This window comes from Metabacillus sp. SLBN-84 (assembly GCF_053629595.1).
In genome coordinates, this window is record NZ_JBRJIP010000001.1 from 2,240,589 (window position 1) to 2,471,274 (window position 230,686).

237 protein-coding genes, 2 pseudogenes and 1 riboswitch (2 of these 240 only partly in view) are annotated in these 230,686 nt (G+C 44.3%); of the genes and pseudogenes, 66 read left to right on the forward strand and 173 right to left on the reverse strand.

Annotated elements, in window-relative coordinates:
- Together RKD52_RS11445 and RKD52_RS11450 are read right to left on the reverse strand one after the other, a co-directional pair.
- Positions 1-427 carry the 5' portion of a DUF6944 family repetitive protein gene (locus RKD52_RS11445; RefSeq protein WP_454099842.1) on the reverse strand. Its footprint begins 137 nt before the window's first position, so the window shows 427 of its 564 coding nt (coding positions 1-427); its start codon is at positions 425-427; its stop codon lies beyond the left edge, outside the window.
- 68 nt (positions 428-495) lie between these two features.
- Entirely contained in the window at positions 496-780 is a 285-nt protein-coding gene (locus tag RKD52_RS11450; protein WP_454099843.1) for a phospholipase, read from the reverse strand.
- 184 nt (positions 781-964) lie between these two features.
- Here RKD52_RS11450 and speD point away from each other — a divergent pair, with 184 nt between their 5' ends.
- From speD to RKD52_RS11540, 18 genes are all read left to right on the forward strand, one after another.
- Positions 965-1,774 (forward strand): adenosylmethionine decarboxylase, encoded by an 810-nt coding sequence (speD, locus tag RKD52_RS11455; RefSeq protein ID WP_282034607.1) that lies wholly within the window; start codon positions 965-967, stop codon positions 1,772-1,774.
- 103 nt (positions 1,775-1,877) lie between these two features.
- Entirely contained in the window at positions 1,878-2,666 is a 789-nt protein-coding gene (fdhD, locus tag RKD52_RS11460) for a formate dehydrogenase accessory sulfurtransferase FdhD (RefSeq protein WP_454099844.1), read from the forward strand.
- 15 nt (positions 2,667-2,681) lie between these two features.
- A complete protein-coding gene (gene moaA / locus RKD52_RS11465; protein ID WP_454099845.1) occupies positions 2,682-3,683 on the forward strand; it encodes a GTP 3',8-cyclase MoaA in 1,002 nt (333 codons plus the stop codon).
- A 2-nt stretch (positions 3,684-3,685) separates the two neighbouring features.
- Entirely contained in the window at positions 3,686-4,966 is a 1,281-nt protein-coding gene (locus RKD52_RS11470; RefSeq protein ID WP_454099846.1) for a molybdopterin molybdotransferase MoeA, read from the forward strand.
- Positions 4,930-5,466, forward strand: a complete 537-nt coding sequence (gene mobB / locus RKD52_RS11475; protein ID WP_454099847.1) for a molybdopterin-guanine dinucleotide biosynthesis protein B — start codon at positions 4,930-4,932, stop codon at positions 5,464-5,466. The genes RKD52_RS11470 and mobB overlap by 37 nt, the downstream gene beginning before the upstream one ends.
- Positions 5,447-5,917 carry a molybdenum cofactor biosynthesis protein MoaE gene (locus RKD52_RS11480; RefSeq protein WP_454099848.1) on the forward strand — a complete coding sequence of 157 codons (471 nt, stop codon included), beginning with the start codon at positions 5,447-5,449 and terminating at the stop codon, positions 5,915-5,917. Before mobB ends, RKD52_RS11480 begins: the two co-directional genes overlap by 20 nt.
- A complete protein-coding gene (gene moaD / locus RKD52_RS11485) occupies positions 5,914-6,147 on the forward strand; it encodes a molybdopterin converting factor subunit 1 (protein WP_454099849.1) in 234 nt (77 codons plus the stop codon). The genes RKD52_RS11480 and moaD overlap by 4 nt, the downstream gene beginning before the upstream one ends.
- A 128-nt stretch (positions 6,148-6,275) precedes the next feature.
- Positions 6,276-9,242: a formate dehydrogenase subunit alpha gene (gene fdhF / locus RKD52_RS11490; protein ID WP_454099850.1), complete on the forward strand. Its 2,967-nt coding sequence runs from the start codon at positions 6,276-6,278 to the stop codon at positions 9,240-9,242.
- On the forward strand, positions 9,226-9,765 hold the full coding sequence (locus tag RKD52_RS11495; RefSeq protein ID WP_454099851.1) for a DUF1641 domain-containing protein: 540 nt from the start codon (positions 9,226-9,228) through the stop codon (positions 9,763-9,765). Before fdhF ends, RKD52_RS11495 begins: the two co-directional genes overlap by 17 nt.
- A 174-nt stretch (positions 9,766-9,939) precedes the next feature.
- The gene (locus RKD52_RS11500) at positions 9,940-10,086 is read left to right on the forward strand and encodes a hypothetical protein (protein ID WP_369733249.1); all 147 of its coding nucleotides are present in this window, start codon (positions 9,940-9,942) and stop codon (positions 10,084-10,086) included.
- 337 nt (positions 10,087-10,423) lie between these two features.
- The gene (locus RKD52_RS11505; RefSeq protein WP_029280996.1) at positions 10,424-10,792 is read left to right on the forward strand and encodes a helix-turn-helix transcriptional regulator; all 369 of its coding nucleotides are present in this window, start codon (positions 10,424-10,426) and stop codon (positions 10,790-10,792) included.
- A 94-nt stretch (positions 10,793-10,886) separates the two neighbouring features.
- Entirely contained in the window at positions 10,887-11,486 is a 600-nt protein-coding gene (locus RKD52_RS11510) for a branched-chain amino acid aminotransferase (protein WP_454099852.1), read from the forward strand.
- 147 nt (positions 11,487-11,633) lie between these two features.
- Positions 11,634-12,668 carry an ABC transporter permease gene (locus RKD52_RS11515; protein ID WP_454099853.1) on the forward strand — a complete coding sequence of 345 codons (1,035 nt, stop codon included), beginning with the start codon at positions 11,634-11,636 and terminating at the stop codon, positions 12,666-12,668.
- Between the two features lies 1 nt (position 12,669).
- Positions 12,670-13,356, forward strand: coding sequence for an ABC transporter ATP-binding protein (locus tag RKD52_RS11520; protein ID WP_454099854.1), 687 nt, complete (start codon positions 12,670-12,672; stop codon positions 13,354-13,356).
- A gap of 146 nt (positions 13,357-13,502) precedes the next feature.
- A complete protein-coding gene (locus RKD52_RS11525) occupies positions 13,503-14,183 on the forward strand; it encodes a response regulator transcription factor (RefSeq protein ID WP_454099855.1) in 681 nt (226 codons plus the stop codon).
- Positions 14,180-15,559: a sensor histidine kinase gene (locus RKD52_RS11530; protein WP_454099856.1), complete on the forward strand. Its 1,380-nt coding sequence runs from the start codon at positions 14,180-14,182 to the stop codon at positions 15,557-15,559. The genes RKD52_RS11525 and RKD52_RS11530 overlap by 4 nt, the downstream gene beginning before the upstream one ends.
- A gap of 208 nt (positions 15,560-15,767) precedes the next feature.
- On the forward strand, positions 15,768-16,835 hold the full coding sequence (locus tag RKD52_RS11535; RefSeq protein WP_454099857.1) for a hypothetical protein: 1,068 nt from the start codon (positions 15,768-15,770) through the stop codon (positions 16,833-16,835).
- A gap of 120 nt (positions 16,836-16,955) precedes the next feature.
- On the forward strand, positions 16,956-17,117 hold the full coding sequence (locus RKD52_RS11540; protein WP_454099858.1) for a hypothetical protein: 162 nt from the start codon (positions 16,956-16,958) through the stop codon (positions 17,115-17,117).
- Between the two features lie 12 nt (positions 17,118-17,129).
- On the opposite strand, the gene RKD52_RS11545 is transcribed toward RKD52_RS11540, so the two are convergent.
- Positions 17,130-17,432, reverse strand: a complete 303-nt coding sequence (locus RKD52_RS11545) for a hypothetical protein (protein WP_454099859.1) — start codon at positions 17,430-17,432, stop codon at positions 17,130-17,132.
- 229 nt (positions 17,433-17,661) lie between these two features.
- Between RKD52_RS11545 and RKD52_RS11550 the strand changes: the two genes are divergently transcribed.
- The 8 genes from RKD52_RS11550 (at position 17,662) to RKD52_RS11585 (ending at position 24,412) form a co-directional block, all read left to right on the forward strand.
- A complete protein-coding gene (locus tag RKD52_RS11550) occupies positions 17,662-18,117 on the forward strand; it encodes a cysteine dioxygenase (protein WP_369733240.1) in 456 nt (151 codons plus the stop codon).
- A 47-nt stretch (positions 18,118-18,164) separates the two neighbouring features.
- Positions 18,165-18,482 (forward strand): hypothetical protein, encoded by a 318-nt coding sequence (locus RKD52_RS11555; protein ID WP_369733239.1) that lies wholly within the window; start codon positions 18,165-18,167, stop codon positions 18,480-18,482.
- A gap of 78 nt (positions 18,483-18,560) precedes the next feature.
- Positions 18,561-18,935, forward strand: coding sequence for a nucleotide excision repair endonuclease (locus tag RKD52_RS11560; RefSeq protein WP_369733238.1), 375 nt, complete (start codon positions 18,561-18,563; stop codon positions 18,933-18,935).
- Positions 18,936-19,057: 122 nt separating this feature from the next.
- A complete protein-coding gene (locus tag RKD52_RS11565) occupies positions 19,058-20,311 on the forward strand; it encodes an MFS transporter (protein WP_454099860.1) in 1,254 nt (417 codons plus the stop codon).
- Positions 20,312-20,384: 73 nt separating this feature from the next.
- Positions 20,385-20,660, forward strand: a complete 276-nt coding sequence (locus tag RKD52_RS11570) for a DUF1292 domain-containing protein (RefSeq protein WP_454099861.1) — start codon at positions 20,385-20,387, stop codon at positions 20,658-20,660.
- A gap of 465 nt (positions 20,661-21,125) precedes the next feature.
- Positions 21,126-22,265: a HesA/MoeB/ThiF family protein gene (locus RKD52_RS11575; RefSeq protein ID WP_454099862.1), complete on the forward strand. Its 1,140-nt coding sequence runs from the start codon at positions 21,126-21,128 to the stop codon at positions 22,263-22,265.
- The gene (locus RKD52_RS11580) at positions 22,266-23,465 is read left to right on the forward strand and encodes a hypothetical protein (RefSeq protein WP_454099863.1); all 1,200 of its coding nucleotides are present in this window, start codon (positions 22,266-22,268) and stop codon (positions 23,463-23,465) included. It abuts the gene before it with no gap.
- A 161-nt stretch (positions 23,466-23,626) separates the two neighbouring features.
- On the forward strand, positions 23,627-24,412 hold the full coding sequence (locus RKD52_RS11585; RefSeq protein WP_369733234.1) for a phosphatidate cytidylyltransferase: 786 nt from the start codon (positions 23,627-23,629) through the stop codon (positions 24,410-24,412).
- A gap of 63 nt (positions 24,413-24,475) precedes the next feature.
- On the opposite strand, the gene RKD52_RS11590 is transcribed toward RKD52_RS11585, so the two are convergent.
- The gene (locus tag RKD52_RS11590) at positions 24,476-25,597 is read right to left on the reverse strand and encodes an NAD(P)/FAD-dependent oxidoreductase (protein WP_454099864.1); all 1,122 of its coding nucleotides are present in this window, start codon (positions 25,595-25,597) and stop codon (positions 24,476-24,478) included.
- A 97-nt stretch (positions 25,598-25,694) separates the two neighbouring features.
- Between RKD52_RS11590 and RKD52_RS11595 the strand changes: the two genes are divergently transcribed.
- On the forward strand, positions 25,695-26,648 hold the full coding sequence (locus RKD52_RS11595) for a VCBS repeat-containing protein (protein ID WP_454099865.1): 954 nt from the start codon (positions 25,695-25,697) through the stop codon (positions 26,646-26,648).
- A 385-nt stretch (positions 26,649-27,033) separates the two neighbouring features.
- Here RKD52_RS11595 and RKD52_RS11600 read toward each other — a convergent pair whose 3' ends face one another.
- Positions 27,034-27,483: a cupredoxin domain-containing protein gene (locus RKD52_RS11600; RefSeq protein WP_454099866.1), complete on the reverse strand. Its 450-nt coding sequence runs from the start codon at positions 27,481-27,483 to the stop codon at positions 27,034-27,036.
- A gap of 109 nt (positions 27,484-27,592) precedes the next feature.
- Positions 27,593-27,865 (reverse strand): hypothetical protein, encoded by a 273-nt coding sequence (locus tag RKD52_RS11605; RefSeq protein ID WP_369733230.1) that lies wholly within the window; start codon positions 27,863-27,865, stop codon positions 27,593-27,595.
- Positions 27,866-28,066: 201 nt separating this feature from the next.
- Between RKD52_RS11605 and RKD52_RS11610 the strand changes: the two genes are divergently transcribed.
- From RKD52_RS11610 to RKD52_RS11700, 19 genes are all read left to right on the forward strand, one after another.
- Entirely contained in the window at positions 28,067-29,317 is a 1,251-nt protein-coding gene (locus tag RKD52_RS11610) for a M20 family metallo-hydrolase (protein WP_454099867.1), read from the forward strand.
- A gap of 85 nt (positions 29,318-29,402) precedes the next feature.
- Positions 29,403-30,089 carry a Dph6-related ATP pyrophosphatase gene (locus tag RKD52_RS11615; RefSeq protein WP_454099868.1) on the forward strand — a complete coding sequence of 229 codons (687 nt, stop codon included), beginning with the start codon at positions 29,403-29,405 and terminating at the stop codon, positions 30,087-30,089.
- A 45-nt stretch (positions 30,090-30,134) separates the two neighbouring features.
- Positions 30,135-30,316, forward strand: a riboswitch (cobalamin riboswitch).
- A 128-nt stretch (positions 30,317-30,444) separates the two neighbouring features.
- Positions 30,445-30,987, forward strand: a complete 543-nt coding sequence (locus RKD52_RS11620) for a cob(I)yrinic acid a,c-diamide adenosyltransferase (protein ID WP_454101200.1) — start codon at positions 30,445-30,447, stop codon at positions 30,985-30,987.
- Entirely contained in the window at positions 30,971-32,488 is a 1,518-nt protein-coding gene (locus RKD52_RS11625) for a cobyric acid synthase (protein WP_454099869.1), read from the forward strand. Before RKD52_RS11620 ends, RKD52_RS11625 begins: the two co-directional genes overlap by 17 nt.
- A 4-nt stretch (positions 32,489-32,492) precedes the next feature.
- Entirely contained in the window at positions 32,493-33,542 is a 1,050-nt protein-coding gene (gene cobT / locus RKD52_RS11630; RefSeq protein WP_454099870.1) for a nicotinate-nucleotide--dimethylbenzimidazole phosphoribosyltransferase, read from the forward strand.
- Between the two features lie 30 nt (positions 33,543-33,572).
- Positions 33,573-34,547, forward strand: a complete 975-nt coding sequence (locus RKD52_RS11635) for an ABC transporter substrate-binding protein (RefSeq protein ID WP_454099871.1) — start codon at positions 33,573-33,575, stop codon at positions 34,545-34,547.
- Positions 34,510-35,571, forward strand: a complete 1,062-nt coding sequence (locus RKD52_RS11640) for a FecCD family ABC transporter permease (protein WP_454099872.1) — start codon at positions 34,510-34,512, stop codon at positions 35,569-35,571. Before RKD52_RS11635 ends, RKD52_RS11640 begins: the two co-directional genes overlap by 38 nt.
- A 16-nt stretch (positions 35,572-35,587) precedes the next feature.
- The gene (locus RKD52_RS11645; RefSeq protein ID WP_454099873.1) at positions 35,588-36,898 is read left to right on the forward strand and encodes an ABC transporter ATP-binding protein; all 1,311 of its coding nucleotides are present in this window, start codon (positions 35,588-35,590) and stop codon (positions 36,896-36,898) included.
- Positions 36,882-37,868 carry an adenosylcobinamide-phosphate synthase CbiB gene (cbiB, locus tag RKD52_RS11650; protein ID WP_454099874.1) on the forward strand — a complete coding sequence of 329 codons (987 nt, stop codon included), beginning with the start codon at positions 36,882-36,884 and terminating at the stop codon, positions 37,866-37,868. The genes RKD52_RS11645 and cbiB overlap by 17 nt, the downstream gene beginning before the upstream one ends.
- Positions 37,846-38,910 (forward strand): pyridoxal phosphate-dependent aminotransferase, encoded by a 1,065-nt coding sequence (locus RKD52_RS11655; RefSeq protein WP_454099875.1) that lies wholly within the window; start codon positions 37,846-37,848, stop codon positions 38,908-38,910. The genes cbiB and RKD52_RS11655 overlap by 23 nt, the downstream gene beginning before the upstream one ends.
- On the forward strand, positions 38,904-39,461 hold the full coding sequence (locus RKD52_RS11660) for a bifunctional adenosylcobinamide kinase/adenosylcobinamide-phosphate guanylyltransferase (RefSeq protein ID WP_454099876.1): 558 nt from the start codon (positions 38,904-38,906) through the stop codon (positions 39,459-39,461). The genes RKD52_RS11655 and RKD52_RS11660 overlap by 7 nt, the downstream gene beginning before the upstream one ends.
- On the forward strand, positions 39,458-40,216 hold the full coding sequence (gene cobS / locus RKD52_RS11665) for an adenosylcobinamide-GDP ribazoletransferase (protein ID WP_454099877.1): 759 nt from the start codon (positions 39,458-39,460) through the stop codon (positions 40,214-40,216). The genes RKD52_RS11660 and cobS overlap by 4 nt, the downstream gene beginning before the upstream one ends.
- On the forward strand, positions 40,168-40,785 hold the full coding sequence (locus RKD52_RS11670) for a histidine phosphatase family protein (RefSeq protein ID WP_454099878.1): 618 nt from the start codon (positions 40,168-40,170) through the stop codon (positions 40,783-40,785). The genes cobS and RKD52_RS11670 overlap by 49 nt, the downstream gene beginning before the upstream one ends.
- The gene (locus RKD52_RS11675) at positions 40,737-41,141 is read left to right on the forward strand and encodes a bifunctional adenosylcobinamide kinase/adenosylcobinamide-phosphate guanylyltransferase (protein ID WP_454099879.1); all 405 of its coding nucleotides are present in this window, start codon (positions 40,737-40,739) and stop codon (positions 41,139-41,141) included. The genes RKD52_RS11670 and RKD52_RS11675 overlap by 49 nt, the downstream gene beginning before the upstream one ends.
- Before the next feature lie 205 nt (positions 41,142-41,346).
- A complete protein-coding gene (locus RKD52_RS11680) occupies positions 41,347-42,624 on the forward strand; it encodes an MFS transporter (RefSeq protein ID WP_454099880.1) in 1,278 nt (425 codons plus the stop codon).
- 118 nt (positions 42,625-42,742) lie between these two features.
- Positions 42,743-42,889 (forward strand): hypothetical protein, encoded by a 147-nt coding sequence (locus RKD52_RS11685; protein WP_454099881.1) that lies wholly within the window; start codon positions 42,743-42,745, stop codon positions 42,887-42,889.
- Positions 42,890-42,950: 61 nt separating this feature from the next.
- On the forward strand, positions 42,951-43,268 hold the full coding sequence (locus RKD52_RS11690; protein ID WP_454099882.1) for an SRPBCC family protein: 318 nt from the start codon (positions 42,951-42,953) through the stop codon (positions 43,266-43,268).
- 271 nt (positions 43,269-43,539) lie between these two features.
- Positions 43,540-44,328, forward strand: coding sequence for a nucleotidyltransferase domain-containing protein (locus tag RKD52_RS11695; protein WP_454099883.1), 789 nt, complete (start codon positions 43,540-43,542; stop codon positions 44,326-44,328).
- A gap of 125 nt (positions 44,329-44,453) precedes the next feature.
- The gene (locus tag RKD52_RS11700; protein ID WP_454099884.1) at positions 44,454-45,407 is read left to right on the forward strand and encodes an LAGLIDADG family homing endonuclease; all 954 of its coding nucleotides are present in this window, start codon (positions 44,454-44,456) and stop codon (positions 45,405-45,407) included.
- Positions 45,408-46,094: 687 nt separating this feature from the next.
- On the opposite strand, the gene RKD52_RS11705 is transcribed toward RKD52_RS11700, so the two are convergent.
- Positions 46,095-46,916: a glycerophosphodiester phosphodiesterase gene (locus RKD52_RS11705; RefSeq protein WP_454099885.1), complete on the reverse strand. Its 822-nt coding sequence runs from the start codon at positions 46,914-46,916 to the stop codon at positions 46,095-46,097.
- 203 nt (positions 46,917-47,119) lie between these two features.
- Here RKD52_RS11705 and RKD52_RS11710 point away from each other — a divergent pair, with 203 nt between their 5' ends.
- On the forward strand, positions 47,120-48,112 hold the full coding sequence (locus RKD52_RS11710) for a hypothetical protein (protein WP_454099886.1): 993 nt from the start codon (positions 47,120-47,122) through the stop codon (positions 48,110-48,112).
- 44 nt (positions 48,113-48,156) lie between these two features.
- Here the strand turns inward: RKD52_RS11710 and cydC are convergent, their stop codons facing one another.
- The 6 genes from cydC to RKD52_RS11740 all read right to left on the reverse strand — a co-directional run bounded on the left by cydC (position 48,157) and on the right by RKD52_RS11740 (position 55,893).
- Positions 48,157-49,869, reverse strand: coding sequence for a thiol reductant ABC exporter subunit CydC (cydC, locus tag RKD52_RS11715; protein WP_454099887.1), 1,713 nt, complete (start codon positions 49,867-49,869; stop codon positions 48,157-48,159).
- Positions 49,866-51,590 carry a thiol reductant ABC exporter subunit CydD gene (cydD, locus tag RKD52_RS11720; RefSeq protein ID WP_454099888.1) on the reverse strand — a complete coding sequence of 575 codons (1,725 nt, stop codon included), beginning with the start codon at positions 51,588-51,590 and terminating at the stop codon, positions 49,866-49,868. Before cydD ends, cydC begins: the two co-directional genes overlap by 4 nt.
- 47 nt (positions 51,591-51,637) lie before the next feature.
- Entirely contained in the window at positions 51,638-51,742 is a 105-nt protein-coding gene (gene cydS, locus RKD52_RS11725) for a cytochrome bd oxidase small subunit CydS (RefSeq protein WP_407656354.1), read from the reverse strand.
- A gap of 10 nt (positions 51,743-51,752) precedes the next feature.
- The gene (locus RKD52_RS11730) at positions 51,753-52,766 is read right to left on the reverse strand and encodes a cytochrome d ubiquinol oxidase subunit II (protein ID WP_454099889.1); all 1,014 of its coding nucleotides are present in this window, start codon (positions 52,764-52,766) and stop codon (positions 51,753-51,755) included.
- 11 nt (positions 52,767-52,777) lie between these two features.
- Complete coding sequence (locus tag RKD52_RS11735; RefSeq protein WP_454099890.1) at positions 52,778-54,109, reverse strand: cytochrome ubiquinol oxidase subunit I; 1,332 nt, start codon at positions 54,107-54,109, stop codon at positions 52,778-52,780.
- A 374-nt stretch (positions 54,110-54,483) separates the two neighbouring features.
- Entirely contained in the window at positions 54,484-55,893 is a 1,410-nt protein-coding gene (locus tag RKD52_RS11740; RefSeq protein WP_454099891.1) for an alanine/glycine:cation symporter family protein, read from the reverse strand.
- Between the two features lie 185 nt (positions 55,894-56,078).
- On the opposite strand from RKD52_RS11740, the gene RKD52_RS11745 reads away from it, so the two are divergent.
- On the forward strand, positions 56,079-56,387 hold the full coding sequence (locus RKD52_RS11745; RefSeq protein ID WP_454099892.1) for a hypothetical protein: 309 nt from the start codon (positions 56,079-56,081) through the stop codon (positions 56,385-56,387).
- A 192-nt stretch (positions 56,388-56,579) separates the two neighbouring features.
- On the opposite strand, the gene parC is transcribed toward RKD52_RS11745, so the two are convergent.
- The 3 genes from parC to RKD52_RS11760 all read right to left on the reverse strand — a co-directional run bounded on the left by parC (position 56,580) and on the right by RKD52_RS11760 (position 61,838).
- The gene (gene parC, locus RKD52_RS11750) at positions 56,580-59,003 is read right to left on the reverse strand and encodes a DNA topoisomerase IV subunit A (RefSeq protein WP_454099893.1); all 2,424 of its coding nucleotides are present in this window, start codon (positions 59,001-59,003) and stop codon (positions 56,580-56,582) included.
- A gap of 3 nt (positions 59,004-59,006) precedes the next feature.
- Positions 59,007-60,971, reverse strand: a complete 1,965-nt coding sequence (parE, locus tag RKD52_RS11755) for a DNA topoisomerase IV subunit B (RefSeq protein ID WP_454099894.1) — start codon at positions 60,969-60,971, stop codon at positions 59,007-59,009.
- A gap of 453 nt (positions 60,972-61,424) precedes the next feature.
- Positions 61,425-61,838, reverse strand: coding sequence for a CoA-binding protein (locus RKD52_RS11760; RefSeq protein WP_454099895.1), 414 nt, complete (start codon positions 61,836-61,838; stop codon positions 61,425-61,427).
- Positions 61,839-61,944: 106 nt separating this feature from the next.
- Between RKD52_RS11760 and plsY the strand changes: the two genes are divergently transcribed.
- From plsY to RKD52_RS11775, 3 genes are all read left to right on the forward strand, one after another.
- Positions 61,945-62,529, forward strand: a complete 585-nt coding sequence (plsY, locus tag RKD52_RS11765; RefSeq protein WP_369733202.1) for a glycerol-3-phosphate 1-O-acyltransferase PlsY — start codon at positions 61,945-61,947, stop codon at positions 62,527-62,529.
- A gap of 99 nt (positions 62,530-62,628) precedes the next feature.
- Positions 62,629-63,756: a CapA family protein gene (locus tag RKD52_RS11770; protein ID WP_454099896.1), complete on the forward strand. Its 1,128-nt coding sequence runs from the start codon at positions 62,629-62,631 to the stop codon at positions 63,754-63,756.
- Between the two features lie 59 nt (positions 63,757-63,815).
- The gene (locus RKD52_RS11775; protein WP_454099897.1) at positions 63,816-64,118 is read left to right on the forward strand and encodes a HesB/YadR/YfhF family protein; all 303 of its coding nucleotides are present in this window, start codon (positions 63,816-63,818) and stop codon (positions 64,116-64,118) included.
- Here RKD52_RS11775 and RKD52_RS11780 read toward each other — a convergent pair.
- The 7 genes from RKD52_RS11780 to acnA all read right to left on the reverse strand — a co-directional run bounded on the left by RKD52_RS11780 (position 64,112) and on the right by acnA (position 69,083).
- Positions 64,112-64,432, reverse strand: coding sequence for a hypothetical protein (locus tag RKD52_RS11780; protein WP_454099898.1), 321 nt, complete (start codon positions 64,430-64,432; stop codon positions 64,112-64,114). The two genes, RKD52_RS11775 and RKD52_RS11780, sit on opposite strands and share 7 nt — an antisense overlap.
- A gap of 2 nt (positions 64,433-64,434) precedes the next feature.
- Positions 64,435-64,857: an acyl-CoA thioesterase gene (locus RKD52_RS11785; RefSeq protein ID WP_369733198.1), complete on the reverse strand. Its 423-nt coding sequence runs from the start codon at positions 64,855-64,857 to the stop codon at positions 64,435-64,437.
- Between the two features lie 99 nt (positions 64,858-64,956).
- On the reverse strand, positions 64,957-65,187 hold the full coding sequence (tlp, locus tag RKD52_RS11790) for a small acid-soluble spore protein Tlp (RefSeq protein ID WP_029281096.1): 231 nt from the start codon (positions 65,185-65,187) through the stop codon (positions 64,957-64,959).
- A 73-nt stretch (positions 65,188-65,260) separates the two neighbouring features.
- Entirely contained in the window at positions 65,261-65,404 is a 144-nt protein-coding gene (locus tag RKD52_RS11795; RefSeq protein WP_029281098.1) for an acid-soluble spore protein N, read from the reverse strand.
- A gap of 66 nt (positions 65,405-65,470) precedes the next feature.
- The gene (locus tag RKD52_RS11800) at positions 65,471-65,602 is read right to left on the reverse strand and encodes an FbpB family small basic protein (protein ID WP_081870140.1); all 132 of its coding nucleotides are present in this window, start codon (positions 65,600-65,602) and stop codon (positions 65,471-65,473) included.
- Between the two features lie 103 nt (positions 65,603-65,705).
- A complete protein-coding gene (locus RKD52_RS11805; RefSeq protein WP_454101201.1) occupies positions 65,706-66,230 on the reverse strand; it encodes a TlpA family protein disulfide reductase in 525 nt (174 codons plus the stop codon).
- Positions 66,231-66,356: 126 nt separating this feature from the next.
- Positions 66,357-69,083 carry an aconitate hydratase AcnA gene (gene acnA / locus RKD52_RS11810; protein WP_454099899.1) on the reverse strand — a complete coding sequence of 909 codons (2,727 nt, stop codon included), beginning with the start codon at positions 69,081-69,083 and terminating at the stop codon, positions 66,357-66,359.
- 243 nt (positions 69,084-69,326) lie between these two features.
- On the opposite strand from acnA, the gene sspO reads away from it, so the two are divergent.
- Positions 69,327-69,476: a small acid-soluble spore protein O gene (gene sspO / locus RKD52_RS11815; RefSeq protein WP_369733194.1), complete on the forward strand. Its 150-nt coding sequence runs from the start codon at positions 69,327-69,329 to the stop codon at positions 69,474-69,476.
- A gap of 32 nt (positions 69,477-69,508) precedes the next feature.
- Here sspO and RKD52_RS11820 read toward each other — a convergent pair whose 3' ends face one another.
- Positions 69,509-69,772: a hypothetical protein gene (locus RKD52_RS11820; RefSeq protein WP_029281106.1), complete on the reverse strand. Its 264-nt coding sequence runs from the start codon at positions 69,770-69,772 to the stop codon at positions 69,509-69,511.
- 128 nt (positions 69,773-69,900) lie between these two features.
- On the opposite strand from RKD52_RS11820, the gene RKD52_RS11825 reads away from it, so the two are divergent.
- From RKD52_RS11825 to RKD52_RS11850, 6 genes are all read left to right on the forward strand, one after another.
- Positions 69,901-70,047: a small acid-soluble spore protein P gene (locus RKD52_RS11825; RefSeq protein WP_081414079.1), complete on the forward strand. Its 147-nt coding sequence runs from the start codon at positions 69,901-69,903 to the stop codon at positions 70,045-70,047.
- 668 nt (positions 70,048-70,715) lie between these two features.
- A complete protein-coding gene (locus tag RKD52_RS11830) occupies positions 70,716-71,117 on the forward strand; it encodes an Hsp20/alpha crystallin family protein (RefSeq protein WP_454099900.1) in 402 nt (133 codons plus the stop codon).
- 296 nt (positions 71,118-71,413) lie between these two features.
- Complete coding sequence (locus tag RKD52_RS11835; protein WP_454099901.1) at positions 71,414-71,608, forward strand: hypothetical protein; 195 nt, start codon at positions 71,414-71,416, stop codon at positions 71,606-71,608.
- A gap of 247 nt (positions 71,609-71,855) precedes the next feature.
- Positions 71,856-71,999, forward strand: coding sequence for a YflJ family protein (locus RKD52_RS11840; protein ID WP_369733191.1), 144 nt, complete (start codon positions 71,856-71,858; stop codon positions 71,997-71,999).
- Positions 72,000-72,184: 185 nt separating this feature from the next.
- Positions 72,185-72,379 (forward strand): hypothetical protein, encoded by a 195-nt coding sequence (locus RKD52_RS11845; RefSeq protein ID WP_369733190.1) that lies wholly within the window; start codon positions 72,185-72,187, stop codon positions 72,377-72,379.
- A gap of 71 nt (positions 72,380-72,450) precedes the next feature.
- A complete protein-coding gene (locus RKD52_RS11850) occupies positions 72,451-72,876 on the forward strand; it encodes a DUF2621 domain-containing protein (RefSeq protein WP_369733189.1) in 426 nt (141 codons plus the stop codon).
- Between the two features lie 38 nt (positions 72,877-72,914).
- On the opposite strand, the gene RKD52_RS11855 is transcribed toward RKD52_RS11850, so the two are convergent.
- From RKD52_RS11855 to RKD52_RS11865, 3 genes are all read right to left on the reverse strand, one after another.
- Positions 72,915-73,394, reverse strand: a complete 480-nt coding sequence (locus RKD52_RS11855) for a CcdC family protein (protein ID WP_369733188.1) — start codon at positions 73,392-73,394, stop codon at positions 72,915-72,917.
- A gap of 97 nt (positions 73,395-73,491) precedes the next feature.
- Positions 73,492-73,851 (reverse strand): response regulator, encoded by a 360-nt coding sequence (locus tag RKD52_RS11860; protein WP_454099902.1) that lies wholly within the window; start codon positions 73,849-73,851, stop codon positions 73,492-73,494.
- A gap of 115 nt (positions 73,852-73,966) precedes the next feature.
- A complete protein-coding gene (locus tag RKD52_RS11865; protein ID WP_203290190.1) occupies positions 73,967-74,674 on the reverse strand; it encodes a cytochrome c biogenesis CcdA family protein in 708 nt (235 codons plus the stop codon).
- 266 nt (positions 74,675-74,940) lie between these two features.
- Here RKD52_RS11865 and RKD52_RS11870 point away from each other — a divergent pair, with 266 nt between their 5' ends.
- Positions 74,941-75,120, forward strand: coding sequence for a Spo0E family sporulation regulatory protein-aspartic acid phosphatase (locus RKD52_RS11870; protein ID WP_369733186.1), 180 nt, complete (start codon positions 74,941-74,943; stop codon positions 75,118-75,120).
- A 65-nt stretch (positions 75,121-75,185) separates the two neighbouring features.
- Here the strand turns inward: RKD52_RS11870 and RKD52_RS11875 are convergent, their stop codons facing one another.
- The 6 genes from RKD52_RS11875 to yneA form a co-directional block, all read right to left on the reverse strand.
- Positions 75,186-75,404 (reverse strand): YneF family protein, encoded by a 219-nt coding sequence (locus RKD52_RS11875; RefSeq protein WP_029281123.1) that lies wholly within the window; start codon positions 75,402-75,404, stop codon positions 75,186-75,188.
- A gap of 85 nt (positions 75,405-75,489) precedes the next feature.
- Positions 75,490-75,936: a sporulation inhibitor of replication protein SirA gene (gene sirA, locus RKD52_RS11880; RefSeq protein ID WP_454099903.1), complete on the reverse strand. Its 447-nt coding sequence runs from the start codon at positions 75,934-75,936 to the stop codon at positions 75,490-75,492.
- Positions 75,937-76,073: 137 nt separating this feature from the next.
- A complete protein-coding gene (gene tkt, locus RKD52_RS11885) occupies positions 76,074-78,080 on the reverse strand; it encodes a transketolase (protein WP_454099904.1) in 2,007 nt (668 codons plus the stop codon).
- 171 nt (positions 78,081-78,251) lie between these two features.
- Entirely contained in the window at positions 78,252-78,482 is a 231-nt protein-coding gene (locus tag RKD52_RS11890) for a DUF896 domain-containing protein (protein WP_029281129.1), read from the reverse strand.
- Between the two features lie 70 nt (positions 78,483-78,552).
- Positions 78,553-79,200 (reverse strand): YneB family resolvase-like protein, encoded by a 648-nt coding sequence (locus RKD52_RS11895; protein ID WP_369734057.1) that lies wholly within the window; start codon positions 79,198-79,200, stop codon positions 78,553-78,555.
- 13 nt (positions 79,201-79,213) lie between these two features.
- Positions 79,214-79,525 (reverse strand): cell division suppressor protein YneA, encoded by a 312-nt coding sequence (yneA, locus tag RKD52_RS11900; RefSeq protein ID WP_369733183.1) that lies wholly within the window; start codon positions 79,523-79,525, stop codon positions 79,214-79,216.
- Positions 79,526-79,684: 159 nt separating this feature from the next.
- On the opposite strand from yneA, the gene lexA reads away from it, so the two are divergent.
- Together lexA and RKD52_RS11910 are read left to right on the forward strand one after the other, a co-directional pair.
- The gene (gene lexA, locus RKD52_RS11905) at positions 79,685-80,305 is read left to right on the forward strand and encodes a transcriptional repressor LexA (protein ID WP_029281135.1); all 621 of its coding nucleotides are present in this window, start codon (positions 79,685-79,687) and stop codon (positions 80,303-80,305) included.
- Between the two features lie 95 nt (positions 80,306-80,400).
- Positions 80,401-81,843, forward strand: a complete 1,443-nt coding sequence (locus RKD52_RS11910; RefSeq protein WP_454099905.1) for a hypothetical protein — start codon at positions 80,401-80,403, stop codon at positions 81,841-81,843.
- 50 nt (positions 81,844-81,893) lie between these two features.
- Here RKD52_RS11910 and glnA read toward each other — a convergent pair whose 3' ends face one another.
- The 4 genes from glnA to hflX all read right to left on the reverse strand — a co-directional run bounded on the left by glnA (position 81,894) and on the right by hflX (position 86,331).
- Entirely contained in the window at positions 81,894-83,228 is a 1,335-nt protein-coding gene (glnA, locus tag RKD52_RS11915) for a type I glutamate--ammonia ligase (RefSeq protein WP_029281139.1), read from the reverse strand.
- Between the two features lie 67 nt (positions 83,229-83,295).
- Positions 83,296-83,700: a MerR family transcriptional regulator gene (locus RKD52_RS11920; protein ID WP_029281141.1), complete on the reverse strand. Its 405-nt coding sequence runs from the start codon at positions 83,698-83,700 to the stop codon at positions 83,296-83,298.
- Positions 83,701-83,798: 98 nt separating this feature from the next.
- The gene (locus RKD52_RS11925; RefSeq protein WP_454099906.1) at positions 83,799-85,067 is read right to left on the reverse strand and encodes a methionine gamma-lyase family protein; all 1,269 of its coding nucleotides are present in this window, start codon (positions 85,065-85,067) and stop codon (positions 83,799-83,801) included.
- Positions 85,060-86,331, reverse strand: coding sequence for a GTPase HflX (gene hflX, locus RKD52_RS11930; protein ID WP_454101202.1), 1,272 nt, complete (start codon positions 86,329-86,331; stop codon positions 85,060-85,062). The genes RKD52_RS11925 and hflX overlap by 8 nt, the downstream gene beginning before the upstream one ends.
- A 240-nt stretch (positions 86,332-86,571) precedes the next feature.
- Here hflX and RKD52_RS11935 point away from each other — a divergent pair, with 240 nt between their 5' ends.
- Positions 86,572-87,174, forward strand: a complete 603-nt coding sequence (locus RKD52_RS11935) for a trimeric intracellular cation channel family protein (RefSeq protein ID WP_454099907.1) — start codon at positions 86,572-86,574, stop codon at positions 87,172-87,174.
- Between the two features lie 36 nt (positions 87,175-87,210).
- On the opposite strand, the gene spoVK is transcribed toward RKD52_RS11935, so the two are convergent.
- The 4 genes from spoVK to RKD52_RS11955 form a co-directional block, all read right to left on the reverse strand.
- Positions 87,211-88,161 carry a stage V sporulation protein K gene (spoVK, locus tag RKD52_RS11940; RefSeq protein WP_369733178.1) on the reverse strand — a complete coding sequence of 317 codons (951 nt, stop codon included), beginning with the start codon at positions 88,159-88,161 and terminating at the stop codon, positions 87,211-87,213.
- A 225-nt stretch (positions 88,162-88,386) separates the two neighbouring features.
- Positions 88,387-88,611 (reverse strand): RNA chaperone Hfq, encoded by a 225-nt coding sequence (gene hfq / locus RKD52_RS11945; RefSeq protein ID WP_029281151.1) that lies wholly within the window; start codon positions 88,609-88,611, stop codon positions 88,387-88,389.
- A gap of 36 nt (positions 88,612-88,647) precedes the next feature.
- Entirely contained in the window at positions 88,648-89,589 is a 942-nt protein-coding gene (gene miaA, locus RKD52_RS11950; protein WP_454099908.1) for a tRNA (adenosine(37)-N6)-dimethylallyltransferase MiaA, read from the reverse strand.
- 114 nt (positions 89,590-89,703) lie between these two features.
- On the reverse strand, positions 89,704-90,087 hold the full coding sequence (locus tag RKD52_RS11955) for a YmaF family protein (protein WP_454099909.1): 384 nt from the start codon (positions 90,085-90,087) through the stop codon (positions 89,704-89,706).
- Positions 90,088-90,224: 137 nt separating this feature from the next.
- On the opposite strand from RKD52_RS11955, the gene RKD52_RS11960 reads away from it, so the two are divergent.
- Entirely contained in the window at positions 90,225-90,704 is a 480-nt protein-coding gene (locus RKD52_RS11960) for a hypothetical protein (RefSeq protein ID WP_454099910.1), read from the forward strand.
- A gap of 52 nt (positions 90,705-90,756) precedes the next feature.
- Here the strand turns inward: RKD52_RS11960 and RKD52_RS11965 are convergent, their stop codons facing one another.
- The 3 genes from RKD52_RS11965 to RKD52_RS11975 form a co-directional block, all read right to left on the reverse strand.
- A complete protein-coding gene (locus RKD52_RS11965) occupies positions 90,757-94,197 on the reverse strand; it encodes an NTTRR-F1 domain (protein ID WP_454099911.1) in 3,441 nt (1,146 codons plus the stop codon).
- A 143-nt stretch (positions 94,198-94,340) separates the two neighbouring features.
- Entirely contained in the window at positions 94,341-94,814 is a 474-nt protein-coding gene (locus RKD52_RS11970; RefSeq protein ID WP_369733174.1) for a spore coat protein, read from the reverse strand.
- 1 nt (position 94,815) lies between these two features.
- Positions 94,816-95,004 (reverse strand): hypothetical protein, encoded by a 189-nt coding sequence (locus RKD52_RS11975; protein ID WP_369733173.1) that lies wholly within the window; start codon positions 95,002-95,004, stop codon positions 94,816-94,818.
- 291 nt (positions 95,005-95,295) lie between these two features.
- Between RKD52_RS11975 and RKD52_RS11980 the strand changes: the two genes are divergently transcribed.
- Together RKD52_RS11980 and RKD52_RS11985 are read left to right on the forward strand one after the other, a co-directional pair.
- Positions 95,296-95,628, forward strand: a complete 333-nt coding sequence (locus RKD52_RS11980) for a hypothetical protein (protein WP_454099912.1) — start codon at positions 95,296-95,298, stop codon at positions 95,626-95,628.
- Positions 95,629-95,646: 18 nt separating this feature from the next.
- A complete protein-coding gene (locus tag RKD52_RS11985) occupies positions 95,647-96,618 on the forward strand; it encodes an alpha/beta fold hydrolase (protein WP_454099913.1) in 972 nt (323 codons plus the stop codon).
- Positions 96,619-96,818: 200 nt separating this feature from the next.
- Here the strand turns inward: RKD52_RS11985 and mutL are convergent, their stop codons facing one another.
- The 124 genes and pseudogenes from mutL to RKD52_RS12605 form a co-directional block, all read right to left on the reverse strand.
- Positions 96,819-98,669 (reverse strand): DNA mismatch repair endonuclease MutL, encoded by a 1,851-nt coding sequence (gene mutL / locus RKD52_RS11990; RefSeq protein ID WP_454099914.1) that lies wholly within the window; start codon positions 98,667-98,669, stop codon positions 96,819-96,821.
- Between the two features lie 16 nt (positions 98,670-98,685).
- On the reverse strand, positions 98,686-101,280 hold the full coding sequence (mutS, locus tag RKD52_RS11995) for a DNA mismatch repair protein MutS (RefSeq protein ID WP_454099915.1): 2,595 nt from the start codon (positions 101,278-101,280) through the stop codon (positions 98,686-98,688).
- 138 nt (positions 101,281-101,418) lie between these two features.
- Positions 101,419-101,964: an outer spore coat protein CotE gene (cotE, locus tag RKD52_RS12000; protein ID WP_454099916.1), complete on the reverse strand. Its 546-nt coding sequence runs from the start codon at positions 101,962-101,964 to the stop codon at positions 101,419-101,421.
- A gap of 481 nt (positions 101,965-102,445) precedes the next feature.
- Entirely contained in the window at positions 102,446-102,880 is a 435-nt protein-coding gene (locus tag RKD52_RS12005; protein ID WP_454099917.1) for a RicAFT regulatory complex protein RicA family protein, read from the reverse strand.
- 4 nt (positions 102,881-102,884) lie between these two features.
- Positions 102,885-104,414, reverse strand: a complete 1,530-nt coding sequence (miaB, locus tag RKD52_RS12010) for a tRNA (N6-isopentenyl adenosine(37)-C2)-methylthiotransferase MiaB (protein ID WP_454099918.1) — start codon at positions 104,412-104,414, stop codon at positions 102,885-102,887.
- Positions 104,415-104,617: 203 nt separating this feature from the next.
- Positions 104,618-105,796 carry a glycine C-acetyltransferase gene (locus RKD52_RS12015; RefSeq protein WP_454101203.1) on the reverse strand — a complete coding sequence of 393 codons (1,179 nt, stop codon included), beginning with the start codon at positions 105,794-105,796 and terminating at the stop codon, positions 104,618-104,620.
- Positions 105,797-105,817: 21 nt separating this feature from the next.
- On the reverse strand, positions 105,818-106,858 hold the full coding sequence (tdh, locus tag RKD52_RS12020) for an L-threonine 3-dehydrogenase (RefSeq protein WP_454099919.1): 1,041 nt from the start codon (positions 106,856-106,858) through the stop codon (positions 105,818-105,820).
- Positions 106,859-107,063: 205 nt separating this feature from the next.
- Complete coding sequence (locus tag RKD52_RS12025; protein WP_454099920.1) at positions 107,064-107,930, reverse strand: 2-oxoacid:ferredoxin oxidoreductase subunit beta; 867 nt, start codon at positions 107,928-107,930, stop codon at positions 107,064-107,066.
- Entirely contained in the window at positions 107,931-109,667 is a 1,737-nt protein-coding gene (locus RKD52_RS12030; RefSeq protein WP_454099921.1) for a 2-oxoacid:acceptor oxidoreductase subunit alpha, read from the reverse strand.
- A 190-nt stretch (positions 109,668-109,857) separates the two neighbouring features.
- Positions 109,858-110,775, reverse strand: coding sequence for a dipeptidase (locus RKD52_RS12035; RefSeq protein ID WP_454099922.1), 918 nt, complete (start codon positions 110,773-110,775; stop codon positions 109,858-109,860).
- Positions 110,776-110,863: 88 nt separating this feature from the next.
- Positions 110,864-111,124: a stage V sporulation protein SpoVS gene (gene spoVS / locus RKD52_RS12040; protein WP_029281188.1), complete on the reverse strand. Its 261-nt coding sequence runs from the start codon at positions 111,122-111,124 to the stop codon at positions 110,864-110,866.
- 197 nt (positions 111,125-111,321) lie between these two features.
- Positions 111,322-112,116 carry a TIGR00282 family metallophosphoesterase gene (locus tag RKD52_RS12045; protein WP_282034557.1) on the reverse strand — a complete coding sequence of 265 codons (795 nt, stop codon included), beginning with the start codon at positions 112,114-112,116 and terminating at the stop codon, positions 111,322-111,324.
- 119 nt (positions 112,117-112,235) lie between these two features.
- Positions 112,236-113,798 (reverse strand): ribonuclease Y, encoded by a 1,563-nt coding sequence (gene rny / locus RKD52_RS12050; RefSeq protein ID WP_029281192.1) that lies wholly within the window; start codon positions 113,796-113,798, stop codon positions 112,236-112,238.
- A gap of 379 nt (positions 113,799-114,177) precedes the next feature.
- Complete coding sequence (gene recA, locus RKD52_RS12055; RefSeq protein WP_369733160.1) at positions 114,178-115,215, reverse strand: recombinase RecA; 1,038 nt, start codon at positions 115,213-115,215, stop codon at positions 114,178-114,180.
- A gap of 245 nt (positions 115,216-115,460) precedes the next feature.
- Positions 115,461-116,723: a competence/damage-inducible protein A gene (locus RKD52_RS12060; protein WP_454099923.1), complete on the reverse strand. Its 1,263-nt coding sequence runs from the start codon at positions 116,721-116,723 to the stop codon at positions 115,461-115,463.
- Positions 116,724-116,738: 15 nt separating this feature from the next.
- The gene (gene pgsA / locus RKD52_RS12065; RefSeq protein ID WP_369733158.1) at positions 116,739-117,317 is read right to left on the reverse strand and encodes a CDP-diacylglycerol--glycerol-3-phosphate 3-phosphatidyltransferase; all 579 of its coding nucleotides are present in this window, start codon (positions 117,315-117,317) and stop codon (positions 116,739-116,741) included.
- Positions 117,318-117,391: 74 nt separating this feature from the next.
- Positions 117,392-118,267: a helix-turn-helix domain-containing protein gene (locus RKD52_RS12070; RefSeq protein ID WP_454099924.1), complete on the reverse strand. Its 876-nt coding sequence runs from the start codon at positions 118,265-118,267 to the stop codon at positions 117,392-117,394.
- A 21-nt stretch (positions 118,268-118,288) separates the two neighbouring features.
- Positions 118,289-119,074, reverse strand: a complete 786-nt coding sequence (locus RKD52_RS12075) for a YmfK family protein (RefSeq protein ID WP_369734055.1) — start codon at positions 119,072-119,074, stop codon at positions 118,289-118,291.
- 178 nt (positions 119,075-119,252) lie between these two features.
- On the reverse strand, positions 119,253-119,510 hold the full coding sequence (locus RKD52_RS12080; protein WP_029281204.1) for a DUF3243 domain-containing protein: 258 nt from the start codon (positions 119,508-119,510) through the stop codon (positions 119,253-119,255).
- Positions 119,511-119,590: 80 nt separating this feature from the next.
- Entirely contained in the window at positions 119,591-120,304 is a 714-nt protein-coding gene (gene ymfI, locus RKD52_RS12085) for an elongation factor P 5-aminopentanone reductase (RefSeq protein ID WP_454099925.1), read from the reverse strand.
- 56 nt (positions 120,305-120,360) lie between these two features.
- Positions 120,361-121,647, reverse strand: coding sequence for an EF-P 5-aminopentanol modification-associated protein YfmH (gene yfmH / locus RKD52_RS12090; protein ID WP_454099926.1), 1,287 nt, complete (start codon positions 121,645-121,647; stop codon positions 120,361-120,363).
- Positions 121,648-122,928: an EF-P 5-aminopentanol modification-associated protein YfmF gene (gene yfmF / locus RKD52_RS12095; RefSeq protein ID WP_454099927.1), complete on the reverse strand. Its 1,281-nt coding sequence runs from the start codon at positions 122,926-122,928 to the stop codon at positions 121,648-121,650.
- Between the two features lie 312 nt (positions 122,929-123,240).
- Positions 123,241-124,194 (reverse strand): ABC transporter permease, encoded by a 954-nt coding sequence (locus tag RKD52_RS12100; protein ID WP_369734054.1) that lies wholly within the window; start codon positions 124,192-124,194, stop codon positions 123,241-123,243.
- A gap of 6 nt (positions 124,195-124,200) precedes the next feature.
- Positions 124,201-125,247, reverse strand: coding sequence for an ABC transporter permease (locus RKD52_RS12105; protein WP_029565636.1), 1,047 nt, complete (start codon positions 125,245-125,247; stop codon positions 124,201-124,203).
- Positions 125,244-126,773 (reverse strand): ABC transporter ATP-binding protein, encoded by a 1,530-nt coding sequence (locus RKD52_RS12110; protein ID WP_454101204.1) that lies wholly within the window; start codon positions 126,771-126,773, stop codon positions 125,244-125,246. Before RKD52_RS12110 ends, RKD52_RS12105 begins: the two co-directional genes overlap by 4 nt.
- Positions 126,774-126,999: 226 nt before the next feature.
- A pseudogene (locus RKD52_RS12115) lies at positions 127,000-128,023 on the reverse strand (BMP family lipoprotein).
- Positions 128,024-128,143: 120 nt separating this feature from the next.
- A complete protein-coding gene (locus RKD52_RS12120) occupies positions 128,144-128,869 on the reverse strand; it encodes a GntR family transcriptional regulator (RefSeq protein ID WP_369733151.1) in 726 nt (241 codons plus the stop codon).
- A gap of 296 nt (positions 128,870-129,165) precedes the next feature.
- The gene (locus RKD52_RS12125) at positions 129,166-131,520 is read right to left on the reverse strand and encodes a DNA translocase FtsK (protein WP_454099928.1); all 2,355 of its coding nucleotides are present in this window, start codon (positions 131,518-131,520) and stop codon (positions 129,166-129,168) included.
- A gap of 110 nt (positions 131,521-131,630) precedes the next feature.
- Positions 131,631-131,858 (reverse strand): YlzJ-like family protein, encoded by a 228-nt coding sequence (locus RKD52_RS12130; RefSeq protein WP_029281222.1) that lies wholly within the window; start codon positions 131,856-131,858, stop codon positions 131,631-131,633.
- Positions 131,855-132,598, reverse strand: a complete 744-nt coding sequence (locus tag RKD52_RS12135; protein WP_369733149.1) for a ClpP family protease — start codon at positions 132,596-132,598, stop codon at positions 131,855-131,857. The genes RKD52_RS12130 and RKD52_RS12135 overlap by 4 nt, the downstream gene beginning before the upstream one ends.
- Positions 132,599-133,533: 935 nt before the next feature.
- The gene (locus RKD52_RS12140) at positions 133,534-135,198 is read right to left on the reverse strand and encodes a ribonuclease J (protein ID WP_454099929.1); all 1,665 of its coding nucleotides are present in this window, start codon (positions 135,196-135,198) and stop codon (positions 133,534-133,536) included.
- A 177-nt stretch (positions 135,199-135,375) separates the two neighbouring features.
- Positions 135,376-136,251 (reverse strand): 4-hydroxy-tetrahydrodipicolinate synthase, encoded by an 876-nt coding sequence (dapA, locus tag RKD52_RS12145; RefSeq protein ID WP_454099930.1) that lies wholly within the window; start codon positions 136,249-136,251, stop codon positions 135,376-135,378.
- Between the two features lie 37 nt (positions 136,252-136,288).
- Positions 136,289-137,503, reverse strand: a complete 1,215-nt coding sequence (gene dapG / locus RKD52_RS12150; RefSeq protein ID WP_454099931.1) for an aspartate kinase — start codon at positions 137,501-137,503, stop codon at positions 136,289-136,291.
- A gap of 71 nt (positions 137,504-137,574) precedes the next feature.
- Entirely contained in the window at positions 137,575-138,618 is a 1,044-nt protein-coding gene (asd, locus tag RKD52_RS12155) for an aspartate-semialdehyde dehydrogenase (protein WP_454099932.1), read from the reverse strand.
- Between the two features lie 138 nt (positions 138,619-138,756).
- On the reverse strand, positions 138,757-139,356 hold the full coding sequence (gene dpaB / locus RKD52_RS12160; protein ID WP_454099933.1) for a dipicolinate synthase subunit B: 600 nt from the start codon (positions 139,354-139,356) through the stop codon (positions 138,757-138,759).
- Entirely contained in the window at positions 139,353-140,255 is a 903-nt protein-coding gene (gene dpaA, locus RKD52_RS12165) for a dipicolinic acid synthetase subunit A (protein ID WP_369733144.1), read from the reverse strand. Before dpaA ends, dpaB begins: the two co-directional genes overlap by 4 nt.
- A 164-nt stretch (positions 140,256-140,419) precedes the next feature.
- Entirely contained in the window at positions 140,420-140,677 is a 258-nt protein-coding gene (locus RKD52_RS12170) for a YlmC/YmxH family sporulation protein (protein ID WP_029281238.1), read from the reverse strand.
- A 77-nt stretch (positions 140,678-140,754) separates the two neighbouring features.
- Entirely contained in the window at positions 140,755-141,993 is a 1,239-nt protein-coding gene (locus tag RKD52_RS12175) for a M16 family metallopeptidase (protein ID WP_029281240.1), read from the reverse strand.
- 54 nt (positions 141,994-142,047) lie between these two features.
- Positions 142,048-143,007, reverse strand: coding sequence for a polysaccharide deacetylase family protein (locus RKD52_RS12180; protein WP_454099934.1), 960 nt, complete (start codon positions 143,005-143,007; stop codon positions 142,048-142,050).
- Positions 143,008-143,240: 233 nt separating this feature from the next.
- Entirely contained in the window at positions 143,241-145,358 is a 2,118-nt protein-coding gene (gene pnp, locus RKD52_RS12185) for a polyribonucleotide nucleotidyltransferase (RefSeq protein WP_369733142.1), read from the reverse strand.
- A 174-nt stretch (positions 145,359-145,532) separates the two neighbouring features.
- Entirely contained in the window at positions 145,533-145,802 is a 270-nt protein-coding gene (gene rpsO, locus RKD52_RS12190; RefSeq protein WP_029281245.1) for a 30S ribosomal protein S15, read from the reverse strand.
- 124 nt (positions 145,803-145,926) lie between these two features.
- Positions 145,927-146,877 (reverse strand): bifunctional riboflavin kinase/FAD synthetase, encoded by a 951-nt coding sequence (gene ribF, locus RKD52_RS12195; RefSeq protein ID WP_426864726.1) that lies wholly within the window; start codon positions 146,875-146,877, stop codon positions 145,927-145,929.
- Positions 146,878-146,913: 36 nt separating this feature from the next.
- On the reverse strand, positions 146,914-147,825 hold the full coding sequence (gene truB, locus RKD52_RS12200; RefSeq protein ID WP_454099935.1) for a tRNA pseudouridine(55) synthase TruB: 912 nt from the start codon (positions 147,823-147,825) through the stop codon (positions 146,914-146,916).
- Positions 147,826-147,890: 65 nt separating this feature from the next.
- Positions 147,891-148,247, reverse strand: a complete 357-nt coding sequence (gene rbfA / locus RKD52_RS12205) for a 30S ribosome-binding factor RbfA (RefSeq protein ID WP_029281251.1) — start codon at positions 148,245-148,247, stop codon at positions 147,891-147,893.
- 19 nt (positions 148,248-148,266) lie between these two features.
- Positions 148,267-148,545: a DUF503 domain-containing protein gene (locus tag RKD52_RS12210; protein ID WP_282034546.1), complete on the reverse strand. Its 279-nt coding sequence runs from the start codon at positions 148,543-148,545 to the stop codon at positions 148,267-148,269.
- Entirely contained in the window at positions 148,542-150,716 is a 2,175-nt protein-coding gene (gene infB / locus RKD52_RS12215; RefSeq protein WP_454099936.1) for a translation initiation factor IF-2, read from the reverse strand. Before infB ends, RKD52_RS12210 begins: the two co-directional genes overlap by 4 nt.
- Positions 150,717-150,734: 18 nt before the next feature.
- Positions 150,735-151,037 (reverse strand): YlxQ family RNA-binding protein, encoded by a 303-nt coding sequence (locus RKD52_RS12220; protein ID WP_029281257.1) that lies wholly within the window; start codon positions 151,035-151,037, stop codon positions 150,735-150,737.
- Positions 151,037-151,312: an RNase P modulator RnpM gene (gene rnpM, locus RKD52_RS12225; protein ID WP_029281259.1), complete on the reverse strand. Its 276-nt coding sequence runs from the start codon at positions 151,310-151,312 to the stop codon at positions 151,037-151,039. The genes RKD52_RS12220 and rnpM overlap by 1 nt, the downstream gene beginning before the upstream one ends.
- 13 nt (positions 151,313-151,325) lie before the next feature.
- The gene (nusA, locus tag RKD52_RS12230) at positions 151,326-152,459 is read right to left on the reverse strand and encodes a transcription termination factor NusA (protein ID WP_369733135.1); all 1,134 of its coding nucleotides are present in this window, start codon (positions 152,457-152,459) and stop codon (positions 151,326-151,328) included.
- 69 nt (positions 152,460-152,528) lie between these two features.
- Positions 152,529-153,002 carry a ribosome maturation factor RimP gene (gene rimP / locus RKD52_RS12235; RefSeq protein WP_029281263.1) on the reverse strand — a complete coding sequence of 158 codons (474 nt, stop codon included), beginning with the start codon at positions 153,000-153,002 and terminating at the stop codon, positions 152,529-152,531.
- A gap of 312 nt (positions 153,003-153,314) precedes the next feature.
- A complete protein-coding gene (locus RKD52_RS12240; protein ID WP_454099937.1) occupies positions 153,315-157,622 on the reverse strand; it encodes a PolC-type DNA polymerase III in 4,308 nt (1,435 codons plus the stop codon).
- Positions 157,623-157,752: 130 nt separating this feature from the next.
- The gene (locus RKD52_RS12245) at positions 157,753-159,456 is read right to left on the reverse strand and encodes a proline--tRNA ligase (protein WP_454099938.1); all 1,704 of its coding nucleotides are present in this window, start codon (positions 159,454-159,456) and stop codon (positions 157,753-157,755) included.
- Positions 159,457-159,514: 58 nt separating this feature from the next.
- A complete protein-coding gene (gene rseP / locus RKD52_RS12250) occupies positions 159,515-160,777 on the reverse strand; it encodes an RIP metalloprotease RseP (protein WP_454099939.1) in 1,263 nt (420 codons plus the stop codon).
- A gap of 15 nt (positions 160,778-160,792) precedes the next feature.
- Positions 160,793-161,938: a 1-deoxy-D-xylulose-5-phosphate reductoisomerase gene (gene dxr, locus RKD52_RS12255; protein WP_454101205.1), complete on the reverse strand. Its 1,146-nt coding sequence runs from the start codon at positions 161,936-161,938 to the stop codon at positions 160,793-160,795.
- A gap of 122 nt (positions 161,939-162,060) precedes the next feature.
- Entirely contained in the window at positions 162,061-162,834 is a 774-nt protein-coding gene (locus RKD52_RS12260; RefSeq protein ID WP_454099940.1) for an isoprenyl transferase, read from the reverse strand.
- A 130-nt stretch (positions 162,835-162,964) separates the two neighbouring features.
- Positions 162,965-163,522, reverse strand: coding sequence for a ribosome recycling factor (frr, locus tag RKD52_RS12265; protein WP_029281276.1), 558 nt, complete (start codon positions 163,520-163,522; stop codon positions 162,965-162,967).
- Positions 163,523-163,524: 2 nt separating this feature from the next.
- On the reverse strand, positions 163,525-164,247 hold the full coding sequence (pyrH, locus tag RKD52_RS12270; RefSeq protein WP_203290172.1) for a UMP kinase: 723 nt from the start codon (positions 164,245-164,247) through the stop codon (positions 163,525-163,527).
- A 173-nt stretch (positions 164,248-164,420) separates the two neighbouring features.
- A complete protein-coding gene (gene tsf, locus RKD52_RS12275) occupies positions 164,421-165,302 on the reverse strand; it encodes a translation elongation factor Ts (RefSeq protein ID WP_369733129.1) in 882 nt (293 codons plus the stop codon).
- Positions 165,303-165,463: 161 nt separating this feature from the next.
- Positions 165,464-166,162: a 30S ribosomal protein S2 gene (gene rpsB / locus RKD52_RS12280; RefSeq protein WP_454099941.1), complete on the reverse strand. Its 699-nt coding sequence runs from the start codon at positions 166,160-166,162 to the stop codon at positions 165,464-165,466.
- Positions 166,163-166,312: 150 nt separating this feature from the next.
- Complete coding sequence (locus RKD52_RS12285; protein ID WP_454099942.1) at positions 166,313-166,750, reverse strand: DUF6115 domain-containing protein; 438 nt, start codon at positions 166,748-166,750, stop codon at positions 166,313-166,315.
- A 52-nt stretch (positions 166,751-166,802) separates the two neighbouring features.
- Entirely contained in the window at positions 166,803-167,570 is a 768-nt protein-coding gene (locus RKD52_RS12290) for a FliA/WhiG family RNA polymerase sigma factor (protein WP_454099943.1), read from the reverse strand.
- A gap of 36 nt (positions 167,571-167,606) precedes the next feature.
- Positions 167,607-168,101: a chemotaxis protein CheD gene (locus tag RKD52_RS12295; protein ID WP_454099944.1), complete on the reverse strand. Its 495-nt coding sequence runs from the start codon at positions 168,099-168,101 to the stop codon at positions 167,607-167,609.
- Positions 168,102-168,122: 21 nt separating this feature from the next.
- Positions 168,123-168,575 carry a chemotaxis protein CheW gene (locus tag RKD52_RS12300; RefSeq protein WP_454101206.1) on the reverse strand — a complete coding sequence of 151 codons (453 nt, stop codon included), beginning with the start codon at positions 168,573-168,575 and terminating at the stop codon, positions 168,123-168,125.
- 41 nt (positions 168,576-168,616) lie between these two features.
- Positions 168,617-170,578, reverse strand: a complete 1,962-nt coding sequence (locus RKD52_RS12305; RefSeq protein WP_454099945.1) for a chemotaxis protein CheW — start codon at positions 170,576-170,578, stop codon at positions 168,617-168,619.
- Positions 170,579-170,615: 37 nt separating this feature from the next.
- Entirely contained in the window at positions 170,616-171,662 is a 1,047-nt protein-coding gene (locus RKD52_RS12310) for a protein-glutamate methylesterase/protein-glutamine glutaminase (protein ID WP_454099946.1), read from the reverse strand.
- Positions 171,663-172,526, reverse strand: coding sequence for a MinD/ParA family protein (locus RKD52_RS12315; protein WP_454099947.1), 864 nt, complete (start codon positions 172,524-172,526; stop codon positions 171,663-171,665).
- Positions 172,527-172,529: 3 nt separating this feature from the next.
- Positions 172,530-173,600, reverse strand: coding sequence for a flagellar biosynthesis protein FlhF (locus tag RKD52_RS12320; protein ID WP_454099948.1), 1,071 nt, complete (start codon positions 173,598-173,600; stop codon positions 172,530-172,532).
- A complete protein-coding gene (gene flhA, locus RKD52_RS12325) occupies positions 173,597-175,630 on the reverse strand; it encodes a flagellar biosynthesis protein FlhA (RefSeq protein WP_454099949.1) in 2,034 nt (677 codons plus the stop codon). Before flhA ends, RKD52_RS12320 begins: the two co-directional genes overlap by 4 nt.
- Before the next feature lie 42 nt (positions 175,631-175,672).
- The gene (locus RKD52_RS12330) at positions 175,673-175,885 is read right to left on the reverse strand and encodes an EscU/YscU/HrcU family type III secretion system export apparatus switch protein (RefSeq protein ID WP_454099950.1); all 213 of its coding nucleotides are present in this window, start codon (positions 175,883-175,885) and stop codon (positions 175,673-175,675) included.
- Positions 175,863-176,756 (reverse strand): EscU/YscU/HrcU family type III secretion system export apparatus switch protein, encoded by an 894-nt coding sequence (locus RKD52_RS12335; protein ID WP_454099951.1) that lies wholly within the window; start codon positions 176,754-176,756, stop codon positions 175,863-175,865. Before RKD52_RS12335 ends, RKD52_RS12330 begins: the two co-directional genes overlap by 23 nt.
- A 1-nt stretch (position 176,757) precedes the next feature.
- Positions 176,758-177,531, reverse strand: a complete 774-nt coding sequence (gene fliR / locus RKD52_RS12340) for a flagellar biosynthetic protein FliR (RefSeq protein WP_454099952.1) — start codon at positions 177,529-177,531, stop codon at positions 176,758-176,760.
- A gap of 4 nt (positions 177,532-177,535) precedes the next feature.
- Positions 177,536-177,805, reverse strand: coding sequence for a flagellar biosynthesis protein FliQ (gene fliQ, locus RKD52_RS12345; protein WP_369733119.1), 270 nt, complete (start codon positions 177,803-177,805; stop codon positions 177,536-177,538).
- A gap of 14 nt (positions 177,806-177,819) precedes the next feature.
- The gene (gene fliP / locus RKD52_RS12350) at positions 177,820-178,485 is read right to left on the reverse strand and encodes a flagellar type III secretion system pore protein FliP (protein WP_029281308.1); all 666 of its coding nucleotides are present in this window, start codon (positions 178,483-178,485) and stop codon (positions 177,820-177,822) included.
- Positions 178,482-179,105, reverse strand: coding sequence for a flagellar biosynthetic protein FliO (locus tag RKD52_RS12355; protein ID WP_454099953.1), 624 nt, complete (start codon positions 179,103-179,105; stop codon positions 178,482-178,484). Before RKD52_RS12355 ends, fliP begins: the two co-directional genes overlap by 4 nt.
- A 17-nt stretch (positions 179,106-179,122) precedes the next feature.
- A complete protein-coding gene (locus RKD52_RS12360) occupies positions 179,123-179,485 on the reverse strand; it encodes a response regulator (protein WP_369733116.1) in 363 nt (120 codons plus the stop codon).
- 19 nt (positions 179,486-179,504) lie between these two features.
- On the reverse strand, positions 179,505-180,611 hold the full coding sequence (fliY, locus tag RKD52_RS12365; protein WP_454099954.1) for a flagellar motor switch phosphatase FliY: 1,107 nt from the start codon (positions 180,609-180,611) through the stop codon (positions 179,505-179,507).
- Positions 180,604-181,602 carry a flagellar motor switch protein FliM gene (fliM, locus tag RKD52_RS12370; RefSeq protein WP_454101207.1) on the reverse strand — a complete coding sequence of 333 codons (999 nt, stop codon included), beginning with the start codon at positions 181,600-181,602 and terminating at the stop codon, positions 180,604-180,606. Before fliM ends, fliY begins: the two co-directional genes overlap by 8 nt.
- Before the next feature lie 35 nt (positions 181,603-181,637).
- Entirely contained in the window at positions 181,638-182,069 is a 432-nt protein-coding gene (gene fliL, locus RKD52_RS12375; RefSeq protein ID WP_029281318.1) for a flagellar basal body-associated protein FliL, read from the reverse strand.
- The gene (locus RKD52_RS12380; protein WP_369733113.1) at positions 182,062-182,283 is read right to left on the reverse strand and encodes a flagellar FlbD family protein; all 222 of its coding nucleotides are present in this window, start codon (positions 182,281-182,283) and stop codon (positions 182,062-182,064) included. The genes fliL and RKD52_RS12380 overlap by 8 nt, the downstream gene beginning before the upstream one ends.
- A 32-nt stretch (positions 182,284-182,315) precedes the next feature.
- Entirely contained in the window at positions 182,316-183,239 is a 924-nt protein-coding gene (flgG, locus tag RKD52_RS12385; protein ID WP_454099955.1) for a flagellar basal body rod protein FlgG, read from the reverse strand.
- Positions 183,240-183,287: 48 nt separating this feature from the next.
- A complete protein-coding gene (gene flgD / locus RKD52_RS12390) occupies positions 183,288-183,722 on the reverse strand; it encodes a flagellar hook assembly protein FlgD (protein ID WP_029565606.1) in 435 nt (144 codons plus the stop codon).
- A gap of 13 nt (positions 183,723-183,735) precedes the next feature.
- A complete protein-coding gene (locus tag RKD52_RS12395) occupies positions 183,736-185,868 on the reverse strand; it encodes a flagellar hook-length control protein FliK (protein WP_454099956.1) in 2,133 nt (710 codons plus the stop codon).
- Positions 185,869-185,894: 26 nt separating this feature from the next.
- Entirely contained in the window at positions 185,895-186,464 is a 570-nt protein-coding gene (locus RKD52_RS12400; RefSeq protein WP_454099957.1) for a MotE family protein, read from the reverse strand.
- A gap of 13 nt (positions 186,465-186,477) precedes the next feature.
- Positions 186,478-186,921: a flagellar export protein FliJ gene (gene fliJ, locus RKD52_RS12405; protein ID WP_454099958.1), complete on the reverse strand. Its 444-nt coding sequence runs from the start codon at positions 186,919-186,921 to the stop codon at positions 186,478-186,480.
- A complete protein-coding gene (gene fliI, locus RKD52_RS12410; protein WP_454099959.1) occupies positions 186,918-188,240 on the reverse strand; it encodes a flagellar protein export ATPase FliI in 1,323 nt (440 codons plus the stop codon). Before fliI ends, fliJ begins: the two co-directional genes overlap by 4 nt.
- Before the next feature lie 4 nt (positions 188,241-188,244).
- A complete protein-coding gene (fliH, locus tag RKD52_RS12415) occupies positions 188,245-188,976 on the reverse strand; it encodes a flagellar assembly protein FliH (protein ID WP_454099960.1) in 732 nt (243 codons plus the stop codon).
- Positions 188,969-189,982: a flagellar motor switch protein FliG gene (fliG, locus tag RKD52_RS12420; protein ID WP_454099961.1), complete on the reverse strand. Its 1,014-nt coding sequence runs from the start codon at positions 189,980-189,982 to the stop codon at positions 188,969-188,971. The genes fliH and fliG overlap by 8 nt, the downstream gene beginning before the upstream one ends.
- 14 nt (positions 189,983-189,996) lie before the next feature.
- Entirely contained in the window at positions 189,997-191,589 is a 1,593-nt protein-coding gene (gene fliF / locus RKD52_RS12425) for a flagellar basal-body MS-ring/collar protein FliF (protein WP_454099962.1), read from the reverse strand.
- A gap of 67 nt (positions 191,590-191,656) precedes the next feature.
- A complete protein-coding gene (gene fliE / locus RKD52_RS12430; protein ID WP_454099963.1) occupies positions 191,657-191,950 on the reverse strand; it encodes a flagellar hook-basal body complex protein FliE in 294 nt (97 codons plus the stop codon).
- An 8-nt stretch (positions 191,951-191,958) separates the two neighbouring features.
- Positions 191,959-192,408, reverse strand: coding sequence for a flagellar basal body rod protein FlgC (gene flgC, locus RKD52_RS12435; RefSeq protein WP_454099964.1), 450 nt, complete (start codon positions 192,406-192,408; stop codon positions 191,959-191,961).
- The gene (gene flgB, locus RKD52_RS12440; protein ID WP_454099965.1) at positions 192,408-192,800 is read right to left on the reverse strand and encodes a flagellar basal body rod protein FlgB; all 393 of its coding nucleotides are present in this window, start codon (positions 192,798-192,800) and stop codon (positions 192,408-192,410) included. Before flgB ends, flgC begins: the two co-directional genes overlap by 1 nt.
- 284 nt (positions 192,801-193,084) lie before the next feature.
- Positions 193,085-193,864 (reverse strand): GTP-sensing pleiotropic transcriptional regulator CodY, encoded by a 780-nt coding sequence (gene codY / locus RKD52_RS12445; protein ID WP_029281344.1) that lies wholly within the window; start codon positions 193,862-193,864, stop codon positions 193,085-193,087.
- Positions 193,865-193,891: 27 nt separating this feature from the next.
- Positions 193,892-195,293 (reverse strand): annotated as a pseudogene (gene hslU, locus RKD52_RS12450) (HslU--HslV peptidase ATPase subunit).
- Between the two features lie 18 nt (positions 195,294-195,311).
- A complete protein-coding gene (gene hslV, locus RKD52_RS12455) occupies positions 195,312-195,854 on the reverse strand; it encodes an ATP-dependent protease subunit HslV (RefSeq protein ID WP_369733099.1) in 543 nt (180 codons plus the stop codon).
- A 51-nt stretch (positions 195,855-195,905) separates the two neighbouring features.
- Positions 195,906-196,814: a tyrosine recombinase XerC gene (gene xerC / locus RKD52_RS12460; RefSeq protein ID WP_454099966.1), complete on the reverse strand. Its 909-nt coding sequence runs from the start codon at positions 196,812-196,814 to the stop codon at positions 195,906-195,908.
- Positions 196,815-196,880: 66 nt separating this feature from the next.
- On the reverse strand, positions 196,881-198,185 hold the full coding sequence (gene trmFO / locus RKD52_RS12465) for an FADH(2)-oxidizing methylenetetrahydrofolate--tRNA-(uracil(54)-C(5))-methyltransferase TrmFO (protein WP_369733097.1): 1,305 nt from the start codon (positions 198,183-198,185) through the stop codon (positions 196,881-196,883).
- Between the two features lie 53 nt (positions 198,186-198,238).
- Positions 198,239-200,314, reverse strand: a complete 2,076-nt coding sequence (gene topA, locus RKD52_RS12470) for a type I DNA topoisomerase (protein ID WP_454099967.1) — start codon at positions 200,312-200,314, stop codon at positions 198,239-198,241.
- Positions 200,315-200,532: 218 nt separating this feature from the next.
- Positions 200,533-201,426 (reverse strand): DNA-processing protein DprA, encoded by an 894-nt coding sequence (dprA, locus tag RKD52_RS12475; protein WP_454099968.1) that lies wholly within the window; start codon positions 201,424-201,426, stop codon positions 200,533-200,535.
- 139 nt (positions 201,427-201,565) lie between these two features.
- Positions 201,566-202,468 (reverse strand): succinate--CoA ligase subunit alpha, encoded by a 903-nt coding sequence (gene sucD, locus RKD52_RS12480; protein ID WP_029281365.1) that lies wholly within the window; start codon positions 202,466-202,468, stop codon positions 201,566-201,568.
- Positions 202,469-202,486: 18 nt separating this feature from the next.
- Positions 202,487-203,647 carry an ADP-forming succinate--CoA ligase subunit beta gene (gene sucC / locus RKD52_RS12485; protein ID WP_369733094.1) on the reverse strand — a complete coding sequence of 387 codons (1,161 nt, stop codon included), beginning with the start codon at positions 203,645-203,647 and terminating at the stop codon, positions 202,487-202,489.
- 215 nt (positions 203,648-203,862) lie between these two features.
- A complete protein-coding gene (locus RKD52_RS12490) occupies positions 203,863-204,648 on the reverse strand; it encodes a ribonuclease HII (RefSeq protein ID WP_454099969.1) in 786 nt (261 codons plus the stop codon).
- A 255-nt stretch (positions 204,649-204,903) separates the two neighbouring features.
- Entirely contained in the window at positions 204,904-205,776 is an 873-nt protein-coding gene (gene ylqF, locus RKD52_RS12495) for a ribosome biogenesis GTPase YlqF (RefSeq protein WP_454099970.1), read from the reverse strand.
- Positions 205,777-205,798: 22 nt separating this feature from the next.
- A complete protein-coding gene (gene lepB, locus RKD52_RS12500; protein ID WP_426864685.1) occupies positions 205,799-206,332 on the reverse strand; it encodes a signal peptidase I in 534 nt (177 codons plus the stop codon).
- Between the two features lie 144 nt (positions 206,333-206,476).
- Positions 206,477-206,821, reverse strand: coding sequence for a 50S ribosomal protein L19 (rplS, locus tag RKD52_RS12505; protein ID WP_029281375.1), 345 nt, complete (start codon positions 206,819-206,821; stop codon positions 206,477-206,479).
- A gap of 156 nt (positions 206,822-206,977) precedes the next feature.
- Positions 206,978-207,706 (reverse strand): tRNA (guanosine(37)-N1)-methyltransferase TrmD, encoded by a 729-nt coding sequence (trmD, locus tag RKD52_RS12510; protein ID WP_454099971.1) that lies wholly within the window; start codon positions 207,704-207,706, stop codon positions 206,978-206,980.
- Positions 207,703-208,227, reverse strand: coding sequence for a ribosome maturation factor RimM (gene rimM, locus RKD52_RS12515; RefSeq protein ID WP_454099972.1), 525 nt, complete (start codon positions 208,225-208,227; stop codon positions 207,703-207,705). The genes trmD and rimM overlap by 4 nt, the downstream gene beginning before the upstream one ends.
- Before the next feature lie 10 nt (positions 208,228-208,237).
- Positions 208,238-208,618, reverse strand: a complete 381-nt coding sequence (locus tag RKD52_RS12520) for a YlqD family protein (protein WP_320154307.1) — start codon at positions 208,616-208,618, stop codon at positions 208,238-208,240.
- Positions 208,619-208,700: 82 nt separating this feature from the next.
- Entirely contained in the window at positions 208,701-208,931 is a 231-nt protein-coding gene (locus RKD52_RS12525; protein ID WP_029281383.1) for a KH domain-containing protein, read from the reverse strand.
- An 11-nt stretch (positions 208,932-208,942) separates the two neighbouring features.
- On the reverse strand, positions 208,943-209,215 hold the full coding sequence (gene rpsP, locus RKD52_RS12530) for a 30S ribosomal protein S16 (RefSeq protein WP_029281384.1): 273 nt from the start codon (positions 209,213-209,215) through the stop codon (positions 208,943-208,945).
- Positions 209,216-209,309: 94 nt separating this feature from the next.
- Positions 209,310-210,653, reverse strand: coding sequence for a signal recognition particle protein (ffh, locus tag RKD52_RS12535; RefSeq protein WP_454099973.1), 1,344 nt, complete (start codon positions 210,651-210,653; stop codon positions 209,310-209,312).
- Positions 210,654-210,665: 12 nt separating this feature from the next.
- Positions 210,666-210,998, reverse strand: coding sequence for a putative DNA-binding protein (locus RKD52_RS12540; RefSeq protein ID WP_454099974.1), 333 nt, complete (start codon positions 210,996-210,998; stop codon positions 210,666-210,668).
- Between the two features lie 946 nt (positions 210,999-211,944).
- Positions 211,945-212,934 (reverse strand): signal recognition particle-docking protein FtsY, encoded by a 990-nt coding sequence (gene ftsY / locus RKD52_RS12545; RefSeq protein ID WP_454099975.1) that lies wholly within the window; start codon positions 212,932-212,934, stop codon positions 211,945-211,947.
- Between the two features lie 15 nt (positions 212,935-212,949).
- Positions 212,950-216,516, reverse strand: a complete 3,567-nt coding sequence (gene smc / locus RKD52_RS12550) for a chromosome segregation protein SMC (RefSeq protein WP_454099976.1) — start codon at positions 216,514-216,516, stop codon at positions 212,950-212,952.
- Between the two features lie 148 nt (positions 216,517-216,664).
- Positions 216,665-217,396, reverse strand: coding sequence for a ribonuclease III (rnc, locus tag RKD52_RS12555; RefSeq protein ID WP_454099977.1), 732 nt, complete (start codon positions 217,394-217,396; stop codon positions 216,665-216,667).
- Between the two features lie 91 nt (positions 217,397-217,487).
- Entirely contained in the window at positions 217,488-217,721 is a 234-nt protein-coding gene (gene acpP, locus RKD52_RS12560) for an acyl carrier protein (protein ID WP_029281395.1), read from the reverse strand.
- 92 nt (positions 217,722-217,813) lie between these two features.
- Positions 217,814-218,554 (reverse strand): 3-oxoacyl-[acyl-carrier-protein] reductase, encoded by a 741-nt coding sequence (gene fabG, locus RKD52_RS12565; protein ID WP_369733036.1) that lies wholly within the window; start codon positions 218,552-218,554, stop codon positions 217,814-217,816.
- A complete protein-coding gene (gene fabD, locus RKD52_RS12570; protein WP_454099978.1) occupies positions 218,551-219,498 on the reverse strand; it encodes an ACP S-malonyltransferase in 948 nt (315 codons plus the stop codon). The genes fabG and fabD overlap by 4 nt, the downstream gene beginning before the upstream one ends.
- Positions 219,499-219,519: 21 nt before the next feature.
- On the reverse strand, positions 219,520-220,512 hold the full coding sequence (gene plsX, locus RKD52_RS12575; protein WP_454099979.1) for a phosphate acyltransferase PlsX: 993 nt from the start codon (positions 220,510-220,512) through the stop codon (positions 219,520-219,522).
- A complete protein-coding gene (gene fapR, locus RKD52_RS12580) occupies positions 220,496-221,095 on the reverse strand; it encodes a transcription factor FapR (protein WP_029281403.1) in 600 nt (199 codons plus the stop codon). Before fapR ends, plsX begins: the two co-directional genes overlap by 17 nt.
- Before the next feature lie 107 nt (positions 221,096-221,202).
- Positions 221,203-223,257, reverse strand: coding sequence for an ATP-dependent DNA helicase RecG (recG, locus tag RKD52_RS12585; protein ID WP_454099980.1), 2,055 nt, complete (start codon positions 223,255-223,257; stop codon positions 221,203-221,205).
- Positions 223,244-224,131: an L-serine ammonia-lyase, iron-sulfur-dependent, subunit alpha gene (gene sdaAA / locus RKD52_RS12590; protein WP_454099981.1), complete on the reverse strand. Its 888-nt coding sequence runs from the start codon at positions 224,129-224,131 to the stop codon at positions 223,244-223,246. The genes recG and sdaAA overlap by 14 nt, the downstream gene beginning before the upstream one ends.
- A gap of 25 nt (positions 224,132-224,156) precedes the next feature.
- Positions 224,157-224,819 (reverse strand): L-serine ammonia-lyase, iron-sulfur-dependent subunit beta, encoded by a 663-nt coding sequence (sdaAB, locus tag RKD52_RS12595; RefSeq protein ID WP_454099982.1) that lies wholly within the window; start codon positions 224,817-224,819, stop codon positions 224,157-224,159.
- Between the two features lie 165 nt (positions 224,820-224,984).
- Positions 224,985-226,652: a DAK2 domain-containing protein gene (locus RKD52_RS12600; RefSeq protein WP_454099983.1), complete on the reverse strand. Its 1,668-nt coding sequence runs from the start codon at positions 226,650-226,652 to the stop codon at positions 224,985-224,987.
- Positions 226,653-226,669: 17 nt separating this feature from the next.
- Positions 226,670-227,032 (reverse strand): Asp23/Gls24 family envelope stress response protein, encoded by a 363-nt coding sequence (locus RKD52_RS12605; protein WP_029281411.1) that lies wholly within the window; start codon positions 227,030-227,032, stop codon positions 226,670-226,672.
- A gap of 279 nt (positions 227,033-227,311) precedes the next feature.
- On the opposite strand from RKD52_RS12605, the gene rpmB reads away from it, so the two are divergent.
- The gene (rpmB, locus tag RKD52_RS12610) at positions 227,312-227,500 is read left to right on the forward strand and encodes a 50S ribosomal protein L28 (RefSeq protein WP_029281412.1); all 189 of its coding nucleotides are present in this window, start codon (positions 227,312-227,314) and stop codon (positions 227,498-227,500) included.
- A 100-nt stretch (positions 227,501-227,600) separates the two neighbouring features.
- On the opposite strand, the gene spoVM is transcribed toward rpmB, so the two are convergent.
- From spoVM to pknB, 5 genes are all read right to left on the reverse strand, one after another.
- The gene (gene spoVM, locus RKD52_RS12615; RefSeq protein ID WP_035206513.1) at positions 227,601-227,681 is read right to left on the reverse strand and encodes a stage V sporulation protein SpoVM; all 81 of its coding nucleotides are present in this window, start codon (positions 227,679-227,681) and stop codon (positions 227,601-227,603) included.
- Positions 227,682-227,784: 103 nt separating this feature from the next.
- The gene (locus tag RKD52_RS12620) at positions 227,785-228,423 is read right to left on the reverse strand and encodes a thiamine diphosphokinase (protein ID WP_454099984.1); all 639 of its coding nucleotides are present in this window, start codon (positions 228,421-228,423) and stop codon (positions 227,785-227,787) included.
- A 72-nt stretch (positions 228,424-228,495) separates the two neighbouring features.
- Positions 228,496-229,143, reverse strand: coding sequence for a ribulose-phosphate 3-epimerase (gene rpe, locus RKD52_RS12625; RefSeq protein WP_454099985.1), 648 nt, complete (start codon positions 229,141-229,143; stop codon positions 228,496-228,498).
- Between the two features lie 2 nt (positions 229,144-229,145).
- The gene (rsgA, locus tag RKD52_RS12630) at positions 229,146-230,030 is read right to left on the reverse strand and encodes a ribosome small subunit-dependent GTPase A (RefSeq protein ID WP_369733027.1); all 885 of its coding nucleotides are present in this window, start codon (positions 230,028-230,030) and stop codon (positions 229,146-229,148) included.
- Positions 230,031-230,056: 26 nt separating this feature from the next.
- Positions 230,057-230,686, reverse strand: the final stretch of a protein-coding gene (pknB, locus tag RKD52_RS12635) for a Stk1 family PASTA domain-containing Ser/Thr kinase (RefSeq protein ID WP_454099986.1). It continues 1,347 nt past the right edge of the window; the window shows 630 of its 1,977 coding nt (coding positions 1,348-1,977); its start codon lies off the right edge, out of view; the stop codon is at positions 230,057-230,059.

Below are 230,686 nucleotides of genomic sequence, written 5' to 3' on the forward strand. Positions count from 1 at the left end.
CTCCGCCGGCAATCAGCACATATCCTGCGGTCAGCTGTTCTTTAAAGAGCCGATCCAGGGCGTAAGAAGCAGCAATGGCTTCTGCAGCGGCGCCGATTGACTGAACAGTATTCCCAATCACATCAAGTTGATAACCTTCCCGAAGATCGCCTGACAAGAGAGGGACTCTCGCCGCAGCATTTGCAGAATTGCCGGCAGCCTGCACCCATGCGCCAAAAGCACTTAGACGGTTTTGGGGTTCACCGGATCTGACAGCAGCCTGAAGTGCGTTGCCTGATGCTTCAACGGCGTTTCCTGCTCCGGTTGCCTTAAGTGCAGCGCGTTCAGACCCTGTAAGGGCAATGGTTTCACCCGAAGCATTCAGGAGGGTGCCGGCCACAATCAGCCAGGCGCCGAAAACATCAATGTTCTTTTTTTCTTCATTCATGCTTTCCCCTCATTTCGAACAGATTTACTGTATTCTATGAGGGAATCCCCGAGTGTTGAGTCCTGAATTTATCTTCCGCACGTAAACATCATTTTCAGCTTCATAATTCTATACATAAATGCAGCGTTGCGGCCTTTTTCCGTTTCCCGGTTTATTTTAGGCCGGAGGCATTCTATAAAAGCACGGTCGCAATCACAGGATGAACGCCCGCTGTCGAGGCACAGATCATGCTTCTGGCAGCATGCATCCACATCATTGATCGGCATACCCGGTCCGCTGCACCCTGGGCCGCACCATCTGTACTCCGGAAAAATACAGCGGGACCTTCTTTGTCTTTGTCTCTGATTTGACACGGTTTACATCTCCTTATCTATCTTATCTATTACTATTTATATGAGAATTGAGCTCATAAGGCATTGGCAATCATCACGCTTTTCGAAAATAGAAATGAAAAAGTGGCCGTTTGCTGAATGGCAAAGTGGGTATTATAAAAACGTATGTGCATCAGAGATTCAGCGAAGAAAGGGGAAAATGCCTGTGTCTGAGCAGAGAGTCCAGCTCCACGAATTCAACAATCTGACGAAATCGCTTAGCTTTAACATGTATGACATTTGCTATACGAAAACAAAAGAAGAACGGGAAGCCTACATAAACTATATAGACGAGCAGTATAATGCCGAAAGACTGACAAAGATTTTAAAGAATGTGACAGATATTATCGGCGCTCATGTCCTGAATATTGCCCAGCAGAATTATGTGCCTCAGGGTGCAAGTGTGACCATTCTTGTATCTGAAGGACCGGTCGTTGAAGTGCCTGAAGAGTCCTATGCGGAATCTCCGGGACCGCTGCCTGATTCTGTGGTGATGCAGCTTGATAAGAGCCACATAACGGTTCATACGTATCCTGAATATCATCCGAATGAAGGCATCAGTACCTTCAGAGCAGATATTGACGTATCTACATGCGGAGAAATTTCACCGCTTAAAGCCCTGAACTACCTGATTCATTCGTTTGATACGGATATTATGACAATGGATTACCGGGTAAGAGGGTTCACGCGCGACATCAATGGGGAAAAGCTGTTTATCGACCATGACATTAATTCCATTCAGAACTACATACCTGAATCGGTAAAAGAGGCGTACGACATGATTGACGTGAACGTGTACCCCCAGAATATTTTTCATACGAAATGCAAACTGAAGGAGTTTGACCTGAACAACTATTTGTTTGGCTACACGAAGGACAAGCTGACGAAAAACGAACGGAACGAGATAACAGACAGACTGAAAATTGAAATGGATGAAATCTTTTACGGAAAAAATATGAAGCCGTTTAAAGGATAATACTTCAGGGGTTTCCTAAAAAGGAGACCCCTTTCTGCTTTTCAATTGCAGGCTGTTGGATTATCATTAGGTCAAAGAATGGCAGGGAATGGGGGGACAAAGCATGAAGCCGGTAACGGAAATCAGAAGCATTATGAAACTGTCTGGCGGCAGTGCGGCTCAGGCGGAAGATGAGATTGTGACGGAATATCCCCTCACTGTTAAACTGAACGGGGAAGAAGCTGTCACAATGGTCAGCTCTCCCGAATTTCTCGAAGATATGGTGATCGGGTATTTGGCATCTGAAGGCTTTATTTCAAAGCTTGAAGACATAAAGGAGATATGGATTCAGGAAAAAGAAGGATTTGCCCACGTCACCCTTTCTAAAGAAAACCGCATCATCCACATGCAGAACAAACGCTATCTTACCTCGTGCTGCGGCATGAGCAGGCCGGGCTTTGTTTTTGTCAACGATGCGAGAGTCGTAAAACCTCTCAAACCAACTACAGCGATTCATGCGGATGCGTGCTTTTCCCTGATGAATGAACTGCAGCGCACTGCGGACATTTTTCAAAGCACAGGAGGCGTTCACAATGCAGCGCTTTGCGATGAAAACGGCATAATCGTAAGCAGAATGGATATTGGCAGGCACAATGCCCTTGATAAGCTTTACGGCTATTGCTTAAAAAACGCCATCAGCACAAGAGGGAAAATTCTTGTTTTCAGCGGAAGAATATCCTCTGAAATTCTTCTCAAAACCGCAAAAATCGGCTGTGAAATCGTGCTTTCAAAATCAGCTCCGACAACGCTTGCACTTAATCTGGCTGAGGAGCTTGGGATTACAGCCGTTGGATTTATCCGGAACTGTTCATTAAATATATATACACATTCCAATAGAATTAAGATTTTATAGAAGGGAGGAAAATTAATGATCCTGGATTCACTGGACAGGCCGTTAAGAGATTTGCGCATATCTGTTACAGACAGATGCAATTTCCGCTGCAGCTACTGCATGCCGGAACATCTTTTCGGAAAAGATTATCCTTTTCTATCATCTGACCGCATTCTCACATTTGAAGAGATTCATAGACTGGCTGAGATCTTTGCTTCACTCGGCACGCAGAAAATCCGCCTTACAGGAGGCGAGCCTCTTCTTAGAAGAGAACTTCCGGTACTGATTGCCATGCTTAGAAATGTCGACGGAATAGACGACATCGGACTGACCACAAACGGGTCATTATTGAAAACGTTTGCCTCGGAGCTTGCTGAAGCAGGATTAAAGAGAGTAACGGTGAGTCTTGATGCGCTGAATCCAGATCTCTTTTTATCCATGAATGGCAAGAGAGGTGAAGCAGCCCAGGTACTGGGAGGAATTGAGGCAGCGGCAGGAGCCGGCCTTTCGGTGAAAATAAACATGGTTGTCCAAAAAGGTGTAAATGAGACGGAAATTCTGCCCATGGCTTCTTTTTTTAAAGAAAAAGGACACACGCTGAGGTTCATCGAATATATGGATGTCGGCAATGCAAACGGGTGGGAGCTCTCTCAAGTGGCATCAAAGCAGGAAATACTGCAGGTGATTGAGGATAAATACCCTCTTAAAGCGATACCGCCGGCATATCCGGGCGAGGTTGCCTCAAGGTATGAATACATGGACGGTTCCGGTGAGATTGGCGTCATTTCATCAGTGACGGATTCTTTTTGTTCCACGTGCTCCAGGGCCAGAATTTCAGCTGAGGGAACTCTTTACACATGCTTGTTTGCTTCAAAAGGCCATGACTTAAGATCTTTGCTTCGTTCAAATATAGATGACGCAATGCTAAAAGCAGAGATTGCGAATGTCTGGAATCTCCGCCATGACCGTTATTCAGATGAACGGATGAATAAAAAAGAAGCCAGACAAAAGATTGAAATGTCCCATATAGGAGGGTAGCCATGATCGAAATAAGAACCCCAATCCCAGTCTCAGAAGCTGTAAGTCTAGTAATGGCTCATGCCATTCGCGGCGGCGCGGAACATATTCCTCTTGAGGAGTCTTACGGCCGATTTCTCGCACAAGATCTCATTGCAGATCATGATGTTCCGCCGTTTGACCGCTCCCCCTATGATGGATATGCTGTCAGATCTGTTGATACAGCAGGACTCTCAGGAGAAAAGAGAGCAGCCTTTCAAGTTGTTGGAGAAATCGGTGCCGGATCTGTCTTTGAAGGGGAAATCGGATACATGCAGGCAGTAAGAATTATGACCGGCGCCAAGCTGCCTGAAGGGGCTGATGCCGTTGTGATGCTCGAGCTGACAAAACCTCTTGATGGGTCAAAAGTGGAATTAAAGAGAGAGATGAAGCAGGGCGAAAACATTTCATTCCGGGGAGAAGATACGAGGAGCGGTACAGTCCTTGCTGAAAAGGGCTCTTTCATTACACCGGGACTATCAGCCCTTCTGGCAGCGTTCGGGTATGCAAAAGTTCCCGCTGCTAAAAAACCGGTTATTGGCGTTCTTACAACAGGGAGCGAGCTTCTGAACCCTGATGAACCCCTCGAGGACGGAAAAATCCGCAACAGCAATACATATATGCTCCTCTCCCAAATTAAACGGGCAGGAGGAGAACCTCTTTACCTTGGCAAATTCAGCGATGACCTTGATCAATGCACAGATGCCGTTCAGCACGCCCTCTTAAAAGTGGATGTGCTGCTGACGACAGGCGGTGTTTCAGTCGGTGACTATGATTATTTGCCTGATATTTATAAAAGAATTGGCGCATCCGTCCTTTTTAATAAGATTGCCATGAGGCCCGGAAGCGTAACGACTGTGGCTGAACATCGCGGGAAACTCCTCTTTGGTCTTTCGGGAAATCCTTCAGCCTGTTTCGTCGGTTTTGAACTGTTTGTCAGGCCCGTGATCAGGTTCTGCTGCTTCAGCAGAAAGCCCCACATCAGAAAAGAAAAAGCCGTTTTAGGAACGCATTTTGAGAAAGCAAATCCCTTTACAAGATTTGTTCGCGGAACCATCGTTTATGAAGACGGAGTTATAAAAGCCGTGCCGTCAGGATTCGATAAGTCAAGTGCCGTATCTTCGCTGGCTGATGCGAATGCCCTGATCGTGCTTCCGGGCGGAACAAGAGGATATAAAGCAGGAATGATGACGGACATTCTTTTGCTGGACGATCAAAAGGGAAGTGAATGGCCTTGGGTGAACAACGCGCCATCCTGCAGATAACAGGCTTTCAGAATTCAGGAAAGACCGCCGTGATGCAACAGCTGATCAAAAAGGCACACAATGAAGGCTATAAGGCTGGGACAATCAAACATCATGGCCACGGCGGAACTCCTGATCAGATCGTGAAAGAAAAGGACAGCGGGAAGCATTTAATGGCCGGCTCAAAGCTTGCAGGAGTTGAAGGAGGCGGCGTTCTTCAGCTGTCGCTTGGATCTGGATCATGGACGCTTGAAGAACTGCTGAAGATCTACAGCATGCTTGATTTGGATCTCATTTTAGTTGAAGGCTATAAACATGAACTGTATCCAAAAGCAGTGTGCATACGAAACGAACAGGACCTGAGTCTCCTTGAACTAAATGGAATTGTTTGTGTCATTGCGGATAAGAAGGAAATGGTTCATACAAGTGTTCCTGTTTTCAGTTTTCATGATGAGGAGCATCTCTATTTGGATTTTTTAATGAAGGTTGTGAAAAAACAGTATGAATCAAAGTCTATTTGAACTAACAGAAAAGCCGATATCAGCAGAAGAAACGGCAAACAAAGTAGCAAACCGAAATGCCGGTGCCATTACCCTATTTATCGGAACGGTTCGCGAAATGACAAATGGAAAGAGAACGCTGTTTCTGGAATACCAGGCATATAAGCCGATGGCAGAAAAAATGCTCATGCAAATCGGAAAAGAAATAAGTGAAAAATGGCCGGGGACAGCAGCAGCCATTACACACAGAACCGGCAGGCTCGAGATTTCAGAAGCGGCTGTCGTCATTGCCGTTTCATCCCCTCACCGAAAGGCCGCCTATGAAGCCAATGAATATGCGATTGAGCGGATAAAAGAAATCGTCCCTATTTGGAAAAAAGAGCATTGGGATGACGGTACGGAATGGATCGGGAACCAGCTTGAGACTGTTTCCTATCCGGAAGGCAAAACGGGGAAAGGAGAGCTTGCATGATTACCATTCTTTTTTTCGCCCATCTTGGGGACCAGGCCGGAGAAAGCAGCGTTCAAATGCAGGCTGCCGGCATGACTGCAGGTGAAATGAAAGAGGTTCTCTCTGAAACATACAGGCTTAAGGGCATTCATACGGCGATGATTGCAGTGAATGAAGAATTTGCAGATGACAGCACCGTGCTGCATGATGGAGATACGATCGCCTTTATACCGCCTGTGAGCGGCGGGTAAACCCGGGAACATGCCCGGGTTTCGTTTACCTTTATTCAGTAAGCGCTTTCAGATAATTGCCGAAAAGGAATTCAAACGATGGAAAAAGAAATACAGAGAGAGAGGTTTCTTAGAAAGGAGAGGTTCTTTTGTCTGAAAAACAGTTTATTCAAGTGAATAAGCGGAAGGTTTATGCTGATGAAAACCAATCAGCACTTCAGCTGTTAAAAAGTCAGGGGACAGACGTTCCTTCCGTTTGCTACCACGAGAGTCTTGGGCCGATTGAGACGTGCGACACATGCCTTATTAAAGTGAACGGTGAATTTAGAAGAGCCTGTTCAACTGAGATACATCCTGGAGATGTACTGGATACAGAATCTCCCGAGGTGAAAGAGGCACAGCTCATCGCGATGGACAGAATCCTGCAAAATCATGAATTGTACTGCACGGTTTGCGACTACAACAACGGCGGATGCGATATACATAATACGGTAAAAGCGATGAAAATCAATCATCAGAGCATTCCTTTTACTCAGAAACCTTACAAAGAAGATATGTCCAATCCATTTTACAGATATGATCCTGATCAGTGCATTCTGTGTGGAAGATGTGTGGAAGCGTGCCAGAACGTTCAAGTAACAGAAACGCTTTCCATTGACTGGGAGCGAGAGAAGCCCCGTGTCATTTGGGACAACGGTGTTCCCATTAATGAATCTTCATGCGTCTCCTGCGGCCACTGCTCAACTGTGTGTCCGTGCAATGCCATGATGGAAAAAGGCATGCTGGGGGAAGCTGGTTATCTGACTGGAATCAGCAAACAGACGCTCCGTCCCATGATTGAACTGACGAAAAATGTGGAAACCGGCTACGGCTCTATTCTCGCCATTTCGGATATGGAATCTGCTATGAGGGATGAGAACATCAAGAAAACAAAAACGGTTTGCACCTATTGCGGAGTCGGATGCAGCTTTGACATTTGGACAAAAGACCGCAAGATCCTTAAAGTGGAACCCCATCCGGATGCTCCTGCAAACGGAATCTCCACATGCATCAAAGGAAAGTTCGGCTGGGATTTTGTAAACAGTGAAGAAAGGCTGACAAAACCCTTGATCCGAGAAGGAAACCACTTCAGAGAAGCAGAATGGGAAGAAGCTCTGTCCCTGATTGAAAAAAAATTCACTGAAATTAAAAGTGAGTACGGTCCGGATGCTCTGAGCTTCATCAGCTCTTCCAAATGTACGAATGAAGAATCGTATCTGATGCAAAAGCTTGCAAGAGCGGTCATCGGGACGAATAACATTGATAACTGTTCCAGGTACTGTCAGACTCCGGCCACAATGGGACTTTTCCGCACAGTCGGGTACGGCGGCGACTCTGGAACAATCAAAGACATTGAAGGGGCAGAACTGGTCCTGATCATCGGCTCAAACACATCTGAATCGCATCCTGTATTATCAACCAGGGTTAAGCGGGCCAACAAGATGAACAGTCAAAAGCTGATCGTGGCGGATCTCAGAAAGCATGAAATGGCAGAGCGGTCTGATCTGTTTATCCAGCCTGCTTCCGGAACGGATCTTGTGTGGCTTTCAGCTGTAACAAATTACATGATTGAACAGGGATGGGAAGACCGCCAGTTTCTTAAAAATAGAGTCAATGGATTTGAAGACTACCTCTCAAGCATCAAGAAATTCACGCTTGATGAAGCAGAAAAGCTTTCAGGAATTCCGAAAGAGCAGATGATTCGAATCGCAAAAATGATTCACGAAGCGGAAAGCACGGTTGTCCTCTGGGCCATGGGCGTGACGCAGCACTCAGGCGGAAGTGATACAAGCACGGCCATTTCAAATCTGCTTCTTGTAACGGGCAATTATGGCAGACCTCATACCGGCGCGTATCCGCTGAGAGGCCATAACAATGTCCAGGGGGCAAGCGACTTCGGCAGCATGCCTGACCGGCTGCCGTCCTACGAAAAAATAACGGACGATACTGTCAGAGAAAAGTACGAGAGAGCCTGGAGAGTGAAACTTCCTGCCGAGCCAGGCCTCAACAATCATGAAATGGTTGCCGGCATTCATCACGGCAGTGTAAAAGCGATGTATTTAAAAGGGGAAGAAATGGGTGTAGTGGACTCTAATATGAACTATGTTCATGCTGCTTATGAAAAGCTCGACTTTTTTGTTGTGCAGGATTTATTTCTTTCAAAAACGGCTGAATTTGCAGATGTTGTCCTGCCGGCAAGTCCAAGTCTTGAAAAAGAAGGGACCTTCACAAACACAGAAAGGAGAGTTCAAAGACTCTACGAAGTGCTGGAACCTCTCGGAGATTCTAAACCTGACTGGAAGATCATTATGGATGTTGCCAATCAGCTTGGCGCAGGCTGGACCTATGATCACCCTTCAGACATTATGGCAGAAGCAGCACAGCTTGCTCCTCTTTTTGCAGGAGTCACTTACGAACGTCTTGAAGGCTACAGCAGTCTTGTCTGGCCGGTAAAGCCGGACGGTACAGATACACCCGTCCTCTTTTTGGATGAGTTTCCTTTTCCGGACGGCAAGGCGCGCCTTCATCCGGTGGAATGGACAAGACCGGTTGAATTTGACGAAGAATTTGACATCCATGTAAACAACGGCCGTCTGCTGGAACATTTCCATGAAGGCAATATGACATACAAATCCGAAGGGATTACATCCAAAACACCGCGGACCTTCCTTGAAGTTTCACCAGAGCTCGCTTTGGAGCGGGGAATAAAAGACGGCTCTCTTGTAAGACTCATTTCACCGTATGGAAAGGTGAAAGTGCAGTGCATCGTAACAGAAAGGGTGAAGGGGAAAGAAGTTTACTTGCCGATGAATGACTCCGGGGAGGCGGCGATCAATCTGATTACGAGCAGCTATGCCGATAAAGATACAGATACCCCTGCCTATAAAGAAGTGAAGGCCAAGCTTGAAGTTCTTGAGACAGAAGGAGTGAATCCTCTGCCGCGGACAAACTTCCGTTTTGGCCATCCAAATCCGCAAAGAGGCGTTGAAGTTGAACGAAAGTGGAAACGAAAAGATTACGTGTTTCCGGGAGATCTTGTTCAAAAGGAGGGGAAAAGCAGTGGCAAAAGCGACTAAGACCATTGTCCGGCAGGAAATATCGGACGAAGAAAAAAGAAGCCGGGATTTAAGAGAAATCGAAGATGCCTTGATCACTCATAAAGAAGTGATCAAGGACACACTTGAAATCCTTGATCATATGCAGGATAAGGGCATTCTCTCGCTCATGAAAGGACTTTTTGGCCAGGGGGACAAAATCCTGGACATACTTGTAAAAACCGCTGACAACAAAGAAACAGCCAATACCATAAAAAATCTGCTTCTGATGACTGGTGTTTTGGGCATGATTAACGTCAAACAGCTTGAGCCGTTCTTAATGAAAGTGAACTCCGGAATTGCAAGAGTGGCTGTAAACAAAGAAACGAACGAAAAAACGGGCTATTTCGATCTCGCGAAATCTCTCAAAGACCCTGAAGTGAACCGGGCAGTTACCCTGCTCCTTACCTTTTTAAAGGGAATGGGGGAAGAAACGCAGCATGTAGAGAAAGGGACCAGGAGCAAAGAGGATCAGGCACGGTATAAAGATCAGACATTGGAATAAAGGTATTTGAGACAGGAGGGTTTTTCCTGTCTTTTTTGATTGAGAAAGCCGGCTCTGGGCATTCTAACAAAGATATAATGCCACATTCTTCACAGGAAATTTTTCTTATTAATAAGGATAATTTTGGATGAAAATGGTATAATTTACACAAAAAAGGCAGGAGTGGTCATCCATATGGATCAAAAACCAATGCATTACGACGGAAGCATTCAGGCAGAAAATGAAAATGGAGCTGCAGGTGCTGCAGAAGATCTGCAAATTACCGATGAAATGAGAAAAAATCTTGGATTTAATCCATACTTTATTGAAAAAAATGAATAGACAGCAAGGACTTGATCATTCAATCAAGTCCTTTTCTTTTATAAATTCTTACTAATTGAACCATGTTCTAAATAATCAGTAAGGGTTTAAATAAAGGAACTAAAAAGACAAAAAAGCTATCAGCAAAAGAACACCGGGAGAAACATTCTTCTTAAACTATGTTCCAAATAATCAATGATAAATATAAACACGTCTCGAAATTTCAATATAACCTTCATTCTAATCTCGCCCAAGTGTTTAAAAGGGTCAAAAGTCTTATTTTTCCTATAGATGCAGGAATTTCTTATAAAACATTGAATAGTTAGAACATGTAAAACTGTAAAAGGAGATGTCTTCAATGGGCGAGAAGAGAAGTGCCAGCGGGTTTTTGCTGAAGCAAAGAGCCTTTTTAAAGCTTTATATGATTCGAATGACAGAGCAGGACAGACTCTACGGCCTGAAGCTTCTTGATGTTCTGCGCGATGAGTTCAGAATTTACGGATACAGGCCAAATCATTCAGAGGTTTACAAGTCCCTGCACGAACTGATCGAAGACGGCATTTTAAAGCAGGTCAAGCGGAAAAAAGAGGGGATGAAGCTTCAGGAGGTCGTGTATTATCAATTCGAGGATTACGAAAAAGCAAAGCTATATAAAAAGCAGCTGAAAACAGAGCTTGACAGATGCCAAAAACTGCTCGGAAAAGCACTTCAGGATAATTACACATAAGAGAGAATCCGCGAGAGGATTCTCTCTTTGTTTCATCTTGTCTGCTGTTGGGTTATGATAAGAAGTGAATTGGAAGTAATGGAGGATATGAACTATGCTGCAAAGTAAAATGAAAACGTATATCCAGCATCTGATTGATGAAAAACCGGATGCGATTGGAATCTATACCACCGAAAAAATGTATGCAGAAAAGAACGGTTTTCTGCCAGAGCACGTGAAACTTGAGGAACCTGATCTTCCCCGTTTTGCAGAAGCGTACCTTGAGCGCGTAAACAAGGAAACAGAGGAGCTGATCTCTGCTGAGAACCCTGAAACCTTCCTTAAGGAAAAAGGTTCATATGTAAGAGTGAACAAATCGGAATTCATCTATATTGAGTCTGACTGGTTTGACTACGTCGGGGCAGAAAACATTTCTTTTGAGCATGATGACGTGTTTTCAACTTATAAGTTCCTGCTTGGTTTAAAATATAAAAAGGCTAAAGGAACAGCGCTAAAAGAAGACTTCTTGCAAAAGGCCGGGGGTAATTCTGAAAAATTCGAGGTTCTTTTCAATGATAAGGACGGAATGTGGGATGTTAATTTTGACTGCAGCTTGCTCGCGGACTTCAGCGAAGAAGATGCACTTGAGGAAATTTTTGAAAAGCTTTACAGCTTTCTTTTTCAGCTTGCAGAAGCATTAGAAAAAAATGAATAGATAAACTTTGTTAAAACCTGCAGCCATGCAGGTTTTTTCTTTTCATTGTTCAATAAAATTCAGTTCAATTGTCATTTACTGTTCATCTTCCGTTCATATTCGATTTATAAACTATGGATGTCGAGATGAGATGGGAGGAAATGAAAGATGAATATTGCTTGGAAAGAAATCAAGAAAAATAAAGTAAGGTTTTTTATTTTAGGTTCAATTGTTTTTCTCGTTAGTTTATTAACATTTATCATATCTGGTTTGGCAAATGGATTATCGCAAGACAATGCTGCCCTCATTAAAGATTTGCCAAAAGGGCATTTTTATATGAATAAAGACGCAGAAGAAACTTATAACCTATCAAAAATAGACAGTGATATACAAAAAGAAATACTAAACAAACAAAAAGATGCTGTGGCATTTTCTATTCAAATGGGTTTTCTAAATGACATGGATGATAAACAGCAAAGCGTCGCCTTTGTTACATCCACTGATTCAAAGTTATTTAGTAATGTTGAAGATGGAGAAATAATTTTAGATAGCTCATTGAAGAATAAAGGTATAAAAGTTGGAGATGCCTTAACTAATCATCAATTTAATGGCGAGTTTATCGTAAAGGGTTTTGTTGATCAAAAGAAATATAGCCATACCCCAGTTGCTTATATAAACATGAAGAATTATCAAGAAATGTATCGAGTGATGGAAATGCAATTGATTTTTATGCCAGGAGGAGATTCTTCACAAGAAGTTACTGGCTTACAATCATTTTCAACCAAAGATTTCCTCGATACAATTCCAAGTTATAATGCAGAACAGATGTCTTTAAATATGATTGTGTGGTTTTTGGTTGTCATTAGCGGAATGTTGTTTGCTATCTTTTTCTACATGATGAACGTTCAAAAAATTGGTTTATACGGTATTTTAAAAGCAATCGGTATGAAAACAAGCAGACTATTTAAAATGATGTGGACACAAATGCTTTTTATTACAATCATTGCACTTACTTTGTCTATTACACTCAGTCAAGTTTTTAATATGGCTGCACCTGAAGGAATGCCTTTCCATTTAACCTTTGAAGCAACAGTACAATTATCTGTCATTTTCCTGATTATCGGTTTTATTGGAGCTACACTCTCAGGTATGCAAATCCAAAAAATCGAACCTTTACAAGCAATACAGCAAGGAGAGGCTTAATATGACAATATTTACACTTGATGAAGTAAGAAAAACATTTACTAATGGTGAAGTAGAGGAAGAAATACTAAAAGGAATTAACCTGTCTCTTAAAGAAGGAGAGGTAACAGCATTAGTGGGTGCCTCAGGATCTGGTAAAAGTACACTCCTTACAATAGCTGCAGGACTGCAGCCTGCATCAAATGGGCACGTTATATTTGATGGTAAGAATATGACTGCCATGAGTTCTGAACAGGTTCGAAAAATACGGGCAAGCAAATTTGGTTTTGTCTTTCAGTTTGCTCATCTTGTTCCTTTTCTCACAGTTGAAGAACAACTCATGCTGATGCTGGAGGTTTCTGAATCAAAATTAAGGAAACATGAACAAAAAAGAGAAGTTAATAGGATCCTAAAACTAGTTGCAATGGATCATCGGAAAAATGCTTATCCATCTTCATTATCGGGTGGGGAGAAACAGCGAGTTGCAATTGCTCGTGCAATGATCCATAAACCTAAAATTCTCTTCGCAGATGAACCAACTGCAAGCCTGGATTCAAAAAGGTCTAAGGACGTTATGTCGTTAATTCGAGAGTTAACTAAAACATTAAATATTACTACATTGATGGTTACCCATGATGCAGAGATGCTTTCATACGTTGACCATGTCATCAAAATGAGTGATGGAATGGTTTTGCAAAACGGAAATTGAAAGCTGGAGGACACATTAATTTAAGTAAAATGTAAATGAACAGCCTGCATATTTCTACGGGGCTGTTTATTTGTTATTATTTACTGAATGTACATTTAATGGTAAAAACTAATATTTTGATTAAATTATAAATAGGGGAATACAAAATGACAACCATTCTAATTGTAGATGACGATATCAATATTTTACAGCTGGTAAATATCCACTTATCCGAAGCTGGATATAAAGTATTTCAAGCAAAAGACGGTACTGAAGCGTTAGGAGTTCTTAATAGAGAAACATGTGATTTAGCAGTAGTGGACGTGATGATGCCTTTTATGGATGGTTATGCATTAACAAGGGAGATTCGAAGGGATTATGATCTACCAGTGATCCTTTTAACAGCCAAGAATCAAATTGAGGATAAAGAAGAAGGATTTAAATCAGGGACGGATGATTATCTGGTCAAGCCATTTGAACCAAAAGAATTACACTTTAGAATTGAAGCTTTATTGCGACGATATGATAAACACTCAGATGAATTTATCATTCGCTTAGGAAATACAACGATAAATAAAAAAAACTATGAGGTTCAGATTGGGGATCGAACGATTCTTTTACCCTTAAAGGAATTCGAACTACTGTATTTTCTGGCTCTCCATTCTATGCAAGTATTTTCTCGTGATCACCTAATAGAACATATTTGGGGTTTGGATTATGAAGGGGATGAACGAACTGTTGATGTTCATGTGAAAAGGTTAAGGGAACGTTTTTCTAAATTGACGGATGATTTTCAAATTAAAACAGTGCGTGGAGTTGGATATGCGCTGGAGGCAAATCGCAGATGAAATCTCTATATGTGAAGTTTGTTGTCATTACTATTGGAATTATGATTTTTAGCGGAATCTTTGCTTTTTTACTCTCCAATACGTATTATCAACAAAAATTAAAACCTTACAATGATCAAAAAAATACAAAAATCGCATTAGATATTGCTGAATTTGCCGAGAACCATCCCGATATAAATCTTAAAGATTATTTGGATAATATCTCTTCCACTGGGTATCAAATTTTCTTGGTTGACAATTTTGGAAATGAATATTATTTTGGTGCACCTTTTAGGGAAAATACTCTGTCTAATTCCGCTAAAGAACAAGTATTAAACGGTGATATTTTTCATGGCATTCTAAATTTTCCACAGGAAACATTCGTCACTGGTTTTTTTGCAAACGAATTGAAGAATACGATTGGTGTACCGTTAACTCATAATAAGGAAAAGTATGCTCTCTTCCTTAGACCGGATATTAAACTCCTTTTTAACGAGATGCATATTTTATTTGCGTGGATGCTTGCATTAATGATTAGTATCAGTATCGTTATGGTTCTTTTTACTGCAAAATATTTAGTGAATCCAATCTCAAAACTTACAACAGCCACAAAGTCACTGTCTAATGGGGATTTTAATGTTGACCTTGATATTACTCGTCATGATGAGTTAGGAGAGCTTTCACGCAGTTTTTTACGAATGGCAAGTAAACTGGAACAAATGGATGATATGAGGAAAGAGTTCATTTCAAATATTTCTCATGATATACAGTCACCGCTATCCAATATAAAAGGATATACAAACCTATTGGAAAGTCAATCAATAAGTCCAGAAGAAAAAAGCAATTACATTTCTATCATCAATGGAGAAATTAAAAGGCTCTCTACATTAACGAAACAATTACTACTTCTTGCTTCGTTAGATCGCGATGAGGATATCATGAAAAGAAAGCCTTTTAATGTTGGGGAGCAAATGAAGGAACTGGTGAAAAGCTATCAGTGGCAAATGGGTGAAAAAGGTATAACGCTCGGTTTTACATTACCAAATGTGGAAATCGTCGGGGACCCTTCTTTACTTCATACGGTTTGGGATAATCTGTTAACCAATGCCATCAAATACAATAAATCAAATGGCAGTATTGACATATCGATTGAAGAGAAAGAAAAATCTGTATTGGTAACCTTTGAAGATACGGGGATCGGGTTGAATGATGAAGAGAAAGAAAAAATTTTTGATCGTTTTTATCGAGTAGATACCGCACGGACGCGTTCAGTTGAGGGAACAGGATTGGGACTATCCATTGTTGCTGCTATTGTTAAACTGCATGGTGGACTGATTCATGTGAAGAGTATGGAATATGAAGGAACGATCTTTGTTGTTGAATTGCCTTTAAGGTAGTATTATCTTTTATTTATTTCATGCATGATCATTCAAATCACTCGGCAAGCGAAAGCGCCTAGATTCTCTGTAAGAACAAATCCGAACTTTTATTCCCGATTCATATCTGCCTATTGAATTTGAGCAAGGCGCTTCCACTTTTGATTTTAGGCGTTCACCCATCCGTCTCTGTTACATATGTTAACAGAAAAGGTGAGAGGATGATTGGATGAGCAGAAAACCGCTTCATTACTTCCCCTGCGGCAATACAGCGAAGGGCTACTACAGTCTGTATGAATCCGTACTGGAGGGCATAAATCAGGTGTTCTTATTAGAAGGCGGGTCAAGAAGGGCAAGGTCTTTATGTATGCAGTCTGTCAGTGAAACTCTGACAGCGAACGGGGAATCACTCGATATCCTCCACTGTCCATTTCATCCGGATTGGCTGGAAGGGCTGCTTATAACCAATAGGGGAATTGCTCTTTTAGATTGCGACGTGTCAGAAATCAGGAAATTTGTTTCTGCCGATGCCATCCAGGTGATTGTTATGGAGACTGAAAACAGCCAATTGCTGTCTGCAGATCGCAAAGGCGGACTTACAGCAAGAGTGGCTGCTGAATATGAAAAAGCATATGCAGCTTTTGCTGCCTCCCTAAAAGCTCATGATGATATAGAGGATATATATATTTCACAAATGGACTTTTCAGAAGCAGATCAATTGGCACAGCGTTTGATTCAAACCTTTTACGGAGAACAGACTGCAGGTAAAAACGCAGTGGTCAAACACCGTTTTTTGGGAGCAGCCACCCCGGATGGAGCGGTAGATTTTGTCCCAAATCTGACAGCACACATAGATAAGCTCTATTTTATAAAAGGCAGAGCAGGATCTGGAAAATCAACGATGCTGAAAAAGATTGCCGCTGCAGGAGCAGACAAAGGGTTCGACGTGGAAATTTATCACTGCGGTTTTGACCCGAACAGTCTTGATATGGTCATTTTACGCGAGCTTGGACTTGCGATTTTTGACAGTACGGCCCCGCATGAATATGAACCGGAAAAAGAGTCGGATGAAATAGTCGATATGTATGATTTGTGCATTGCACCAGGAACGGATGAGGCTTTTTCTGCTGAAATTGACCGAACGACTCAAGCCTATAAAGACAAAATGAAAGATGGAATATCGTATCTTTCTAAAGCTAAAAGTCTGCTTGAGGAGCTTGAGAGAGGAAAGGGCTGTGCGGCTGAAGGACAATTCGAGAGGGTCTGCAGCATCATCGTTTCTGAAATGACCGGATAAGAAAGACCTGGAGCCCTTTAACAGCTCCAGGTTTTTTGGTTATTGAAATGGAAAGCAGTCGCCCATAAAACCGTTCTTTAAAACGAATTATTTAGAAACATGCTTCAGGAGGGTCATAATATGGGCAAACAACAAACAGAACAGGAAGTAAGAGAGCTCGTCATGACTGCCTCACGTTCAGATAAAACAAAGGATGAATTCAGAGTCTTTCTTCAATGGAAAAAACTGCAGTCTGAAGTAAAAAAACAAGCTGATGAAACGTTTAGATCCCTGATGAAATAATCGGGATCTTTTTTATCCTTTTTTTCTTTTTGCGATTTCTTCTGTCACGATAAAAGCCAAGTCATCATTTCCGAACAGTGACAGGACGCCAAGCAGGGTATGATCCGCTATTTCTCCTGCTTCCTCTTTCGGGACAGTGAGCTCGATTGCCTGTTTTAATTCGGCATTTTCAATTTGGTCAGGGTATGCACGCGCATACAGCTCTGCAGGATCCAGATCATTGTTTACGCACCACTGCGCAAAGACAAGGACCATCATTTGCTCATCCCGCTGATAGTTGCGGATGATTTGTTCTTGCGTTTCTTTCGAATTCACATTCATGCTCCTAACTGTTAAATATTCTCCATCACTCATCATATCACATGCAGAAGCCTCATAAGGATAAGTTTTCAGAGCATAGGAATGTAATAAGGCTCAAAAGAGGGAGGAATGCCGCCTGAATCTGTCAGAAAGAATCACCTTTATCCTGGATGGCGTAAAAACAGCTACAGAGGAAGAGCTTTATAAAGCTCTGATTCAATTAAACATTCACAAAGAGGAGCTGATGCCTCTCATAAAAGACGACAGGAGCAAACCCTATTACAGAAAACTTCTTTATAAAAATGAACAGCTTGAACTGCTTGTTATGAACTGGTCTGACCTTGAGTGTGCTCCTCATGACCACGGGCATTCATTCGGGTGGATACAGGTCATAAGCGGTGTGTCCAAAAATACAGTGTATAAGGTAAAAGGCGAAGCACTTCCTTATGAACTCTTCACTGAACTAAAAAGAGAAGGAAAGACTTTTTTTGCACCAAAATTCGGCATACACAAAATGGCTGAGGCCGGCAATACCGGATTGATTACCCTTCATCTGTACGCACCGCCTATCACGGGCATGAAAGTGTACGATTTAGAGAAGTGCGCAGCCTGTGTGGTTTCGGATGACTGCGGAGCATGGTGGCCGGATGACCTCAGGCAACAAGTGAAAGAAATAAAGCTTAAGAGCGCTGCAGACTGAGTCTGCAGCGTTTCATTTTGGGTATAACTATAAAGAGGTGATTAAACATGAGAGTTTTCTTCCATACAGCTGTTCTTTTTCTAACTGGATTCTTCCTGTATGCTGCTTGGACAGGCTTTATAGAAAAAGAATTAACGGTTAACACGCTCAGTGGAGAAATCATGGAAAAAATCCGGGAAGATTCAATTACAGAAACTGGAATAAACGTTCAAAAAAAGGCTGTGTATATGATAAGGTTATCAACCGGGAAGGTGTTTGCCGTTTCGTCATCTGTTTTTGAACGGGTTGAAAAAGGAGAAAACGTGCAGTTTGCTGAAAAAGACAGCCATTTTTACCTGATTGACGGCCGTAAAATCATTTATTAAAAACGGTAGCAATCATATGCGCCAATATGAGATAATACATAAGTTGTTTTAAAAACAAGAATATAGGAAGTGTAATTTATGATAAAAATCGATATACCAAGATCAGACGTTGTACTGACAAGAAACCCCGTAAAAGGACAGCCTGTAGAAGCTCCTCTTAGCAGCGAATACGGCTTTACAGATTACAACAGAATTCCCCGCGATAAAGGCGGAATTTTTATGTTCTTTAATATTAATGATGAGCTTTTGTTTGTAGGAAAAGCACGCAAGCTTAGACAGCGCATTAAAAAGCATTTTGAGGATCAGGTTTCTCCGATCAAAGATCACCGCGATGAAGTGCACGAAATTGCTGTTTGCATCGTTGAAAGCCCAATGGAACGCGAAATTTACGAAACGTATCTGATCAATGAGCTTCAGGCGAAATATAATGTTGAGAAGGTTTTTTATAAATAAGGAAAACAGACATCCGGCGGAGCTGGATGTTTTTTTATTTTTAAGAAAATAAAGATAGGCGATTTCAGGAGATTGTCTTATGATAATAGAAGATCAACTATTTAGTGAGGCGAAATATCTTTATGGTCACTTATTTCCGGGGTTTTAAAACAGACTACGGCTCTTACAGCAGAAACGTTAAATTGGCCATTATGGCTAACATTCTCATTCAGATTGGAATGGGTATTTTTATGACCCTATATAACCTGTACTTGAAGGACCTTGGGTACAGTGAACAGACCAATGGAAACGTCATTGCTCTGACTGCACTTGCTCAGACACTCTTTCTTGTTCCTGCAGGTTTTCTTAGTGATCGAAAGGGAAGGAAGAACATGATGGCTGTCGGGGCCGCTCTTTCTGCTGTTCTGATGATCGGAAGGTCTGTTTTGGAATGGGAGCTTCTTTTGCTTGTCTTCGCTTTTGGCAGCGGTGTCTTTATGTCTTTCATTCAGGTTTCCATGATTCCTTGGCTCGCTGAAAATTCAACTGAAAAAGAAAGAAGCAAGCTTTTCAGTTTTCATTTTGCCGTTATGATGGCAGCCAGCGTCATCGGCAATCTTGCGGGCGGAGTCCTGACCGACCTCTTTACATTTGCGGGCATAAATTCCACAGACAGCTTGAGACTGACCCTGCTGATTGGAAATGCTGTTTACCTGGCCGGACTCTTTCCTGTCATTCTTATGAAAGAAGAAAGAAAATGCCAGAGTCCTAAAAAGCAAAAAGAAACAGGGGACGGCAATCAAAAGTGGAAGCTGGTCATCCTCTTTGTTGGCGCACAGGCCATCATCGGGATTGGGTCAGGTTTAGTCATACCGTACTTAAATCTGTATTTTGCAGACCGGTTTGACATTTCCTTTTCTGCCATCGGAATCATCCTTTCGCTCGGTCAAGGCGCAACAGCGGTCGCGATGCTGATTGGACCTGCCATTGTCAGCAAAATGGGAGAAGTTAAGGCGGTTGTCCTGCTGCAGCTGCTGTCCCTGCCATTTTTGCTGATCACAGGCTTTACAACAAACATTTATCTTGCCGTCATCGGATTCCTATTCCGCCAGGCGCTGATGAACGCAGGCAATCCGATTCAAACCTCCCTCATGATGAGAAAAGTGCCGGATCATCAGAAAGGAATCGCAAATTCTTTAAGCCAGATGGCTTTTTCATTCGGCTGGGCGGCGATGGGTCCTGTGTCTGCTTATGTTGTCGCCGAATATGGCTCCTATTGGGGATATGCCAATGTTTTCAGCCTGACCGGCATCATATACCTGGCAGGCGCCATTTACTTTTACATCGTGTTTAAGGAAGAAAAAACAACTGTGGTTCAAAAAAGAGCTGCTGTCTGAGCTGTATTTCTGCAAGTAAGAAATGGTATAATAAAATGCATGCAAGAAGAATGCTTGAAAGGGGTTCAAAAACATGGAACCAATTGAAATTGGAGAAATCTTCACAATTAGCGACGAGAACAACCAGGAGCACGAGGTAGAGGTGCTTGGCGTGCTGACTGTAGAAGGTTCAGAATACGTTGCAGTAGGGTTTGTGGAAGAAATTCAGGAAGACACAGATGAAGATATCGATATTTACTTCTTAAAGGTAGATGATGAAGGCGATTTTTCTGCGATTGAAACAGACGAAGAATTCGACAAAGTGTCGTCTGCATTTGACCAAATGATGGAAGAAGAAGAGTCAAACTAATACATACCCGGAGCCGTCTGCTTGAGTGCAGGCGGTTTTTTTATGCGAAAAAAGTCGGAATAGCTCAGGCAAAAAGAATCATTTTTACTGTGAAAACAACTATACTGACATAAATAATTCTCGGAGTATTCTAGTTGTCCAACAAGAAGATATTGGTATTTTCCAACATTTTTTCTATTCTTATTTTGACGTAAGCTTTAAAAACAGGTAAAAAGTCACAATAAACAAAATAAATCAAATATTGACATAATTCCCATCATTTCTTACTATTACATTATAATTCAATATTTACATAAATATGGATTAAATAAAAACAGGGGAGGCTGTCAGGATGAAGAAAATTAAAATCAAAAAAGTTGAAAAGCTGGTTGCTCTTGTAAACCATCACGCGTAATGAATAAAAGGCTTTAGGACAAGCATCAGAGTCCCTAAAGCCTTTTTTAGTATAAGGGAGCTGAAAAACAGATGAAACCTGTCTTAAAAACCATTTATACGCCAATCATCGTATTTGAAGGCAAAGTTCAGATCGGCAAAGAGGATGGCAATCTTGAACTTGAGGATCTTGATGGAAGTGTCCAGCACCTGCTGAACCTGATGGACGGTACAAGAAATACCATTGAGCTGGCAAATGAAATGAACATAGATCATGCAGATATACTTGAAATACTGAATGACCTGGATGAATATGGACTTGTTGAAGATGCTTCAGCAATCGAATACACATGTCTAAGTGAAAATGAACTGGAAAGGTACAGATCAAATCTCAACTACTTTTCCAATTTTTCAACCTTGAAGAGAAGCAGATTCACTTACCAGGAGACCTTAAAAAATACAACGGTTGCCTTGCTTGGACTCGGAGGCTTTAGTTTAACAGCAGCTGCACTTGCAGGGATGGGAACCGGCAGAATTATAGGGCTTGATTATGATTCGGTTGAACTCAGCAACCTTAACCGCCAGTTCCTGTACTGTGAGGACGACATTGGGAAACTTAAAACAGAGGCTTCAAGCAATCGCTTAAAAAAGATTAACAGTGAAATTGATGTTGATGTACATAATGTGAAAATTGAAGATGCAAAAAGTCTGCTGCCGGTAATAAAGGAAGCGGATATTGTCATTAACGGGATCGATCAGCCAAGCATTTTATCTACAAGATGGGTGAATTTTGCCTGTGTCAAATTAGGCAAGCCTTACATTCTTGGAGGCATTGGACACACGAGTATTATTCTCCAAAAATATGTTCCTGGTGAAGAAAACGGGTGCTTTGATTGCTATTTGATGAACAGTTTACGGGAAGCACCAGAATTTATCCACCAGCTGAAAGCGGTATACGGAGCTTCTTTTCAAAAGAGAAACACAGCTTTTGCTCCTAATATTGCCATGATTACTGGTCTGGTAACAAATGAACTGGCTAAACAAATTGCGGGATATGAAAGAGCCGAGAATCAATCTTCGTCTCTTGAAATCAGCAGTCTATCATTTGAACGATTATCTGAAAATCTATGGAAAAAAGCAGCGGCCTGTCCGACGTGCAATGGCCATATGAACTCAGATGAGCCTGCAGAACTGAATATAATTCTGGAATTATCTAAAGAAAGCAGGGTCTGAATGAATATAACATTAGATTCTAAAGTAACGGCAAAGCTTTCTGTTCAGGCAGACGGAGAAGAATTTACAGTCGGAGACCCAGTCAGCGGTACATTTATCCGGGTCCCGTATGAAGCTGTTCACATCATTCATATGCTGGACGGTGTCAGAACGCTGAACGAAATTTCTGAACAGCTGAGAAAAGAACAAATGGATGCGGATGTTTTAGATTTTGTCGAAACTCTGCATGAGCTTGAGTTGATCTATTCGATTGACGGGAAGGTCTTTTTAATTCCGCCTGATGAAAAACCTGTCAGCAGATCTCTTTCTGCTGCAGCTTCCTTCATTTTTCATCCGATCAGTCAAGTATGTTATGTCCTGTTTTTTCTTCTCAGTATTGGTATGATTGCAGGTATTCCTGAATTGCGTCCTGACTACAAAGATTTTTGGGTTGCAGAAGCAACAGGGCTAAGTCTTTTGTTATTATTTTTCATTTCCTGGCCGCTGACCATTCTTCATGAACTGGGCCATTATTTAGCTGCTTTAAGACTTGGTATACCGGTTAAATTTAATTTGAGTCTGAGATTTTACTGGCTTGTGGTCGAAGCAGATATGACAGGGCTCTGGTCAGTTTCCAAGCAGAAAAGGTATTTGCCCTATGCTGCAGGAATGGCTATTGATTCTTTTCTTCTTTTTTTATCATTAGCCGGTCAGATGGCGGCTGCAGGATTTGCCTTGAAGCTTTTGAAAATGATTACGCTGCTTCTTGTGATGAGATTTGCCTGGCAGCTTTTAATTTTTCTGCGGACAGATATTTATTTTCTGATCATGAACAAACTTAACATGCCAAGCCTCCATGGATATGCAAAAGAAATAATCACGGGGTATATGCGGAAAAAAGATCGTGCCGAAAGCCTGAAAGAAGAATTATCCGAAAAAGAAATGTCCTATGTTAAAAGCTTTGCATCATGTTACCTTATTGGCGGCATCATTGCAGCAGGACTACTGTTCTTGTATAGTCTGCCAGGGCTTTACACGCTGCTGAAGCAGACAATGGTGCAGCTTTCCGTCTATTCTTTAAACAGCTGGCTATTCTGGGACGGCATCATTACACTGGCTGTCTTATCTGTAAATGCTGTGATTTGGGGCATTGGTGCAGTAAGTAAATATAAAGGAAGCAAAACGAGTACACTACCTATTAGCTCAAATGAAGCGACTTAAACATGCAAAGAGCCACTTGCATGTTTTTTTCATTGGTCTGGCAGCATGATTATTTATGAAAATCGAATTAAAATCACCTTTTCAAAGAATTGTTTTTCGTTTTTCCTTTCTTTATAGTACAATCAATTAATGGAAAAAAAGATAAGGAAGTGTAGCAAAGAATGAAAGAACGTGTGATTACAGGCATCATTATCTTAATTCTGTTCATGATTCCCTTTTATGTAGGGGCATTCTGGTTTACTTATTTGGCACTGATTTTGGCCATTATCGCCTTTCATGAATTAACGACCATTATAAAAATCAGAAAGTACGGCACGAAGTATTTTGTGGGAATTATCGGGATTATCCTTTTGTTCCTGCCGCTGCTGCCGTTTCTGAATGTGACATTTGAAATCATTCAGATTAAAGTGCTGCTGGCACTGGTATTGTTTTTCTTAACCTCAACAATCTTTAACATTGAATATTCCATTGAAAAAGCAGGCACACTCCTGATTGGTGTCCTGTACATCGGATTTGGATTTGTGTTTTTAGCTGAGGCAAGAATTGATGAAGGCTTAATTTGGACCCTCGCCGTACTGATTTCTATCTGGGCAACGGATTCAGGCGCGTATTTCGTCGGGAGAAAATTCGGCAAACGAAAACTTGCGCCAAATGTGAGCCCGAATAAAACCATTGAAGGGTCTGTCGGAGGAATTATCATTGCTCTGATCATAGGTTTGGTTATGCAGGCAAGTTTCCATCCATTTGCATCTTACGGAGAAACGCTTATGCTGATTTTCGTCGTGTCCATTGCCGGTCAGGTAGGAGATCTCGTCGAATCTGCTTTGAAACGTCACTTTAAAGTGAAGGATTCCGGAAAGCTATTGCCGGGTCATGGCGGTATTCTGGATCGTCTTGACAGCTGGATCTTTGTTTTCATCGGGTTGAAGCTGGTTGGACTGATCTAAAAAAGCTATAAAAATAGAAATCCCCCAAGAAGTCGAGTTTGACTTTTTGGGGGATTTCTTTATCTACTCTTTCAATGCACCCGTAATTGGATAATCCGCTAAATCGATTTCGGGTTCTAAACCAAGAGCAAGTCTTGCAAGCTCAAGCCCAAGGTAAGGACCCATCGTCAGTCCGGATGCGCCTAAACCATTTGCAGCAATGAGACCGGTCCAGTCAGGAATCCGCCCGATAACAGGCAAAAACCCAGGGGTAAACGGTCTGAATCCGGTTCTTGCTTCAAGAAATGTGCCTTCTTCGAGTCCTGGAGCGACAGTCACGGCTTTAGAAAAAACATCAAGCATTCCTCCCGCTGTCACTCGCGTATCATAGCCGCTCACATCATCCTCATGCGTGGCGCCTGCCACAATCCTTCCATCATCAAATGCCAGAAGATAATGATTGGCAGGGGGCATAAGAACCGGCCAGTCTGAAGTCTGCTCTGTTTCCATTTTAAAATGAGCAATCTGTGCTTTCTGATAGGTAACCTGAAAATGGATGCCAAGAGGCTGAAGCAGCTCATTTGCCCAGGCACCCGCACAGACAATGACTTCATCCGCTTCAATTTCTTTTCCATTCACACTGGCACCTGAAACCCGGCCACGCTGAAAAATAAGGGCCGCCTCGCCTTCAATCAGCTCTGCACCATTTTTCCGGGCAGCACGGATTAACGCATCCCTCAGAGCTCTGCCATCTACCCGTGCGGCTCCTTCTACAAGAACAGATAAATACTCATCTGACAGGAGAGGGAACATTTCTTTTGTTTCTTCTTTCGTCAGTGGTGTAATGTCTCCAATTTCTGGAGCATCCTGTTTTCTTTTTTCCGTACGCACCATGATTTTTTCAATTTTCTCCGGGTCCTGCTGAAGTATGAGAGCGCCGACCCGCTTATAGCCAGTGCTGGTTTCACCGTCCTGTTTGAGCGCACTAATCAGCTCGGGATAATAGCGGGCGCCCTTTTTGACAAGCTGATACCAGGCTTTATTTCGTCTTTGTGAAACCCAGGGGCAGACAATGCCGGCCGCTGCGTCTGTCGCCTGACCTGCGTCTTTGCGGTCAATCACGGTCACCTGCGCTCCAAGTTTTGATAAATGATAAGCTGCGGAAGCACCCAAAATGCCGGCCCCGATCACAGCAATTTTCTTCATATGTATCTCATCCTTTGCGTCAATTCCACTTATGTACCTATCTCATTATAAAAGAGCATAGGATAAAGTATCAAATCTGATGAAAGCGGGGTGCAGCATGTATCAAGCTGACTATACTGCGATTATTTCACCATTTTTGCCTGCAGGTGCTTATGTGCTTGAAATAACAGAACCTGCGATGCGCAAGGCGGTGCTCGCTGCTGATTTTGATGGCGATCATGCTCTGGAGGTGGCAGCAGCCTACAGATTCCAAAACGATGATTATGTGCTCATATTGAAACATGGAGCACAAGGCTGGTTTCCAGCAGGTCACTTTCAAGGAAAAAGTCGCTATTTCATGGACTTTTACAAAGAAGAAGCAAGATTTGTAGCTGCAGAGGCAGTCGGGGATGTCACAGGAGACGGCATACAGGATACCGTTTTTTTGACGGCATCACAGACTCCTGACAGCCCATTTCTGCAGAACATCACTCTTCAGATTAGAAACGGAGCAACTGGGCAGGTTGAGAAAATCCCGCTCAAAGAAAATGCAGGATATGACCCGACCGTATTTTTAGGAGATTTTACGGGAGATAAAAAAGACGATATCCTCGTCATCATTAATACCGGAGGAAGCGGAGGCCTCATTTATGCTTATATATACACCTATGAAAAAGGACAATATAAACTGATATTTGATGATGAATCATTCAACAAATCAAACACCTATACCGTTACTTACCTTGATCAGTTTAAAGCAAGGGTGACAAGCGCAAATCCCCCGAAAAAATACCTGCTCGATCTCCAGTATAAAGGAAAAGAGTATTTGAGCGAAATCTATAACAGCGACGGGACACTGAAAGAGCCTGTTGAAGGGTGGGTCGCGCCGCTTTCGGGACTGTACCCGGTTGACTTTGAACGCGACGGCATTTTCGAACTGGACACCTATCAGAACATTGCAGGCAGATACAGTGCTGATGGTCTGGGGTACATGATGAATGTTCTGAAATGGGATGGCACATCTTTTAAAACAGACCGGCAGAGCATTGCTGTGTTTGGGGAAGAAACATAAGAAAAGCGGAACAGGCTGTAAAGATACGACAGTTAGATAAATATTGCAGCACTTACGTGACTTTCTGTACCCGAGTTTCTGTTGTTAAACGATGTTTGCAACACTTACGTGACTTCCTGCACCGGAGTTTGTGCTGTTAAACCAGCTTTGCACCACTTACATGCCTTTCTGTACCCGAGTTTCTGTTGTTAAACGATGTTTACAACACTTACGTGACTTCCTGCACCGGAGTTTGTGTTGTTAAACCACCTTTACAGCACTAACGTTACGTCCTGCAAGCTAATTTGTGCTGCTAAACCAGCCATGCATGACCGCAGCACTTAGCTGACTCGGCCGTTTAGCTAAAAAAAGAGAGCTGAATTTTTATCAGCTCTCTTTTAAAGTATTAATCCACAACAATATAAGCAATCATCGGTGCACCCTGGCCATGGCGGGAGTGCGTATCACAAATTAGACGGTAGGTTCCTTCTTCATCAAATTTTAAAGGGATGACCGCTTTTTCCCCTTTTTTGACCACGCCTTTTATGTCTGTTCCTTCGATCCTGAAGGGATGCTCCGCTCCATTTACTCCGTGGATGGTCAACGTAACGTTTTCACCTTTCTGAATCGTAATGGAGCCTGGATCAAAACGGTACGCTTCAATTTTTCGACCGTCATCTGTTTTAGATGTGAATTCTCCGGTCACCATATGGATTTCTGCCTTCTCATCTGTATGCTGTGCGGAAAGGACCTCAGCTGCATCTTGATTCAGATAAAACCAGCTTCCGGAACCAATGAGAGCAAACAAAACAGCAGCAATCACAATCCATTTCTTTTTTATGACGATAAATTTCATAGTTTCCCTCCCAGAGCAGTATTTACCATACTATATGCCCGTCCGGGGGAAACTTGTCTGCTGTTTTTCAAGCGCAAAAAAGGATGTCTCGCAGCAGACATCCTTTTTGTTAATCTTCTGTTAAAAATTCAGGTGAGAACAAATTATATGCATCTTCTTCCTCATCCATTTCCCGATCAGCTTCAGAGTATGTTCTCCTCCTGCGGTTCAGCTCTCTGAATTCAGCTTCGAGGAAATCAGCCTGTTCGTGTGAGAGTTTGATTGTCACTTCATTTTTATTATCATCTGCTGCTTTAAGCAGAACATAACTGTCTGCAAAATGCCTCAGCGTCACATTGCTTAATGTTATTTGCATTTTATCAAGTTCATACCTTGCTTTCATGAAAAAAAGACCTCCAGTGGCCGATATTGGTTATCTCTTTTAGTTTATCGGTTTCATCTGAAAAGCACAATAGACCGGCGGGAAATGGACAAAGTGTAAGAACTTCAATGGAATCCTTTTACATTTAGAAAAATGAAAAATGCTCTGATATCCTATAGTATTAAGACAGAATATTCTATCACTTTTACAGGAGGGTCATACATGCCTGAACAGACACTGACCATCAATAAAACCCGATTAGAAGAAAGAATTCATACACTCGCTGAAATCGGAAAGATTGGCGAAACCGGGGTTTCGAGGCTTGCCTTGTCAAAGGAAGATAAACTTGCAGTTGAAACAGTCAAAGGCTGGATGGAGGAAGCAGGCCTTACAGCACGGATTGATCACTTTGGAAATCTGATCGGCAGACTCGAGGGGAAAAGAGCTGAAGCACCTGTCCTTATGCTCGGGTCCCATATTGATTCACAGCCGTATGGCGGAAGATTTGATGGAGTCATCGGTGTTCTTGGGGCAATCGAAGCCGTCCAGACATTGCAGGAGAACTCGTTTATTCCCGAAATGCCAATCGAAGTTGCTGCTTTTTGTGATGAAGAGGGAGCACGCTTTAATAAAGGGTTATTTGGTGTGAGAGGGATTCTCGGCAAACTTGAAGAAGGAGAACTTGACCGGAAAGATAAAAACGGCATGACACGGAGGGATGCACTGCTTTCATTCGGATGTGATCCCGAGCGCTTTAAGGAGTCAGAGTACGCCTCCGGAAGCATTTCAGCCTATCTTGAGCTGCACATTGAACAGGGACCGGTTCTTGAGGCGAAGGATGCACCCATTGGCATTGTAACGGGCATCTCGGGCCCATTGTGGCTGACAGTTGAGCTTGAAGGCTTTGCAGGCCACGCCGGTTCTGTGCCCATGCATATGAGACAGGATGCTTTAGTGGGAGCGGCAAAGGTCATCGTTGCCCTGAATGATCTCGCTTCAGAAGATCCATCTGCACCTACTGTCGGAACCGTCGGGAGCTTAAAGGTTTTTCCTGATTCACGTAACATCATACCTGAAAAAGTGATGTTTACAGTGGACCTCAGGGATATTCAAATGGAAAGGAGAAATATCATAGAAAATCAGTTGAGAAAACGGCTGCATCTGATCTGCGAGGATCACGGACTGACATATACCGTATCTGAAGACACAAACAGTGAACCGCGCTATTGCTCGGAAGACATTATGGATATTATGAGGGCAGCGAGCAAAGAGATCGGTCTGAATGCGCCTGAACTGATGAGCGGACCGTTTCATGATGCGCTCGCGATGTCTTATGAATGTGACTACGGGATGATTTTTGTCCGCTGCAAGGACGGCATCAGCCATAATCCGAAAGAATATTCAACGATGGAAGATATTTCGCTTGGAACAGAGCTGCTGTACAGGACAGCCTTAAAAATGGCAGTGAAATAACCAAAGCAGTCTATTTTTCTTTTTGACTAAACATTCTGAACCCATCATAATCAAGGCTATACTCTTGATGGGATGGTGGATGGAATTGAAAAAGAAAACAGCTGTATCCTGGAGCGGAGGGAAAGACGGATGCATGGCCCTTCATAAACTTGCAGCCGAGGGGCATGAAATCGCATGCCTTATAACGACGGTTCCGGCTGAAACAGGAAGAACATTCGGGCACGGAGAGAAAATAGATGCGATCAAACAGCAAAGTCTTGCTCTTGAAATACCAGTGCATTTTATATCATGCACCTATGAAAGCTATACGGATCACTTTATCGGTGCGCTGAAAGAGTTGAAGGAGCAATACTCCTTTACAGCTATTGCTTTCGGCGACCTTTATTTGGACGAGCACCGGGAGTGGGGAGAAAAAGCTTCGGCCGAAGCAGGTCTTGAACCGCTTTACCCTTTATGGATGGAAAAAGAGAACGCTATACTTGCACTTCAGCAGTTTGCAGACAGCGGATATAAAGCCGCTGTAATCAGAGTAAGGGATGACAAACTCGATCCATCCTGGCTCGGAATGGAGGTTAATCAGCCATTCATCGACCGCGCCTTAAATACAGACATCTGTCCGATGGGAGAGGCTGGTGAATACCATACATTCGTCTATGACGGGCCACTGTTTACAAAAAAAATCGACATTACGTTCGGGAACGTTCTTCAACTGGAAACGACAAAAAGACTCGAGCTTGAAAAAACCAAATTAAGAGAAAAAACGACAAATTAAAAAAATCTTGATGACTTTTCCAGTTTTATAGATTACAATGAACAAAAAATATGATTCTTTTAAAGTGCCTGAATACTCAGGATAATAGGGAAGCCGGTGGAAATCCGGCGCAGCCCCCGCTACTGTAAGCGCAGATTGAACTGAATCGCCACTGACTCTAATGTCGGGAAGGCTCAGTATTAAGATGAAGCGCAAGCCAGGAGACCTGCTTTAATTGATTTTTGCTTGTTTTTCGGTGGGAAGAACGAGTCAGGACCCCTGTATGCGTTACTTCACTATGCTTATTTAGGCCTTGACTGTCTTCAGTCAGGGCCTTTTTATATTGGTTAAAAAGATGGGAGATGGATGTATGGCGATGAAAAACGAAAAAGGAAGAGTGCTTGTCTACACAGGCAATGGAAAAGGAAAAACGACAGCTGCAATCGGTCTTGCTGTGCGGGCTGCCGGAAGACAAATGAGCGTTTCCATTCTGCAATTTATTAAATCTCCTGAGCGGACATACGGCGAGAGAACAATTTTAAATGCTTTGCCCGGAGTCAGTATTCAGCAGCTCGGTGCCGGATTTACCTGGACCAAAACACCTGAGATTCACCGGGAAGCTTTAAAACAGGCTTGGATAACAGCGAAAGAAACCATTCTGAGCGGGGAAAGCGATGTTGTCATTCTTGACGAAATCAATAATGCCCTTGCCATTCAGACCTTTCCTGTGGACGATGTTCTTCCTCTTGAAGACGTCATTTTGACCATTCAAAACCGTCCCCCTCATGTCCACCTTGTCCTGACAGGCAGAAACGCCAAAAGAGAAATCAGGGAAATAGCTGATCTCGTCTCTGTGATCGATGTTGAAAAGCATTATTACGATGAAGGTGTCGACGCCATATATGGAATTGAATATTAAAGAAAATGGGAAGAAAAAGGCGCTCAGACTCATGATCCAGGGGACTCATTCGGATGCGGGCAAAAGCATTCTGACAACCGCACTGTGCAGGATTTTCAAGCAGGACGGGTATAAAACCGCTCCCTTTAAATCACAGAACATGGCACTGAACTCATACATAACTAAAGACGGCAAAGAAATCGGCAGAGCCCAGGGAGTTCAGGCAGAAGCAGCAGGAATTGAAGCTGACACGGATATGAACCCAATTTTAATTAAACCTTCAGGGGAGATGGAATCTCAGGTGGTTTTTCACGGCAGACCATTTGCTGTCATGAACGCCGCAGTCTACCGGGAAGACTTTTTCAGACTTGGACTTGAAGCGATTAAAAAATCGTTGCACAAGCTGCTGACGAACTATGACGCGGTTGTTATCGAAGGGGCGGGTTCACCTGCTGAAGTTAATTTAAATAACAGGGAGCTCGTCAACATGCGCGTTGCAGAGATTGCTGATGCACCTGTTTTACTAGTGGGAGACATTGATAGAGGGGGTGTTTTTGCAAGCCTTGTCGGAACGCTTCAGCTCCTTCAGGAAAAAGACCGAAAACGGGTTGCCGGAGTCGTTATTAATAAATTCAGGGGAGATCTCACCCTGCTTGAACCGGGGCTCCAATGGTTTGAGGAGTACACGGGAATACCCGTTGTTGGTGTTGTCCCGTATATACCAGATCTTGAAATCGATGGTGAAGACTCCCTCGTCCTCAATCAGTACTCCCGAGGCACAAATCTTGAGGGAGATTTGGATGTCGCAGTTCTTGCATACCCAAGACTGTCTAATTTTACGGATATTGATCCTCTGAGACTGGAAGCTGATGTGAATATCCGGTATGTCCGAAAAGCATCAGAATTCGGCCGGCCGGATCTGATTATTCTTCCAGGCAGTAAAAATACAGCTGAAGATTTGCGATTTCTAAAGGGGACCGGCCTTTTTGACAGAGTGCTGTCTGCTTACAAAAATGGCACCCAAATCATGGGGATATGCGGCGGGTATCAGATGATGGGAGAAAAACTGTCTGATCCAGAAGGCGTTGAATCCGGTATTAGAGAACAGGACGGGCTTGCCATTTTCCCTGTTTCAACTGTCCTGTATGCGGATAAGAAAACCGTTCAGACGGAAGGACCTTGTGCCGTCCCGGGATATGAGGGTTTTTCTCTTTCAGGTTACGAGATACACATGGGACAAACTTTGCTGTCTGATGACCCATCACCATTTTCAATCCAAAAAGGGACCGGTGAAGGGTACGCAAAAGAAAACGCAATGGGAACCTACTTGCACGATGTGTTTCACAATGATGCATTCAGATGGCGCTTTTTGAACAGGCTCCGCAGCAAGAAAGGGCTGCAGCCGATTGAGCGCTCGCTCTACTTTCGCGAATTGAAAGAAAGAGAATTTGACAGACTTGCAGATCATGTAAGAGCTGCACTGGATTTAGATAAAATCTATGAAATCATGAAAAGGAGGTGAAAAAATGATAGATGTTTATCAGATTATTGATGCAATTAAACCAGTAAACAAAGCGAAAGGACAGGAGGCAGAAGCTTATATACAAACGCTGACTAAACCTGTAAACAGTTTAGGAGAAATAGAGCGTTTGGCTGTTCAACTGGCTGAAATGACGGGAGAGGTAAAACCCGATATTTCCCCTCCAGGCGTGATTGTCTTTGCTGCCGACCACGGGGTTGCTGAAGAAGGAATATCTGCTTATCCCCAGGAAGTGACAGGGCAAATGGTCAGGAATTTCTTAACGGGCGGAGCTGCGATTAATGTGTTCACAAAACGTGTAAAAGGGTTTCTTGAAATCGTTGACGCAGGCGTCAAAACAGATATACCCGGTGTCAGAGCGGAGAAAATCGGATACGGCACAAAAAATTTCGCAGCTGAACCTGCTATGTCGCGAAAAGATGCACTAAGGAGCATTCAAATGGGAATGACCCTTGCGGAAGAAACCATTGAAAAGGGTGCAAAGTTGCTGATTCTCGGTGAAATGGGCATTGGCAACACAACGTCAAGCAGTGCCATAGCAGCTGCACTTACCGGAATCAATCCTGAACATCTGACTGGAAGAGGCACAGGAATTAAGTCGAAGCAAATTGCGTTCAAGTCCGAAATCATTCGCAGGGCGCTCGAGCTTCACAGGCCGGATCCAAGTGACCCGATTGATGTTCTTTCAAAGGTTGGAGGATTTGAAATCGGCGCCATGACAGGAGCCATGCTGTATGCTGCTTACCGCAGAATCCCTGTGCTCCTGGACGGTTTTATATGCACCACAGCAGCCCTTTTAGCTGCACACATATGTGAACATGCAAAAGACTATATGATTGCCGGCCACTTATCCGTTGAACCCGGTCATCTCCTGATTTTGAATAAACTCGGAAAAAAACCGCTTGTATCAATGGGTCTTCGGCTTGGGGAAGGGACTGGAGCTGTTCTTGTCTTTCCTTTTGTCCAGGCAGCTTCAGACATGATAAAAGGAATGGCCACCTTTGATGCAGCAGGTGTTTCAAAAGAACATAGGTAAGAAAAAAGTCAAATAAAGGCGGAAAAATCTATGAAATCGACTACATATTTTACCCGAATAAGCCTGATCCTGGTGCTTCTTGCAGGAATCCTCACAGGATGTGCACAGGGAGATCAAACAAAGCCTGCTAGCGGTCAGACGGAACAGGCTGAAAAACAAGATGCCTCCTATCCAGTTACGGTCACAGATGATGCAGGAAACGAAATAACGCTTGAAGAAAAGCCGGAGAAAATCGTCTCCCTGCTTCCAAGCACGACGGAAATCCTTTTCGCTCTCGGACTTCAAGATGAAATTGCCGGAGTATCCGATTATGACAATTACCCAAAAGAAGCTGCACAAAAAGAAAAAGTCGGTGCTCAGGACATGAATGCAGAAAAAATCATTGCCCTTCAGCCTGATCTTGCTTTTCTGCAGGAGTACCATGCACAAAATCACGGCGAAATCATCAAGCAGTTTGAAGCTGCCGGCATAAAGGTTTTTATCGTTGGTTCACAGACTTCATTTGATCAGGTTTACACGGCGATCAGAACGATTGGAAAAGCAACAAACACTTTGGACGAGGCAGACAGGATCATAAAAGACATGGAAGAGAAAGTTGCTTCCATAAAAGAAAAAGCCAAAGAAGTAAAAAACCCAAAACGCGTCTGGATTGAAGTGTCGCCTCAGCCTGAAATCTACACGACAGGCAAAGGAACCTTCATGAACGAAATGCTTGAAATGATCGGCGCAGAAAACGTTGCAGCTTCTGAAGAAGGCTGGGTCAAAATGGATGAGGAGAAAATCGTCAGCAGCAATCCGGACACCATTATCACAACGTATGGCTACTATGTTGAAAACCCTGCAGAGCAAGTCCTTTCAAGAAGCGGGTGGAACTCCATTAAAGCCGTACAGTCGAAACAGGTATTTGATGTAAACAGTGACCTGGTTACCCGTCCGGGACCGCGTCTTGCGGATGGAGCTGAAGAGCTTGGCAGACTTATCTATCCAGACATCTTCAAAAAATAAAAAATGGCTCTTAATGATTGGTGCTGTCTGCTTTGCAGCATGCAGCATCCTGTTAGGGGTTTTGGCCGGGGCGGTTCAAGTAACCGTCCCTGATATTTTAACTATTCTTGCCGGCAAGATCTTTCATGTACCGCTGTATGACGGGGAGCAGAGCACAGAAATGATCATCTGGGAAATCAGGTTTTCAAGGGTGATGCTTGCCTTTTTTGTTGGAGCCTCCCTTTCTTTGGCGGGAGCCGCTTTCCAGGGACTGCTGCAGAACCCGCTTGCAGATCCGTATACAATCGGTGTATCGTCAGGTGCTTCGCTTGGGGCAGTTATCATTATCTTTTTCCAGATTCAGCTGACATTCTTAGGCAGTTACACGCTCCCGGTAATCGCTGTCCTTTTCGGAATGATTACCCTGCTCATTGTTTTTGCTCTCACACAGCTGGCAAGCGGAAAGCTGACGAATGAAACGATTATCCTTGCGGGCATTATTGTCTCTTCCTTTATCAGCGCCTTTATCTCACTGCTGATTGCCCTCGTTCCGCGTGAGGACATCAGTCAAATTCTCTATTGGATCATGGGAAGTGTCTCTATGAGAGGATGGGGACATGTCCAGCTGATTTTCCCCTTTTTTGTGATAGGCGCACTGATGATCCTCTATCATTACAGGGAGCTGAACAACCTGGCACTTGGTGAGCAGTCTGCACAGTTTGCAGGAATGAATGTAAAAAGGAAGAAAACGATCATTCTAATAGCCGCGTCGATTCTTACAGGGAGCGCCGTTGCGGTTTCAGGAGCCATCAGCTTTGTCGGTCTTGTCATTCCTCATCTCGTGAGACTGCTTGCAGGGCCAAACCACCGGCACGTTCTCCCGCTGTCTATGCTGATTGGCGGCGGATATCTGGTGCTTGCAGATTTGCTTGCAAGATCCATCATTTCACCGAAGGAGCTGCCAATCGGTGTGATCACAGCCCTGATCGGCTCACCGATCTTTACTTTTTTGCTGGTGAAAAACCGGAAGCAAAAGCACGGATGAGAAAGGAGGAGGCACTATGCTGCAAGTTAAAAACCTTTCAGGAGGCTATGATGTCAGAAGAACAGTCATCCATGATCTTTCCTTCACCATTAAGAAAGGTGATTTCCTGGCGCTGGCAGGACCAAACGGAAGCGGAAAGACGACTGTGATCCGCTTAATCATGGGAGCGCTGCCTGTAAGTCATGGCGACATCTTTTTAGATGGAAAAAAGCTTTCATCCTACTCGCAAAAAGAACTTGCCAGAAAAACAGCCGTCATGACGCAGGAAAATCAATCAGGGCTTGATTTCACAGCAGAGGAAATCGTGATGCTCGGGAGATACCCTCATCAAAAAGGCATGTTTTTTAAAGAACATTCTGATGCAGACAGGAAAGCGGCTGAAAAAGCGATGAAACAGACGGCTGTCTGGCAGTACAGAAAAAGACCTTTTCAGGCATTAAGCGGCGGAGAAAAACAGCGTGTGCTTCTTGCAAAAGCTCTCGCACAGGAGCCTGAGCTTCTGCTGCTCGATGAGCCCACAAACCATCTGGATATGAAACATACAAAAGAGCTTCTTGAACTTCTGAAAACCCTGCAGAAGGAAATGAATCTGACCATCCTGGCCATCCTTCATGACTTGAATCTTGCCTCGCTTTATGCGGATCAAATTGCCTTGCTGGACCGGGGTATGCTTGCAGGATGCTACACTGGACTGAAAAAAGAAAATGAGCAAACGTTCTCTGACGTTTATGACCTTTCTCTTCACTTTTCGTCCCATCCGGCCGCTCCAAAGCAGCATATTACTTTATCGCCGGATTACCTGCAAGGAAAACAGAGCGATTTGCTTTCAGCGCTGCATATTGAACAGGGAAACCCTTCAATCATTACGATGGAACAGCCATTTCGAATGCTGACAGCAGGGCCAAACGGCAGCGGCCTGCACTGGTCCAGCCGACTGGCATTAAGCGCCGGTCAGAAAGAAACAGACGGACAGCTTTTCCTGTGGTCACTTGGAAACAACATTTTCATTTGCAATCATAACAGGGTCCCTGATCACTTTATCAAAAATGATTCGATGCACACGTTTTACATGATCCTTTCCTATTCGGACAGCATGCTGACTGCTGCCCTTTTAACAGATGCTGCAGTCAGCGACAGCGGTCTTATGAATCTTACTCTTAAGCTGAATGCGGGGATAACTAGACTGTCACCGGACGCAGTGCCTGAACTTGCGGCAGGAGCCTATAGCAGCAGCAAACCGGATGATCCTTCCGTCATGCAGGCTGCTGATGCGTTGATCATGAAAGCCTTGAAAAGACTGGAGAATTCCCTTGCAGCCATTTGCTGAACATACTCTATTACTGGTGGCAGGGAGTGTGCTGCTGGACTTGATAATTGGCGATCCAAAATGGCTGCCTCATCCGGTCATTTTTTTCGGAAAAGTGATTCGTTTAGCAGAAGGGATTCTTAATAAAGGCGACAAGAGAAAAAGAAAAGGAATCCTGCTTGCTGTTTGTCTGCCGGCAGCGGTTTTTATCACTTCATTATTGCTTTTAAAGTGGCTTTATTCCATCCACTACGCAGCAGGCTTGTGTGCAGAGGTTTATTTGATTTCTACAACTTTGGCGATCAAAGGACTGAAGAAAGCTGCACTGGAGGTTTACACGCCTCTTGCTGCAGGCAATCTTTCAGAAGCGCGAAAAAAACTGAGCGAGATCGTGGGTAGAGATACCGCCGATTTGCCCTCCGGTGAAATCACAAGGGGAGCTGCGGAAACAGTAGCCGAAAACACAGTTGATGCTATCATAAGTCCGCTCGTATTTGCCATTGTTGGCGGAGCACCGCTTGCCCTTGCCTACAGGGCAGTAAATACACTGGATTCTATGGTTGGCTACAAAAATGAGCGATACCGTGATTTTGGCTTTGGTTCCGCAAGACTTGATGATCTTATGAATCTTTTTCCTGCAAGGCTTTGCGCCTTATGCATGTGGGTAGGCAGTTTTTTTGTCAGGGGAATGAAAAGAAGAAATGGCTGGCAGATCACATGGAGGGATGCCAAAAAGCATCCAAGTCCTAACAGCGGCTGGCCGGAGGCGATGACTGCAGGACTGCTCGGCATTCAGCTTGGGGGAACAAATACGTATTCAGGAACGGTTTCACATCGTGCAAAGCTCGGTGATGCACAGTCGAGTCTCTTACCGGTCCATATCAAACAATCAATACATATCATGAACGGTGCCTGGATTGTGTTACTTGCAATCTATCTTTGCTTGTTCATGTTAAGGAGGATATACTATGTGGCCGCAGCATGGGGGTAATTCATCTGCCATTCAGAATCTGCTGACAATGAAAGGAATCGAAGCGGGCAGTAACATGCTTGATTTCAGCGCCAATCTAAACCCGCTTGGCATCCCTGATACCGTCCTGCAATCCATGCAGAACAGCCTCCTTCAAAAAATCACAGTTTATCCTGATCCTTCTTATACAGAGGAAAGAGGAATGCTGGCTTCTTTTGAAGGCGTGAAGATGGAAAGAATTTGGCTTACTAACGGCGGTGCGGAAGCTATTTTTTTAGTTGCACAGTTATTTAAAGGGAAACGTGCCGGTATCTTTCAGCCGGCCTTCAGCGAGTATGAGCGGGCATGCAGGATCCATCAGCTTCACATAAAACACTTCAGCTATGAGGATCTAAAAGATTCTGAAGCTTTCATCCAGGATACCGACCTATTATTTCTATGCCGCCCAAACAATCCTACAGGAGAGATGGTTCCTGAAGATAAGATTGTCAGATTGCTTGAAACAGCAAAACAGACTGGTCAATATGCAGTCATTGATGAAGCTTTTGTCCATTTTTCGGACTCTAGTCTTGCTCATTTACTGGGAGCATTTCCAAACCTCATCCTCTTGAGATCATTGACCAAAATCTTTGCCGTGCCGGGCATCCGGCTTGGTTATGTGCTTGCACATGAGCAAATCATACGAAAGCTTGCGTCCCTTTCAGTCCCTTGGAGCGTTAATTCTATAGCTCTTTCCGTCATACATGCGCTGCCGGAAACAAAGGACTTTCTGATTGCAGCAAAAGAATGGCTGAGGGAGGAATGGCAGTTTTTAAGAGGTGAACTCCTGGAGATGAAGTTTCAGGTGTCTGATACAGAAGTAAATTTCTATTTGCTCCGAGATCCGCTTCTTCAAGATCATGAACCTCTTCTGCTGTTTCTTGCAGGAGAAGGAATTCTGGCAAGGCACACGGTTAATTTCCCGCTGATTGAAGGGAGCGCTCTTCGGCTCGCTGTCCGGACGAGAGAGGAAAACATGCTTTTACTTAAAGCGTTAAGAAAATGGAGAAATACGTCATGTTGACATTTATTTCAGGAGGAGCCCGGTCAGGTAAAAGCAGGCTCGCAGAACAAATGGCAGCGGACGCCGCAGGGGACAGGAAGCCATTTTATATAGCCACTGCCATGAAAAGCGAAATGCCAGAACGCATTTTCATTCATCAGCTGGACAGAGGAAACAGGTGGATAACAATCGAAGAGCCGCTGCACATAGACGTTGCAGCCGGAAATCTTCCTGATTCAGCTGTTGTTTTAATTGACTGTCTGACAGTCTGGACAAGCAATGTCATGTTTTCAGAGCATTTGTCTATTGAGGAGACAGCAGCCCGTTTCAACAACCTGCTGAGCATTTCTAAAAGAAAGAACCTTAATCTGTATCTAGTATCAAATGATGTAAATGAAGGAATTCCTTTAAAAAACAAAGGAATAGATCACTATATTCAATGTCTTGAGTCGGTTCATAAACTAGCCGTCCATGCGGCGGATGATGTTTATGAAGTCCTATGCGGCCTTCCGGTTGTCTGGAAAAAAGATGGTCAATACCCTGAAGGGATCTGGGGAGGAAATAATCAATGAAACAAGTCTTTCATGGAGGAATTCTTGCTCTGCAGTTTTTGACGAGAATACCGCTCAAGATCGAGTGCGGCACGGATGAAAAAACACTAAAGTGGGCTTTGCGTTTTTTTCCTGGTTCGGGGCTAGTCATAGGAGCCTGCATGTTTGTGCTTTTTCAGCTGCTGAATGATATCCTGCCCGCTTCCATGTTGGCGCTCCTGCTGATTAGTGTCTGGGTATATCTATCAGGCGGCCTTCATCTTGATGGCGTCATGGATGTTGCAGACGCAGCTGGATCAAATGGTAATGTTGAGAAGAAGAGAGAGATTTTAAAAGATTCACGTGCAGGCAGTTTTGCCGTGCTGGCCGTGATTTTTTTATTGGGCTGGAAACTGTTGATTGTGCACAATTTGCTTCCCCTGGACCAAACAGGCATGTATCTGATTGTCATTCCCATGCTTTCACGATTTCAGGTCCTTATGCATCTGTATGGGTTTAAAGCTTTTCAGACTGGCGGAATGGCATCCTTCTGGAAACAGCATCTTTCAATGAAAGAACTGATCATTGCCGCATGCTGGCTCCTTCCATTTATGGCGTTCAATTGGATAGTCGGCCTGATGTTTCTGCTGCAGATTCTCTTTTGTTTTCTTTTCGGCCGGTGGTCACAAAAGCAGTTTGACGGAATAAACGGAGACACTGCAGGTGCCTCTATTGAGGGGGCAGAAATTTGGAATCTAAGCGTACTGTACAGCTTTTTCTTATTCGGCATGGTTTGACGCAATGGAATGCTGAAAGAAAGTATTTAGGACACAGCGATATTCCGGTGAATAGCCGTTCTCTGGAGGACTATTTTCCATTAAAAAATGTTCTGCATCAATACGGCACTCGAAAGGTGTATTCAAGCGACCTCCTCAGATGCCGGGAAACAGCAGCCTTTCTTTTTCCCAGCCAGCCGGTAACATATGATGCCCGCCTCAGAGAACTCCATTTCGGGGAGTGGGAAGGGAGGACGTATGAAGAATTGAAACATTGCAGCATATATTCCTCCTGGCTCGACAACTGGGAAAGCACCGGCCCTCCAGGCGGAGAAACAGGCATTTCATTTCAGGAGAGAGTATCGTCTTTTTTAAGAGAATTTCTTGAAGGAGAACTTGATTCAGCAGTAATTGTCACACACGGAGGAGTGATCAGACAAATTGTCTCTTCTTTTCTGAACACACCGGAATTCTGGCACATCTCAGCACCATTTGGTAAAGCAGTCATTTTAAATGCTGAAGAAAGGGAGGAGGGATGGACGTGCATCTCATTATCGGAGGAGCCTGCAGCGGGAAAAGAGCATTTGTGAAAAGCAGATGGCCCCATGCAGCATGGATTACGGCTTACAGCGGAGATCATATGCCTGATTGGAAAAAGGTCGATGATGGTCCTCTTGTTCTTGAAGGCTTTGAACAATGGATTGAGAAAGAGGATCTGACCGATTTAAAGGAAGTTAGAACACAATACAGCGGATTTTTAAATGAACTGCTTGAACGGAAACAGGAAACGATCATCATCATGCTTGAAGTCGGTAAAGGGATTGTGCCGGTCTCAGAGAACGAAAGACGTTTGAGAGACGTGATCGGATGGATCCAGCAGGATGCCGCTGCGATATGCACGGATGTTCACAGCGTGTGCCATGGACTTGTAAAGAAGGTAAAATAAGGGCTTTGTCCCTTTTTTTATTTTGAAAAATTTAGTATCTAAACGTTATGAGTTTCGTATATAATCTTCATTGTGATTATTCTTTATAAATTCTTAAAGGGGATTAAGACCGGAGCACGAATAAGTATGACGTCACTTGTCTTAGCTTCTGCAGAAACGGAAATCATGTAAAAGACTTACATTAAGCTTGAAAGGCATGATATGTATGGAAAACAGTTTGACTGAAGCCATGCCGGCAAAAGGCACGCCTTCAGGAAATTTATTCAAAAACCGGATCGTTCTTGCGATCATGGGATCCAACTTCCTGCTGCAGCTCGGAATCTGGATACGGAACTTTGCCATTTTACTGTATGTAACAGAGCTTACGAATAACGATCCTGTCTATGTGTCGCTTATTTCCATTGCCGAGTTTGCACCAATCTTTATTTTTTCCATCATCGGCGGAACGTTTGCTGACAGATGGAAACCGAAGCTGACGATGGTCTGGTGTGACGTGCTGTCCGCTGTATCGATCTTTGTTGTTTTATTAACTCTTGTATACGGGTCATGGCACGCGATTTTCTTTGCAACGCTCGTATCCGCCATCCTGTCACAGTTTTCAATGCCATCGGCGATGAGACTGCTCAAACAGCACGTTCCTGAAGACCAGCTGCAGTCAGCAATGGCTATTTTCCAATCACTGATGGCTGTTTTTATGGTAATCGGTCCTGTCATTGGCACCATTGTGTACCAATCATACGGCATTTACACATCCATTATTGTCATGGGCGTCATGTTTCTGCTGTCCGCTGCTGTTCTGACGTTTTTGCCCCGCGATCTTGAAAAAGTCAAATCAGATGACGAAACAAGCTTTAAAAAGGAACTTGCAGACGGATTCCGTTATGTCATCGGCAAAAAAGTTCTGACGACAATGGGCGGAGTGTTTGCGGTTTGCGGTCTTGCTGTCGGCTTGATTTCGCCGCTGATGATTTTTATTACGATTGAAAATCTCGGTCTGACGAAAGACTACCTGCAGTGGCTGATTATGGCCAATGGAATCGGGATGCTTGCCGGAGGGGGAATTGTCATTGCCTTCTCAAAGAAAATTTCACCGCAAAAGCTGCTTGCTTTAGGTATTTTCTCAAGCATGATTTTCACCATCAGCATCGGCTGGTCCACAAGCTTTCCGCTGACAATCGGCCTGCAGCTGCTTAACGGATTTTTCTTCCCGTGCATTCACATCGGCATCAACACGCTGATCCTAAAAAATACAGATGAAGCATTTGTCGGCCGAGTCAATGGGGTTCTCAACCCGCTCTTCATGGGGATGATGGTTGCAGGCATGTCGCTGTCGGGACTATTAAAAACTCCGCTGACGCTTTCAGGCGTTTATACTGTATCCGGCATTTTGTTCCTGCTTGGCACGATGCTGATCATGCCGCTGTTCAAATTGAAGGATGAGAACGTGATTGCCCAGCAGACCGTTCAAGTTAAAGAAAGCTGATTCTGTCTCTAAAAAACTCTCTGTTCATGGAGAGTTTTTTTATTTATGGAATTTGTGCAGGAATTCGTTTATGCGGCACGAAAGAGAGTAGTGTATGCAATAAAAAGGAGGAATTTCCATGTCAGTAAATAAGAGTGCCGCTACTGTTGCTTCAAGAGTTGAGGGGAAAGAACTTATTATTGAAAGAATGTTTAACGCTCCAAGAGAACTTGTTTTCAGAGCATACGCCGAACCTGATCTGCTTGCAGCCTGGTGGGGGTCCTAAAGGGTGGAGTACTGCAAACAAACGGTTTGAATTTGAGCCTGGCGGCGTCTGGCATTACTGCATGCGCTGCGAAGACAAAGACCAGGGTGACTTTTACGGCATGGAATCATGGGGAATTGCCACCTACAAAGAAATTTCGGTTCCTGAGAAAATTGTTTATGTGGATGCATTTTCAGATGAAACAGGCGTGGTTTCAGAGCAAATGCCGGAAATGGTGATTACGATGGTCTTCGAAGATCATGGTGACACAACAAAACTAGTCGTCAAATCAGAATTTGCAACTGAGGAAGAACTTAAAAAGGTGACAGAAATGGGCGTAGTAGAAGGAATGTCATCACAATTTGAGTGTCTTGACGAACTGCTCGCTACATTGAAATAAACAGTGAGAAAAGCTGCTTCTGCGGCTTTTTTCTTGTTTAAGAAATTATAAAGAATAATAGGCTGTGGTTAACATAACAAAGTTATCATCGTCCAGCTCCAGCGCCTAGATCCTCTGTCAGAACAAATCCGTCAAAAAAGTCAAAACCGGACTTTTTTGACGGATTCTTATCTGCCTATCGGATCTGACCAAGGCGCTTGCGCTTTTGTTCTTTCCATCCCTTTCCTTTTAGGGTGTATACTTATAGCAAAACAAATAAGGAGAAACAGCAATGAGAGAACAGATTCTTGAGATTTTACATGATATAGAGGAAACAAACGACGTTAAAGTCCTCTACGCCTGTGAATCAGGCAGCAGAGCATGGGGATTTCCTTCAAAGGACAGCGATTACGACGTGCGGTTTCTGTACATACACAAACCAGAGCATTACTTAAGCATTGACCCGGTCGGAGTAGGTTCCAACCGTGATGTGATAGAAAGACCCATCAATGATCTGCTCGATGTTTCAGGGTGGGATCTGACAAAAGCGCTGAAGCTATTCAGAAAATCCAATCCGCCGCTCATGGAATGGATGAAGTCTCCGATTGTATACTATCGTGCCTATTCAGCCCTTGAGCGCATGGCTGAGATCCAGGACAGCGTTTTTACCCCGCAGTCTGCGATGTACCATTATTTGAACATGGCAAGCGGGAACTACAGGGACTATCTGCAGGGAAGCACCGTTAAAATCAAAAAGTACTTCTATGTGCTTCGCCCGGTGCTTGCAGCCAAATGGATTGAGGAAAAGAATGAGTTTCCGCCGATGAAATTCCAGACACTCCTTGAATTGCTGCCTGAAAGTCCTCTTAAGCAGGAGATACACACCCTGCTTGCAAGAAAAATAAAAGGAGACGAACTTGATAAAGAACCTAGAATAGATGTGATCAATTCGTTCCTTGATGCAGAGATAACCCGGCTGAAGCTCGCTGCAGAACAATGGAAGACAGTCAAGAAGGATCCCACTGCACAATTGAATGAACTTTTCAGGGATATGCTGAAAGAAGTTTGGGATAAGCGATGAAAAGCTCCTTTAAAGGAGCTTTTTCTTTTGTTTACATAGAAAAGTGCTAAAAATAGACATGCAGAACAAATGTTCGATATAATAAAAATGAACCGAAAACCATTTGTACTGGAGGCTGTTATTCCGTGTCAGCATCTAAAAACAGGAAATGTTTGCTTGAAAGCGAAGAAGTAATCAGGCTTTACAAAGATGGTAAGAGCACCTCGGAAATTGCCAAACTGGCAGGTGTTACAGCAGGGAGCATACGTAATATCCTTTCAAAACATGGGGTAGAAATGCGGCCGAGGGGGAGCTGGAAGAGGAAGTACAGTTTAGATGAAGGTTACTTTAAGAAATGGACACCCAATATGGCCTATATTCTCGGGTTTATACTGGCAGATGGTACGATTGCAAAGGGAACACAAAGCGTTATCATCGCTCAAAAAGAAAGCGAAATACTCGAAAGAATTAAAAAGGAACTTAAAACAATTCAACCTCTTTATAAAAATGAAAAAACCGGTGTTTTTCTTCTTAACCTCAACAGCAAAATCTTAAAAAGAGATTTAATTGAACTTCACGGAGTAACTTCAAAAAAGTCATTGACCATTGATTTTCCTGATGTTCCCGAAGAATACATGCCGCATTTTATTAGAGGTTATTTCGATGGTGACGGCAACATCTATTCCAGAGGGTATATGGTTAGTTTTGTAGGGGGTTCACTTCCTTTTATGGAGAAATTGAAAGAAGTTTTTATCAAAGTGGGATTTGATCCTTACTTAGTTCAAAAAGATAAACATGTAAGACTTTATATAAGTGGAAGAAAAACGATCAAACTATTTTATGAGTACATTTACAATTGCAGTGACATTCACCTTAAACGTAAGTTTGATCTTTTCCCAGACAAAGATCTTGATGCTGCTGAATTAACAGACGCTCCATTAAAAGTGAACAAAAAAGCCGTCCAAGACAGAAAACAAAAGTTTATTGAAGCTTACAGAAATTCAAGCTCACTTGATAAAGCATGCAGTATTTGCGGGATAAGCAAGACAACTTATACTCAATGGATAAAAAAAGACAAGAACTTCAAAGATCAACTATAAAGCACGGGAGATTATGATTTGGCTATCAAAAGATCAGAGCTACCATCTAAATTAGAGGTAGCTCTTTTTACATTTGAAATAAATTAGTATGGATTAACTTTATCCCAGGGGCAGGAGGGTTTGAGTCTTAAAGTCTAATATCTCACTTACTTTTTCTCAGTATACATAATATAAATTATAGACAGCTGTATTATAAGAGTCATTTCCAGTCTCAAATAACAAGTAAACTTAAGTAAATGAGACAGAAAGAAAAAATAACGTCTTAGACACACTGTATCTGCCGCACGTATTTCACTATAGATTAGTAAGATTTTTTCTGCAGATCACTGAAATATTTCTATTTTAGCTGCTCATATATATTTACGCATTTTTGCAGCTGTTGTTTTATTTTCGTTAGATTTAAGCTCTTGATTATGCACGTTACTCATTGAACTAATTCCAAGACTCTCTTCTTTAATTCCAGCTCAGTTTACATAACGTTTTTATGAGTGAATAATTTCTTCTGGTCCTTTTTACAACTTGCTGACGCTTTTAAACTAATGGTTATCATCTCTTATGGCTGGAGTTTAATTAGAATGATTATTTAGAACATTGTTTTATTAGTTTTAATATTCCACTCATTTCCAGCTGTTTTCTCTGCTAGAGTAAAAAACCGGCCTCTTTTCTGCAGAGAGCCGGTTTACCATCTTATTTTCTTGGATCAACATAATCAGGATAATCCGTAATGATTCCGTCTACACCCATCTCAAGCAGAAAATCGGCAGTTTCCTGTGTGCGAACAGTCCAGGATTGGATTTTCATGCCCTTTTCATGAACATTTGCTACTAAATCCTTTGAAACGATGCCGTAGTTTGGATTAAAGTAATCTGCATATGTGCTGAATTCATTCAGTGCCGTATCAGTTGTATGAAGAATCGAAGATGTCAGCACACCGATTGGTACTTTAGGCAGCAGGGAATCCATCTTTTTCATCGAGTCAAAATTAAACGACTGAACAATGATTTTTTCATTTTGAGGCTTGTCCATGTTGCGTTCCTGAAGCTCTTCAGCCACTTTTTCCTCGATTCCCGGATAAAGCTCAGGTGCTTTCAGCTCAATCAGAATGCCGGTTTTGCCTCTGTAGCGGTCAAGAATATCATCAAATGTAGGGATTTTTTCTCCGGTAAATTCTTTGCCTTTCCAGCTGCCTGCATCAAGTTTGCTGAGGTCATCATATGTAAGATCCTTTACTTTGCCGCTTCCGTCTGTCGTCCGGTCCACTGTGGTGTCATGAATGATCACGAGCTCGCCGTCCTTGCTCTGCTGAACATCGATTTCAATATAATCCGCTTTCATCTCTACCGCTTTATCAAAGGCTGCAAGTGTATTTTCCGGAGCATAGCCTGAAGCCCCCCTGTGTGCTACATTTTCCACTTTCACCGCTGAAGCATCTGCTGCTGACGGCTGCAATAACGGTGCTCCAAGCAATATGATGGCCATTCCCGCTCCGGCTGCCCAAGTTTTCATCATTTCATCGTCTCCTCTGTCTTCATTTGTAAGAACAGCTTCAGTTTACTGGATGAATATGTATCCAATGTGAAATTGAGATGTCAGAATGTTATCAATCATGTGAATCATTCTGGGAAATTTATCATGCCTTTCTTTACATACAAGTATTGGTAATCTATTACCGGTTCTCAGCATGTTAGACTCATGACAGAGGAGTGAACACGATGATGAAACATCTGCTATTGCTGTTTTCCCTTCCGTTTCTGCTCAGTCTTGACCCGCTGGTATATGATACACACTATCAAGCAAGCTATCAGTCTCCAGAAGGGATTATGTTTCTAAGCTACAGCGATAAATGGGATGAAGAAAAGTTAAAAGAACTTTATAAGGAATTGATTCAAAATAAACATGGAAAAGAGATATCTCTTCTTCAGGAAGTGCGTATTCAAGGAGATTCTTTAAACGGATCAGCGACAAAAGGAAGGTTTCACGCTCTAACAGACACAATTACCCTTTATGAGGGAGACACATATACAGATGTCTCCTCCTACAGAGATACTCTCTCACATGAATATGGGCATCATTTTGCCTATCACTATATAAAAAGCCATCACTTTCCGTTCTCTGAGTGGAGTAAACTTAGAGGCATTGAAAATGCCCCTGTACGGTGGGATGCTTTTTGGAACTATTCTGATGCAGATCATATGTGGTATCCTCAGGAAATCATGGCTGATGACTATGTGATGTTGTACGGTTCAGGGAGAAAAACAGACAAAAACGAAATCCTCTCAAGCAATGAACCCTTCTATCAAATGACACAGCATGAGAACAAGGAGCTTCCTAATGTGCTTGAAAATAAGGAGCTGATTGATTATCTTGAAAAAGAAACAGGCGTAAAGGCTGACCGGGGCAGAATTCTTACAGGACCCCAATTAAAAAAGATTCAAAAAGATAAAATTACCTTTGCTGCTACCGGTCAATCACAGGTTGCCATTAAAGCAGACATCACCTATTTCCAGGATGGGGTTGAACTGGCATCGGATGAGAAGCTGTTTATTGTCTCTAATAAAGGTGCTGAAACGTTTACTATCCCGCTAACTGATGCTGCATCAAGCCTTGAAGTTACTTTTAAAATACTTGATTTACAGACCTCTGCCGGTTTTGAAACGCCGCCTGAGAAGTTCCATATAGACAGCCTGCTGTCGAAAGGACAGTAGGCACACAAAAAAATCCCTCTCCATATCGAGAGGGATTTTATCTTTTATACTAGCACCTCTTGTTCAATCTGCTTCAGACCGTAAAAATAACCTTTTCTCTCCATGAGTTCTGCATAGGATCCCTTTTCAAGAATGCGTCCTTGATCCATAACGATGATCTGATCCATCTTCTCAAGTCCTGTCAGTCGGTGACTGACGAGGATGAGTGTATTGCCGCCGGCATACTTAAATAAGGTTTCTTGAATGCTCTGCTCTGACAGGAGATCCATTGAAGCTGTTGGTTCATCAAGCAGCCACAGACCCGCTTTTTTCAGCAGGATTCTTGCAATGGCAAGCTTCTGTTTTTCGCCGCCTGACAGGTTATCGCCTTTTTCAAGAACAGGATCATCAAGCCGTTTGTTCTCGAGTCCTGCCTCCTTCAGTGCGTGTATCAGCTCTAAGTCCTCTGTTTCTTCTTTAACAGCGATCAGCAAATTTTCACGGATAGTCCCATAGAAAAAGTGGTTATCCTGCAGAACAATATTGCAGCTATCCCACATGCTCTCACTGCTGATGTCGGAAAGCGGCTTTTCATTCAAAATAATTTCTCCAGCTTCCGGTTCATACATTTTTATTAACAGCATAAGCAGCGTGGATTTTCCTGAACCGGATGGTCCGACAACAGCCGTTTTTGAACCTTGCGGAAACGTGACAGTAACACCACTTAGACCGGAGCCCGCTGTGCCGTAAGAATAATGAACATTCTTTACGTGAATAGAGAACCCATCCTTTGTGATGTCAGCCTGCTTCTTTTCTTCCTGTATGACCGGCTCTTCCGGGAGTGAGTACAATCTTTTAGAAGCACGCCTGCTCTCTTCGTAAAAAACTGGAAAAGCAGACATCGGAACAGCAAACTCAAATACATTGAGAGAAATCATCACCAGCATGGCAAGATACAGACCGTTCAGCTCACCCGCTGCTGCCTGGTAAGCCCCGAGTGCTAAAATTCCGCAGTTTATAATGACCGTAATCGCCGTGTTAATCGATTGTGTCTGATTCACCCTGTTATCTAATTGCGCCTGTCTATCGGCAAGCATATCAGACAGCCTGCGAAGCTTTTCTTCTTTTTCTGCCGTCTGTCCATAGATCTTTAAATCTCTGTATCCATAGTAAAATTCAGCCGCTTCTGATGAGAAAAGGCTTCTCATGTCCCGGACTGAGTCATCGATTTTTTTTTGAAGAAATGCAAAGTATGCCGGGATCACCATTCCTGTCAGCACCATACCAGCTAAAAGCATCATGGCAATGGGGACGGAGTAAAACGATACAAATGCAATCGTGCTTAAAAAGACAAACAGAAAGACGACCGGCGGATAAAATACCCTCAGGAAAAAGTTCTGAAGGTTCTCTACATCCCCGACTATTCTTGAAAGCAGGTCGCCGCTCCGGTACGTATTGAAGATCCTAGGGACCATTGGTTCCAGCTTTTCATAAAAGGAGGCGCGCACATCCTTCAAAATGGTAAAGGTTGCCCTGTGGGAAACAAGCCTCTCTGCATATCTGCTGAGAGCTCTCCCAATACCCGCAAGCTTCAATAGCGCGAGCATAACTGTGAGTGTGTAAAGAGGCGGCAGCAGAGCGGCTTTTGAAATTAAGTAGCCGCTCGATGCAAATAGCGCGATTCCCGTTATACCCGCAAGGAAGCCCAATAAGACTGTGAGCCAAATATCCTTTTTTTCATTCCACATTAAACGTGCAATATGAGAAATGTCTTTCATCTGGCCGCCTCCTTTACTTGCATATGAAACATGCTGCGGTAAGACTCGGAACGGTCCAGCAGTTCCAAATGAGTCCCCTGAGCCGCAAGTCTTCCGTTTTCCATATAAAAAATAACGTCTGCGTCTTTAATTGTGTACAGCCTGTGAGCCACGGTAATCACTGATGCATTTTCCCCAAGCTCTTTTATCGACTGCTGGAGAATCCTTTCTGTATAAAGGTCAAGGCCTGTGGTCGGTTCATCAAACAAGATGAATGCCGGTTTCTTCAGAAATGCCCTGGCTAGAGCAAGCCTTTGCTTTTCGCCTCCGGAAAGACCCCTTCCCCCTTCGCCGATGACCGTATCAAACCCGTGTTCAAGCGCTTCAATCATGGAAGCAAGTCCCGCTTTGCGGGCTGCATCTTCTATTTCCCGCCGGCTCGCCTCTTTCAGCTGGCCAATGGCAATATTTTCTGCGATTGTCCCGGAGAAGATATAGGGATGCTGAGAAATGTAAACCATCCTGCTGAACCAGCTCATTTCATCATAAGCTGCCCTCTCTTTGCCATTTATGATCAACTCACCTTCATCAGGCTGTATCAGCCCGCTGATAAGATGAAGAAGGGTCGTCTTGCCTGATCCGTTTCTGCCGACAATGGCTGCTTTTTCAAACGGTTTAAGATGTACACCAATGTCATGCAAAGAAAATGAACTGTTCTTATATGAGTAAGATGCCTTTTTCAGATGAAGTTCAGGCGGTCCTCCGCCAGTCTTCTGATCTCCCCACACTGCAGCTTTATCCCGCTCCTCCAGTTCTTCTGCTATCAGCTTCGCAGCCCCCATGCTTCCTCTGCCTGCATGAAAGGCACTGCCATAATCTTTAAGAAGCAGGTAGAAATCAGGAACAAGAATGAGAATAAAGAAGGCAGAAAAGAATGTCACAGTCTGAAAGACAACGATCTGCAGGCCAAGTTCAAAGGCAATCAGTCCAATGCTGAGCATTGAAATAAACTCCAAGGATAGCGCTGAGAGAAATGCTACCTTCAAAACCTGCATCGTGGCATCACGGATTTCCAGACTGCTCTCTGCAATCTTGTCTTTCTGCTCTTTTGAACGTCCAAACACCTTCAATGTCACAAGCCCCTGAAGAACATCAAGAAAATGACCGGAAAATTGCGAGAGCCTCTCCATCTGCTGCTCTGCTTTATCCTTGCTTTTCCTGCCTGCAAGTGCCATGGCAAGCGGTATAAAAGGGGCTGTGACCAGCAGAATGATGCCGGAGTACACATGCTGGGTAAATACGGCAGCGGCCATCATCAGCGGAATAATTCCCGTCTGGATCATTTGGGGAATGTATGTGCTGAAATAAGGTGTTATTTCATCCACTGCATCCAGCAGTACATTTACTTTCCTGCCGGTTTGTCCGCCGGAAGAGGATAAAACAGATTCTCTGGACATCTTTTTGAGAAGCGATGACCGTATATCTTTCTTAACGGCTGCCGCTAATGAAACGCCGGTTTTTTTGCCGAAATACATAAATCCTGCCCTGCAAAGGGACACTGCGAGCAAAATAAAAAGTTCAGGAACAACATCCCGGAAAGAAGTGTCTTTTAAAAAGACGGCATCTGTGATACTGACGAACAGCCACGCCTGTGCTATAACGGCTGCACCTGTTAAAAAAGCATGCAGCCTCAAAAGCCAAATATGTTTTTTATGTTTTGACGCCAGATGTTTCAGCTGCATCACACGGACTCCTTTATGCGTTTAAGCCTATTAAGCTTTTGCACGTTTTATTTTTCATAGGGCTCTTTTGCGTAAGCACCCCAGACAAATAATCCTGTAACGGTCACTGCGACAATTAGTACCGGTGCCACCATTATTAAAAAAGTCTGCATGGTATCCCTCCTATTTTTTGCCTTTCACATAATCGTTATCAAAAAGGAACAGCCTCATCAGCAAGTATAACGACGGTACAAGGAGCATTAATCCTGCAAGAAATGCAAAGATGAGTGCCAGGGCCATAGTATCGTTTGTAAAGCTTGTGTAGATCGTGACGTACGGATAAAGCACATACGGCAGATGCGATGCCCCGTATCCGTAAAATGCCGCCGCAAACTGCAGCATGACCAGGATAAACGAAACGCCCAAACTCTTCTTTTTCCAAATCAAATACACGGCACCCGCAAAAAACAGAAGTGATAAACCAAAAAGCCAGGACATATCCATCATCCGCTGAAAATGACCCGGATTATGCTCTCTTAAGGACACAAAAACGAGCAGGCTTGCAAGAATGGTCGGGCCGCTCCAAAACAGCGCATATTTGCGCAGAAGGTTGAAGGCACTGCTGTCTCCCGCTTTATGAGCATAAAACGTCAGAAAACTTGCAGAAATATACAGCACACTCACTATCGCCAGAAAGACGACGGCCCACGCATACGCGCTTGTAAAGAGCTCGGCGTAATTCAGCTGCACCTCATCCCCGCTGACGTCGATAAAGCCGCCTTCAGACAGTGTAAGCACAACAGACAGTGATGCCGGAATCAGCAGGCCTGTCGCTCCATATAAAAACTGATACCAGAGACTTTCTCGGTTACCGTAGTGATGAAACGCATAATACGAACCGCGCAGGGCAATCAGAATAATGGCTATGCTTCCTGGCACGAGAAGGGCTGTACCGTAATAATAGGCAAGCGACGGAAAAAATCCGACCAATCCAATGTAGAAGAAGATCAGGAATACATTCGTCACTTCCCAGACCGGAGACAAATACCGGTTAATCACTTTTTTTACAATAGGCCCGCGTCCTGTCAGTGCAGAGTAATAATTGAAAAAACCTGCACCAAAATCAATGGACGCTACAATAAGGTATCCGTACAAAAATGTCCAGAGCACGGTAATTCCAATCAGTTCATAATCCATCTTGTCCTCTCCTATTTCAATCCTAATTTTTCAAGCTCGCGCTCAGCGGGATTTGCCTTGAATGTACGGCGAAGCACAGCAACGGCTGATACAGCAAGCACCGCGTACAGGGCGATGAACAAATACAGCATGATGTCAACGTAGCCTGATGTCGTGGCACCTTCCGCCGTTGTCATGTAGCCTCTTAAGATCCAAGGCTGTCTGCCCTCTTCTGTAAAGAACCATCCCGCTTCAATGGCAAGCATGGCAAGAGGACCTGTGCTGACAATCAGCCATAAGAGAATCCGGTTCAGCTCATTAGATTTTTTCCGCCATCTCATGACCATGTACAGGAAGGATACAAACGCCAAAAACATGCCGATTCCAACCATCAGATCAAAGAAATAATGGACAATCAGCGGCGGCCATTCTTCCTCTGGAAACTCTTCAAGCCCCGTCACCTCTGCATCCGGCGTTCCGTGCGCAAGAATGCTCAATGCGTAGGGAATCTCAAGTGCATACTTGACCTCGTTGTTTTCATCAAGGATTCCTCCGAGAATTAATGATGCTTCTTCTGTTGTTTCAAAATGCCATTCTGCAGCAGCCAGCTTTTCAGGCTGGTACTCTGCCAAATATTTTCCTGATAGATCGCCAATAACGGCTGTACTTATTGCACAGACAAAAGCCACAGTCATAGAAAGTCGGAGTGCTTTTTTGTAATAAACGTGCTTTCTGCCCCTTAGAATCATAAATGCGGCAATGGCAGCCAGCACACAGGCAGATGTTAAGTAGGCTGAAGACAGCACGTGCGCCATTTTTGTCGGCGTTGCCGGATTAAACATCGCAAGCAGCGGGTTTACACCAGTCAAAACTCCGTTTTCCATATTAAATCCAAGCGGAGCGTTCATAAAAGCATTCACAGTTGTAATAAAGAAACCGGAAAGCGTCGCTCCGAGAGCCACCGGAATCAGCAGCAGCAAATGGTAGATTTTCTTTTTGAAGCGATCCCATGTATAAAGGTAGATACCAAGAAAAATAGCTTCAAAGAAAAATGCGAAAGTTTCCAAGAACAGCGGCAGACTGATTGTCTGGCCTGCAACCTGCATAAAGTTCGGCCACAGCAGACTGAGCTGAAGGGCTATTGCCGTTCCTGTAACAACCCCGACAGCCACTGTGATGATGTAGCCCCTTGCCCATCTCCTTGCAAGAAGATGATAATGTTCATCATTTCGCCTGATGCCAATCCACTCTGCAAGAGCAATGAGCAGCGGCACACCTACTCCAAGTGTGGAAAAAATCGTATGAAATGCAAGTGTCAAGCCCGTCAGAATTCTGCTGTACAATACCGGATCATACTCAAACAATTTCGTTCCCCCCTACTTCACGCAATAAATAGCAGTTTATCCATTCTTTTCCTCTAATCAGGAAAATTAAAACAAGTGTTTGTGAATGTTTTCACATAAATAAATGGAATGATCTGCTTCTACTGATTAGTTTAGCCCAAATTCATCTGTAAAACGATAGAAATACATGAATTGATAAAGTTTGTTCACATTTTCACAAACTCTTCGCTGTTTTACAGCAGGACATTTGACAAAGCCCCTATGCCTTCTCTATAAAAATTCTGCTTCCTCCCCATCTGCCGGCCTCCGCTTTTCTAAAGAAAAAGCACACCGCTCAGAAACTGAAAGGTGTGCTTTAGCAGTGGATGAATCCGTTAATGCTTCGTATTCAGAGGTTAAACCTCATCGTCTCCCCAGCATTCGGTATTTTTAAGTCCTTTGATGGAGCTTGCTTTAAATACAGGATTTTTGCCTTCTTTGCGCTGGCGTGCATAATCTTTCAGCACTTCAAATGCAATTTTTGAAAGGATGGCAATGGCAATAAGGTTCGTAACGGCCATAAGACCCATAAAGAGATCAGCCATATCCCAAATCAGCTGGAAACCTGATACCGACCCGAAGATAACCATCCCGACTACTGCTAAACGGTAGATAAACAGAACGGTTTTGCTTCCGTTTAAAAACTCAATATTTGTTTCCCCGTAGTAGTAGTTTCCAATAACCGAACTGAATGCGAACAGCAGAATCGCTACAGCCAGGAACGTGCCTGCCCAGTCTCCGATGTGAGACTGCAAAGCTGCCTGGGTAATTTGAATACCGTCAAGCGAAGGATCCGGTGTCGTGTCAAACAGAAGAATCAGGAATGCTGTTGTGCTGCAGATGATAATCGTGTCGAAAAACACGCCTAGCGTCTGGATGAAACCTTGTTTAGCAGGGTGAGAAACGTTTGCCGTAGCAGCAGCGTTCGGTGCACTTCCCATACCCGCTTCATTCGAGAACAGTCCTCTCTTAATTCCGTTTTCAACTGCAGCTCCAATACCTCCGCCTACTGCCTGCTCAAATCCAAAAGCATTTGCAAAAATGACGGCGATGACGTTCGGCACTTCTGTAATGTTCATAATAACAACGACAAGAGCAACAGCTATGTAGATCAGCGCCATAACAGGCACGATAATCTGGGATGCTGCAGCTACCCTTTTCAGACCGCCGAAAATAATCAGTGCGGTGAAGACAGCCAAAATGATGCCCATAACCGTTTTATCCACAGCAAATGCACTGTCAAAAGCAAGAGCAATGGTATTGGCCTGAACAGCATTGAAAATCAGTCCGAAGCATAACGTTATTAAAACAGCAAACAGGATTCCCATCCACCTTGCCTTCAGCGCTTTTTCCATATAGTAAGCAGGGCCTCCGCGGAATTGATCTCCGTCTTTTACTTTGTAGACCTGCGCAAGTGTGCTTTCTACAAAGCTTGAAGCCATTCCTACAAGCGCAATCAGCCACATCCAGAAAACCGCACCCGGTCCTCCGACGGCAATGGCAATAGCTACTCCCGCTAAATTACCGGTGCCAACCCTTGATGCTGCACTGATAAAGAATGCCTGCAGGGACGAAATGCCTCTCTTGCCTTCTTTGGATACCATTGCAGGTTCCTTTAGAAGCCTGAACATTTCGCCAAAGTAGCGGAATTGGACAAATCTTGAACGGACTGTGAAATACAAACCAATTCCTACAAGCATATAGATCAGCAAGTATGACCACAGAATTGTATTCCCTCCGGAAATCATTCCATTTAAAAAATCCATATTAAACCTCCTGAAAAAAATAAATTTTCTAACTTCATGTTAGGCTTCCTAACATCACAAAGTTAGAGTATATCAGAAATTGTCGTTTTGCACAGTAAAAACGAAAAAAGTTTCCACTGTTCGAATCCGTCTTTTTGCGTTATGATTATGTATATTCGATTGCACGATTTAAAAGGAGGAATGTTATGAGACAGACGATTTTTCTATTTCTCATTGCCCTTCTCCTGACCGGGGTTTCGCCGCATGTGCAGCATCATCCCGTAAAGACACCGGCTTTTGATGTTGAAGAGCATGTTCAGCTGGTTACAGCGGATAAAGCTGAATACGAGAAAATGCCTTTCAGCACTGATCAAAGCGAGTCAAGCTTGATACCTGTACTTTTAGCGGCCGCTGTGATTGCTGCTTTATCAGCTTCAGCAGGCCTGTTCAAGAAATTTCTGCTGTCTGTTTTCTACCAGTCCTCCTATTATGGCCGTACATCGCTAAGACCCTAGAATCTTTTTAAAAAAGGAGGGAAATGCGATGTTCTGGATGAGACTAATTATGGTGACTGGTTTTTCATTAACGGCCTTTAGTCTATTTTTGTATCAGGGAATTGAGATTATGCACGCGTTTACTGAATACTTCTCTAAAAATAAATAAGACGCAAAAAAGACATCCCTTTAATGAAAGGGATGTCTTTTCATTTACTGGGTGACTGGCACCCACACTTCTTTAACTGACCCGGAATCTCCCTCATCGATAAAGAAAGATCCGTTGCTGTACCTGTCATTTGCGCGCAGTTGAGCTGCGTGAACTTCTTCTGTATGCCCTTTTTCTGTCTTCAGCATCAGTTTGCTCGACTGATCGACAAGGTGCATGCCAACGACTCTGTGAGGATTGTTCTTCAGCTCTCTCAGCATAATTAATCCCCGCTTGGCTCTTGAAGTCTTTTCAAATTCTTTAAGCGACATTTTCTTTGCAGCGCCCCGCTGTGTGACAATGACAATCTGTGGAATGTTTCCTGCAGGGAAAACCGCAGCGCCTGCTACTGTATCTCCCTCTTTCAGATTCATTCCTTTTACTCCTGCTGCTCTTGCGCCCACAATGCCGACTTCTTCTTCAGCAAACCACAATCCATATCCGAACTGCGTCGCGAGGAACAGATCATCGTTTCCGGATGTCATAAATACATTGACCAACTCGTCATCGCCTTTAAGATTGACAGCCATTAACGCTTTGGAGTACCTCTGGGCCTTGTACAATTTCAGTTCGGTTTTTTTGACCATCCCGTTCTTTGTGACAAAGAGCAGGTACTGCGCTGCTTCAAAATCTTTAACAGGCATGGCCTTTATCAGCTGTTCATCCCGCTCCAGGCTGACAAGATTGGCAATATGCTGGCCGAGGTCCTTCCAGCGGATATCAGGAATTTCATGAACCGGACAATAGATGTAATTGCCCTTGCTTGTGAACAGCAGAATGGTTTCGGTTGTATTAATGTCAAATTTCCCGAGCAGCCTGTCTGTTTCTTTCATGCCGAAATCCTGGCCGTTTGATGCAGAGTATGAACGGCTGCTCGTACGTTTGATATAGCCGTCCTTTGTTACGGTAACTATAACGTCTTCTGACGGAATCATCACTTCAAGGTTGATTTTTATTTCCTGAATCTCATGCTGAATGACAGAGCGTCTTTGATCCGCATAGGTTTTTTTGATTTTTTTCAAATCTGTTTTGATCACCTGATACAGTTTTTTCTCATTGTTCAGGATATCAAGAAGCTGTGCTATTTTTTCATCAAGCTCTTTCGCTTCATTTTGAAGAGCCGTGATATCCGTGTTTGTTAATCTGTAAAGCTGAAGGGATACAATGGCTTCAGCCTGAATTTCTGTAAACGCAAACTTTGCAATTAAGTTATCCTTTGCATCCCGTTTGTCCTTGGATGCCCTGATAACAGCGATCACCTCATCGAGGATAGACAGGGCTTTAATGAGTCCCTCGACGATATGCTGGCGCTCTTTGGCCTTTTCAAGGTCGTATTTGGAGCGGTTTGTGATGACTTCCTTCTGATGCGAAATATAAGCATCAAGAATGGCAGGCAGCGTCATGAGTGTCGGGCGTCTGTTATGTATGGCCACCATATTAAAATTATAAGGAACCTGCAGGTCGCTGTTTTTGTACAGGTAATTCAGGATTCCCTGTGCATCAGCGTCTTTTTTAAGTTCCACGACAATCCTCATTCCGGTCCGGTCAGTTTCATCACGGACCTCAGCAATGCCGTCAAGCTTTCGCTCAATCCGGAACTCGTCCATGCGCTTCACAAGGTTTGCCTTATTTACTTCAAATGGAATTTCTGTGATGACAATCTGCTGTTTACCGCCCCTGACGCTTTCAATCTCCGCTTTTCCCCGGATAATGACTTTCCCTTTACCAGTTTCATAAGCTTTCTTGATGCCGTCAATTCCCTGAATAATGCCTCCGGTCGGAAAATCAGGGCCGTTTATGACAGTCATGAGTTCGTCAACTGTGCAGTCCGGTTTGTCAATGCGTTTCATCACAGCATCAATGACCTCTCCAAGATGGTGAGGCGGAATGTCTGTTGCGTAACCCGCTGATATACCTGTTGACCCGTTTACAAGGAGATTTGGATACATGGCAGGCAGAACAAGAGGTTCACTGCTTGTATCATCGAAGTTCGGCACAAATTCTACTGTCCGTTTATCGATATCCCTTAGAAGCTCAGATGCAATCGGTGAAAGACGCGCCTCTGTATAACGCATCGCAGCAGGCGGGTCGCCGTCATTGCTTCCGTTGTTGCCGTGCATCTCAATCAGGAGATTGCGCACTTTCCAGTCCTGGCTCATCCTTACCATGGCATCATAAACAGATGTGTCTCCGTGAGGATGATAATTACCGATAACATTACCGACTGTTTTTGCTGATTTTCTGAAGTTTTTATCGTTTGTATTGCCGTCAACATGCATGGCATACAGGATTCTGCGCTGCACAGGCTTCAGCCCGTCACGGGCATCAGGCAGCGCTCGGTCCTGTATGATGTATTTGCTGTAGCGGCCGAACCTGTCACCTATCACATCTTCAAGAGGGAGATCGCGGTATTTTTCTTGTTGTGTCATCTGTTATTCCTCCTCTGTGACGGATAAGTTTTCGTTTTCAAGAATATTTGTTTCTTCATCAAGCCCAAATGCGACATTGCTTTCAATCCATTTTCTTCTCGGCTCTACTTTGTCTCCCATAAGAGTTGTTACCCGGCGCTCAGCACGTGCAGCATCATCAATGCGCACCCTGATAAGCGTTCTTGTTGCAGGATCCATCGTTGTTTCCCAGAGCTGATCAGCATTCATTTCGCCAAGACCCTTATAGCGCTGGATCATATATCCACGGCCGACTTTTTTCAGTACGCCCTGAAGTTCTTCATCAGACCACGCATACTCGATGACGGCTTTTTTTCCGGTGCCTTTGCTCACCTTGTACAGGGGAGGCAGGGCAATAAACACTTTCCCCGCTTCAATCAGCGGTTTCATATAACGGTAAAAGAAAGTAAGGATCAGCACCTGTATATGGGCGCCGTCTGTGTCGGCATCCGTCATAATGACAACTTTGTCGTAATTGCAGTCGTCCACCTGAAAATCTGCACCGACACCTGCGCCGATCGCATGAATAATGGTATTGATTTCTTCATTTTTGAAAATATCCGCAAGCTTCGCTTTTTCAGTGTTAATCACTTTTCCGCGCAGAGGAAGAACTGCCTGAAAACGCCGGTCTCTCCCTTGCTTTGCTGAGCCTCCCGCAGAGTCTCCTTCCACCAGGTACAGTTCATTTTTCTGGGGGTTTCTTGATTGTGCAGGCGTCAGCTTCCCGCTCAGCGTCGCTTCAGACCGCTTTCGTTTCTTCCCGCTTCTTGCTTCTTCCCGCGCTTTTCTGGCAGCTTCTCTTGCCTGATAGGCCTTAATCGCTTTTCTGACTAAAAGCGTGCTCGTTTCCGGATTTTCCTCAAGAAAATAGGCAAGGTTCTCTGAAACAACAGCATCTACCGCTGATCTTGCCTCACTCGTTCCAAGCTTACCTTTGGTCTGTCCTTCAAACTGAAGAAGCTCTTCCGGTATGCGGACAGAAACTATAGCAGAGAGGCCCTCGCGTATGTCTGATCCATCAAGATTTTTATCTTTTTCTTTTAAAATGCCTGTTTTTCTGGCGTATTCATTAAAAGCGCGTGTCATTGCGGTCTTCGATCCAGCTTCATGTGTGCCGCCGTCTTTCGTGCGCACGTTATTGACGAAAGAGAGAATATTCTCCGAATAGCCATCATTAAACTGAAAGGCAAATTCCACTTCAATGCTGTTTTGCATCCCTTCGAAGAAAACGACGTTATGAAGGGAATCCTTTTCTTCATTAAGATAGGATACAAAGGCTTCAATTCCGGTTTCATAATGATAGACTTCTTTCGTCTGATTCCGGTCGTCAATCAGTTCTATTTTTAAGCCTTTTAAAAGAAAGGCTGATTCGCGTAAGCGCTCGCTTAATGTTTCTGCATTATAGGTCGTTGTACTAAAAATAACGGGATCCGGCTTGAAGTGAATAATTGTGCCCGTTTTGGCTGATTTCCCGATCTTCTCAAGCGTTGTAACTGGTTTCCCGCCATTTTCAAACCGCTGCTGATACGTAAATCCATCGCGGTGAATGGTGACAGTCACCCATTCAGAAAGGGCATTTACAACCGATGCACCTACACCGTGAAGTCCGCCGCTGGTTTTATAGCCTCCCTGACCGAATTTTCCTCCTGCATGGAGAACAGTCATGATGACTTCCGCTGTTGGTTTTCCGAGTTTGTGCATGCCGGTTGGCATCCCCCGGCCTTTGTCTGTAACAGATATACTGTTGTCTTTATGTATTTTGACAATGATATGGTCGCCAAATCCGCCGAGTGCTTCATCGACGGAATTATCCACGATTTCATAAACGAGGTGATGCAGTCCTCTTGCATCCGTGCTGCCGATATACATCCCCGGTCTTTTGCGCACAGCCTCAAGCCCCTCTAATACTTGGATCGCATCATCATTGTACTCAAATTGCTGCTTACTCAAACGATTTAAGCTCCTTTCAAAAAAAACAAGTACCGCTGATAATAAACTGTCCCGCAAACCAGAACGTACGTTTGTATCTATTGTATCTTACATCCGGACAGCGTGACAAGCCTTTACCTATTACTCTTTTTAAGTTTACCATTGATTAGAAATGACAGCGTATAAAAATAAATGCCTATGCTATATTTTATCTGCTGCCGTAAGATTCGCAAACTAAATCTTAGCAGATGTACGGCAAAATTGAAAATTTTTTGGAAAAATGTTGAATTTGCTCTCACCTTTACAGACGCGTCCGATAACAATCATTTTTATCCAGTATTGGGCTGAATCTCATCTGATATGCAAAAAAAGGGGAAAGCATTCCTCTCATAGCTATTTATCGGCCCGTTTGCCGCTGTGTTGATGGTGTGGGACAGACAAAAAAATCACATGGACATCGCCCATGTGATTTTTTTATTTTGTTAAAGCATGTTCAACTTTAATACAGCGGTCCATAATGACGGTATATCCTTTATCCTTAAGTAGCTTGTAGGCTTCCTCATTTACAAGCCCGAGCTGCGCCCAGAACACATCCGCGTCTGCCTCAAGAAACTCTTCTGCCACAGGCAGGAGATGTTCGGATCTTCTGAATACATTTACAATATCAATGTGTCCGTCGATTTCTTTTAGAGAACTGACTGCTTTTACTCCCAGCACTTCTTTAACCATAGGATTTACCGGAATAATTTCATACCCTGCATCCTGCATAGCTTTGCTGACCATGTAAGACGTTCTGTCAGGCTGATCGGACAATCCTACAACAGCAATGCGCCTGCTTTTCTTTAAAATCTTGCCGATTTCTTCTCTTGATGGGATTTCTATATTCATCCTTGGACACTCCTTTTTTGGTTTTTTCTTTTTATGACGTAGTCTTAAGTGCTAGTTACATGATAAAATAAGATTATCTATTTTTAAAGTGTTAGGAGCGGATCCATTGTTCATTGCTGCCATTATTATTTTAGCTTATTTGCTGGGTTCCATTCCTTCAGGCCTGATTGTAGGCAAAGCGGGATACGGAATTGACATCCGCGAACATGGAAGCGGCAACCTTGGAGGTACGAATACGTTTAGAACGCTTGGGGTTAAAGCCGGTTTGCTTGTTACTGCCGCAGATATTCTGAAAGGGACCCTTGCAGCCTCTCTGCCCGTTCTTTTCGGATTTGAAGGTGTTCACCCGCTTCTGATTGGCGTATTCGCTGTCATCGGCCATACATACCCGGTTTTTGCAGGATTTAAAGGCGGAAAAGCCGTTGCTACTTCAGGCGGCATTTTGCTTTTCTCGGCACCGCTGATGTTTGTTACGATGCTTGCGGTCTTTTTTCTTTTCCTTTACCTTACGAAGTATGTATCTCTGTCGTCCATGCTGACGGGCATCTATGCGGTCGTCTTCAGCATCTTTTACGGTGATGTCATTCTGACGTCCGTTGTCAGTGTGCTGGCCCTGTTTGTTATATACCGCCACCGTGCAAACATTAAACGCATTAAAGAAAAAACAGAACCTAAAGTAAAATGGATTTAAAGCTGCCCCTGGCGGCTTTTTCTGTTTTCCGTAAAACGTTTTCTTTTTTGAGCACTTCGTATATGATGAATGAAAAGAAACCTTATAGGAGATACCATCATGAAGAAAAAATGGATTATTACAGCCGCTGCAGCCATTGCTGCAATGGGCACAGCTGCCTTTTTCCTGGCAGCAGACCCCGCTGAAGCCCCTCAAAAGAAAGTGGAGCTTCATCAAACCATCCAGACAAAGCATCAGCCAAAATCGTTTCAGTCTGAGCTGACATTGTCTGCAATCGGAGATATTCTCATACACGGCAGAGTATACAATGATGCAAAACAGCCTTCAGGTACATACGATTTTAAGCCTATGATCAAAGATGTAAAACCTCTGATTGGACAGGCCGACATCACATTTGCCAATCAGGAAACGATGATCGGCGGGACAGAAATCGGGCTGTCTACCTACCCTTCTTTTAACAGTCCCTTTGAGGTGATTGACGCTTTTCAGGATGCAGGGGTTGATATTGCAGGGATAGCGAATAACCACACGCTTGACAGAGGAGAAAAAGCGATATTAAATGCAACGGCGCGCTACGACGAGATTCAGATGCCTTATGTTGGCTCCTACCGCAGTCCGGAAGATGCTGAAGAGCCGAGAATCTTAAATGTCAACGGCATTAAACTTGGATTTCTCGCCTACACATACGGAACAAACGGCATTCCGGTACCAGATGGAAAACCCCATCTTGTGAACCTGATTGATAAGCCTAAAATGAAACGGGAAATACAGGAAATGAAAAAACAGGCAGATGCGGTCATCGTCAGCATGCACTGGGGAGTTGAATATATCAGGCTCCCGAACGAAGAACAGCAGGAGCTTGCCCGTTTTTTGGCTGATGAGGGCGTTCACCTTGTCATCGGCCACCATCCCCACGTCCTGCAGCCAATGGAATGGGTGAATGGACAGGACGGGAACAGAACTTTTGTCGTCTACTCTCTCGGAAACTTCCTTTCGGGACAAGTCAGCGACTATAAGGATATTGGCGGTATTTTCTCCATTAAAATCAGCAAAAAAGCGGAGAATGGAAACAAGCAGATCCAGCTCGATGAACCATCCTTTGAGCCGACGATTGTTGTGAGTCAGAACAATCGCACATACCGTGTAAAAGAACTGAAAAACGTCAATGCTGCCCAAAATAAAGAAATTCAGGAGCATATGTTTCAATACTTAAACCAAAGAGAGTAAAAAAATGCGTTTTGATTTGCTTTTTCGTGGTAAAGTATGAGAGAAGGAGTGAAGCTTTCATGAAAATACATATGAGTGACGAAGCTGTAAAATGGTATCAGGAAGAAATGAACATCGAAAGCGGGGACTCTTTTCGCTTCTTTGTGAGATATGGCGGCAGCAGCACCATTCAAAAAGGTTTTTCGCTGGGTGTTGTCAAAGACTTCCCTAAAGAAGCCGGTGCCAAAACAGAGAAGAACGGCATCACGTTTTTCATCGAGGAGAGCGATGTCTGGTACTTTGATCAGAATGATCTGATTGTCGATTATGACCATGATAGAGGCGAACCTGTATTTGACTATAAAAAACCCGCAGATCAATGATCCGCGGGTTTTTTCTTCAGATGAAACCGCTCAATATGGCTGCTCAGCCCATGATCCTTCAGAACTCTGAGCTGCAGTTCCCCCATAAGGTCATAATGCGGCAGGTTTTTGTAGTCATGAATCCACTCTTTTTTCAGCCCGTATCTTTCTCCCCACCTGATTAGTTTGCCCACGTCAGAACATCCTGCTTTTGTGACAGCATGCGAGTTCTTGAAGCGCGGATCCATCCAGAAATGAGTAAGAAAGGCGATTTCACCTTTTTCCACTTGCGACTTCCACTCGTTAAGTTCGCTCCGATTTATCCCGAATGCCAAGGTTATCCCTGCTTTTTCGCTTTCTCGTATGCTTTATGCCATTCAGGATAAGCTTTTCGAATTTGAATGGGTTTAAATGTATCCTTTTTTACACACACGTGGTTGGATACGGCCTGAAGAGCAAGCTCTCCTTGGGGAGTGTACATTTCATAGCCATAGGCTACTTTAAATCCATTGTACTCTTCAATCCATGTATGGACTGTTACAGTATCTCCATATGTAAGCGGCTTTTTATAGCGGACCTGCAGGTCGATAACAGGTGAAATAACGCCCTCTTTTTCCATTTCAGCATAAGAAAAGCCAAGGTCCTGAACAAGTTTTGTTCTTCCTACTTCCATCCAAATCAGATAATTGGCATGATAGACAACGCCCATCTGATCTGTTTCTGCATATCTTACTTCTATTTCTTTTTTTGAAACAAGCATCTAGTTCCTCTCCTAATCACACCATGAATATCCATTATCATACCATAAGCTTTTTTTTCGCACAAAAATAGAGACGGCACAGAGCCGTCTCCTGTACGGTTACTTATAACCGTTTTCTCGCGCAGAAGCTTCATCTTTAATTTCAGAACGGAAAGCCTGTATGCTCTCTTCTCTGCGCTCATTTTTTGCTTCAATGCGCGCACGTTCCTCTTCATTTGAAAATTGCAGGCTGTCCTGGGATTTATCGATGTTTTCCATTGTATTTTGAATCATGTCCTGCAATTTTTCTACGTTATCAGAGCGATCATCCGGATTTGCTTTATAGGCCATATGAACACTTCCTTTTCTAAGATGATGGAAAATGGAGCTGATTAGTTAACATAATAAAATTATGATAACTTGATTACTCTCCTTTAGTCTGCATAACCTGTGCATGTTCATTCGATTTATTCTGCATCTGTTTTCCCTTATTCCCGCCAAAGCCTCTTGACTTTGTTCCGATATGGTTCGGGGTAAAGTGGCTTTGTTTGTCATTTGAATTTGTCATGGTCACTCGCCTCCTCTCCATTATCTTCTCCAGAGAGAAAGCGAACATGACAGCCAAGTGTTGGATTTAGCTGAGCTTGTCAAGCAGACGCTGCTCGACTCTTTCCTCAAGCTTATCAAGAGCTTCCTGATCTTTCATGAGCTCTTTTTTATTTTCGAGCACTAACTCTTCAAACGTCATTTTTTTCATTTTTCTCATGCAGTACACCTCCATATGTATTACATCCATTATTTCCAATAATCTGTAAATTAATCGAGGATTTTTAAATAAATGAAAAAAGACTGTTCGTTATGAACAGTCCCTACAGTTCCAGAAGTTTTTCCATCGTTTCCTTTGTCATTCCTCCTCTTGATATATTCAGTATACTGCCTTCCTCATCAAGGAAATAGGTCGTCGGATAGGAATAAACCTCATATTGAATGCTGACGCGGCCATCCTTATCAAGTGCCACAGGGAACGTTAATTTCCGCTTTGAAATAAACGTTTCCACATCATCGAGGCTTTTCTCGGCGTTCGTCATATTTACAGCCAGAACAACCAGTTCTTCCTTATGCTCATCCTGCAGCTTTTGCATTTCCGGCATTTCCGCTTCGCACGGCGGACACCATGTCGCCCAGAAATTCACCATTACTTTTTTGCCTTTCACATCATCAAGCGTAACGGTCTCTCCACTAAGTGTTTCCATTTCAAATTCCGGCGGTTTGTTGCCTATTTCAAGTCCTTCTTCAGGTTCTTGCAATATGGCAAACCAGACGGCATAGCCTGCTAAAAACACGAGCAGTCCTATGGCAAGTATTCTCTTCACCGTTTTTCCCCCTTGGTGCATGCTTGTCTGTTTATGTATATGCTGTCCCCAAATGGACAAGTCTCTTTTTCATTAAATCATCTCTTTTTCAAAAGAACAACTGAATTGAACAAAATAAAAAAGGGCGGAAGTCCGCCCTCTTTATCATCAGCCTTTGATCTTCTCGCGAAGAACCATTTGAAGAATTCCGCCATGGCGGTAGTAGTCAACTTCAACATCGCTGTCGAAGCGGACAAGCACTTCAAATTCTTTTGCATTGCCTTCTGCATCAGTCGCTCTCACTTTCACATGGTCGCGCGGCTTAACCGTCTCGTCAATCAGCACTTCGATTGATTCAGTTCCAGTCAAACCAAGCACTTCAGCATTTTCGCCTTGTTTAAACTGGAGCGGCAGAACGCCCATGAATACAAGGTTGCTTCTGTGAATGCGTTCAAAGCTTTCAGCAATAACCGTTTTAATGCCAAGAAGATTTGTGCCTTTAGCAGCCCAGTCGCGTGAGCTTCCCATTCCGTAATCTTTGCCGGCAAGAACAACAAGGCCTGTACCGTCTTGTTTGTACTTCATGCATGCATCGTAAATGGACGTTACTTCACCAGTAGGCCAGTACGTAGTGTATCCGCCCTCTGTTCCAGGTGCTACTTGGTTTTTAATGCGGATATTGGCAAATGTACCTCGCATCATCACTTCATGATTACCGCGGCGTGAACCGTATGAGTTAAACTCTCTAGGGCTTACGCCTTTTTCCTGCAGGTAGCGGCCTGCCGGCGTGTCTTTTCCGATTGAACCTGCCGGTGAAATGTGGTCTGTTGTCACAGAGTCACCAAACTTAGCTACAACGCGGAGATTTCTGAGCGGTTCAACAAGACCCGGCTCCGGATTCAGGTTCTCGAAAAATGGAGGGTTCTGAATGTAAGTAGAATCCTGATCCCATTTGTAAAGAGCCTCATCTGTTGTCTGAATGGCATTCCAGCGTTCATTGTCGTCAAACACACGGCCATATTCCTGTCTGAACAGTTCAGGAGTTACCGTTTGCTTAACGATTTCATTAATCTCATCCATAGAAGGCCAGATGTCATCAAAGAAGACATCATTTCCGTCTTTGTCTTTTCCAAGTGAATCATTTTTAAGGTCAATGTTCACTGTGCCTGCAAGTGCATATGCCACAACAAGCGGCGGAGAAGCAAGATAGTTTCCTTTTACCAGTGGATGGATGCGTCCTTCAAAGTTACGGTTTCCGGAAAGAACGGATGTAACTAGTAGATCGTTTTCAGCAACCGCTTTTTCAATTTCATCAGCAAGCGGACCTGAGTTTCCGATACAAGTCGTACAGCCGTACCCTACAACGTTGAAGCCTAATTGGTTCATATATGGCAGAAGGCCGGAATTTTCAAGGTAGCCTGTAACAACTTTTGAGCCTGGAGCTAAAGAAGTTTTTACGTAAGCCGGCACCTTCATTCCTTTTTCAATCGCTTTTTTCGCTACAAGACCTGCACCTACAAGAACATAAGGATTCGATGTGTTTGTACAGCTTGTAATGGCAGCAATCGCAATCGCGCCAGTCTTCATTTTTGTCACTTCGCCGTTTGCAAGCGTAACAGAAATCTCTTTTCCTGCTTCTGCAGCTTCAAGACCAAAGCCCTGATTTCCGGCAGGTGCAGCAAGAGCTGTCTGGAACGATTTTTGCATAGCAGAAAGAGGAATTAGATCCTGAGGTCGTTTAGGTCCTGAAAGATTCGGCTCGATTTCTGCAAGGTCAATTTCTACAACCGAAGTGTACGCAGGCTCCACATCAGGCGAGAAGAAAAGTTCGTTCTCTTTGCAGTATGCCTCAACCATATCAACAAGCTCGCTGTCGCGGCCAGTAAGCTTCATATATTCAAGTGATTCGCCGTCAACCGGGAAGAATCCGCATGTTGCGCCATACTCTGGTGCCATGTTGGCAATTGTCGCGCGGTCTGCAAGCGGAAGCTGCGGTACGCCAGGTCCGAAGAATTCCACGAATTTGCCTACTACGCCTTTTTGGCGGAGGACCTGAGTCACTTTCAGTGCAAGGTCTGTAGCCGTTGTTCCGTTTGGCATTTTACCTGTAAGTTTAACGCCAATTACTTCAGGAACCGGGAAATATGAAGGCTGGCCAAGCATGCCTGCTTCAGCTTCAATTCCGCCGACACCCCATCCAAGAACACCGATGCCGTTGATCATTGTCGTATGAGAATCTGTTCCTACAAGTGAATCCGGATATGTTTCAAATGTGCCGTCTGCACCTTCTACAGCGTGAACGACATTTGCAAGGTACTCAAGGTTTACCTGGTGAACGATTCCTGTTGCAGGAGGAACCGCACGGTAGTTGTTAAACGCTTTCTTAGCCCAGCTCAAGAATTGGTAGCGTTCTGCGTTGCGCTCGAACTCAAGCTCCATGTTAAATTGAAGAGAGTCCAATGTACCGGCTTTATCAACCTGAACAGAGTGGTCAATGACAAGATCAACCGGAATCTCCGGATTGATGACATCAGGATTTCCGCCGATGTCAGCCATTGCTTTTCTAAGGGATGCCAAGTCAACAACGGCAGGAACGCCTGTAAAATCCTGAAGGATGACGCGTGATGGCTTAAATGGCACATCAAGTTCTTTTTGCTCAGCTGTGCCCCATTTTGCAAGGTTTTCAACGTGCTCTTTTGTAATAACTCTTCCATCTACCTGTCTCAAAACAGATTCAAGCAGAACTTTAATGGAATACGGAAGTTTGGAAACATTGCCGATTCCTGCATCTTCTAATGCTTTTAATGAATAATAGTTGTATGTTTTTCCGCCTACTGTAAAACTTTTACGCGCTTGGAAAACATCGTGATGTGCTAATTGCTCTTGTTTCGTCATATGTTTTCTCCCCTTTTAAATCAAAATCGACGTTTGTGTCGAAACCTCGGTCTCTCCCACCAATTACTTCGCACATGTTCATCTTAATACATGTTTTAACATAAGTAAATAACAATGCTGTTATCAAAGTACATAAGTAGTTCTTATAGTTGTAAACTTCAGATCTTTTTCAATAGAAAGAATTGTAACCGCGCACATCAATTTTAAAAGAAAACAAACACTATCAGCATGGGGGTGACAGTTATGGCCAAACGCAAGGCTAACCATGCAAATGAAGGCATGAATGCAGCTTCCGCTCAAGGAAAAGGGGCAGGATACAACGAAGAATTTTCAAATGAGCCTCTATCAGCAGCGCAGAAGCAGAATAATAAGAAACGCAAATCTAATCAATAAACAAAAAACGACGGATTTCCCGTCGTTTTTGTTTATTGTTCTTCAATATTTACTTCAGCAACAATCTTTGACAAATCTCTTCTGTATTGTTCAAGTGTTTCCCTCTGCGTCTCTGATGCAACTTCAAGCGCATTGTTGATCTGTTCATAAGCTTCGTTGATCTCTTCTTTTAAATGACTGAGCTGAATCCCGTAATCCGGTGTTTCTGCTGAAAGCTGCTGGTACATATTCTCCGCCTGTGCAGTCCCCTGCTGTGCGGCCTGAAACGCCTGCTGTTTATTTTTATGATAAGGCATGATTTTCCCTCCTTAAAGTGGCTGAATCTGTCTTTATTTTGGTTTTTCAATGGTCATATTATACAGCCTCCCTTTTGCATGAAGGACCTGCCATTGCATCATGATATAGATAAAGGAAGGTGACACTAATGACAAACAAAAACAACAGCAAAGACATGCACAAAAACGCACCAAAAGGAAACAACCCCGGCCAGCCCGAACCGCTGGACGGATCCAAAAAAGTAAAAAACCGCAACCACACAAGGCAGAAAAATCATTCGCATCATGATATGTGATTAGAAAAGCGGAAGCGCCTTGCTTAGCTCCGAAGGACAGAAAAGGCTCCGCCGGAAAAAGCCGGGTTTGCTTTTTTCGGCGGAGCCGTTCTGGCCGAGGAGTTAGGCGCTGGAGCTGGACAACGTGCAGAGCTCAATGAACGTAATGACGCCTTTAACTCTTAAGCATAGATAAGAAATCCCCTGGAAAGTCCGGGTTTGACTTTTCAGGGGATTTTGTTCTGGCAGAGGAGTTGGCTGATGGAGCTGGACAGTGTGCATAGCGCAATGAACCAAAAGACGTCTTTAACTCCTAAGCATACATATGATATCCCCTTAAAAAGTCCGCTTTTGACTTTTTGGGAGATTTTGTTCTGGCAGAAAGACTAGGAGGCGGAGCTGGACATTGTGCAAACCACAATCATTTCCCCCCTCCCGCTGCCACCAAATACAGCAACTATAAAATTGCACAAAACGGCCCATCCGTTCGTGCAATTTTTCTTTTTATGCCAGGCATGAACAACATCAGCAGGAAATAAACTGAACTATAGAAAGAGCCCCGCAATTAACTGTTGCTCAGCTTCCGCATGTCAGCTTCACAGCATTTCTGCACAATCTGTCTTCTATTCACGTCCTGATAATGAGCTGAATAAAATGAAAGTAGCATGGTTTTTGGAGGTCAACATGAGATGGACAAAAAAAAGCGTTCAAAACCATCTGATTTGAGCTGTATCGAAGACTGGATGAACCAGTTCTTCACAGACCCGTTCTCTGCCCTCCTTGATTGCAGATCCTTCCGGGTGGATTTGTTTGAAACAAGCGAGGAATACATTGTTGAGGCAGAGTTCGCAGAGGTAAAACCGGAAGATATACAGATTAGAGCTAGCCGGGAAACGCTCATTATCACAGCACAGACTGCCGGGCAGACGACAGAATCAGATCAGCTGGAGAGATCCGTTCTACTTCCCTTTTCACTTGAGAATAAAAAGATTGAGGCTATTTTTTCAAATGATATTCTTGAAGTAAAGATATTTAAAGAAGGCAGCTGCTCACGCAAAAGCTCATATATACCTGTTCAATTTGCTCATTAAAGCAAGCTGTGCTTGCTTTTTTATTGTTACACCAGAAAATTATAAAGAGTAAAAGACTGTGGAAAACATAAGAAAGTTATCCTCGGTAAGCGTAAGCGCCTAAATCCTCTGTCAGAACAAATCCGTCAAAAAGTCTAACCCGGACTTTTCCACTGGATTCTTTTCTGCCTATCGGATCTGACCAAGGCGCTTGCGCTTTTGTTTTCCCCGCCAAAAACTGCGCAGAAAGTGTCATTTTGTAGGTTTCTGCTCAGACAAGTCCTTCTTGTCCGGCATATGTATAAGGAAGAAGGAGAGTGTTTGCAGTGGGAGTCTATATTAAAAATCTTGTGATCAACGAAATTACTGGCGGCACAGTCAATTTCGGCAATTGTATCCGCATGTCTTCGAATGAAGCGAGCAAAACCGTTCAGGATTCTGAACAGCCGTCTGAGGAAAATGAAACGGCATCCGAACAGATGCCGCGTTTACAATTCAGATGGTTTTTTTGAAGGTTTGGTGCTTTGGGCCTGAACATTGATTTCTATTTTTTTGATCAGCTGATTTCCGCACCGAGGACACATTTTGTTTTGTTCCAGGAGCAGCATGCAGTTTGTGCAATAGAACTTTTCCATTTAAGAAACCCCCTATCTTTCAGCGTATGTTGACAGGGCTTAAATGTTTCTTTTTTCTGTCACTGCCGTTCTGAAAACGGATGGCAAAACATATTTTTTTCTAAAAGACAAAAGGGGTATGCTTATGGCTTATTACGGCTCCAAAGGATGGTATGTGAAAGCACTCAGAGAAATGGGAATCACCAGGCACCCGATTGAGAGAAGAAAACTGAAAATGTACAAAACGTTTGTCCTCCGGAATTTATATGATCAGGCACTTGAGAAATAAATGAAGCCTTTGCACATCCGTTTTCCACGCCAAAAAAGACATCCTGCTGACAGGAAGTCTTTTCTTTTATGTCAAAATACCTGAATTACCCTACAAATTTTTACAAAAATATGAAAATAATTCTTTTTTATAGGCTGATTTAATCATATAATAGAAAGAAAACGCCATTTCTAGGAGGAGCGTTTATGACATTATTGTATGAAATTCTGTATTTGCCGACAAATTGTGGAACGATCAGGGTCGATTTGTCTTATAAACGCTCTGTCTATATCGCTCATGCCGAACTGCTGGGCCACCTGTCAACGGGCAAGGACCGCAATAAACTGACAGCCGTCAAAAAATCCCTTCTTGAGCTTTCAAAGCAGGTCCATTCCGGCTGAGACAGCCTTTTCAAGCGATTTCCCCTGGTGTATAATAATAGCAGATTGATTGACGGACGGGGGTTACAACTATGCTTGACGGCTGGTTTCTATGGTTCATACTGTTTTGGGTCGTTTTTCTTGCAGGAATGCTCGCAATAGGCGGGTTTTTCATGTTCCGGAAATTTTTAAAGCGCTTGCCTAAAGAAGACGGAAAATCAGATCTTGATTGGGAAGCGTATTATATTGAACAGACGAGGCACTTATGGAATACAAGCCAAAAGCAGCTGCTTGAGGATCTGGTGGAGCCGGTTCCTGAACTTTTCAGGGATGTAGCCCGGGCTAAAATTGCAGGCAAAATCGGCGAGCTGGCACTTCAGGAAAATGCGGGAACTATTACACAGGACCTTGTGATTCGCGGATATATAACAGCTACTCCAAAGCGCGACCATAAGTTTCTTTTAAAGCGTCTTAAAGAGAAAGATATTGATCATACCCCGTACAGGGCATTATTTTAAAAAACCCGCTGGCTCAAATTTATGAGCCCTGCGGGTTTTTATGTTGCCTGAATGTTGGATGGAGGAAGCTGATTTTCAAGCTTTCTGAAAGACAGATACATGGCGATTCTCCACGGAACGATCATTCCGAAAGCAAGAATCCAGAACATGCCGCTCAATTCACCGACATCAATGCTGTTGCTCAAATAAAATTTAAGTGCAATCCTGATAACGAGAAGCCCGATTAATATAAATGCAAAGGCTTTTGAACGCTTCAGGTAGATTTTATCTTCCTTGACTTCAAAATTTGATGTTTTAATAAGAAAGATGGAGAAAAAGAACCCCAGTGTGATCGCTTCCAGGAATTCAAGCGGCGTCACCCTGAACATCGGGTGCAGAAACATTAACGCTCCCGTGCTCATAAAAATCGGCGGCAGGATAATCTTTCTGGCACTTGCGGGTTTCTTAGAAGCTCTCATGCGGATCATCATGACGCCAAGAGCCATGATAACAGCAGCAATTGTTGAGAAAATGACCAATGTGATCAATCCTTTTTAAAATGGTTACTACTATAATATACTACTGAAGCAAATAAAAAACCATCTCTTTACACAAAAGATGGCCGTTCCATGCAATTTACCCCAGAACGCGGTAAACCGCGTCGTTTACTCTTGTTTCATCAAATGGCTTCGTAATAAAATCCTTTGCTCCTGCTTCAATGGCCTCTACCACCATTTTCTGCTGGCCCATTGCCGAGCAAATAATGACTTTGGCAGCGGGATGCATTTCTCTTATCACTCTCAAAGCTTCGATTCCGTTCATTTCCGGCATCGTAATGTCCATCGTGACGAGGTCCGGTTTAAGTTCTTCATAAAGTTTGACTGCTTCGGCGCCATTCTCCGCTTCTCCTGCAATCTCGTGTCCTTTGGATGCGAGAATCTTTGATAAGGTTAATCTCATGAATTTGGCATCATCAACAATTAGCACTCTGGCCATGCAAGCGCCTCCTTTTTAAATCGACGAACGCAAGATCTACTATTCTATGAGATATTATATCAAATTTCAGAAGAAAATGTAGTAAAAAAGGCTCAAAAATTTCTAAAAAATAGGTCTAAAATCCCGTAAAGCCTCCAAAAAGCCTGCTCATCACGATAATAATCTTTGTCATCCAGTTAAAAAACAGCATGATCCCAATGATGATCATGATCCATCCGCCCGTCTTCATAATAACCAGGCTGTGCTTGCGGATCCATCCCAGCTTTCCAATAAAGAAGGCCATGATAAAAAAAGGAATGGAAAAACCGAGTACATAGGCAAACATATAGAGCATAGCAGAACCTGGATTGCTCAGTGTAAGCCCAAAGACAGCTGTAAGAATAGGTCCGGTGCATGGTGTCCATCCTGCTGCAAAAGCAAGACCGATAAGCACGGAACCGATATACCCCGAGGGTCTGTTTTTTAATTCAAACCGGCGTTCCTTCATCAGAAATTCCGGCTGCAGAACACCCACAATGACAAGCCCGAAGAGAATGATTAAAATGGCGCCAATTTGTCTGATCAGATCATTATAGCCAAAGAAGAAATCGGCAATAAAAGAACTTCCAAATCCAAGAGCAATAAAGATAATGGAAAATCCAATCAGGAAGCACAGTGTGTGCAGCATACTCCGTTTTTGAAGCATCGCATTTTCTGTCTTCAGCTCCCCGACTGAAACGCCTGTTATGTATGACAGAAACGCAGGATATAAAGGCAGACAGCAAGGAGAGATAAAAGAAAGAAATCCTGCTCCAAATGCTAAGAATACATTAACATCCGTCATCCATGCATCCTCCTTTCAACTTTAAAGTCACACTATATTTTAGCAAATACTGCCTGAAAAACATATGTTTCACTGTGTGACAGTTTTATGTCAATTCCTTAACATCTGCTCAAAATGATTTATTCGGCCCGGACTTCCCTTTATAATAGTCATATATTAAAGAAAAAAATCCTTATTTTCCCTTCGAATTATTTTCCATTTTAGGATATAATAGAAATTACCAGCAAGGTTCGTGCAGAACTTACATACAGAAAGGACAAGTTTTCGTGTCTAAACAAGAACTCTTAAAACTAATTGAAAAAAAACGAGCGGAAATGATCGAAATTGCCACTAAAAATGGAATTAATTCGAACGTGTCCATTCAATACAGCCAGGAACTGGATCACTTGCTGAATGAATACAACCGGTACAGCTACTCTGCCATGAAACGGGTTACATATTCTTAAAAATCCCCGCAAAAAAAGCACGCTTTGAAAGCGTGCTTTTTTATTAAAATCCCGCAACCGGGTTTTTATTTTGCCTGATTGTTCATCATTTTCATCATTTGGTTGATTTTCTTCTGGGACGGTTTCATGCCCATTTGCATCATCATCATTTTTAACATTTGCTCGTTAATTGGCGGATTTTTCTTTAAATAACTCATCATATACTGGCGAGCAATGAAAAATCCTAGTGCTACTCCGGCAAGCAAAGCCAGAACGCCTACTAGAATGACTACCCACAGATCCATCGTCTTTCCTCCTTCATGTTGTCTATTTTACAGTGTACTAAACCATAGGATATTATACAACATATACTCTATAATTTCTGCCTTTTTAGACAAATTTTCTTTCTTTTATAGGTTTTAGCCACCCGTGCCGCTTTTCCTCAAAATCCATCGCTAAAAAGCATGAATCCGCCTTTCTGAGAACTTCAAAGAAAATCGCTTCCATGTCAAAGCTTCCTTCTGACGTGACTGTAACCGATCTGTCACCCGTTTCAAGGATGGCTCCTCCCTGCATGGATTCACTCTCAATATGATGGCGGTTGTGGGAATATGCATAGTTGTATCGTCCGTTTAAGCTGCTGCTGATCATCTCATCTATATAGTCTTTCGGAATTTGTCTCGTAATATAAGTAATTTGTTTTTTCAGGTGAATAAACTCAGGCTGTTCAGGGCTAGTCCGCATATATTCCTGAAAAAGCTGAAAAAGCTTTACTTCACGGCCAAAAAAGTGATTCGCAAACTCTTCCTCTATTAAATAGACAGTGTAGTGTCTCATGCTTTCACCCTTCCGTATGACGGTTACCCATTATTATACTGGAAAGTTGAGGAAGAATTTTGTCTAAATGAAAGGAAAAACTTCACTTTTTTTGTCGAAAAAGAGAGAACGAAGATATTCGTTCTCTCTCATAAGGCTTATTTTTCTAATAGTGCCTTTACTCGTGCCGTTACATTTTCAACTGTAAAGCCAAACTCTTTCATAATTCTTTCACCTGGTGCTGAGGCCCCGAACTGGTTGATGCCAAGAACGTCACCCTCATCTCCAGTATATCGCTCCCAGCCCAGAGGAGCTGCCATCTCAATAGCAAGACGCTTCTTCACTGTTTTTGGAAGTACGGATGCGCGGTACTCTTTTGACTGGCTTTCAAAACGGTTCCATGAAGGCATGCTTACAACCGCAACATCAATGCCTTCTTTTTGAAGAGCATCTTGTGCTTCGATAGCAAGTCCTACTTCAGAGCCTGATGCTAAAAGAAGTGCGTCAGCCGTTTCTTTTTTGCTTGGAGAAATCGTATAAGCTCCTTTAGAAACTCCTTCATATGCCGTTTCAGACGTACCTTTAATCGTTTTTAGATTCTGACGGGTAAGAACAAGTGCTGTCGGTGCCGTTTCAGATTGAAGGGCAAGTCTCCATGCAGCAGCAGTCTCATTGCCGTCTGCCGGACGGATGACCGACAGGTTCGGCATTGCACGCAAGGCAGGAAGCTGTTCAATCGGCTCATGAGTCGGGCCGTCTTCTCCTACAGCAATACTGTCATGTGTAAATACGTACGTTACCGGAAGACCCATTAAGGCAGCAAGACGGATTGCCGGACGCAGGTAGTCAGAGAATACAAAGAACGTTCCGCCGTAAACTCGAAGACCGCCATGCAGCGCCATGCCGTTTAGTGCAGCACCCATTGCGAATTCACGGACACCGAACCAGATGTTGCGTCCGCTGTAGTCCTCAGCTGTGAAATCTGCTGCTCCCTTAATAGAAGTATTGTTTGAACCTGCAAGGTCAGCTGATCCGCCGAAAATGTATGGAACATTTTTCGCAAGGCCGTTTAACACTTCACCGGAAGAAGCACGGGAAGCAAGTGCTTTGCCGTCTTCATATACTGGCACTTCTGAATCCCAGTTTTCAGGAAGTTCGCCTTTAATTCCTGCTTCAAGAGCTTTTGCAAGCTCAGGGAATTCTTTTTTATAGCTATCAAAAAGAGCGTTCCATTCTTGTTCTTTTTTCGAACCGAACTGTTCTGCTGATTCTTTGAAATGAGCATACACTTCGTCAGGAACGTGGAAGTCCTGTTCGAATGTCCATGCATATGCTTCTTTCGTCAGTTTGATCTCATCTGCTCCAAGCGGCTTGCCGTGAACATCTGATTTTCCTGACATATTCGGTGATCCGTAGCCGATTGTCGTTTTCACTTCAATCAGAGTAGGATGAGTTTCATCTTGTTTAGCAGCTTCAATCGCTTTAGCGATTTCTTCAAGGTTGTTGCCGTCTTCTACACGAATGACCTGCCAGCCGATTGCTTTGAAACGGTCTTCCACGTTTTCAGAGAATGAGCGGTCAAGATCTCCATCGAGAGAAATGTCGTTAGAATCGTAAAGAACAACTAATTTGCCAAGCTTTAGATGCCCTGCAAGTGAAGCTGCCTCAGAAGAGATTCCTTCCATCAGGTCACCGTCTCCACAGATTGCATATGTGTAGTGATCGACAACCGGATAAGACTCTTGGTTATATGTATGTGCAAGATGACGTTCTGCCATAGCCATTCCGACAGCCATCCCAATTCCCTGGCCAAGCGGACCTGTTGTTGCATCTACACCTGCTGTGTGGCGGAATTCAGGGTGTCCCGGTGTTTTGCTTCCCCATTGTCTGAATTCTTTAAGATCATCCATCGTCAAGTCATAGCCTGATAAATGAAGAAGGCTGTAAAGCAGCATAGATCCGTGACCTGCAGATAAGACAAAACGGTCGCGGTTGAACCATTCAGGATTTTTAGGATTGTGATTCATAAATTGCGTCCAGAGCGAATACGCCATTGGAGCTGCCCCCATAGGCATTCCAGGATGTCCTGATTTTGCTTTTTCAATCGCATCAATCGACAGTGTTCGAATGGTAGCAATTGATAAGTCTTGAATTGAATGTGACATTAATTGATCATCCTTTCAGAAATAACATTCTACTTTTTTATCATAGCTTTACTGGCCTATTCATACAACCATTTCGCATGGAATTGCAAAAATGAGAAGTGTAAGAACCTATTCTAATGTATTATGTGCAAAATGAAAAGGAATACATCAAAAATTGACGTATTCCGGTGATTAATGAAGATCGCGTCTGCGCTCTTCTTTTAATTTTTCAGGTGTTACATCATTTCCGTTCGGATCCAGTACTGTAACGCCTTTTAATGTATTTTTCATAGAACCTCGGAATGCCTTGAGATATTCCTGTCTAAGTGATTGCTGTTCCTGTTTTTCCTCCGGAGAAAGACCGGACGTTTTTGATTTTCTGGACAAGGTATTGATTCTTGCCATCTTTTCTTTTGGCAGCATGACTGCAGCTCCTTTACCTAATACGATTTACTATGCTATCGTACTAAATATGGGGGCAAAAAACAACAGATTAGACCTGTTCCTCTTTCATGTGCTCCTGATATCTTCTATGTACTGTCGCTTTAGAAACCTCGTATCCAAACCCTCTTAAGGTAGCCGCAATCTCTGAGAATGTCAGTTTATTCTGTTTAAGCCTGATAATTTCGCTGACAGGCACTTCCTTCTTCTCTCTGCCGCTCCCTTTATCTCTGTTAGTAAGATTCCTTTGAGGTTTATACCCTTTTTCAACCGCCCGCTGCATGCCGCGTTTAATTTTCAGATTATGGATCTTCCGCTGATATTCTTCAACAATGCTTACAATTTCCAGAACCATGGAATCTGCTTCAGACAAAAAAAGCTTTCCATTCTGCGTGGCCGTATATATCGTAATGCCTTCTTTTGCGAAAAAATGAATAAGGGCGATGCGGGCGTTGCCTCTCCCCAGTCTCGTCTCATCCTGAATAACAATGGCGTCAATTTTCTGTTCCTTTATGCAGTCAAATATTTCAAAAATACCTTCTCTTTCAACCTCATATCCGCTCGCCTGCTCCTCAATAACCTTTGCCACATTCATGCCGTGCGCTGCTGAAAGGGCCAAAAGTTCTTCTTTTTGCCTGGCGAGTGATGTCTCCTGTTCTTCTTTTCTTGTACTGACTCTGCAGTAGATGATTGCGTTCAGTGTTCTCACTTCCCTATTTTCTTGATGCAAGCTGTGTCCCGTCATGGTAGGTTTGTTTATCAATAGGAAGAACCACAGAATCTCCTGTCTTGATCACAGCTGTCGGCAGTCCGTTTTTATCCTGCACCCATTCAACGAAATCGGTCTTGGACATGCGGTGATGCTCCTCATATTGATCTGCAAGGCTCCAGATGCTGTCACCTTCTGCTATTTCAATGGATACATAATGATCAAGGTTTTCTTTTTCACCTGTGTATGATAATGCAAAGACAGCTACAATGACAACTGCAAAGAAAGAAATAACGTAAGATAATGAACCTTTCAACCCAATCCCCACCTTAATAGAATGTTTGTTCGCATATTTGATACTTTCAGTATAATGCGAACAAACGTTTCTGTCAACGCCGTTTTTCGAACTTATGTTTGTATGTGCAGGAAAAACATGCTATAATCAACATAAATTACAGGACGCGAGGTGGATAAAATGACAAAACTTTCAAAGAGGCAGCAGGATATCCTCACTTTTATAAAACTTGAAGTACAAAAGAAAGGATATCCGCCATCAGTCCGCGAGATCGGCGAAGCAGTGGGCCTTGCTTCCAGCTCCACTGTACACGGCCATCTTGCCAGGCTTGAAAGCAAAGGATTGATCAGACGGGATCCGACAAAGCCGAGAGCGATTGAAATATTAGAGGACGAGACAGCGATGATTCCGCGTTCAAGTGTGATTAACGTTCCTGTAATCGGGAAAGTAACAGCCGGTTCCCCGATCACAGCCATTGAAAACGTCGAGGAATATTTTCCTCTTCCAGATACGTTCGCCGCATCCGATGATCAGATCTTCATGCTTGAGATTATGGGAGACAGTATGATTGAAGCCGGCATTCTTGATGGGGACATGGTCATTGTCAAGCAGCAGAACACTGCAAACAACGGGGATATCGTTGTTGCCATGACAGAGGATGATGAGGCAACTGTCAAACGTTTTTTCAAAGAGAAAGATTATGTGCGTCTTCAGCCGGAGAACTCTACACTTGAACCGATCATTCTCAGACATGTCGTTATCTTGGGAAAAGTTGTTGGAGTTTATAGAAACATACACTGAAAACTTTGCTTTTACAGGCAAAGTTTTTTTATTTGCCTGTTTTACAGTCTTCTCTCAGGGGAACATAATAATGAAAAAAAGATGAGAGGGTGCCTATGACAAAAGAACCGGCCATTCTGCGGGCAAATGCCCAGTTTATTTTTCCTTTTTCATGGGACAGGGACTGCATCTCCCAGCTGACTGATGAACTTAAGGCAAGCGGATTTGAATTTTTCAGCATCAACAGCAGCGCTCAGCAGAACAAATTTTACGGAGAGAAAACGAGCCTTCCCCATAAACGGCTGAAGCATTATTTTATGCCGTACATAGAACAGATTCTCTTTCCAGATCAGCATAAGGATAAGGCTATTAACAGATACTCCAAATCCTTTGACACAAAATGCACGCTTCGTACAGCTGTAAATGAATATTCTTTCACTATCCACTCAATCGATCTGTATATTTGCCCATTTTCTGTTGGAATGATTACAATCAGGACGGAGCTTACATCTGACAGCAAAACATTGATACTGAGCGATGCACTCGATTTTATGGATCACTTCAGAGTTCTTGAACCGTTTATTACAGAAGAAAAAGGAACTGTTCTCCATTCAGGACAGGGCACTTATGAAAAGATTCAGGATTTTATCTTTGAAGAGCTGTGCCCCTCTGTTGTCCCGTATATAGAGAAGAGTGAAAACAGCCAGTCAACCTATCTTGGAAGCCTTCCCTACTTTATTGATGAGAGAATGTTTGTCAGCAGTTATCTTTTGACAGAAAAGGACGCAGAAATATCACCTGAAACCTTGTTTCGCACAGGGCACATAAATGGTTATGATCAAAATGGCAAACCGTATATGTCCGCAAGCAATCCCGCTTATATCAGCCAGTATATACAAGATCACATTTACGACAGGTGGTCCCCCGGCAGTTTTCACGTTGTGAGTGATCATACATTCACTAAAATTACGAATGATGTGGGTCAGGAGAACGTGACCGCGGAAGAAATGGTCGGTCAGCTCTATTACAATCTCATCCTGCATCTTTTCTATAAAATTGTCCTTTTAAAACTTTCATACAGCTATTCACAGCTCTACATTGACCGGAAACAGGATAAAATGGAAGGTCTGATTCGCTCGATTGCTAATTTCACGGCTAAGTATATTTTTTCAGAAATCAGCAGCAGAACGGAAGGACAGGAGCTTTCTGTCATGATGAAAGACCGGTTTAAAATTGAGACCCTCTATAAAGAAGTAAATAATACAATGGACACTCTTTATCAAAATCAGGAGAAGCTGGCCAGCAAACGCCATAATTCCCTGCTGCTGATCCTTACTACTTATACGGTTATTTCCGGAATCTATGGCATGAACCTTGTTATTGAGGATTGGAAAGGCAGCATAAGCTGGAACAAACTTGCAGATTACTCTGTGTTTGAATACATCTCACTGGTGGTTGCTTTATCAGGAATTGCAGTTGGCTCAGTGCTTGCCGCAATAGCTATTATGAGACTGCTGAAGGATTATTTACAGAAGAGAAAATCAGACGGAATCGACTAAAAACATGCAAAAAAACCTCAGCAAACAGCTGAGGTTTTTGAGTGTGATTCTTAGTATTGAGACATGTACTGCTCACGTTCCCATGGGTGAACTTGAGTGCGGAACATATCCCATTCAATTTCTTTCGCTTCTACAAAATGCTCAAACAAATGCTCGCCAAGTGCGTTGATGATCACTTCGTCTGTTTTCAGAAGATCAAGAGCCTGTGCAAGAGTTGCAGGAAGATCAACGATTCCATTCTCAACGCGCTCTTCTTTCGTCATGACATAGATGTTGCGGTCAATCGGTTTTGGAGCAGCAAGTTTGTTTTTAATGCCGTCAAGACCAGCAGCAAGCAATACGCTCATTGCAAGGTACGGGTTTGCAGAAGGGTCAACACTGCGCACTTCTACGCGTGTGCTTAGTCCGCGTGAAGCAGGGATACGGATAAGCGGGCTTCTGTTTTGTGCAGACCAGGCAACATAGCATGGTGCCTCGTAACCAGGAACCAGACGCTTATATGAGTTAACTGTCGGATTCGTAACAGCTGTGAAGTTTGGAGCATGCTTGATTACGCCGGCGATGAAATGTCTAGCTGTTTCGCTCAGCTCAAGTTCACTGTTTTTGTCATAGAATGAGTTCACTCCGTCTTTGAAAAGAGAGAGGTTCATGTGCATTCCAGATCCGTTTACTCCAAACAGAGGCTTTGGCATGAATGTAGCATGCAATCCGTGTTTGCGCGCAATTGTTTTAACCACAAGTTTAAACGTTTGGATATCATCACAAGCTTTTACAGCGCCTGCATATTTAAAGTCAATTTCATGCTGGCCAGGAGCTACCTCATGGTGGGATGCTTCAATTTCAAAGCCCATTTCTTCAAGCTCAAGCACGATGTCGCGTCTGCAGTTTTCTCCAAGGTCAGTCGGAGCAAGGTCGAAGTAGCCGCCGTGATCGTTTAGCTCAAGAGTAGGTTCTCCTTTTTCGTCAAGCTTGAAAAGGAAGAATTCAGGCTCAGGCCCAAGGTTGAAGTCAGTGAATCCAAGGTCTTCCATTTCTTTCAGCATGCGTCTTAAGTTGTTGCGCGGATCTCCATCAAATGGTGTCCCGTCCGGGCTGTAGATGTCGCAGATGAAACGTGCAACTTTGCCTTTTTCAGATGTCCAAGGGAAAATAACAAACGTATCAAGATCAGGATACAGATACATGTCAGATTCTTCGATGCGGACAAATCCTTCAATTGAAGATCCGTCAAACATGCATTTGTTGTCAAGTGCTTTTTCAAGCTGGCTTGCAGGAATTTCTACGTTTTTGATTGTTCCAAGGATGTCCGTGAACTGCAGTCTGATGTATTTTACGTTTTCTTCTTGTACTAAGCGTACAATATCTTCTCTCGAATACTTTGCCATTGTGAAAATCCTCTCCTAACAATACTAAGTAATATTTATTGTGAAAATTTAAGTGAAGCTGCGTTAATTAATGGAAAAATCTAGACATGTCACCCTGTCTGAGCGATGATCTCTGAAACCTTCCGGCCTGCATCAGTTCAGCTTTCAGAAGCTTTCTAAGTTCAGCGTCGGTCAGATCCGGTTTTTCCACTTTTTTAGGCTGGCCTTCTTCCTCGCGTTCCATGCTTTTATCCTTAGAAGAAAAAATCTGCTTGATGCCGGCCATGTTAATGCCTTGTTCGATAAGGCTTCTTATTTCAAGAAGCGTATCTACGTCATTAAATGAAAATAGGCGTCTGTTCCCTTCTGTTCTTGCAGGGAAAATCAAGCCGTTTTCTTCATAATATCGAATTTGTCTGGCAGAGAGTTCTGTCAGCTGCATGACAATTCCGATCGGGAATAAGGGCATCGAGCGTCGAATCGTATCACCCATTGTATTCCCTCCTTTTCTTAACTTAATCATATTATATTCCATGTCATATAATGTGTCAACACTATGTTAGGAAAAATGACATTTGTATTTATATTGGGTTACAGACGAATTAAATTCTTATCCAGAAGATGATCAAGAGCAGAACAGATGGCAATTTTCACATGCGAATACGTTAATCCGCCCTGAACATACGCTGTATACGGGGGACGCAGCGGACCATCTGCCGAAAGTTCGATGCTTGCTCCCTGTACGAATGTACCTGCAGCCATTATGACATCGTTCTCATATCCCGGCATATAGCTCGGATATGGCGTCACGTGCGAATTGACCGGTGATGCATATTGAATGGCCTGGCAGAACGCAACCATTAAATCGGACTGCTCAAACTGGACAGACTGAATAAGGTCTGTGCGGACTGCATCCCATGACGGGTTCGTTTTAAGCCCTGCAAGTTCAAGCATCGCTGCTGTAAACACAGCACCTTTTAAAGATTGTGCAACAACGTGCGGAGCAAGGAAAAATCCCTGATACATTTCCTGAAGACTGTAAAGGGACGCACCTGCCTCAGCCCCGATTCCCGGTGATGTCATCCGGTAGGAGCATGCTTCCACAAGATCCTTGCGCCCAACGATATAACCGCCTGTTTTCGCAAGTCCGCCGCCCGGATTTTTAATAAGCGAACCTGCCATAAGGTCAGCACCAACGTGACAAGGTTCAAGTTCTTCAACAAATTCACCGTAGCAATTGTCCACGAAAACGACAACATCAGGCTTAATGGATTTGACAAAGTCAATCATCTGCTTGATTTCTGCAAGGGTATAAGAAGGCCTTGTGGCATATCCTTTAGAGCGCTGAATGCCGATCATCTTTGTCTTTTCTGTAATGGCAGCACCGACGGCATCATAATCTATGCCGCCATCTTCTTTCAGTTCAACTGCCCGGTAACCGATTTTGAATTCGCTGAGTGAACCGGTGCCGCTGCCTCTGATGCCTACAATCTCTTCAAGGGTATCATAAGGCTTTCCCGTTATATATAGAAGTTCATCAAATGGACGCAGCACTCCGAACAGGGCAATGGAAATGGCATGGGTGCCTGAAATGATCTGTGGCCTTACAAGCCCTGACTCCCCGCCGAAAACATCCGCATAAATCTGTTCCAGCGTATCCCGTCCATGATCATCATACCCATATCCTGTGGTCGGGATAAAATGAGAGTCGCTTACTCTATGGTCTCTGTAGCTTTGAAGAACCCGAAACTGGTTCATTTCCATTCGTTCATCAATTTTTTTGTGGGTATCTCTAATTTTTTCTTCTGCCTGTGCAGCTAGCTGCGCAAGCTTATCGCCGTACTTCAATTGGTTAAACATGTTTGTTTCCCTTTCTCTTATACATCTCTATCTGGCCGGAAGCTGCATGCCCCGGCAGGAAGTGTCCCTGTATTTCATAATGATTTTCTTCTTCATTAAAGGCAAAATGCCCTACCATTGTTTCTGTTTTCAATAAAGCCAGAAGCTTGCCTTCTGAAGCAGGCACATCAATGCTGTATTCTTCCATCAGCTCCATCGAAAACGACTGAATCTTCTGTTTCAGTTTTGCAATATCCGCATCTGAAAAGGCGCTGATCAGCACATGCTCGCCTTTTGGGGAAGGAACAAAGCCTTGCGACTGCTTATCTTGCTTGTTATATAACGTTAAGACCGGAATCGTCGTGACCTTCAGTTCTTCAAGCAGTTTATAGACCGTTTTTTCATGATTGACGTAATCTTCATTTGAACTGTCCACAACATGCAGAATCAAATCCGCCTCTTTCACTTCTTCAAGTGTAGAGCGGAAAGCTGCAACTAGCGTTGTCGGCAGATCCTGTATGAACCCTACCGTATCTGTTAAAAGAGCCTGATAGCCAGATGGCAGTGTCATCTTCCTAGTCATTGGATCAAGTGTGGCAAAAAGCAGGTCTTCTTCAAATGTGCCAGCGTCTGTAATCCGGTTAAACAATGTCGATTTCCCGGCGTTGGTGTAGCCGACCAGAGCTACCTGGAAAGCCTGATTTTTCTTTCTCCTTTCACGATAGCGGTTCCGGTGGCTGACGATTGCAGCAAGCTGCAGCTTAATTTCATGTATGCGAGTTCTAATATGTCTTCGGTCTGTTTCAAGCTGCGTTTCGCCCGGTCCCCTCGTGCCGATTCCGCCGCCCTGTCTTGAAAGATTGATTCCCTGTCCGCTCAGCCTCGGCAAAAGATACTGAAGCTGCGCAAGCTCCACCTGAAGCTTGCCTTCTTTTGATTTTGCACGCGTCGCAAATATATCAAGAATCAGCTGTGTGCGGTCTATAATTTTCACATCAAGGGCAGCCGACAGATTCCGCTGCTGACTTGGAGAAAGCTCATCATTAAATATAATTAAGTCGGGCGCAAGCTCTTCTGAAAGAGCCAGCAGTTCTTCAACTTTGCCTTTTCCTATGTATGTTGCCGGGTGGATGCGCTCTCTCTTCTGCGACAGCTGGACGAGCACTTCTCCATTCGCTGTTTTAGTAAGGGAGGCAAGCTCGCTCATTGTATAACTGAACGCTTCATCTTCTGTCTTCGGTAGCTGGCATCCGACCAGAATGACTTTTTCACTCCCGGTATTCATTGTCTCTTTCAAACGGGTATCATCCTTTTACTCATAATTTTGCTTCTTTATCATACCAAAAAAACAAAGAATCCACTAATGCTTTACGATTTTACGCACATAGGAACCTTTCGAAGACTACTTTAAAAGAAAAGGATTGCATTAAACCGGATACGCATATAAAATCAAGACGGCTGCTTTCCCGCAGCCCTGTAATTGAAATTGATGATAGTTGACATTTGCGAAAAAGGGGATACATATATGACGTGGGAAGTATTAAGCATCATCGGCACGATTGCTTTTGCAGTGAGCGGCGCCATTGTTGCGATGGAAGAGGAATATGATATTCTCGGGGTGTATATTCTTGGCATTGTCACTGCATTTGGAGGAGGAGCCATCAGAAATCTTCTCATTGGCGTGCCGGTTTCGGCTTTATGGGAACAGGGGACGCTCTTTCAAATAGCGCTTGTTGCCATGACGACCGTCTTTTTATTCCCCAATAACCTGCTTAAACACTGGCAGAAGTGGGGAAATTTCACCGATGCGATCGGACTTTCGGCATTCGCTATTCAAGGAGCGCTGTATGCTGCAGAGATGAATCATCCGATCAGTGCGGTTGTTGTGGCTGCTGTACTCACAGGAAGCGGCGGCGGAATCGTCCGGGATTTGCTGGCAGGAAGAAAACCGCTTGTGTTAAAATCAGAAATTTATGCAGTGTGGGCTGTCCTTGCTGGTCTTATTATCGGATTTGATCTCGCCCAATCACCTATTCAGCTTTATACACTGTTTATTCTGCTCGTTGTTTGCAGAGTTCTCTCTTATACAAACAAATGGCAGCTTCCAAACCGCTCCATCCACCATTAGAAAAAGCCGCAGCCGCGGCTTTTTTCGTACATTTGCTTATTCCTTAATCACCAGATCCTGACTCAAGATCGTGACAAGTTCGTCCCGCCCCAATTGATTGGCTGTAAGAAGTCTCATTGCCTGGGAGCGGATGGATTTTTCAATGATATTTCTGACATACCTGCCATTTGAAAATTTTGATGGGGCAAGGTTTGTTTTCATGTCATTCAGATGCTCACGGAATTTCATTTCAGCCTCTTTGCTGAATGAATATTCTCTTTCCTTCATCATGCGCTTTGAAATTTCCATCAGCTGTTCAACTGAATAATCCGGAAAATCTACCACGAGCGGAAATCTCGAATGCAGGCCGGGATTTAATGATAGAAAATGATCCATCTCCTTGGAATAGCCCGCTAGTATAAGAACAAATTCATGCTGTTTATCTTCCATATGCTTAACGAGAGTGTCAATGGCTTCTTTCCCAAAATCCTTTTCTCCCCCGCGGGCAAGAGAATAAGCTTCATCTATAAAAAGAATGCCTCCGAGAGATTTTTTAATCAGGTCCCGTGTTTTCTGTGCGGTATGTCCAATGTATTCTCCCACAAGATCTGCGCGTTCCGCTTCAATCAAATGGCCTTTTGAGAGCACATTCATCTGGAAAAATAATTTCCCGATCAATCTGGCCACTGTTGTTTTCCCTGTGCCGGGATTTCCTTTGAACATCATATGAAGAGACTGCTTCCCCGCTTTCAGCCCCTGTTCTTCCCGCTTTTTATTAATAAAAATCCATGCATAAATTTCTTTAATCATCCGCTTCAGTTCATCCATGCCTACAAGCGTATTCAGCTCTGCTTCAATTTCATTTAATATGGCATGCTGCGGTTCTGTTTTGGGAATTTTCAGTTCATATGTGGCTGTTTCGCTGATTCGCTCATGATAGACCTTTTTCTGGCCGCTAAGAATCACATTAATTTGCCCGTTGTTTTTAAATGTGACTGCTTGATCCAAAGATGTTCACCTCACATTCTTTTATTACTATACGTTGCTAGGGGCAAAATCGTGACAAATGCCTATCTAAAAGATGAAATTATTTTTCCGCGGAGAAAATATTGCTGAATATTGATGGAATCTGCGCTTTCCCGAGAAATAATTCCAATTCCTGATCATCAGCAGACTTCAGGGAAAAGACAAATAAAAAATCAGCCTCCGCATATGAAGGCTGATTTTGACTGTCTATTCTATTTCAAGGGAAACATGTTTCTGAGGCGCAAACGTTGAAATCGCATGTTTGAAAATCAGCTGCTGCTTGCCTTCTGTTTCCAGCAGGACTGTAAAGTTGTCAAATCCTTTAACAAGGCCTCTGAGCTGAAATCCGTTCAGAAGGTACACCGTAACAAATGTACTTTCTTTGCGCATTGAGTTTAAAAATTGGTCTTGGATATTGACTGTCTGTTTCATGTTTCGTCCTCCTCTTTTCTCTATGTTTTATGTATTCTAGCTTAATTGAAGCTTTCCTGCTATATAAGTGAAAATTTCATTGAATCTGTCATTTGCATCATGCGGGCTGCTTACATCAAACCATTCCACGTCCATTTTGTTGCGGAACCATGTAAGCTGGCGCTTCGCATAGCGGCGGGAGTTCTGTTTCAGCTGATCCACTGCATCATCTAAAGAAGACTTGCCGTCTAAATAGGCGTAAAGTTCTTTATAGCCGATGGCCTGGACAGACTGACAGTCACGGATCCCATTTTCATGCAGCTGTTTTGCCTCAGCAAGCAGCCCCTGCTCCATCATAAGATCAACTCTGTGATCAATACGTTCGTAGAGCTCGCTTCGTTCCATCGTTAACCCGACAATGACAAGGTCGTAGAGCAGCACCTTCTCCTGTTCGTTTAAAAACTCTGTCATCGTTTTGCCAGTGCAGCGGAAGATTTCAAGAGCCCTGATGACTCTCCTCACGTTATTCGGATGAATTCTTTGAGCTGATTCCGGATCTGCATCTGACAATTTCTTGTGTATAAATTCATTGCCCATGGCTGCAGCTTCTTCTTCAAGCATCTTCCTGTACTCAGGATCTGCTGCCTGTTCTGTAAACTGATAATCATAGATAACAGACTGAATATACATGCCTGTCCCGCCGGCAATGATTGGAAACTTGCCTCTTGAGTGAATATCGGTAATAAGAGGACGGGCTAATTCCTGAAATTCAGCCGAAGAAAATGACTCATCAGGATTTTTAATATCAATCAGGTGATGGCGCACTCCATCCATTTCTTCAGGAGTGGCTTTTGCCGTCCCAATATTCATCCCGCGGTAGATCTGCATACTGTCCCCGCTTATGATTTCACCATTCAGCTTTTTGGCCAGCTGTATGCTCAAGTTTGTTTTCCCGACTGAAGTCGGTCCAATTATCACGAGCAGTTTTTCTTTCTTCAACCTGTAATCACACTTTCTTGCTTTATATCCGCTTTTCAACATCTTATCACTTTAAATCAGTGAATACCAGTTTATTATTTCCAGATATCAGCATGCTCAAACGGCCTTGATGGATTAATATCCGATTGGTCCGCTTGTTCTTCCGCTGAACAAATGCTGATGAACCTGTTTCTGCTGCGGAGAGTATACAACCCCTCCAAACTGAGTCGGCTCTCCTTCTGTGTAGTTTCTGTAAGTCTTTCCATAAAACAGATGATAGTGAGTGCCGTCAAGCATGGGAATTGGCGGTCCGGTTTTAACATAAAAGCGGTGATAATGATTGTTGTCAAACGTCGTAACCCCTTCTACATAGTGGTAATGCCTGTCAAATGATGTACCGTTGATCGGTTTTGAAAATCCAAGCAGTGCATGCGTGTGACCTTCCTGTTCCTCTGTCACGCCCTGATAAAAGTGAGCATGGGGAACTGGCAGAGGCTCCCGAAAATTCATTTCCTTCATAAAGCAGCTTCCTTTCAAGCTTTTTATCAACGTATGAAAGTAAGGCAGCAAAGGAGCATAAATATCACAAATTGCCGTTTTAACAAAGCAAAACAGGGAAATTAGAGAATAGTTCTAAATTGAGAGGGGCATGCCCGTTGTTTCAGCTGGAGGATATGATCACTTTCTTCTGGGCTTTCTTCTTTGTTCTGCCCATCGTTGCCTTCATTCATCAGCTTGGGCACTTTGTCTTTGTTTGGATATTTGGAGGAAAGGCCTTTTTTACGTTAGGGAGAGGGAAATCTTTGCTCAGAGTAGGAAAGCTGCAAATTAATCAATACTACTTTTTGGACTCTTTTTGCCAGTACGAACGATTGAGATGGGAAAGCAAGTGGACACACGTCCTTGTATATGCAGGAGGATCCATTTTTAACCTGGCCTCCATCATTATCGTAAATTCTATGATTCATGCAGGGCTGCTGAATCCACACATCTTCTTTTATCAATTTGTCTATTTTTCTGTTTACTTTGTTTTCTTTTCGCTTCTGCCATTTAAATATTCAGAGACGCATTCGTCTGATGGCAGATCAATTTATGATGTTATTAAGTATGGGAGCAGCTGCAGCCAGTTTGATTAGTAACCATTAGTAAGAAGACCGGACTCTTTTTGTCCGGTCTTCTTATTGTAGTTTATCCAATTCTCAATATCGTCATAGAAGCACCTGCACCCGTCTGGAGAACAGCCGTTCCCAGCAAACCGTACATCTGAAGACTTAATGCGGTTCCTGCTGGCAAATCGAAAATAAAACCTGCATTAAAAAATGAAGCGGCAAGTGAAGGCCTGCAGTCAAGTTCATCAACAGCGGATCCATTTATCAGCAGCCTTACACCCAAAAGCAGAGAAGCAGATAATCTGACTGAAAATGTTAAATAATATCTGCCGGCAGGCAATACAGTGAAAATGGTGTTGGCTCCGTTTGCACTGACTTCATTTGAAAGATTTTTAGAAGACAGCGGAACAAGGGAACCCAACAGTATGACAGAAATAGAAGAACCCGAAGTATTTGCTGCAGAACTGGATGTCTGTGATATAGAAACTCCGTCTGGTCCAGTTGCACCAGTTGGACCCTGAACACCGGTTGGGCCCTGTATTCCTGTTTCTCCCGCCAATCCAGCTGGACCTTGAGCACCAGTCGGACCCGGTATTCCTTGAGATCCTGTAATTCCTGTTGATCCGGTAGCTCCTGCAGCACCAGTAGCTCCGGTTGGACCTGTAATCCCTTGTGGGCCCTGAATTCCTGATGCACCTGTCAAACCGGTTGGGCCTTGAATACCAGTTGGACCCGGTATGCCCTGCGCTCCTGTAATTCCTGTTGATCCGGTAGCTCCTGCAGCTCCGGTTGGACCTGTAATCCCCTGTATTCCTGATGCACCCGTGGGTCCCGTTGGACCTTGAACACCAGTTGGACCCGGTATGCCTTGCGTTCCTGTAATTCCTGTTGATCCTGCAGCACCTGTAGCTCCGGTTGGACCTGTAATCCCTTGTGGTCCCTGTATTCCTGATGCCCCTGTCAAACCGGTTGGGCCTTGAATACCCGTTGGACCCGGTATGCCCTGAACTCCTGTAATTCCTGTTGATCCGGTTGCTCCTGCAGCTCCGGTTGGACCTGTAATCCCCTGTAGTCCCTGTATTCCTGATGCACCCGTGGATCCCGTTGGACCTTTAACACCAGTTGGACCCGGTATGCCCTGCGGTCCTGTAATTCCTGTTGATCCGGTTGCTCCAGTAACACCGGCAACGCCAGTTGGACCCGGTATGCCTTGAGATCCTATAATTCCTTGTGGTCCCTGGATACCTGTTGCTCCCGTCAATCCGATTGGACCTTGAACACCAGTTATTCCCTGAATACCCTGAGGACCTGTTATTCCCTGAAATCCGGTTGGACCCGTTATTCCTTGTGGTCCCTTAATACCCGTTGCTCCTGTCAATCCTAATGGACCTTGAACACCTGTCGGACCCGGTATGCCCTGCGGTCCTGTAATTCCTGTTAATCCTGTTGATCCTGCAGCACCAGTAGCCCCGGTTGGACCTGTAATCCCTTGTGGTCCCTGTATTCCGGTTGCTCCTGTCAATCCTGTTGGACCCGTAATTCCTTGTGGCCCCTGGATACCTGTTGCTCCTGTCAATCCGATTGGTCCTTGAGCACCAGTTGGTCCCAGTATACCCTGCGGTCCTGTTGATCCGGTTGCTCCTGAAGCACCAGCAGCTCCGGTTGGACCAGTAATCCCTTGTAGTCCCTGTATTCCTATTGCTCCTGTCAATCCGGTTGGTCCTTGAGCACCAGTCGGACCAGTTATGCCCTGAACTCCTGTAATTCCTGTTGATCCGATTGCTCCTGAAGCACCAGTAGCTCCGGTTGGACCAGTAATCCCTTGTAGTCCCTGAATTCCTGATGCACCCGTGAATCCCGTTGGACCTTGAGCACCAGTTGGACCCGGTATGCCCTGCGGTCCTGTAATTCCTGTTAATCCTGTTGATCCTGTAGTTCCAGCAGCTCCAGTAGCTCCAGTTGGACCTGTAATGCCTAGTGGGCCCTGGATACCTGTTTCTCCCGCCAATCCGATTGGACCTTGAGCACCAGTTGGACCTCGTATGCCCTGAACTCCTGTAATTCCTGTTGATCCGGTTGCTCCAGCAGCACCAGCAGCTCCGGTTGGACCTGTTATCCCTTGTGGTCCCTGTATTCCTGTTGCTCCTGTCAATCCGTTTGGACCTTGAACACCAGTTATTCCCTGAATACCCTGAGGACCTGTTATTCCCTGAAATCCGGTTGGACCCGTTATTCCTTGCGGTCCCTGAATACCAGTTGCTCCTGTTAATCCTGTTGCTCCTGCAGCACCAGCAGCACCGGTTGGACCTGTTATCCCTTGTGGGCCCTGGATACCTGTTGCTCCCGTCAATCCGGTTGGACCTTGAACACCAGTTGGACCCCAAATGCCCTGCGCTCCTGTAATTCCTGTTGATCCTGCAGCACCAGTAGCCCCGGTTGGACCTGTAATCCCTTGTGGGCCCTGTATTCCGGTTGCTCCTGTCAATCCAATTGGACCTTGAACACCTGTCGGACCCGGTATGCCCTGAACTCCTGTAATTCCAGTTGATCCGGTTGCTCCTGTAGCACCAGCAGCTCCGGTTGGTCCTGTAATCCCTTGTGAACCCTGGATACCTGTTGCTCCCGTCAATCCGGTTGGACCTTGAACACCTGTTATTCCCTGAGATCCGGTTGGACCCATTATTCCTTGCAGTCCCTGACTTCCTGTTGGACCCGTAATTCCTCGTGGCCCCTGAGTTCCTGTTGAGCCGGTTGCTCCATTAACACCAGCAACGCCAGTCTGACCCGGTATGCCTTGAGGTCCTGTAATCCCTTGTGGACCCCGGATACCTGCTGCTCCTGTCAATCCCGTTGGACCCGGTATGCCCTGAGATCCTGTAATTCCTGTTGCTCCTGCAGCACCAGTAGCTCCGGTTGGACCTGTAATCCCTTGTGGTCCCTGTAATCCAGTTGGACCTGTAGCTCCGGTTGGACCTGTCACACCTTGAGGACCGGCTTCTCCAGACGGCCCCTTTGGACCTGTCGGACCTGTTGGACCACTGACAGGCTGTTCTCTATACAGAAGAGAGACATTCAGAACATATATGTCAGAAACGATTTGTCCAGGTAAAGAATTTATAAGAACAAGTGCAATGGCTGCATTTTCAGGAACAGCATCGACATCCATAACGATCCTCGCCTCATCCGATTCTGCATAAGAGTCAAAAAAACTGTCATTGATTGATTCAAGAAGTCCGTATCCAAGAAACGCAAGATTTTTATCATAATAATTTACAGATACCGTAATTAATCCGCTTGGCATCGGGCTTGACTTGACCAGCTCAGCCTTAAAAGTAAATTGTTCCCCCTGATTAACAGAAACCAATTGATAGATAAAAGAATTATATAAACTTCCGTCTAATGCAGCAGCATATCCAGTAATCCCCCCAGCTAATGGGACAATCTCCGCATTCAAAACTATCCACGGATTAAAAGAACCTGTTCCAAAATCACCATTTACAATACGATTGATTTCATTCAAAATTTTCACCGCCAGATGTTCAAATTATCTATGTATCCTATGCTCAGTCATATAAATGGATATCTCGCTGATGTTTTGGACAGCAAAATACAAGAATTAAAAAGGTGCCCCAATAATTGGGACACCTCTTCTAACTCATAGAGTTACAGAATATCCAGGGTTAGTGCAAGAGCTGCCAAGACTTGAATTAACAGCTGAATTGTAATAACAAGATCAAGATCAAGCGCTCCAACGTTAACGTTGTGAGAATCTTTGATGAGAATTTCCTGCTCATTTACTTGATCAATGCTTGCAAACTGGAATAACTCTTCACTGAACTGATCAGCCCGCTCAATATCATCAGCGAAAGAAAGTCTGACAATGAGTACGATGGCAGCCTGAATAGCAGCTTGAAGTGCAATTGCAGCCTGAACATCAATTGTCAATACGTTTACATCTGTAGAATCGACAATGCTGATTCTCTCAGATGATCTTTGGCCTGCGCGAACAGATTGTCTTGCTCTCTCAGATACGCCATTTGCAGATCCAAGGCCGCTTCCGCCCATACTCATGTCCATTTCGCCTGCAACTTCTTCTTCATGGCGGCAATTAGACATAATTACTCTGTTTCTTCCCATATTATTTCCCCCCTTTCTCAGTTTTGGATTTTAAATTATTGAGGAAATCCTCAACTTGACCATTTAATTCAGTGACCATGTCTCTAAGAGGTTTTTTCTTATCCTCCGGAATAGCTTTCAGCTTAGTTTCCAATCCATATTTGTCGAGAAGCATTTTGACAAACAGATCCGTTGTTTTACGGTTGATCATGACCATCTCTCCTTCCTGTTTACTCCATCATATTCTCAGCAGGATTATCTGTATGGGGAAATAACCTCCTGCAAAAACACATTTTTCGATTTTTTCTGCTGAACGTTTATGTCTTTATTCCTTAAAAATTGGCGAAAATCATGATTTATTAACCCAATCTATATTTTTTGTCGAACATACTCTATTAATAAGATTCAGCAACAAAGAGAATCTGCCTTTCTCTGCAGCATTGAAAATACAGGTGGCTTCACCTGTATTTTCTCATTACGATTAAGGGAAGGAGGAAATCAAATGCAAAAAAAGAAAAACCTGCAACTGAGTGACTTGGTTAAAAAGGCAGGCTTTCAGTTAGAGTCAAACCTCAATCAGACCATAAAGGCAAAACTTAATAACACGGATTTAACCCGAATTCTCGCAAACACTCAAAAAAACCCTGATCTGCAGAAATTATTCGGCATCCTGATTCCTGCACAAAAAATTCCCGGCAATGAAGATACAGCAAATACATCCAAACTCGTCGTTAGAACAGAAGAAAAAATCGATTCCATTGAAGAGAAACTTCTGGAGATCGATTCAAAACTTGATGAAATGAGAAATTTAGTCGCGAAAAACAAAAAAAAATAGAGAGGAGCTCTGCTTAAAGTGACTCATATCAGTCCGACAGGCTTGAGCAAAACCCCTGTATGGCAGTTAAATAAAATCACTCTGTGGCATTATCCTCCTGCGGTGAGAAACTATCAAACTCCTCTTTTTCTCATTTATTCTCCTGTAAACAGTCCGGATATTCTGGACCTTTTTCCTGGAAAGAGCGTGATTGCCTCTTTCATCCAAGCCGGTTTTGACGTTTACTTGCTTGAGTTTGGAGAACCCGGTTATGAAGATAAAGATGACACGCTGGAGGATTATGTTGCGAAGTATATTCAAAAAGCAGCAAAAAGAACGCTACTTCACTCCCGGGCAGAGAGTTTGACGGTCATAGGCTATTGTTTAGGAGGCACTCTTGCGGCGATATTCGCTGCTGTAACAGACCTAAAGATAAAGAACCTGATCCTTTACACTGCTCCCGTGGATTTTGAAGAAACCCACCTTTATGATAAATGGCTGACTGCATTAAGAGCTGCGGATGAGACTGATATTGAACAGATGATGGAATGGAATACTTTAATCTCTGCAGCCCGTGTAAAAGCCGGCATGAGGCTGCTTACATCTCCCGTATACTTTACACCCTACCTCGCTCTTTTAGGGAAAACAGATGATGAAGCCTATATGCAGAAATGGATGAGGTTTAATAAATGGGCGAATTCTTATCTCCCGATGCCGGGTGCTTTTGTAAAAGACGTGGTTTTAAAATTAGTTAAAGAAAACAGTTTGATCAGCGGAGAGCTCACAATCAAAAACAAAAAAGCTGAGCTTAAAAACATCTCCTGCAATCTTCTTGTGATCTCCGGAGAAAGTGACCAGCTTGTGTCAGTCAGACAGAGCAGTTCCATCATGGAACATGCTGCAAGCAAGGATAAGACGTTTATGTTAAGTAAAAAAGGACACACGGGGGTAACCATTTCAGAAGGTCAGCTGCCTGAATTTCTGGATAAGTGGCTGCCACCGAGATCGTAACAATGAGGGGGATAGAAAATGATGATTTGCTCTTCCATGCCTAAAACAGACCCAGTAACGGAATACTGCGGATTTTCAGCTATTATTTATGCCGGTTTCTTTTTTGGGATTCTGCTGGACAAAAGTGATTCTTCAGGATTTTTTGCAGATAGGTTCTAATGACGAAAACAAGCCCCGCACAGATCAGTGCGGGGCTTGTTTCACATAATGCGCTTAAACATCTTTTCCATTTCATAAATGGAATGATGAATGATAATGGGTCTGCCGTGGGGACATGTAAAGGGATCTGCCGTTTTTCTCAGGGTTTCAAGCAGCGCAAATATTTCATCCTGGCGGAGATGATGGTTTGCTTTTATCGCTGCTTTGCAGCTCATCATGATGGCCGCTTCTTCTCTGATTTTTTTAACGTCTGCCTGCCGATGATCAAGGACTTCCTGTATCATTTCTTCAATGATGCTTCCTTCTTCTCCTTTTGGAAACCACTGAGGGTGTGAACGGACGATAAAGCTGTTTCCTCCAAAAGGCTCCAGAAAAATTCCGACCTGGGCAAGTTCAGGCATTTTCTCTGTCAAAATGACTGCTTCATCCGCCGAGTAATGCAGCGTGATGGGAACGAGGAGCTCCTGGACTTCTGAAGCGACCTGTCCCACTTTTTCTTTATAATATTCATAATTAATCCGTTCCTGTGCAGCATGCTGATCAATTATATAGAGTCCGTTCTCATTTTGGGCGAGGATATATGTGCCGTGCATTTGGCCGATTGGATAAAGGACCGGAATAAGGGATTCAGTGCTTGAATAATCTGCGCCCCGGTCTGTGTACTCCTTCTCCACTGCTGCTTCCTCTGTTATCGTCAGAGTTTCATCAGCAGCTTCAGAGGAATAGTCTGCTTCCTCTCCCGCGGCAATAGGAAAATCCTCCTTTACTTGAAAGGCGACGGCCTGTGATTCTGTCTTCCTCACCGGTAAAATGGGTTCGTCTTTTTTGACGTGGCTGAATGTAAAGCTTTGCTGTTCTTCCGGTGCTTTTTCTTTTCGCTTCGGCAGTGCGGCATCCGGTATCAGCTGTTTTTTTGAAAATGCTTGTTTGATTCCGCTTGTTATCAGTTCATTCAATTCAGCTTCCTTGCTGAGGCGCACTTCCATCTTGGCAGGATGCACATTAACATCCACAAGTATCGGATCCATTTGTATTTCAAGAAAAACGACAGGGAAGCGTCCAATCGGCAAAAGCGTATGATACCCCTGCTGAATCGCTTTTACCAGCGGATAATTCTTGATGAATCTGCCATTAACAATCGTAGAAATGTAGTTTCTTGAAGCTCTTGTTATTTCCGGAAGAGAGATAAAACCTTTTACTTCAAAATCAAGTGACTGCAGGTGGATTGGAATCATCTTTTTGGCAATCGGAAGGCCGTATATGCCTGCAATGACCTGGCGCACGTCCCCGTTGCCGCTCGTATGAAGCAGCTGTTTCCCGTTATGAGTCAGCTTAAACGATACATTTGGATTGGACAGCGCCAGCCGGTTCACAACATCTGTTATATTCCCGAGCTCTGTATGAACCGTCTTTACATATTTAAGCCGTGCAGGTGTATTGAAAAACAGATTCGAGACGGTGAGGTCGCTGCCTTTTCTGCTTGAGGCTGATTCGTGCACTTCCACTTTTCCGCCTTTTAGAACCATTCGAGTTCCCGCTCCGTCACCTGTGCTTGTTTTAAGCTCAATATGCGATACGGACGCGATACTTGGAAGGGCTTCTCCCCGGAAACCAAGTGTTCTGATGCGGAACAGGTCATTCTCATCTTTGATTTTGCTTGTCGCATGTCTGTGAAAAGCATTAAGGCAGTCTTCGGGCTGAATGCCTTCCCCATTGTCGATAATGCGGATTTTTGCAAGGCCGGCTTCTTCCACGTGAATTTCAATCACAGTGCTTCCGGCATCTATGCTGTTTTCTGCCAGTTCTTTTACGACAGAAGCCGGACGCTCTACTACTTCACCGGCAGCAATTTTATTTGACAGTGAATCGTCTAGGCGGACTATTTTCCCCATCCTATTCACCTTCCAGCTATTTTAATTTTTTTTGCAGCTGATACAACTCATTCATTGCATCAAGCGGCGTCATTTCAAGCAGATTGATGGCCCGGATTTGCTCAAGTACAAGAAGATCTTTTTTTGGAGCCTGTCTGCCGCTTTCTTTTCTGGCCGGCTGCTCACTGAAGAAAGACAGCTGGGCATCATCCGTTTTTTCGAAGGTTTCCCTTTTTTCCTGAACGGCAGCAGGAGCTTTGACCGTTTGTTCCCCCTCCAGTCCTTCAAGAATTTCTTTTGCCCTCTTGATCAGGTTCTGTGGGAGATCTGCCAGTTCTGCAACATGAATTCCGTAGCTTTTATCTGCAGGACCTTCTTTAATTTTATGAAGAAACACAACTTTTCCATTCTCTTCAACCGCTGATACATGAACGTTTTGAAGCATCGGCAGTTCATCTGCAAGACTTGTAAGCTCATGATAGTGCGTGGAAAAGAGTGTTTTTGCTCCAATATGGTGATGAATATGCTCAATAATTGCCTGGGCCAATGCCATGCCGTCATATGTGGATGTTCCCCTGCCGATCTCATCGAACAGAATCAGGCTTTTGCCGGTTGCATGGACAATCGCATTTTTGGCTTCAAGCATTTCGACCATAAATGTACTTTGTCCTGATATCAAATCATCGGCAGCTCCAATTCTTGTGAAGATCTGGTCAAAGACCGGAAGCACCGCCTCTGAAGCCGGAACAAAACAGCCAATTTGCGCAAGAATACTCGTCAGGGCCACTTGTCTCATGTAGGTGCTTTTACCGGACATATTCGGACCCGTAATTAAAAGCATTCCGCGATCGTTCGAGAAATAGCAGTCGTTTGGAACATACTCCTGTGAATTCATCACTTTCTCAACAACCGGGTGTCTTCCGTCTTTGATGAACAGTTCGCCATCTGAGAACAGAGGTTTTGTATAATGGCGCTTTTCACTGATAACAGCAAAACACTGGAGGACGTCCAGTTCGCTTAAGCACTTGGCAAGAGACTGCAGGTTTGGAATATAGCGTTTGACCTGTTCTCTCAGTTCAGTAAACAGCTGGTATTCGATATCAACCATTTTTTCTTCTGCTTCAAGAATGAGTGTTTCTTTTTCCTTGAGTTCAGGAGTAATAAACCGTTCAGCATTCGTAAGTGTCTGTTTGCGTGTATATCTTCCCTCTTCAAGTAAATGGGCATTTGCCCGGGTAACCTCAATATAGTATCCGAACACACGATTGTATCCGATTTTCAGTGATTTAATGCCAGTGCGGACTCTCTCCTGCTGTTCAAGCTCCGCGATCCATGACTTCCCGTTTCTGCTTGCATCCCTGAATTGATCAAGCTGTTCATGAAACCCATCCTTCATAATGTTTCCGTCTTTTATCGAAAGAGGCGGGTTTTCAACAAGGGCAGTGTCAAGCAATTCACACAACTCTGTGCATGGATCAATCTTGTGCTCCATTTCACGAAGCGCAGCGTGATTTATCCCGGATAAAACTTCTTTAATAGCAGGAACCTGCTGCAGTGATTTTTTAAGCTGAATCAAATCCCTTGCATTGACGCTGCCGAAAGCGACTCGGCCTGCAAGGCGTTCAAGATCGTACACTTCTCTCAGTTTTTCTCTGAGATCCTCGCGTTCAAAATAGTGATTCAGCAGCGTCTGAACCGTATCGAGACGGCTTTCTATTTCCGTTTTAGACAGCAGCGGCCTGTCAATCCATTGTTTCAGCATCCGTCCGCCCATAGCCGTTTTCGTCTCATCAAGCAGCCATAGGAGCGATCCTTTTTTGCCTTTGGAACGGATCGTTTCTGTCAATTCGAGATTTCTTTTTGAATAGATATCAATCTTCATAAAATCCTGAAGCTTGTACACTTTTACTTTTTGCAGGTGATCGAGGCTTCTTTTCTGCGTTTTCTGCAGATAAGTGCACAGTCTGCCAAATGTCTCTTTCAGCCGGTCATCTGTCAGGTGGTCCATAATGGGGGCAAAAGCATCCCATTTTTCTGCAGACTGAAAAGAAATTGTCACTTTCGATCTCTCTGTCACCCTTTTCAGTACGTCCTGCGGAAAGTCAGGATCTGCGACAAGCTCTCTTACATTCAGTGAATACATCTCATTGATCACTTCATCAAATCCGTTTAAAAGAGTGACCTGGTTTTCTCCGGTAGACAGATCCGTGACAGCAAATCCGAAGCAGGATGAGAACTCGGATACAGAGGCTATGTAATTGTTTTCTCTTTCCTGAAGGCCTTTGCCATTCATGACTGTTCCCGGTGTGATCAGCTGAACGACTTCCCTGCGCACAACACCTTTAGCCTGTTTAGGATCTTCCGTCTGTTCACAAATGGCCACTTTGTAGCCTTTCTCAATCAATGTTTCAATATATCCTGGTGCAGAGTGATACGGAACGCCGCACATTGGAATTCTGTCGGCACTGCCTCCGTCTCTGCTCGTCAGTGTGATTTCAAGTTCAGCAGATGCTTTTTTAGCATCTTCAAAAAACATTTCATAAAAGTCGCCTAGGCGAAAAAATAAAAAGGCATCCTGATACTCTGCCTTTATCTTTAAATATTGCTGTATCATCGGCGTATATGCTGCCATTGTAATCCCCCATTAACCTTGCGTTTCAAAACAACCTTAATTATAGCATAGATGCCAGTAATTTTGGTTTGGGGAATACTAGAAGCTCGAGTTTTTGCCAAAGAAAAAACCAGGAAGATAATTCTCCCCAGTTTCCTCTTACTCTTCGTCTCCGCCTACAAGAAATTCAGGATTCAGGTCTTCAAACTCATCGTCAAGATCCTCTTCCCAGTCCTCATCTGATTCAACAAAGCCTTCGTTGTTGATGGCAACAACCACTTTTGTTTCTCCGACAACCTCTGCCAAAAACTCACGCTCAGCTGAAACGACAACTTTGCTGCCGTTAGGAGAAATGTTAACCTCCATGCAGTTAGGCTGCTGCATCACTTTTGCAATCACTTCATGTTCATCGTCAAGAAAGTTGTTATCTTTATATTTCAGCTTAATGACGTCAACATATGAAACTTTTTCTGTGACAACTTCTGTTTTCGTATTGTCTGCATACGAATACCAGACATTGATGTCATAAGTACCTTCTACCTCGACTGTTTTCCCAACCTTTTTTGCATCATATTTATGGTTGATCAGCCAGCCGCCCAGAATGCTTGTCGGCTTTTGCGAAGGAGCAATGCTGTGGGTGGATTGAGTAAACTTTTTGCCTTTCGCAACTATCGCTTTCGTGATTATTTCTCTGTATTCAGCCATTCGTACATACCCTCCTCAATCATCTTCATTTAATCCTATGCTGGGCTAGTATGGTTTGTGCTGCTGCTTAAAAGGAATAAATAATAGGTACCGCCAATACATGAATCGGTATACTTCATTCTATGCGTGTACGCCCAGAAATGTGCCTAAAAATTTAAAAGAAAACCCAATTCCCGCTGTGCTGCAGGCATATAGGATAAAATCTTGTTCGTCCTATAAATATGATACAGCCGTTCATTTTAGTAGAGGTTTTCAGCAAAGGCGGGTTTGGCCTTTGCTGGCTGCGGTTTTATATATGATTATTTGGAACATAGTTTTGTTAGAGATTTTTACGATTTTTTCACTGAAATCGTGCTGTTTCAGTTCCTATTAGTTCAATTAACCGTTATTGAACAGCCAATGTGATTATTTAGAACATGATTTAACTTGATAATTAAATATAAAAAAATGTCCTTCCTGTTTTCACAGAAAGGACATTTTTTCAGCTGCTGCAGGCTGAGCCGGGTGAGTTATTCACTTTTGAACCTGTTTCCCCGCTCAGAAGGTCTCCGCCTGTCGTGCGGATAATTTCGTCTGTTACATGATTTGATATTGTAACGGCGATCAGCTGGAGCAGATCATTTACTTCAACTTGAGATTCCTTGAACTCCTGGATGATCGGAAGTTCATCGAGCTCTTCCTGAAGTTTGTCAATTTTGTCTTCTACTTGTTTAAGAGCTTCCTGCTTGCTGTAGTGCTGAAAATTGACTGCCTGTTTTTGAAGGCTTTTAATGCTTGCTACTTTTTCGCGGATTTTCTGATTTTCGTTAATTTGAGCTTCTGCTTTTTTGAAGAACTCAACTTCCTTTGTATCAGCTACCATTTGCGCCAATTCACGTGCTCTGGCCACGATTTCTTCTTTAGTATACACTGTCATCCCCCTATTTCACCTCTATTGCTTCTTCTGCCATTTCCCCGTCTAAAGACCATGTTTTTGCTTTCGTAATTTTCACTTTTACAATCTCGCCGATGGCTGATTTTGGACCTCTGAAGTTTACAAGCTTGCTTTTTGATGTATACCCGGCAAGCACCTCAGGGTTGTTTTTGCTTTCGCCCTCAACAAGGACTTCCACAACCTGTCCTTCATATTCCATCATTTTTTTCGCTGAGATTTCGTTAACCAGTTTGTTCAGTTTTTGCAGGCGTGCTTTTTTCACTTCCATCGGAACATTATCCTGCATTTTCGCTGCAGGCGTTCCTTCGCGCGGAGAGTAAATGAACGTGTACGCACTGTCAAATTCCACTTCGCGGTACATAGAGAGCGTTTCTTCAAACTGCTCATCTGTTTCGTTCGGGAATCCGACGATGATATCCGTCGTTAAAGAAGCCGTTGGAATCGCTTCCTTGATTTTCTTGACGAGTGTCATATACTTTTCACGGTCGTATTTGCGCGCCATCAGCTTCAGCACTTCCGAGCTTCCAGACTGTACAGGAAGATGGATATGATCAAGAAGATTTCCGCCTTTTGCAAGGACTTCGATCAAATGATCATCAAAATCGCGCGGATGACTTGTTGTAAACCGGACACGGGCTACGTCAATCTTGCGGATTTCATCCATCAGATCGCCAAGTCCGTATTCCATGTCTTCAAAGTCTTTACCGTATGCATTTACGTTCTGTCCAAGCAGGGTAATTTCTTTATAGCCGCTTGCTGCAAGCTGTCTTACTTCATGAATAATTTCTTCCGGACGTCTGCTGCGTTCTTTTCCGCGGGTGTACGGAACGATGCAGTACGTGCAGAACTTATCGCAGCCGAACATAATGTTGACCCATGCTTTTATTTTGCCTTTGCGTTCGCGCGGCAGATTTTCAATCACATCGCCTTCTTTAGACCAGACCTCAATGACCATTTCTTTGGACATATAGGCATCGCTAAGAATATTCGGCAGGCGGTGAATGTTATGTGTGCCGAAGATCATGTCCACATGCTGATGCTTTTTCATAATCCGGTTAACAACCGATTCTTCCTGGGACATGCATCCGCAGACGCCGATCAGAAGGCCCGGTCTTTCGCGTTTCAGCGCTTTTAAGTGGCCGATTTCGCCAAACACTTTGTTTTCTGCATTTTCACGGATGGCACATGTATTTAAAAGAATCACATCAGCATCTTCTGCTGCGGCTGTTGCTTCATATCCAAGTGCAGTAAAAATCCCGGCCATTACTTCCGTATCGTGCTCGTTCATTTGACAGCCGTACGTTCTGATCAGGAATTTCTTTCCGTTGCCGAGGCCTCTGAATTCTTCTGAGATTTTAAAATCATTTTGATATTTCACTTCTTCTTTACCGCGTTTTTTAGCATCCTTTAAAGAAGGAGGCATGTACACGGCCTGGAAATACTTGCTGTAATCCTTCTCGGATTTTTTGTCCGAAGGCGTTACCTGCGTGCTTTCCAGACGCTGCTTTTCATTCATGTAAAACAGTCTCCTTTCAGGCCTTTCAAACCGTCTCACTCAGGGTGAGAGTATACCAATTTTATAGTATATCTGTTCTTAAAGAACAAAACAATAAAATATTCAGAAAGGACATACGTCTATAGTAAATGATTGAGAAAAAAAAGAAAAGCAGGGCTTCTGACTGCGGCAAAAAAAGAGAGGCTGCGAGCCTCTCTTTTCGATTACTTAAGGATGTTCAGCTCTTTTGCCGCCTTTTCAAAAATGTCCAGTGCCTGCTGAAGCTCTTCTGTTGAGTGCTCAGCCGTGACGATCGTGCGTACGCGGGCCTGCCCTTTTGCAACTGTAGGGAATGCGATTCCCTGAGCAAAGACGCCGTATTCTCTCAGTTTATCAGAGAATTGATGAGACAGCGCTTCATCACCGACAATGACAGGCGTAACCGGAGTTTCGCTTTTCCCGGTGTCAAAACCAAGATCTTCAAGACCCTTTTTGAAAAACTTTGCATTCTCCCAAAGCTTGTCAATCAGCTCAGGCTCTTCAAGCAATACATTGATTGCTTCCATGCATGCTGCTGTGACAGCAGGAGGATGAGATGTGCTGAATAAGAACGGGCGTCCTTTTTGAATAAGGTAGTCAATCAGCGTTCGTGTACTTGCGACGTATCCGCCAAGAACTCCTACCGCTTTGCTTAATGTTCCCACCTGAATATGTACACGTCCGTCAAGACCAAAATGATTAACTGTGCCGCGGCCATTTTTGCCGAGTACACCTGAAGCATGCGCATCATCAACCATAACGAGGGCGTCATATTTTTCAGCAAGCTCGACAATCTCCGGAAGCGGAGCGATATTGCCGTCCATTGAGAAAACACCGTCTGTCACAATGATGCGGACACGGAAGTCTGCTGATTCTTTCAATGCGCGTTCAAGGTCAGCCATATCCACGTGATTATACACTTTGCGGGCTGCTTTAGTCAGTCTGATGCCATCAATGATGGATGCATGGTTTAAAGCATCAGAAATGACCACATCTTCTTTTGTCAGAATAGAAGACAGCACGCCCTGGTTTGTTGTAAAACCGGACTGAAACACAAGCGCTGCTTCCGTATGCTTAAACTCGGCAAGCTTTTGCTCAAGCTCTTCATGCATGGAGAATGTTCCTGCGATTGTTCTGACCGAGCCAGTTCCGGCCCCGTATTTTTGGGCAGCTTCTACTGATGCTTTTACAAGTCTTGGATGTGTGGTGAGCCCAAGATAGTTGTTTGAAGAAAGCTGAATCAGTTCTTTTCCTCCGATAACGACTTTTGACTTTTGATCAGATTCGAGCGGAATCAATTTTCGGAACGTCCCGTTTTGTTTCATTTCATCAAGTTCTGCCTGTAAGTATTCAAACCCTTTCATCATAGCCCCTCCAGTTCATGTTTAAGGATGTAATACGACTTTACCACAATTTCCTTCGATCATTAAATTGAAGCCTTTTTCAAAGTCTTCAAGCGGGAAGTGATGGGTAATCAGCGGCGTGACATCAACCTGGCCTGATTTTAAAAGACGCGAAACCTGCTGCCATGTTTCATACATTTTTCTGCCTGTTATGCCCTGTACGGTTATACCTTTAAATACAATATCATTCGTCACATCAATCTCTACAGGCCGGACCGGGAGACTTAAAATGGACACACGGCCGCCGTTTGTCACCATCTTGAACCCCTGATCCATCGCAGCCGGGTGGCCGGACATTTCGCACACAACATCGACGCCATTTCCGTCGGTCAATTCGCTGATTCTTTCAAGCGGATTCTCATCCTTGGAATTGATGACGGCTGTTGCTCCCATTTCTTTTGCAAGATTCAACCTGTAGTCATTTAAATCGAGCGCAATTACCTGCGATGCTCCTGCAGCTTTTGCAACGCCTGCTGCCATGATGCCGATCGGACCGCAGCCAATTACAGCGACGCTTTTGCCTGCTACATCACCGGCAAGGACAGTATGTACGGCATTTCCCATCGGCTCCTGTATGGACGCTGTATCAAACGGCATTTCCTTCGGATTTTTCCAGAGGTTAACAGCCGGAAGCGCCACGTATTCTGCAAAACAGCCGTCTGTGTCGACGCCGATAATCTTCGTATTTTTACAGATATGATAGTTTCCTGTCAGACATTGCGGACATTCGTAGCATACAAGGTGCGTTTCAGCAGAAACAAAATCTCCAACCTCAACGTTTGTCACTTTGCTTCCAACCTGCGCAACCTCTCCGGAGAATTCATGGCCAAAAACATATGGAGGATTTACACGGCTTTCCGACCAGGCATCCCACGTATAAATATGAACATCTGTCCCGCAGATGGACGTAGCTTTTACTTTAATCAGTACTTCGTGATCGTTAATCTGAGGAATATCCACCATTTTCAGCTCGGCTCCAAATCCTCTGTGATGCTTCACAACCGCTTTCATTTTTCCATTCACAATGAACACTCCCTGCTTAAAAAACTGCTTAATACGTTATCATAGTTGAAGTTTATCATCCTTGAAAAGCAGTGTAAAGATGGGTGTCCTCTTCAAAAAGACACTTGCACACACTCGGAAAAAAGTGCAGAAAAAGTTTGCAAACGAGTTTGATCTGACTCAAAAACACTTAAAAACGCCTATCCGGAGATAGACGTTTTCTGGCTTACATAAATTCGGCAAGAAGTTCGTTAAACTTCTCTTCGCTGATTTTCAGGTCTGCATGAGACAGCGGCTCTTCGCTGTAATTGTGAACGAGCTCCTGATAGGACGGCTGATTGGCATTCTGGTAAATCAGTCCTGTTACAAGACCGTTTTTCTCCATCAGCGTCTGCATGGCCTGCATCCGGTTAGAAGGATCATATCCTTCGATGTCTGCAAGCTTTGTGAGATTTTCCTTGAACCAGTCATACGTGTTGATTTTGTTGTACGTTACGCAAGGGCTGAATACATTGATCAGCGAGAAGCCTTTATGTTTAATTCCCGCTTCAATAATGGCTGTCAAGTCTTTTAAGTCGGTTGAAAAGCTCTGGGCCACAAACGTTGCACCTGCTGTAAGAGCCATTTCCATAACAGAAAGAGAAGATTCTATGGACCCTTTAGGTGTACTCTTCGTTTTGAATCCGACATCGCTTCGCGGTGATGTCTGGCCTTTTGTCAGGCCGTAGATCTGATTGTCCATCACGATATAAGTGACATCAATGTTTCTTCTGATCGCATGAATGGTATGTCCCATGCCGATGGCAAACCCGTCGCCGTCACCGCCGGAGGCGATAACCGTCAAATCTTTATTCGCCATTTTAACGCCCTGGGCGATCGGGAGGGAGCGGCCGTGAATGCCGTGGAACCCATACGCATTAATATATCCTGAAATACGTCCGGAACATCCGATGCCTGATACAACGGCAAGCTGATCCGGCTCAAGGCCTGCATTTGCGGCAGCGCGCTGAATGGCAGCCTGCACGGAGAAGTCTCCGCAACCCGGACACCAGTTTGGTTTTACATTATTTCGAAATTCTTTAAATGTCGCCATTTAGAACAACTCCTTGCATTTTGAATGAACTTCATGCGGCAAGAGCGGATTTCCATCGTATTTTAAGATCGAGGAAATTTTCTCTGCATGGCCGACATTCATTTTGATCAGGCTGGCAAGCTGTCCAGTCGCGTTGTTTTCGACTACAACGACTTTTTTTGCTGCCTTAACAAGCGGAAGCATTTCATCTGCCGGGAATGGATGAAGAAGGCGGACATGTGCGTGATTTGCTTTCACGCCGTCCTTTTCAAGGCGTACCATTGCCTCTTCGATTGTTCCTCTCGTTGAGTTAAAGCCGACAAATAAAACATCTGGTTCAGGGTGAATCAGATTCTGATGAACAGGCGTATCAAACCTCATGGCTGAAAGCTTTCTGAGACGTTTGTCCATCTGGGCTTTCCGGTTCGTTGCCACTTCTGAAGGCTTTCCTGTCTCATCATGCTCAACACCTGTCACGTGGTGAATGCCGTTCTTCATACCTGGCAGAACACGCGGAGAAACGCCGTCATCTGTCACTTCAAAGCGTTTGAAATATCCTTTGTTTTCGATTTCCGGAAGTTCTTCCTGAACGAGCTTGCCGCGGCGGATCTGAATTTTATCATAGTCTAACGGTTCGACCGTCTGTTTGCCCAGTGACAGCTGAAGGTCTGTGAGAAGGATGACCGGACACTGGTATTCTTCTGCAAGGTTGAAGGCTTCGATGGTATCATAAAAAGCTTCCTGAACCGTACTTGGCGCCATCACAATCTTAGGGATCTCCCCGTGTGTTCCGTAAATCATGGCCATCAGATCTGACTGTTCCTGCTTAGTCGGAAGACCTGTACTCGGGCCTCCGCGCTGCGTATCCACGATGACAAGCGGCTGTTCCGTGATACCGGATAATCCGATTGCCTCCATCATTAATGACAGTCCAGGCCCTGCTGAAGCAGTCAGTGTCCGTGTTCCGGCATAGTTTGCTCCGATCGCCATTGTACATGCGGCAATTTCATCCTCAGTCTGAATGACCGTTCCGCCAAAATCAGGCAGCTTTTTAATTAAGTATTCCATAATTTCAGAAGCCGGAGTAATCGGATAGGCAGCCATAAACCGGGCCCCGCCTGCTACAGCACCGAGTGCAATGGCATCATTTCCGATCATAAACATGCGCTTGTTTCCGTCTGCTTTTTCAAGGTACAGATCATCGCGGTCAAACTGCAGCTCCTGTTTCATGTAACTTGAGCCTTTTGCAATGGCCTCAAGGTTCTTCTCGACAATCTGCTGGCCTTTTCTTCCGTAGATCTCCTGAACAACATTCTGGAACTGTTCTGTTCCAAGGTCAAGAACCGCACTTGTTGCGCCTATCGCTACCATGTTTTTCATCAGAGACGTTCCAAGCTCTGTTGCAATCTCTGTAAATGGAACAGAATAAAGGACAGCGCTGCAGTCATCCGGAATAGTCGGATTAAATTTTGAATCTGCAATCACAAGCCCACCTTTGCGAAGCTCATACACATTCACATCAATCGTTTCCTGGTCAAAAGCTACTAATATATCAAGGTCATCGGATATAGCGCGGACTTGGGTTGTGCTTACGCGAATTTTATTGTTCGTGTGGCCGCCCTTGATTCGGGATGAAAAATGGCGGTACCCATACAAATAATATCCCATTCTATTTAAAGCAATTGAAAAGACTTCACCTGTACTTTCAATACCTTCGCCCTGCTGTCCTCCAACTTTCCATGAAAGTTGACTGATCATGTGCCTTACACCCCTTCTTAAGAAACACTCATATATTTTTTGCTCTGTTTAGAGCTGATACACTTCGTCAGATTATGTACTAAACGTTACAATTGTAGAACGATAAAGAGAAAAAAACAAGCGTTTCAGGCAAATAAACCTGTTTTCGCCGCGAATTTATTTGATTTTTTCAAATCTTCCATCTATTGTGTCAGAATGAAATCGCATTGATAAAATTAAGGCAAAGAAATTTTTCCGTCTGTCTTTCCGAATAGTGCCTCAGAAGCGTGTTTACGAGATAAGGATATTGCTCATACCCTTCAAGACCCTCTACCGTTTCGTCAATTCCGTCAAAATCCGAACCGAATCCTACCGCATCTTCCCCTACAATGCCAACAATATAATCAAGATGATTCAATATGTGCTTCATGCCGGCTTGTGCATGGGACGCCGTAAACTGCGGAACAAATGTAATCCCGATGATTCCCTTTTTTTCAGCGACCGCCTTCAGCTGATCTTCTTTTAAATTCCTCGGGTGCGGACAGAGAGCGTAGGAATTGGAATGGCTTGCTACCGGATAGTCCGCCAGTTCAATGACATCCCAGAAACTTCTCTCAGACAAATGGGAAACGTCCGTCCACATTTTATACGCATTCAGTTTTGAAACTGCATGCCTTCCAAAAAAGGTAAGTCCCGCATTCCTTGTTTCGAGCGCGCCGTCTGCAAGCAGGTTTGCAAAATTCCAGGTAAGCCCGGCTGCTCTTACACCCAGATGATAAAAAACAGACAGCATTTGAAGATCATGGCCGATGGGTTCCAATCCTTCAAGTGTCAGGATGGCCCCGATTTCATCTTCCTTCAGGAGGTCTGCATCCTGCTTTGTTTTGATCAGCCTGATTTTTTCATAGCGTTCAAGAATGCGCTCGTGAAAAATGGCAGCCTGTGCAAGCGCGCATTCTTTTTTATTAACTGCCTCTACTGGCACAAAAATAGCAAAGCACTGAATTTTCGCTCCAAATCTGAAGAGCTTCTCAATGGTTACGTGAAGATTCAAATCGTTCCATTCGCTCTTTTCAGGATCTTTCCAAAGCTTATACAGCAGATCACAATGAGCATCAAAGATACGCATAAGAAATCAACTCTTCTCCGGCAAGGCCTTATTTATGAAAAAACAAGCCTGCTTGCGTATCCCGCAAACAGGCTGTACTCTTCTCTATTTAACGAGGCTCAATAATTAATTTTATCGCAGTACGCTCTTCACCATCAATGAGAATATCCGTAAATGCGGGTATGCAGATCAGGTCAACGCCGCTCGGGGCAACAAATCCCCTGGCAATGGCTACAGCTTTTACGGCCTGATTAAGGGCGCCTGCGCCAATGGCCTGTATCTCGGCAGCTCCTCTTTCCCGCAGAACGCCTGCAAGAGCCCCCGCTACGGAGTTAGGATTGGACTTTGCTGAAACTTTTAATATTTCCATTTCTAGAATCCCCCTTGTTTTCAATAGATCGTGAATGTACATTGGATCGTGTATTACCGGATCTGTTCGGAGGGCTCATCCCCTTTATGAGCCTTCTAAACCTCTTATACAGTCATTCCATTGATACTATATTCACTAGAGGGAAAGAGTATTCCTGCTTGTTCGTTTATTTTTTCTAAAATTTCAAAATAAATGATCTATTCAAAAAACATGTGATCATCATTAATTAAAATCCGTTCAATCTTTGATGCATTACCTGTTTTATCATTGATATCGACTACAACTGCACTCAGCTGCGCCTTGCCTTCCGTTACTTCAAAACGGACGGGCAGACTTGTTAAAAAGCGTTTGATGACAGCTTCCCGCTCAACTCCGAGTATTCCGTCATACGGTCCTGTCATGCCGACATCTGTAATAAAGGCAGTCCCGTGATCAAGAATCCGTTCATCTGCCGTCTGAACGTGTGTATGGGTTCCGACAACAGCTGATGCCTTTCCGTCCAGATACCAGCCCATCGCCTGCTTTTCACTTGTAGCTTCAGCATGGAAATCTACAAAGATAATAGGTGTTCGTTTTCGAGCTTCCTCAATCAGCTCATCCGCTTTTTTAAACGGACAGTCAATCGGAGCAAGAAAGGTCCTGCCCTGAAGATTAATCACAGCAACTTCTTTTCCGTCCGCTTTAATATAGGTAATGCCTTCGCCTGGTGTCCCTTCAGGAAAATTGGCTGGGCGGATCAAATGAGGAACCTCTTCAATGAATTCAAAAATCTCCCGTTTATCCCACGTGTGATTCCCCATCGTAATGACTTGTGCTCCCGCCTGAATCAGCTCATGATAGATTTTCTGTGTGAGTCCTTTTCCATGAGCAGCGTTCTCTCCATTTACGATAGTCAAGGATGGTCTGAACTTCTTTTTAAGCTTTGGCAAATATTCTTTGATCATGTCCCGGCCCGGTGAGCCGACGACATCTCCGACAAATAATAGTTTCATGCTGTAAAACCTTCTCTCTGCAAATATGTCTTTTTCTTTAGTTTGGCTTAGATCTTCTTAAAGTAGGCCCCTGTATTTCAGTTCCGGGCAAAAAATAAAGCGATGCGGGAGGCATCGCTTTATTTTGCATATTCAACAGCCCTTGTTTCACGAATGACTGTTACTTTAATGTGACCTGGATAATCCAGCTCTTCTTCAATCCGCTTGCGAATATCACGTGCCAGACGGTGAGCCTGTAGATCATCGATCGTATCCGGCTTAACCATGATGCGAACTTCACGGCCTGCCTGAATGGCGAAGGATTTTTCAACACCTTCGTACGATTCAGAAATCTCTTCAAGTTTTTCAAGTCGGCGAATATAATTTTCAAGCGTTTCGCTTCTTGCGCCCGGACGTGCCGCAGATAAAGCATCTGCTGCCGCAACCAGAACCGCAATAACGGAAGTCGGTTCCTGATCGCCATGGTGAGAAGCAATACTGTTGATGACAACCGGATGCTCCTTGTACTTAGTAGCAAGTTCCACACCGATTTCAACATGGCTTCCTTCTACCTCATGGTCGATTGCTTTACCGATATCATGCAGCAAGCCTGCACGTTTTGCCAAAGTAACATCTTCGCCAAGCTCTGCAGCCATTAGGCCGGAGAGGTAGGCAACTTCCATGGAGTGCTTCAGGACATTTTGACCGTAGCTCGTTCTGAACTTCAGACGGCCCATGATCTTGATCAAGTCAGGGTGAAGTCCGTGAACGCCAACTTCAAAGGTTGTCTGTTCGCCAACTTCGCGGATGTACTCATCCACTTCACGGCGGGATTTTTCAACCATTTCTTCAATTCGCGCGGGATGAATGCGTCCATCCTGCACAAGTTTGTCCAATGCGATTCTTGCTGTTTCCCTGCGAATTGGGTCAAATCCGGAAAGAATAACGGCTTCCGGAGTATCATCAATAATCAGGTCGATACCTGTCAGGGTCTCAAGCGTTCGAATATTTCGTCCTTCACGGCCAATGATGCGTCCCTTCATTTCATCATTTGGCAGGTTAACGACGGATACCGTTGTTTCAGCCACATGATCGGCTGCACAACGCTGGATAGCAAGGGAAAGGATTTCTTTCGCTCGTTTATCCGCTTCTTCTTTCGCACGATTTTCGCTTTCTTTAACGGTTACGGCGATATCATGAGAAAGCTCATTTTCAACCTTTTCAAGAATGATCTGCTTAGCCTCTTCACGGGTTAAGCTGGAAATGCGCTCAAGCTCAGCTTGCTGTTTCCGCACCATCTCGTCCACTTTGCTTTCCATCTCTTCAATATGCTGTTGTCTTTCATTCAGAGAATCTTCCTTTTTCTCAAGCATGTTCTCGCGCTTGTCCAAAGATTCATCCTTGCGGTCTAGATTCTCTTCTTTTTGTAACAGGCGATTTTCTTGTTTTTGCAGCTCATTTCGTCGCTCACGAATTTCCTGCTCGGCTTCTGTGCGAAGCTTGTGAATATCATCCTTTGCTTCAAGAAGCGCTTCTTTTTTCGTTGCTTCTGCATCACGCCTTGCATCTTCAAGAATCTGCTCAGCTGTGCCTTTAGCACCGGCAATCTTCGCTTCTGCAATGGATTTACGAACAAAATAGCCAACAACTGCACCGACGATTAGGCCAAGCAAAATGGAGATGATCATTGTAATGGGATCCATCATTTCACCTCCTCTTGCTATGAACTTGTTTCTTGCTAGATTTAAGTGTCGGCATGTACATTGCATACATTCTTCAATATACAGCACAAAGCTTAAGGGTTTCATGGAGACCTTGCAGCAATCCGTTCTGCAGGTCAACATCTGCTTTCATAGTGCCTCGCAAAAAGTTCTAACAAAATAGTATTACTTCTCAATTGTAAATGTGTGAATTTTTCTTGTCAAGCCTGTCATTCTGGCGTTTTCAGTGCAATTATGAATTTTCAGGCATTGCCTGACATTTCTTAAACAGGAAAAGTCAGGAGTTCCGCCCATTTACTTCAACCATTCTGCCAACATTTATTCAAAAATATACAAAAAAGAGGCGCGGACGCCCCTTTTTTTAGTCTTCGAGCAAATTCAGTTCATCCTGTTCTTCAGGTACAGCAGCGTCACCGTCTAATCCGTAGTGGCTGCGGATTTTCTCCTGAAGCTCAAGGCGGATGGCCGGGTTTTCCTTAAGGAAGATCTTTGCGTTTTCTCTTCCCTGTCCCAGGCGCTCATCATTATATGAATACCATGAGCCGCTCTTTTGAACAATATCGCTTTCCGTTCCAAGGTCGATGATCTCTCCCTCTTTGGAAATGCCTTCTCCGTACATGATGTCAACTTCTGCAACACGGAATGGAGGAGCAACCTTGTTCTTGACGACTTTGACTTTCGTTTTGTTTCCGACCATTTCATTTCCCTGTTTAAGTGTTTCTGCACGGCGCACTTCAAGACGGACAGAAGAATAGAATTTAAGAGCGCGTCCGCCTGGCGTCGTTTCAGGGTTTCCGAACATTACACCGACTTTTTCACGGATCTGGTTGATGAAAATGGCAATGGTCTTTGACTTGCTGATCGCGCCGGAGAGTTTGCGGAGCGCCTGTGACATAAGACGCGCCTGCAGACCTACGTGTGCATCTCCCATTTCTCCTTCAATTTCTGCTTTAGGAACAAGGGCAGCCACTGAATCGACAATCAGAATGTCTACAGCTCCGCTTCGGACAAGAGCTTCGGCAATTTCAAGCGCCTGCTCGCCTGTATCCGGCTGGGAAAGAAGAAGCTCATCAATGTTGACGCCAAGCTTCTGGGCATATACAGGATCAAGGGCATGCTCAGCATCAATAAATGCAGCCTGTCCCCCTGCAGCCTGTACTTCAGCGATTGCATGAAGGGCAACAGTTGTTTTACCTGAACTCTCAGGTCCGTAAATTTCAACAATTCTTCCGCGCGGATAGCCGCCGACTCCAAGAGCCGCATCCAGCGCAAGCGAACCGCTTGGGGATGTAGAGATTTTACGGTCGGTCTGTTCACCGAGTTTCATAATTGAACCTTTACCAAATTGTTTTTCTATTTGTTTAAGTGCCATATCTAAGGCAGCCTGACGATCGCTCACTGAGTTTCCTCCTTTAGTTATTAACCTATTAATAATATACCTTTATTTTATCTGTTTGACAAGCAAAAAGCGAACATTTATTCGTTTTTTTGCACATTGAAATGGATGGAAAAATTCATTTTCCCCTTATTGAAAAGAGAAATTTGGATTCTTTTAAACACGTAAAATCCTATTTTGCATTTCTGAATGGATGATTTGCGCAGCCGTCCGTGCAGAATTAGAAAATGGACAAAAAAAAATACAGCTTATTCCGCTGTATTTTCTGTTAAAGCTTTAACCGCAAGATGGCAGCCGTATTTTACTGTTCGTTTGCGTATGCCGTTCCTGCTTCCTGCAAGCAGGAGTTGATGCGTCTCTGTCTGCCTGCCCTTTACGGCAAGACCTATATAAACAGTGCCCGGTTTTTTTCCTTCAACAGGCTCTTCGCCCGCTATGCCTGTAAAGCTTATCCCGATATCGCTCCCTGTCAGCTTTCTGATCTGCTCTGCCATTTCAAGCGCGCATTGCCCGCTTACGGCACCATGCTCTTCAAGCGTTTCTTTCGATACTCCGAGCATGGATTCCTTCACTTCATTTGTATAGCACACAATCGTTCCTTTAAAAACGTCTGATGTGCCTTTAACTGCTGTAAGCTGATCTGAAAACAGCCCTCCTGTCAGACTTTCGGCTGCAGAAATGGTCATTCCCCGCTGCCTCAGATGCCTTAATAGCTCTTCTGCAAGCGTCGTCTGATCATATCCGTAGAAAAACGCGCCGACTCTTTCGTTGATCGCCTTTTCAGCATCATTTATCAGTTTGACAGCTTCAGCTTCATTCTGGTGCCGTGCTGTCAGTCTTAAGGTCACTTCCCCGTCTCCTGCAAGAGGTGCAATGGTGGGGTTTGATTGTCCGTCAATCAGATCCTGAATATCCGTTTCAAGCTGGGATTCCCCAATTCCGAAATAACGGAGAACTCTTGAGATGATTTTATCGTTTCTGCCAAGTGCTTTTCTGAAAAAAGGAAGTCCGAATTTCAGAAACATCGGCTTCATTTCACTTGGAGGCCCGGGAAGAAGCATATAGATGATGCCGTCTGTTTGAATGGCCATCCCCGGGGCCATGCCATGTTCATTTCTCAGAATATCAGAGCCCTCAATGACAAGGGCCTGTTTTTTATTGTTTTCTGACATTGGGCGGTTTACTTTCACAAAATAATCTTCGATGCTGCGCAGCGCTTCCTCGTCTGTTGTGAGTTTTCGCCCGAGCATGCTTGCGATGGTTTCTTTTGTGAGGTCGTCCTTGGTCGGACCGAGACCTCCAGTAAACACGATGATGTTTGAACGTTCCTGTGCTGTTTTTACTGCCTGCTCAAGCCTGCCCGGGTTATCTCCCACAACTGTATGGTAATAGACGTTAATCCCGTCCTCTGCAAGCTGCTGAGAGATGAACTGGGCATTTGAATTGACAATCTGCCCGAGCAGCAATTCAGATCCAACCGCAATAATCTCTGTTTTTGTAGCCATGTGCATTCTCCTCTGCGTGTTTTACTTTGAAGAAAGAAGGGCAGCCTTGTTTTTGGCGAAATAGTCCCAACCGGAATAAACAGTAAAAAATAATGCAACCCATAACGCTATATCTGCAAAAGGAAGAGACAGATAGGAAAACGGAATATTGTGCAGCAGCAAAGCGGAGATGGCGATAATCTGTGCCCATGTTTTAATTTTACCGAGCATATTCGCAGCAACGACCTCTCCTTCTCCTGCAAGTACAAGACGAAGACCGGTCACTGCAAATTCACGGCTGATAATAATAATGACAATCCAGGAAGGGGCAAGTCCAAGCTCCACTAAGATAATGAGTGCGGCTGATACAAGAAGCTTATCAGCGAGCGGATCAAGAAATTTGCCGAGGTTTGTGACCATGTTCAGCTTCCGGGCATAATAGCCGTCAATCCAGTCAGTTGTTGAAGCAATGATAAACAGGATCGCGCCTGCTAAATGAGTGACAGGAATTGAGGTCTCTCCTGCATACAGGGTTCCCCAGTCAAATGGCGCAAGCATAATCACCATAAATACCGGGATTAAAAGAATTCTTGAAATGGTTATCTTATTTGGCAAGTTCATGTGTTTTCCTCCAAAACGTTAATGTATGTACACTAAGACAAAAAGAATGAAAGAAAGTCATCTTATAGATGACTTTATTCCTTAGTATATACGATTTGCATATCTTGTCTCACTGTTTTTTTCGGATCAATCTTGTATTCAACTGGTTTGCCGTTTACTTTGATCTGGGCAGCGGATGCATTTCCGATGACAATGAAAGCTTCCGTTTCATTTGTAAAGTCATGAGACTCGGTTTTCCCTTTATTCAGCATGCCGCTGAAAAACTTTTTGCCGGATGCGTTGCGAATCTCAATCCAGGTTGACCCGGATGAGGTCACATCAAGCTTGAACTGCTCTGCTTTCGTTAATTCATAAACAGCTTTCCGGCCGGATGTTTCTTTAAATACGATTTCAAAAGCCGGTTCGGCGGGTTTTTCTTCAGCCGGCTTTTCTTCCTCGGCAGGAGCGCTGCCTGTATCTGTTTCTTTTGGCTTAGGCTCTTCAGGACTTTCAATGGCATCGTATTCATTTTCTCCGCTTGATATCTGCTTTGGCTGATCTGCCTGTCCTGCTGAATCCGGCTTGTTTTGAACAGTAATCCAGATGATGACCGCTGCAAGAATGACGACCGCTACAATCAGAATGCGCGGCAGGAATTCAAGAACTTTTGATGCTGATTTCGGCAGCTCTTTATGTGTTTTCACGCGGGAGAGCTCAATCGTCTCCTCTGTGTGAACAATGGGAATTTCATTTTTGTATTCATCAAAAACTTTCTCCGGATCAAGACCGACCGCTTCTGCATACTGCTTAATAAAGGCACGCACATAAAAGTTTCCCGGCATCATGCCGTAGTTTCCCTCTTCTATGCCGAGCAGATAGCGCTTCTGTATTTTTGTTATTGCCTGGAGATCGTCAAGACTTAGTTTCCGCTCTTCTCTCGCCTGTTTCAGTCGATTTCCTAATTCACTCAACCATAACACCTTCCATATCTTCTAAAAATCAAACCCGGAAAAACTCGATTCATCGAACATTTGAGGCCCTGCTGCTTCCTCATATGTAATCTTTTCATCCGGGTCATTCCGAAGTTCAATTATATAGTCAAAATCATCTAGTGTATACTCTGTATTTTGCACAAACATATCAGGGTGCTCCACTACTTTTGTTGCTGAAAGCCGCATAATTTCCCTTACTAGCTGCAAATGCTTCTCCGAGCCTCTGCGTGTTGACACGATCCCGTCGATGATAAACACATTGTCCACACTGTATTCATCCGCAATCAGCTGGCTGCGGATCGTTTGCTTGAGCAATGTGGACGACACAAAAAGCCATCTTTTATTCGCACACACGCTTGATGCCACAATAGATTCGGTTTTCCCTACTCTCGGCATGCCCCTGATTCCAATCAGCTTATGCCCTTCCTGCTTGTACAGCTCTGCAAGGAAATCAACAAGCAGGCCAAGTTCATCTCTGACAAACCTGAACGTTTTTTTGTCATCCGCATCTCTTTGTATGTATCTTCCGTGACGGACAGCAAGTGTATCCCTCAGTTTCGGTTTTCTTAATTTTGTCACTTTAATATGGTCCATCGTATTTAAAATGGATTCAAGCCGCTGAATCTGCTCGTTATTCGTGCATTTAAGCAGCAGTCCCCTCCGGCTGTCGTCCACACCGTTTATCGTCACGATATTAATGGAAAGCATCCCGAGAAGCGATGATATGTCACCGAGGAGCCCGGGACGGTTTTTCTGAATTTCATATTCTAAATACCATTCCTGCATATCCAATTATGGACCCCCTTCAAAACAAGGTCTGTCGCACCTATATCCATATCATAAAGCATTTTGCCAAAAGAGGAAAGAATAATTCCTTGACAATAAAAAAAGGGTACTGAGACCTACAAAGGCGTCTGATCTTTGAAGAAAAGGCAGAAAAAAAAGAGAGGACCTGCGTCCCCTCTTATCTTGTGCCGTTATTTTGGACAAGTTTTACCATCATGTTCGCAATGGCATGCTGCTCGTCTTTAGAAGCAACGCTCCAAAGATCTGCAAGAACTTTTTCCTGATCATTTTTCGGGTCTACCTGTTTTGCAAGGTAATCTCCGATTTCATAAGCAAGGTCGCCTACAGCTTCTTGTTTCATTCCGTCGCCCTCAGCATGGTGCAGACGGTCGCCGAGGAAATTTTTCCACTGATCCCAGTTATCTAAAACAGACATTCTAACCCCTCCTAATTAAATGGAATACAGTGTTAGTTTGTCTTTGCTTCATAAATTTATGCGGAAACGGAACGAAAAATTTACACGTGCCAGCCTCCATTAACCGAAAGAATCTGACCGGTTATGTAGCTTGCCCGCTCTGATGCAGCAAAAGATACAGCATCCGCAATTTCTTCCGGCCGCCCGAGCCGTCCAAGAGGTATTTCTTCTTTTAAATCATCCAGCTCTTCTTCTGTAAATTCATCGAGCATCTTCGTTTTAACTGCGCCGGGAGATACCCCATTTACCCTGATTCCAGATGGAGCAAGCTCTTTCGCCAGGGCTTTTACAAACGAGTTTTGCCCGCCCTTCACCATACTGTAGAGCACTTCGCATGAGGCGCCAATCTCACCCCATATCGACGTGATCACTACAATATTTCCGCTTTTTTTGAGTACCATTGAAGGGATTGCCTTCTGTGCAATTTTATAGGGGCTTGTGATATGAAGCTGAACGAGTTCATCAATTTCATCATCATTCAGATCAGTCATCAGGCCAAACCGGCTCTTTCCGCTGTTCAATATAAGAAGGTCTGCAGCGATTCCCTGTTCCATAAGCGTGTCAGGTCCTGTTGGGTGCGACAGATCTGCCTGTACAATCCGGCATTGTACAGGAAGCTCATCCTTAAGCCTCTCCAGCGGTTCTTTGTTCCGGTAATAATGCAAGATTAAATCATATCCTTCAGAAGCAAGCTTTCTTGCTGTCGCGAGACCGATTCCTCCGCTTGCTCCCGTAATCAATGCCGTTTTTTTCATCGTTCTCCTCTTTCCTCTTATCTTGACCGAGAAAAAAACACCCTCAAAAAGGATGTTTATTTCGGTACAACCTGGCAGACAGAAAACAGCTCTTCTTCAACCACTTCATTCAGCGTAGAATGGATATCATCGTTTGTCAATTGCTCAAGAACAGGCACAACATCAAACAAATTCATTTCATTGAATGAATAGCGTGTGAACTGGTTTGCGATGTACTCAGGTGAATTAATCGCTCTCAAAAAAGAGCCGATTTTTTTCTTTTTGGCATTTTCAAGACGATCTGCAGGTATACCTTCGCGCTTAGCCTTGAGCAGCGTCTCCTTAATTTCGTCTGCAAGCTCATCCGGACGGTCTGTATCGCCGCCGATCATGGCAAAGCCAAACCCGCTTTCTTCTGTATAATCATAGCTGAATGTATCATCGATCAGACCACTTTCATACAGTTCTGTATACTTCTCAGAGCTTTTTCCAAACACCATATCCAAAATGAGGTTCATTGACAGCTCGTGCTTCATCAGCTCTTCCCCTGAGCGGTCAGCCTGCTTTGCTTTCAGTCCGACAAGGCATTTTGAAGACTGCACATTCATTTTCAGCTTTTCCGAAGCTTTGGCGACCGTATCAGGCTCATTCACTTCAGCCCGTTTAATCTCAGCCGGCGGCTTAAAGTCTTTTTTGTCCTGATTATCCCGGATCTGCGACAGAATGCTTTCCGGATCAACAGGGCCTGTGACAAACAACAGCATATTGCTTGGATGATAAAACGTGTGATAGCACTCATACAGAAGGTCTTTCGTTATTTTAGAAATTGACTCTACTGTCCCGGCAATGTCAATCCCGACCGGATGCTTGTGGAACATGTTCTGAATGAGCCCGAAATACAGACGCCAGTCGGGATTATCGTCATACATGTTGATCTCCTGGCCGATAATGCCTTTTTCTTTCTCGACAGATTTTTCCGTGAAGTAGGGATCCTGAACAAAATCAACAAGGGTTTCAAGGTTTTTTTCAACATTTGAAGTACTTGAAAATAAATAAGCTGTCCTTGTAAACGATGTAAAGGCATTTGAAGAGGCTCCCTGCTTGCTGAAATCCTGAAAAACATCTCCATCTTCTTTTTCAAAAAGTTTATGCTCAAGAAAATGAGCGATTCCGTCCGGAACAGAAATCATGTCCTTTTGATCAAGGGGTACAAATTCATTGTCAATCGAACCATATTTCGTAGTGAACGTCGCATAGGTTTTATTGAATCCTTTTTTAGGGAGAACATACACGTTCAGGCCATTCTGCATTTTTTCATAGAACAGCTCTTCCTGCAGCTGATCAAACTTTATGGATTTTGCCATTTAAGCCTCCTCCTTTCCCGTTAAGAAGTACACCGTATCAAGTTCAATTTTCCCCGCAGCTGCAACAATATCTTCTTTTGTTACATGCTCGATTCCATCCAGGTACTTGTCAAAAGGCTCGTCAATGTTCGAAATGACGTTGTGATACAGCACTTCTACAGCTCCGTATGACGTATCAATTGTTTCAAGAAGCTGATTTTTTATAACCGCTTTTGTCTGATCAATTTCCTTCTCTTCAAAATCACCGTTTTTCATCGCTTCCATTTGTTCTTTAATGATGGTTACGGCCCGTTCAAAGTTTGCAAATTCAATGCCTGACATGACCATTAGAAGTCCCTTGTGGCTTTCGACTCTCGAGGCGGCATAATAAGCGAGACTTTCTTTTTCGCGGACATTAATAAACAGTTTTGAGTGGGAAAACCCTCCAAAAATTCCGTTGAAAACCTGAAGTGCATAGTACTCTTTATCCCCGTAAGTACAATGGGTGCGGTAGCCGATATTCAGCTTGCCCTGCTTCACGTCCTGCTTTTCAATCACTTCATTTGGTTCGGACTGTCTTTTTTCGGTGATGGATTTCTCAGCTGATTTGTGGGCGTTTTCACCAAACACAAAAAACTGCTTTGTATACTTGCTTACCTCTTCCTTCGAGACGTCACCGGTAACGTAGAGGTCCATTTTGTCTTCTTTTAATGCTTTTTTATAGTACTCATAAAGGCTCTCGGATGTAATGCGGTCAAGATGGTCAATCTCTCCGTTTACATGCAGGCGGTACGGCTCATCTTTGCACATTTCCTGTACAAGCCTTAAATTGGAATATCTCATTTTATCGTCATAGACCGCCTGGATCCGCTGCTTAAGCGTCCGTTTTTCCTGAGTAATGATCTCATCAGGAAAGGAGGAATCTTTTACAACAGGAGAAAGCACAATCTCAGACAGAAGCTTCATCGCTTTTTCAAGAAGCGGGGTCTGATCTGACAAAAAGCGTTCATTGGCAACTTCGATGCGGATGGAAATAATATGATGGTCGCCTTTTTTCGACAGGTCCACAAAAAGTGTTGCACCGTAAAGTTCATCAAGGTGCTTTCTGAGTTCTGTGCTTGTCGGAAACGTTTTTGTCCCCCTTTGAAGAACATAAGGAAGGAGCGCGCGGAATGTCACGTCTTCTTCATTAAGCGGGGCAAGCATTTTAAATACAAGTGAATTTGTCTTAAATTTATCCGTTTGAACGGTATGAAGCGTCAAGCCGTTGATTGTTTCGATTTGTTCATTTAAATAACTCATAATGACCCTCCTAACAAGCAGTTTCTCTTATATTTTTACCTGTTTTCTACATTAGCGTATGGAACCATTCTAGTAATTATATCAACTTTAGGATAATTAAGGAAATGATATCCCGCCTCACTGCCATTAGTGTGCCGCTGTCCCGAATTTGCATTCATGCAAAAACGGCCCCGCCGTGTGGCGGGACCGCTAATGTTGTTCGGTTTAGGAATTTTAAAAAGTATAAGACTGTGGATGACATGACAAAGTTATGCCCGTCCAGCTCCAGCGACCTGATTAGATCCGATAGTCAGGGCGCTTTCACTTTTGTTCCTATCTTTTTCCCTTTTCATAAGGTGTTCCAAGTGCTTTTGGTGCATCTGCGCGTCCGATAAATCCTGTTAGCGCAAGAATAGTCAGCACATAAGGTGTGATCAGAAGATACATAGTCGGAATGTCCTCAAGAAGAGGAAGCTGTCCGCCGATAACGCTCAGACCCTGAGCAAGTCCGAAGAAGATGGCCGCTCCCATGGCGCCAAGGGGATGCCACTTTCCGAAGATCAGGGCAGCAAGCGCCATGAAGCCCTGGCCGCTGATTGTCGCGTGGCTGAAATCGCGGGCAATAATGGTTGCGTAAACGGCTCCGCCCACACCTGCGAACGCACCGCTCAGAATGACTCCGATATAGCGCATCTTCGTAACGTTAATTCCCATCGTGTCTGCCGCCATCGGATGCTCACCGACAGCACGGAGACGCAGTCCAAACGGCGTTTTGTACATAACAAACCAAACAGCAAAAGCCGTAAAGATGGCAATATACGTTGTGATATAGCCATTTGAGAAGAAAAGAGGTCCGATAACCGGGATATCACTTAATACTGGGATGTCGATTTTATTGAAGCTTTCTGTAATCCGGTCTGTCTGCCCTTTATCATAAAAAAGCTTTACTAAGAATAGCGCCAGGCCGATAGCAAGGAAGTTTATGGCAACCCCGCTTACTACTTGATCTGCCCGGAATGTGATGGATGCTACTGCATGAAGCACAGACAGCAAAGCACCTGCTGCAAGCGCTGCAAGAATAGACAGCCACGGTGTTGCATCCCCGAACTGATCGGCAAATGTCAGATTGAATACGATGGCGACAAATGCTCCGATGACCATTAATCCTTCAAGGCCGATGTTAACAACGCCTGAACGTTCACTGAACATGCCTCCAAGTGCCGTGAAAATAAGCGGAGCAGCAACAAATAAAGCCGTTGGGATGATGAGTTCTAACACGTGAAGTATGCTCACTTATTTCCCCTCCTTTTTGAAACGCAGCAGTATCCAGCGGATAAAGTAGCTTGAAGCAACGAACAGGATGATCAGAGCGATGACGATCTCAACAAGCTCATATGGAACTCCTGCCTCAGACGGCATATTCAGCGCCCCGACTTTCAGTCCGCCGAAAAGCGCTGCAGCGAAAATGATGCCGATCGCAGTATTTCCTCCAAGAAGCGCAACAGCGATTCCGTCAAATCCTACTCCGGTAAATCCATTTTTCACAGATACATACTGGAACGTCCCAAGGCCTTCCATTGCTCCGGCTATCCCTGCAAATGCTCCGGAAATAACCATGGACAGGATAATGTTTCTGCTGACGTTCATTCCTGCATACTGTGCTGCATTCTGGTTAAAGCCTACAGATCTGAGCTCGTAGCCCTTCGTCGTTTTCTCAAGCAGGAACCACATAACAAGAGCACCAATTAATGCAAGGAATATCCCGTAATGCATTCTTGAATAATCCGTTAGTTCCTGAAAAAGAGGCGAGCTGAGTGAAGCAGACGCGAAGATGGTTTCTGACTTATCCCCTTTATCTGAAAGAACATACTGAATCAAATGGTTCGTTAAATAAAGCGCAATGTAGTTCATCATAATCGTTACAATAACCTCATGCACTTTGAAACGGGCTTTTAAAAGACCCGGAATGAATCCCCAAAGCGCCCCTGCAAGAGCTGCAGCGAGTATCGCAAGCGGCAGATGGATGATCTTCGGCAGCTCAAATGCTACCCCGACCCATACAGCTGCAAACCAGCCAACAATCAGCTGTCCTTCTACTCCGATATTGAAAAGGCCTGTCCTGAAAGCAAAAGCAACAGCAAGACCTGCAAGAATATAAGGAGTCAGCTGGCGGATTGTTTCGCCGATGTAATACGTTTCGCCGAATATACCGTTCCATAAAGCTGCGTATCCTGCAACCGGATCATATCCGGTTATAAGCATAATGACTGCACCGCAAATTAAACCGAGCAAAACCGCAATGGCGGGTACAATGATGTTGAAATAGCGTGTTAAATTCATGTTGTGGCACCTGCTTCCCTGCGGCTGCTTCCTGCCATGAGCAAACCAAGTTCCTGTTCAGTTGTCTCTTTCGGATTCACAATCGCAACGATTTTCCCTTCATAAATAACGGCAATTTTATCACTTACGTTCATAATTTCTTCAAGCTCAAAAGAAAGGAGAAGGACCGCTTTTCCTTTATCCCGCTGCTCAATCAAGCGTCTGTGGATAAATTCAATCGCTCCGACATCAAGTCCCCTCGTCGGCTGTGCAGCGATCAGGAGATCCGGATCTCTGTCAATTTCACGGCCGATAATCGCCTTTTGCTGATTACCTCCAGAAAGCGAACGGGCAAGCGTTGAACTGCCGGGTGTTCTTACATCAAATTCCTTAATCAGCTTCTCAGCTTTTTCGTAAATTGCCTTGAAATTCAGAACACCTCTTTTAGAGAAAGGCTTTTGATAATACGTTTGCAGCACCATGTTCTCACCGACAGGAAAATCCAGAACAAGTCCGTGTTTATGACGGTCCTGAGGAATGTGTCCCACACCTGACTCAGTAATTTTTCTCGGTTTTTGATTACGGATTTCCTTGCCATTAAGCAGAATGGAGCCTGATTCAGAATTCATTAGCCCGGTGATGGATTCGATCAATTCAGACTGGCCGTTTCCGTCGACTCCAGCAATGCCGACAATTTCCCCTGCTCTGACAGACAGATTCAGAGAGTCAATAACCGTGACATTCCGGCTGTCTTTTACTGTCAGATTTTCTATTTTCAGAACTTCTGCAGCAGGTTTCGGTTCCGTCTTTTCAGTCGTAAAAAGAACTTCGCGGCCGACCATTAGAGATGCAAGCTCGTTCGGGTTTGTCTCACTTACATTGACAGTGCCGATGCCTTCGCCTTTTCTTATGACAGTCACACGGTCACAGACTTCCATAATTTCCTTCAGCTTGTGTGTAATCAGAATGATGGATTTGCCTTCTTTTATCAGCGTTTTCATAATGCTGATCAGTTCTTTGATTTCCTGAGGCGTCAAAACGGCCGTCGGTTCATCAAAAATAAGAATTTCCGCACCCCTGTAAAGCGTTTTTAGAATTTCAACACGCTGCTGCATGCCGACAGAAATATCACTGATTTTAGCAGAAGGGTTAACAGCGAGCCCGTATTTCTCAGAAATGTCTTGCACTTGCTTCTCAGCATCTTTTAAATTAATTTTTCCTGATTGAGTCGGCTCGTTTCCAAGAATAATATTTTCTGTAACAGAAAAATTATTGACAAGCATAAAATGTTGGTGTACCATACCTATTCCCAGATCATTCGCGATATTTGGGTTTGTAATGCTGACTGGTTTGCCTTTTACGCGAATTTCGCCTTTTTCAGGCTGATACAAACCGAACAGTACGTTCATCAGTGTAGATTTACCAGCGCCGTTTTCGCCAAGCAGCGCATGGATTTCGCCCTTTTTTACTTGAAGATTAATGTTATCGTTCGCAACGATTCCCGGAAATTCTTTGCGGATTCCGAGCATTTCAATGACATATTCCAACATGATCACTCCTTTTCCCATGAAGCTCATTGATGATTGTGATGATTGATGTCAGGAATTTATGTTTTCTCTCTATTCATTGACTCCTTTTATTGCTTTAGAAAATCACCAACTAAAAATCTATAAATCTCTCATGAAGCTTATAGACTTTTAGTCAGGCGACTTTACAGGCTAATAAAAAGGCTAGAATATGCCTAGCCTTTTTATCAGAGTTATAGGTTCCTGCTTATTCGAATGGTACAGTAATTTCACCGTCGATGATTTTTTGCTTGTACTCATCTACTTTAGCAATGACATCTTCAGAAAGGTTGTCCTGTGTCGGAGCAATTCCTACGCCATTTTCTTTCAGGCCGTATTCAATGATTTCTCCGCCTGGGAAGTCTCCGCCTTTAGCTTTTTCAGCAAGGTCTTTAACAGCAACGTCTACGCCTTTAACCATTGATGTAAGTGTTACGTTGAAGCCGTCGCCTTCTCCAAGCTCATGCTGGTCGCGGTCAACACCGATTACCCATACATCTTTATCCGGGCTTTTCGTTTTTAAGTCAACAGCTGCAGTGAAGACGCCGTTTCCTGCTCCGCCTGCTGCATGGTAGATTACGTCAGCGCCCTGGCCGTACATAATTTCAGCAACCTGTTGTCCTTTTGCCGCATCGCTGAATGTACCTGCATACTGTACAATGACTTCTGCATCAGGATTTGCTGCTTTTACGCCTTCAACAAAACCAACTTCAAACTTCTTGATCAGGGAGCCTTCCATTCCGCCGACAAATCCGACTTTGTTTGATTTTGTTGAAAGTCCGGCAGCTACACCTACAAGGTATGAGCCTTCATGCTCTTTGAATGTGATGCTTGCTACGTTCGGCTTGTCCACTACACTGTCAACGATTGCAAATTTAGCGTCTTTTTGCTGATCGGCAATGACAGTAATTGCATCAGTCATCAAATATCCGATTCCGTAAACAAGATCAAATTTTTGTCTGACAAGCTTGTTTAAGTTCGTTTCATAATCTGCGTCACTCTGAGACTGTGCATAGTCAAATCCGCCTTGTCCCTTTTTAAGCCCGTTATCCTCACCGTATGACTGGATGCCTTCCCATGCCGACTGGGTTGAATGACTTATCATCAACACCGCCTGTATCCGTTACCATCGCAACCGAGAAACCCTCTTTTTTGTCTTCACCTGCATTGTCTTTTTCTCCAGATGATCCGCATGCACTTAGAAGAGTACCGGCAGCAAGGACAAGCGACATTGTTAAACCAAAGCGTTTTTTCACGTTTTCTTCCCCCTATTATTCATTTAAAATCATTTGCTATAAGAACTTTGAAACACCTTCGACCTTGGAACCACCTCCTTATAGCTGCAAACGTTTTTACAAGCGCTTTCTTACAACGTGAAAGCTGAATTGGTCTGCGCGGAAATAATTAAGTGAATACAGCACGGGCTGATCGTTTTCATCGAAATGCATTTGTTTCAGGCAAAGCAGCGCGGTTTCAGGATCACATTCCAGAATTGGGGAAATCTTTTCGTGGTAACCGATTGGTTCAATGTGTGTGACCGCATAAGAAATGTAGCGTCCTGCTTCTTCATCAAGCAGTTCAAACAATGATTCCTGTTCATGGATAAACGACGCCGGAAGAATATGCCTCGGAATTTTATCCAGACAATAAACGACCGGTTTTCCATTTGCTGTTCTGACCCGCTCAAGAAGAAAAATGTCATCGCTTGCACGGGATTTAAACCGCTTAACATCCTCTTCTGTCGGACTGTTGACTTGTGAGGAAAGAAAAATGGTGCCAGGCAGCATATTGGCCTGTTCAATCATTTGAGTCACACTGTTCAATTGTTCGATGCCTGAAGTAAAGAGAGGTTTGGAGTTTATGAACGTCCCTACACCATGGCGGCGGATGATGACGTTTTCTTCTTCGAGTATGCGGAGCGCTTCTCTGAGGGTCGCGCGGCTTACTCCAAGCTTTTTGGAAAGCTCAAATTCAGAAGGAAGCTTTTCTTTTTCTACGTATGTTCCATTTTCAATATCTTCTTTAATTCGATCTATGACCTGCAAATATAAATGACGGTTATCTGTTTTAATAGTCATACTTAGCCTCCGTCCAATCGTTCCAATTAAGAGATCAGACATCTGATGTTATACCCTTTCTCTAATCGAAAATAATATACCATGTATTTTAAAATAAATAAATAGAAAATTAATAAATTTGTCGAAAAAGAGATAGCACTTTCTCACTAGCTGTATGTCATTTATAGAGAAATGCTCACAAAAAAGATTCGCTATTTTCTATTCGTTATTTCCTATTTTAGATTGGATTGCCGTTTGCCGTTTCTCTTTGATATCAAAAAGAGCCAAAAAAAAGAAAGGCATTGGCTGCCTTTCTTTTATGAACTCACTTCGTCATAATGGTCTTTTGAAATGAGGACCTCTCTCGGCTTGCTGCCCTCGTATGGTCCGACAACGCCTCTGTCTTCCATTGCATCAATCAGTCTTGCCGCTCTGGTGTAGCCGACACGGAACCGTCTTTGCAGCATGGATACAGAAGCCGTCTGCATTTCAAGAACGAGCTGAACAGCATCATCATACAAATCATCATTCACTTCTTCTTTTACTTCCGCTGTTTCAGACGGCATCATTTCTTCCTGGTATTGCGCTCTCTGCTGGGAAATCACGTACGAAACGACTTTTTCCACTTCTTCATCGGACAGAAAAGCTCCCTGTACCCTTACAGGCTTGGATGCACCAACCGGAAGGAAAAGCATGTCCCCCCTGCCGAGAAGCTTTTCAGCGCCTCCCATGTCGAGTATTGTGCGTGAATCGGTCTGAGAAGACACGCTGAAGGCGATCCTTGATGGAATGTTTGCTTTAATGACACCGGTGATGACATCCACTGACGGCCGCTGGGTGGCGATAATCAGGTGAATGCCTGCAGCACGCGCCATTTGCGACAGTCGGGTAATGCTGTCCTCCACATCAGACGATGCAACCATCATCAAATCCGCAAGCTCGTCAACGATGACGACAATATACGGGAATTCCGGATTCTTCGTTCCCTCTTCAAGGTTTGACCGGCGAATATATTCGTTATATCCTTCAATGTTTCTCGTGCCTGTATGAGAGAACAGTTCATATCTTCTCTCCATTTCGTTTACAACCTTTTTCAGTGCCTGTGATGCCTTTTTCGGGTCTGTCACAACAGGTGCGAGCAAATGGGGAATACCATTGTAAACGTTAAGCTCGACCATCTTTGGATCGATCATCATCATTTTTACTTCATGCGGTTTTGCTCTCATTAAAATACTTGTAATGATGCCATTGATGCAGACACTCTTTCCGCTTCCAGTTGATCCGGCAACGAGCAAATGAGGCATTTTATTCATTTCAGCAAGAACAGCATCTCCTGATATATCGCGGCCAAGACCCATGAGAAGCTTGGCATCCGGGCGGTCATTTGCTTTTGATTCAAGCACCTCCCGCAGGGATACCATGGCGATTTCGGAATTGGGAACCTCTATCCCGATGGCTGATTTGCCTGGAATCGGCGCCTCTATCCGGATATCTTTCGCTGCAAGCGCCAAAGCAAGATCATCACTTAAGTTCACAATTTTGCTTACCTTTACGCCAACATCAGGATAGACTTCGTACTTGGTTACTGCCGGTCCAAGATGAACCTGTGTTACTTTAGCTTTGACACCGAAGCTTTGAAAGGTTTTTTCCAGCTTACGCGCATTTTCATAGATGTTTTTCTTATCTGTTTGCTGGCTGTTCACCTTCGGCTGTGAAAGCAGGTCAAGTGAAGGAAGGGCATACGATTTATTCTCTACCTCTGTAAAGGTAATGGGAGGTCCCGGCAATTCTTCTGAAGAATCTGCATCCGCCTTCTTTTTAGGTGTTCTCGTCTGTTCAGGCTTAGCCTCATCCTGAAAATGCACAGCCGGCTCAGGCTCGCGTTCATCTTTGTCTGCGAAGCTTGAGATGATGGGTTCTGCATGTACAATTTCTGCTTCTTCTTCCTCAGCATCGTCTTCTTCCTCATGCCTGCGCTGTTTTTTGGCTTTCTTCGGTTTTGCTTCTTCCTGCTGTCTTGCATTTTTTATCGATTGCGGAAGATTCTTCATATCCTCCATAAATGTAATAGCCTGATTTTTCATAAAGCGGAAAAATGGCACGGCTATTTTTCCGAGTGTGGTTCCAAGAGATCTTCCTGTAATCAGAACAATTCCGACAAGAATCAGTATGAACGAAATGATCTTTGAACCGGCTGCCGCAAATAAATAAAAAGAAGCTGCAAAAAGGATGGCTCCAATCATGCCCCCTCCAAGGTCCGGCGTTCTGATTTGTCCGTTTACTTCCATGAAAAACAGTTCCCATGTGTTGGTTATGACACTTGGAGAAGTAAGTGCTCCTTTTTTGGTGAGCATTTGAAACAGTGTTACATGACTGAGCAGCAGAATGGCTGCAAGCAGACAGTACAGTCCTACCATCTGTCTTGAAACCAAATGCGGCCACCTTCTGTTCCACATGATAAAGCCCGCCAGGATCAGCATGCCGATTAGAGCGGCCATAAACCACTCGCCAATAAAAAACCTGAACACGTAAACCACTGTCTTGCCTACGAATCCAAGGCTTGATATCGCAATCAGCGCGATCGCAAGGATTCCAAGGCCAATCAGCTCAAATTTCAGTGTTTCGCGCCAGTTGTCATTCTTTTTCTTTTGTCTTCTTTTTTGTTTGGCCATTTCATTATCACCTGTGCAGAAAATTTGCTGAGGGCATTCGCCCTCTTGCAAACAAAGAAAGCAGCCAACTGAGGGCTGCGGACATGTTTGTGTAGCTTAAGTATAGCATATTATGGAGAAAACGAGAATGACATCGTAATTTTTTGTCCCGGCGAGTACTGTTCATTTAAATAGTCTTCCGGATTGGTGCTGAGGATACGAACAACTTCATATTCATTTCCTTCTGTCTGTCTCACCTGCATTTGCACCCCGTTGCATTCAACAAAAGAAAATGCGCTGTACTCTTTTGCCTCTGCCGGGAAAATAAGTTCCTCCGGCATAGAAGTGTATAGAATCATTGCAGCATCTTCTCCTCTTCAGTGCCTTTATCCTTCCCTATCAGTTCATTCAGCTTCATGATCGCCTGGCCGACTCCGCCCACTCCGTCAATCAGCCCGTACTGAACCGCGTCGTTTCCGACTACATTTGTTCCGATGTCACGGGTTAAATTTCCTTTAGAAAACATCAGCTCTTTGAATTTCTCTTCAGAGATATTCGAGTGCTTTGTCACAAAATTCACGACCCTGTCCTGCATTTTATCAAGGTACTCAAACGTCTGCGGGACACCGATGACAAGGCCTGTCAGCCTCACGGGATGGATGGTCATCGTTGCAGTTTCGGCAATAAAAGAATAATCGCAGGAAACGGCAATCGGCACGCCGATGGAATGGCCTCCTCCAAGGACGATGGATACAGTCGGTTTTGATAGGGAAGCAAGCATTTCAGCGATTGCGAGGCCGGCTTCAACATCCCCTCCAACGGTATTCAGCACAATCAGGAGGCCTTCAATTTTAGGGTTTTGCTCGATTGCGACGATTTGCGGAATAACGTGTTCATATTTCGTTGTTTTGTTTTGCGGCGGCAGCTGGATGTGGCCTTCAATCTGTCCGATAATGGTCAGGCAGTGTATTCGTGAATCCTGTGAGAGCTGAGGAACGTTTGTTGATCCGAGCTGCTGGATTTTTTCGACCAGGCTTGGTTCTTTTCCGTCCTGCTTATCCGGGTTCTGTTCGGAATTTTCCTGTATGTAGCGGTTCATCTGCATTCTTCCTTCCTGTTATGAATGCTTTTATTATGAGCATGAAGAGGGAAAAACATTCTTCTGTTAAGCGGAAGCGGCGTTATGCTTGTTTAAAGTTTTCCCATATGAAAGTTGATTTACCGTTAATACCCGTTCCCTTTCGCTCCAGGAACTTGCTTTCCGCGGGGAGGGATGGGAGTCTTCATCCCGCAGGAGTCAAGTTCCATCCGCTGCAGTCCACTGGAGTTTTTCTCAGGTTGGAGGCACTAATCATGATGAACAGTTCCATCAAACAGAAGGATTCTCAGGTTGGGGGCTCTTATCAGGAAGAACAGTTCCATCAAACAGAAGAATCATCAGGTTGAGGGTACTGATCAGGAAGATCAGAACCCTCAAACAGAAGAATCATCAGGTTGGGGGCACTTATCGGGAAGATAAGTACCCTCAAAAAGAAGAATCATCAAGTTGGGGGCACTTATCGGGAAGATCAGAACCATCAAACAGAAGAATCATCAGGTTGATGGCACTTATCGGGAAGATAAGTACCCTCAAACAGAAGAATCATCAGGTTGGGGGCACTTATCGAGAAGATAAGTACCCTCAAACAGAAAAATCATCAGCTTGATGGCACTTATCGAGAAGATAAGTACCCTCAAAAAGAAGAATCATCAAGTTGGGGCACTTATCGGGAAGTTTAAAACAATCAAACAGTATAATCACCAGATTGAAGGCACTTATCAGGAGAATAGTTCCATCAACTAGAAGAAAGAGGCACTAATGGGAACGACCCTGCAAATGAAGATCCGCCTGGAAAGGTGCATCACCAATAGGTCCATGACTGATAAAAGCATTTAAATAAACGAATACTTACAGATAAAACCGTATTTAACACAGAAAAAATCCGAACTAGTTATACCCAGTTCGGATTTTTGGATGGCTGAAATATATGTTAATTAAACTTCCATAATAATCGGCAAGATCATCGGTCTGCGCTTTGTCTGTTCGAAGAGGAAGCGGTTGAGCGATTCGCGGATATTAAGCTTGAGGGCTGACCATTCGATGCCTGTGCCCTGCATGCTTTTTTCAACGATTTCCGTTACCATGCCCGATGCTTTTTGGATCAGCTCTTCTGACTCTCTTACATAGACGAAGCCTCTTGAGATGATCTCCGGTCCTGATATCATCGTTTTTTTGCTTCTGTCCAGTGTAACGACGACGATCAGGATGCCGTCCTGTGAAAGAAGTCTCCGGTCTCTGAGAACGATGTTTCCAATGTCTCCGACTCCAAGGCCGTCAATCAGAACGTTTCCTGCAGGAACCTTCGAAACAGATTTCGCTTTATGTTCGCTGAATTCGACAACATCGCCTTTTTCAACAAGAAAGATGTTTTCTTCTTCAATTCCTGCAGATACGGCAAGCTTCGCATGAGCTTTCTGCATTTTAAACTCGCCATTGACAGGCATGAAATACTTCGGCTTCATAATGTTGAGCATTAGTTTCAGCTCTTCTTGGCTTCCATGTCCTGATACATGAATCTGTTTTTGTCCGAATACTACGCTTGCTCCTGCGCGGTAAAGCAAATCAACTGTCTTTGAAAAATGGAGCTCATTTCCCGGTACTGGAGTTGCAGAAATAATAACTGTATCTTCTGCTTCAATTTTTAATTGTTTATGGGCGCCTTTTGCCATGCGGTTAAGAACTGTTAACGGTTCTCCCTGATGACCTGTAGTAAGGACGGCAACCTCATGCTTAGGATAGGTATCGATCTCTTGGACGGGTATGATGATATTCTCACTTTCGGTGATGTATCCTAATTTTTCTGCCATTTCATAAACATTTTTAATTGAGTTTCCAAGCAGGACAAGCTTTCTGTTATTTTCAGCGGCTGCGTGAATGACCTGAACGATCCGGTTGATATTTGATGCGTATATGGCAACAATCGTTCTGCCTTTTGCGCTGTACATCGCGTCCGATATCTCTTGTCCGACACCTGTTTCAGAGGCTGTGAACCCGGGTCTTTCTGCATTTGTGCTGTCTGAAAGAAGACAAAGAACGCCTTCTTCGCCGATCATAGCCATTTTCCCTAAATCAGAGCGTGCATTCAAAACAGGAGTTGTATCAAATTTAAAATCACCTGTGTGCACGATCGCTCCAAGTGAAGTATGGAAGCAGACACCGACAGAGTCAGGTATACTGTGTATGGTTCTGAAGAAAGAAACCTTGACTCCTTCAAAATCCAGAACAGTTGATGAATCAACTTCGACATATTCTGCTTTTTGCTTAGGGTTAAGTTCTTTTACTTTCTGGGAAACCAGTGCAAGAGTAAGTTTCGTTCCGTAAACCGGTATGGACAAATGTCTGAGAACATAGAAAACTCCGCCAATATTCTCGTCGTGACCGTGGGTTAAAAAGATGCCCTTTACCCGATCTGCATTTTCCCGCAAGTATGTAATGTCAGGAATGACCATATCAATCCCCAGCATCCCGGCTTCTGGATACATCAATCCAGCGTCGACGATGAAGATGTTATGATCGATTTCAATGACATACAAGTTCTTGCCTATTTCTCCAACTCCGCCTAGGGCAATGATCTTGATGGTTTCTGTCTGTTTATTCAATTGGTAATCCTCCCTGAACCCGTCCAATACAACTAATGCCTATTATAACTGAAGAAAGAATTGGAATACAAGGAAATAATCTGACGCGCAGACGAAATCTTCATGATTAAAGCAGCAGACTCTGCGAAAAGAACCAAAAAAGATCGAGTCCTGGTTACAGACTCGATCTTCTCATGCTTATTTTATTTTAGACAGGACGGCAATAAGTTCGTTTCTTTCACTTTCAGTGAGCGCCAAAAGCGGTAGTCTGACGGGTCCGACGTCAAGGCCTCTGAGCTGAAGAGCCGTTTTCACAGGTGCAGGGCTTGGCGCTTTAAACAGCTGCTGCATAACCGGCAGCAGTTTTCTGTGAATAGCACCTGAACGCACTGTTTCACCGCTTCTGAATGCGGAGATCATCTCCTGCATTTCATTTCCGATGATATGAGATGCTACAGAGACTACCCCACTGCCTCCAATTGCAAGTGCTGGAAGCGTTAATCCGTCATCTCCTGAATAAACAGCAAAATCTTCAGGCGTTGATGAAATGATTTCTGCCATCGCTTCAAGGTCGCCGCTTGCTTCTTTTACAGCAACGACATTTGGAAGTTCAGCAAGTCTTGCAATCACAGCAGGAGAAATGCTGACAACCGTTCTTCCGGGAACGTTGTAGATCATAACAGGAAGTTTTGTGGCTGCTGCAATTGTTTTGAAATGCTGATACATTCCTTCCTGGCTTGGTTTATTATAATATGGCGCGACAAGCATGATGGCATCGGCGCCTGCTGCTTCCGCTTTTTTTGTCAGATCAATAGAGTCCTTGGTGTTATTGCTTCCTGTACCTGCAATAACAGGAATTCTGCCGCCTGCAGCCTGAACGACATGCTTCAGCAGTGCGATTTTTTCCTCAGATGTCAGAGTAGGGGATTCTCCTGTCGTTCCTGCCACAACAAGTGAATCTGACCCATTATTGATCAGGTAATCAACAAGCTGGGTAGTCTTCTGAAAATCAATGTTGCCGTTTTTGTCAAATGGTGTTGCCATGGCTGTTGAAATACTGCCAAAGTCAATCATTGTGCCACTCCTCTTCTTCTTTCTAAGTTTCTGTCTTTTATTCAGACAGATCAAATGCGCTATGCAGAGCATTCACGGCGCTGATCATATCTTCCTCTTTTACTAATACCCAAATCGTGGTATGACTATCTGCCGACTGGAGAATTTGAATGCCTTCTTCCGACAGGGCCGTCACAATTTTCGCTGTCACTCCGGGTACTCCTGCGATGCCGGCGCCAACTGTGGAAACTTTGGCACAGTGGCGTTTAACAGCAGGGTCATATCCCATGCTTTTCAGTATTCGTACTGCTTCATCCGTTACTTCCTCAGAAACCGTATAGATGACTGCGCTTGGTGTGATGTTGAAGAAGTCGACGCTGATGCCGGCGCGCGCCATTGCTTTGAATACTTCTGTCTGCACCTCGTACTGTCCCTCTTTTGCCGTAACGTTCAGCTGCGTCACATTCGGAACGTGGGCAATGCCGGTAATCAGCCTTTCCTGCAGGTCGCTGCCGAGCTTTTCAGAATGATGGGAGGTCACGAGTGTCCCCGGACCGGATGAGTACGTGGAGCGGATTCTGATTGGAACCTTCGCCTGCATGGCAATCTCCACCGCTCTTGGATGGATGACCTTAGCACCCTGATAAGCAAGATTGCAGATTTCCGTATACGTGACCGTGGTCAGCGGCTTTGCTGATTCAACAATTCTTGGATCAGCCGTCATGACCCCTTCTACATCTGTAAAAATATCGATGAATTCTGCATCAAGAGCTGCTCCAAGTGCAGCTGCGGATGTGTCGCTTCCGCCTCGGCCGATTGTTGTGATGTCACCGGATTTTGCCGCTCCCTGAAAACCTGCGACGACAACCACATCGTGACGGTCAAGCTCTCTTCTCAGGCGTTCGCATTTCATGTCGAGAATCTTTGCATTTGTAAAGTCTTCATTTGTTAAAAAGCCGGCCTGCGCCCCGCTTAGAGCGGCAGCTGCAATGCCTTCTGACTTCAGCATGCTCGTGAATACCACGGAAGATATCGTTTCCCCGCACGACAGGAGCATATCCTGTTCGCGCTTTGAAATCGATGCACTGCCTCCGTAAAGCAGATTTAAAAGGGAATCTGTTGCATACGGATCACCGTTTCTGCCCATTGCCGAGACGACAACGACCACTTTATACTGCTCCTTTAACGCTTCTCTTATATGATTCAAAGCCATTTTCCGGCCGTGATCGTCTTTTACTGACGTCCCGCCAAATTTTTGTACGATCAATTTCATCCTAACACCCCGACTCTATACGTAAGAGAAGAGAGCAGGCATTATGTACCCTTGCTCTCTCCTGAACCTTCTTATACTAACTTCAGCTGAACAAGGCTTTCTGCAATTTGCACAGAATTCCATGCAGCGCCTTTTAAAAGATTATCAGACACAATCCATAAATGGAAGCCGTTTGCACGGTCCGGATCTTTTCGGATACGCCCTACAAACACATCATTTTTGCCGACACAATCAGCAGGCATCGGATACAGCTGTGCACTCGGGTCATCCTGAAGCGTTACTCCAGGAGCTTCTTTTAAAAGCTCGCGGATTTCAGACACTCCTACATTATCGGAATCAAGTTCAATATAGACAGATTCAGAGTGTCCGGTTTCAACCGGAATCCTTACGCATGTTGCGGCAATTTCAAGCTCCGGCATATGCATAATTTTTTTTGTTTCGTTCATCATTTTCATTTCTTCGAACGTAAATCCGTTGTCTTCGAATTTATCAATTTGCGGAATCGCATTAAATGCAATCTGAAAATGTTTTTTATCGCCTTTAACAGGAAGGATTTCCGGTGTGAAATCCTTTCCGGAAAGAATCGCCTCTGACTGTGTTTTCAGCTCTTCAATCGCAGCAGCGCCTGATCCTGAAACTGCCTGGTAAGTGGATACGATTACTTTGTTTAATCCGTGAGCTTTTCTCAGCGGCTCAAGCGCAGCAACCATTTGAATCGTTGAGCAGTTCGGATTGGCGATAATGCCTTTATGCGATTTTAAGTCTTCTTCGTTTACTTCAGGCACAACAAGAGGAACGTCCTGAGCCATGCGGAATGCGCTCGTATTGTCCACAACGATTGCACCATGCTTCACAGCTTCAGGAGCAAAGATTTTGGAAATGCTTCCGCCAGCGCTGAAAAGAGCAATTTGAACTCCTTCAAACTTTTCGGGAGATGCTGCCTGAACAATATGTTCTTCTCCTCTAAAGAGGACTTTTTTGCCTGCAGACCGTTCTGACGACAGCAGCGTCAGCTTTGATACCGGAAAGTTCCGTTCTTCAAGCGTTTTTAGCATTTGCTGGCCTACAGCGCCTGTTGCACCGAGGACAGCAATGTGATAACCATTTGTACTCATCAATCATAGCCCCTTCCGCGAATATCCGGCGGTTTCCGGAATAACTTCATATCATATTGTGTATTAGTTTATCATAGACCAGGTGTATGCATTATACAACCATGATTTTTCTTGCCTTCTATTCTAGCAGGAAGAGGCTTATTCGTCATCCCGGAATTTTTCAATAATGACCGGCTGAAACTGTGTATGCTCAAGTGCTGCCTCTACTGTTTCCAAAAGCAGATCCATTTTAGCAACAAGCGAGTTAGGCTTTTGAAATGGTGCATCCTGGCCAAACGGTATAAAAAAAATATTTTTGGCAGCCATCAGCTTCATTAAATTTGCACCGTTCAGTCCAAGACCGTCATTTGTTGAAATGCCGAGAACAACCGGTTTATGATTTCTGAGAGTTGCTTTTGCCGCCATAAGGACAGGAGATTCTGTCATTGCATTTGCGAGTTTGCTCATGGAATTCCCTGTCATCGGCGCGACAACCATGCAGTCCAGAGGAATCTTCGGGCCAAGAGGCTCAGCTCCTAAAATGGAATCAATGGCTTTGTGGCCTGTAAGCTCCTCGATTTTTTTAATCCATTCGGCTCCCTCGCCAAATCTTGTATTTGTCATTTTTACCGTGTTAGTAACGACCGGCATCACATCCGCCCCCTCGTCAATCAGACGTTTTATCTGCGGAAAAACAGCGTCATAGGTGCAGTGTGAACCAGTCAGGCCGAATCCGATCCGTTTGCCTTGTACTTTCATGATGATGGCCCCTTTCGTTTAGAAAACTCCTCTAAAAGCAATGATGCGAGGACGTTCGCAACAATCTGACCGGCTGTTTTTGGGGCGACTATCCCCGGAAGACCCGGTGCAAGCAGTGCTTTAATGCCTCTTTTCTCAGCATATTTAAAATCCGTGCCGCCCGGCTTTGAAGCAAGGTCGATGATCAGTGTGTGAGGAGGCATCTTTGAAATTACTTTTGCCGTCACGATCTGATGGGGAATCGTATTGATGCAAATATCGGCATCTGTTACTTCCTTCTCCAGATCTTCAAGTTTAAAGGACTGCAGCCCCATTTCAATAATTCGTGCAATGTGCGATGATTTTCTGGCTCCGACTTTTACTTTAGCCCCCAAAGCTGAAAATGTCCGTGCTACACTCATGCCTACGCGTCCGAGTCCGAGAACGGCTATTTTCGAACCGTGAATGGTAAAATCCGTGTGCTGTATGGCCATCATGATGGTTCCTTCTACGGTAGGAATGGAATTATAAATGGCCACATCATCCCGTTCAAACAGCTGAACCAGCTCTCTTTTCGTATCCTGAATTATTCCGTTTAAGTATGAATTGCTGATGCCGGAATAAATGACGCAGTGCGGAGGCGTCCTTGCAATAAGCTCCTCCGTCAGCACGACTTCTTCATTAGAGAAAATGGTATCGACATGGCCTTCAAGGTTTGTTCCGGGAACAGGCAAAATGATCACATCTATTTCTTCAAACCGCAGTTCGGCAAGCTTAAGCTTTGCGGCACCGGTAAAGCCATGGTCCAGCTGATCAAAACCGATTAAAAACAGTTTTGCATCCAGTTCTGTAAGCTTTCTGATCACCTCAAGCTGCCGGGCATCTCCCCCAATGACTGCTATATTAAGTCCTGTTAACATACGACCCTTTCACCTACTTTTTCGCGATGTCTATATTCAAATAAATAAACTCATAGTGAACTTACTTAAGCATCTTATGTCAAAACGCCATGCAGGGTGATAGTCTTAGGAGCATTAATTGGCGGCCTGAGCGCATAAAAAAAAGCGATCTGCAGCGATCGCTTTTACTCAAGAAGCTTAATCTGATGATCTTCTATGTCCAGAATGATCATATCTGAACCAATCTTTTTAATGTGGGTCCACGGAACTCTTATTTCGTCACCTTGTTTTCTGAATCCGAACCATTTTACAGACGGAATCACAAGGGCGGTTATTTGTCCGGTTTTTTCATTGATTTCAAGATCGGTCTGCCCCAGAATGCCGAGTCTTTCCGCCCTCTTAACATCGACAATCTCTTTTCCGCTCAGCTCGCTCAGTCTCATGTTCAGGAAGCCTCCTTTTTAACATATATATCCCCGCACACAAAAAAAAGACCTGCTTTGAAGGCAGGTCCGGGAAGTTAACGTAGAGAAGACGGAAGCTTTCCGTCAGGGCTTATGAGCGCAACGGAATACTCATCTGTAAACAGCTGTTTTGCAAGAGCATTTACGTTATCAGCTGTTACTTCATTAATTTTTTCAATCATTTCATCCAAGCTTCTGTGTCGTCCGAGAAGGAGCTCGTTTTTGCCGTTTCGGCTCATGCGGCTGTTTGTGCTTTCAAGACTGAGCATGAGGTTGCCCTTCATCTGCTCTACGCTGTTTGTCAGCTCTTTTTGCGTAATGCCGTCTCTTTTAAGGACCTCAAGCGTTTCCTGAATGGTTTCAAACAGGACGTCAAGCTGCGCCCGGCCCGTGCCTCCATAAATGGTCAGCATTCCATTATCCTGATAGGATGAATGGTATGAGAACACGGAGTATGCGAGACCTTTTTGCTCTCTTACATCCTGGAAGAGTCTCGAACTCATGCTGCCTCCTAGCACGTTGTTCAGCACGATCAGGTCATAAATCTTTTCATGTCCGACCTGAAGGCCGTCAAAACCGATGCAAAGGTGAGCCTGCTCGGTATCTTTTTTACGTGCTAGTTTCTCGGTCATAAAGGCAGGAGCTGAAATTTCAGTTCCTTTTTTCGATGTTTCAAATGATCCGAACTGTTTTTCAACTTCTTTAATGAAGCTCTCAGAAATATTTCCGGCAACAGAAATGACCACATTTTCAGGAGTATAGTATTGCTCCATATAGTCTCTTAATGTGTCGCTCTCAAACTTTGCAAGAGTTTCTTCCGTTCCGAGAATCGGATATCCCAGGGGATGATTGCCGTAGGTAGCCCTGCTGAGAAGGTCGTGAACGATATCATCAGGCGTATCTTCATACATTTTAATTTCTTCATAAACGACGTTTTTCTCTTTTTTTAGTTCAATCTCATCAAAAGTGGAGTTGAAAAACATGTCAGAAAGCACTTCGAGCGCGAAATCTGAATGCTCATCAAGCACTTTGGCGTAATAGCAGGTGTATTCTTTAGAAGTAAAAGCGTTTACCTGCCCGCCGATGCTGTCAAAGGATTCAGCAATTTCCCGTGCTGATCTTGTTTTTGTCCCTTTAAAGAACATGTGCTCCAGAAAGTGTGAAATGCCGTTGTTTTTTTCATTTTCATTTCTTGATCCGGTGCCGATCCAAACCCCTATTGCAACTGATCTCACATGGGGAATATTTTCGAGCACAACTCTTACGCCGTTTTGGCATGTATATTTTTTTATCAAGCTTGTTCCTCCTATCAATGCTTCCAAGGATCCGCAATATGCACTCCTCTGTCATCATTCCGGTGCCGGCATCCGCTTTTCGTCCATCAGCATCGTTACATTTCCAAAGCTGTAGCCCTTTTGCTTAATGGATGTGATCAGCGTTTCCAGGCTGTTTGAAGAAGATTCTGTCGGGTGCATGAGAATCATAGCCCCATTATGGACTTTTTTCATGACACGTTCAACTAAAACATTCGGCGCAGGCTTTTGCCAGTCAATCGTATCTACGGTCCAGAGGACGGTTTTCATGTTATATTCTGCGGCGGCTGCAATGGTTTCCTGCCTGAAGCTTCCGCTTGGAGGCGCAAACCAGACAGGCTGTTTTCCTGTCTGCCCTTTGATGATTTCATTAGTCCTTGCTATCTGCCTCTTCATTTCGTCTGAAGTCAGTCTGGCCATATCAGGATGGGAATAGGAATGGTTGCCGATGTCATGGCCTCCGGCTGAAATTTGTGCGACCAGGTCAGGATTCTGTTCAGCCCATTTTCCTTCGAGAAAAAAAGAAGCTTTAACCCCATGCTTTTTTAAAACGCGCAGCATGTCCGGCAAGTATTCATTTCCCCATGCAACGTTAATTAGAAAAGCAACCATCGGCTTATCCGGATGGCCTCTGTAAATAGGCGCTGGAGGCAGATCGTTCAAGTGAACCCGGGGGCTGACTTGTTTATAAACAAGAAGCTTTTCATCAAAGACGCCATTTTTTTTCATTTTCCGGTACGAGGCTTCTGCATCTACAGACAGCCCGTTATAGCCCGGTGTAGCTTTCCAGACGGTATGTATGACTGCATCCTGGGCAGGCTTTTCATAGTCTTTTATTTTGGCTGCAATCGTTTCATACAATTCATCCTGCTGCTTAACAGCAGCGACGTTTTCCTGTTTCATCGTCGCTACATATGCAGACGTAAGCGGATTCTGTATGACAGCTGCTGTCAGCAGCATCAGCATGACTATCCCAAGCAAACGGAACCTCTTCATGTTTGTCTTCCCCCTTTTTACTAGAAAGTATGTAAGAGGGGGACTAGGTAGACCAGAAAAGCGGAATCGCCTTGCTCAGCTCCGAAGGACAGAAAAGGATCCGATGAAAAAAGCCGGTTTTGCTTTTTACATCGGAGCCGTTCTGGACAATACGAAAAGCGGAATCACGCTTTTTGACACTTTTAAGCCAAAAAGCAAAAAGAAGCCAGACTCGATATTCTGGCTTCTACACGTTAAGAATTTTGCTTTTCTTTTTCTTTCTGTTCACGGAGAACGGCTTTTCTTGAAAGGTTGACGCGACCCTGTTTATCAATTTCAGTTACTTTGACAAGCAACTCATCACCGATTTTAACAACATCTTCAACTTTTCCGACGCGCTCTTCTGCAAGTTCAGAAATGTGTACTAAACCGTCTTTGCCATTGAAAATTTCAACGAACGCACCAAATTTTTCAACGCGTTTTACTTTACCTAAGTACAGCTGTCCTACGACTACTTCGCGGACAATGTCTTCAATAATTTGTTTCGCTTTTTGGTTCATTTCTTCGTTTGTTGAAGAGATGAAGACTGTTCCGTCTTGTTCAATGTCAATTTTCACGCCAGTTTCTTCGATGATTTTATTGATTTGTTTTCCGCTTGGTCCAATGACATCACGGATTTTATCAGGATTGATGGCCATCATCAGAATTTTTGGTGCATATGGCGAAAGCTCTGTACGCGGCTCTTTTATCGTTGCAAGCATTGACTCAAGGATTTCCATGCGGCCTTTTTTCGCCTGCAGGAGCGCTTCTTCAAGAATTTCGCGGGAAAGTCCGTCGATTTTAATATCCATTTGAAGTGCGGTAACACCTTTTGCAGTTCCAGCCACTTTAAAGTCCATGTCGCCTAAGTGATCTTCCATGCCCTGAATATCAGTAAGAACTGAATAATGATCTCCTGATTTGACAAGACCCATCGCAATACCTGCTACAGGCGCTTTAAGAGGTACACCGGCATCCATCATGGCAAGCGTGCTTGCACAGATGCTTGCCTGTGAAGTAGAACCATTTGATTCCAGAACCTCTGATACGAGACGGACTGTATAAGGGAAGTCCTTTTCTGACGGAATCACAGGTTCAAGGGCTCTTTCTCCAAGTGCCCCGTGTCCGATTTCCCGGCGTCCGGGACCGCGCATAAATCCGGTTTCCCCTACGCTGAACAGAGGGAAGTTGTAATGGTGCATAAAACGCTTCGTCTCTTCAAGGCCAAGGCCGTCAAGGATTTGAACGTCGCCAAGTGCACCTAATGTACAGATGCTCAGAGCCTGCGTCTGTCCGCGTGTAAACAGGCCGGAACCGTGTGTGCGGGAAAGCATGCCGACTTCAGAAGAAAGAGGACGGATTTCATCAACCTTACGGCCATCCGGGCGCACTTTGTCTTCTGTGATCAGGCGGCGGACTTCCTGCTTCACTAATTTAGAAAGAATCTCTTTTACCTGCTTTAAAGTGTCAGCTTCAGCTTCCTGCTCTTCGAAATGTGCAACCACTGTTTTTTTGACTTCATTGATTGCTTCTTCACGGGCATGCTTCTCCTGCACCTGAATTGCTGAAAGCAGATTTTTCTCAGCCATTTCGCGAATGCCTTTTTCAAGCTCTGCATCAAGTGTGTAAAGCTTCACTTCCGATTTTTCTTTTCCTACAGCTGCAGCAATCTCTTCCTGGAAAGCAATGAGGCGCTTAATCTCATTATGGCCGAACATGATCGCTTCAAGCATGATTTCTTCAGGCACTTCATCTGCGCCTGCTTCAACCATGTTGATTGCATCCTTCGTTCCGGCAACAACGAGGTGGATATCGCTTTTATCCATTTGCTCTACTGTTGGATTAATCACAAACTGGCTGTCTACACGGCCGACTACAACGCCTGCAATCGGGCCTTCAAACGGAATGTCTGAAACCGTCAGTGCCAGAGAAGATCCGAACATGGCTGCCATTTCAGATGAGCAGTCCTGATCCACACTCATGACGATGCTGACAACCTGAACTTCATTGCGGAATCCGTCTGCAAACAGAGGACGAAGGGGACGGTCAATCAGGCGGCTTGCAAGAATCGCTTTCTCGCTCGGACGTCCTTCTCTTTTAATAAAGCCCCCTGGAATTTTACCGACAGCGTAAAGACGCTCCTCGTAGTTGACAGTCAGCGGGAAAAAGTCGACAGTCTTAGGTTCTTTTGATGCAGTTGCCGTGCTCAGTACGGCAGTATCTCCGTAGCGGATCATGGCCGCTCCATTTGCCTGCTTTGCAAGCTGGCCGACTTCAACAGTCAGTTCTCTGCCTGCCCAGTCAATGGAGAACACTTGTTTATCTTGTCCCATATAAAAATGAACTCCTCTCATCATATGTCACAACATACAGGTATGTATTATTATGAACGATTTAAATTCAACATATCAATGTTATTCCGGTATGTAAATAGATCACGTGCAAATCCTGGTATTTTTATTTTCGTACACTAAAAAAGCGGGAATTTCTCCCGCTTTTTCAAAAGATTATCGGCGTAGACCAAGCTTGTTGATCAGGTCACGATAACGAGTTACGTCATTATTGCGCAGGTACGTCAAAAGATTACGGCGTTTACCTACCATTTTCAAAAGACCGCGACGTGAATGGTGGTCTTTCTTGTGAACACGTAAATGTCCGTTAAGATTGTTAATATCCTCAGTTAGGATAGCGATTTGAACCTCTGGAGAACCAGTGTCCGTATCATGTGTTCTGTACTCAGCGATAATTTCATTCTTACGTTCTTGAGTGATTGCCATCCTATTCACCTCCTTCATTTAAAAACCCCAATTACCGAGCAAACGTTGGTGAATCGTTTTGCCAAGCAATGGTTATAAAAGTTACAAGTATTAGAATACTATTATTCGGGCCAGAAGGCAAGCATTAATCTTGCAGTTTCTGAAAAAATTGCTCAGCGGAAGCTTTATCTTTTCCGATTTGCGTAATCAGTTCGTCAATCGAACCGAATTTCTGCTCGCTCCTGATCCGTTTATACCAGAATATAGCTACATTCTTCCCATATATCGATTTATTAAACTCGAAAATATGAACTTCTATGCTGGGCTTGAGTTTTTTATCATCATAAAATGTTGGCTTGTAGCCAATGTTGCAGACTCCGTTATAGCGTTCCCCGTCGAGTTCAAACTGAACAGCGTATACACCTGTCGGGGGAATGATATAGGCATTGTCAAGCTCGATATTGGCTGTTGGAAAGCCGATTGTTCTTCCGCGCTTATCCCCGTGAATAACCGTTCCTTTTACCCTGTGCGGCCTGTTCAGAAGCGTGCAGGCATATTCAACGTCTCCGTTTCTCAGAACCTCCCTGATGAGGGTGGAACTGATTTTGCGGTCGCGGTCTGTCTGCTTGCTGATCACTGTCTGGTCAAAAGCGCTGCGCGAGTGGAACGGCATTGTTTCCATTGTGCCTTTTCCAAGTCTCCCGTAGGAGTAATCAAAGCCGGCTACCACATGTTTGACGTTCAGATTGATAATATACTGGTCAATAAACTCCTGCGGCTGCAAAGCGGCAAAAGCTTCTGAAAAATTCACGATAAAAAGATAGTCGATCTGCAGATCCTCGATCAGTTCGATTTTGTCCGAAACTGCCGTAATGGCTTCTACATGCTGCGTATTTTTTCTAAGCACCACCGAAGGATGGGGATCAAACGTCATGACCGCACTTTTCAATCCTTTTTCATCAGCCAGTTTTCTGGCAGCGGTGATGACTTCCTGATGCCCGCGGTGCACCCCGTCGAAATAGCCAAGGGCCATTGCAAGCGGTGGAAGTTCAGTACTGTTTAAAGAGTGCGGATGTGTCAGTTTAATCGTCTTCACGCCTGGTTCACCTTTTCTGTATCAGCATTCTTCACATCAGTCAATTGCAAGGACTTTGGAAGGTTTTAGGAAGTGAGGTTTTTCAGGATGCTGCCTGTAAATAGCAAGACATGTCCCGTCTTCGCCGAACACAGCAATGGATTCCGCACCGGGGTCTGAACCTGCCGGAACCTCAAGCAGTGCGCCGTTTTTCACTTTCTTTGCTAATGTATCATTTATTGAAAGTTTCGGCAAATGATTTAAAGCTGTTCCAATCGGGATCAAAAGCTCCTGCAGACGGTTTTCATCTGCCGCCTTTTCAATATTTTCAAAGGTATGGCATTGGTCAATGGTAAATGAGCCTGAGCCTGTCCGTACGAGATGGGACATGTGGGCCGGATAGCCGAGGTGTTCGCCGATCATGACAGCAAGCGTTCTCACATACGTTCCTTTAGAGCATGAAACTCTGAAGCGGAAAGAGGCTGTTTCTCCGCCGGACTGCACATTTGACAGCAATGTCATCTCATGAACGGTGATCTTTCTTGAAGGGCGCTCAATTGTCTGTCCTGCGCGTGCGTATTCATACAGCTTTTTGCCTCCGATTTTGACAGCAGAGTACATAGGCGGCACTTGATCAATCTCACCCGTCAGGCTGCTGAGGGCCTCAAGGGCCATTTCATCTGTAATCATTTCATTGACGGCTTTTTTTTCAACTATTTCACCGGACGCATCCTCTGTTTCGGTTGATATGCCGATGGTCACTTCTGCCTCATAGGTTTTTGACTCTGCCGTTAAATACTCGACGATCTTTGTTGCGCGGCCAAGACACACAGGCAAAACACCCGTTACATCCGGGTCAAGCGTGCCGGTGTGACCCACCTTTTTCGTTTTAGCAATTCTTCTCATTTTCGCGACACAGTCGTGGGATGTCATTCCTGCAGGCTTATGTATTAATAAAACACCTTCCATGGAACATGTTCCGCCTTTCTGTCTGCAGGCTAAACGAAAAGGATAGACAGATGTCTATCCTTTCTTCAGTCTTCCTGCTTGTTTTCCTGGTTGATTTCGTGAATCAGCGTTTCGATCCGGTTGCCGTAGTCAACCGATTCATCAAATTCAAAAAGAATCTCAGGTGTCTTTCTGAGCCTGATGCGCTGTCCGATTTCAGAACGGATAAACCCTTTGGCTTTTGCGAGGCCTTTTAGAGTATTTTCTCTCTTTTCCGCGTCGCCAAGAACTGAAATATAGACTTTTGCAATTTGAAGGTCTCCCGAAACTCTAACATCAGTTACTGTTACGAAACCGATGCGCGGGTCCTTGATTTTGCGGCTGATGATCTCACCAAGTTCTTTTTTCATTTGCTCGCCGACTCTGTTTGCTCTTAAACTCATGCTTTCTTTCACCTCACCGTTAAAACCAATCAAACGAGGTTACAGTGCGCTCAATTTCCGGAAACGAATCAATCATGGCAAGAGCCTTGTGAATTTCTTTTTCCGTCTGAACTTTACTTGATGTCACGGCAGCTATACCAATCTTTGTCCTCTGCCATGTATCCTGAAAATCAATTTCTGAAACAGAGACATTCAGTCTCTGCTTCAGTCTCATTAAAACACGCTGTAAAACGGCCCGTTTGTCTTTCAGCGAGCGTGCGTCATAAATGATGCATTCGCACTCCGCATATCCAATCACTTGCGTTCGATCTCTTCCATTACGTAAGCTTCAATGACGTCTCCTTCTTTAATGTCATTGAAGTTTTTAATGGTAATACCGCACTCGTAGTTCTGTGCTACTTCTTTCACATCATCTTTGAAGCGTTTCAGGGCATCCACTTCGCCTTCAAACACGACGATGCCGTCGCGGATTACGCGGATGCTGCTGTCACGTGTGATTTTGCCGTCCGTTACATATGAACCGGCGATGGTGCCGATTTTAGAAACTTTAATCGTCTGGCGGACTTCAACCTGACCGATTACTTTTTCTTCGAATTCCGGATCAAGCATACCCTTCATGGCAGCTTCAATTTCTTCGATGACTTTATAAATGATGCGGTGAAGGCGAATGTCAACATTTTCGGCATCAGCCGTTCTCTTAGCATTTCCATCAGGGCGGACATTAAATCCGATGATGATGGCATTAGATGCCGATGCAAGGATGACATCAGATTCGGTGATCGCACCGACTCCGGTCATGATGATTTTCACTTTTACGCCTTCAACATCAATTTTATTAAGAGATGCTGCAAGTGCTTCGGCAGAACCTTGTACGTCAGCTTTAACAATCAGGTTGATATCTTTAATATCTCCCTGCTTGATTTGCTCGAACAAGTCGTCAAGGCTTAGTTTTGCGCCTTCTCTGCGCTGTTCGTCGATTTGTTTGCTCGCACGGGCTTCACCGACCTGGCGCGCTTTTTTCTCATCAGCAAATACCATGAACTGGTCGCCTGCCTGAGGAACATCGTTCAATCCGGTAATTTCTACAGGAGTTGACGGGCCGACTTCTTTCACGCGTCTTCCAAGATCATTGACCATCGCACGGACGCGTCCGTATGTGTTGCCGACTACAATGGAATCCCCGACGCGGAGTGTGCCGTTTTGGACAAGCAGAGTGGCAACAGAACCGCGGCCTTTATCAAGCTGCGCTTCAATAACCGTACCTGTTGCAGAACGGTTTGGATTTGCTTTCCACTCTTCTACTTCACTTACAAGAAGAATCATCTCAAGCAGTTCTTCAATACCGTCACCGGAAAGTGCTGACAGCGGAACAAAAATGGTATCTCCGCCCCATGCTTCAGCAACAAGACCGTATTCAGTCAGCTCCTGCATCACGCGGTCAGGATTTGCTGCTTCTTTATCCATTTTGTTGACTGCTACGATAATCGGCACTTCAGCTGCTTTTGCATGGCTGATTGCTTCAACTGTCTGAGGCATAACACCGTCGTCAGCTGCAACAACAAGAATAGTGATGTCCGTTACTTGAGCTCCGCGTGCACGCATCGTTGTAAACGCCGCATGTCCCGGTGTATCAAGGAAGGTAATTTTCTTATCGTTGACAACAACCTGGTATGCACCGATATGCTGTGTGATTCCGCCAGCCTCGCCTGCTGTTACCTTCGTGTTTCGGATCGAGTCAAGAAGCGTTGTTTTACCGTGGTCAACGTGACCCATGATCGTTACAACAGGAGGACGGATTTGAAGCTGTTCTTCCTGATCCGCAGTTTCATAGCCTTCAAATTCTGTCACGTCAAAAACGATGATTTCTTCAACTTCTACACCGTATTCACCCGCAATCAGCTCAATTGAATCTTTGTCAAGATCCTGGTTGATTGTGGCCATTACTCCAAGCATAAAGAGCTTTTTAATGATTTCTGAAGGCTCTTTATGAAGCTTTGATGCAAGTTCGCCTACTGTCAGGCTGCCAGTAAACGTAATTTTGCTCGGCAGTTCTTTTTTAGGCTGAACCGGAGCTGCTCCCTGTGGTCTGCGCTGATTGCCTCCGCGCTTATTGCCGCCGCCGGGTTTTTTTGCTTGATTGTTTGTTTTTCCTTTATTGAAAGGCTTGTTGCCGCCTTTGTTTGCTGGTTTATTTGTATTAGCTGGTTTATTTGTATTAGCTGGTTTGTTGTTAGTATTCTCTTGTTTTTGCATAGGCGTTTTGTGATCTTCCCTTTGTTTGACAGAAATTGATTTAGATGGTTCTTTTTTATCTGCCTTGTATTTTCCGTCCAGTTTAACAATAACATGATCGTCAATCGTTGACATGTGGTTGCTGACTTCTACATTCATGCTCTGCAGGGCTGTTATGACATCCTTGCTAGAGATGTTCTGTTTTTTTGCATATTCGTATACTCTCATTTTCGTCACATGGTCACCCCCAGGAAATTAATCGAGCAAGGTTTTCATTTTAGAGGCAAAGCCTGAATCGACGATTGCCACAACGACCCGGGCATCTTTGCCAATCGCCTGGCCAAGCATATGCCGGTCCGGGACCGAAACAACAGGAATACGATAATAGCTGCATTTGTCATGTACCTTTTTGGCCGTATTATCTGATGCATCCAGAGAGAGAAGAACGAGTTTCGCGCGGGACTGCCGCACTTCTTTAATGACAAGCTCTTCCCCCGAAACAATTTTTCTTGCCCGATTTGCAAGGCCCAGTAAGGACATCCATTGCTGTTTTGACATTAATGGTTCTCCTTTTCAGCCAGCTGAAGCAATTCTTCATAGATGCTGTCTTCAATTTTCACTTGCAGGTGGTTTGCGAGGACATTTTTCTTCTTCGCCTGCAAAATAGCGTCTTTATCAAGAGAGAGGTATGCTCCCCGCCCGTTTTTCTTCCCGGTGGGATCGACGGAGACTTCGCCTTCTTTTGAACGGACAATACGAACAAGTTCTTTTTTAGGTTTCATTTCTCCAGTTGCCACGCATTTGCGGAGCGGAACTTTTCTTTGATTGTTCACATTGCCTCACCTCTTACTTGTCTAGTTCGTCATCACTGAAGGAAAAAAGCGGCTCGTCATCTTCGCTGTCTTCAAGCGGGACATTTGCTCCGGCACGAGGGTAGATACCCATTTGAACAGCATCTGATTCACTCTTAATATCAATTTTCCAGTTTGTCAGTTTGGCTGCAAGGCGGGCATTCTGGCCTCTTTTTCCAATTGCGAGGGAAAGCTGGTAATCAGGCACAACAACTGTTGTCGCCTTTTCTTCCTCGTTTACATTGACGTCAAGAACTTTGGAAGGGCTTAAGGCATTGGCAACAAATTCGACCGGATCATTCGACCAGTTGACGATGTCGATTTTTTCACCCTTCAGCTCGTTTACAATCGCCTGAACACGCTGGCCTTTAGGTCCAACACATGAGCCGACTGGATCAACTTCTGAATTCTCCGAGTAAACAGAGATTTTCGAACGGTCGCCTGCTTCACGGGCTACAGATTTAATTTCAACGGTTCCGTCATAGATCTCGGGAACTTCAATTTCAAATAAACGCTTCAGCAGGCCCGGATGAGTGCGCGAAACGAAAATTTGGGGACCCTTTGTAGTTTTTTCCACTTTCGTGATAAAAACTTTAATGCGGTCATGGGGCTTGTATTTTTCGTTCGGCATTTGTTCGCTTACAGGAAGAAGCGCTTCGATTTTGCCCAGGCTGACGTAGATGAACTTGGAATCGATGCGCTGCACGATTCCTGTCATAATATCTTCTTCGCGGTCAACGAATTCAGAGTAAATGACTCCGCGTTCTGCTTCGCGCACGCGCTGAGTGACAACCTGCTTCGCCGTTTGGGCTGCTATGCGGCCGAAATCCTTTGGCGTTACTTCCATTTCCATCACATCATTTACCTGATAGCTCGGATTGACGCTTTGGGCTTCTTCAACAGAAACTTCAAGTCTTGGATCATATACTTCATCCACGACATCTTTTCTTGCAAAGACTCTCATTGATCCTGTGTCGCGGTTAAGATCCACGCGCACATTCTGCGCCTGATTGAAATTTCGTTTATAAGCCGAGATCAAAGCAGCTTCAATTGCTTCAATGATCACTTCTTTGCTGATGCCCTTTTCTTTTTCAAGGATGGTTAAGGCATCCAGTAATTCATTACTCATTTTAACGGTTTCCCCCTTATCCATATAGCAGAAATACTTGCATCCTGCTTTTCATTTCATAAAAACAAGTTAATTGAAGGTGACAGCAAGTCTTGCGCTGGCAACTTTTTCGTATGGAATCTGAATTTGTTTTTTCCGGGTCTTAATTGTGACTGTTACAACGACGTGTTCTCCGTCAAATCCAGTCAGCTCGCCTTCAAAAACTTTTGAGCCTTCGAAAGGTTCATATGTTTTGATGTACACATTTTTACCAATCGATTTTTCGAAGTCAGCTTCTTTTTTAAGCGGGCGTTCAGCACCGGGAGATGAAACTTCGAGGAAATAATTTTGTTCGATCGGATCTGTTTCATCCAGCTTTTCGCTGAGCTTTTCGCTGACAATCGCACAATGCTCAATATCAATTCCATCGCTTGAGTCTATGAATACGCGAAGAAACCATTCTTTTCCTTCTTTAACAAATTCAATATCCACTAATTCCAATGTTAATTCATCTAAAATCGGCGTCACTAGTTCGGCAACGATTTCAGTAACTTTTTTGCTCATCCCGTTCCTCCTTGTGAAATAGAAGCAAATATAGCTTTTAGCTGCTGAAAAACCCTGCTTCATATTGAGCAGGGAATGTATGTACTAAACACGCGATCCGAATGAAGAGACACAAAATATCTCTACTCAATACGAAAGAGTGGGTTTCCCCACTCTCTGCCTCTAACTATCGTTAGCATTTCCATAAAGAATATAACATAACCGGCCATTTATTGCAAATTAAAATCATAGACTGTTCAAGGTTCTGAGCCAAATTGCAAGAAAAAACCGCCGGTACGGCACCGGTAATTTTCTCCTGTTTCAGGCCGGTCATTAAAACAGCGAAAGCTGATTCTGGTCAGGGAGCGACTCCAGACATCCCTGGTTCGTCAGGTATTCAATAATCGTCTTGGATACTTTTCCCCGCTGCTGAAGGTCTTCTTTTGAAAGGAACTCCCCTTCTTCTCTTGCTTTTACAATGTTGATGGCCGCATTTGTCCCAAGTCCCGGAATTGAATTAAAAGGCGGGATGAGCGAATTGCCGTCGATCAGGAAATCTGTTGCACTTGAGCGGTAAAGGTCGACCTTCTGGAAGGAGTACCCCCGCTCGCACATTTCAAGTGCCAGTTCAAGGACAGTCAGCAAACTTTTTTCCTTAGGAGATGCTTCAAGCCCTTTCTGGTTAATCTCCTCAATTCGCGCCCTGATTGCAGCAGAACCCTTTGCCATGCTTTCTACGTCAAAATCATCTGCGCGGACGGTAAAATACGCAGAATAATAAAGAAGCGCATGATGGACTTTAAAGTAGGCGATGCGGACTGCCATTAATACATAGGCAGCTGCGTGGGCCTTCGGGAACATATATTTGATTTTCAGGCAGGACCCAATGTACCAGTCAGGCACATTATTTTTTTTCATCTCTTCAACCATATCAGGCGTCAGGCCTTTTCCTTTACGGACAGATTCCATAATTTTAAAGGCGAATGATGGCTCAAGCCCCTGATAAATCAAATAAACCATAATATCATCACGGCATCCGATTACCTCACTCAGAGTGCATGTATTGTCATGGATCAGCTCCTGCGCATTGCCGAGCCATACATCTGTTCCATGAGAAAGGCCGGATATCTGGACAAGCTCTGAGAAGGTTGTCGGTTTCGTATCTTCAAGCATCTGTCGGACAAATCTCGTTCCGAATTCGGGAATGCCGAGGGTGCCGGTTTTGCACATGATCTGCTCTTCTGTTACGCCGAGTGATTCTGTGCCGCTGAAGATCTTCATAACTTCCTTATCATCTGTAGGAATTGTTTTAGGATCTATTCCGCTCAGGTCCTGAAGCATCCTGATGACCGTCGGATCATCGTGTCCGAGGATATCTAGCTTCAGAAGATTATCGTGTATGGAATGGAAGTCGAAGTGAGTTGTTTTCCATTCCGCACCGGTGGCATCTGCCGGAAACTGAATCGGCGAAAAATCATAAATGTCCATATAGTCAGGCACGACGATAATACCGCCCGGATGCTGCCCTGTGCTTCGTTTTACACCTGTGCACCCCTGCACGAGACGGTCAACTTCTGCATTCCGGAGCATGAGGTTGTTATCTCCCGCATACCCCTTGACATAGCCGTAAGCCGTTTTCTCTGCTACGGTGCCGATTGTTCCTGCACGGTATACATTATCTTCGCCAAACAGTTCTTTTGTGTAGTTGTGGGCTCTTGGCTGGTATTCTCCCGAAAAGTTCAAATCGATATCAGGAACCTTATCTCCTTTAAATCCAAGGAACGTTTCAAACGGGATGTCATGGCCGTCTTTATGGTATTTTGCCCCGCATTCCGGGCAATCCTTGTTCGGAAGGTCAAAACCCGATCCGACAGATCCGTCGTTGAAAAATTCCGAGTGCTTGCAGTCAGGGCATACATAATGCGGCGGCAGAGGATTCACTTCGGTAATCTCTGTCATCGTTGCAACGAGCGACGATCCGACGGAACCCCGGGATCCTACTAGATAGCCGTCATCAAGCGACTTTTTAACAAGCTTATGGGAAATGAGGTAAATAACCGCAAATCCATGGCCGATGATGCTCTTTAGTTCTTTTTCAAGTCTTGCTTCCACAATTTCCGGGAGATTGTCCCCGTAGATGCTTCTCGCCATCCCGTAGCTCATATCGCGGATTTCCTGGTCAGCACCTTCGATTTTTGGCGTATACAGGTCGTCCTTGATCGGTTTAATGTCATCGATCATAGCCGACACTTTATGAGTGTTGTCAATGACAATTTCACGGGCTTTTTCTTTTCCGAGAAAATCAAAGCAGTCAAGCATCTCGTTCGTTGAACGGAAATGCACATTCGGAAGCTCATGGCGGTTAAGCGGATTTGCCCCGCCCTGCGAACTTACAAGGATTTTCCGGTAAATCTTGTCCTCCGGTTGAAGATAATGCACGTTTCCGGTTGCAACAACAGGCTTTTCAAGCTTTTCGCCAAGACTGACAAGATTTGAGATAATTTCTTTCAGCGCCATTTCATCCCTTATATATTCCATCTGGATTAAATGACGGTATACCTCAGGCGGCTGAACTTCGATGTAGTCATAAAATGCTGCAATGTCTTCCACTTCTTCAGGGGATTTTTGCATCATGCCTTCGAATACTTCACCGCGGTCGCATGCCGATCCGACAATGATCCCTTCCCGGTGTTTGACAAGCTGTGATCTCGGGATGCGCGCAACTCTGTAAAAATAATCTATATGGGACATGGAAACGAGTTTAAACAGGTTTTTCAGTCCCGTTTCATTCTGGGCAAGAAGAATGGCATGATACGGACGAGCCCGCTGGTAAGCATTGCCCTGGCCCATATTGTCATTCAGCTGCAGGTGATTTTCAATTCCCTTTTCAGCTGCATCCTTGAGCATGCGCAAAAGAAGATATCCGGTTGCTTCAGCATCATAAATGGCGCGGTGATGCTGGGTAAGCTCAATGTCGAATTTCTTGGCAAGTGTATTCAGCCTGTGGCTTTTCATCTCGGGATAAAGGAAGCGTCCAAGTTCAAGCGTATCTATGACTGGGTTTGCAGCCTTCCCGCTGCCAAGCAGCTTTTTGTAGCCTACATTCAAAAAGCCCATATCAAAGCTTGCATTATGCGCAACGAGTATGTCGTCCCCGGTCCACTCTTTAAACCGGCGAAGCACTTCATCCACATCCGGGGCGTTTGCCACCATATCATCGGTGATTCCCGTCAAATCAATCGTAGTAGCCGACAGCCGGTGATGGGGATTGGCGAATGACTCAAACCGGTCAATGATTTCACCGTCTCTGATTTTCACGGCAGCCAGTTCAATAATCGTGTCATAAACAGCGGAAAGACCTGTCGTCTCAACGTCAAATACAACATAGGTCGCTTCAGGCAAAAAGCGGTCCTGCGGGTTGTAGGCAATCGGAACTCCGTCATCCACCAGATTGATTTCCACACCGTAAAGAATCTTGATGCCGTTTTTCTTTCCTGCCGAATAGGCTTCAGGAAAAGACTGCGCCACTGCATGATCTGTAATTGCAATTGCCGGATGGCCCCACTTTTTAGCCTGTCCGACAAGGGAGCCGACTGATGACACGGCATCCATCTGGCTCATCGGACTGTGAAGATGAAGTTCGATCCGCTTTTCTTCCGAAGTATCCTGTCTGACTTCCGGTTTGATCTCGTTGATATCATTTGCAATCATGACAAGATCTCTTACAAACGTATCGTTTTGGATGCTTCCGCGCACTTTCACCCACATGCCCTTTTTCAATGTTTGAAGCAGTGCCGCATCCTCTTTATCACGGGCAAACATTTTCACGAGAATGGAGTTTGTGTAGTCTGTTATTTTAAAGGTGCTGAGCGTTCTGCCGCTTCTTAGTTCTCTTGTTTCTGCATCAAACACATAGCCTTGAACGGTGATGCGGCGCTCTTCATCTTCGATTGTATCAATCTGCTTGATTTCTTCGTCATTTTTTATGGCATATCCGATCATCAGCGGACCTTGAGGAGCTTCATCCTGCTCTTTGTCTTTCTTCTCCATTTCCGTGATGGCGAGCATGACTTTTTCCTGATCCTCGAGTTTTTTCTTCTCCTGGAACTGTGCGATTTCTTCTTTCGAAATAGTCGTCACTGTATCGAATTGGAGGGACGGAAACCCGTACTGCGAAAAGCTGTCCTGAAGCAGCGGCGTATATTTTTTCTTAATGGCCATTGCTTCTGTTTCATTTTTCGTTTTAATGATCAGTTTGACCCCCTGCACTTCAGGAGTCTGTTCATTTAAAAGGGACAGCATGGGAGGAGAGATGCCCTCCAGCTCCTGAACACAAACCGACCAGTAGTCTGCAACGAGTTTATCATTGAACGACTGATCTTGGACCGTCAGCTGAAAGGTTACATCTGCAATATGAGAAAATGCTTTTGTCAGCTTTGCCTGAAAAAGGCGGTATGCATCAAATGGGAGGATTTTTTGAAAGGAAAACTGAAACTCCCATTTTTTCTGCTGTTTTAAAACAGTCAGTTTTGTAATGGCACCTTCAGAGAAAAACGGATAAACCGTATCTTCTGTCAGCCCGATTTGCTGAAGCAGAAGGTGAAATCGTTCTTTTTGAGCCTTGAGACGCTCTTCTTGCATGTCTGATTTTTCCCTCCTTGAAATTTTGTCCATCATAATTGAAGGTACCTCGCACTGAGCGGGGTACCTTGTCAATTTGTTATTCACTTACTCTATCATACCATAGATGAACTTTTGGCATCACTGGTTTTTACTTCTGAAGCAGCCTTGAAATCGTTTCATGCAGATCTGAGAGAGATACGTCCATACTCTCTCCTGTTTTGCGCTCTTTTACTTCCACGATGCCGTCTTCGGCCTGTTTTCCAACTACGATTCTGACAGGAATGCCTATCAGATCAGAGTCGGCAAATTTAACCCCTGCGCGTTCGATTCTGTCATCATAAAGAACTTCAAATCCAGCTTCTAAAAGCTCAGCATACAGTTTTTCGCCAAGAGAAGACTGCGCATCCTGTTTTGCATTTGCTGTGATCAGGTGGACTTGGAACGGCGCAACAGCAGCCGGCCAGACAATACCCTTATCGTCATTATACTGCTCAACAATAGCAGCTAATGTTCTTGAAACGCCAATGCCGTAACAGCCCATAATCATCGGCTGCGCTCTGCCGTTTTCATCAAGGAACGTCGCATTCATTGCTTCACTGTAGCGTGTTCCAAGTTTGAATACATGTCCCACTTCAATTCCTTTGGCAAACTGAATCGTTCCTTCTCCGTCCGGTGAAGCGTCTCCCTCTTCAATGAAACGAAGGTCAGCATACTGGCTGACAGCTGCGTCACGATCTAGATTAACGCCTGTATAATGATAATTTTCTTCACCTGCGCCGCAAACGCCGTTTACAACGGACTGAACCGCATGATCGGCAATAATCTCAATTGCAGAATCTGCTCCCACAGGGCCGACAAAACCTGGCAGAACTCCTGCCGCCTGCTTCGTTTCTTCAGGTGTCGCAAGTTCGACAACTGATGCCCCGTAAAGGTTTTTGATTTTTATATCGTTGATTTCGTGATCGCCGCGTGCAAGCACCATCACAAATTTTTCGTCCACTTTAAAAACAAGAGATTTAATCAGCTTCTCTTTTTCGACGTTCAGGTAATCAGCTACTTCTTCAATCGTTCTTTGATTTGGTGTTTCTGTTTTTACAAGGTCCTGCTGTTCTTCACTGCTTTTCTCATATTGAGTAATAACAGGAGCCATCTCTACATTGGCAGCATAGGACGATGTGTCTGAATAGGCAATTGTATCTTCGCCGACGTCAGACAAAACCATGAACTCATGGGTGTCTTTTCCGCCCATGGCACCAGAATCAGCAATAACTGCCCGGTAGTTCAGGCCGCAGCGTGAAAACACATTGCTGTATGCCTGAAACATCTTTTCATACACTTCATCAAGACTTTCAAACGAAGCATGGAAAGAATAGGCATCTTTCATAATGAACTCGCGGCCGCGCAGAAGTCCAAATCGGGGACGCTTTTCATCCCTGAATTTCGACTGAATCTGATACAGATTCAAAGGAAGTCTCTTATAGGACTTAACTTCGTCGCGCACAAGAGATGTAATAACCTCTTCATGTGTGGCGCCAAGTGCAAATTCACGGCTGTGCCTGTCTTTCATTCTCATAAGCTCAGGGCCGTATGTGTACCATCTGCCGGATTCCTGCCAAAGTTCTGACTGCTGGAGTGCAGGCATAAGCAGTTCGGCTGAGCCTGCACGGTTCATCTCTTCTCGTACAATCTGCTCAATTTTTTTAAGAACAATAGAGGCAAGCGGCAAATAACTGTAGATTCCGCTCGCATTTTGCCGCATGTAGCCTGCCCGGAGCAAAAGCTGGTGGCTTTTAATATCCGCATCTGCAGGCACTTCTCTTAAAGTAGGAATAAACGTCATACTCTGTTTCATCTAAAGCACCTCTATTTAAGTAATTAAAACTCGCTTTTTTCAGCTGGCTGCAGCCGTTTTATAAAAAGAACCGCTGAATGTCATTCCACGTTACGACAAGCATCAGGAGCATCAGCAGCGCAAACCCGATAAAATGGACAACGCCCTCTTTCTGGCGGTCAATCGGTTTCCCTCTAAGCGCTTCAACAAGGAAAAAGAGCAGTCTTCCACCGTCAAGAGCCGGAATTGGAAGAAGGTTGACGATACCGAGATTAATGCTCAGGATCGCAGCCCAGCTCATCAAATTAATGACGCCCGTTTTTGCTACTTGATCTGTCATATCATAAATGCCGACAGGGCCTGAAAGCATATCAATGGAAAACTGGCCTGTGATCAGCTTGCCAAGTCCGAGGACAATTTCTTTTGTCCAGTTAAATGTCTCTGTGACACCGTAAGTTAATGAACCGATAAACGATTTCTCTACCGGATTATAGGCTCCGATTCTGCCGATGGTTTCCTCACCGACTTTGCTCGCTTCAGGGATGACCTCGATTTCAAGATCCTGCCCGCCGCGATTCACGCTGAAGGTAAGCTCCTGTTCAGGGTTTGACTGAATAACAGATACCACCTGCTTCCAGGAAGACATCACTTTGCCCTCAATGGCCGTAATCTCATCTCCCTCTTTTAAGCCTGATTCAGCGGCAGAGCCGTCTTCTGTCAATTTTCCAAGGACAGGCTCGTTTATTGGAGCTCCCTGAATAAAACCAAGAGAGAAAAGCAGGACAAACGCAAGGATAAAGTTCATCAGCGGGCCTGCAATAATCGCAGCCGTTCTCTGGCCGAGTGTTTTTGAACCGAACTGGCGGTTAAAAGGCGCAATTTGCACTTCTGATCCATCTACGATAAAGAATGAACGCTCGCTGACATCAAAATGCTTAAGCACTTCATCTTCTTCGCCCTGTTCATACCCTGAGATGAACATTTTGTGCTCAAGGTCTGCCTGTTCGACTTCTATGACTCTTGCACGGGGGTATTTTTCTTTATTATTCAGAATAATTTTTTCAACTTGATCCTGTTTGTTAAAGAGCAGTCCGACATTATATCCGGGCTTAACCTCTATCATTTCAGGGTCTTCGCCGGCCATCCGGACAAATCCGCCCAAAGGAAGAAGTCTGATCGTATAGACCGTCTCATTTTTTGTAAAAGAAAAGATTTTCGGGCCGAATCCAATCGCAAACTCACGGCAAAGAATACCCGCACGTTTAGCTAAAACGAGATGTCCAAGCTCATGAAAGAAAACGAGCGCCCCAAAAATAACAACAAACGCCAAAACGGTATTCACGTTTCATGACCACCTTTATGAATAGAATGATTGAACAAATTCTCTTGTCTCTTTGTCCACTTCTTGAATGATATGCAGATTCGGGTCTGTTATCACACAATGTTTTGAAAGTGCCCTCTCAATCAGGTCTTCGATTTGAAGAAACTTAATTTTCCCTTTCAGAAAAGCGGCCACAGCTTCTTCATTTGCAGCGTTCAGGACAGTCGGCATCGTTCCTCCAATTTTACCTGAGTCATAAGCAAATTGTAAGCAGCGGTACCGTTCAAAATCAGCTTTTTCAAAGTGGAGCTTGCCCGCCTCCCATAAATTCAGCTGTTTCGTATCCGGCATCGGCAACCGTTCAGGATAAGACAGGGCATATTGAATCGGCACTCTCATATCAGGTGTTCCAAGCTGGGCAATGACGCTGCGGTCATGAAATTCAGCCATGGAATGGATAATGCTTTCTTTGTGCAGCAGCACATCGATCTTTTCATACGGCAGGTCAAACAGCCAGTGCGCTTCAATGACTTCAAGACCTTTGTTCATCATTGTTGCAGAGTCAATCGTGATTTTAGCTCCCATCGACCAGTTCGGATGGTTAAGGGCTTCTTCCACCGTGACATTTTCAAGGTCCTCCCGCTTTCTGTCACGGAAGCTCCCTCCGGAAGCAGTAATAATAAGCCGCTCCAAAGATTTGGGATTCTCACCCTGAAGACATTGAAAAATAGCTGAATGCTCGCTGTCTACAGGCAGGAGCTCCACATTGTATGTTTTCGCATGAGCCGTTACAAGATGTCCTGCCGTTACAAGTGTTTCTTTATTGGCAATGGCTATCGTTTTTTTGCATTCAATTGCTTTTAATGTCGGCAGAAGACCGACGCTCCCCATAACAGCATTAACCAGGATGTCTGCTTCAGGCAAAACGGCAGCTTCAATCAAGCCTTCTTCGCCAAAAGCAAAAGACACGTCCGGAAATTCACTTTTCAGCTGTGAATAGGCATCAAAGTCATTTACTGCCACTAAACGGGGCGAAAACTCAATAATTGCTTTTCTGCCTAAAGTAAGGTTGCTTCCAAATGACATGGAAACTAGCTGGAATTGTTCCGGATGAGCCTTAATGACATCAAGTGTCTGCTGTCCGATTGAACCTGTTGCACCCAATAAACTGATTCTCTTCACCATGTCACTCCCCATTCGTCTGCTGCAGATCTCTGTATATCTGGATTGTGCAAATAACGTGCGAATCCCTGCACCTCTCAAGTTATGTATAATCCCTGGATGATAAACCAGGGAGATTGCCTTTACAATCCTCCAAACCTTCTTCCTCTGTGCTGATATTCATCAATGGCTGAAAGAAGGTGATCTTCGCTGAAATCCGGCCAGAGAACATCCGTAAAGACGAATTCCGAGTAGGCAAGCTGCCATAGCATGAAGTTGCTCAGCCTGATTTCCCCGCTTGTCCGGATCAGCAAATCAGGATCTTTCATTCCGCTTGTCATTAAATAACCTGAAAACAGCTCTTCGCTTATGTCTTCAATCTTTAATTCGCCGTTTTCTGCATCTTCAACAATGCCGCGGACAGCATGAATCATCTCCGCCCGGCTTCCGTAATTCAAGGCAAAATTTAAAATAAGTCCGTTATTGGATCCTGTTTCCTCTTTTGCTTTTTGCACAGCGCGAAGCGTATGCGCCGGTATTTTGGATTCGTCGCCAATAATTCTGACCTGTACATTTTCCTCGATCAGCTCAGGCAGAAAAGTTCCTAGAAACTCTTCAGGCAGCTTCATCAGGTAATCGACTTCAGACTTTGGGCGTTTCCAGTTTTCCGTTGAAAAAGCATATAGAGTAAGAGCCTTTACACCGAGCTCATTGGAAAGCTTTGTGATTTTTCTTACTGTCTTCATGCCTTCATGGTGTCCGGCAATCCTTGGAAGTGCGCGTTTTTTGGCCCATCTCCCATTTCCGTCCATAATAATGGCAATATGTTCAGGTATTCCCCGTTTGATCAAGTCATCTTTTGAGGTAACAGACAGTTCCCGGTTAGGATTTCTCCAATTTTTCAGTTTGCCCAGCATGTGATTCCTCCATCACCCGTAACATTCTGCGGTCTCATATACTGCAGCGGTGTTAACAGTATTAACAAAAAAACCCCCTGTAAACATAAGAGGGTCTTTTGAGCACAATTCCATTGTACAGATTTTTAACTTAAACTTCCATGATTTCTTTTTCTTTATCTTTTGCAATAGCGTCAATTTTGCTGATGAACTCATCCGTCGTTTTTTGAACTTGATCATTGTTTGTGCGAAGCTCATCTTCTGTGATTTCGCCATTTTTCTCAAGCTTTTTCAAATCGTCGTTTGCGTCACGGCGCACATTGCGGACTGCAACTTTTGCTTCTTCAGCATATTTCTTTACAAGTTTAGCAAGCTCTTTGCGGCGCTCTTCAGTAAGGGCCGGAATAGCAAGCCGGATTAAAGATCCGTCGTTTGTAGGATTTAATCCAAGATCTGATTTAAGGATCGCTTTTTCGATTTCGCCGAGTACCGTTTTGTCATAAGGCTGAATCACAAGCAGTCTTGCTTCAGGTGTGTTAATAGAAGCAAGCTGGTTGACCGGTGTAGGCGCACCGTAGTAATCTACGACAATTTTATCAAGAAGAGATGCATTTGCACGGCCTGCGCGAACGGTTGAAAGCTCTCTGTTATAGGCAGATACCGCTTTTTCCATTTTATCTTTTGCTTGTGCAAGAACTTGTTTAGCCATCATTATTTCCCCCTTACAATTGTTCCGATATTTTCGCCGAGTACTGCACGTTTAATGTTGCCTTCTTCCATAACAGAGAAGACAATCAGCGGGATATCATTGTCCATGCAAAGTGATGAAGCAGTAGAATCCATCACTTCCAGACCTTCTTTCAATACGTCAAGGTAAGACAGTGTTTCGTATTTTACAGCGGCTGCGTCTTTCTTTGGATCTGCTGTATAGACGCCGTCAACATTGTTTTTTGCCATCAGAATGACATCTGCTTCAATTTCTGCTGCCCGGAGCGCCGCTGTTGTATCAGTGGAGAAGTAAGGATTTCCCGTACCTGCAGCAAAAATGACAACTCGTTTTTTCTCAAGGTGTCTGATTGCTTTTCTTCTGATGTACGGCTCTGCAACTTGTCTCATTTCAATGGAAGTCTGAACGCGGGTCTGGATGCCGAACGTTTCAAGGCTGTCCTGCAGAGCAAGTGAATTCATCACCGTAGCAAGCATTCCCATATAGTCGGCAGTTGCACGGTCCATGCCCATTTCACTGCCGATTTTGCCGCGCCAGATGTTGCCGCCGCCTACAACTACAGCCACTTCAACACCAAGCTCTGCAATTTCTTTCACTTGCTTGGCAATGGACTGAATGACAGCAGGCTTAATGCCGAAGCTGTCCGTTCCTGCTAACGCTTCTCCGCTCAATTTAAGTACGATACGATTATATTTAGGTTTGCTCATAATGACCTCCAAGTCTTTTCGGGTAAATCGTTGCATGTAAATGATTCAAGCTGTATTCACCCCGCGGGGAAACAGGCTTTTTCAAAAAGAGGGAACACAGAAGTGTGTTCCCTGTCTTTCATTTACTCGTCTTCATTAAGGAAAACAGCTGTTTTCTCTTATGTCGGACTGAATTATTTTTTGACTTGGTTCATAACTTCTTCAGCAAAGTTATCCTGGCGTTTTTCAATGCCTTCGCCTACTTCAAAGCGAGTAAAGCTTTTTACTGTTGCGCCTTTAGACTCAACAAATTGTTTTACTTTAAGATCAGGGTTTTTAACGAAGTTCTGCTCAAGAAGGCAGATCTCTTCGAAGAATTTGCCAAGACGGCCTTCAACCATTTTTTCAACGATGTTAGCAGGCTTGCCTTCGTTTAGAGCCTGCTGAGAAAGAACTTCGCGCTCGCGAGTTACTTCTTCTTCGCTTACAGCGTCACGGCCGATGTATTTAGGGTTAACAGCAGCTACGTGCATCGCAACGTCTTTAGCTGTATCTTCGTCAGTTGTTCCTTCAAGAACAGCAAGAACGGCAATGCGGCCGCCCATGTGAAGGTAAGAACCGAATGCATCGCTGTCTGTTTTTGATACGATATCAAAGCGGCGAAGAGTGATTTTCTCACCGATTTTAGCGATTGCAGAGTTGATGTAGTCATTTACAGTTGTGCCATTGTCCATTTCAGATGCAAGAGCAGCTTCAAGGTCAGCAGGCTTTTTAGCAAGAAGGTGTGAAGCAAGTGTATCAAGAAGCTCCTTGAATCCTTCGTTTTTAGCTACGAAATCAGTTTCAGAGTTCACTTCAAGGATAACGGCTTCGTTTCCTTCAGCTTTAACAAGAGCAAGTCCTTCAGCAGCTACGCGGTCCGCTTTTTTAGAAGCAGAAGCGATTCCTTTTTCACGAAGGAAATCAATCGCTTTTTCCATATCGCCTTCTGTTGCTGTAAGTGCTTTTTTGCAGTCCATCATACCTGCACCAGTTTTTTCGCGTAATTCTTTTACCATTTGAGCTGTAATTGCCATGAGAGTTTTCCTCCTTAATTTTCGGCCGTTCCGCCATTATGTATTGGTTTCATTCTGAACTAGAATGTTTTTCGTTTTGTTAAAGGGGGCTTTTCCCGTCAGGAAAAAGCCTCTTTAAAAAAGGTGATAAAAGGCATTCCCCTCTTATCACCTTTACTTGATTAAGCAGTTGTTTCTTCACCTTGTTTTGTTTCAAGAATTGCATCAGCAATTTTAGAAGTTAAAAGCTTAACTGCACGGATTGCATCATCATTTGCAGGAATTACGTAATCAATTTCATCCGGATCGCAGTTTGTATCAACGATACCAACGATTGGAATGTTCAATTTGCGTGCTTCAGCAACGGCAATGCGCTCTTTGCGAGGGTCAATGATGAATAGTGCATCAGGAAGACCTTTCATGTCTTTGATTCCGCCCAAGAATTTCTCAAGACGCTCAAGCTCTTTGTTAAGCTGAACAACTTCTTTCTTTGGAAGAACTTCGAAAGTGCCGTCTTCACGCATTTTTTCGATGTCTTTCAGACGTTTGATGCGCTTTTGAATCGTTTCAAAGTTTGTAAGCGTTCCGCCCAACCAGCGTTGGTTAACGAAGTACATTCCTGAACGCTCAGCTTCTTCTTTAACTGAATCCTGAGCTTGTTTTTTAGTTCCTACGAAAAGAATTGTGCCGCCGTTTGCAGCTAGTTCTTTCGTGAACTGGTAAGCTTCTTCAACCTTCTTAACTGTTTTTTGAAGGTCGATGATGTAGATGCCGTTACGCTCAGTGAAGATGTAACGCTTCATCTTAGGGTTCCAGCGGCGTGTTTGATGGCCGAAATGAACACCTGCTTCAAGTAGTTGTTTCATTGAAATGACTGACATGGTATTTCCTCCTAATGGTTTTTTCTCCTCCGCACATATCATCTTCAGGCAAAACTGTCTAAACAGCACCAATGCCTGAATCTATGGCGTGTGTATTAACACCAAAAATTAATATATCACAATGAAAAATCATTCGCAAGCAAAATTCGACTACAATTGGCGGAATTTCAGCATAAGGGAGATTTCTGTTTTTCCTTTATCAAGCTTTTTTGCTATTTCTTCTATTGTATAGCCATTTTGATAAAGATTTAATACATCCAGACGGAATTGATCCGACTGGTCTTTTTCATGAAGGGTTTCAGGAGCTTCCTCATGAGAAAGCTCTTTCTGCTGAACCCCTCCGCCGTCATGAGAATCTGCGGAACTTTCGCCCGTTATAAAAGAACGGTCAAGCGCAGCCAGAAGCTTTTCATTCTCTTCTCTCATCTCAAGCATGCAGGCGGCAAGCGCCTGTTCTGTTTCTTCAAGCATGGCGGCCTGCCTCTCTTCAGCCTGCAGCACATTTTTATAACGTAAAAATAAAAGTGCAATCAAATAAAGTGATGCAGCGTGCAGAATAAGGCTTAATGCCAGGAGTGCTGCTGTCATATACCGTTTCACCTGACCTTTTTTTATATCGCCTGTTTACAAAAGCGGCCCGTCAAGAATTAATTTTTTCAAGAAGATGCTTCAGCTTAAACAGAGCTTTTGAATGAATCTGCGAAATACGTGATGTAGATAGACTTAAGACCTGCCCGATTTCAGTCAGCGTCAGTTCCTCTTTATAAAATAAGCTGATGACCTGCTGCTCTTTTTCTGTCAGATTGACAATGACTTCTGCAAGCTGTCCGATCAGTTCGTCCTTTACCATTTTCTCTTCAGGCATTTCTGCTTTTTCGTCCCTGATGACGAATTTCTGATGGTCCTGTTCGTCATGTTCATGATTTTGATCATCAATAGAGAGAACATTGGCAAAGAAGCCTTCATTCATGATCGAAATGACTTCGTTTTCCGACATTTCAAGATCTGCGGCCACTTCTTTTGGTTGAACATTCCGCAAATATTTTTGTTCAAGCCGTTCAATGGCGGCATCCACTTTTTTTGCTTTTTCTCTTGAGCTGCGGGGCAGCCAGTCTTCTTTTCTCAGTCCGTCAAGGATCGCTCCTCTTATTCTGAAAGAAGCATACGTTTCAAATTTCAGGTCGCGTGTGTAGTCAAATTTTTCAAGAGCATCGTAGAGACCGACCATGCCTATGCTTTTTAAATCTTCTTTATTAACTGATTTGGGCAGGCTGACTGAAATGCGCTGTACATGATAGCTGACAAGGGGCAAATAGCGGTGAATCAGCGCATTGCAAGCTTCATGGTCACGGTAATGAATCCATTTATTCCAATATTCTTGTTCTTCGAGTTTTGCAGCTTGTTCCATTTTTCTCCCCTTCTGCTGTGATATTTCCGGTGTCTGTCAGATTGTTTTTGCAGATTGATTGACTGTGAAAATAGAAAGCTTTCCTGTTGCGGGATTAAACTCGATCGTTCTCCCGCTGCTTCCCCCGGTATCCATGCTGATGACAGGAATTTTCATTGTATCCAGCTGCATTAAAACAGCGGCCACATTCCTTGCTCCGATGTTTAACATCCCCGAAGGCTGAAAAGGGAACATTTGCGCTCCGCCTGCAAGCTTTGCTTTCAAAGCACCCTTTCTGCACCCTCTTTCTGCCAGTTTATCAGCCAGGTCCTTTACAGCTGTATCCGCATATTTGGAAGGATTGTAATCTCCTGTGCGGGACAAAGAGGAATCAGGCAGCATGATGTGCACGAGGCCGGCTGTTTTTTGTTCCTCGTCGAACAGAACAAGCCCTACACATGAGCCAAGTCCGGATGTTCTTATCAAATATGGCTGTGAAACGATGTTTTTTTCAGCAATTCCAACCTTGATCATTCGCTCCTGTTTGTCCATTCCAAAGGCTTCCATCGCGGATTATGCAAGCTGAACATTCCGTTTGTTAATGGCAGGGGAATGTGATGTGTCTGCTAAAACCTTATTCAGATCCAGAAGAATGATCAGGCGTTTGCCGGATTTTGCAACGCCGACAATGTATTCCGCCTCTTCTGCTCCTGCAACTTCAGGTGCAGGCTCACGCTCTTCAGGAGACAGATCAATGACATCATTTGCTGAATCGACGATAAAACCTACTTCATATGAATCAAGAGCCGCGACAATAATCCGGCTGCTTTCGGACAATTCTTCCTGCACAAGCCCAAATCGCGTTCTCAGATCGATCACAGGAGTGACGATCCCCCTCAAGTTCATGACCCCTTTTACAAAAGAATCTGTTCCGGGCACACGCGTGATCGTCTGCATTTTTTCTATTGATCTCACTTTTCCGACAGCAATGCCGTATTCTTTGTTATTAAGCTGAAAAACAATCATTTTCTCAAGCGTATCATTCACGTTTCTTCTCTCCCTTCCGGCTATTTAATCAGGGCGTTGCAGTCGATAATAAGGGCTACTTGTCCGTCTCCTAAAATCGTAGCTCCTGATACAGCAAAAACAGAATTCAAGTAGTTTCCGAGGGGTTTGAGCACAATCTCCTGCTGGCCAATAAAAGAATCTACCATCAGAGCCGCCAGCCGGTCGCCTTTTTTGACAATGACAATCGCCAGGTGCGAGTCATCAAATGGGTCGCATGGGACCTCTAAGATTTCCTTCAGTGAAACAAGCGGAACAATTTTCCCCCTGTAATCGATGACTTTCTGATTGTGCGCGTTCAAGATTTCATCTCTTCTGATTACCGCTGTTTCAATGATAGAGGAAATCGGAATCGCAAATGTTTCGTTTGCAAGCTTCACAAGCAGCACGGAGATAATGGATAAAGTCAGCGGAAGCTGGATGGAAAACAGTGAGCCAAAGCCTTCCCTTGACTGAATGGTTATGCTGCCTCCAAGTGATTCAATCGTATTTTTGACAACATCAAGACCCACGCCTCTGCCTGAAACATCTGAAATGGTGCTGGCCGTAGAAAATCCTGATGCAAACATGAAGTCATAAACCTGTTCATCAGACAAGTCTGCGCCCTCTCTTTCAGTGACAAGCCCGCGCTCTATTGCCTTTTTCAAGATCCTCTGCCTGCTTATGCCGGCCCCGTCATCTTCTATATCAATAAAGACATAATTACCGCTGTGATAGGCTTTTAAGGCGACGTTTCCTTCTTCAGGTTTACCGTTCATCCTCCGCTGTTCAGGTGTTTCAATCCCGTGATCAAGCGCATTTCTTAATAAATGGACGAGTGGATCGCCGATTTCATCAATGACTGTTCTGTCAAGTTCTGTTTCAGCGCCGGTAACGGACAAATGAATTTTTTTGTTCAGGTCCTTCGCCAGCTGGCGAACCATTCTCGGAAATCGATTAAAAACTGTTTCAACTGGCACCATTCTCATATTCAAAATAATGGTCTGCAAATCTCCGGAAATGCGGCTCATATGTTCCACAGTTTCATTGAGTTCGCTGTTTTTCAATTCTTTTGAAATCTGTTCAAGGCGGCCCCTGTCTATGACAAGCTCTTCAAACAGGTTCATCAGGCTGTCCAGTCTCTCAATGTTCACACGGATCGTCTTTGAACTTCCTGAAACCTTTGCAGCAGCCGTCTCAGCTTCTGCCTCGGACTCCGTTACAATCTCGGCGTCCTTTTCAATGAAGACGGACTGATCAAGTGCAAGCGGGCTGATTTCGACTCTCTCAACCTCTGAAACTTTCATCATCTGCGACTGAATGTCTTCCGGCTGCTCTTTTGAAACGAAAATCAAACGGAATGTTGAATCGAACTTTTCCTCCTCAAGCATGTCCGCTGCCGGAACAGATTTAATGATCTCGCCAAGTTTTTCACCAAGCTCAAAAATCATGAAAACCCTTGCTGCTTTTAAAAGACAGTCCTCTCTAAGAAAAACAGTAATTTCGTAAGGCTGATACCCCTGCTCTGCCCCCTGTTGGATAACGGTGCGTTCAAAATCATCAAGGATCATCGTTTCGGACGGAACAGGAACCACAGCCTGGTCTTCAGCGCCTTCGAGCTTTTTAAACGTTTCAATCATTTGGAGCACGTCTTTTTTTCCGTTTCCTCCGCCTGCAATGGAAAGAACCATTTCTTCCAGTAGGTCAACAGCTTCAAATGCGGCATCAAGAACAGCAGGCTGAACAGACAGTTTTCCGTGACGGATCGCATCAAGCACATTTTCCATATGGTGAGTCAGGTTTGCAAGGTCCGTATAACCCATTGTTGCACTCATGCCTTTTAACGTGTGTGCTGACCTGAAAATTTCACTTACAATCGCTGAATCTTCAGGGTTTTTCTCAAGTTCCAGGAGCTTTTGACTGCAGGACTGCAGATGCTCTTTGCTTTCTTCAATAAAGACATCTAAATATTGATTCATATCCATTTTGACTTACTCCCCTTAGACTGCAAATATTTCCGGCTTATGATTGAACTGATTTAAGAATCGCATCAGCAATATCTTCCAGATGTTCAACTGCATCAACTGCATTCGTCTCAACTGCCATTTTGGGCATTCCGAATACAACGGATGTTTTTTCGGATTCTGATATGGCATGAAGGGATCCGGATTGTTTTAATTTTTTCAGTCCTTCGGATCCGTCTGAACCCATGCCTGTCATGATCACAGCTATTTTGTGGACATTTTTGATCCGGCTGAGCGATTCAAACAATACATCAACAGAAGGTCTGTGAGCCGTATTAAGGCTTTCCTTGGTAAGCCTGATCACAAGCCCGGACATTGATTCTTCCACTTTCATGTGAGTTCCTCCCGGTGCGAGGTAGGCTGTGGCCTTTTTGACAAGTTCCCCGTCTTCTGCCTCTTTGACAGTAAGATGCGATAACGTATCAAGCCGCGCTGCAAGCGAAGCGGTAAAACCCTCCGGCATATGCTGCACAACAAAAACAGGTGCGTTCAAATCCCCCGGAAGCTTCGGCAGAACCTGCTGCAGCGCTCTTGGTCCTCCTGTTGATGTGCCAATGCAGATGACTTTCCTGCTGCTGTTCAGCCTGGACGTTTTCCTTTCGTTAAAAGGTCTGTTCCTTCCGCCAACAGTGATGGTTTCCATTTTCAGCTGGCCAGCCATCTCAACCTTTCGGATCAGGTCGTCCTTTACTTTATGCAGATCAAGTGAGATTGCCCCGGAAGGCTTCGGTATAAAATCAACCGCTCCCATTTGAAGAGATTGAATCGTGAGATCCGCTCCCCGCTGCGTCATGCCTGAAAACATGATAACCGGCTTTGGCGTGCCCTCCATGATTCGCTTCAGTGTCTGAAGCCCGTCCATACCGGGCATCTCTATATCCAGCGTCACCACGTCCGGATTCAGCGCCTTCACTTTTTCGAGGGCATCCTCTCCGTTTCTTGCTGTGCCGGCAGCATAGCACGTACCGCTTTCATTCAGGAAACCGGCAATCAGTTTCCGCATAAATGCAGAATCATCCACAACTAGAACAGACGTTTTATTCATTTAATCTCCGCCTCCCCTGAAGAGCTGTGACACTCTGGAAAAAAATGATGTTTTTTGAGGCGGTGCCTCTGAAGCGGGTACAGAGACCATGCTGTCAGCAATCCGGCAAATACCGCGCGAAGCCGGGCATTTAGGAAACAGGATGCTGAATGGCACCTGCCTTTTTACGGCTTCTGATACGAGTGCATCCTGGGGCATCCAGCCGGCAAAAGATACCTCCCTGTCAAGAAAACGGGTGACAGCCGACTGCATTCTGGCAAATGTTAATTGGGCTGTTTTTTCGTCATCGGCTTTATTGACAACAATGGAAACAGGTATGGATTTTTCATGGAAACTTATGACCTTGATCGCTGAGTAAGCATCTGTTATCGCAGTCGGCTCAGGTGTCGTCACAACCGCCAGCTCATCAGCACTCATGGCAAACTTTAAACTGTCAGATGTCATTCCTGCACCAAGATCAAGTAGCAGATAATCGTACGTGCAAAATGCCTGGTCAAGCTCTTGTGAAAAGGCCGAAAGCTGCATGTCATTAAGAGAAACCACATGCGAAAGTCCTGTACCTCCTGAAATGTAGTCAAAACCCGCACTGCTTTTGCAGATGATCTCACTCAGCTTCTTTTCTCCCTGAAAAAAATCAATCATGGAATGTCTGCTGGATTCCCCAATCAAGAGATCGATGTTCCCGTAACCGATATCAAGATCTAAAATGAGCGCCCGCTTTCCCCGTCCGCAAAGCTGTGCTGCAAGATTTACGGTTAAGCCCGATTTTCCGACTCCTCCTTTTCCGCTCAGCACGGCAATTGCTTTGGCGGTTTTGTTTTCTGTCTTAAATATCTGTCTTCTTAACTGCTCTGCCTGATCCATTTTCTACCTCATAATCTCCTCTGCCATCATTTTTGCGGAAGCCGGCATGATGTCATCAGGAACGTTCTGGCCATTAGAAAAGTATGAAACGCCAAGCCCGGCAAACTGAACGAAATCATACAGTGAACCTTTAGCAGCTGTTTCATCAATCTTTGTAAAAATCAGCTTTTCCGGATTCATTGCACTGAAATTCATGTAGATCTCCTGCATGTCGCTGTACTTGGAAGCAGCGGAGAGCACAAGATAGGTTTCTGTGTCATCATCCGCTCCAAGCAGATCCTTTAATTCCTGAACGAACAATTTGTTCCTGTAGTTTCTTCCGGCTGTATCAATAAATACGGCATCCATTTCAGCAAAAGCTTCTTTTGCTTCCTTCACATCTTCAGGGGTATAGCAGACTTTGAGCGGAGCATTTAAAATACCTGCATAGGTCCTGATCTGGTCAATCGCTGCAATTCTGTATGTATCAGTTGTGATAAAGGCAATTTTTTTCTTTTCTTTTAACATGCTTTCAGCTGCAAGCTTTGCGAGAGTTGTAGTTTTCCCCACTCCAGTAGGACCGGCGGCCAAAATATATTTTTTCTCATGAGAAATCCCATTAAAAGGGAAGGCGGCCAGTTTCTCAGCCATGATTTCTGAAGCTTTTTGCACCCAGTCCTGCAAGGACCGTTCCCCTTCCATATCTCTAAGTTCAGAGAGAATGTCTGCTCTCCCCTGCACTTCCTTTTCTGCCAGAAGCCGTTCAAGCTCTTTCAGCTCTTGAGGCAGATTGACCGCTTCTTCTTGTTCACGGAGCGATTTTACAAGACTCTTAACTTCTCTCATTTCGCTCAGCAGAGAGGTTTCTGAAAGAACTTCCTGAGGCGGCTCCTTCTTTGGTGCCGGCATTGTCCTGAAGACAGGATCCGGATCATGCCCTGCGATGACTTCAACCTTTTTTTTGGCAAAGAAACCGAGTATTCCTCCTTTATAAACATGCTTGGAGCTTAAAATAACAGCATCCTTGCCAAGATCGTTTTTAATTTGCTGCATCGCTTCCTGCATATTTGCAGCAAGAAATTTTTTCACCTTCATGCAATATTCACCAACCCAACGCTCTGAACTTCAACATTTGCTTCAAGCTCATTGTAGGAAAGCACAGGAAGCTGAGGAAAGTAACGGTCAATCAGCTGCCTTACATACATCCTTACGGCAGGAGAACAGAGCAGAATCGGTGTTTGCTCCTGCAGGGAAAGCTGCTCTACCTCTTTAGCAATGGATTCAATAATGGCCTGGGAAAGATCCGGATCCATTGCCAGATAATTTCCGTGCTCGGTCTGCTGAACACCGTCAGCGACTGCTTTTTCCACTTTTCCTGACAGAGTGACTACTTTTAAAGTATCTCCGGCTGTATACTGACCAGTAATTTGCTTTGCAAGTGCCTGTCTCGTATACTCGCAGAGCAAATCAGGATCTGATGTCAATTTCCCGTAGTCCGCAAGTGCTTCAAAGATGACCGGCAGATTGCGGATGGATACTTTTTCTTTTAAAAGCTTGGAGAGCACCTTCTGAATGTCGCCAATGGAAAGCGGGGAAGGCGTAACCTCTTCAGCAAGGATAGGATACGTTTCCCGCAGATGATCCAGCAGCTGTTTCGTTTCCTGTCTTCCAAGCAGCTCGTGCGCATGTCTTTTAATTGTTTCTGTCATATGAGTCGATACAACGGACGGAGGATCAACAACTGTATAACCGAACATTTCCGCCGCATCTTTGTTTTCTTCAGTGATCCATTTTGCAGGCAGGCCGAATGAAGGTTCAATCGTATCGATCCCTTCAATTGAATCATCTTCAATACCTGGGGCCATCGCGAGGAAATGATCGAGAAGAATTTCACCCTTCGCGACCTCGGTCCCTTTCAGCTTAAGTCTGTATTCGTTCGGCTGAAGCTGAATGTTGTCACGGATGCGGACAACAGGAATAACAAGCCCGAGTTCAATGGCAAGCTGCCTTCTGATCATGACAATCCGGTCAAGCAGGTCTCCGCCCTGATTTGCATCTGCAAGCGGAATAAGGCCATAGCCAAATTCAAACTCAATTGGATCCACATTCAGCAGCTGCACGACACTTTCCGGTGATTTCATTTCATCCAGTTCGATCTCTTCCTCAGCAGCTTCTTCTGTTTCAGGGAGTTTCTCTTTTGATTTTGAAATAATGTATCCGCCTGCGCCAAAAGCGGCAGCGATCGGGACTGTCACAAATAATCCGATTGGCGTAAACAGTCCAAGAAGCAAAATCGTTCCTGCAGCTACATACATCATTTTCGGATAGGCGAAAAGCTGACTTGTAATATCCGATCCCAGATTTCCATCTGAAGCTGCTCTTGTTACGACAATACCGGTTGCAGTCGAGATAAGCAGCGCAGGAATCTGGCTGACAATCCCGTCTCCGACTGTGAGCATTGTAAAGTGGGATGCAGCGTCGCCAAAACCCATGCCAAGCTGCATCATGCCGATAATGATTCCGAAAATCATGTTGATGATGACAATGATAATGCCGGCAATCGCATCTCCCTTTACGAACTTGCTCGCACCATCCATTGCTCCGTAGAAATCTGCTTCTCTGGATACTTTTTCGCGGCGTGATCTTGCCTGCTGTTCGGAAATGACACCGGCGTTGAGATCTGCATCAATACTCATCTGCTTTCCCGGCATCGCATCAAGCGTAAAGCGGGCAGCAACCTCTGAGACACGCTCAGAACCCTTTGTAATGACGACAAATTGAATGATAATAAGAATAAGAAACACAACAAATCCAACAATGACATTTCCGCCTACAACGAAGGTTCCGAATGTTTCAACAACTCCCCCGGCTTCACCATGAGAGAGAATCGCGCGGGTTGTCGATACATTCAGTCCGAGCCTGAACAATGTCAAGAGTAGCAGCAGGGATGGAAAAATGGCAAAATCCAGCGGCTCCCTCATGTTCATGGAGGTCAGCAGCACAAGAAGAGCAAGTGTAATATTAAGCATGATCAGCAAGCTTAACAGCCATGTAGGGAACGGAATAATGAGCATCGCAACAATTAAAATAACACTAAGCAATACAGTCAGATCTTTTGCTTGCATCAGGTACCTCTCTTTCTATGAAAACGCAGGCATTGCAGGTTCTTACCCCTTATTTTTCAGCTGATACACGTAAGCCAGAATTTCAGCTATCGCTTTAAAAAATTCTTCCGGCACAGCCCTGCCGATATCAACCTGATCGTATAACGCTCTGGCTAAAGGACGATTTTCAATCATCGTCACATTATTTGTTTTCGCCGTTTCTTTGATTTTCTGAGCGACAAAATCGACTCCTTTAGCAACAACGAACGGGTGCATCCATTTTATCTTCGTCATATTTAAGGGCAATTGCGTAATGAGTCGGATTTGTAATCACGACATCTGCCCCAGGTACATCCTGCATCATTCTGCGTGTTGCCATTTCCCTTTGCTTTTGCTTAATTCTCGACTTGATCAGCGGATCTCCCTCGGATTTTTTAAACTCGTCCTTTAAATCCTGTTTTGACATCCGGATATTTTTCTCGAAATCATATTTTTGATAAAAATAATCGAGAAGCGAGAGAAAAAGGAGAGCAATGGATGCGAACAGCCCCATCTGAAAGGCAAGCTTCGAAACAAAGAGAAACGCTTTTTCAACCGACAGCTTTGAAAGGGACAGAATCTCGTCCATCTGAAACCAAATGACGGAAAAAGTGACAGCCCCGACAAATGATATTTTCAAAATGGATTTCAGCAGTTCAACGACAGCTCTAAGCGAGTAGATCCGCTTAAACCCTTGAATTGGATTGATTTTTTCCAGTTTCATCTGCACCGCTTCAGTTGAAAACAAAAACCCGACCTGCATGTAATTCGCTGCAACTCCCGCAACCAGGGCAACCCCCATAATCGGTCCAGCCATATACGCGGACTGAACAGCAATCTGTATCATTAATTCATGTACATTTTTCTCGGACAATTGAAGCAGCAAGGTCTCCTGCAGCGAAGATTTCATCAGTGCGAGCAGCTGCTTCATCATATATGGTCCAATAAACAGAAAGGCAAGGAATACAGCGAGGAGACCGATGGCTGTATTTACATCTGCGCTCTTTGCAACCTGCCCCTTTTTTCTGACGTCTTCGCGTTTTCTCGGGGTGGCTTTTTCTGTTTTTTCTCCTGAAAAGAATTGCAGGTCCAGTTTTATAAAATCCATGTCAGCCTCCGGCAAAAAGTTGCATCAAATTTCTCATCGTTTCAATCATCATTTCCATCACATGCTGAATGAGCATAAAAATAGATCCCATAACGAGAATAAGCATTACAAAGCTGACTCCGATTTTAAGAGGCAGGCCAACGACGAAAATATTCAGCTGCGGAACAGTCCGGGCAGTAATCCCAAGGGCAAGGTCCACCAAAAAAAGAGAAGCAGCGACCGGAAAGGACATTTGGAATGCGATCAGAAACATTGCGCTGAATGCTTTCGTAATTAATAGTGCAGCACTTCCATCACCGAGAGGAAACAATTCTCCTTTAAGAGGAATAAATTGATAGCTGTAAAACACGCCGTCCAAAAGCAAATGATGTGCATTTATGCTCAGCATGAACAATAGCGCCATGACATTCAGAAACTGCCCGATCAGCGGACTTTGAGACCCTGTTTGCGGATCAATAATGTTTGCAATAGCAAAGCCCGTCTGAAAATCAATTAAACTTCCGGCGATTTGGACAGCCGCGAGCATCAAGTAAGCAGAAAACCCGATCAAGAGGCCAATAAGCACTTCTTTCAGCACCAGCAGAACAAATTCTCCGCCTATTTCTACAGGTTCCGGCTGAACAGATGAAAAAACAATGACTGATAAAAAGAATGAAAAACCAATTTTGTGCTGCTGCGGAATCGTTCTGTAGGAAAACAGCGGCATTGTGACAAAAAAAGCGCTCATTCTTGCAAAAATAAGCAAAAATGCCGGAAAATACTCTATTACATCCATTCTCTTATCCTACAAACCGGTCAAGGTTGCCGAAAATGTCCTGTGCGTACGAAATGATTGTAGACAGCATCCATGGACCGAAAAAAATCAGCCCGACAAGAACCCCGACAATTTTCGGAACAAACGCAAGCGTTTGTTCCTGTATTTGAGTTGTGGCCTGAAAGATACTTACTGCAAGTCCAATAATCAGTGCAATGGCAAGCAGCGGCCCGCAAATAATCAGCGTTGTATAAATCGCTTTTTCTGCTATAGAAATAACAAATTCAGAACTCATCTTATATCTCCTGTTCAAAAGCTTTGAAGCAATGATTTCACAACCAGGTACCACCCATCCACAAGAACGAAAAGAAGGATTTTAAATGGCAGAGAAATCATCACGGGAGGAAGCATCATCATCCCCATAGACATCAAAATACTAGCTACAACCATATCAATGACCAAAAAAGGAATAAAAATCATAAATCCAATTTGAAAGGCTGTCTTGATTTCACTTATTGCAAATGCAGGAACAAGTGCAGTCAAAGGGATATCTTCAACTGACTTGGGCTTTTCAAGATTGGCATATTGAAGAAACAGCGCAAGGTCTTTCTGCCTTGTATGTTTGCTCATAAATTCCTTGAGCGGAAGTGAAGCTTTATCGTATGCCTCTTCAAGACCGATTTCTTCATTGAATAAAGGTGTCAGCGCCTGCTGATTAATATCAGAAAAAACCGGGGCCATGATAAAAAAAGTTAAAAACAAAGCAATTCCAATCAGGATCTGATTAGGAGGCATCTGCTGTGTGGCAAGCGACGTTCTGACAAATGAAAGCACGATGATGATTCTTGTGAAACATGTCATCAAAATCAGAATGCTTGGAGCGAGAGAAAGGACAGTCAGCAAAAGCAGCAGCTTGACAGATGTGCTTACATTCGCAGCATCGCTTGAGCTGAATATTTCTATAAATTCGTTCATTCTTTGCTGTCCTTTCTCTTTATGTCTTCCAGTGCGGATTGCCGGTCTTTTCTCAGTTGAAGAAGCTGATCTTTAAATGAAGCCAAAGGTTTTTCTTCCCGGGAGCTGGATGCCCCGGCCAATCCGGACAGGTTTTTAACCCACTCAGGCTGAACCCTGTGCTGCATAAACTTCTCTTCATGGAGCCGGACAATTTCTTTGCATTCTTCTTCATCATCTATTTCCTTCAGCAGCTGAACACTGTCTGAAACACCGACGACAAGAATACTGCCGCCGACTTTCACCAGCTGTACACTCCGGTTCTGCCCCACATTTGTTCCGCCGAGATTCTCTATGTATTTGGATGAAGCGTTAATCCTGTTTTTTCCTGCTGTAAACTTTATAAGCATATAAATTAAGAAAAGAACAAAACCAGTAGCAAGAATCATTTTTATAAAATCCCATGCTGATACACCGGGAGCAGCCGTGTCTTCCTTCTGGGCTTCAGGACCTGAAGGCCGGTCGTTTTTCACCCAGTCAGAAACGGTTCCTGATTCCTGTCCGGCGAAAACTTGAACGGGCCCATTAACAAGCAGACAGAGACAGAAGAACAGCAAAAACCATAGCCATTTTGTATTCACGTGCTGGTATTCTCCCTTTAGCTTAATGTTTTATTGATTGCTTCAAGCACCCGGTCTGCCTGGAACGGCTTCACGATAAAATCCTTCGCGCCCGCCTGAATCGCATCAATAACCATCGCCTGCTGGCCCATGGCCGAACACATGATAACCCGCGCATGAGGATTCATTTTTTTAATTTCTTTTAATGCCGTTATTCCGTCCATCTCGGGCATTGTTATGTCCATTGTGACAAGATCAGGATGGTGTTCTTTGTACTTTTCTACTGCCTGCGCCCCGTCAGAAGCCTCTGCAACAACATCAAACCCGTTCTTTGTCAAAATATCTTTGATCATCATTCTCATAAAAGCTGCGTCATCCACAATCATAATTTTATGTGCCATATTCGTCTCTCCCTCAAAATTACTTTAATCTGTGCAAGCGTTCGGACTGGCTAAGGATATCTGTCACCCGCACTCCGAAGTTTTCCTCGATTACTACAACTTCTCCCTGTGCAACAATTTTATTGTTGATCAGTATATCTACAGGCTCTCCTGCAAGTTTATCAAGTTCAATAATGGACCCTGCGGACAGTTCAAGAATCTCTTTCACTGAACGCTTCGTTCTGCCAAGTTCAACCGTTACTTTAAGCGGAATATCAAGCAGCATATCAAGATTTTTCATGTCGTTTTTAGGAGCAGCCACCCCGTCAAATGAAGAAAATTCTGCCGGTTTTACTTCTACAGGTTTAGGATTAGGTTTGTACTGGATTTGTTCCTCCTGAACAGGCTTTTGAGGCGGAGCCTGCTGCTGATATGCCGTATTAGGCATCGTCTCAATTGCTGCTGCCGGTTCTGGGGGATTCATCAGTTCATCTACAAGCCCCTTAGCAAAATGGAGGGGAAGCAGCTGCATGATTTCGGAATCGATCAGAGTTCCCACTTTGATTCTGAATGCAACCTTCAAAAAAGGATCATCCTGTGGAAGCGCCTCAGTCCCTTCTCCGCCTTTTAAATCCAGCAATTCAATAGATGGAGGAGAAATATCGACTTTTTTATTGAAGATCGTAGACATAGATGTAGCTGCAGAACCCATCATTTGATTCATAGCTTCCTGCACAGCGCTGATCATGATGTCATTTAGCTCAGTATCCGTAATTTCACCATTTCCGCCGATCATTAAATCCGCGATGATGGCTGCATCACTCTGTTTAATCACAAGCAAGTTGCTTCCTGTAAAACCTTCTGTGTAATTCACTTCGATCGCGACATATGGATGCGGAAATTCATCCGCAAGCTTTTGTCTTTGAATGACTGACACTGTCGGTGTTGTGATATCCACTTTTTGCTGAAGAAGAGTCGACAGCGCTGTTGCAGAACTTCCAAACGAAATATTTCCGATTTCGCCAATTGTGTCCTGCTCCATTAATGTAAGGTAATCTTCTATTAAATTGTCAGAATCGTAGTCGCTGCTCCCGCTGCCATTCAGCAGGGCATCGATTTCATCCTGAGATAACATCCCGTTACTCACTTTCTTTTTGCCCCCCTTGGTATTGTCCCAATACTTGCACAGCCGATTTGCGCTTTAATTTTCCGGGCTGTCCGATGAATTTTGGCTGGTCTCCAATTTTAATGATTAAAGGCTGATCTATTGACGTTTCAAGCTGAATGACATCTCCTGCCGAAATATCCAAAAACTCCTGTACGGTTATCTCTGAATGTCCGAGCTCCGCTGTTACCTCAAGTTCAGCACCATGAATTTTCTTCTCAAGAGCGTTCACTTCAGCTGCTTTTGGCTCTTTCCGCTCGGATTGCATCCAAAAATGAACGCTTAGCCTCGGCATGATCGGCTCAAGAACGACATGAGGTATGCAAATATTTATCATCCCGCTGGTATCGCCAATCTGCGTGTTTAATGAGATAACAACGACAGTTTCATTTGGGGATACCAATTGAAGAAACTGCGGATTCACCTCAAGCTTCATATCCGCTGGTTCAATATCATACACAGAGCCCCAGGCCTCTCTGTAATTATCGAGAGATTTTTCAAACAGGTTTGTCATAATTTTCGTCTCAATTTCAGTCAATGAAGTCGAGTGGCTTATTCCAGTACCATGGCCGCCCATCAGCCTGTCCATCATGGCATAGGCGATGTTCCGGTTTACTTCCATTAGGACTCTGCCATTCAGAGGCCTTGCTTCAAATACGTTTAAAACGGTCATCTTTGGGATTGAACGGATAAATTCTTCATAAGGCAGCTGGTCAACGGCTCCGGCGGTAATTTGAACGTACGTGCGGAGCTGAGCTGAAAAATACGTTGTCAAAAGCCTTGCAAAATTTTCATGAATTCTAGTTAAGCTTCTGATTTGGTCTTTTGAAAAGCGCAACGCTCTTTTAAAATCGTAAACTTTTACTTTCTTTTCCGTTTCTTCCTTTTTCAGTTCATCTGCATCCATCTCTCCAGAAGAGATTGCAGACAGCAGGGCATCTATTTCACTCTGGGACAGTATCTCGCTTGACATCATTCACACCTCCTCTGCACAGAATGTTTGCAAGATTACTGGATAATATAGGAGGTTGTGTATACCTTCTTGATTTCGCCCTTTTGCAGTAATTCATTCACTTGTTTTTGTACCGTCTTTTTAAATGCGTTCATGCCTTCTTTTCCATCTAGTTCTTCAGCTGTTATGCTTGAAAGCTCAGAAATAATGATATCTCTTACTTGAAATTCTCTTTTTTCAAGCTCTTCCTTCGCTTTTTTGCTGTCCGTTTCAAGCTTAAAGGAAAGCCGGACAATATTATCGCTTGAGAGATTGGTCGTGATTTCGGGAAGATCATATGATTGAGCAATGACATCATCAATGGATGGTCCTTTTTCTTTTGCTTCAGCAGTACCCATGAAATTTGTTACGATAACAAGTGCTGTCACCCCTACAAGCGTGATCGACGTAATAATGACAAGCATGATCGTCATTAGTTTTTTATTCATCTTCCTTCACCTCCGCAGAAGCAGCTGCATGCATGATATGAATCTCCCGGTAAAACTTCTTGATTCTCTCTGCAACCTCTGCTTCAGATTCCTTCACTACAAATTTCTTTCCATTTGTCAGTGTGATGGTTGTATCGGGAAAGGATTCTATCTGTTCCATATAAATGGCATTCAGTCTAAACGGTTTGCCGTTCAATCTAGTCAGTAAAATCAATTTATTCGGGGTACAGCCCCCTGCCCCCTAACCTATCGTTTTAAGTTCATCAGTTCCTGAAGTATTTCATCTGAAGTGGTAATCACTTTTGTATTGGACTGGAAACCGCGCTGTGCAACGATCATGTCTGTGAATTCCTCTGCGAGATCTACGTTGGACATTTCCAAAAATCCAGTCATGATTGTTGCTGAACCGTTTTGGCCAGGGATATCAAATTCAGCTAATTCCCATGTATTATTGTTGTTTTTATCGATAGTTCCTGAGTTGCTTGACTCTTTATAAAGATTTCCTCCAACTTTTTCAAGCCCTCCATCGTTCGCAAAATTCGCTACGCGTATTTGGCCGCTGACTCGTAATTGACCACCTGAATCAACAAAAGAAACCGTTCCGTCAGGTCCAATATTGAAGCTCTTTGCATCCAGAGGAATTTGAATAAGTCCTGCAGAATTACTTGTACCTGTTCCAAAGCCAGTATTTGTTTTTTGACCAGCTTCACCTATTAAGTAGTAGCCGTCTGCAGTAACAAGGTATCCCTGATCATCAAGGTAGAAGTTACCTGCTCTTGTGTAACTTAAATCAACAGCATCTTCAATAGGTCCGGTAATCCTATTTGTAGTAAAATCAACACTTCCCTTAATCGTCCCAACCGCAAAAAATCCGTCTCCCGCAAGCGCAAGGTCAAGAGTCCGTCCTGTTGATTGATTAGCGCCCCCGGTGTGAATCGTATCAATTGAACTTAGTGCCGATCCAAGACCAACCTGCTTAGCATTCATGCCGCTTGTGTTGGCAGTTGAAGCACTTGCACCTGCCATTTGCTGGCTCATAAGATCTTTGTAAGTCACTCGGCCTTTTTTGAATCCGTACGTATTGACGTTTGCGATGTTATTTCCGATAACATCAAGCTTTGTTTGAAAGTTTTTCATTCCGCTTACTCCTGAGTACAATGAACGCAACATATATAATCTCTCCCTGGTTTTTTATCTTTTTTGACCTATTTGCACGCTTTAGGAAGCGGATGCTTCCGTTACTTTTGTGACGAAAGCACTTGGCACTTCGTCTCCGTTTTGCATCTCAAGAATAATATCCGGTCCCGATTGTTTAATGGATTTAACAATTCCTGTTTTTGCTTCACCGTCTTCTGTTTTCCAGTCAATCTGCTTTCCGATCATCTCAGAGTATTTCAAGATGCCGTCATTCACCTGAACCTGTATGAAGCTGCTCATTTGTGTATTCAAGTTGGTCATTTGCTCCAGTGATGAAAAGCTTGCCATTTGAGATATAAATTCTTTGTCTTCCATTGGATTAAGAGGATCCTGGTTTTGCAGCTGTGCAATAAGTATTTTCAGGAAATCATCTTTTCCGAGACTTGATTTTCCTCCAGTTCTGACAGCTGCAGTTGAAGAAAGGAAAAGTCCCGAGTCAATCGTATTTTGAGCCATTGTTTATCTCCTTTTATGTCAGCATGTTCAGATGATCTTTAAATGAATCAGTCTCTTCAGCGCGGTCTTTTTCCTCACCCTGTTCTTTTTCCGGCTGCCTTTCGTCTTGATCACGTTCCCGGAACAAGTCTGGCTGCTCCCCGTATACATCAAATCTGTCTACAGCAATTTGAAACGCCGGAAGGGCGGCTTTGAGATGCTGAATGCTATGTTCCACAAGCTCTTTTGCAGAAGAGGTTGAGGTAATAATTTTTGCCGTCGTTTCCCCGTTCAGTCTTTGAAGCTTTACTGTCAGAAGGCCAAGATGCTCAGGTGCAAGTCTGATTGTCATTTGGGAAAATCCGTTTATTGCAAAAGCAGGTTTTGCTCTTTTGAACACCTCGGTGATCTGGGCTGAAAATTCCCGTTTAACCGGCTCGCCCTGATGCTCTTTTAGTTCAGGGGAAGCATTCAGCTTTACCTCAGTAAGTCCCGGTGAAGGCTGATGCACAGTACTGTTCCCGTCCTTGTTAAACAATTGCTGCCATTCATTCTTCATTTCCGGTAAGCCTGGACTGCGCATGTGATTCTCCGTCACATTTACCTCCAACTGTTTGAGGTCTGCCTGAAAATTACCCATGGAATCAGGAGTCTGCGGCCTGGTCCCATTGCTGGATTCAACTGCAGCCGGTCTGAAATAGCCTTTACTCAGAAGCTGATGGACAGCCTCCTGTTTTCCCCCGCCTGCATCTATTTCTTTTTTCAGCGGAAGACGGCCAATGGCAGGCTGTTCTGTATAACTGGCTTTATGAAGGACTTGAAGGAGCTGATTCCCTTCGAGTTGAGACTGCAGATTTTTCAGTGAAGATATCGTTCTATCCGAGTCTGTCCTTACTGCAGCACTTATCTCTTCAATAAGTCGGGCAAGACCCTGTTCTCCGCCTGCAGAAAAAATACGATGCAGAGGCTTTAAAATGGACGTAAGTTTATCAATCGCATTCTTATTAATAATCGTTATGTCCTGCTGATTTTCAAAGTCCATGGCCTCATTGCTCTTACTGTTTTTGTCTGAAGGCCCTACTTTCAATACATCTTTTATTGCTTGCTTAATGGCAGCGAGTATATTTCCTTCTAAGGTTTCCGCCTCAGAAGATTGACTGAACAATGTGCTTGCCCCGCCAGAAAATGTTTGTGGTGCATGTCCCCTTGACGCGTTCATTAAATCACCATGGCGGTTAATGCTATTTGCATGCTGAGGATTTTGCAACATAGCAACGTGAGGTTCACTATTTTCACCCATAACTTGTGCAGAAAATTGTGCCTTTTCAGCAGACTTTTCCTGGACTATAGATGATTCCTGTCCTGCCGTTTGTCTGACATATCCGAAAGCTGGAGGAGTGTTAGTTTTGCCTGTGAAAAGATCTGCCTTGACTTCTGCCGCTGCGTATTTTTCTGCTGTAGTAAGCAGGTTTGCTTCGTCGGTGTTTTCCGCCTGTTGCATGTTCTGTCCAGTTATTGCTCTTTGTTCTCCGACCCGAACCGGATGTGGAGAAGCAGCAATATCTGCTGAATGCTGACTCATCCTCATCGTTTCAGTAATCCCGGAGTCTTCATTTGCCGTTTTTTTCTTCCGCTGAAAATGTGCTTCGGGAGCGATATGCGCATTGGTCATATTATGTGAAATTCCGCCTGCTTCAGCTTGATGTTTTGGAGCATCCCCTCCTGCAAAACCTTCCTTGCTTTCAGGTCCAATGAATTCACCTGCTTCGTTTTGAACCTTTACTACTGTTTTTTTAGGATAATCAGCCTGCTCAGCCGCAGTTTCTGTTTCTTTTATCAAAAACCTGCCTAACCCGGTTTTAGTCTGTTCAGAAATCGTGTTTTCCGCAGCCGGCGTAAGCGTCTGCAGGCCATTTACAGTTCCTTCAGGCATGACGGCTTCATTTACTGCGAGTTCCTTGATAAGCTCTTTGAATGCATCTGCCAATTCGGGATCCACGTATTCATTTTTCTCATTAAACGAGTCAACTTGTCCGCCTGTCTCAGTACTTCCTGCCGCCCCTGCAGAACCGAGCAGTAAAGATAAAAAGGAAACCTGTACCCCTGAACCCGTCTTGCCGTCATTGTTCATGACCGAAACCGGGCCTGCCGAAAACGTAATTTTCAACCTGCATCCCCCTTGTCTCTTGCAAACTAGGAATCTGAAAGCATATTTGTATATTTAGCGGCGTCTTCCGGACTCATTTTTTCCAAAACAGAAATAATTTGTTCATCACCAATAGCTTTCAGAATCTTTAATGCTTCTTCATCAGAAAGCAGCGGAATGATCGCCGCGGCTTTTTTACTTGTCATTTTATTGTAAAGTTTGGCGATGTCCCGTCCGTTTTCCTCTTCGGCTGCTGCCGCTTTCAGCTGTTCTTCCATGGATCTAATTTCCTGGCTCAGCCGCTGAATCTCTTCCTCTTTTAAGTCCCTGTCATTTTCAAGGGCAGCTATATCCTGCTGCTGTCGTTTTATTTCCGATTTTTGAAGCTCATTTTCTTCCTTGAGTTCCTTTTCTGCAGAAGACTCTGCATGACCGGATGTTTTCTGTTCTGCGGGGATTCCCGGCAGAAGCGCGGCAGTTTCTTTTAGTTTTCCGGTTACGTCAATTCCCGCAACAGTTAAAATGACCGCAATGAAGGTTACCGTAAAAAAGAAAGGGATGATGACAACAAAGAGCAGCCATTGGAATTTTCCAGTTTCTTTTTCATCGTTTTTCACTTTCACTTTTCACCTAATTCCCCCGCACGGCATAAGACTGGACAGAAAGATCGTCCATACTCTTGATTTCAGTGTCTTTCACCCAGCGCACATAGACTTCGCGGTGTTTTTCTTTCATTTTTTCGTACTTTTTTACTTCTATATTTTTTTCTGTGAGAACTTGCTGCTTTTCATTCATTCTCTTCCTTGCTGCTGCTGTGAGATTCTGATAGTGTGAAATTGTTTTTTCAAGATTTGATACAAACTGCTGAAAGTGCCGGATTTCCTGAACCGGCATGCCCGAATTCAGCTGAAAGAGCGTTTTTTCTTCAAGCACTTCTTTTTTCTTCAGGCATGTATACAGCTTTTCAGCAGCCTTCTCAAAGTCTGCTACCGATAACTGATAAGCTTCAAGAGACTGATCTTTTTCCATTTCTTTAAGTTCAAGAATTTTTTGAAACCTGTAAGCGTATTTCACGTGTTATCTCCTATTTCAATCAGTGATTGCAGGTATTCCGCACTTTGTTCAAATGAGATTTTTTCGTGCACATCCTGCTTCAGAAAAGAAAGGATCTTCGGATAATACCTGATCGCTTCGTCAATTTCTCTGCTGGTTCCGCGCTTGTATGCGCCTATGTTAATTAAGTCCTCAGAGTTTAAATAGACAGCAAGCAGATCCCTTAGCTTTGAAGCGTTTTTCTTTTGTTCAGCAGGGACAATCTGGCTCATCACACGGCTGATGCTTTTCAGCACATTGACTGCAGGAAATTGCCCTTTATTTGCAAGATTTCTGTCAAGAACGATGTGGCCGTCAAGAATTCCTCTTACCGTGTCTGAAATCGGCTCATTCAGATCATCCCCGTCAACCAATACTGTATAAAAAGCGGTAATGGAGCCATGTTCATTTGTTCCGGTCCGTTCAAGAAGCTTCGGGAGGACGGCAAAGACACTAGGCGTGTACCCTTTTGTGGTCGGAGGCTCTCCTGCTGCAAGGCCAATTTCCCTTTGCGCCATGGCAACACGGGTGACAGAATCCATCATCAGCATCACATTTAACCCTTTATCTCTGAAATATTCTGCGATTGCAGTAGCTGTATAAGAAGCCTTCAGTCTCATCAGGGCAGGCTGATCAGATGTAGCAGCCACAATAATGGACCTTTTGAGTCCTTCTTCACCAAGGTCTTTTTCAATAAATTCACGAACTTCCCGCCCGCGTTCACCTATGAGGGCAATGACATTCAGGTCTGCTTTTGTGTTTCTTGCAATCATTCCGAGAAGCGTGCTTTTTCCAACACCGCTTCCTGCAAAAATGCCGACACGCTGTCCTTTTCCAACTGTCAAAAGACTGTCAATAACTCTGACCCCAACTTCCATCGTCTCATTGATTGGCGGACGGTTCATAGGGTTTGGCGGATTTTGTTCAGCTGATATTGGCGTCAGGCCTTTTGGCAGCGGTGATTGATTAAAGGGAAGACCGAATGCATCAACTGTCTGGCCGATCAGCCCCATTCCCGCTTTGATCTTCAGAGGCTCGTTTGTTGCTTCAACAAGACTTCCGGGTGAGATCTGATTCACATGCTCAAACGGCATCAACAGAACATATTCATCTCTGAAACCCACTACTTCTGCAGCTATTTTCATTTCCTTAGAAGTACCCGTATGAATGTAGCAAAGGTCGCCAATTGAGCTTTCCGGACCTTTGGATTCAATCATCAGCCCGATTACCTTGCTTACTTTTCCATATCTTTTAAATGAATCCATTGAATCTATCTTTAGAAGCAAGTCTGCTGCTTTCAAACCGTCAATCCTCCCCAATCAGCTGAAGCATGCTTTTTTTCAGCTGATTCAGCTGGGCATCAACGCCGGCATCCATTGTGCCGGCAGGAGATTCAATCACGCAGCTTCCTTCCTGAAGACTTTCGTCAGGATAAATGAACAGATCAGCCCTGGAAAGCAACACATCTTCCAGCTCGCTTTTTTGCTTGAGAAGCCTGCTGTAATAAAGCGGGTTAACGAACACTTTTATTTCCGGATGTTCTCTGACTTCATGCAAAGCTTTTTTAACTAGTTCGGCAAAGCAGGCAGGATGCTCTTCAAGCTTGATGAACATGATTTTTTCAGAAAGCTTCACGGCCAGATTAATAATGGTCTCTTCTGATTGGGACACTTTTTCTATGTAATCCTCTTTTGCCTGATCCACAATGGTTTTTGCCTCTGAGAGAAAGGAGCTGTATTGCTGCAGGGATTCCTGTCTGCCCGCCTCAAAACCGGCTTGAAACCCTTCCTCTCTTGCCACTAGTTCTTGCTGTTTTTTTTCACTGATCCATTTTTCCTGCTCGTCTTGCGCCTGCTTTAGAATTCTGTCTGCCTGAACTCTGGCATGTTCCAGCAGCTGATCAGCGTCTGCTTTTGCCTGATGCATGACCATCTCGGGATCTATTTTCTCAGCTGGTGCGGACAGGACCGTTCTTAGAATTATGGCTTTTTTGCCCTGTTCTGCTGCGGCTCGGTCTGATTTAATTAAATTAGACAATGACATCATCCCCCCCGCCGCGGGCAATGACAATTTCTCCTGCATCCTCAAGTCTGCGGATAACAGAGACAATGCGTGATTGTGCTTCTTCTACATCCCGAAGTCTGACTGGACCCATAAATTCCATTTCTTCTTTAAATGTGTCTGCCATTCTCTTGGACATGTTCTTGAACACAATTTCCTTCACTTCTTCGCTTGCGACTTTAAGCGACAGCATCAGATCTTCGTTTTCTACATCTCTGATGACGCGCTGAATGGCCCTGCTGTCGAGTGTGACAATATCCTCAAAAACAAACATCCGTTTTTTGATTTCTTCTGCAAGCTCAGGATCCTGAATTTCAAGAGAATCAAGGATGGTCTTTTCTGTACTGCGGTCAACACCGTTCAGCACCTCAACAACCGCTTCCACTCCGCCTGTCTGCGTATAATCCTGTGTGACAGCAGAAGAGAGCTTTCTCTCAAGGACCTGTTCCACTTCATTGATAATTTCCGGTGAGGTCCTGTCCATTTTAGCAATCCTTATTGCAATATCCGCCTGCTGCTGATGCGGCAGACCGGACAGGATCTGTCCTGACTGTACCGGATCAAGGTAGGAGAGAATGAGCGCAATCGTTTGCGGGTGCTCTCCCTGAATAAAATTAAAGATTTGGGCCGGGTCAGCTTTTCTCGCAAAATCAAACGGCTTTACCTGTAAGGAAGATGTAAGCCGGTGGATAATGCTTGAAGCCCGCTCTTCTCCAAGCGCTTTTTCAAGAATTTGTTTCGCATATGAAATGCCGCCCTGGGAAATGAATTCCTGAGCCATCGCGATTTGATGAAACTCTTCAATAATTCCTTCTTTATTCTGAGAATCTACATTTCTTACACTCGAAATCTCTAATGTAAGCTTTTCAATTTCTTCTTCAGAAAGATGCTTGTAAACCGATGCGGCTGCGTCAGGACCTAGAGAAATCAGAAGGAGGGCGGCTTTTTGCTTGCCTGTCAATTTGCTTGCTCGTTTAACCATTTATGAGTAACCTCCTATTCTTCCGTCAGCCATGATCTGAGCAGTTTGGCAAAGTCCTCCGGTTTATCCCGCGCCATTTTTTCAAGCTGCTTTCTCCTGACATCCCCTTCGCTTTCAGGTGCATCGTTTACATCAGGAAGAATCATTTTCTCCTGATAGAATATTTCCTCTTCTTCCGGTTCAGCTGGTTCTTTTCTATTTCTTTTAAACAGTAAAACCAGAAGAATCGCAATGACAAGGAGCATTACGCCTCCTGCGATATATAGCCATAACGGGATTGAACGGGCCGTTTCAGTATCCATTGTCTGTTTTCCGGCAAACGGCTGAACAGATACAGAAATCTTTTCCTCTATTTGTTCAGCAGTTAATGGATCAGCCTGAGGATCTTTGTCGATGGAAGTCCGGACAATTGATCCAAGAAGCTGCTGGATGTCTGCGACGCTTTGTGCAGGCAGAGAGGCTGGGTCATCTGCAGTAGGCGGTTCAACCATGACCTGTATGCCCAGATCCCTGATTCTGTATGGACTTTCTGTAATTTCTTTTTTCACACGATTGACTTCATTATTGATTCGTTCTTCTACTTTTTCATAATCTCCTGAACCTTCGCCCTGAACGGCTTCATATCCGGGAACATCATCTTCTCCCGTCCCGGTTACTCCGCCTGCACCGGCACCCTCTCCGCTGTAGGTTTCTGTAATCCGTTCAACGCTCACGGCCAAACCTTCATTGTTTTCTTCATCAGCTGCTTCGACAAGATTTTCTTCCCGCTTTTCCTGAGTGAAATCAAGATCTGCAGTGACCGAAACCACAACTTTATCCTGGCCCATCATCGTTCCGAGCATTTTCTGAACTTGCCGCTGTATGTCTTTTTCAATCTTCGACTTCAAATCGTGCTGGGAACTGATGTTTTCGGCAAGCGGCATATTTTCATCACTTTTCAAATCAAAATACTCAAAATTCTGATCCATGATGACGATATTATCAGTGGATAATCCCGGAACACTCTTTGATACTAAATGGTACAAAGCATTCACGTTGGCCTGATCGAGCTGAACTCCAGGTTTTGTGTTGAGCACAATAGATGCAGTGGCTGTACCGTTGTCCTCACTGACAAAAACTGATTCTTTCGGTAGATTGATCATGACCTTTGCATCATCAACCCCCTCGATCCCCTTCATCAGGTTCGAAAGCTCTGTCTGAGTCGCCTTCAGTTTTAAAACATCAAATTCATTATCGGTCATCCCAAATCCAATGTTCTGTCCGAAAAAGGAATAATCAATGACCCCGCTGTTTGGTATGCCCTCTGCTGCAAGCTCCACTTTCAGCGTGTCGGTCATTTCGGCAGGCACCATGATGGTCGAGCCATTGTCCGTAATTTTTGATTGTATACCCTGCGAGTCAAGCGTTTCTTTGATCTGGCCTGTCTCATTGGGTGATAAGTCCCTGTACAGCGGCACCAGCTTCGGATTTGCTGCCATATAGCCTGCAATCACAGCAAAAAGCAGCAAAGCTGCCGCACCGCCAATCATAAAACCTTTTTGCGCTTTTGACCTTTCATTCCAAAATTGTCTGGTTTTCATTCTGAATTCTGTTACTTTTTGATTCATTCGTTGAAATCCCCCGATAAAGACAGCTTGCGTGCAGCAGACCGGCTACATTGCTGGTTATGTATGATTAGATTTGCATTCTCATTGCTTCCTGATAGGCTTCAACAGCTTTATTTCTGATTTCAATGGCTGTCAGCATGGCCACGCTTGCTTTTTCGGCTGTTATCATGACATCCTGCAGCTGCACATTTTTACCCTCTGCAAGCGCTGCTGTCATTCCGTCTGATTTAACCTGCATCGCATTCACCTGATTGATTGACTGCTTAAGCATTTCAGAAAAGCCGGTTTCCTGAGACTGCTGCAGCTGAGCTGCAGGTGAAGCTGTTTGAAGCGGCTGAAGTGACGTAATTGCCTGTATCATTTGTTATCCTACTTTCCTAGCTGGAGTGTTTTCATCAGCATCTCTTTGGATGCATTAAAGACTGTGACGTTTGCTTCATATGACCGGGTGCTGCTGATCAGATCAACCATTTCCTTCAGCGGGTCCACATTTGGCATCTGTACATAGCCCTGATCGTTTGCATCTGGATGTTCCGGATCAAAAACCAGTTTAAACGGGCTTTGATCTTCTCTGATTCCGGAAACTTTAACTCCGTTCAATGAATCAGGTTTCCCTTGCGCCTGATTAAGGTGAGCGAGAAAAGAACTTCCATCCTGCTGCAAAGCAACGGTTTTTCTGCGGTACGGCTGCCATTTTCCGTCGACCAGTTCTGCCCTGGCTGTGTCTATATTAGCCATATTGGATGAAATCACATCCATTCTGAGTCTCTGCGCCGTCAAGGCAGATGCTGTTGTATTGAGCTGACTGAATATACTCATTATCCGTTGCCTCCTTTAATGACGGTTTTAAGAGAATTGAACTTGCTTCCAAGACGTTCAATAACCGCATTATAGTAGATTTGATTTTCAGCAAGTTCTGACATTTCTCTATCTATGTCGACATTGTTTCCGTTTGCCTGATAGGCAGATCCGGTTTTTTGTATCACATTATAGGCTTCATGACCCCTGCCAAAAGAAAGATGGCGTGCATCTGTTCTTATTGCCTCAAACTTTGTCCGTTCTGAATCAAGTGACTCCTTAAAGCTGATTCCCTTCGCTTTATAACCGGGAGTATCGGTATTGGCTATATTGTGACTGATCATTTTTTGCTGGAGAGCTGTCCGATTGACTGCCTGTTCCAGAGAATGAATCGTTCCAGAAAAAAAATTCATTTTGTCCCCTCACAAAAGACTCATACCTTTCGAATGGTATATTGTCGAATTCTGTTAAATGCATACTGCAATTGTAAGAAATAATAGGCTTAAAGTCTATGAAGGTTATGTAAAAAAAGGTCGGATTTTGTATCTATTTTAAAATAGGTTAATTATACCTAGTTAATTAACACTATTTAACAGCAGAGGTTCTTCGTAATAGGATTTTGTTCACATGCAAGATCATAAATTTTTCCAAAACAAAAAAGCACTTCGCTGAGAAGTGCTTTTTTGTAAAGAATTTATTAATTCGTTTTTAATTTTTCAAGTTCTAAGAGGAACTTGTCATTAAGAACTTTAATGTATGTTCCTTTCATTCCGAGGGAACGGGATTCAATAACACCTGCACTTTCAAGTTTGCGCAGTGCATTTACGATAACTGATCTTGTGATGCCGACTCTGTCAGCAATTTTACTTGCAACAAGCAGCCCTTCGTTTCCGTTAAGTTCTTCAAAAATATGTTCGATTGCTTCAAGCTCACTGTATGACAACGAGCTGATTGCCATTTGTACAACTGCTTTGCTTCTTGCTTCATCCTCAATTTCCTCCGCTTTCTCGCGAAGAATTTCCATACCGACAACAGTTGCGCCGTACTCGGCAAGAATCAGGTCATCATCTTCAAACTGTTCCTGAAGTCTCGCAAGAATAAGCGTGCCAAGACGCTCTCCTCCGCCAATAATCGGAACAATAGTAGTTAAGCCATTCTTGAATAATTCACGGTTTTCAACAGGGAAAGCTGTGTATTCACTGAAAACATCAAGGTTTGATGATGTTTCGCTGATGTTGAAGAGATTTTTAGTGTATTCTTCAGGGAACTGACGGTCCTCAAGCATTTGGATCATCCGCTCATTTTCAATCTGCTGATTAATGGCAAATCCTAAAAGTTTTCCGCGGCGGCTGACGACGAAAATATTCGCTTCAATCACATCGCTGAGTGTTTCCGACATTTCTTTAAAGTTAACCGGTTTACCGGCTGCCTTTTGAAGCATCGCGTTAATTTTTCTTGTTTTTTGCAATAAAGCCATTAGTTTGTTCCTCCTGGAAATATGTAATTATAAGATGAATTGACTTAAATCTTTGTTTTTAGCAATTTTGCTCAGTTTATCCTCAACGTATTGAGGGGTAATTGTTATTTTGTCCATTGTGATATCCGGTGCTTCAAATGAAAGATCTTCAAGCAGTCTCTCAAGAATCGTGTGAAGCCTTCTCGCACCAATGTTATCTGTGTCCTGGTTAACCTGAAATGCCACTTCTGCAATCTTACGAATAGCATCGTCAGAAAATTCAAGTTGTATACCTTCCGTTTCCAATAATGCTGTGTATTGTTTAAGAAGCGCATTATCCGGTTCTGTCAGAATACGGACGAAATCTTCAACGGTCAGCTTTGTCAGCTCGACGCGGATCGGAAATCTGCCCTGAAGCTCAGGTATAAGGTCAGACGGTTTTGCTATATGAAATGCACCTGCTGCAATAAATAGGACATGATCTGTTTTCACAGAGCCGTACTTCGTCACAACAGTAGAGCCCTCAACGATCGGAAGGATGTCCCGCTGTACACCTTCACGTGATACATCTGCCGATCCTCCGCCCTGATTCTTTTTAGCAATTTTGTCGATTTCATCAATGAAAATAATGCCCATCTGCTCGGCACGCATCACAGCTTCCTGCGTAACGTCATCCATGTCAATCAGTTTCTGTGCTTCTTCGCTCGTCAGCACTTTTCTTGCTTCCCGGACAGTCAGCCTGCGTTTTTTCTTCTTTTTAGGCATAAAGCTGCTTAATGCATCCTGCATGTTCATACCCATTTGTTCCATACCCGAACCCTGAAGCATATCAAACATGGACGCATTCTGCTCTTCAACTTCAACCGTCACATGATGATCTTCAAGCTCTCCAAGTGCAAGCTGGTGAGCCATTTTACGTCTTTTCTCTTCTGTTGACTGCTCTTCAGAAGAATAGTCATCCTGCTCCTGAGTCTGTCCCTGAGCGCCGCCGAAAAGCATTTCAAGAGGGTTCTTATACGAAGTCTGCTTCTTTTTTTCCCGGAACAAGAAGCTCGACAAGCCGTTTGTTGGCATTTTCTTCTGCAAGTGCTTTTACTTCATTCATTTTCTCTTCTTTTACGAGTCTCACAGATGTTTCAGCGAGATCACGGACCATCGATTCGACATCACGCCCTACATATCCGACTTCTGTGAATTTCGTCGCTTCCACTTTAATGAACGGAGCACCTGTAAGTTTGGCGATTCTTCTTGCGATCTCGGTTTTTCCGACACCCGTCGGCCCAATCATCAGAATATTTTTCGGAACAACTTCATCGCGGAGATTTTCAGACAGTCTGCTTCTGCGGTAGCGGTTTCTCAATGCGACTGCTACAGCTTTCTTAGCGTCCTTTTGTCCAACGATATACTGATCCAGTTTTTCAACCGTTTGTCTTGGCGTTAATTCTTTCATTGATCAGGACTCCCCTCTTTATAGTTCTTCGACTATGATATTCAGGTTTGTATAAACACAGATTTCGCCTGCCATTTGAAGGGCAGCCTGGGCGATTTCTTTTGCTGAAAGTGTTTCCCCGGAGTAGCGTTTGAGCGCTCTTCCTGCTGAGAGGGCATAATTCCCTCCGGAACCGATGGCAAGAATGCCGTCATCAGGCTCAATAACCTCACCTGTACCGGAAATGAGAAGCAGATCTTCCTCATTCATGACAATCAGCATAGCTTCAAGCTTTCTGAGGACTTTATCGCTTCTCCATTCTTTTGCAAGCTCAACAGCTGCACGCTGAAGATTTCCATTGTATTCCTCAAGCTTTCCCTCAAACATTTCAAACAAGGTAAAAGCATCTGCTACAGATCCCGCAAAGCCGGCAATTACCTTGCCGTTAAAAAGCTTTCTTACTTTTTTGGCTGTATGCTTCATAACGACCGCATTTCCAAACGTCACCTGGCCGTCGCCTGCCATTGCACACTTGCCGTTATGCTGAACAGCAAAGATCGTTGTTGCGTGAAATTGAGACATCCTGCCACCTCCAACATCATTTTTATGTACTGCACTTTCCGGCATCAAGCTTTAAGCGCGCGGATGATGATTCATGTAGATCTTGCGCAGATGATCTTTCGACACATGCGTATAAACCTGTGTTGAGGACAGATGCGCATGACCCAAAAGCTCCTGGACACTCCGCATATCGGCTCCCTGATTTAACAGATGAGTGGCAAACGTATGCCTGAACATATGAGGAGTGATCTTCATCGTCAGAGAGGTTTTATGAATCAGCTCGTTCAAAATATGCCTCACGCCGGTGGCCGTAAGCGGCCCGCCCCGCTGGTTGACAAACAGAAGCTCATGGTGCTCTGACTGTTTTCTTTTTTCCATCAGTGTTTTCCTGCCTGAACCTATGTACAATTCTACGGCATCCTGTGCAAAGCTTCCGAATGGAACATACCTCTGCTTCCCGCCTTTTCCATTTACGAGCACGGTGCCGATATGGAGATCAAGGTCAGACAATTTTATCATGCAGAGCTCGCTTACCCGTATGCCCGTTCCGTAGAGCATTTCGAGAAGCGCCTGATTTCTTTGGCCTGCAGGAGCTGAAAGATCTGAATGTTCAAAGAGAAGCTTAAGCTCTTCTTCAAACAGATATTGCGGCAGCCTGTGCTCTTTTTTTGGCAGAGAAACGCTTGAAAACGGATTTTCATCAGTGAGCTTTTCGCGGTTCAGAAATCTGTAAAAGCTTCTGAGAGAAGAAATCTTCCGTGAAATCGTTTTTCTGGCAAAATTTTTTTGATGAAGCTGAGTTAAGTACAATCGTGTATCGGAATATGTAATGAGACGGAGATCAGTTAGCGACTGCTCCTGCATAAAGACAAAAAAATCTTCTATATCGGAAACATAATTCACAATTGTATATTGTGAATAGTTTTTCTCAATCTGTAAATATTCTACGAACAACTTTAAAGAATTCTTAACATTTTCCATCCATAACACCTCACAAGGGCTACTAAATGGTATCACACATTCAGCAGCCCTTGCAAATTATTTCTCTTATTTTTTCGAAATTTTTTGAATTGTTTCTAGCGCTCTGTTTGCATACTTTTCATAGCGCTCTTTCTTGTTGCGGATGCGTTCCGGAAGCTCTGCAAAAATGCCGAAGTTTGCATTCATAGGCTGGAAATTATCCGGATTTGCTGTTGTAATATAGCGCGCCATGCTACCCATTGCTGTTTCATGAGGAAGCACGAGGAGTTCTTCTCCAAGTACGTATTTAGCAGCGTTGATGCCTGCTAAAAGTCCTGATGCGGCGGATTCTACATATCCTTCTACACCTGTCATCTGCCCTGCAAAAAACAGATCCTCCCGCTCTTTATACTGATACGTCGGCTTCAGCATTTTTGGGGAGTTGATGAATGTGTTGCGGTGCATAACGCCGTATCTGACAATCTCTGCATTTTCAAGTCCAGGGATCAATTTAAGCACTTCTTTTTGAGGGCCCCATTTTAAATGTGTCTGAAAACCAACAATATTGTAAAGTGTCCCTGCAGCATCATCCTGTCTCAGCTGAACTACAGCATATGGACGCTTGCCTGTTTTCGGATCTTCAAGGCCGACCGGCTTCATTGGTCCAAAAAGCATCGTTTTTTTGCCGCGCTTTGCCATGACCTCAATCGGCATGCAGCCTTCAAAGAAAATTTCTTTCTCAAATTCTTTCAGCGGAACTGTTTCCGCTTCAATCAATGCATCATAAAAACGGTCAAACTCTTCCTCTGTCATCGGACAGTTAAGGTAGGCTGCCTCTCCTTTGTCATATCGTGATTTCAGGTAGACTTTGTCCATATCGATGCTGTCTTTTTCAAGAATTGGAGCTGCTGCATCGTAGAAATAAAGGTATTCTTCTCCTGTCAGCTGCTTCAGCTGCTCAGAAAGTGCTTTTGATGTCAGCGGCCCTGTTGCAATGATTGTAGGACCTTCAGGGATTTCCGTTACTTCATCCGTAATGACTGTAACGTTCGGGTGTCCTTTAACCCTCTCTGTCACAAGACCGGCAAATTCATGTCTGTCTACAGCAAGAGCGCCCCCTGCCGGCACTGCGCAGTCGTCCGCAGATTTAATAATCACAGAATCAAACATTCTCATTTCTTCTTTCAGTACACCGACTGCATTTGTCAATCCGTTTGCCCGCAGTGAGTTGCTGCAGACAAGCTCGGCGAATTTATCTGTATGATGGGCAGGCGTCTGCTTCACAGGTCTCATTTCGTAAAGATTGACGGAAATTCCGCGGCTCGCAAGCTGCCAGGCCGCTTCACTTCCGGCAAGGCCTGCTCCAATGACATTTACTGTTTTTTCATTCATGTTGAACCCTCCAGCTTTAAGCAAATAAAGAAGGTGAGCAGGATCACTCACCTTTACTTTTGCTGCTCTTCTTTATAATCACAATGCACACATTGTACCTGTATGCCTTTTTTGAGTTTTTTCTCAACTAGCATATTATCACACTTTGGACACGATCTTGCAATCGGTTTATCCCATGAAAGGAAATCACATTCAGGAAACTGGTCGCAGCCGTAGAAAATGCGGCGTTTCTTCGACTTTCTTTCCACAATGTTTCCTTTGTCGCATTTCGGACACGGGACACCAATCTCTTTAACAATCGGCTTTGTGTTCCGGCAATCCGGGAAATTTGAACACGCCATGAACTTTCCATACCGGCCCATTTTGAAGACCATTGGACTGCCGCATTCCTCACAGTCAATTCCTGCAGGCTCATCCTTAATTTCAATTTCTTCCATTTCATTTTCTGCCACTTCAATCCGTTTGGCAAAGTCTTTATAAAAATCGTCGATAATGTTGACCCATTGCACCTGGCCGTCTTCTATTTCATCCAAGCTGTTTTCCATCTTGGCGGTAAACTCGACATTAATGATTTCAGGGAAGAACTCCATAATCAGTTCAAGCACAATTTCACCGAGCTCTGTCGGTATAAACCGTTTGTTATCCAGCGCTACATATCCGCGCTTTTGAATGGTATCAAGTGTCGGCGCATAGGTTGACGGGCGTCCGATTCCCAGTTCTTCAAGCGTTTTAACCAGCCGTGCTTCTGTGTACCTTGGAGGCGGCTGAGTGTAATGCTGAGCCGGTTCGATATCTTTTGAATAAACCGTATCTCCTGTCTGAAGATCAGGAAGCATGCGGTCTTTCTCCTCGACTCCGTCATCATTTCCTTCAACATACACCTTCATGAATCCGGGAAACTTCACTTTGCTTCCGTTTGCTCTGAACGTGACGTCATTATTTGTAAGGTCCACGCTCATCGTATCAAGAACAGCCGGTGCCATCTGGCTTGAAACAAAGCGCTCCCAAATGAGTTTGTATAACCGGAGCTGATCGCGGCTTAAATATTCTTTAAGTGAAGCAGGATCTTTAAGCGTTGAAGTCGGACGAATCGCTTCATGTGCATCCTGTGTGTTTGCCTTTTTCTTAGCGGCTTTTTTGGCAGGATTGTTGTACTCAGGACCGTACTTCTGCTCAATATACGACATGGCTTCCTGCTGGGCTGTTTCAGATATGCGGGTTGAATCTGTACGCATATATGTAATCAGACCGACTGTCCCTTCTTTTCCAAGGTCCATTCCTTCATAAAGCTGCTGGGCGATCATCATCGTCTTCTTTGCTCTGAAATTCAGTTTGCGGGCTGCTTCCTGCTGAAGAGTGGAAGTTGTGAATGGTACCGCAGGATTGCGCTTTCTTTCCTTCTTGGTCACATTTGTGACGGAGAATTCGTTGCCGTTTAATTTTTTCTGAATTTCTTTCACATCATCTTCTGTATTTAGCTCTGTCTTTTTGCCGTTAATTCCATAAAAAGCTCCCTCGAACTCGTCTTTCCCTTTGAGGAAATGGCTGCCGATTGTCCAATACTCTTCCGGAATAAATGCTTTGATTTCTTTTTCGCGGTCTATGATCAGGCGGACTGCAACAGATTGAACTCTTCCTGCGCTCAGTCCTTTTTTCACTTTCTTCCAAAGAATAGGGCTGATTTTATAGCCGACAAGGCGGTCAAGTATCCTTCTTGCCTGCTGTGCATCCACGAGATCCATGTTAATTGGACGGGGATGCTTAAAAGATTCCTTGATGGCATCTTTTGTAATTTCATTAAAGACAACCCTGCAGTCTGAAAGAACATCTACATCCAGACTGTGTGCGAGGTGCCATGCAATGGCTTCCCCTTCACGGTCGGGGTCAGCTGCGAGATAGACTTTTTTTGCTTTTTTCGCTGCGGTTTTAAGTTCTTTTAAAACCGGGCCTTTACCCCTTATCGTAATGTACTTCGGTTCGAAATTCCCTTCAGTGTCAACGCCAATCTGACTTCTCGGCAGATCGCGGACATGCCCCATTGAAGCCTTCACCTTATATTTTTTCCCTAGATATCGTTCGATTGTCTTCGCTTTTGCAGGCGATTCAACAATCACTAAAAAATCCGACATACATCATCCTCCTAAAAGAGGTATTCTCTCTCTTTATTTTCATGTTTCATCATCAAGTTCTTTTCCACTAGTGTCATTTTATATGTTCAAGGGACGATTCTGCCCAAAAGAGCCTGCGCTTATACCGGCAATAATCAAAATCTTGCTTAAACAGGTTAAATCTCCACTATTATTAAATATAGTGATGCGGTTTGTCAAACAGTATTTGGATTGCTGGCTTAATTTTCAGCGCATGCAACCTGGTCGGAGAGGTCATTCAGGACATCCAGTCCGTCTTCTGCCAGGTACGCTCCCTGCTTAATCAGCTGATTGGCGCCTGCAGATGCTGCATCAAAAATGGATCCCGGCACAGCAAACACCTGCCTGCCCTGGTCGAGTGCGGTGCTTGCTGTAATGAGTGATCCGCTTTTTGATTTCGCCTGAATCACAACGGTTCCAAGACTCAGCCCGCTGATAATGCGGTTGCGCATCGGAAAGTGCCATTTTTGCGGTCTGGTGTCCGGAGGATGTTCTGAGAGAACTAATTGATGTTCAGTCATCTCGTTGAAAAGAGGCAGATTTTCTTTCGGATAAAAATGATGAAGTCCCCCTCCGATTACACCTATCGTTGGAGCCTGTCTTTCGATTGCTCTCTGGTGGGCCAGAGCATCTATCCCTTTTGCCAGGCCGCTAACAACAGTCCAGCCTGCAGATATAAGGGGATCTGTCACTCGATTTAAAGAATGGGTGCCGTAATTTGTGGGGTTTCTTGTTCCGACAATGCTGATCATTTTTCCGGAAGAAAGCAGGGCTGTGTTGCCTTTGCAGAAGAGAACGGGAGGGGGATCGTGGATTTCCTTCAGAAGGTGCGGGTAGTTTTCATGGCAAAGTGAGATGACTTTAATATCACTCGCTTTTAAGCGTGAGATGGCCGCATCCCAATCAAAAGAATAGAAGTCAGTGAGAAAGTGGGGCATAAGGGCATCTGACAGCCTGAAAGCCCGCTGCAGCTCGCTGCTGTTTAGAGAGTAGACGGATATAGGAGGGTCAAGTTTCAGCCACTTCAGCAGCGCCATATGGGTGATGCCTCTGCAATGGGATAAATGGAGAAGTTCTTTCTCTTTTATGTGCATTTTAGTTCCCTTTCTACTATTATATATAGTTTTAATTATGAGTGTTTTTGTCATGATTTGACGAATGGAGGAATGGGAGGAGCAACGGGGGTACATGATAAAGAAGGGAACAGCGTGAACGCCGTTCCCGATAGATTTATTAATGTGTTTTGCACTTTTCAAGCAGGTTGTTTTCTTTAAGTGCTTCAATAAGTGTTTCACCCATAACGGATGGAGTATCAGCAACTTTGATGCCGCACTCATTCATCGTTTTGATTTTCTCAGCGGCTGTACCTTTTCCGCCTGAAATGATGGCTCCGGCATGTCCCATGCGTTTGCCGGGAGGTGCAGTTTGTCCGCCGATAAAGCCCACTACAGGCTTTGTCATGTTTTCTTTGATCCAGAGGGCAGCTTCTTCTTCTGCTGTTCCGCCGATTTCTCCGATCATAATCACAGCATATGTGTCTTCATCTTCATTGAATGCCTTTAAAACATCGATGAAGTTTGTGCCATTTACCGGGTCTCCGCCGATGCCTACTGCTGTAGACTGGCCGATTCCTGCCTGTGTAAGCTGATGTACTGCTTCATACGTTAATGTACCTGAACGGGATACAACGCCAACGTGGCCTTTCGTATGAATGTAGCCTGGCATAATGCCGATTTTACACTCATCAGGCGTAATAACGCCAGGGCAGTTCGGGCCGACAAGACGGGTTTTCTTGCCTTCCATGTAACGTTTTACTTTTACCATGTCAAGAACCGGAATATGCTCAGTGATGCAGATAGCAAGATCAAGTTCAGCATCAACAGCCTCCATGATGGCATCTGCAGCAAACGGTGCCGGCACGTAGATAACAGAAGCTGTTGCGCCTGTTGCCTTAACCGCATCTTCCACTGTGTTAAAAACAGGAACTCCTTCAGCTTCCGTATTTCCTTTTCCAGGTGTAACCCCGCCTACAATATTCGTGCCGTATTCAAGCATTTGCTTTGTATGAAATAATGCCGTAGATCCTGTAATCCCCTGTACAATTACCTTAGTATCTTTGTTAATAAATACGCTCATTTCAGTCCCCCGCCTTTCTTACCCTACTAAAGATACGATTTTTTGTGCGCCGTCTGCCATAGATTCAGCAGAAGTGATATTCAAACCGGATTCGTTCAAGATTTGCTTGCCGATCTCTACATTTGTTCCTTCCAAACGGACAACTAGTGGAATTTGCAGGCCGACCTGTTTCGTCGCTTCAACTACACCCTGTGCAATAATGTCGCATTTCATAATTCCGCCGAAAATGTTGACGAAAATTCCTTTTACATTTTGATCAGAAAGGATGATTTTAAATGCTTCCGTTACTTTTTCAGCTGTCGCGCCGCCCCCAACATCCAGGAAGTTCGCCGGTTCGCCGCCGTAATATTTAATAATATCCATTGTTGCCATAGCAAGGCCGGCGCCGTTTACCATACAGCCGATATTCCCATCAAGGGAAATATAGCTCAGGTCATATTTAGATGCTTCGATTTCTTTTGCGTCTTCTTCGTCAAGATCGCGGTATTCTAGGATATCTTTTCTGCGGTAAAGAGCATTTGAGTCAAAGTTCAATTTTGCATCAAGCGCCATTACTTTGCCGTCCCCTGTTACAACAAGCGGATTGATTTCAGCAATAGAGCAGTCTTTTTCGACAAATGCGTTGTAAAGGCTCATCATAAATTTAACAGCCTGTCCGACTAATTCTTTTTGAATATTAATATTAAAAGCGATTCTGCGGGCCTGGTATGCCTGCAGTCCTACAGCAGGATCAATCACTTCTTTGAAAATTTTCTCAGGAGTTGCTTCTGCCACTTCCTCGATTTCTGTGCCGCCTTCTTCAGATGCCATCAGGACAACGCGAGATGTAGCGCGGTCAAGAACAAGGCCGATATAATATTCTTTCTTAATATCGCAGCCCTCTTCGATAAGTAAGCGTTTTACTTCTTTGCCCTCAGGACCTGTCTGGTGTGTCACCAGTGTTTTACCGAGAATTTCTTTCGCATAAGTTTCTACTTCGCCAATATTCTTTGCAACTTTTACCCCGCCTGCTTTTCCGCGGCCGCCTGCATGAATCTGTGCTTTAACTACTGTTACGTCTGTACCCAGTTCTTTTGCTGCTTCCACAGCTTCTTCAACTGTAAAGGCCACTTTGCCGTTTGGTACTGCTACTCCATATTTTCTAAGGATTTCTTTTCCTTGATACTCATGGATATTCATTTCCCATCCTCCTAACTTATGTACGAAAAAAATAGACTGCGCTTTCATTTTATAAAATAGTTGATTCCTTGTCTACTATTCTGCAGAAATTCGTCGAATCCTTCATTTTTTTCTGATTTTTTCTCTAAAATTATTTTTCTAGTAATATAAAATTTTGTGATCAATCGACAAAGTCCGTCCCCTCATTCCCTGCGGGCAGGCCGGACTTTGTCCTTTCAGCTGACCGTTTCTTCTGCAGCCATCTCTTTCACAGGAGAAAAACTTCTTCTGTGGCATTCTGTCACGCCGAACAAATTCAGAGCTTCAAGGTGCTGCTTTGTTCCATACCCCATATTCTGCTCAAATCCGTATTGCGGATACTCGGCAGCAAGCTGCATCATCATTCTGTCCCTGGTTACTTTCGCAAGGACAGATGCCGCTGCAATGCTCACACTGCGTGCGTCTCCCTTTATAAGCGATTCCTGGGGAATGGGAAGGGAAAGCTTCATCGCATCAATGAGAAGGTACTCAGGGGCCACTGAGAGCTCTTTCACTGCCTGCACCATTGCCGCCTTTGTTGCCTGATAGATATTCAGCCTGTCGATTTCAGCCGGTGATACAATTCCGACTCCGAAAGCAATCGCTTCCTTCACGATGAATTCGTAAAAGGATTCTCTTTTGGCAGCCGTCAGTTTTTTTGAATCTGTCAGGCCGGGAAGGTAAAAGGATTCCGGGAGGATCACGGCAGCTGCGACAACCGGGCCTGCCAGAGGTCCTCTGCCTACTTCATCGATTCCGCAAAGAAGGTGATAGCCCTCTCCCCTTGCTTTCTTCTCAAAAATCATCATATCTTCAAACTGCTGCTTTTTTTCAAGCTGCTGTTCATAGTCTCTCGTCCACTTGTCAGCAAGCTTTATCACGCTTTTTCGCTCATCGTTTCTGCACTGGTTTAAAAACGGATCATCAGGGCTGCTTATCGCAGCAAGCTTTAAGCGGATTTCTTCCGTTGTCAGCTTTTTCATATTTTCACTGCCATTTCTCTATGTATTCTTAAATTGAATGTCTGTTTATGAATCGTTTTCACTCGTACCCGTTCCCTTGCGCTCCAGTCACTTGCTTTCCGCGGGGATCCCCGGGAGCCTCCTCGCTTCGCTTGCGGGGTCTCCCGTGCTCTCTTCATCCCGCAGGAGTCAAGTGCCTTCCGCTTCAGTCCACTGGTGTCTTATCATCATGTATTCTGAAGCAGTATTAAACAGACAAACAAAAATAAAGACGCGCTATTGCAGCGTGTCTTCCTGGTGCATGTCTTCAGTTGTTTCAAAGCTCAGCCTGCCAAGCTTTTCATGACGTATTTCTCTGACGATGAGTTCTGCAGCTTTATCGTAATCCACAAAGCCCCCGGCCATCATGCAGCCGCGTTTCTTTGCAACGGCATCAAACAGCTCGATCCGGTCTTCGGGTACCTCGTCAAGGGAGAATCTTTCCTTCAGGCGGTTTGGATAATGCTTGCTTAAAAACTCGAGGGCAAACAAAGCTACTTCCTGCAAGTTTAGAATGGCATCTTTAATCGCACCTGTAGTTGCAAGCTTTAAACCCACCAGCTGATCTTCAAACTTAGGCCAGAGAATTCCCGGAGTATCAAGAAGTTCCAGTTCTTTTCCGACTTTCACCCATTGCTGTGCAGTTGTAACACCGGGTCTGTCTCCGGTTTTCGCCATATTCTTTTTTGCCAGACGGTTGATCAGGGTCGATTTTCCGACATTCGGAATGCCGATGATCAGTGCTCTTATGGCTCTTGGTCTGACGCCTTTTGCCGCGAGTTTATCAAACTTCTCTTTCAGCACTTCTTTTGACATCGTGACAATCTGCTTGATGCCTGTCCCTGTTTTGGCGTCAATCGGGAGGGCGTGAATGCCCTGCTCTTTAAAATAGGCAAGCCATTCCTGTGTTGCTTTCGGATCTGCCATATCTGCTTTATTCAACAGAACGATCCGCGGTTTGGCCGAGATGATTTCATCAATCATCGGATTTCTTGATGAAACCGGAATTCTAGCATCGACAAGTTCAAACACAATATCGATTAATTTTAATTTTTCGGTAACCTGTCTTCTTGCTTTGGCCATATGGCCGGGAAACCATTGTATGGTCATTCTTACCACCTGCTCTTATTCCTTACTTGACAAAACGGATATCGTTCAGAGGCCAGTAAATCAGGCTTGTCTGACCCATTACCTCGTCTTTTGAAACCGGTCCGATATGGCGGCTGTCTTTGCTGTAGCGGCGGTTATCGCCCATAACAAATAGCTGTCCTTCAGGGACCTTTTCCACTGTAAATGGCTCTGTAAGCGGTCCGTCTATCAGTGTGTTCTTGTATTCTTCAAGGTAAGGCTCCGCGTAGGCCTTTCCATTAATATAAAGTGTATCATCTTTGTATTCAATCCGGTCACCGGGAAGTCCTATGACTCTCTTGATATAATCCTTCTCTTCCGTTGCGTGAAAGACAACGATGTCAAACCGCTCTGGATCACCAATTTTGTAGCCGATTTTGTTGACAATCATCCGGTCCTGATCATGCAGGGTCGGCATCATTGAAAGTCCGTCAACGACAATCGGGGCAAAAAGGAAATAACGGATAACGGCTGCGAGTATTACGGCGACAGCAAGTGCTTTAATCCATTCAAACAACTCGCTCTTTTTTCGAGTCATGCTTTGAATTCACCTTCTCATACACTTTATTGTAGGCTGCTTGTTTGTTTATAGTATAGGATGACAGCTATATTTGCAGTCATGTTATTTTTTAAATGATGAAAAAAGGGCTTGTTCATAGTAAACAAGCCCTTTCTGCTGCAATTATCGAATTTCTTTAATACGAGCCGCTTTACCGCGTAGTTCGCGCAAGTAGTAAAGTTTCGCACGGCGTACTTTACCGCGACGGATTACTTCTAACTGTGCGATTTTCGGTGTGTGAACAGGGAATGTACGCTCAACGCCTACTCCGTAAGAAATCTTGCGAACCGTGAACGTTTCGCTGATTCCGCCACCACGACGCTTAATGACAACACCTTCAAAAATCTGAATACGCTCGCGAGTTCCCTCAACAACTTTCACGTGTACACGGACAGTGTCTCCAGGACGGAACGCAGGAAGATCAGATCTTAATTGTTCTTTAGTGATATCTTCAATTAGTTTTTGCATCGTTTTCAACTCCTTCCAACAGATGTTCATTACAAAACATTTCATGCAGCGGAACACCGTTTTAGTGCGCGGCACCTATCAAGGAAAAAACCTTTATAGGCAACCAAATCACAAGAAACATCATATCATATTGCCCGGACGCATGCAATACTTCAATTATTGTTTTTTAAATTCATCGATCCACTTTTTCTGCTTATCTGACAAAGTGTATGATTCAAGAAGATCCGGTCTTCTCTCAAACGTTCTTCGGAGGGATTCTTTTTCCCGCCATTCTTCAATTTTGGCATGATTGCCAGATATCAGTACATCAGGCACCTTCAATCCCCTGAAGTCAGAAGGCCTCGTGTAGTGAGGATGCTCAAGCAGGCCTGTGCTGAACGAATCAAGGACAGGAGAGTCTTCATTCCCAAGCACGTCGGGAAGAAGCCTTACGACACTGTCAGCGATCACCATGGAAGCAAGTTCTCCGCCCGTCAGAATAAAATCTCCAATTGAAATCTCATCTGTCACAAGGTGTTCTCTTATCCGCTCGTCATAGCCTTCATAATGTCCGCAAATGAACACAAGATGATCTTCCTTTGCAAGCTCTTCCGCTTTTTTCTGGGTGTAGGTTTCTCCCTGCGGACACACAAGGATTACTTTAGGAGCAGAGCTTTCCTGTTTAATCGCTTCAACCGCATCAAAAATCGGCTGCGGCTTTAAAACCATGCCCGCACCTCCGCCATACGGATAATCATCAACGGTTGCATGCTTGTGATCTGAAAACTCTCTGAAATTTGTCACATTAAACTGGACGGCGCCTTTTTCTTCCGCTTTTTTTAAAATGGAGTTTCCGATGACTCCGTGGAACATTTCAGGAAAAAGCGTTAAAAAGTCTATTCTCATTCTTCAATAAGTCCTTCCATCAGTGAAATCACAATGCGCTTTTCTTCAGGATCGATTTCTTTTACCACATCATCAATAAAAGGGATCAGCGCATCCTTTTTCCCTTTTCGCTTGATGATCCAGACATCATTTGCACCCGTTTCGAGAATTTCTTTGACGGTGCCGATTTCTGCGCCTTCATCCGTTACAACGGTGCAGCCGATAATTTCGTGGAAATAATATTCGCCTTCTTCAAGATCTGCAAGCTGGCTTTCCGGCACTTTGATCACGGAGTTTTTATATTTCTCGACATCATTAATAGAAGGATGGTCTTCAAACGTAAGCAAATTGAACGTTTTATGGAACCGGTGAGATTTGACTGTTACCTCATCAGGTGTTGCTTGTTCCTCTTTAAATAAGTAGAGAACGTTTCCCGCCTTATAGCGTTCTTCCGGGAAATCAGTTGTCGATAGTACTCTGACCTCTCCCTTTACTCCATGAGTATTGACGATTTTTCCTACATTAAACCATTTCTCTGCCATATGTTCACCTCTAGCGTATTTCGACGACGATGCCGTCTTTTATTACGATGGTTCTTTCTTTCACAAGCTCATCCCAGCGGTCGCCGACGTTAATATCGACAAGTGCATTCATTTCTTTTTCTTTCATTTCGCTTCCGAGAGGGAGAGTTTCAAGCTGCTGCAGCTGAAAGTCAGCTATTTTTATTTTGTCCATCCTTCTTGAGATCTCGCGCTGATACTGTTTTCTCATCTCTTCCGTCTGAATGGTTTTTTCTTTTTTCTTCAATTGAAAGGAAAGCTGATCAATTTCCCTTTCAAGCTGCTGTTTCGTTTGTTTAAATGTTTTCATAAGCTGCTCTTTGCTTGCTGCTGTCAGGATCTGTTTGACCGTTACCGTCTGGAAGATCTCCATCTTCATTCCTCCGTCAGCTTTTGTTCAGCCATTCTTCTCTTTTATTGTACAAAAAAAAGGAAGGCTGATCCTCCCTTTTTTCTTAATCATTAATTTCAAGCTGAACTCTCTTTTTAGAGCTGGATCCTGCTGCATAAACAACAGTCCGAATCGCTTTCGCTATCCGTCCGTGCTTTCCGATTACCTTGCCGATATCATCTTGATGTAAGGTTAATTCGTAGACAATTTGATGTTCACGTTCATTTTCTACAACAGACACATCTTCAGGATGGTCAACAAGCGGCTTAACGATCGACTCGATTAACTCTATCATTGAAGCAGCCCTTATTTGCTGTGCTTAGCGTTATGGAATTTTTCCATAATGCCTTGGTTTGAGAACAAGTTGCGGACTGTGTCAGATGGTTTTGCACCATTTTGCATCCACTTAAGAGCAAGCTCTTCATTGATCTCAACGATTGCAGGGTTTGCAACCGGGTTGTACGTTCCAACTGTTTCGATGAAACGTCCGTCACGAGGAGAACGAGAGTCTGCAACTACGATACGATAGAAAGGAGATTTATTAGCTCCCATGCGTTTTAAACGAATTTTTACTGCCATTTTAAATAGCACCTCCGAAAATATTTCAACAAGATAGTATGATATCAGTGAAAAACCACTTTGTAAAGTGTTTTTTCTTAACACCTAAAAATTGTTACATGAACGGAAACTTCATTCCGCCTTTTTTCTTGCCTTTTGACATGGTTGTCATCTGCTTCATCATCTTTTTCATGTCCTCAAACTGCTTAAGCAGGCGGTTCACTTCAGGCACGGTTGTCCCGCTTCCTTTGGCAATACGCTTGCGTCTGCCTGAGTTGATGATTTCAGGATGCTGTTTTTCTTCCTTCGTCATCGAACGGATGATTGCCTCAACAGAGCCGATCTGCTTTTCATCGACTTGGGCATTTTTCAGGCCTTTGATTTTATTTGCTCCCGGAAGCATGCCGAGGAGCTCATCAAGCGGTCCCATGCTGCGGACCTGACCAAGCTGTTCAAGAAAATCGTCAAATGTAAACGAAGCGGTTCTCATTTTCTGCTCGAGTTCTTTCGCTTTCGTTTCATCTACGTTTGCCTGAGCCTTTTCGATAAGAGTCAGCACATCGCCCATTCCGAGAATCCGGGAAGCCATGCGCTCCGGATGAAATGCCTCAATGGCATCGAGCTTCTCTCCAAGACCGACAAACTTGATTGGCGTCTGAGTGACAGAACGGATGGAAAGCGCCGCTCCGCCCCGCGTATCGCCGTCAAGCTTCGTTAGAACAACACCCGTAAGTCCAAGCTGCTCGTTGAAGCTTTGGGCAACATTGACAGCATCCTGACCTGTCATGGCATCTACCACAAGGAAAATCTCATCAGGTTTTGATAATTCTTTTACCTGCTTAAGCTCGTCCATTAAGGTTTCGTCAATGTGCAGGCGTCCCGCCGTATCAATCAGAACATAATCATGATGCTCTTTTTTGGCGTGTTCAATTGCCTGTTTGGCAATCTCAACAGGACTTACCTGATCCCCAAGTGAGAAAACAGGCATATTCAGCTGTTTTCCAAGCGTTTCAAGCTGCTTGATTGCTGCAGGACGGTAAATATCGGCTGCAACAAGCAATGGCTTGCGGTTATGCTTTTTGCGCAGAAGGTTGGCAAGCTTTCCGGTTGTCGTCGTTTTACCTGCCCCCTGCAGACCTACCATCATAATGACAGTCGGCGGCCGGTTGGCAACAGCAATTTTGCTCTGCTCACCGCCCATTAATGCAGTCAGTTCTTCTTTAACAACTTTAATGACCTGCTGGCCGGGCGTAAGGCTTGTCATGACTTCCTGCCCGACAGACCGTTCGCTTACTTTTTTAACAAAATCTTTTACGACTTTGAAGTTAACGTCCGCTTCAAGCAATGCAAGACGCACTTCGCGCATCATTTCTTTAACATCAGACTCCGACACTTTGCCTTTGCCGCGGATTTTTGCGATTGTATTCTGCAGTCGGTCGGCTAATCCTTCAAATGCCATACATGCCGCCTCCTAATCTAATTTCTCAAGCGATTCAACAAGCGATAAAACGTGTTCGTTTCCGTCCATGTTCACCACTGCTGTTTTCAGCTGTTCAATCAGCTGCTGCCGCTTTTGAAATTTTTCAAAAAGCAATAATTTTTCTTCATATTGTTCGAGCATCGCCTCAGTCCGTTTAATGTTATCATAGACGGCCTGGCGGCTGATGTCATACTCTTCAGCAATTTCACCCAAGGAGTAATCATCCAGATAATAAAGCGACATATAGCTCTTTTGCTTTGGTGTTAACAACGATTGATAAAAATCAAACAAGTAATTCACTCTCGTTGTCTTTTCAAGCATCACTAAGCTTCTCTCCTTTGTTAAGGGAATTGCCTTTACAAGTCATTAGTTTACATTTTCAAAAGGGGGATGTCAAGTTTTTTTCTTGACTGCCAGAAAAGCGGAATCAGCCGTTTAGCTCCGATAGACAGATAAGAAATCGACCAGAAAGGCCGGGCTTGCCTTTTTGGGCGATTTTGTTCTGGCAGAGGAGTTGGCTGATGGAGCTGGACACCACGAAAAGCGGAGCCGACTGTTCAGGCCTGGCAGTCAGATAAGAAATCACCGGAAAAGTCCGGGTTTGACTTTTTCGGTGATTTTGTTCTGACAGAAGGACTAGGAGGCGGAGCTGGACAACGCGAAAAGCGGAATCGCTCGTTTAGCTCCGGGAGTCAGATAAGAATCCGGCAGAAAAGTCCGGGTTTGACTTTTTTGCCGGATTTGTTCTGGCAGAGGAGATGAGCGATGGAGCTGGACACCAGAAAAGCGGAATCAGCCATTTAGCTCCGATAGACAGATAAGAAATCGACCAGAAAGGCCGGGCTTGCCTTTTTGGGCGATTTTGTTCTGGCAGAGGAGTTGGCTGATGGAGCTCACCACGAAAAGCGGAGCCGACTGTTCAGGCCTGGCAGTCAGATAAGAAATCACCGGAAAAGTCCGGGTTTGACTTTTTCGGTGATTTTGTTCTGACAGAAGGACTAGGAGGCGCAGCTGGACACCAGAAAAGCGGAATCGCCCTGGAAGCTTCCTTAACAGAGACCCTGAATTTTATATTTACTTTCCTCATTAGAAGGTATACTTGAATTTCTTCTTTGTTTACTTGAAAAACCAGTCCCCTTACTTGCCGCTATCCATGGTTTACTTGAAAAATCCCAGCTGACTTCCAAATCCGCTAGCCGCCATCATCTTTTTTTCCCAACAAAAAAACCGCCCCCTTCTTCATCAGAAAAAGAGAGCGGTTTTCATGTTTTTATGCTTCTTCCACAAGATCCGCAAACAGGCCGTAAACGTACTGTTCTGCGTCAAATTCCTGGAGATCGTCCATTTTTTCGCCTAAGCCGACAAGTTTTACAGGGATGCTTAGCTCATTGCGGATGGCAAGGACGATGCCGCCTTTTGCCGTTCCGTCAAGCTTTGTAAGCACGATGCCTGTGACATTTGTCGCCTGGGAGAATTGCTTTGCCTGGACCATGGCATTCTGGCCTGTAGTCGCATCAAGAGCGAGGAGAACCTCGTGCGGAGCACCCGGGATTTCGCGCTCGATGACCCGTTTTACTTTTTCGAGCTCGTTCATGAGATTGACCTTGTTTTGCAGGCGTCCTGCTGTATCGCAGATCAGCACGTCCGTTTTTCTTGCTTTTGCCGCCTGAACAGCATCAAACATGACGGCTGCAGGGTCTGATCCTGCGGATTGCTTAATCACATCCACTCCCGCACGCTCTCCCCATACTTCCAGCTGCTCAATTGCGCCTGCACGGAATGTATCTCCTGCTGCAAGCAGAACTGATTTGCCTTCCTGCTTCAGTCTGTGGGCAAGCTTGCCGATGGAAGTCGTTTTGCCGACTCCGTTTACGCCGACAAACAGAATCACATTAAGGCGCCCTTCCTGAATGTCAAGCTTTGGAGACTCTTCCTCTTCTCCTTCATAAATCTCAACAAGCTTTTCAGAAATCACCGATCTTACATCTTTTGAGTCCTGAATATTCCGGCGCTTTACTTCCATCTTCAGCTCATCTATAAGGTCCATCACTGTCGCTACGCCTACATCCGCGCCAATCAGGACTTCCTCAAGCTCTTCGAAAAACTCTTCATCTACTTTGCGGTAGCGGGCAACGAGGTTATTGACGCGTTCTGAAAATGATACTCTCGTTTTCGTCAGCCCTTCTTTAAACTTTTCCGGTGAAGCATCAGGCTCCTGCTGCTGTGTAAATTTATCTTTTAACTTTTTAAAGAAACTCACTTAAGCTTCATCCTCTCATCTTGATTCGGCAAATTCTTTCGTTTCCTCCAGGCGGACTGAAACCATCTTGGACACGCCTGATTCCTGCATCGTTACGCCGTATAGTACATCTGCATCTTCCATAGTGCCTTTTCTGTGTGTAATCACGATAAACTGTGTATCCTGGCTGAATTTTTTAAGATACTGCGAAAATCTGTGCACATTGGCCTCATCAAGGGCTGCTTCGACCTCATCGAGCACACAGAACGGAACTGGTCTCACCTTTAAAATCGAGAACAGTAGGGCGATGGCTGTAAGAGCCCGCTCTCCGCCGGACAGGAGGCCCAGGTTCTGCAGCTTTTTGCCCGGAGGCTGAGCGACAATATCCACTCCGGTATTCAGCAGATCATCCGGATTTGTAAGCCTGAGCTCCGCCCGGCCTCCTCCAAAAAGAGCCTGAAAAACAGATTCAAAGTGTGACCTGATCTGAGTGAAGGTCGTGTGGAATCTCTTTTTCATTTCTTCATCCATCTCGCCGATTACCTGATGAAGCGTATCTTTTGCCTCCTGAAGGTCGTTGCGCTGGTCTGTCAGGAAATGATAGCGTTCGGACACTCTCTCATATTCATCGATGGCGCCAAGGTTAACAGTGCCCAGTTCTTCAATCGCAAGCTTGATCAGCTTGACCCGTTTTCTCGCTTCTGCAGCATCTGTCTGAAGCTCATACTTTTCTTTTGCCGCTTCAAACGAAAGAAGATACTCTTCGCGAAGATGATTGAGCCTGTTATCAAGCTCCACATCGTAACGGTTCAGCTTCACTTCCTCATCCTTCAGCAGCTCTGACAGCTGTTTGTACTGCCTGTTCAGTTCTTTGACTTCTTTTTCTGCTGTTTCAAGCTGATCCTGAAGCTTCAGACGCTGACTTCTTCTCACAGAGATAAGTTCAATCGTTTTATTTTTATCTTCCCGCTTTTCTTGTGCTGTTTGCTCGAGTTTTTCTTCCCCGGAAAAATCAGAATTCATTTCATCCTGAAGAAATTCCAGGTCTTCCTTTGCTTCGCGGTATTTTTTCTGCTGCGCGAGCAATTCCTGCTCTGTCCGTTCAGCAAGGCCGAGCTGATTTTCAAGCGCCTGCTTTTTGCCGGCCAGCACTACTTTTACATCTGTTATGTCCGACTGAACTTCTTCCTTGGACATTTGCTGACTTGATTTTTTGGCGCTCAGTTCAGCAATAAGCTGATCAAGCTCTCTTTTTTTGCTGTCATCCTTTTCAAGCCGGAGAGTCAGTTCTTCCTTGCGTTTTACCATTCTGGCCTTTTCTTCCTGATATGATTCTTTTTCTGCATCATAAAGGGAAAGATGGCTGTTAACATTTTTCTCCATCATTTCTATCTCTTTCAGGTCTGACCTCACAGCCCCTGTATCCATGCGGAGCTGTTCACCTTTTTCCCTGAGAGATTCAAGGTTCTTTTCACCTTCTGATATGGACAGTTTCAGTGATTTGACCTCTTGTTCAAGCTGACTTGTCTTATCGGACATTTCGCTGAACTGTTTTTCGATTGTTTCGAGTTCACGGCTTCTGCTGAGAAGAGAATTGTTTTTCTGCTTGACTGCGCCGCCCGTCATCGAGCCGCCGGGATTCACAACATCTCCCCCGAGGGTTACAAACCTGAAACGGTAGTTTAAAAGACGCGCCAGTTCGTTTGCTCCCTTGAGATCTTCTGTCACAATGACCGTTCCAAGTAGGTTTAATACCGCTTTCCGGTAAACAGAATCATACTCGGTCAAATCAGAGGCAATTCCTTTAAATGCAGGATGGCTCTGAAGTGTCTGCAGATCATGTGCAGATATGGTCCTTTCCTTCATAACCGTGAGCGGAAGAAATGTTGCCCGTCCAAACGCATGTTTCTTCAAATACGCGATAGCGGTTCTTGCCGCCTGTTCGTTCTCTACGACAACATGCTGGGCTGCGCCGCCGAGAGCAATTTCAATGGCCGTTTCATAGAGTTTATCCGTTGAGATAAGCTCGGCAATGGCACCGTGAATGCCTTCAAGGTCATTCCTGCGTTTCAGGATCTCTTTTACTCCCTGGAAAAATCCTGCATAATCTTCCTGCATGGATTCGAGCATTTCCTTGCGCGATTTCGTCTGCTGCAGATACTGATATGCCTGGTAAAGAGCCGTTTCCCTCTTTTGATAGGCTGCTTTTTTATGCTCAAGGCTTGTCTGGGCGGTTCTGAACGTTTTAATTTGCTCATCCAGATCTGCTTCAAGAAGAGAAAGCCTGGCCTCAAGTTTACGTTTCTTCTCTTCCGTTTCGCTTCTCTCGCTCAAATACTTTTGATTGGCTTCTTTCAGGCGGCCGGTCTTTCTTGCCTGCTGCTCAATCTGCTCATTTATGTATGTGATTTCATTTTTCGCCTGGGCTTCTGCATTTAAAAGGTCAAAGTATTCACTTTTAAGCGATTCAATCTTTTCTTCCATGTTCTGATCAAAGGAGGACAGTAGAGACTGTTTCTGCTGAAGCTGTTCTTTAAGGTCTGCCACTTCAGACTGCAGAGCTTTAAGCGTGCGCGACTGTTCTTCTTTTTCCTTTTCGAGCACATCAATGCGTTCTGATGCTTCTTTGACCGCATGCTGAAGCTGGGATTTGTTCTGGCTTGCGTTTTTTTTCCGTTCTTTCAGAACTTCTTTTCTGCCTTCCAGCTTTTCAAGGTCTTCACTTGCAAGAAGGAGCACCTGCTGAAGATCATTGATGGATTCATCAAGCGCCTGAGCCCGGTCTCTGACCTGCTCAATATCCGCCTCTTTTTTCTGAACGGCGGCATAAAGGCTGCTTTCTTTCCGTTTTCCGTCTTCTACTGCTTTTGAAAGAGCTTCCCATTTGTGGTGAAGTTCCTCAATTTCATAGACGGTCAAAGCTACTTCAAACTGCTCGAGTTCTTCTTTTTTCTCCAAATAGTCTTTCGCGATCGAAGCCTGGATTTTAAGGGGCTCTACCTGCCCTTCAAGCTCATGGAGAATATCCTGGACCCGGTTCAGGTTTTCCTGTGTTTCAGCCAATTTGTATTCGGCTTTTTTCTTTCTCGTTTTATATTTAAGGACGCCTGCTGCTTCTTCAAAGATACTGCGGCGTTCTTCTGCTTTGCTGCTTAAAATTTCTTCTACTTTTCCCTGGCTGATGATTGAAAAAGCTTCTTTTCCGAGCCCGGAATCCATAAAAAGGTCGACAATATCCTTCAGACGGCAAGTCTGATTGTTTATTGAAAACTCACTTTCGCCGGATCTGTACACTCTTCTCGTAACAGAAACCTCATGATAGTCGATCGGCAAAAACTGGTCTCCGTTATCAAGAGTCAGCGTTACTTCCGCCATGTTGACGCCTTTTCTTGAGTCGCTTCCGGCAAATATGATATCTTCCATTTTCGTTCCGCGGAGAGATTTGGCCGACTGTTCTCCAAGCACCCATCTGATGGCATCCGTTATATTGCTTTTCCCGCTGCCGTTTGGTCCGACAACAGCTGTGACACCTTTTACAAAATCGACATTCACGCGTTCAGCGAATGACTTAAATCCTACTATATCCAAACGTTTGAGGAACATTATGGATCCTCCCTACTATTCTATAAAATCATCCATATTCTATCATAATTTCTGCCCGGCAGGTTTAAAAACATATGCAAATGGACCTGCTCCCTGCAGAAAATCGCTGTACATAAAGAGAACCCCCTTGTATTCGGGGGTTTATCCATTAAAGCGGCTTCAGTTTTGTCAAGGCTTCCTGTGCCGCGTGCTGCTCGGCCGCTTTTTTTGATTTTCCGCTGCCTGTTCCAAGGATCTCGCTATTTAACGAAACAGTTGCAACGAACTCTCTGTTGTGGGCAGGTCCTTTTTCCTGAAGAATTTTGTACTCAAGGGATCCTTTGCTGTCCCGCTGGACAAATTCCTGCAGCTGGCTTTTAAAATCCATCACATGAGAAAAAGCACCATCATTTATTTTAGGGAAAACGCATTTTTCGAGGAAATGAACCACAGGCTCAAGACCTGAATCCAGATACAGTGCACCGATAAAGGCTTCAAAAACATCTGCAAGCAATGCAGGTCTTGCTCTTCCGCCTGTCATTTCTTCCCCTTTTCCAAGAAGCACAAGCTTACCGAATGAAAGCTCGTTTGCAAATGCGACAAGGGACGGTTCACAGACGATCGCAGCTCTGACCTTTGTGAGATCTCCTTCGCTCATTGTCGGATATTTCTTGAATAAAAACTGGGAAATCGTCAGTTCAAGTACAGCGTCTCCTAAAAACTCCAGCCGTTCATTGTCTTCATACGGCTTTTTGCGATGCTCATTCACATAGGATGAATGTGTGAAGGCTTGGTACAATAATTTTTCATTTTGAAACGTATGGCCAATTTGCTCCTGAAATTGTTTGAATTCTGCTTTTTTGACAAACGATCTTCTCTCTCTGTAATTCATCTTCGGCATAATAACCTCCATCACTTAAACAACAGCATCTAACTTGATCTTTTCAAAATGGGATAAAGCCCCGCCTTATAACGGGGCTTTATTTGCAACATTACTGTTGACTTTGTATGTAGTTCACAGCGTCGCCCACCGTTGCAATCTTTTCTGCATCTTCATCAGAAATTTCCATGTCGAACTCATCTTCAAGTTCCATAACAAGTTCTACAACATCCAGGGAATCAGCGCCAAGATCGTCCTTGAAAGAAGCTTCCATTTTCACTTCTGCTTCATCAACACCAAGACGGTCAACGATAATTTTCGTTACGCGTTCAAGTACTTCTGCCATAACATTTCACCTCCCCTCAAAGTATTATAGTGTATATCCTTTTAAAAAACTAGCCGAAATCAATGATTGCAGAGCATGTGGAACATGTTTTTTTACATGACCATGCCGCCGTCTACATGAATTGTCTGCCCAGTGATGTAGCTGCTTTTTTCTGAAGCAAGAAACACGGCAGTGTGCGCGATGTCTGAAGCTTCGCCGAATCTTGCAAGAGGGATCTGCTTCAGCATTTCATTTTTCACATCTTCTGTCAGTTTATCCGTCATATCAGTCGTAATAAACCCTGGAGCAATCGCATTCACCGTAATATTCCGTGAAGACAGCTCTTTGGCAGCCGTTTTTGTAAGGCCGATTACACCCGCTTTTGCTGCTACGTAGTTTGCCTGACCCGGATTTCCGCTGACGCCGACAATGGAAGCAATGTTGATGATTCTGCCGTATCGCTGCTTCATCATTTGACGGGTAACAGCTTTTGTCGTGAGGAAAACCCCTTTTAGATTAATGTTAATAACATCATCCCATTCGGAATCTTTCATTCTCATTAAAAGGTTGTCTTTCGTGATGCCGGCATTATTGATTAAAATGTCCAGTCTGCCAAAACGCTCAACCGTTTCTTTTACCATCGCTGATACTGAGTCACTGTCACTGACATCTGCCTGTACAGCAAACGCTTCTCTTCCAAGAGCTTTAATTTCGTCAACGACCTCATTTGCCTTAGCTTCGCTTCCGGCATAGTTGACCGCTACATTTACCCCGTTCCGTGCAAGTTCAAGTGCGATGGCCCGGCCGATGCCTCTTGATGCACCGGTAACGAGTGCTGTTTTACCCTCTGTCATAACTGAACCTCCTTCAGTTTTTGAACGGCTGCTTCAAATGATGCCATGTCTGAAACAGCTATCACTTCTGCACTCCTGTCGATTTTTTTCACAAGACCGGAAAGAACCTTTCCAGGGCCGATTTCTACAAATACCGTTACACCCTGATCAATCATTTCTTTCACTGATTCTTCCCATCTGACAGGTGAATATAATTGTTCAACTAATAAACGCTTAATCTCATTTTTGTCTGCAACAGGCTTGGCGGTTACATTGGCAACAGCAGGAATGGCCGCATCGTTTATCTCAAGTTCCTCTAAAACACCTGCAAATTTTTCAGCAGCAGGCTTCATAAGTTCCGAGTGAAACGGACCGCTTACATCAAGCGGAATAGCGCGTTTGGCACCTTTTTCTTTAGCAAGTGCCGATGCCTTTTCAACGCCTTCTGCTGTCCCCGAGATCACAATCTGGCCCGGGCAGTTTAAATTCGCAAGCTGGACAGAAAATCCTGATGCCGTTACCTCTTCAGTCACGCTTTTCAGGGCTTCCGCTTCCATGCCCATGATTGCAGCCATAGCTCCTATGCCTGCAGGCACGGCTTCATTCATATACTCCCCGCGCTTTCTCACAGCGTAAACCGCATCCTCAAAGGACATCACGCCGCTTGCAACCAAAGCTGAATACTCTCCGAGACTGTGCCCGGCTACATAATCAGGTGAAATACCGCTTTCTCTGAATTTTGACAGGATCGCTGTACTTGCCGTCAGAAGTGCCGGCTGAGCGTTGTACGTAAGTGTCAGTGTTTCCTGCGGCCCTTCAAACATGATTTCTGAAAGCTTCATGCCGAGTTTTTCATCTGCCGCTTCAAAAATGGACCGGGCAGCTTCTGACTGATCATGCACATCTTTCCCCATACCGACAGACTGCGAACCCTGACCGGGAAAAATAAACGCCAATTTACTCATGATAATCTCCCCCTCATGCATTTAGTTATCGGCCGACTTTTCAACTGAGTGTCTAATCGTGCCTGTTACATCGTTGCTGACCATTTCCCGCGCCTGGCGGATGGCGTTATAGACGGCGTTCGGATCTGATGAGCCGTGTGCTTTGATCACCGGCGCTTTTAAACCGAACAGCCCCGCACCGCCATATTCGGAATAATCCAATTTCCCTTTAATGACTTTAAGCTTTGGTTTCAGAACAGCTGCGGCAAGCTTTGACTTAAGATTGCTTGTCAGAGCTGATTTCAGCATTTTGAACACAGAAAGTGCCGTCCCCTCAATGGTTTTGAGGGCAACATTTCCGGTGAAACCGTCTGTTACAACAACATCCGCGATGCCGTCAAGCAAATCCCTTGCCTCTACATTGCCGATAAAATGAAGGTCTGAGCCTTTCAGCAGCTGGTAAGCTGCTTTAGTTAACTCATTTCCCTTCTTTTCTTCCGTGCCGACATTCAGCAGGCCGACACGAGGCTTTTCAATCCCTCTTACTTTGTTTGCATAAATAGAGCCCATAATGGCATATTGCAAAAGCTGCTCAGGTTTGGCATCAGCGTTGGCGCCGACATCAAGCATTAAAAACCCGTTTCCTTCAATGGTTGGCAGCGTAGGAGCAAGTGCAGGCCTTTCAATCCCCTCGATCCGGCCTACAACGAAGAGCCCGGCAGTCATTAAAGCACCGGTGTTTCCGGCGGAAATGCATGCATCCGCCTCCCCTTCCTTGACAGCGTTCGCCATCAGCACCATTGAGGCATCTTTCTTTCTGCGGACGGCTCTTACAGGCTCGTCCGTTGCTTCAATCACCGTATCTGTATGTACGATCGAAATTCGTTCTTGATTTGTCAGATATTCTTTTATTAAAGGCTCTTTGCCGTAAAGTGTTATTTCAATATCGCTGAAAAGAGTGACAGCTTTCATTGCGCCTTCTACGATTGCTTTAGGAGCATTGTCTCCTCCCATTGCATCAATTGCGATCTTCATTGCTGAAACCTGCCTTTTTTGTTGTTTTTGAACGGTACATATCAAACTCTCCTGAAAAGACAAGCTCACTGCCTACATAGCTTGTGACTTCTACCGTTGTTCTGCCTTTTTCTTCATCTGTATGGATGACTTTTGCCTTTGCGACAACTCTTTCTTTTTCCTTTACTTGCCTTGTGAAACGGATATTTGCCTTTGCTGTAAGAGCAAGCTCGTCATCAATGACCGCCACTGCAAGCGAATTGGCCTGGGCGAATAAGTGATGCCCGCGGGCAATTTGATTGCGGCTGAAAACATGCTCTTTTTTCACTTCAAAAATCGATATCGCAGAAGAATCAAGCTCTAGATCAATAATCTCCCCGATCACTTCTTCTAAGGGCAGAGATTTCACTTCATCATCGAGCTGCTTTACTGCCACATGCTTTATCCGTTCTCTTAGCTCAGGAATGGAAAGTTCAAGGCGGTCAAGCCTGACCGTCTGGATACTGACCTGAAATTTATCAGCCAGTTCTTCATCGGTAATAAAGGGTGTATCATTTATTGTCTGCTTCAGCAGAGACTGCCGTTCTTTTTTGGATTTTCTCATTGCACTAACACCGTCCGCACTCTTAAGACTAGGTACTAATAGTAGTATATAAGCAAATAAAGCAGATTGCAAGGACTGATTGCAATCTGCTTCTGTCTCAAAATCTCTTAATCTAATTTTCCGCCGCTTATGATGCCTGATGCGTATACATAGTCACGAAGCTCCCTGTAGTCATCAGATTTCCAGAAAGCATCTGACTGAACAAGCTTTGCCGCATCGTTTCTGGCCGTTTCTAAAGCCCTGTAGTCATGGACCATGTCAGCCACTTTAAATTCCGGCATTCCGCTTTGTTTTCTTCCGAAAAAGTCGCCGGGGCCTCTCAGTTCAAGGTCCTTTTCAGACAGTTCAAAGCCGTCCGCTGTTTCTGTCATGACCCTCATTCTTTCTTTTCCGGTCTCAGATTTCGGATCCGCTAGCAGGATGCAATAGGACTGGGCGCTTCCGCGGCCAACCCGGCCTCTCAGCTGGTGAAGCTGGGACAGACCAAAACGTTCTGCATCATAGATGACCATAACGGTTGCATTTGGAACGTTTACGCCAACTTCTACAACGGTTGTGGAGACGAGAATTTGAACCGCATTCTCACTGAACTCTCTCATCACTTCATCTTTTTCTGCACTCGAAAGTCTTCCATGCATAAGTCCAAGCTTCCACCTGTCTCCGTAATAATGTACAAGCGTGCTGTGGACATCAATGGCATTCTGCACATCAAGCTTATCCGATTCTTCAATAAGCGGACAGATCACATAGGCCTGCCTGCCTTCCATCAGCTCTTTATCGATAAATTTAAGAATACGGTCGAGCATCTCATGCTTGACCCAGTAGGTTTCAATTTTTTTCCGTCCGGCAGGAAGCTCATCAATGACAGACACATCCATTTCGCCAAAGGCTGTAATTGCGAGCGTCCTCGGGATTGGTGTGGCCGTCATAAAGAGCACGTCGGGGTTTTCCCCTTTTTCGCGGAGCACCTTCCGCTGGCCGACCCCAAACCGGTGCTGTTCATCTGTTATCACAAGACCAAGCTTTGAAAATTGAACATCCTCCTGGATCAGCGCATGCGTGCCTACAAGAAACTGGATTTCCCCCGACTCCACCCGGGCAAGCAATTCCCGTCTCTTTTTGCCTTTTACAGAGCTTGTAAGCAGGGCTGCCGTAACGGGGAACCCTGAAAAAATCGCGGTTAATGATTCGGCATGCTGTTCAGCAAGGATCTCTGTCGGAACCATGAGGGCGGCCTGATAGCCGGACAAATAGGCAGCATACATCGCGATAGCCGCTACGACGGTTTTGCCTGAACCTACATCTCCCTGGAGAAGGCGGTTCATTCTGTAAGCCGATTTCATATCCGTCAGAATTTCGTCAATCACCCGCTGCTGTGCATTCGTCAAAGGAAACGGAAGAGACCCGATAAATCCGTCCAGTCTTTCCCCGTCAATCCTGTGGGAAACTCCCTTTGACTGTTCACGCTGAGACTTTCTCAGCGCCTGCATTTTCAGCTGAAATAAGAGAAACTCTTCATACACAAAATACCGCCTTGCATGCTTCAGATCTTCATGTTTAAGAGGGTGATGCATGGTCAGGATGGCTTCTTTTTTTGCGGGAAGCCTGTATGCCTCCATCAGCTGTTCAGGAATGACATTGCGAATCTCCGGACCAAATTGGGTGAGCGCGTGATTGATCAGTTTCCTCATGGTTTTGACCGTCATATTTTCTTTCACGGAGTAGACCGGCTCAATCTCATGTTCTTTTGCATGAGGGCCAAAGACGATTTGATTGGCCGTAATCGTCTGACGATGTTTGTCCCATTTTCCTGTAACCGTAACGACCGAACCGAGTTCAAGTTTCTTTTTATAATAAGGCTGGTTAAAAAAGACAGCGCTGATCAGGTAGTTTCCGACTAAAATTCTTACAGTAAGCCGTGATTTCTTTTTGCCGAAAAAGGCAAGAGAAGGTTCGCTGTGAACCTTCCCTTCGACTGTCACCCGCTCATCATGCTGTACGTCCGCTAAGTCTTTCAGGCGATAATCTTCATAACGATATGGCAAATATTCAATTAAATCCATGACCGTCAGAATGCCCATGCTTCCCAGAACCTCTGCGGATTCAGGACCTACTCCTTTGACCGCACTGACAGGCTGCAGCAGCGGATTAACTGCGTTCATCAAGTGATATCCCAAAGATTTTTGCTTCAAGCTCCCGTCCTGTCGGCGTAGCGGCAAGACCTCCCTGTGCGGTTTCTTTAAGAGATGTCGGCATGGATTGTCCGATTTTGAACATCGCGTCGATGACTTCATCGCAAGGTATGCGGCTTGTGATGCCTGCAAGGGCCATATCGGCGGCAATCATGGCATTTGCAGCACCCATGGCATTTCTTTTTACGCAAGGAACTTCAACCAGTCCCGCAACAGGATCACACACAAGCCCGAGCATATTTTTGAGGGTAATGGCCATTGCTTCTGCAGCCTGGCTTGGAGTCCCTCCGGCGAGCTCAGTTATTGCAGCAGCGGCCATGCCTGATGCTGATCCAACCTCAGCCTGGCATCCGCCGGCCGCGCCTGAAATGGATGCATTGTTTGCGACAACGAATCCAAAAGCACCTGATGTAAACAGGAATTCAATCATTTCCTGCCTGCTCGGGTTTAATTTATTTTTCACAGCAAAAAGAGTCCCCGGAACAACACCGGCAGATCCTGCTGTAGGTGTGGCGCAGATCGTTCCCATTGCTGCATTGACTTCGTTCGTTGCGACCGCCTTGCTGACAGCATCAAGAATATATTCTCCTGAGAGAAAATTGCCTTTCTCGATGTATGCCTTCATGAGAACAGCGTCGCCGCCTGTCAGTCCTGAATGGGATTTGACTCCTGCGAGCCCCTTTTCAACCGCCTGTTCCATGACCGTCAAGTTCTGGTCCATCATTTGAAGAATCTGCTCCCGCGATCTTCCGGTCATCTCCATTTCCTGCTGAATCATAATTTCCGCTATTTTAACGCCTTTGCTTTCTGCAAGTTCGACTAGTTCTGCTACATTGCGAAACATTTTTTTACCCCCAATCGCATCACGGTTAATCTGCTATTTTTGTCACTTGAAGAATATTCGGCAGTGTTTTCAGTTCATCCAGTACCGATCTGTCAATATTCTGGTCAACTTCAATGGTCATCAGCGCAAGCTTACCTTTTTCCTTGCGGGCAACATTCATATGGCCGATATTAATCGCGTATTTTGCAAGCACATTCGCTACAGCTGCAATCGCACCGAAACGGTCATTATGCACCACAAGAATGGCAGGATGGTTGCCTGAGAGCTTAAGCTCAAAACCGTTCAGCTCTGTAATTTCAATTTTCCCTCCGCCGATCGAAATGCCGACAAGCTCCAGCTGGCCATGGTCATCTCCGATAATCACACGGGCTGTATTTGGATGATCTGTAATCGCTTCTTCTTCAGTAAATGTCACTTTCATCCCTTTTTCAGATGCGATGTCAAGCGACGTTTTAATCCGCTCATCAAATGTATCAAAATCAAGCAGGCCGCCGATGATCGCTACATCCGTCCCATGGCCCTTATAGGTTTTTGCAAATGAACCATAGAATGAAATGGCTGCCCATTCAGGTTCTCTTCCAAATAAGCTTCTTGCTACTCTCCCGATTCTTGCAGCCCCTGCTGTATGGGAACTTGAAGGACCAATCATAATCGGTCCGATAATATCAAAAACACTTCTGTATTTCATATGCTCCCCCCTGAACATGCATAGCCTGTTGTCTCATGCTTGCTGTGTGTTTCCTTCATAGTTTATCAGATAAACACAGCTTAAGAAAACGGAATCATCACCGAAATCGCACCCTGATTTTGGACATAAGAAATAGAAGGGGGTCGCCCTTCTATTTCTTCCTGCTTATTCGATTGAAAAAATGTAGGAATAAAGAGGCTGCTCCCCTTTATGGACTTCTACTTCCACATCTTCAAATTTGCTCTCGATATAGGAAACAAGTTCCTTCATTTCATCATCGGCTGCATCGGCGCCCTGAAGGACAGTCAATATTTCGTCGTCTTCTGTCATCATGGAATCAAGAAGTTTTTTGGCAGATGCCAGCTGATTGCGGTCTTTCGTCACAATCTTGCCGTTTGCAATACCCATGAAATCGCCTTTTTCAATATCAAGGCCGTCAATATTTGTATCGCGGACTGCGTACGTAATCTGACCTGTCTTAACCGTTCCAAGTGCATCTTTCATGACTTCTTCGTTGTCCTCAGCTGATGCAGACGGATTAAATGCAAGCAGTGCTGCCATTCCCTGAGGGACGGTTTTAGACGGAATCACGATGACGTTATCATCCACGACAGACGCAGCCTGCTGAGCAGCCATCACGATATTGGAGTTATTCGGCAGAATGATCACTGTTTCAGCATTTACATCTTTAATCGCCTGAACGATGTCTTCTGTGCTCGGGTTCATCGTCTGTCCGCCTTCAATGACAGAGTGTGATCCGATGCTGCGGAACAGCTCGGCAATTCCTTTGCCCATTGTGACAGTCACAATACCGTAAGGCTGTTTTTCTTTCTTTTCAGCGGGCTTTGATGGTGCGTTCCCGCTGTCAAGCAGACTCGTATGCTGCTGGCGCATATTCTCAATCTTCATATTGATCAGGCTGCCATAGTTCTGGGCATATGTCAGAACTTTTCCCGGATACTCTGCGTGAATATGTACTTTTACAATTTCATCATCTGCAATAACCAGAAGGGAATCACCATGTTCACTCAGATCCTGTCTGAACGCATCTTCTTTGAAAGTCTCTTTATCATCTTCAAAGCGCACCATAAATTCCGTGCAGTATCCAAATTCAATATCTTCTGTATTGATGTGGGATGCAACGCTTTTGTGGTGTTCTGCGCTCACAAGGTCCGTCATGGACGCTGCAACTTTGGCAGAAGACACTTTCTCTCCTTTTAGCACGGCAAGAAATCCTTCATATACAAAGACAAGGCCTTGTCCGCCGCTGTCGACAACTCCTACCTCTTTAAGGACTGGAAGCAGGTCAGGGGTTCTTTTGAGGGATGCCTTTGATTCTGCAAATACAGCTTCCATCAATTGATCGATGCTGATCTCAGGATTTGACTCCATTGTATCAACCGCTTTTTTGGCTGAATCTTTTGCTACAGTTAAAATCGTTCCTTCAACGGGCTTCATGACCGCTTTATATGCTGTGTTGACGCCAGCTTGAAGAGCAGCTGCAAATTCTGCTGCTGAAATCGTGCTTTTTGATTCAATTGCTTTTGAGAATCCTCTGAACAGCTGGGAAAGAATAACCCCGGAATTTCCGCGGGCTCCCATCAGCAGGCCTTTTGACAGGGCCGTACCGACTTTGCCGATATGCTCAGATACATGATTTTGAACCTCTTTCGCTCCGGATGTCATCGAAAGGTTCATATTCGTCCCGGTATCTCCGTCCGGAACCGGAAAAACGTTCAGCGCATCGACATAATCTGCATTGTTTGACAGGTGGCCTGCCCCCTGCAAGATCATTTCTGCAAAACGTTTTCCATCTAAAGTTGTAATTGACACGGACTTTTTCCTCCTTACTACGGGTTCGTTACACGAACACTCTGAACAAAAATATTGACTGAATCAACAGCTAGTCCGACTGTTTTATCCAGTGTGTACTTCACTTTCGTTTGAACATTATGTGCCACTTCAGAGATTTTCGTTCCGTAGCTGACGATAATGTACATATCAATATTGATATGATCTTCTTCCTGGCGGACAATAACACCGCGGCTGAAGTTTTCTTTTCTCAGAATTTCAGTGATGCCGTCTTTGATCTGGTTTTTGGATGCCATTCCGACAATGCCATAACAGTCAATGGCTGCACCGCCAGCAACCGTTGCAATGACTTCATTGGATATGTCAATGTGTCCGTACTTTGTTTTCATCTCGATGGACATGATGGTTCCCCCTTTGGAATTGTTCGCATAGGCTAAAGCTATTTTACTATATACAGGCGATTTTTAAAAGTTATTCTGCGGCACAGCTTTAAGGACCTCTTACCCTATAGTATTATTCAGCATGAAATATTCATGTATGTCAAGGAAAAATTCTTGAAAGCAAAAGCAAGAAGTATTGCATTCAGAAAGGAGTTGTGATAAATTATTAAAGTATCTCATGACAAACAAGACTAGTAATGTTTGAATTGGAAAGGTTTTTTGCAGTTAGGAGGGAATACGATGGCACGTAAATGCGTAATCACTGGTAGAAAAACACGTTCTGGAAACTCACGTTCTCACGCAATGAACGCTTCAAAACGTACTTGGGGTGCTAACCTTCAAAAAGTACGCATCTTAGTAGACGGCAAACCAAAACGCGTATATGTATCTGCTCGCGCTTTGAAATCCGGTAAAGTTGAGCGTGTATAATCAAAAGTTCTGCTTTTGATTCCCATAAGGGAACATATAAAAAAAGCACCGCTATGGCGGTGCTTTTTTTATAGTTTCAAAACCTCGTATCCGCTCTTCATTAATCCTTCTTCATCGACCCAAGCATTGCCCTGATAATGCCCCCTAAAAACTTCGGTAACTTGATTGTATAAAATTTCATACTTTCCCTCCTCAGCCATTCGTTCAGTTTGCTGCTGGGGCGAAGCCCATCATGTGAGAAACCGGTTATGCCCAGGTTATGTGGTTAACCTTCATGTTTGAAGTTATTCATCAGTACTTCTTACCATCATTAATATGCCGCTGCTGAATGAAAAAGTACCGGATGGACGAATAAGTTCATTACTAATACATAGTGTCGATCCAAGCTTTATATGACAGCCTGAAAGCGCATATTTAAAACCCTCGAGTGTAATATCCCTTACTTCCAGGCTCACGGGCAGAAACGAGATATAAGGAAATCTGCTCTCAGAATGCACGCTGCGGGTGCCGGGGAGGAAAACAGACAGCTGATTTTTACGGTCAATAATTTCGATGTTCGTTTCCGGATAACGTGCCAGAAGCTGTGTGTTTGCAAGAAAGTGGTCAAGCCTGCCGCCAGTCGAGCCGAAGAGGATGATGGCTTCAGGGTTCATTTTCACCGCCCATTCCAGGGCAATCTCAGTGTCTGTCTGGTCCTTTTCCGCAGGAAAAAGATCCAGATGCACAGCCGACCTGTTCAGCGTGTTAAGCTCTTTTTCTGTCACAGAATCAAAGTCTCCAAACGCTCTGTCCGGTATAATGCCCGCCTGCTGCAGATAGATCACTCCCCTGTCAACGCCAATCCAGACTGCATCTTCCGTTTGATAATCCTTTAATGAAGGAATATACGTTTCAGGACCTCCTGCGACAATGTGAATCTTCACTGATAACCACTCCTGTTTACATAATAATGTTATGGTATAAGTCTAAAAAAAGAGAACCGCTTTTGGCGGTTCTTATGCGTTTCTTATTTGATCAATCGCCCGTTTGCGGTCACTCTGGTTATAAACAGCTGAGCCGGCAACCAAAACGTTCGCTCCTGCTTCCATGCACAATCTTGCTGTTTCTGAGTTTACTCCGCCGTCTACTTCAATCTCTGTTTGAAGGCCACGTTCTTTTACCATGTCAGCCACTTCTTTTATTTTAGGAAGAACAGCATGGATAAAAGACTGCCCGCCAAACCCGGGATTCACTGTCATCAGCAGGACGAGATCCACATCATCAATCACATGCTTGATCATATCAGCAGGTGTATGAGGATTCAGCACAACACCTGCTTTTACGCCTTCTGATTTAATTAGCTGAATTGTGCGGTGCAGGTGAGGGCATGCTTCAGCGTGCACAGAAATAATGTCCGCACCCGCTTTTGCAAATGCCGGGATGTATGCATCCGGATTTTCAATCATCAAATGCACATCAAGCGGCAGCTTTGTCACAGGTCTGATCGCTTCCACAATCAGCGGGCCGATCGTGATATTCGGGACAAAATGGCCATCCATCACATCAACATGAATATAATCCGCTCCGCCTCTTTCAACATCCTCAATTTCCGCTCCAAGCTTTGAAAAGTCTGCTGAAAGGATGGAAGGTGCAATTTTAATCATGATCAGTACCTCGGCTTTCTGTCTTTAATTTCTTCTATAAAACTTAAATAATGTTCATATCTGTATGCAGGAATACTGCCATTCTCAACAGCTTCCTTCACGGCGCATTTCGGTTCTGAAATGTGCGTGCATGCTCTGAATTTGCAGTTTCCGCTCACATTGCGCATCTCAGGGAAACAGTAGGAAAGGTCTTCTGTTTCTATGTTCATAAACTCAAGTGAACTGAAACCAGGGGTATCAGCGACAAGGCCGGTTCCGACCTGGATGAGCTCCACGTGGCGGGTTGTATGTTTTCCCCTGCCCAAATGAGACGAAATGCCGCTCGTCTTCAGTGAAAGTTCAGGGCGCAGCACATTCAGCAGCGAAGATTTTCCGACACCGGACTGTCCGGCAAAAACGGATATCCTTCCGTTCAGAAGCGGACGCAGTTCAGTAATTCCGTCTTCCTCGAGAGTAGAAGTGAGCATTACCTCATACCCGATTTTTCTGTAATCCGCTGCATATTCTTCAATTTCCTGACGCTGTTTTTCATCCTTGATCAAATCCATTTTGCTGATGCAGATGACAGGTTCAATGTCATTGGATTCAATCAGAACGAGAAAACGGTCAAGCAGAACAGGGCTGAAATCAGGCTCAACTGCTGAAAACACTAAAATAGCCTGATCAACGTTGGCAATCGGGGGGCGGACAAGCTCATTTTTTCTCTCGAGCACTTCCTGAATTGTGCCTTCACGTTCATTTTCGTAATCATACACGACTTCATCGCCGACAAGCGGGGTGATTTTGTTTTTTCTGAATACCCCGCGGCCGCGGCACTGGATGGTCCGGTCACCGTCAAGACAATAGTAAAACCCGCTTAACGCTTTGATAATTTTGCCTTTAGGCATACATTTCCTCCTTGGTGATTCACGTATTACTCATATGGAATGGTTTCGGTTTTCTCAACGCGGTTGTCAACCGTTACCATGTAATAGGCTCTTCCACCGGGTTCGATTGCGAATTCAATTTCTCTGGTAGCGTTCTCTGTAATGGTGAACACGTCAAAATCATCAGATACAGACCGCTCGGCATCATCGATGTTGATCTTCACTTCCGCCGGCTGCCCTGCAAGCTCTTCCGGATACGGAATTTCAATCACCCGCTTGACTTTTTTGGCAGGCTTTTCTTCCGGCCCAAGGGAAACAGTGGCCTCAATGGTGTCGCCCGGAAGCACTTTTACTGACGGCTCAGGAGAATGGGAAATGACCTCTCCTTTCGGCACTGTGTCAGAAAAGACATCCTTCCTCACAAGCTGGAGCTGATTCTCTTCGATATAGGCATTCAGCGCTTCTTCTGAATAGCCTCTTAAGTTCTTTAGTTCAAATTCCTCCGGTCCGGCACTTACAGTCAGCACGAGTTCATCTTCGCTTGGAATCACCATGTCACCCGGTTCAGGATCCTGCTCTAAAATCGTTCCCGCTGCTGCTTCATTAAATTCTTCTTCTACCGTGATTTTTTCAAATCCTTTACGTTCAAGAAGCTCCCGGACTCTTGTAATGTCTCT

Coding starts and splice junctions, on each gene's coding strand:
- fdhD (WP_454099844.1), top strand. CDS start 1,878: ATGAAGCCGGTAACGGAAATCAGAAGCATTATGAAACTGTCTGGCGGC.
- moaA (WP_454099845.1), top strand. CDS start 2,682: ATGATCCTGGATTCACTGGACAGGCCGTTAAGAGATTTGCGCATATCT.
- RKD52_RS11470 (WP_454099846.1), top strand. CDS start 3,686: ATGATCGAAATAAGAACCCCAATCCCAGTCTCAGAAGCTGTAAGTCTA.
- mobB (WP_454099847.1), top strand. CDS start 4,930: ATGGCCTTGGGTGAACAACGCGCCATCCTGCAGATAACAGGCTTTCAG.
- RKD52_RS11480 (WP_454099848.1), top strand. CDS start 5,447: ATGAATCAAAGTCTATTTGAACTAACAGAAAAGCCGATATCAGCAGAA.
- moaD (WP_454099849.1), top strand. CDS start 5,914: ATGATTACCATTCTTTTTTTCGCCCATCTTGGGGACCAGGCCGGAGAA.
- RKD52_RS11500 (WP_369733249.1), top strand. CDS start 9,940: ATGGATCAAAAACCAATGCATTACGACGGAAGCATTCAGGCAGAAAAT.
- RKD52_RS11505 (WP_029280996.1), top strand. CDS start 10,424: ATGGGCGAGAAGAGAAGTGCCAGCGGGTTTTTGCTGAAGCAAAGAGCC.
- RKD52_RS11510 (WP_454099852.1), top strand. CDS start 10,887: ATGCTGCAAAGTAAAATGAAAACGTATATCCAGCATCTGATTGATGAA.
- RKD52_RS11515 (WP_454099853.1), top strand. CDS start 11,634: ATGAATATTGCTTGGAAAGAAATCAAGAAAAATAAAGTAAGGTTTTTT.
- RKD52_RS11520 (WP_454099854.1), top strand. CDS start 12,670: ATGACAATATTTACACTTGATGAAGTAAGAAAAACATTTACTAATGGT.
- RKD52_RS11525 (WP_454099855.1), top strand. CDS start 13,503: ATGACAACCATTCTAATTGTAGATGACGATATCAATATTTTACAGCTG.
- RKD52_RS11530 (WP_454099856.1), top strand. CDS start 14,180: ATGAAATCTCTATATGTGAAGTTTGTTGTCATTACTATTGGAATTATG.
- RKD52_RS11535 (WP_454099857.1), top strand. CDS start 15,768: ATGAGCAGAAAACCGCTTCATTACTTCCCCTGCGGCAATACAGCGAAG.
- RKD52_RS11540 (WP_454099858.1), top strand. CDS start 16,956: ATGGGCAAACAACAAACAGAACAGGAAGTAAGAGAGCTCGTCATGACT.
- RKD52_RS11550 (WP_369733240.1), top strand. CDS start 17,662: ATGCCTCTCATAAAAGACGACAGGAGCAAACCCTATTACAGAAAACTT.
- RKD52_RS11555 (WP_369733239.1), top strand. CDS start 18,165: ATGAGAGTTTTCTTCCATACAGCTGTTCTTTTTCTAACTGGATTCTTC.
- RKD52_RS11560 (WP_369733238.1), top strand. CDS start 18,561: ATGATAAAAATCGATATACCAAGATCAGACGTTGTACTGACAAGAAAC.
- RKD52_RS11565 (WP_454099860.1), top strand. CDS start 19,058: ATGGTCACTTATTTCCGGGGTTTTAAAACAGACTACGGCTCTTACAGC.
- RKD52_RS11570 (WP_454099861.1), top strand. CDS start 20,385: ATGGAACCAATTGAAATTGGAGAAATCTTCACAATTAGCGACGAGAAC.
- RKD52_RS11575 (WP_454099862.1), top strand. CDS start 21,126: ATGAAACCTGTCTTAAAAACCATTTATACGCCAATCATCGTATTTGAA.
- RKD52_RS11580 (WP_454099863.1), top strand. CDS start 22,266: ATGAATATAACATTAGATTCTAAAGTAACGGCAAAGCTTTCTGTTCAG.
- RKD52_RS11585 (WP_369733234.1), top strand. CDS start 23,627: ATGAAAGAACGTGTGATTACAGGCATCATTATCTTAATTCTGTTCATG.
- RKD52_RS11590 (WP_454099864.1), bottom strand. CDS start 25,597: ATGAAGAAAATTGCTGTGATCGGGGCCGGCATTTTGGGTGCTTCCGCA.
- RKD52_RS11595 (WP_454099865.1), top strand. CDS start 25,695: ATGTATCAAGCTGACTATACTGCGATTATTTCACCATTTTTGCCTGCA.
- RKD52_RS11600 (WP_454099866.1), bottom strand. CDS start 27,483: ATGAAATTTATCGTCATAAAAAAGAAATGGATTGTGATTGCTGCTGTT.
- RKD52_RS11605 (WP_369733230.1), bottom strand. CDS start 27,865: ATGAAAGCAAGGTATGAACTTGATAAAATGCAAATAACATTAAGCAAT.
- RKD52_RS11610 (WP_454099867.1), top strand. CDS start 28,067: ATGCCTGAACAGACACTGACCATCAATAAAACCCGATTAGAAGAAAGA.
- RKD52_RS11620 (WP_454101200.1), top strand. CDS start 30,445: ATGAAAAACGAAAAAGGAAGAGTGCTTGTCTACACAGGCAATGGAAAA.
- RKD52_RS11625 (WP_454099869.1), top strand. CDS start 30,971: ATGGAATTGAATATTAAAGAAAATGGGAAGAAAAAGGCGCTCAGACTC.
- cobT (WP_454099870.1), top strand. CDS start 32,493: ATGATAGATGTTTATCAGATTATTGATGCAATTAAACCAGTAAACAAA.
- RKD52_RS11635 (WP_454099871.1), top strand. CDS start 33,573: ATGAAATCGACTACATATTTTACCCGAATAAGCCTGATCCTGGTGCTT.
- RKD52_RS11645 (WP_454099873.1), top strand. CDS start 35,588: ATGCTGCAAGTTAAAAACCTTTCAGGAGGCTATGATGTCAGAAGAACA.
- RKD52_RS11655 (WP_454099875.1), top strand. CDS start 37,846: ATGTGGCCGCAGCATGGGGGTAATTCATCTGCCATTCAGAATCTGCTG.
- RKD52_RS11660 (WP_454099876.1), top strand. CDS start 38,904: ATGTTGACATTTATTTCAGGAGGAGCCCGGTCAGGTAAAAGCAGGCTC.
- cobS (WP_454099877.1), top strand. CDS start 39,458: ATGAAACAAGTCTTTCATGGAGGAATTCTTGCTCTGCAGTTTTTGACG.
- RKD52_RS11680 (WP_454099880.1), top strand. CDS start 41,347: ATGGAAAACAGTTTGACTGAAGCCATGCCGGCAAAAGGCACGCCTTCA.
- RKD52_RS11685 (WP_454099881.1), top strand. CDS start 42,743: ATGTCAGTAAATAAGAGTGCCGCTACTGTTGCTTCAAGAGTTGAGGGG.
- RKD52_RS11690 (WP_454099882.1), top strand. CDS start 42,951: ATGCGCTGCGAAGACAAAGACCAGGGTGACTTTTACGGCATGGAATCA.
- RKD52_RS11695 (WP_454099883.1), top strand. CDS start 43,540: ATGAGAGAACAGATTCTTGAGATTTTACATGATATAGAGGAAACAAAC.
- RKD52_RS11705 (WP_454099885.1), bottom strand. CDS start 46,916: ATGATGAAAACTTGGGCAGCCGGAGCGGGAATGGCCATCATATTGCTT.
- RKD52_RS11710 (WP_454099886.1), top strand. CDS start 47,120: ATGATGAAACATCTGCTATTGCTGTTTTCCCTTCCGTTTCTGCTCAGT.
- cydC (WP_454099887.1), bottom strand. CDS start 49,869: ATGAAAGACATTTCTCATATTGCACGTTTAATGTGGAATGAAAAAAAG.
- cydD (WP_454099888.1), bottom strand. CDS start 51,590: ATGCAGCTGAAACATCTGGCGTCAAAACATAAAAAACATATTTGGCTT.
- cydS (WP_407656354.1), bottom strand. CDS start 51,742: ATGCAGACTTTTTTAATAATGGTGGCACCGGTACTAATTGTCGCAGTG.
- RKD52_RS11730 (WP_454099889.1), bottom strand. CDS start 52,766: ATGGATTATGAACTGATTGGAATTACCGTGCTCTGGACATTTTTGTAC.
- RKD52_RS11740 (WP_454099891.1), bottom strand. CDS start 55,893: ATGGATTTTTTAAATGGAATGATTTCCGGAGGGAATACAATTCTGTGG.
- RKD52_RS11745 (WP_454099892.1), top strand. CDS start 56,079: ATGAGACAGACGATTTTTCTATTTCTCATTGCCCTTCTCCTGACCGGG.
- parC (WP_454099893.1), bottom strand. CDS start 59,003: ATGACACAACAAGAAAAATACCGCGATCTCCCTCTTGAAGATGTGATA.
- RKD52_RS11760 (WP_454099895.1), bottom strand. CDS start 61,838: ATGAATATAGAAATCCCATCAAGAGAAGAAATCGGCAAGATTTTAAAG.
- RKD52_RS11770 (WP_454099896.1), top strand. CDS start 62,629: ATGAAGAAAAAATGGATTATTACAGCCGCTGCAGCCATTGCTGCAATG.
- RKD52_RS11775 (WP_454099897.1), top strand. CDS start 63,816: ATGAAAATACATATGAGTGACGAAGCTGTAAAATGGTATCAGGAAGAA.
- RKD52_RS11785 (WP_369733198.1), bottom strand. CDS start 64,857: ATGCTTGTTTCAAAAAAAGAAATAGAAGTAAGATATGCAGAAACAGAT.
- tlp (WP_029281096.1), bottom strand. CDS start 65,187: ATGGCCTATAAAGCAAATCCGGATGATCGCTCTGATAACGTAGAAAAA.
- RKD52_RS11795 (WP_029281098.1), bottom strand. CDS start 65,404: ATGACAAATTCAAATGACAAACAAAGCCACTTTACCCCGAACCATATC.
- RKD52_RS11800 (WP_081870140.1), bottom strand. CDS start 65,602: ATGAGAAAAATGAAAAAAATGACGTTTGAAGAGTTAGTGCTCGAAAAT.
- RKD52_RS11805 (WP_454101201.1), bottom strand. CDS start 66,230: ATGCACCAAGGGGGAAAAACGGTGAAGAGAATACTTGCCATAGGACTG.
- acnA (WP_454099899.1), bottom strand. CDS start 69,083: ATGACGAAACAAGAGCAATTAGCACATCACGATGTTTTCCAAGCGCGT.
- sspO (WP_369733194.1), top strand. CDS start 69,327: ATGGCCAAACGCAAGGCTAACCATGCAAATGAAGGCATGAATGCAGCT.
- RKD52_RS11820 (WP_029281106.1), bottom strand. CDS start 69,772: ATGCCTTATCATAAAAATAAACAGCAGGCGTTTCAGGCCGCACAGCAG.
- RKD52_RS11825 (WP_081414079.1), top strand. CDS start 69,901: ATGACAAACAAAAACAACAGCAAAGACATGCACAAAAACGCACCAAAA.
- RKD52_RS11830 (WP_454099900.1), top strand. CDS start 70,716: ATGGACAAAAAAAAGCGTTCAAAACCATCTGATTTGAGCTGTATCGAA.
- RKD52_RS11840 (WP_369733191.1), top strand. CDS start 71,856: ATGGCTTATTACGGCTCCAAAGGATGGTATGTGAAAGCACTCAGAGAA.
- RKD52_RS11845 (WP_369733190.1), top strand. CDS start 72,185: ATGACATTATTGTATGAAATTCTGTATTTGCCGACAAATTGTGGAACG.
- RKD52_RS11850 (WP_369733189.1), top strand. CDS start 72,451: ATGCTTGACGGCTGGTTTCTATGGTTCATACTGTTTTGGGTCGTTTTT.
- RKD52_RS11860 (WP_454099902.1), bottom strand. CDS start 73,851: ATGGCCAGAGTGCTAATTGTTGATGATGCCAAATTCATGAGATTAACC.
- RKD52_RS11865 (WP_203290190.1), bottom strand. CDS start 74,674: ATGACGGATGTTAATGTATTCTTAGCATTTGGAGCAGGATTTCTTTCT.
- RKD52_RS11875 (WP_029281123.1), bottom strand. CDS start 75,404: ATGGATCTGTGGGTAGTCATTCTAGTAGGCGTTCTGGCTTTGCTTGCC.
- sirA (WP_454099903.1), bottom strand. CDS start 75,936: ATGAGACACTACACTGTCTATTTAATAGAGGAAGAGTTTGCGAATCAC.
- tkt (WP_454099904.1), bottom strand. CDS start 78,080: ATGTCACATTCAATTCAAGACTTATCAATTGCTACCATTCGAACACTG.
- RKD52_RS11890 (WP_029281129.1), bottom strand. CDS start 78,482: ATGCTGCCAAAAGAAAAGATGGCAAGAATCAATACCTTGTCCAGAAAA.
- lexA (WP_029281135.1), top strand. CDS start 79,685: ATGACAAAACTTTCAAAGAGGCAGCAGGATATCCTCACTTTTATAAAA.
- RKD52_RS11910 (WP_454099905.1), top strand. CDS start 80,401: ATGACAAAAGAACCGGCCATTCTGCGGGCAAATGCCCAGTTTATTTTT.
- glnA (WP_029281139.1), bottom strand. CDS start 83,228: ATGGCAAAGTATTCGAGAGAAGATATTGTACGCTTAGTACAAGAAGAA.
- RKD52_RS11920 (WP_029281141.1), bottom strand. CDS start 83,700: ATGGGTGATACGATTCGACGCTCGATGCCCTTATTCCCGATCGGAATT.
- RKD52_RS11925 (WP_454099906.1), bottom strand. CDS start 85,067: ATGTTTAACCAATTGAAGTACGGCGATAAGCTTGCGCAGCTAGCTGCA.
- hflX (WP_454101202.1), bottom strand. CDS start 86,331: ATGAATACCGGGAGTGAAAAAGTCATTCTGGTCGGATGCCAGCTACCG.
- RKD52_RS11935 (WP_454099907.1), top strand. CDS start 86,572: ATGACGTGGGAAGTATTAAGCATCATCGGCACGATTGCTTTTGCAGTG.
- hfq (WP_029281151.1), bottom strand. CDS start 88,611: ATGAAACAGACAGTCAATATCCAAGACCAATTTTTAAACTCAATGCGC.
- RKD52_RS11955 (WP_454099909.1), bottom strand. CDS start 90,087: ATGAAGGAAATGAATTTTCGGGAGCCTCTGCCAGTTCCCCATGCTCAC.
- RKD52_RS11970 (WP_369733174.1), bottom strand. CDS start 94,814: ATGGGAAGAAACAGAGTAATTATGTCTAATTGCCGCCATGAAGAAGAA.
- RKD52_RS11975 (WP_369733173.1), bottom strand. CDS start 95,004: ATGATCAACCGTAAAACAACGGATCTGTTTGTCAAAATGCTTCTCGAC.
- RKD52_RS11980 (WP_454099912.1), top strand. CDS start 95,296: ATGCAAAAAAAGAAAAACCTGCAACTGAGTGACTTGGTTAAAAAGGCA.
- mutL (WP_454099914.1), bottom strand. CDS start 98,669: ATGGGGAAAATAGTCCGCCTAGACGATTCACTGTCAAATAAAATTGCT.
- mutS (WP_454099915.1), bottom strand. CDS start 101,280: ATGGCAGCATATACGCCGATGATACAGCAATATTTAAAGATAAAGGCA.
- cotE (WP_454099916.1), bottom strand. CDS start 101,964: ATGGCTGAATACAGAGAAATAATCACGAAAGCGATAGTTGCGAAAGGC.
- RKD52_RS12005 (WP_454099917.1), bottom strand. CDS start 102,880: ATGACAGTGTATACTAAAGAAGAAATCGTGGCCAGAGCACGTGAATTG.
- miaB (WP_454099918.1), bottom strand. CDS start 104,414: ATGAATGAAAAGCAGCGTCTGGAAAGCACGCAGGTAACGCCTTCGGAC.
- RKD52_RS12015 (WP_454101203.1), bottom strand. CDS start 105,796: ATGAAAGGGTTTGAATACTTACAGGCAGAACTTGATGAAATGAAACAA.
- RKD52_RS12025 (WP_454099920.1), bottom strand. CDS start 107,930: ATGGCGACATTTAAAGAATTTCGAAATAATGTAAAACCAAACTGGTGT.
- RKD52_RS12030 (WP_454099921.1), bottom strand. CDS start 109,667: ATGATCAGTCAACTTTCATGGAAAGTTGGAGGACAGCAGGGCGAAGGT.
- RKD52_RS12035 (WP_454099922.1), bottom strand. CDS start 110,775: ATGCGTATCTTTGATGCTCATTGTGATCTGCTGTATAAGCTTTGGAAA.
- spoVS (WP_029281188.1), bottom strand. CDS start 111,124: ATGGAAATATTAAAAGTTTCAGCAAAGTCCAATCCTAACTCCGTAGCG.
- RKD52_RS12045 (WP_282034557.1), bottom strand. CDS start 112,116: ATGAAACTATTATTTGTCGGAGATGTCGTCGGCTCACCGGGCCGGGAC.
- rny (WP_029281192.1), bottom strand. CDS start 113,798: ATGGATCCCATTACAATGATCATCTCCATTTTGCTTGGCCTAATCGTC.
- RKD52_RS12060 (WP_454099923.1), bottom strand. CDS start 116,723: ATGCACATGGCTACAAAAACAGAGATTATTGCGGTTGGATCTGAATTG.
- pgsA (WP_369733158.1), bottom strand. CDS start 117,317: ATGAACTTGCCAAATAAGATAACCATTTCAAGAATTCTTTTAATCCCG.
- RKD52_RS12075 (WP_369734055.1), bottom strand. CDS start 119,074: ATGCAGGAATGGTATTTAGAATATGAAATTCAGAAAAACCGTCCCGGG.
- RKD52_RS12080 (WP_029281204.1), bottom strand. CDS start 119,510: ATGTCTGTTTTAGATAACTGGGATCAGTGGAAAAATTTCCTCGGCGAC.
- ymfI (WP_454099925.1), bottom strand. CDS start 120,304: ATGAAAAAAACGGCATTGATTACGGGAGCAAGCGGAGGAATCGGTCTC.
- yfmH (WP_454099926.1), bottom strand. CDS start 121,647: ATGGCAAAATCCATAAAGTTTGATCAGCTGCAGGAAGAGCTGTTCTAT.
- yfmF (WP_454099927.1), bottom strand. CDS start 122,928: ATGAGTTATTTAAATGAACAAATCGAAACAATCAACGGCTTGACGCTT.
- RKD52_RS12105 (WP_029565636.1), bottom strand. CDS start 125,247: ATGAATTTAACACGCTATTTCAACATCATTGTACCCGCCATTGCGGTT.
- RKD52_RS12120 (WP_369733151.1), bottom strand. CDS start 128,869: ATGACTATTAAAACAGATAACCGTCATTTATATTTGCAGGTCATAGAT.
- RKD52_RS12125 (WP_454099928.1), bottom strand. CDS start 131,520: ATGGCCAAACAAAAAAGAAGACAAAAGAAAAAGAATGACAACTGGCGC.
- RKD52_RS12130 (WP_029281222.1), bottom strand. CDS start 131,858: ATGATTCTATACACTTCTATGCCGGAGGAACTTATTTTCCCGGCAGAG.
- RKD52_RS12135 (WP_369733149.1), bottom strand. CDS start 132,598: ATGAACCGCTACATACAGGAAAATTCCGAACAGAACCCGGATAAGCAG.
- dapA (WP_454099930.1), bottom strand. CDS start 136,251: ATGATTGACTTTGGCAGTATTTCAACAGCCATGGCAACACCATTTGAC.
- dapG (WP_454099931.1), bottom strand. CDS start 137,503: ATGAAATTGATCGTACAAAAATTTGGCGGGACGTCAGTAAAAGACGAT.
- asd (WP_454099932.1), bottom strand. CDS start 138,618: ATGAGTACAAATGGTTATCACATTGCTGTCCTCGGTGCAACAGGCGCT.
- dpaB (WP_454099933.1), bottom strand. CDS start 139,356: ATGAAAGTACAAGGCAAACGGATCGGATTCGGCCTGACTGGTTCACAC.
- dpaA (WP_369733144.1), bottom strand. CDS start 140,255: ATGTTAACAGGACTTAATATAGCAGTCATTGGGGGAGATGCCCGGCAG.
- RKD52_RS12170 (WP_029281238.1), bottom strand. CDS start 140,677: ATGAGACTGAGCGAGCTGAGCGGAAAAGAGATTGTCGATGTTAAGAGG.
- RKD52_RS12180 (WP_454099934.1), bottom strand. CDS start 143,007: ATGAAGAGGTTCCGTTTGCTTGGGATAGTCATGCTGATGCTGCTGACA.
- pnp (WP_369733142.1), bottom strand. CDS start 145,358: ATGGGACAAGATAAACAAGTGTTCTCCATTGACTGGGCAGGCAGAGAA.
- rpsO (WP_029281245.1), bottom strand. CDS start 145,802: ATGGCAATCACTCAAGAACGTAAGAATGAAATTATCGCTGAGTACAGA.
- truB (WP_454099935.1), bottom strand. CDS start 147,825: ATGGAAGGTGTTTTATTAATACATAAGCCTGCAGGAATGACATCCCAC.
- rbfA (WP_029281251.1), bottom strand. CDS start 148,247: ATGAGTTTAAGAGCAAACAGAGTCGGCGAGCAAATGAAAAAAGAACTT.
- RKD52_RS12220 (WP_029281257.1), bottom strand. CDS start 151,037: ATGTCAAAACAGCAATGGATGTCCTTACTGGGCCTTGCAAATCGGGCA.
- nusA (WP_369733135.1), bottom strand. CDS start 152,459: ATGAGTAATGAATTACTGGATGCCTTAACCATCCTTGAAAAAGAAAAG.
- rimP (WP_029281263.1), bottom strand. CDS start 153,002: ATGAGCAAAAAAGTTACTGAAATCGTTGCCGAACTAGTGACGCCGATT.
- RKD52_RS12240 (WP_454099937.1), bottom strand. CDS start 157,622: ATGCAAGAAGAGCGTCTCAAGGCTCAAAAAGAACGATTTCACCTTCTG.
- RKD52_RS12245 (WP_454099938.1), bottom strand. CDS start 159,456: ATGAAACAGAGTATGACGTTTATTCCTACTTTAAGAGAAGTGCCTGCA.
- RKD52_RS12260 (WP_454099940.1), bottom strand. CDS start 162,834: ATGCTGGGCAAACTGAAAAATTGGAGAAATCCTAACCGGGAACTGTCT.
- frr (WP_029281276.1), bottom strand. CDS start 163,522: ATGGCTAAACAAGTTCTTGCACAAGCAAAAGATAAAATGGAAAAAGCG.
- pyrH (WP_203290172.1), bottom strand. CDS start 164,247: ATGAGCAAACCTAAATATAATCGTATCGTACTTAAATTGAGCGGAGAA.
- tsf (WP_369733129.1), bottom strand. CDS start 165,302: ATGGCAATTACAGCTCAAATGGTAAAAGAATTACGCGAAAAAACTGGT.
- rpsB (WP_454099941.1), bottom strand. CDS start 166,162: ATGTCAGTCATTTCAATGAAACAACTACTTGAAGCAGGTGTTCATTTC.
- RKD52_RS12285 (WP_454099942.1), bottom strand. CDS start 166,750: ATGACAGCAGCACTCCTGGCATTAAGCCTTATTCTGCACGCTGCATCA.
- RKD52_RS12290 (WP_454099943.1), bottom strand. CDS start 167,570: ATGGAACAAGCTGCAAAACTCGAAGAACAAGAATATTGGAATAAATGG.
- RKD52_RS12295 (WP_454099944.1), bottom strand. CDS start 168,101: ATGGACAAACAGGAGCGAATGATCAAGGTTGGAATTGCTGAAAAAAAC.
- RKD52_RS12300 (WP_454101206.1), bottom strand. CDS start 168,575: ATGATTGTTTTTCAGCTTAATAACAAAGAATACGGCATTGCTGTCGGA.
- RKD52_RS12305 (WP_454099945.1), bottom strand. CDS start 170,578: ATGGATATGAATCAATATTTAGATGTCTTTATTGAAGAAAGCAAAGAG.
- RKD52_RS12310 (WP_454099946.1), bottom strand. CDS start 171,662: ATGAATAAAACGTCTGTTCTAGTTGTGGATGATTCTGCATTTATGCGG.
- RKD52_RS12315 (WP_454099947.1), bottom strand. CDS start 172,526: ATGGATCAGGCAGAGCAGTTAAGAAGACAGATATTTAAGACAGAAAAC.
- RKD52_RS12320 (WP_454099948.1), bottom strand. CDS start 173,600: ATGAAGGTGAAAAAATTTCTTGCTGCAAATATGCAGGAAGCGATGCAG.
- flhA (WP_454099949.1), bottom strand. CDS start 175,630: ATGCAAGCAAAAGATCTGACTGTATTGCTTAGTGTTATTTTAATTGTT.
- RKD52_RS12330 (WP_454099950.1), bottom strand. CDS start 175,885: ATGCACCCGTTCGTTGTTGCTAAAGGAGTCGATTTTGTCGCTCAGAAA.
- RKD52_RS12335 (WP_454099951.1), bottom strand. CDS start 176,756: ATGGATTTTATAAAACTGGACCTGCAATTCTTTTCAGGAGAAAAAACA.
- fliR (WP_454099952.1), bottom strand. CDS start 177,531: ATGGATGTAATAGAGTATTTTCCGGCATTTTTGCTTATTTTTGCAAGA.
- fliQ (WP_369733119.1), bottom strand. CDS start 177,805: ATGAGTTCTGAATTTGTTATTTCTATAGCAGAAAAAGCGATTTATACA.
- fliP (WP_029281308.1), bottom strand. CDS start 178,485: ATGAACGAATTTATAGAAATATTCAGCTCAAGCGATGCTGCGAATGTA.
- RKD52_RS12360 (WP_369733116.1), bottom strand. CDS start 179,485: ATGGCACATAAAATTATGATTGTGGATGACGCAGCTTTTATGAGAATG.
- fliM (WP_454101207.1), bottom strand. CDS start 181,602: ATGTCAAGCGAGATACTGTCCCAGAGTGAAATAGATGCCCTGCTGTCT.
- fliL (WP_029281318.1), bottom strand. CDS start 182,069: ATGAATAAAAAACTAATGACGATCATGCTTGTCATTATTACGTCGATC.
- flgG (WP_454099955.1), bottom strand. CDS start 183,239: ATGTTGCGTTCATTGTACTCAGGAGTAAGCGGAATGAAAAACTTTCAA.
- flgD (WP_029565606.1), bottom strand. CDS start 183,722: ATGGCTCAAAATACGATTGACTCGGGACTTTTCCTTTCTTCAACTGCA.
- fliG (WP_454099961.1), bottom strand. CDS start 189,982: ATGGTTAAACGAGCAAGCAAATTGACAGGCAAGCAAAAAGCCGCCCTC.
- fliF (WP_454099962.1), bottom strand. CDS start 191,589: ATGAATCAAAAAGTAACAGAATTCAGAATGAAAACCAGACAATTTTGG.
- fliE (WP_454099963.1), bottom strand. CDS start 191,950: ATGATACAGGCAATTACGTCACTTCAGCCGCTTCAAACAGCTTCACCT.
- flgC (WP_454099964.1), bottom strand. CDS start 192,408: ATGAGTATATTCAGTCAGCTCAATACAACAGCATCTGCCTTGACGGCG.
- flgB (WP_454099965.1), bottom strand. CDS start 192,800: ATGAATTTTTTTTCTGGAACGATTCATTCTCTGGAACAGGCAGTCAAT.
- codY (WP_029281344.1), bottom strand. CDS start 193,864: ATGGCTTTATTGCAAAAAACAAGAAAAATTAACGCGATGCTTCAAAAG.
- hslV (WP_369733099.1), bottom strand. CDS start 195,854: ATGTCTCAATTTCACGCAACAACGATCTTTGCTGTTCAGCATAACGGC.
- xerC (WP_454099966.1), bottom strand. CDS start 196,814: ATGGAAAATGTTAAGAATTCTTTAAAGTTGTTCGTAGAATATTTACAG.
- trmFO (WP_369733097.1), bottom strand. CDS start 198,185: ATGAATGAAAAAACAGTAAATGTCATTGGAGCAGGCCTTGCCGGAAGT.
- topA (WP_454099967.1), bottom strand. CDS start 200,314: ATGTCGGATTTTTTAGTGATTGTTGAATCGCCTGCAAAAGCGAAGACA.
- dprA (WP_454099968.1), bottom strand. CDS start 201,426: ATGCACATAAAAGAGAAAGAACTTCTCCATTTATCCCATTGCAGAGGC.
- sucD (WP_029281365.1), bottom strand. CDS start 202,468: ATGAGCGTATTTATTAACAAAGATACTAAGGTAATTGTACAGGGGATT.
- sucC (WP_369733094.1), bottom strand. CDS start 203,647: ATGAATATCCATGAGTATCAAGGAAAAGAAATCCTTAGAAAATATGGA.
- RKD52_RS12490 (WP_454099969.1), bottom strand. CDS start 204,648: ATGAAAAAGCTGACAACGGAAGAAATCCGCTTAAAGCTTGCTGCGATA.
- ylqF (WP_454099970.1), bottom strand. CDS start 205,776: ATGACCATACAATGGTTTCCCGGCCATATGGCCAAAGCAAGAAGACAG.
- lepB (WP_426864685.1), bottom strand. CDS start 206,332: ATGACTCGAAAAAAGAGCGAGTTGTTTGAATGGATTAAAGCACTTGCT.
- rplS (WP_029281375.1), bottom strand. CDS start 206,821: ATGCAAAAACTAATTGAAGATATCACTAAAGAACAATTAAGATCTGAT.
- trmD (WP_454099971.1), bottom strand. CDS start 207,706: ATGAGAATAGACTTTTTAACGCTTTTTCCTGAAATGTTCCACGGAGTC.
- rimM (WP_454099972.1), bottom strand. CDS start 208,227: ATGGCAGAGAAATGGTTTAATGTAGGAAAAATCGTCAATACTCATGGA.
- RKD52_RS12520 (WP_320154307.1), bottom strand. CDS start 208,618: ATGGAGATCTTCCAGACGGTAACGGTCAAACAGATCCTGACAGCAGCA.
- RKD52_RS12525 (WP_029281383.1), bottom strand. CDS start 208,931: ATGATAGAGTTAATCGAGTCGATCGTTAAGCCGCTTGTTGACCATCCT.
- rpsP (WP_029281384.1), bottom strand. CDS start 209,215: ATGGCAGTAAAAATTCGTTTAAAACGCATGGGAGCTAATAAATCTCCT.
- ffh (WP_454099973.1), bottom strand. CDS start 210,653: ATGGCATTTGAAGGATTAGCCGACCGACTGCAGAATACAATCGCAAAA.
- smc (WP_454099976.1), bottom strand. CDS start 216,516: ATGTTCCTCAAACGTTTGGATATAGTAGGATTTAAGTCATTCGCTGAA.
- rnc (WP_454099977.1), bottom strand. CDS start 217,396: ATGCCGAAGATGAATTACAGAGAGAGAAGATCGTTTGTCAAAAAAGCA.
- acpP (WP_029281395.1), bottom strand. CDS start 217,721: ATGGCAGAAGTACTTGAACGCGTAACGAAAATTATCGTTGACCGTCTT.
- fabG (WP_369733036.1), bottom strand. CDS start 218,554: ATGACAGAGGGTAAAACAGCACTCGTTACCGGTGCATCAAGAGGCATC.
- fabD (WP_454099978.1), bottom strand. CDS start 219,498: ATGAGTAAATTGGCGTTTATTTTTCCCGGTCAGGGTTCGCAGTCTGTC.
- plsX (WP_454099979.1), bottom strand. CDS start 220,512: ATGAAGATCGCAATTGATGCAATGGGAGGAGACAATGCTCCTAAAGCA.
- fapR (WP_029281403.1), bottom strand. CDS start 221,095: ATGAGAAAATCCAAAAAAGAACGGCAGTCTCTGCTGAAGCAGACAATA.
- recG (WP_454099980.1), bottom strand. CDS start 223,257: ATGAACGCAGTTAATCCGCTGCTGCAGCCTGTCAGTGCGGTCAAAGGA.
- sdaAA (WP_454099981.1), bottom strand. CDS start 224,131: ATGTTTCGCAATGTAGCAGAACTAGTCGAACTTGCAGAAAGCAAAGGC.
- sdaAB (WP_454099982.1), bottom strand. CDS start 224,819: ATGAAATACAGAAGTGTTTTTGATATTATCGGACCGATTATGATTGGT.
- RKD52_RS12605 (WP_029281411.1), bottom strand. CDS start 227,032: ATGTCCATCGAGATGAAAACAAAGTACGGACACATTGACATATCCAAT.
- rpmB (WP_029281412.1), top strand. CDS start 227,312: ATGGCACGTAAATGCGTAATCACTGGTAGAAAAACACGTTCTGGAAAC.
- spoVM (WP_035206513.1), bottom strand. CDS start 227,681: ATGAAATTTTATACAATCAAGTTACCGAAGTTTTTAGGGGGCATTATC.
- rpe (WP_454099985.1), bottom strand. CDS start 229,143: ATGATTAAAATTGCACCTTCCATCCTTTCAGCAGACTTTTCAAAGCTT.
- rsgA (WP_369733027.1), bottom strand. CDS start 230,030: ATGCCTAAAGGCAAAATTATCAAAGCGTTAAGCGGGTTTTACTATTGT.